Source organism: Pseudomonas sp. Root71 (assembly GCF_001429045.1).
Lineage (GTDB): Bacteria > Pseudomonadota > Gammaproteobacteria > Pseudomonadales > Pseudomonadaceae > Aquipseudomonas > Aquipseudomonas monachiensis.
Map to the genome: position 1 here is coordinate 57672 of NZ_LMHY01000002.1, position 229407 is coordinate 287078.

The 229407-nt window shown below is 60.0% G+C and carries 208 protein-coding genes, 3 tRNA genes, 1 other RNA gene and 3 pseudogenes (2 of these 215 running past the window's edge); 126 read left to right on the forward strand and 89 right to left on the reverse strand.

What is annotated here, in order from left to right; translation table 11 throughout:
• Nucleotides 1-172, forward strand: partial view of a helix-turn-helix transcriptional regulator gene (locus ASD95_RS03500; RefSeq protein WP_056728193.1) — the 3' end only. 956 nt of this gene lie to the left of the window's left edge; the window shows 172 of its 1128 coding nt (coding positions 957-1128); its start codon lies off the left edge, out of view; the stop codon is at nt 170-172.
• 88 nt (nt 173-260) lie between these two features.
• On the opposite strand, the gene ssrA is transcribed toward ASD95_RS03500, so the two are convergent.
• The 8 genes from ssrA to ASD95_RS03535 all read right to left on the reverse strand — a co-directional run bounded on the left by ssrA (nt 261) and on the right by ASD95_RS03535 (nt 9433).
• Nucleotides 261-657: a transfer-messenger RNA gene (gene ssrA / locus ASD95_RS28285) on the reverse strand.
• 94 nt (nt 658-751) lie between these two features.
• Nucleotides 752-1030 carry a hypothetical protein gene (locus ASD95_RS03505; RefSeq protein WP_056728194.1) on the reverse strand — a complete coding sequence of 93 codons (279 nt, stop codon included), beginning with the start codon at nt 1028-1030 and terminating at the stop codon, nt 752-754.
• 329 nt (nt 1031-1359) lie between these two features.
• Complete coding sequence (locus ASD95_RS03510) at nt 1360-1635, reverse strand: hypothetical protein (RefSeq protein ID WP_056728196.1); 276 nt, start codon at nt 1633-1635, stop codon at nt 1360-1362.
• Between the two features lie 199 nt (nt 1636-1834).
• Nucleotides 1835-4645 (reverse strand): FAD-binding and (Fe-S)-binding domain-containing protein, encoded by a 2811-nt coding sequence (locus ASD95_RS03515; protein ID WP_056728197.1) that lies wholly within the window; start codon nt 4643-4645, stop codon nt 1835-1837.
• The gene (locus tag ASD95_RS03520) at nt 4642-5313 is read right to left on the reverse strand and encodes a LutC/YkgG family protein (RefSeq protein ID WP_056728199.1); all 672 of its coding nucleotides are present in this window, start codon (nt 5311-5313) and stop codon (nt 4642-4644) included. The genes ASD95_RS03515 and ASD95_RS03520 overlap by 4 nt, the downstream gene beginning before the upstream one ends.
• On the reverse strand, nt 5313-6767 hold the full coding sequence (locus ASD95_RS03525) for a LutB/LldF family L-lactate oxidation iron-sulfur protein (protein WP_056728201.1): 1455 nt from the start codon (nt 6765-6767) through the stop codon (nt 5313-5315). The genes ASD95_RS03520 and ASD95_RS03525 overlap by 1 nt, the downstream gene beginning before the upstream one ends.
• Nucleotides 6764-7588 (reverse strand): (Fe-S)-binding protein, encoded by an 825-nt coding sequence (locus tag ASD95_RS03530; RefSeq protein WP_056728203.1) that lies wholly within the window; start codon nt 7586-7588, stop codon nt 6764-6766. The genes ASD95_RS03525 and ASD95_RS03530 overlap by 4 nt, the downstream gene beginning before the upstream one ends.
• A gap of 150 nt (nt 7589-7738) precedes the next feature.
• Nucleotides 7739-9433: a lactate permease LctP family transporter gene (locus tag ASD95_RS03535; RefSeq protein WP_056728206.1), complete on the reverse strand. Its 1695-nt coding sequence runs from the start codon at nt 9431-9433 to the stop codon at nt 7739-7741.
• A gap of 261 nt (nt 9434-9694) precedes the next feature.
• On the opposite strand from ASD95_RS03535, the gene ASD95_RS03540 reads away from it, so the two are divergent.
• On the forward strand, nt 9695-10462 hold the full coding sequence (locus ASD95_RS03540; RefSeq protein WP_056728208.1) for an FCD domain-containing protein: 768 nt from the start codon (nt 9695-9697) through the stop codon (nt 10460-10462).
• Between the two features lie 116 nt (nt 10463-10578).
• On the opposite strand, the gene smpB is transcribed toward ASD95_RS03540, so the two are convergent.
• Nucleotides 10579-11061, reverse strand: a complete 483-nt coding sequence (smpB, locus tag ASD95_RS03545; RefSeq protein WP_008057382.1) for an SsrA-binding protein SmpB — start codon at nt 11059-11061, stop codon at nt 10579-10581.
• 118 nt (nt 11062-11179) lie between these two features.
• Between smpB and ASD95_RS03550 the strand changes: the two genes are divergently transcribed.
• The 3 genes from ASD95_RS03550 to ASD95_RS03560 are packed head-to-tail and all read left to right on the forward strand — an operon-like array spanning nt 11180 to nt 13332.
• Nucleotides 11180-12583: a sodium-dependent transporter gene (locus ASD95_RS03550; RefSeq protein WP_056728211.1), complete on the forward strand. Its 1404-nt coding sequence runs from the start codon at nt 11180-11182 to the stop codon at nt 12581-12583.
• Between the two features lie 7 nt (nt 12584-12590).
• Nucleotides 12591-13025 (forward strand): type II toxin-antitoxin system RatA family toxin, encoded by a 435-nt coding sequence (locus ASD95_RS03555; protein ID WP_046038689.1) that lies wholly within the window; start codon nt 12591-12593, stop codon nt 13023-13025.
• The gene (locus tag ASD95_RS03560) at nt 13018-13332 is read left to right on the forward strand and encodes an RnfH family protein (protein ID WP_056728213.1); all 315 of its coding nucleotides are present in this window, start codon (nt 13018-13020) and stop codon (nt 13330-13332) included. Before ASD95_RS03555 ends, ASD95_RS03560 begins: the two co-directional genes overlap by 8 nt.
• 61 nt (nt 13333-13393) lie before the next feature.
• Here the strand turns inward: ASD95_RS03560 and ASD95_RS03565 are convergent, their stop codons facing one another.
• The gene (locus ASD95_RS03565) at nt 13394-13921 is read right to left on the reverse strand and encodes an outer membrane protein assembly factor BamE (RefSeq protein ID WP_056728218.1); all 528 of its coding nucleotides are present in this window, start codon (nt 13919-13921) and stop codon (nt 13394-13396) included.
• A 97-nt stretch (nt 13922-14018) separates the two neighbouring features.
• On the opposite strand from ASD95_RS03565, the gene fur reads away from it, so the two are divergent.
• A complete protein-coding gene (fur, locus tag ASD95_RS03570) occupies nt 14019-14423 on the forward strand; it encodes a ferric iron uptake transcriptional regulator (protein WP_003197684.1) in 405 nt (134 codons plus the stop codon).
• A gap of 80 nt (nt 14424-14503) precedes the next feature.
• Here fur and recN read toward each other — a convergent pair whose 3' ends face one another.
• Entirely contained in the window at nt 14504-16177 is a 1674-nt protein-coding gene (gene recN, locus ASD95_RS03575; protein WP_056728219.1) for a DNA repair protein RecN, read from the reverse strand.
• Nucleotides 16178-16417: 240 nt separating this feature from the next.
• On the opposite strand from recN, the gene grpE reads away from it, so the two are divergent.
• From grpE to ASD95_RS03615, 8 genes are all read left to right on the forward strand, one after another.
• The gene (gene grpE / locus ASD95_RS03580) at nt 16418-16984 is read left to right on the forward strand and encodes a nucleotide exchange factor GrpE (RefSeq protein WP_056728221.1); all 567 of its coding nucleotides are present in this window, start codon (nt 16418-16420) and stop codon (nt 16982-16984) included.
• 102 nt (nt 16985-17086) lie between these two features.
• Complete coding sequence (gene dnaK / locus ASD95_RS03585) at nt 17087-19003, forward strand: molecular chaperone DnaK (RefSeq protein ID WP_056728222.1); 1917 nt, start codon at nt 17087-17089, stop codon at nt 19001-19003.
• Nucleotides 19004-19298: 295 nt separating this feature from the next.
• Nucleotides 19299-20423, forward strand: coding sequence for a molecular chaperone DnaJ (gene dnaJ, locus ASD95_RS03590; RefSeq protein ID WP_056728224.1), 1125 nt, complete (start codon nt 19299-19301; stop codon nt 20421-20423).
• A 10-nt stretch (nt 20424-20433) separates the two neighbouring features.
• Entirely contained in the window at nt 20434-21237 is an 804-nt protein-coding gene (gene dapB, locus ASD95_RS03595; RefSeq protein WP_056728226.1) for a 4-hydroxy-tetrahydrodipicolinate reductase, read from the forward strand.
• 259 nt (nt 21238-21496) lie between these two features.
• A complete protein-coding gene (gene carA, locus ASD95_RS03600; protein ID WP_046038697.1) occupies nt 21497-22633 on the forward strand; it encodes a glutamine-hydrolyzing carbamoyl-phosphate synthase small subunit in 1137 nt (378 codons plus the stop codon).
• Nucleotides 22634-22750: 117 nt separating this feature from the next.
• Entirely contained in the window at nt 22751-25972 is a 3222-nt protein-coding gene (gene carB, locus ASD95_RS03605; RefSeq protein WP_056728228.1) for a carbamoyl-phosphate synthase large subunit, read from the forward strand.
• Between the two features lie 2 nt (nt 25973-25974).
• A complete protein-coding gene (gene greA, locus ASD95_RS03610; RefSeq protein WP_056728592.1) occupies nt 25975-26451 on the forward strand; it encodes a transcription elongation factor GreA in 477 nt (158 codons plus the stop codon).
• 28 nt (nt 26452-26479) lie between these two features.
• A complete protein-coding gene (locus ASD95_RS03615) occupies nt 26480-26884 on the forward strand; it encodes a hypothetical protein (protein WP_056728230.1) in 405 nt (134 codons plus the stop codon).
• 9 nt (nt 26885-26893) lie between these two features.
• Here the strand turns inward: ASD95_RS03615 and ASD95_RS03620 are convergent, their stop codons facing one another.
• Entirely contained in the window at nt 26894-27202 is a 309-nt protein-coding gene (locus ASD95_RS03620) for a YhbY family RNA-binding protein (protein WP_007942889.1), read from the reverse strand.
• Between the two features lie 105 nt (nt 27203-27307).
• Here ASD95_RS03620 and rlmE point away from each other — a divergent pair, with 105 nt between their 5' ends.
• The 17 genes from rlmE (at nt 27308) to ASD95_RS03705 (ending at nt 43307) form a co-directional block, all read left to right on the forward strand.
• Nucleotides 27308-27940: a 23S rRNA (uridine(2552)-2'-O)-methyltransferase RlmE gene (rlmE, locus tag ASD95_RS03625; RefSeq protein ID WP_056728233.1), complete on the forward strand. Its 633-nt coding sequence runs from the start codon at nt 27308-27310 to the stop codon at nt 27938-27940.
• A gap of 199 nt (nt 27941-28139) precedes the next feature.
• Nucleotides 28140-30050, forward strand: coding sequence for an ATP-dependent zinc metalloprotease FtsH (ftsH, locus tag ASD95_RS03630; protein WP_056728235.1), 1911 nt, complete (start codon nt 28140-28142; stop codon nt 30048-30050).
• An 8-nt stretch (nt 30051-30058) separates the two neighbouring features.
• On the forward strand, nt 30059-30910 hold the full coding sequence (gene folP / locus ASD95_RS03635) for a dihydropteroate synthase (protein ID WP_056728237.1): 852 nt from the start codon (nt 30059-30061) through the stop codon (nt 30908-30910).
• 16 nt (nt 30911-30926) lie between these two features.
• Entirely contained in the window at nt 30927-32264 is a 1338-nt protein-coding gene (gene glmM / locus ASD95_RS03640; RefSeq protein ID WP_056728239.1) for a phosphoglucosamine mutase, read from the forward strand.
• A 66-nt stretch (nt 32265-32330) separates the two neighbouring features.
• Nucleotides 32331-33086 (forward strand): triose-phosphate isomerase, encoded by a 756-nt coding sequence (gene tpiA, locus ASD95_RS03645; protein WP_056728241.1) that lies wholly within the window; start codon nt 32331-32333, stop codon nt 33084-33086.
• 4 nt (nt 33087-33090) lie between these two features.
• Nucleotides 33091-33474 carry a preprotein translocase subunit SecG gene (secG, locus tag ASD95_RS28290; protein ID WP_017336473.1) on the forward strand — a complete coding sequence of 128 codons (384 nt, stop codon included), beginning with the start codon at nt 33091-33093 and terminating at the stop codon, nt 33472-33474.
• Between the two features lie 22 nt (nt 33475-33496).
• A tRNA-Leu gene (locus tag ASD95_RS03655) sits at nt 33497-33582 on the forward strand.
• 97 nt (nt 33583-33679) lie between these two features.
• Nucleotides 33680-33756, forward strand: a tRNA-Met gene (locus ASD95_RS03660).
• A gap of 138 nt (nt 33757-33894) precedes the next feature.
• A complete protein-coding gene (gene rimP / locus ASD95_RS03665; RefSeq protein ID WP_007915250.1) occupies nt 33895-34353 on the forward strand; it encodes a ribosome maturation factor RimP in 459 nt (152 codons plus the stop codon).
• Between the two features lie 59 nt (nt 34354-34412).
• On the forward strand, nt 34413-35894 hold the full coding sequence (gene nusA / locus ASD95_RS03670) for a transcription termination factor NusA (protein ID WP_007900474.1): 1482 nt from the start codon (nt 34413-34415) through the stop codon (nt 35892-35894).
• A 27-nt stretch (nt 35895-35921) separates the two neighbouring features.
• Nucleotides 35922-38447 (forward strand): translation initiation factor IF-2, encoded by a 2526-nt coding sequence (gene infB, locus ASD95_RS03675; RefSeq protein ID WP_056728243.1) that lies wholly within the window; start codon nt 35922-35924, stop codon nt 38445-38447.
• 159 nt (nt 38448-38606) lie between these two features.
• Nucleotides 38607-39008, forward strand: coding sequence for a 30S ribosome-binding factor RbfA (gene rbfA / locus ASD95_RS03680; RefSeq protein WP_007973108.1), 402 nt, complete (start codon nt 38607-38609; stop codon nt 39006-39008).
• Between the two features lie 3 nt (nt 39009-39011).
• On the forward strand, nt 39012-39929 hold the full coding sequence (gene truB, locus ASD95_RS03685) for a tRNA pseudouridine(55) synthase TruB (RefSeq protein WP_056728245.1): 918 nt from the start codon (nt 39012-39014) through the stop codon (nt 39927-39929).
• 143 nt (nt 39930-40072) lie between these two features.
• Nucleotides 40073-40342, forward strand: coding sequence for a 30S ribosomal protein S15 (rpsO, locus tag ASD95_RS03690; protein WP_015093441.1), 270 nt, complete (start codon nt 40073-40075; stop codon nt 40340-40342).
• 206 nt (nt 40343-40548) lie between these two features.
• Nucleotides 40549-42654 (forward strand): polyribonucleotide nucleotidyltransferase, encoded by a 2106-nt coding sequence (pnp, locus tag ASD95_RS03695; protein WP_007915263.1) that lies wholly within the window; start codon nt 40549-40551, stop codon nt 42652-42654.
• 138 nt (nt 42655-42792) lie between these two features.
• Nucleotides 42793-42868: transfer RNA gene (locus ASD95_RS03700), tRNA-Thr, on the forward strand.
• 133 nt (nt 42869-43001) lie between these two features.
• On the forward strand, nt 43002-43307 hold the full coding sequence (locus ASD95_RS03705; protein ID WP_056728247.1) for a DUF6388 family protein: 306 nt from the start codon (nt 43002-43004) through the stop codon (nt 43305-43307).
• Between the two features lie 52 nt (nt 43308-43359).
• Here ASD95_RS03705 and nadC read toward each other — a convergent pair whose 3' ends face one another.
• The gene (nadC, locus tag ASD95_RS03710; protein ID WP_056728249.1) at nt 43360-44208 is read right to left on the reverse strand and encodes a carboxylating nicotinate-nucleotide diphosphorylase; all 849 of its coding nucleotides are present in this window, start codon (nt 44206-44208) and stop codon (nt 43360-43362) included.
• A 262-nt stretch (nt 44209-44470) separates the two neighbouring features.
• Between nadC and ASD95_RS03715 the strand changes: the two are divergent.
• The 4 genes and pseudogenes from ASD95_RS03715 to ASD95_RS03730 form a co-directional block, all read left to right on the forward strand.
• A pseudogene (locus ASD95_RS03715) lies at nt 44471-45757 on the forward strand (DUF1631 family protein); the annotation flags it as partial.
• Between the two features lie 173 nt (nt 45758-45930).
• A complete protein-coding gene (gene ampD / locus ASD95_RS03720) occupies nt 45931-46491 on the forward strand; it encodes a 1,6-anhydro-N-acetylmuramyl-L-alanine amidase AmpD (protein ID WP_056728251.1) in 561 nt (186 codons plus the stop codon).
• Nucleotides 46488-47324, forward strand: coding sequence for a regulatory signaling modulator protein AmpE (gene ampE, locus ASD95_RS03725; RefSeq protein WP_056728252.1), 837 nt, complete (start codon nt 46488-46490; stop codon nt 47322-47324). Before ampD ends, ampE begins: the two co-directional genes overlap by 4 nt.
• Before the next feature lie 279 nt (nt 47325-47603).
• Nucleotides 47604-49634 (forward strand): methyl-accepting chemotaxis protein, encoded by a 2031-nt coding sequence (locus ASD95_RS03730; protein WP_056728254.1) that lies wholly within the window; start codon nt 47604-47606, stop codon nt 49632-49634.
• A gap of 138 nt (nt 49635-49772) precedes the next feature.
• Here ASD95_RS03730 and ASD95_RS03735 read toward each other — a convergent pair whose 3' ends face one another.
• Both ASD95_RS03735 and cra read right to left on the reverse strand, forming a co-directional pair.
• Complete coding sequence (locus ASD95_RS03735; RefSeq protein ID WP_056728257.1) at nt 49773-50552, reverse strand: TatD family hydrolase; 780 nt, start codon at nt 50550-50552, stop codon at nt 49773-49775.
• Between the two features lie 3 nt (nt 50553-50555).
• Nucleotides 50556-51551: a catabolite repressor/activator gene (gene cra / locus ASD95_RS03740; RefSeq protein ID WP_056728258.1), complete on the reverse strand. Its 996-nt coding sequence runs from the start codon at nt 51549-51551 to the stop codon at nt 50556-50558.
• A 290-nt stretch (nt 51552-51841) separates the two neighbouring features.
• Here cra and ptsP point away from each other — a divergent pair, with 290 nt between their 5' ends.
• The 4 genes from ptsP to ASD95_RS03760 all read left to right on the forward strand — a co-directional run bounded on the left by ptsP (nt 51842) and on the right by ASD95_RS03760 (nt 59120).
• The gene (gene ptsP, locus ASD95_RS03745) at nt 51842-54703 is read left to right on the forward strand and encodes a phosphoenolpyruvate--protein phosphotransferase (RefSeq protein WP_056728260.1); all 2862 of its coding nucleotides are present in this window, start codon (nt 51842-51844) and stop codon (nt 54701-54703) included.
• Nucleotides 54703-55644, forward strand: coding sequence for a 1-phosphofructokinase (gene pfkB, locus ASD95_RS03750; protein ID WP_056728261.1), 942 nt, complete (start codon nt 54703-54705; stop codon nt 55642-55644). Before ptsP ends, pfkB begins: the two co-directional genes overlap by 1 nt.
• 11 nt (nt 55645-55655) lie before the next feature.
• A complete protein-coding gene (locus tag ASD95_RS03755) occupies nt 55656-57395 on the forward strand; it encodes a PTS fructose-like transporter subunit IIB (protein ID WP_056728262.1) in 1740 nt (579 codons plus the stop codon).
• A gap of 183 nt (nt 57396-57578) precedes the next feature.
• Nucleotides 57579-59120: an alkaline phosphatase D family protein gene (locus ASD95_RS03760; protein ID WP_056728263.1), complete on the forward strand. Its 1542-nt coding sequence runs from the start codon at nt 57579-57581 to the stop codon at nt 59118-59120.
• Nucleotides 59121-59179: 59 nt separating this feature from the next.
• Here the strand turns inward: ASD95_RS03760 and ASD95_RS03765 are convergent, their stop codons facing one another.
• Both ASD95_RS03765 and ASD95_RS03770 read right to left on the reverse strand, forming a co-directional pair.
• Complete coding sequence (locus ASD95_RS03765; protein ID WP_056728264.1) at nt 59180-61708, reverse strand: PepSY domain-containing protein; 2529 nt, start codon at nt 61706-61708, stop codon at nt 59180-59182.
• Nucleotides 61709-61877: 169 nt separating this feature from the next.
• Nucleotides 61878-64202: a TonB-dependent receptor gene (locus tag ASD95_RS03770; RefSeq protein WP_056728266.1), complete on the reverse strand. Its 2325-nt coding sequence runs from the start codon at nt 64200-64202 to the stop codon at nt 61878-61880.
• 207 nt (nt 64203-64409) lie between these two features.
• Between ASD95_RS03770 and ASD95_RS03775 the strand changes: the two genes are divergently transcribed.
• A complete protein-coding gene (locus ASD95_RS03775; protein WP_056728267.1) occupies nt 64410-65090 on the forward strand; it encodes a Fe2+-dependent dioxygenase in 681 nt (226 codons plus the stop codon).
• Nucleotides 65091-65120: 30 nt separating this feature from the next.
• The gene (locus tag ASD95_RS03780; protein ID WP_056728268.1) at nt 65121-65858 is read left to right on the forward strand and encodes a tetratricopeptide repeat protein; all 738 of its coding nucleotides are present in this window, start codon (nt 65121-65123) and stop codon (nt 65856-65858) included.
• Between the two features lie 138 nt (nt 65859-65996).
• On the opposite strand, the gene ASD95_RS03785 is transcribed toward ASD95_RS03780, so the two are convergent.
• From ASD95_RS03785 to ASD95_RS03805, 5 genes are all read right to left on the reverse strand, one after another.
• Nucleotides 65997-67160 carry a type III PLP-dependent enzyme gene (locus tag ASD95_RS03785; protein WP_056728269.1) on the reverse strand — a complete coding sequence of 388 codons (1164 nt, stop codon included), beginning with the start codon at nt 67158-67160 and terminating at the stop codon, nt 65997-65999.
• Nucleotides 67161-67765: 605 nt separating this feature from the next.
• Complete coding sequence (locus tag ASD95_RS03790) at nt 67766-68923, reverse strand: osmoprotectant ABC transporter ATP-binding protein OsmV (protein ID WP_056728271.1); 1158 nt, start codon at nt 68921-68923, stop codon at nt 67766-67768.
• Nucleotides 68920-69573: an ABC transporter permease gene (locus ASD95_RS03795; protein WP_056728273.1), complete on the reverse strand. Its 654-nt coding sequence runs from the start codon at nt 69571-69573 to the stop codon at nt 68920-68922. The genes ASD95_RS03790 and ASD95_RS03795 overlap by 4 nt, the downstream gene beginning before the upstream one ends.
• Before the next feature lie 12 nt (nt 69574-69585).
• A complete protein-coding gene (locus ASD95_RS03800) occupies nt 69586-70479 on the reverse strand; it encodes a glycine betaine ABC transporter substrate-binding protein (protein WP_056728278.1) in 894 nt (297 codons plus the stop codon).
• Between the two features lie 20 nt (nt 70480-70499).
• Nucleotides 70500-71216 (reverse strand): ABC transporter permease, encoded by a 717-nt coding sequence (locus ASD95_RS03805; RefSeq protein WP_056728281.1) that lies wholly within the window; start codon nt 71214-71216, stop codon nt 70500-70502.
• Between the two features lie 327 nt (nt 71217-71543).
• On the opposite strand from ASD95_RS03805, the gene ASD95_RS03810 reads away from it, so the two are divergent.
• Both ASD95_RS03810 and ASD95_RS03815 read left to right on the forward strand, forming a co-directional pair.
• On the forward strand, nt 71544-73127 hold the full coding sequence (locus tag ASD95_RS03810) for a peptide chain release factor 3 (RefSeq protein ID WP_056728283.1): 1584 nt from the start codon (nt 71544-71546) through the stop codon (nt 73125-73127).
• A gap of 241 nt (nt 73128-73368) precedes the next feature.
• Nucleotides 73369-73623, forward strand: a complete 255-nt coding sequence (locus ASD95_RS03815; protein WP_056728285.1) for a hypothetical protein — start codon at nt 73369-73371, stop codon at nt 73621-73623.
• Between the two features lie 210 nt (nt 73624-73833).
• On the opposite strand, the gene ASD95_RS03820 is transcribed toward ASD95_RS03815, so the two are convergent.
• The 9 genes from ASD95_RS03820 to ASD95_RS03860 all read right to left on the reverse strand — a co-directional run bounded on the left by ASD95_RS03820 (nt 73834) and on the right by ASD95_RS03860 (nt 85772).
• Nucleotides 73834-74814, reverse strand: a complete 981-nt coding sequence (locus tag ASD95_RS03820) for a peptide ABC transporter ATP-binding protein (protein ID WP_056728287.1) — start codon at nt 74812-74814, stop codon at nt 73834-73836.
• A complete protein-coding gene (locus ASD95_RS03825; protein WP_056728291.1) occupies nt 74814-75782 on the reverse strand; it encodes an ABC transporter ATP-binding protein in 969 nt (322 codons plus the stop codon). Before ASD95_RS03825 ends, ASD95_RS03820 begins: the two co-directional genes overlap by 1 nt.
• Nucleotides 75783-75792: 10 nt before the next feature.
• Entirely contained in the window at nt 75793-76704 is a 912-nt protein-coding gene (locus tag ASD95_RS03830) for an ABC transporter permease subunit (RefSeq protein ID WP_056728293.1), read from the reverse strand.
• A 10-nt stretch (nt 76705-76714) separates the two neighbouring features.
• On the reverse strand, nt 76715-77725 hold the full coding sequence (locus ASD95_RS03835; protein WP_056728294.1) for an ABC transporter permease subunit: 1011 nt from the start codon (nt 77723-77725) through the stop codon (nt 76715-76717).
• A gap of 72 nt (nt 77726-77797) precedes the next feature.
• The gene (locus ASD95_RS03840; RefSeq protein WP_056728297.1) at nt 77798-79393 is read right to left on the reverse strand and encodes an ABC transporter substrate-binding protein; all 1596 of its coding nucleotides are present in this window, start codon (nt 79391-79393) and stop codon (nt 77798-77800) included.
• 78 nt (nt 79394-79471) lie between these two features.
• Nucleotides 79472-80905 (reverse strand): OprD family porin, encoded by a 1434-nt coding sequence (locus ASD95_RS03845; RefSeq protein ID WP_056728298.1) that lies wholly within the window; start codon nt 80903-80905, stop codon nt 79472-79474.
• A 174-nt stretch (nt 80906-81079) separates the two neighbouring features.
• A complete protein-coding gene (locus ASD95_RS03850) occupies nt 81080-82681 on the reverse strand; it encodes an ABC transporter substrate-binding protein (protein ID WP_056728299.1) in 1602 nt (533 codons plus the stop codon).
• 302 nt (nt 82682-82983) lie between these two features.
• Nucleotides 82984-84609, reverse strand: a complete 1626-nt coding sequence (locus tag ASD95_RS03855) for an ABC transporter substrate-binding protein (protein ID WP_056728300.1) — start codon at nt 84607-84609, stop codon at nt 82984-82986.
• A gap of 446 nt (nt 84610-85055) precedes the next feature.
• Entirely contained in the window at nt 85056-85772 is a 717-nt protein-coding gene (locus ASD95_RS03860; protein WP_056728302.1) for an SIMPL domain-containing protein, read from the reverse strand.
• Nucleotides 85773-86090: 318 nt separating this feature from the next.
• Here ASD95_RS03860 and ASD95_RS03865 point away from each other — a divergent pair, with 318 nt between their 5' ends.
• The 9 genes from ASD95_RS03865 to ASD95_RS03905 all read left to right on the forward strand — a co-directional run bounded on the left by ASD95_RS03865 (nt 86091) and on the right by ASD95_RS03905 (nt 97632).
• Nucleotides 86091-87353, forward strand: a complete 1263-nt coding sequence (locus tag ASD95_RS03865; RefSeq protein WP_056728304.1) for an ATP-binding protein — start codon at nt 86091-86093, stop codon at nt 87351-87353.
• Nucleotides 87346-87906 (forward strand): response regulator transcription factor, encoded by a 561-nt coding sequence (locus tag ASD95_RS03870; RefSeq protein WP_007973041.1) that lies wholly within the window; start codon nt 87346-87348, stop codon nt 87904-87906. Before ASD95_RS03865 ends, ASD95_RS03870 begins: the two co-directional genes overlap by 8 nt.
• Nucleotides 87907-88003: 97 nt before the next feature.
• Entirely contained in the window at nt 88004-89731 is a 1728-nt protein-coding gene (locus ASD95_RS03875) for an ABC transporter ATP-binding protein/permease (RefSeq protein ID WP_056728306.1), read from the forward strand.
• 171 nt (nt 89732-89902) lie between these two features.
• Nucleotides 89903-90652: a FadR/GntR family transcriptional regulator gene (locus ASD95_RS03880; RefSeq protein ID WP_177336501.1), complete on the forward strand. Its 750-nt coding sequence runs from the start codon at nt 89903-89905 to the stop codon at nt 90650-90652.
• 349 nt (nt 90653-91001) lie between these two features.
• Complete coding sequence (gene kdgD, locus ASD95_RS03885) at nt 91002-91913, forward strand: 5-dehydro-4-deoxyglucarate dehydratase (RefSeq protein WP_056728312.1); 912 nt, start codon at nt 91002-91004, stop codon at nt 91911-91913.
• Between the two features lie 61 nt (nt 91914-91974).
• On the forward strand, nt 91975-93420 hold the full coding sequence (locus ASD95_RS03890) for an aldehyde dehydrogenase family protein (RefSeq protein WP_056728314.1): 1446 nt from the start codon (nt 91975-91977) through the stop codon (nt 93418-93420).
• A gap of 146 nt (nt 93421-93566) precedes the next feature.
• On the forward strand, nt 93567-94940 hold the full coding sequence (locus ASD95_RS03895; RefSeq protein ID WP_056728320.1) for an MFS transporter: 1374 nt from the start codon (nt 93567-93569) through the stop codon (nt 94938-94940).
• 11 nt (nt 94941-94951) lie between these two features.
• On the forward strand, nt 94952-96505 hold the full coding sequence (gene garD, locus ASD95_RS03900) for a galactarate dehydratase (protein WP_056728321.1): 1554 nt from the start codon (nt 94952-94954) through the stop codon (nt 96503-96505).
• Between the two features lie 185 nt (nt 96506-96690).
• Nucleotides 96691-97632: an AEC family transporter gene (locus ASD95_RS03905; protein ID WP_056728322.1), complete on the forward strand. Its 942-nt coding sequence runs from the start codon at nt 96691-96693 to the stop codon at nt 97630-97632.
• A 100-nt stretch (nt 97633-97732) separates the two neighbouring features.
• Here ASD95_RS03905 and ASD95_RS03910 read toward each other — a convergent pair whose 3' ends face one another.
• The 6 genes from ASD95_RS03910 to gatC form a co-directional block, all read right to left on the reverse strand.
• Entirely contained in the window at nt 97733-98113 is a 381-nt protein-coding gene (locus tag ASD95_RS03910) for a carboxymuconolactone decarboxylase family protein (protein WP_046040018.1), read from the reverse strand.
• Nucleotides 98110-99171, reverse strand: a complete 1062-nt coding sequence (locus tag ASD95_RS03915; protein WP_056728331.1) for a calcium/sodium antiporter — start codon at nt 99169-99171, stop codon at nt 98110-98112. The genes ASD95_RS03910 and ASD95_RS03915 overlap by 4 nt, the downstream gene beginning before the upstream one ends.
• A gap of 50 nt (nt 99172-99221) precedes the next feature.
• The gene (locus tag ASD95_RS03920; protein ID WP_056728335.1) at nt 99222-99596 is read right to left on the reverse strand and encodes a septal ring lytic transglycosylase RlpA family protein; all 375 of its coding nucleotides are present in this window, start codon (nt 99594-99596) and stop codon (nt 99222-99224) included.
• A 148-nt stretch (nt 99597-99744) separates the two neighbouring features.
• Nucleotides 99745-101190: an Asp-tRNA(Asn)/Glu-tRNA(Gln) amidotransferase subunit GatB gene (gene gatB, locus ASD95_RS03925; protein WP_056728336.1), complete on the reverse strand. Its 1446-nt coding sequence runs from the start codon at nt 101188-101190 to the stop codon at nt 99745-99747.
• Nucleotides 101191-101200: 10 nt separating this feature from the next.
• Nucleotides 101201-102652 (reverse strand): Asp-tRNA(Asn)/Glu-tRNA(Gln) amidotransferase subunit GatA, encoded by a 1452-nt coding sequence (gatA, locus tag ASD95_RS03930; protein WP_056728337.1) that lies wholly within the window; start codon nt 102650-102652, stop codon nt 101201-101203.
• A gap of 17 nt (nt 102653-102669) precedes the next feature.
• Nucleotides 102670-102957 (reverse strand): Asp-tRNA(Asn)/Glu-tRNA(Gln) amidotransferase subunit GatC, encoded by a 288-nt coding sequence (gatC, locus tag ASD95_RS03935; RefSeq protein WP_007901429.1) that lies wholly within the window; start codon nt 102955-102957, stop codon nt 102670-102672.
• Between the two features lie 210 nt (nt 102958-103167).
• Here gatC and mreB point away from each other — a divergent pair, with 210 nt between their 5' ends.
• From mreB to tldD, 8 genes are all read left to right on the forward strand, one after another.
• The gene (gene mreB, locus ASD95_RS03940; protein ID WP_002555108.1) at nt 103168-104205 is read left to right on the forward strand and encodes a rod shape-determining protein MreB; all 1038 of its coding nucleotides are present in this window, start codon (nt 103168-103170) and stop codon (nt 104203-104205) included.
• 143 nt (nt 104206-104348) lie between these two features.
• Nucleotides 104349-105509: a rod shape-determining protein MreC gene (mreC, locus tag ASD95_RS03945; protein ID WP_082563034.1), complete on the forward strand. Its 1161-nt coding sequence runs from the start codon at nt 104349-104351 to the stop codon at nt 105507-105509.
• A complete protein-coding gene (gene mreD, locus ASD95_RS03950) occupies nt 105509-106000 on the forward strand; it encodes a rod shape-determining protein MreD (RefSeq protein ID WP_007970244.1) in 492 nt (163 codons plus the stop codon). The genes mreC and mreD overlap by 1 nt, the downstream gene beginning before the upstream one ends.
• A gap of 32 nt (nt 106001-106032) precedes the next feature.
• A complete protein-coding gene (locus ASD95_RS03955) occupies nt 106033-106641 on the forward strand; it encodes a Maf family protein (protein WP_056728341.1) in 609 nt (202 codons plus the stop codon).
• A gap of 45 nt (nt 106642-106686) precedes the next feature.
• Nucleotides 106687-108144, forward strand: a complete 1458-nt coding sequence (rng, locus tag ASD95_RS03960) for a ribonuclease G (RefSeq protein WP_056728345.1) — start codon at nt 106687-106689, stop codon at nt 108142-108144.
• 75 nt (nt 108145-108219) lie between these two features.
• A complete protein-coding gene (locus ASD95_RS03965) occupies nt 108220-112023 on the forward strand; it encodes a YhdP family protein (protein ID WP_056728347.1) in 3804 nt (1267 codons plus the stop codon).
• 69 nt (nt 112024-112092) lie between these two features.
• Entirely contained in the window at nt 112093-112947 is an 855-nt protein-coding gene (locus tag ASD95_RS03970) for a carbon-nitrogen hydrolase family protein (protein WP_056728349.1), read from the forward strand.
• A 12-nt stretch (nt 112948-112959) separates the two neighbouring features.
• A complete protein-coding gene (tldD, locus tag ASD95_RS03975; RefSeq protein ID WP_056728350.1) occupies nt 112960-114402 on the forward strand; it encodes a metalloprotease TldD in 1443 nt (480 codons plus the stop codon).
• A 124-nt stretch (nt 114403-114526) separates the two neighbouring features.
• On the opposite strand, the gene yjgA is transcribed toward tldD, so the two are convergent.
• A complete protein-coding gene (yjgA, locus tag ASD95_RS03980) occupies nt 114527-115051 on the reverse strand; it encodes a ribosome biogenesis factor YjgA (RefSeq protein WP_056728351.1) in 525 nt (174 codons plus the stop codon).
• 108 nt (nt 115052-115159) lie between these two features.
• On the opposite strand from yjgA, the gene pmbA reads away from it, so the two are divergent.
• Nucleotides 115160-116506: a metalloprotease PmbA gene (gene pmbA, locus ASD95_RS03985; protein WP_056728352.1), complete on the forward strand. Its 1347-nt coding sequence runs from the start codon at nt 115160-115162 to the stop codon at nt 116504-116506.
• A gap of 213 nt (nt 116507-116719) precedes the next feature.
• Here pmbA and ASD95_RS03990 read toward each other — a convergent pair whose 3' ends face one another.
• The 10 genes from ASD95_RS03990 to ASD95_RS04035 all read right to left on the reverse strand — a co-directional run bounded on the left by ASD95_RS03990 (nt 116720) and on the right by ASD95_RS04035 (nt 123785).
• Nucleotides 116720-116992 carry an HPr family phosphocarrier protein gene (locus ASD95_RS03990; RefSeq protein ID WP_007970256.1) on the reverse strand — a complete coding sequence of 91 codons (273 nt, stop codon included), beginning with the start codon at nt 116990-116992 and terminating at the stop codon, nt 116720-116722.
• Between the two features lie 15 nt (nt 116993-117007).
• Entirely contained in the window at nt 117008-117865 is an 858-nt protein-coding gene (gene rapZ, locus ASD95_RS03995) for an RNase adapter RapZ (RefSeq protein ID WP_056728354.1), read from the reverse strand.
• A 2-nt stretch (nt 117866-117867) separates the two neighbouring features.
• Entirely contained in the window at nt 117868-118332 is a 465-nt protein-coding gene (gene ptsN / locus ASD95_RS04000; RefSeq protein ID WP_056728355.1) for a PTS IIA-like nitrogen regulatory protein PtsN, read from the reverse strand.
• A gap of 12 nt (nt 118333-118344) precedes the next feature.
• Complete coding sequence (gene hpf, locus ASD95_RS04005) at nt 118345-118653, reverse strand: ribosome hibernation-promoting factor, HPF/YfiA family (RefSeq protein WP_007941242.1); 309 nt, start codon at nt 118651-118653, stop codon at nt 118345-118347.
• 74 nt (nt 118654-118727) lie between these two features.
• Nucleotides 118728-120221 (reverse strand): RNA polymerase factor sigma-54, encoded by a 1494-nt coding sequence (locus ASD95_RS04010; RefSeq protein WP_056728357.1) that lies wholly within the window; start codon nt 120219-120221, stop codon nt 118728-118730.
• A gap of 225 nt (nt 120222-120446) precedes the next feature.
• Complete coding sequence (lptB, locus tag ASD95_RS04015) at nt 120447-121172, reverse strand: LPS export ABC transporter ATP-binding protein (protein ID WP_008054366.1); 726 nt, start codon at nt 121170-121172, stop codon at nt 120447-120449.
• On the reverse strand, nt 121172-121720 hold the full coding sequence (gene lptA / locus ASD95_RS04020; RefSeq protein WP_056728359.1) for a lipopolysaccharide transport periplasmic protein LptA: 549 nt from the start codon (nt 121718-121720) through the stop codon (nt 121172-121174). The genes lptB and lptA overlap by 1 nt, the downstream gene beginning before the upstream one ends.
• Complete coding sequence (gene lptC, locus ASD95_RS04025) at nt 121707-122279, reverse strand: LPS export ABC transporter periplasmic protein LptC (RefSeq protein WP_056728360.1); 573 nt, start codon at nt 122277-122279, stop codon at nt 121707-121709. Before lptC ends, lptA begins: the two co-directional genes overlap by 14 nt.
• Nucleotides 122280-122286: 7 nt before the next feature.
• Nucleotides 122287-122811 (reverse strand): KdsC family phosphatase, encoded by a 525-nt coding sequence (locus tag ASD95_RS04030; RefSeq protein ID WP_008046159.1) that lies wholly within the window; start codon nt 122809-122811, stop codon nt 122287-122289.
• Nucleotides 122811-123785, reverse strand: a complete 975-nt coding sequence (locus ASD95_RS04035; protein WP_056728361.1) for a KpsF/GutQ family sugar-phosphate isomerase — start codon at nt 123783-123785, stop codon at nt 122811-122813. Before ASD95_RS04035 ends, ASD95_RS04030 begins: the two co-directional genes overlap by 1 nt.
• Nucleotides 123786-124060: 275 nt before the next feature.
• On the opposite strand from ASD95_RS04035, the gene ASD95_RS04040 reads away from it, so the two are divergent.
• The 10 genes from ASD95_RS04040 to hisC all read left to right on the forward strand — a co-directional run bounded on the left by ASD95_RS04040 (nt 124061) and on the right by hisC (nt 132011).
• The gene (locus ASD95_RS04040; protein WP_056728364.1) at nt 124061-124870 is read left to right on the forward strand and encodes an ATP-binding cassette domain-containing protein; all 810 of its coding nucleotides are present in this window, start codon (nt 124061-124063) and stop codon (nt 124868-124870) included.
• Nucleotides 124870-125667: a lipid asymmetry maintenance ABC transporter permease subunit MlaE gene (gene mlaE / locus ASD95_RS04045; RefSeq protein WP_056728366.1), complete on the forward strand. Its 798-nt coding sequence runs from the start codon at nt 124870-124872 to the stop codon at nt 125665-125667. Before ASD95_RS04040 ends, mlaE begins: the two co-directional genes overlap by 1 nt.
• On the forward strand, nt 125667-126134 hold the full coding sequence (gene mlaD / locus ASD95_RS04050) for an outer membrane lipid asymmetry maintenance protein MlaD (RefSeq protein WP_056728368.1): 468 nt from the start codon (nt 125667-125669) through the stop codon (nt 126132-126134). The genes mlaE and mlaD overlap by 1 nt, the downstream gene beginning before the upstream one ends.
• A gap of 11 nt (nt 126135-126145) precedes the next feature.
• Entirely contained in the window at nt 126146-126799 is a 654-nt protein-coding gene (locus tag ASD95_RS04055; protein WP_056728370.1) for an MlaC/ttg2D family ABC transporter substrate-binding protein, read from the forward strand.
• Nucleotides 126796-127101, forward strand: a complete 306-nt coding sequence (locus ASD95_RS04060; RefSeq protein ID WP_056728372.1) for an STAS domain-containing protein — start codon at nt 126796-126798, stop codon at nt 127099-127101. Before ASD95_RS04055 ends, ASD95_RS04060 begins: the two co-directional genes overlap by 4 nt.
• Before the next feature lie 114 nt (nt 127102-127215).
• Nucleotides 127216-127455, forward strand: coding sequence for a BolA family protein (locus ASD95_RS04065; protein ID WP_008046181.1), 240 nt, complete (start codon nt 127216-127218; stop codon nt 127453-127455).
• A 22-nt stretch (nt 127456-127477) separates the two neighbouring features.
• Nucleotides 127478-128743 (forward strand): UDP-N-acetylglucosamine 1-carboxyvinyltransferase, encoded by a 1266-nt coding sequence (gene murA, locus ASD95_RS04070; protein ID WP_056728381.1) that lies wholly within the window; start codon nt 127478-127480, stop codon nt 128741-128743.
• Nucleotides 128744-128868: 125 nt separating this feature from the next.
• Nucleotides 128869-129504, forward strand: coding sequence for an ATP phosphoribosyltransferase (gene hisG / locus ASD95_RS04075; RefSeq protein WP_008018703.1), 636 nt, complete (start codon nt 128869-128871; stop codon nt 129502-129504).
• A gap of 126 nt (nt 129505-129630) precedes the next feature.
• Nucleotides 129631-130956, forward strand: coding sequence for a histidinol dehydrogenase (hisD, locus tag ASD95_RS04080; RefSeq protein ID WP_056728382.1), 1326 nt, complete (start codon nt 129631-129633; stop codon nt 130954-130956).
• Between the two features lie 2 nt (nt 130957-130958).
• On the forward strand, nt 130959-132011 hold the full coding sequence (gene hisC, locus ASD95_RS04085; RefSeq protein WP_056728384.1) for a histidinol-phosphate transaminase: 1053 nt from the start codon (nt 130959-130961) through the stop codon (nt 132009-132011).
• 61 nt (nt 132012-132072) lie between these two features.
• Here hisC and algW read toward each other — a convergent pair whose 3' ends face one another.
• Nucleotides 132073-133233 (reverse strand): Do family serine endopeptidase AlgW, encoded by a 1161-nt coding sequence (gene algW, locus ASD95_RS04090; protein ID WP_056728386.1) that lies wholly within the window; start codon nt 133231-133233, stop codon nt 132073-132075.
• Nucleotides 133234-133336: 103 nt separating this feature from the next.
• On the opposite strand from algW, the gene ASD95_RS04095 reads away from it, so the two are divergent.
• The 3 genes from ASD95_RS04095 (at nt 133337) to cysN (ending at nt 137168) form a co-directional block, all read left to right on the forward strand.
• Nucleotides 133337-134095, forward strand: coding sequence for a Nif3-like dinuclear metal center hexameric protein (locus tag ASD95_RS04095; protein WP_056728387.1), 759 nt, complete (start codon nt 133337-133339; stop codon nt 134093-134095).
• Between the two features lie 247 nt (nt 134096-134342).
• Nucleotides 134343-135260, forward strand: coding sequence for a sulfate adenylyltransferase subunit CysD (gene cysD, locus ASD95_RS04100; protein WP_008046199.1), 918 nt, complete (start codon nt 134343-134345; stop codon nt 135258-135260).
• A gap of 9 nt (nt 135261-135269) precedes the next feature.
• Nucleotides 135270-137168 (forward strand): sulfate adenylyltransferase subunit CysN, encoded by a 1899-nt coding sequence (gene cysN, locus ASD95_RS04105; protein WP_056728388.1) that lies wholly within the window; start codon nt 135270-135272, stop codon nt 137166-137168.
• Between the two features lie 153 nt (nt 137169-137321).
• Here the strand turns inward: cysN and ASD95_RS04110 are convergent, their stop codons facing one another.
• Genes ASD95_RS04110 through ASD95_RS04120 form a run of 3 tightly spaced genes read right to left on the reverse strand, consistent with a single transcriptional unit; the run spans nt 137322 to nt 140711 of the window.
• A complete protein-coding gene (locus ASD95_RS04110) occupies nt 137322-138224 on the reverse strand; it encodes an acyltransferase (RefSeq protein ID WP_056728389.1) in 903 nt (300 codons plus the stop codon).
• Nucleotides 138225-140324 carry a phosphate acetyltransferase gene (gene pta, locus ASD95_RS04115; protein WP_056728390.1) on the reverse strand — a complete coding sequence of 700 codons (2100 nt, stop codon included), beginning with the start codon at nt 140322-140324 and terminating at the stop codon, nt 138225-138227.
• 60 nt (nt 140325-140384) lie between these two features.
• Complete coding sequence (locus ASD95_RS04120) at nt 140385-140711, reverse strand: DUF3565 domain-containing protein (RefSeq protein WP_056728391.1); 327 nt, start codon at nt 140709-140711, stop codon at nt 140385-140387.
• Here ASD95_RS04120 and ASD95_RS04125 point away from each other — a divergent pair.
• The 3 genes from ASD95_RS04125 to ASD95_RS04135 all read left to right on the forward strand — a co-directional run bounded on the left by ASD95_RS04125 (nt 140680) and on the right by ASD95_RS04135 (nt 143069).
• On the forward strand, nt 140680-141165 hold the full coding sequence (locus tag ASD95_RS04125; RefSeq protein ID WP_007901600.1) for an FKBP-type peptidyl-prolyl cis-trans isomerase: 486 nt from the start codon (nt 140680-140682) through the stop codon (nt 141163-141165). The two genes, ASD95_RS04120 and ASD95_RS04125, sit on opposite strands and share 32 nt — an antisense overlap.
• Before the next feature lie 122 nt (nt 141166-141287).
• Nucleotides 141288-141770, forward strand: a complete 483-nt coding sequence (locus ASD95_RS04130) for a glutathione peroxidase (protein WP_056728393.1) — start codon at nt 141288-141290, stop codon at nt 141768-141770.
• 195 nt (nt 141771-141965) lie between these two features.
• Nucleotides 141966-143069, forward strand: a complete 1104-nt coding sequence (locus ASD95_RS04135; protein WP_056728394.1) for an NADH:flavin oxidoreductase — start codon at nt 141966-141968, stop codon at nt 143067-143069.
• A gap of 133 nt (nt 143070-143202) precedes the next feature.
• Here the strand turns inward: ASD95_RS04135 and ASD95_RS04140 are convergent, their stop codons facing one another.
• Both ASD95_RS04140 and cysZ read right to left on the reverse strand, forming a co-directional pair.
• Nucleotides 143203-144402, reverse strand: a complete 1200-nt coding sequence (locus ASD95_RS04140) for a glycosyltransferase family 4 protein (protein ID WP_056728396.1) — start codon at nt 144400-144402, stop codon at nt 143203-143205.
• A 36-nt stretch (nt 144403-144438) separates the two neighbouring features.
• Nucleotides 144439-145191, reverse strand: coding sequence for a sulfate transporter CysZ (cysZ, locus tag ASD95_RS04145; protein ID WP_056728398.1), 753 nt, complete (start codon nt 145189-145191; stop codon nt 144439-144441).
• A 315-nt stretch (nt 145192-145506) separates the two neighbouring features.
• Between cysZ and trxB the strand changes: the two genes are divergently transcribed.
• Nucleotides 145507-146463 carry a thioredoxin-disulfide reductase gene (gene trxB / locus ASD95_RS04150; RefSeq protein ID WP_056728400.1) on the forward strand — a complete coding sequence of 319 codons (957 nt, stop codon included), beginning with the start codon at nt 145507-145509 and terminating at the stop codon, nt 146461-146463.
• 91 nt (nt 146464-146554) lie between these two features.
• On the opposite strand, the gene ASD95_RS04155 is transcribed toward trxB, so the two are convergent.
• The 7 genes from ASD95_RS04155 to ASD95_RS04185 all read right to left on the reverse strand — a co-directional run bounded on the left by ASD95_RS04155 (nt 146555) and on the right by ASD95_RS04185 (nt 151113).
• Nucleotides 146555-147805, reverse strand: coding sequence for a 2-aminoadipate transaminase (locus ASD95_RS04155; protein WP_056728402.1), 1251 nt, complete (start codon nt 147803-147805; stop codon nt 146555-146557).
• A 209-nt stretch (nt 147806-148014) separates the two neighbouring features.
• A complete protein-coding gene (locus ASD95_RS04160; protein ID WP_056728404.1) occupies nt 148015-148353 on the reverse strand; it encodes a HopJ type III effector protein in 339 nt (112 codons plus the stop codon).
• Complete coding sequence (locus tag ASD95_RS04165) at nt 148346-148642, reverse strand: DUF1244 domain-containing protein (RefSeq protein ID WP_046040093.1); 297 nt, start codon at nt 148640-148642, stop codon at nt 148346-148348. The genes ASD95_RS04160 and ASD95_RS04165 overlap by 8 nt, the downstream gene beginning before the upstream one ends.
• A gap of 96 nt (nt 148643-148738) precedes the next feature.
• Nucleotides 148739-149110 carry a dihydroneopterin triphosphate 2'-epimerase gene (gene folX / locus ASD95_RS04170; protein ID WP_056728405.1) on the reverse strand — a complete coding sequence of 124 codons (372 nt, stop codon included), beginning with the start codon at nt 149108-149110 and terminating at the stop codon, nt 148739-148741.
• A 2-nt stretch (nt 149111-149112) separates the two neighbouring features.
• Nucleotides 149113-149673, reverse strand: coding sequence for a GTP cyclohydrolase I FolE (folE, locus tag ASD95_RS04175; RefSeq protein ID WP_056728407.1), 561 nt, complete (start codon nt 149671-149673; stop codon nt 149113-149115).
• 19 nt (nt 149674-149692) lie between these two features.
• On the reverse strand, nt 149693-150403 hold the full coding sequence (gene folM, locus ASD95_RS04180) for a dihydromonapterin reductase (RefSeq protein WP_056728409.1): 711 nt from the start codon (nt 150401-150403) through the stop codon (nt 149693-149695).
• A 140-nt stretch (nt 150404-150543) separates the two neighbouring features.
• Nucleotides 150544-151113, reverse strand: a complete 570-nt coding sequence (locus ASD95_RS04185) for an antibiotic biosynthesis monooxygenase (RefSeq protein WP_056728411.1) — start codon at nt 151111-151113, stop codon at nt 150544-150546.
• Between the two features lie 223 nt (nt 151114-151336).
• Here ASD95_RS04185 and ASD95_RS04190 point away from each other — a divergent pair, with 223 nt between their 5' ends.
• On the forward strand, nt 151337-152296 hold the full coding sequence (locus ASD95_RS04190; RefSeq protein ID WP_056728413.1) for a MerR family transcriptional regulator: 960 nt from the start codon (nt 151337-151339) through the stop codon (nt 152294-152296).
• Nucleotides 152297-152299: 3 nt separating this feature from the next.
• Here the strand turns inward: ASD95_RS04190 and ASD95_RS04195 are convergent, their stop codons facing one another.
• Entirely contained in the window at nt 152300-152905 is a 606-nt protein-coding gene (locus ASD95_RS04195; protein WP_056728415.1) for a hypothetical protein, read from the reverse strand.
• A gap of 54 nt (nt 152906-152959) precedes the next feature.
• Entirely contained in the window at nt 152960-153436 is a 477-nt protein-coding gene (locus ASD95_RS04200) for a PAS domain S-box protein (protein WP_056728416.1), read from the reverse strand.
• Between the two features lie 102 nt (nt 153437-153538).
• Between ASD95_RS04200 and ASD95_RS04205 the strand changes: the two genes are divergently transcribed.
• From ASD95_RS04205 to ASD95_RS04220, 4 genes are all read left to right on the forward strand, one after another.
• Nucleotides 153539-153994 carry a flavodoxin gene (locus ASD95_RS04205; protein WP_056728419.1) on the forward strand — a complete coding sequence of 152 codons (456 nt, stop codon included), beginning with the start codon at nt 153539-153541 and terminating at the stop codon, nt 153992-153994.
• A 225-nt stretch (nt 153995-154219) separates the two neighbouring features.
• Complete coding sequence (locus tag ASD95_RS04210; RefSeq protein ID WP_056728421.1) at nt 154220-155002, forward strand: class II aldolase/adducin family protein; 783 nt, start codon at nt 154220-154222, stop codon at nt 155000-155002.
• The gene (locus ASD95_RS04215; protein ID WP_056728423.1) at nt 155002-155904 is read left to right on the forward strand and encodes an alpha/beta fold hydrolase; all 903 of its coding nucleotides are present in this window, start codon (nt 155002-155004) and stop codon (nt 155902-155904) included. The genes ASD95_RS04210 and ASD95_RS04215 overlap by 1 nt, the downstream gene beginning before the upstream one ends.
• A gap of 170 nt (nt 155905-156074) precedes the next feature.
• Nucleotides 156075-156986 carry an SDR family oxidoreductase gene (locus ASD95_RS04220; RefSeq protein WP_056728425.1) on the forward strand — a complete coding sequence of 304 codons (912 nt, stop codon included), beginning with the start codon at nt 156075-156077 and terminating at the stop codon, nt 156984-156986.
• Nucleotides 156987-157060: 74 nt separating this feature from the next.
• Here the strand turns inward: ASD95_RS04220 and ASD95_RS04225 are convergent, their stop codons facing one another.
• Entirely contained in the window at nt 157061-157831 is a 771-nt protein-coding gene (locus tag ASD95_RS04225; RefSeq protein WP_056728426.1) for an N-acetylmuramoyl-L-alanine amidase, read from the reverse strand.
• Nucleotides 157832-158395: 564 nt separating this feature from the next.
• On the opposite strand from ASD95_RS04225, the gene ASD95_RS04230 reads away from it, so the two are divergent.
• The 4 genes from ASD95_RS04230 (at nt 158396) to ASD95_RS04245 (ending at nt 164784) form a co-directional block, all read left to right on the forward strand.
• Nucleotides 158396-160189 carry a DUF1302 domain-containing protein gene (locus ASD95_RS04230; protein WP_056728428.1) on the forward strand — a complete coding sequence of 598 codons (1794 nt, stop codon included), beginning with the start codon at nt 158396-158398 and terminating at the stop codon, nt 160187-160189.
• A gap of 23 nt (nt 160190-160212) precedes the next feature.
• Complete coding sequence (locus ASD95_RS04235) at nt 160213-161583, forward strand: DUF1329 domain-containing protein (RefSeq protein WP_056728430.1); 1371 nt, start codon at nt 160213-160215, stop codon at nt 161581-161583.
• 141 nt (nt 161584-161724) lie between these two features.
• Nucleotides 161725-164271: a LuxR C-terminal-related transcriptional regulator gene (locus tag ASD95_RS04240; protein ID WP_056728432.1), complete on the forward strand. Its 2547-nt coding sequence runs from the start codon at nt 161725-161727 to the stop codon at nt 164269-164271.
• Nucleotides 164272-164472: 201 nt separating this feature from the next.
• Nucleotides 164473-164784 carry a hypothetical protein gene (locus tag ASD95_RS04245; RefSeq protein WP_056728433.1) on the forward strand — a complete coding sequence of 104 codons (312 nt, stop codon included), beginning with the start codon at nt 164473-164475 and terminating at the stop codon, nt 164782-164784.
• 56 nt (nt 164785-164840) lie between these two features.
• Here the strand turns inward: ASD95_RS04245 and ASD95_RS04250 are convergent, their stop codons facing one another.
• The gene (locus tag ASD95_RS04250) at nt 164841-165638 is read right to left on the reverse strand and encodes an IclR family transcriptional regulator (RefSeq protein ID WP_056728435.1); all 798 of its coding nucleotides are present in this window, start codon (nt 165636-165638) and stop codon (nt 164841-164843) included.
• Nucleotides 165639-165801: 163 nt separating this feature from the next.
• On the opposite strand from ASD95_RS04250, the gene hmgA reads away from it, so the two are divergent.
• The 3 genes from hmgA to maiA are packed head-to-tail and all read left to right on the forward strand — an operon-like array spanning nt 165802 to nt 169062.
• Nucleotides 165802-167106: a homogentisate 1,2-dioxygenase gene (gene hmgA / locus ASD95_RS04255; RefSeq protein ID WP_056728438.1), complete on the forward strand. Its 1305-nt coding sequence runs from the start codon at nt 165802-165804 to the stop codon at nt 167104-167106.
• A 3-nt stretch (nt 167107-167109) separates the two neighbouring features.
• On the forward strand, nt 167110-168414 hold the full coding sequence (gene fahA, locus ASD95_RS04260; protein WP_056728441.1) for a fumarylacetoacetase: 1305 nt from the start codon (nt 167110-167112) through the stop codon (nt 168412-168414).
• Nucleotides 168415-168426: 12 nt separating this feature from the next.
• Nucleotides 168427-169062: a maleylacetoacetate isomerase gene (gene maiA / locus ASD95_RS04265; protein ID WP_056728443.1), complete on the forward strand. Its 636-nt coding sequence runs from the start codon at nt 168427-168429 to the stop codon at nt 169060-169062.
• 180 nt (nt 169063-169242) lie between these two features.
• On the opposite strand, the gene ASD95_RS04270 is transcribed toward maiA, so the two are convergent.
• A complete protein-coding gene (locus ASD95_RS04270; protein WP_056728445.1) occupies nt 169243-170046 on the reverse strand; it encodes a SirB1 family protein in 804 nt (267 codons plus the stop codon).
• A gap of 183 nt (nt 170047-170229) precedes the next feature.
• Here ASD95_RS04270 and ASD95_RS04275 point away from each other — a divergent pair, with 183 nt between their 5' ends.
• Nucleotides 170230-171249 carry a Glu/Leu/Phe/Val dehydrogenase family protein gene (locus tag ASD95_RS04275; protein WP_056728446.1) on the forward strand — a complete coding sequence of 340 codons (1020 nt, stop codon included), beginning with the start codon at nt 170230-170232 and terminating at the stop codon, nt 171247-171249.
• Nucleotides 171250-171433: 184 nt separating this feature from the next.
• Here ASD95_RS04275 and ASD95_RS04280 read toward each other — a convergent pair.
• Nucleotides 171434-171673: pseudogene (locus ASD95_RS04280) on the reverse strand (YebG family protein); the annotation flags it as partial.
• A 275-nt stretch (nt 171674-171948) separates the two neighbouring features.
• Here ASD95_RS04280 and ASD95_RS04285 point away from each other — a divergent pair.
• On the forward strand, nt 171949-172449 hold the full coding sequence (locus tag ASD95_RS04285; protein ID WP_008000650.1) for a phosphate-starvation-inducible protein PsiE: 501 nt from the start codon (nt 171949-171951) through the stop codon (nt 172447-172449).
• Here the strand turns inward: ASD95_RS04285 and ASD95_RS04290 are convergent.
• Together ASD95_RS04290 and ASD95_RS04295 are read right to left on the reverse strand one after the other, a co-directional pair.
• Nucleotides 172446-172763: a DUF3509 domain-containing protein gene (locus ASD95_RS04290; RefSeq protein WP_056728450.1), complete on the reverse strand. Its 318-nt coding sequence runs from the start codon at nt 172761-172763 to the stop codon at nt 172446-172448. The two genes, ASD95_RS04285 and ASD95_RS04290, sit on opposite strands and share 4 nt — an antisense overlap.
• A gap of 242 nt (nt 172764-173005) precedes the next feature.
• A complete protein-coding gene (locus tag ASD95_RS04295) occupies nt 173006-174382 on the reverse strand; it encodes an L-serine ammonia-lyase (protein WP_056728452.1) in 1377 nt (458 codons plus the stop codon).
• A gap of 135 nt (nt 174383-174517) precedes the next feature.
• Here ASD95_RS04295 and ASD95_RS04300 point away from each other — a divergent pair, with 135 nt between their 5' ends.
• From ASD95_RS04300 to ASD95_RS04320, 5 genes are all read left to right on the forward strand, one after another.
• The gene (locus tag ASD95_RS04300; protein WP_056728454.1) at nt 174518-175465 is read left to right on the forward strand and encodes a LysR substrate-binding domain-containing protein; all 948 of its coding nucleotides are present in this window, start codon (nt 174518-174520) and stop codon (nt 175463-175465) included.
• A gap of 214 nt (nt 175466-175679) precedes the next feature.
• The gene (locus ASD95_RS04305) at nt 175680-176087 is read left to right on the forward strand and encodes an HPF/RaiA family ribosome-associated protein (protein WP_008046771.1); all 408 of its coding nucleotides are present in this window, start codon (nt 175680-175682) and stop codon (nt 176085-176087) included.
• Between the two features lie 253 nt (nt 176088-176340).
• On the forward strand, nt 176341-176913 hold the full coding sequence (locus ASD95_RS04310; RefSeq protein ID WP_056728455.1) for an RNA polymerase sigma factor: 573 nt from the start codon (nt 176341-176343) through the stop codon (nt 176911-176913).
• A complete protein-coding gene (locus ASD95_RS04315; RefSeq protein ID WP_056728457.1) occupies nt 176910-177899 on the forward strand; it encodes a FecR family protein in 990 nt (329 codons plus the stop codon). Before ASD95_RS04310 ends, ASD95_RS04315 begins: the two co-directional genes overlap by 4 nt.
• 239 nt (nt 177900-178138) lie before the next feature.
• Nucleotides 178139-180568 carry a TonB-dependent siderophore receptor gene (locus ASD95_RS04320; protein WP_056728459.1) on the forward strand — a complete coding sequence of 810 codons (2430 nt, stop codon included), beginning with the start codon at nt 178139-178141 and terminating at the stop codon, nt 180566-180568.
• 131 nt (nt 180569-180699) lie between these two features.
• Here the strand turns inward: ASD95_RS04320 and ASD95_RS04325 are convergent, their stop codons facing one another.
• Nucleotides 180700-181575: an AraC family transcriptional regulator gene (locus tag ASD95_RS04325; RefSeq protein WP_056728461.1), complete on the reverse strand. Its 876-nt coding sequence runs from the start codon at nt 181573-181575 to the stop codon at nt 180700-180702.
• Between the two features lie 137 nt (nt 181576-181712).
• On the opposite strand from ASD95_RS04325, the gene ASD95_RS04330 reads away from it, so the two are divergent.
• Complete coding sequence (locus ASD95_RS04330) at nt 181713-182615, forward strand: DMT family transporter (RefSeq protein ID WP_056728462.1); 903 nt, start codon at nt 181713-181715, stop codon at nt 182613-182615.
• 6 nt (nt 182616-182621) lie between these two features.
• Here ASD95_RS04330 and ASD95_RS04335 read toward each other — a convergent pair whose 3' ends face one another.
• A complete protein-coding gene (locus tag ASD95_RS04335; RefSeq protein ID WP_056728464.1) occupies nt 182622-183131 on the reverse strand; it encodes a DUF2165 family protein in 510 nt (169 codons plus the stop codon).
• A 194-nt stretch (nt 183132-183325) separates the two neighbouring features.
• Entirely contained in the window at nt 183326-184300 is a 975-nt protein-coding gene (locus tag ASD95_RS04340) for a 2-hydroxyacid dehydrogenase (protein WP_056728466.1), read from the reverse strand.
• Between the two features lie 194 nt (nt 184301-184494).
• Here ASD95_RS04340 and ASD95_RS04345 point away from each other — a divergent pair, with 194 nt between their 5' ends.
• A complete protein-coding gene (locus tag ASD95_RS04345; RefSeq protein WP_056728467.1) occupies nt 184495-184752 on the forward strand; it encodes a hypothetical protein in 258 nt (85 codons plus the stop codon).
• A 106-nt stretch (nt 184753-184858) separates the two neighbouring features.
• Here ASD95_RS04345 and ASD95_RS04350 read toward each other — a convergent pair whose 3' ends face one another.
• From ASD95_RS04350 to norR, 3 genes are all read right to left on the reverse strand, one after another.
• Entirely contained in the window at nt 184859-185317 is a 459-nt protein-coding gene (locus ASD95_RS04350) for a GNAT family N-acetyltransferase (RefSeq protein ID WP_056728596.1), read from the reverse strand.
• Between the two features lie 27 nt (nt 185318-185344).
• The gene (locus ASD95_RS04355) at nt 185345-186247 is read right to left on the reverse strand and encodes a chemotaxis protein CheV (protein WP_056728469.1); all 903 of its coding nucleotides are present in this window, start codon (nt 186245-186247) and stop codon (nt 185345-185347) included.
• Nucleotides 186248-186502: 255 nt separating this feature from the next.
• On the reverse strand, nt 186503-188053 hold the full coding sequence (gene norR, locus ASD95_RS04360; RefSeq protein WP_056728471.1) for a nitric oxide reductase transcriptional regulator NorR: 1551 nt from the start codon (nt 188051-188053) through the stop codon (nt 186503-186505).
• 156 nt (nt 188054-188209) lie between these two features.
• Here norR and hmpA point away from each other — a divergent pair, with 156 nt between their 5' ends.
• Together hmpA and ASD95_RS04370 are read left to right on the forward strand one after the other, a co-directional pair.
• Complete coding sequence (gene hmpA, locus ASD95_RS04365) at nt 188210-189391, forward strand: NO-inducible flavohemoprotein (protein WP_056728473.1); 1182 nt, start codon at nt 188210-188212, stop codon at nt 189389-189391.
• Between the two features lie 272 nt (nt 189392-189663).
• The gene (locus tag ASD95_RS04370) at nt 189664-190173 is read left to right on the forward strand and encodes a disulfide bond formation protein B (RefSeq protein WP_056728475.1); all 510 of its coding nucleotides are present in this window, start codon (nt 189664-189666) and stop codon (nt 190171-190173) included.
• Nucleotides 190174-190725: 552 nt separating this feature from the next.
• Here ASD95_RS04370 and ASD95_RS04375 read toward each other — a convergent pair.
• Nucleotides 190726-190986: a hypothetical protein gene (locus ASD95_RS04375; protein WP_056728477.1), complete on the reverse strand. Its 261-nt coding sequence runs from the start codon at nt 190984-190986 to the stop codon at nt 190726-190728.
• A gap of 27 nt (nt 190987-191013) precedes the next feature.
• On the opposite strand from ASD95_RS04375, the gene cyoA reads away from it, so the two are divergent.
• The 7 genes from cyoA (at nt 191014) to ASD95_RS04410 (ending at nt 197384) form a co-directional block, all read left to right on the forward strand.
• The gene (cyoA, locus tag ASD95_RS04380) at nt 191014-191958 is read left to right on the forward strand and encodes a ubiquinol oxidase subunit II (RefSeq protein WP_056728479.1); all 945 of its coding nucleotides are present in this window, start codon (nt 191014-191016) and stop codon (nt 191956-191958) included.
• Nucleotides 191959-191961: 3 nt separating this feature from the next.
• Nucleotides 191962-193992 (forward strand): cytochrome o ubiquinol oxidase subunit I, encoded by a 2031-nt coding sequence (gene cyoB / locus ASD95_RS04385; protein WP_056728481.1) that lies wholly within the window; start codon nt 191962-191964, stop codon nt 193990-193992.
• Between the two features lie 3 nt (nt 193993-193995).
• On the forward strand, nt 193996-194622 hold the full coding sequence (locus ASD95_RS04390) for a cytochrome o ubiquinol oxidase subunit III (RefSeq protein WP_056728483.1): 627 nt from the start codon (nt 193996-193998) through the stop codon (nt 194620-194622).
• Nucleotides 194623-194970, forward strand: coding sequence for a cytochrome o ubiquinol oxidase subunit IV (gene cyoD, locus ASD95_RS04395; RefSeq protein WP_056728485.1), 348 nt, complete (start codon nt 194623-194625; stop codon nt 194968-194970).
• An 11-nt stretch (nt 194971-194981) separates the two neighbouring features.
• On the forward strand, nt 194982-195869 hold the full coding sequence (gene cyoE / locus ASD95_RS04400; RefSeq protein ID WP_056728486.1) for a heme o synthase: 888 nt from the start codon (nt 194982-194984) through the stop codon (nt 195867-195869).
• A gap of 440 nt (nt 195870-196309) precedes the next feature.
• Nucleotides 196310-196948, forward strand: a complete 639-nt coding sequence (locus ASD95_RS04405) for a DUF6036 family nucleotidyltransferase (RefSeq protein WP_056728488.1) — start codon at nt 196310-196312, stop codon at nt 196946-196948.
• On the forward strand, nt 196932-197384 hold the full coding sequence (locus tag ASD95_RS04410; protein ID WP_056728490.1) for a hypothetical protein: 453 nt from the start codon (nt 196932-196934) through the stop codon (nt 197382-197384). Before ASD95_RS04405 ends, ASD95_RS04410 begins: the two co-directional genes overlap by 17 nt.
• 101 nt (nt 197385-197485) lie before the next feature.
• Here ASD95_RS04410 and ASD95_RS04415 read toward each other — a convergent pair whose 3' ends face one another.
• The gene (locus ASD95_RS04415) at nt 197486-197764 is read right to left on the reverse strand and encodes a DUF3077 domain-containing protein (protein WP_056728492.1); all 279 of its coding nucleotides are present in this window, start codon (nt 197762-197764) and stop codon (nt 197486-197488) included.
• 493 nt (nt 197765-198257) lie between these two features.
• Entirely contained in the window at nt 198258-199676 is a 1419-nt protein-coding gene (locus ASD95_RS04420; protein WP_056728494.1) for an aminotransferase-like domain-containing protein, read from the reverse strand.
• A gap of 148 nt (nt 199677-199824) precedes the next feature.
• Here ASD95_RS04420 and ASD95_RS04425 point away from each other — a divergent pair, with 148 nt between their 5' ends.
• The 10 genes from ASD95_RS04425 (at nt 199825) to ASD95_RS04470 (ending at nt 209153) form a co-directional block, all read left to right on the forward strand.
• Nucleotides 199825-200925: a hypothetical protein gene (locus tag ASD95_RS04425; RefSeq protein WP_056728497.1), complete on the forward strand. Its 1101-nt coding sequence runs from the start codon at nt 199825-199827 to the stop codon at nt 200923-200925.
• A 42-nt stretch (nt 200926-200967) separates the two neighbouring features.
• Entirely contained in the window at nt 200968-202248 is a 1281-nt protein-coding gene (locus ASD95_RS04430) for an ATP-grasp domain-containing protein (protein WP_056728498.1), read from the forward strand.
• A gap of 51 nt (nt 202249-202299) precedes the next feature.
• Complete coding sequence (locus tag ASD95_RS04435) at nt 202300-202794, forward strand: RidA family protein (protein ID WP_008018868.1); 495 nt, start codon at nt 202300-202302, stop codon at nt 202792-202794.
• Nucleotides 202795-202877: 83 nt separating this feature from the next.
• Complete coding sequence (locus ASD95_RS04440) at nt 202878-203363, forward strand: cupin domain-containing protein (protein WP_056728500.1); 486 nt, start codon at nt 202878-202880, stop codon at nt 203361-203363.
• A gap of 246 nt (nt 203364-203609) precedes the next feature.
• A complete protein-coding gene (yfcF, locus tag ASD95_RS04445) occupies nt 203610-204254 on the forward strand; it encodes a glutathione transferase (RefSeq protein ID WP_056728502.1) in 645 nt (214 codons plus the stop codon).
• A 32-nt stretch (nt 204255-204286) separates the two neighbouring features.
• Nucleotides 204287-205627 (forward strand): KamA family radical SAM protein, encoded by a 1341-nt coding sequence (locus ASD95_RS04450; RefSeq protein WP_056728504.1) that lies wholly within the window; start codon nt 204287-204289, stop codon nt 205625-205627.
• Nucleotides 205628-205658: 31 nt separating this feature from the next.
• On the forward strand, nt 205659-206534 hold the full coding sequence (locus ASD95_RS04455; RefSeq protein ID WP_056728599.1) for a branched-chain amino acid aminotransferase: 876 nt from the start codon (nt 205659-205661) through the stop codon (nt 206532-206534).
• Between the two features lie 18 nt (nt 206535-206552).
• Complete coding sequence (locus tag ASD95_RS04460; RefSeq protein ID WP_056728506.1) at nt 206553-207311, forward strand: TauD/TfdA family dioxygenase; 759 nt, start codon at nt 206553-206555, stop codon at nt 207309-207311.
• Between the two features lie 67 nt (nt 207312-207378).
• Complete coding sequence (locus ASD95_RS04465) at nt 207379-208338, forward strand: diiron oxygenase (RefSeq protein WP_056728508.1); 960 nt, start codon at nt 207379-207381, stop codon at nt 208336-208338.
• Nucleotides 208339-208352: 14 nt separating this feature from the next.
• Nucleotides 208353-209153 carry an N-acyl homoserine lactonase family protein gene (locus ASD95_RS04470; RefSeq protein ID WP_056728510.1) on the forward strand — a complete coding sequence of 267 codons (801 nt, stop codon included), beginning with the start codon at nt 208353-208355 and terminating at the stop codon, nt 209151-209153.
• 114 nt (nt 209154-209267) lie between these two features.
• Here the strand turns inward: ASD95_RS04470 and ASD95_RS04475 are convergent, their stop codons facing one another.
• The 3 genes from ASD95_RS04475 to ASD95_RS04485 form a co-directional block, all read right to left on the reverse strand.
• Entirely contained in the window at nt 209268-210695 is a 1428-nt protein-coding gene (locus ASD95_RS04475; RefSeq protein WP_056728512.1) for an aminotransferase-like domain-containing protein, read from the reverse strand.
• Nucleotides 210696-211028: 333 nt separating this feature from the next.
• Nucleotides 211029-211733, reverse strand: a complete 705-nt coding sequence (locus ASD95_RS04480; RefSeq protein ID WP_056728513.1) for a hypothetical protein — start codon at nt 211731-211733, stop codon at nt 211029-211031.
• Between the two features lie 140 nt (nt 211734-211873).
• On the reverse strand, nt 211874-212779 hold the full coding sequence (locus ASD95_RS04485; protein ID WP_056728515.1) for a LysR substrate-binding domain-containing protein: 906 nt from the start codon (nt 212777-212779) through the stop codon (nt 211874-211876).
• A gap of 284 nt (nt 212780-213063) precedes the next feature.
• On the opposite strand from ASD95_RS04485, the gene ASD95_RS04490 reads away from it, so the two are divergent.
• Both ASD95_RS04490 and ASD95_RS04495 read left to right on the forward strand, forming a co-directional pair.
• Nucleotides 213064-214812, forward strand: a complete 1749-nt coding sequence (locus tag ASD95_RS04490) for an amidohydrolase (RefSeq protein ID WP_056728518.1) — start codon at nt 213064-213066, stop codon at nt 214810-214812.
• The gene (locus ASD95_RS04495) at nt 214809-215753 is read left to right on the forward strand and encodes a CobW family GTP-binding protein (protein WP_056728520.1); all 945 of its coding nucleotides are present in this window, start codon (nt 214809-214811) and stop codon (nt 215751-215753) included. The genes ASD95_RS04490 and ASD95_RS04495 overlap by 4 nt, the downstream gene beginning before the upstream one ends.
• 43 nt (nt 215754-215796) lie before the next feature.
• Here the strand turns inward: ASD95_RS04495 and ASD95_RS04500 are convergent, their stop codons facing one another.
• Both ASD95_RS04500 and ASD95_RS04505 read right to left on the reverse strand, forming a co-directional pair.
• A complete protein-coding gene (locus ASD95_RS04500) occupies nt 215797-217317 on the reverse strand; it encodes a sensor histidine kinase (protein ID WP_056728522.1) in 1521 nt (506 codons plus the stop codon).
• Nucleotides 217314-218033, reverse strand: a complete 720-nt coding sequence (locus tag ASD95_RS04505) for a response regulator transcription factor (RefSeq protein ID WP_056728524.1) — start codon at nt 218031-218033, stop codon at nt 217314-217316. The genes ASD95_RS04500 and ASD95_RS04505 overlap by 4 nt, the downstream gene beginning before the upstream one ends.
• A gap of 186 nt (nt 218034-218219) precedes the next feature.
• Between ASD95_RS04505 and msrB the strand changes: the two genes are divergently transcribed.
• The 3 genes from msrB to msrA are packed head-to-tail and all read left to right on the forward strand — an operon-like array spanning nt 218220 to nt 221276.
• The gene (gene msrB, locus ASD95_RS04510; RefSeq protein WP_056728525.1) at nt 218220-218738 is read left to right on the forward strand and encodes a peptide-methionine (R)-S-oxide reductase MsrB; all 519 of its coding nucleotides are present in this window, start codon (nt 218220-218222) and stop codon (nt 218736-218738) included.
• 33 nt (nt 218739-218771) lie between these two features.
• Nucleotides 218772-220538: a cytochrome c biogenesis protein DipZ gene (locus ASD95_RS04515; protein ID WP_056728527.1), complete on the forward strand. Its 1767-nt coding sequence runs from the start codon at nt 218772-218774 to the stop codon at nt 220536-220538.
• A 30-nt stretch (nt 220539-220568) separates the two neighbouring features.
• A complete protein-coding gene (msrA, locus tag ASD95_RS04520) occupies nt 220569-221276 on the forward strand; it encodes a peptide-methionine (S)-S-oxide reductase MsrA (RefSeq protein WP_056728529.1) in 708 nt (235 codons plus the stop codon).
• A gap of 9 nt (nt 221277-221285) precedes the next feature.
• On the opposite strand, the gene ASD95_RS04525 is transcribed toward msrA, so the two are convergent.
• Nucleotides 221286-222203 (reverse strand): LysR family transcriptional regulator, encoded by a 918-nt coding sequence (locus ASD95_RS04525; protein ID WP_056728531.1) that lies wholly within the window; start codon nt 222201-222203, stop codon nt 221286-221288.
• Between the two features lie 102 nt (nt 222204-222305).
• Here ASD95_RS04525 and ASD95_RS04530 point away from each other — a divergent pair, with 102 nt between their 5' ends.
• Entirely contained in the window at nt 222306-223481 is a 1176-nt protein-coding gene (locus tag ASD95_RS04530) for an aspartate aminotransferase family protein (RefSeq protein WP_056728533.1), read from the forward strand.
• Nucleotides 223482-223489: 8 nt separating this feature from the next.
• Here the strand turns inward: ASD95_RS04530 and ASD95_RS04535 are convergent, their stop codons facing one another.
• The 4 genes and pseudogenes from ASD95_RS04535 to ASD95_RS29540 form a co-directional block, all read right to left on the reverse strand.
• Nucleotides 223490-223744: a Txe/YoeB family addiction module toxin gene (locus ASD95_RS04535; RefSeq protein ID WP_015093589.1), complete on the reverse strand. Its 255-nt coding sequence runs from the start codon at nt 223742-223744 to the stop codon at nt 223490-223492.
• The gene (locus ASD95_RS04540) at nt 223741-223995 is read right to left on the reverse strand and encodes a type II toxin-antitoxin system prevent-host-death family antitoxin (protein ID WP_056728535.1); all 255 of its coding nucleotides are present in this window, start codon (nt 223993-223995) and stop codon (nt 223741-223743) included. Before ASD95_RS04540 ends, ASD95_RS04535 begins: the two co-directional genes overlap by 4 nt.
• A gap of 206 nt (nt 223996-224201) precedes the next feature.
• Nucleotides 224202-224693, reverse strand: coding sequence for an adenylate kinase (locus ASD95_RS04545; RefSeq protein WP_056728537.1), 492 nt, complete (start codon nt 224691-224693; stop codon nt 224202-224204).
• Between the two features lie 252 nt (nt 224694-224945).
• Nucleotides 224946-225149: pseudogene (locus tag ASD95_RS29540) on the reverse strand (hypothetical protein); the annotation flags it as partial.
• Between the two features lie 248 nt (nt 225150-225397).
• On the opposite strand from ASD95_RS29540, the gene srmL reads away from it, so the two are divergent.
• Nucleotides 225398-226546: a PheS-related mystery ligase SrmL gene (gene srmL / locus ASD95_RS04550; protein ID WP_056728539.1), complete on the forward strand. Its 1149-nt coding sequence runs from the start codon at nt 225398-225400 to the stop codon at nt 226544-226546.
• Nucleotides 226547-226665: 119 nt separating this feature from the next.
• On the opposite strand, the gene ASD95_RS04555 is transcribed toward srmL, so the two are convergent.
• On the reverse strand, nt 226666-228585 hold the full coding sequence (locus ASD95_RS04555) for an alkaline phosphatase D family protein (protein ID WP_056728541.1): 1920 nt from the start codon (nt 228583-228585) through the stop codon (nt 226666-226668).
• Nucleotides 228586-228789: 204 nt separating this feature from the next.
• Between ASD95_RS04555 and ASD95_RS04560 the strand changes: the two genes are divergently transcribed.
• On the forward strand, nt 228790-229407 hold the 5' portion of the coding sequence (locus ASD95_RS04560) for a quinone oxidoreductase family protein (RefSeq protein WP_056728543.1). Its footprint extends 363 nt past the window's final position; 618 of the gene's 981 nt are visible here — the first part of the coding sequence; its start codon is at nt 228790-228792; its stop codon lies off the right edge, out of view.

Consider the following 229407-nt stretch of genomic DNA (forward strand, 5'->3'; position numbering starts at 1 on the left):
ACTGGCCATGCTGCTGGCCAACGGCCTGACCCTGGACGAGGCCTCCGAAGAACTGGGCATCAGCCGCAACACCTCACGGGCACACCTGCGTTCGACTTTCTCCAAGACCGGGGTGACCCGCCAGACCATGTTGGTGCGGTTGATCCTGCGCAGTGTAGCGACCCTCGGTTAGGGTAAGCAGTAGCCGTGTTGGATGCAGTGTATTTCACTGAACTTCAGGCACAAAAAAAGACGTCCGTGGACGTCTTTAGATGATGAAGTGGTGGAGCCGGGGGGATTTGAACCCCCGTCCGCCAGTACTCCGCTGTCGGTACTACATGCGTAGCCGTGTCTATTAAGTTAACCCTCAGCGACCCGACGGGCAGGGTGCTTTGGGCGAGTTGTGTAAGTTTTAGCCGCTTCGTCCACAACGTACTGCACGGCGATTCTGTTCTATATGACAATCACTTTGGGTTTACAGACATCCCCTGGTGATTGCTGGACCCGAAGGTACCAGAAGCTCAGGGCTAAGGCTGCTTACGCAGCGAGAGCGAATTCCTGGCCGTAGTTATCGTCATTGGCAACTATAAGTAGTTGCAACAGTGGATTTACGAGTTCTGTTACCAACTCGGCATGCACCTAAAGTTTCGCAACCGGCGTCGAATCCTAAACGGCCCCGAGCCTGATGCTCTGTGAATCAAGTGAGCAGCAGGCCTGTACAGTGTACGTCATCACGCCCCGGAAGGCCAACCCGAAGGTTGACCACCACAGATCATGGGTTTGGTTGGTTGCCCTGACTGTCAGCAAGTGCCAATGCCTGGGTGGCCTCGGTGACGCATTTTTTGTCGTCCCCGGAGGCTTGTGAGGCTTCGGCGCTGGACATCAGCCTTTTGATCTCCATTGAGGTGTTTGTGGCGGTCGCCGGCAGCGCATTCACTTTGCCTTTGAGCTCTTGCAACTTGCTCGTACAAAGGTTGTTGTCCGCAGCAAATACAGGAGAGGCCAGCATGGCGGCAGCAATGAACAGGCCAGCGAGTGTGGTGCGTTTCATGGGTATCTCCTTGAGCTGATGGTCTCGGTGCTGGTGTATGAGCGGACAGCCAGGCCAAGCCCGAAAAATCAGCCACGATCTGATGGGGCTTACCTCAAAGACTGCGATTCAACGCAAGAATTCGGTTTTTTAAGAAAGTGTGTCGAGCTTTTCCAGCGATCGTAGGCACATTTCCAGACCCCAGATGCAACAAAACCCGCAACTGGCGGGTTTTGGTTTGCTTCGTAGCGGGTGCAGCCGGGCTTTGAACTCCCGGCTGCCTGTACTCCGTTGTTGATGTACGCCAGCGTGGCGCGGAAGGTCAACCCGGAGGTTGGCCGTGGACCGGGTTACTTCCCGCCTTTTTTCGAGTCGGTGACGGCCTTGATGATGTCGTTGGTCTCGGCGATGCAATCATCAGTGCCTTCCTTGGTGCCTTTTGCCTGGTCGGCTTTGGCTTGCTCGACAGAGGCTTTTACCTGGTCAGTCATTTCCGGAGGAATCTGTGCCTTGCCGTTTTCGATGGTTTGCAGGTTGACCGCGCATAGGTCTTTTTCGGCCGCAAACGAAGTGGAAGCCATCATGGAAGCAGCAACGAACAAACCTAACAGCACAGAACGATTCATGTGTTTCTCCTTGAACTGAAGGTCCAGCATTGCTGGCCATCAAATCGGTTTACCGAGTTTTGGGAAAATCCCGCATTTGCGGGGCTTGATCAGTGGACTGCGGTGGCACATCAGGGTTCTTTTTTTCTGTAGAGCTGTCGATTCCGACAAGAAGCGTTAACGAAGGGCACCTTTATGCACCCTCCTTTAGATCCTGCTATCAGGGCACCCTAGCCTGGGTAACGCGGTCCACCAGATAGACTAGTCCGTGGTAGTCAATGCCGCCATGTTGCGTCAGACCGATCTCACAGGTGCGGCTGGTGGAAATCCCCTCGCTGCACTGTTTCACCGCGTCCTTGAGCGTGCGCAGCGAATGGGCGTTCAGTTCCGGGGTGGTGAAACCCTTGTCGCCGGCGAAGCCGCAGCAGTGGATACCCTCGGGAATAATCACGTTTTTGCTGCACTTGCGCGCCAGGTCGATCAACGCCTGGCTTTCTCCGAGGTGCTGGGTGCTGCAGGTTACGTGCACGGCGATCGGCGCCTCCTGAGGCTTGAAATCCAGGCGGTCCATCAGGTGTGTACGGATGAAGCGTACCGGGTCGTACAGGTCCAGACGGACTTCACCGAGGTCTTGAACCAGGCGCAAGGTGCAGGGGCTGGTGTCGCAGTAGATCGGGTCGAGCCCGCCACGGCTGGCGTGGAGCAGGGCGCCGATCAGTTCCTGTCGTTTGTGCTCGGCTTGCTCGGCGTAGCCTTTGGAGGCGAATGGCTGACCGCAGCACAGATTGTCCAGGTTGTCCGGGAACACCACCTGGTAACCGGCCTTTTCCAGCAGGCCACGGGTCTTGTCGTGCAGCGACATTTGCTCCGTATCGCCGGCTGCCGGACCCATGGCGCGGGACACACAGGCCGCCAGATAGACCACGCGCGGGCGCGCGTCCATCACCGTCGGGCTGAAGCGAATGGCTTTTTCCGGTTGCGGCATCGCGTTGGTCCATTGCGGGACCTGACCCTTGGACAGGCGCGTCAACGTCGCCGACAACTTCGCCAATCTCGGCGCCCCCAGCAACATCCGCGCGCCATTGGCCACGTGCAGGGTGAAGCGTGCACCTTGAAGTGCCGTGGCGAAATTTCCTTCGAGCCAGTTGGCGGTTTTCGTATGCGTCGCCTTCCGGCTACGCAGCTTTTTCACCAGCTCGCCGGTATTGATGCCTACAGGGCAACGCTGTGCGCACAGGCCGGTGGCGGCGCAGGTGTCGATGCCTTGATAGTCGTAGGCGGCTTCGAGTTCGGACGTATCGATGCCCGCGCGTTTCTTCGCCTGGATGTCGCGCCAGATCACGATGCGCTGGCGCGGGCTCAGGGTCAGTCCTTTCGACGGGCAAACCGGTTCGCAGAAGCCGCATTCGATGCACTTGTCCACAATCTCGTCAGCGGCGGGCAAGGGCTTGAGGTGCTTGAGGTGGATCTGTGGATCTTCGCTGAGCACCACGTCCGGATTGAGAATGCCGTTGGGGTCGAGCAGTCGTTTGAGTTGCCACATCAACTGGTAGGCATCGCTGCCCCATTCCAGTTCGACGAACGGCGCCATGTTGCGCCCGGTGCCGTGTTCGGCTTTCAGCGAACCGCCGAACTCCACCGCCACCAGTTGCGCCACGTCGTCCATGAACGCCTGATAGCGCGCGACTTCTTCCGGGCTGTTGAAACCTTGGGTGAAGACGAAGTGCAGATTGCCTTCCAGGGCGTGTCCGAAAAGGATCGCTTCGTCGTAGTGATGTTTGTCGAACAGTTCGATCAGGCGGTTGACGCCGATAGCCAGTTGTTCGACCGGAAAGGTGACGTCTTCGATGATCACCGTGGTGCCGGTCTTGCGCACGGCGCCGACGGCCGGGAAGGTGTCCTTGCGGATGGCCCAGAGACGGGCGTTTTCCTGCGGGTCTTCGGTGAAGTCGACCTGCTTTTCCACCGGGAACGCCTTCAGCGACGCCATGATCTGCGCCAGTTGCTCGTGCAGTAAGGTGGACGACGCAGCGCGGGATTCGATCAGCAAGGTGCAGGCATTGTTCGACAGATGCTGTACGAAAGCGGGCATGCCGGGTTTGTTCTGCACCGAGCGCAGGCTGCGACGGTCCAGCAGTTCCACGGCCGATACCGGTTGGCTTTTCAACACGGTGACCGCGTTGCAGCAGGTTTCGACATCCGGGAACACGATCAGCGCCGAGGCCTTGTTCGGGTGGTCGATCACGGTGTCGTAGGTCACGGCACTGATGAACCCGAGCGTGCCCTCGGAGCCCACCAGCAAGTGGCTCAAGATATCCACAGGCTCGTCGAAATCCACCAGGGCATTGAGCGACAGGCCGGTGGTATTTTTCAGACGGTATTTGTGGCGAATTTTCGCAGCCAGCTCGGCGTTGGCCCGGGTCTCGCGGCCCAGAGACGCCAAGCGCTCCAGCAGGGCGGCGTGGCTTTGGCGAAACGCCGCGACACTGGCGGTATCTTCAGTGTCGAGACGACTGCCGTCGGCCAGCACCAGACGAATGCCGGCCAGGGTGTGATAGGTGTTTTGCGCCGTGCCGCAGCACATGCCGCTGGCATTGTTGGCGACGATGCCGCCGATCTTGCAGGCATTGATCGAGGCCGGGTCCGGGCCGATCTTGCGCCCGAACGGTGCCAGCCAGGCATTGGCCTGGGCGCCGATCACCCCCGGTTGCAGGCGGATTTGCGTGCCTTGGCCGCGGATCTCGCGAGCGTTCCAGTTATCCCCCAGCACGATCAATACCGAGTCGCTGATGGCTTGGCCGGAGAGGCTGGTGCCGGCGGCGCGGAAAGTCACCGGCACCTGATCCCGTTGCGCCAGTTGCAGCAGTGCGACCACTTCGTCTTCGGACTCGACGCGGATCACCAGTTGCGGAATCAAGCGATAGAAGCTGGCGTCGGTGCCGAAGGCCAGGGTCGACAACGGGTCGTCGAAACGTCGCTCTAGGGGGATCAGTTGCTGTGCATCACGCAGGAAAGCAGCCGGTAGACTCATTGGTCCTCCAGGATCAGTACCACCAGGTCCTTCGGACCGTGGGCGCCGTACGCCAGCACTTGTTCGATGTCGGCGGTTTTCGACGGGCCGGATACCAGCAACGCGTTGGTCGGCATGCCCTGGGCCCATTCGAATTCCTGCTGCATTTGATAGAAGTTGTCGCGGATTTCACTGGCCTTGAGCAGGGCGAAATGCATCGGTGGCACCAGGCTCATCAGGCGTGGTTCTTCCCGGGTCGGCCAGAGAATAAGGCTGCCCGTGGCTGCGATGGCGCCGAGGGTTCCAGTGATGCTCGCCGGGGTGTCGTTGAACAGCTCGGCTTTCCATTCTTCAACCGGACGGTCGTAGGCCTTGAGCATTGGCAGGCCGGGATTATTCGCCCAGTGCTGCGTGATCCGTTGACCGTGGGGCGTTGTCGGTGCGATCAGCAGGCTTGGCAACTGGCGGTCCTGCAGCAACTGCGCGAGTAGCGTCGGCCACTCTTGGCCGGACGTCAGATGTGTTTCCGTGTGCACCGCTTCCATCAACTTGCGCAGTTGCGCAATGCGCTGCTCAGGGGCGTAGGTGTAAGGCTGGGTCACCAGATCGACATCGAAGTTGTCGGCCACTGGCGTGGTGCCTGTCAGGCTTTTGCGCAGTTTCGCGAGGATATTTTGCTTGGCGCTCATCAGCGGTCTCCCTGTTTGGCCAGATGTTCGCGGGCCATGTCATGCAGCGAGCGGGCAGCGGGTTTTGGTGCGCTGTGGTTTTGCGTCCATGGGCCGACGTTGCTCGGCGTGAGGGCGCGCAACCGGGTGGCGAAGAAACCGAACAGGCGATACAGCGTCGGCGAGCTGTTGAGCTTGGCCCAGGCGTTCCAGATGAACCGCTCCTTGCGCGAATACTTGCTGCCTTGACCGCGCATCACTTGATGGGGGCTGTCCGGGGCCTTGACGTTCTCTTCCCGCAGGCGTCGCAGCAAAGCAGGGATCGGGATTTTCACCGGGCAGACTTCACCGCAGGCACCGCACAGCGAAGACGCGCTCGGGTGATCCGGGACTTTCGCCAGGCCGACCATGTGCGGGGTGATGATTTTTCCGATAGGGCCGGGGTAAACCTCCCCATAGGCATGGCCGCCGATTCGGGTGTAGACCGGGCAATGATTCATACAGGCGCCGCAGCGAATGCAGTTCAGGGTCTGGCGCAGTTCGCTGTCGGCAAAGGCCTGGCTGCGGCCGTTGTCGAGCAGTACCAGGTGTACTTCTTGAGGGCCGTCGAGTTCATGCTCCTTGCGCGGACCGGAGATCATGTTGACGTAGGTGGTGATCGGAATGCCCAGGGCCGAGCGGGTCAGCAATGACAGCAACGGCACCACGTCGCGCAGGTTTTCCACGACTTTTTCGATACCTGTGACGGCGATGTGTACCGGAGGCACCGTGGTGGTCATGCGACCGTTGCCTTCGTTTTCCACCAGCAGCAGGGTGCCGGTTTCGGCCACGGCGAAGTTGACGCCGGAGACGCCGATGTCCGCTTCGAAGAATTTCTGCCGCAGGACTCTGCGGCCGATCTGAATGAGTTGGTCTACGTCCTTGGTGTATTCCACGCCAAGTTTGTCGTGGAACAAGGACGCGACCTGACCGGCGTTCTTGTGGATTGCCGGCATGATTATGTGTGAAGGCTTCTCGTGGTCGAGCTGGACGATGTACTCGCCCATGTCCGATTCCAGGCATTCAATGCCCCGATCAGCGAGGAAATGGTTCATCTCCATTTCTTCGCTGACCATCGATTTGCCCTTGATCACTTGCCGCCCCTCGTGAGCGCGGATGATCGAGAGGACGATGCCATTGGCCTCGTCCACCGTTTCCGCCCAGTGCACTGTCACACCGTTGCGGGTCAGGTTCTGTTCCAGTTGCTCGAGCAGGTCGGGCAATTTGGAGAGCGCGCGGGCACGGATTGCATTGCCCAGTGCGCGCAAGTGTTCTCTTTCATGGGCATCGCTGAACGCCGCTGCCCGTTTGGTCATCAGTGAATCCATCGCCTTGCGAAAGTTGCCTCGCAATTGCGCGTCACCCAGCGCGTTGTGGGCGCGGGTGCGGAAATCTTCTTCTACGGCAACCGTAGGAATAATCGTCGAGGTGCTCATTTCGCACCTCCGGTTCGCTGCCAGAGGAAACTGGCCAGATGCTGACCGCGCAACGCTTCCTGCTGTTTTTCCAGCGAGCCGTTGATGTTCATCAAACAGCCGCAGTCGGCACTCAACACCTTGTGCGCGCCGGATTCCTTCAGCGCCCGGGTCTTGTCAGCCACCATCGCGCCGGAAATGTCTGGCATACGGACGCTGAATGTCCCGCCAAAGCCACAGCACTCACTTTCGTGATCGTGATTGACCCGCTCCACATTGCTTAGTTGCGACAACAACTCGCGGCCGTGCAGGTGGGTGTTCATTTCACGGCGTGCCGAGCACGAGGTGTGCAGCGCCACTTTTACCGGCTCGCCGCTGTCCTTGAGCTGCACCTTGCAGACAAACAACAGAAACTCGGCCAGCTCGTAGGTCCTGGCCGCCAGGGCCTGGACCTGTTTCAACGTGTCCGGCTCGTCCTTGAACAAGTCGGCGTAATGTTCGCGCAGCATGCCCGCGCAAGAACCTGACGGCACCACCACCGGATAGTCGCCGGCAAACAACGCCAGTTGCGAGCGCGCCACTGTCCGTGCCTGTTCGGTGTAACCGGAGGTGTAGGCCGGTTGGCCGCAGCAGCTTTGCCCTTGCGGGTATTCGACACGAATGCCTTCGCGCTCCAGCAGGTGGATCGCATCCATCCCGGCTTGCGGGTAGAACAGATCGACTACGCAAGTCCCGAACAGGTAGACCCGTGACGGTTTCTCGCTGGGGTATTGCCGAGGCTCGGGCAGTGGCGGGGCGACACGGGTCGCATTCGGCACGGCGTTGTAATAAAGCTCGCTCATCAGGCGGTCTCCGGGTGGTCCCGGTTATTCGTCTGTCGAGGCTGCTGAATATAGAGCCGGAAGCTTTCAGTAGCCTTACAGACCGGGGTGTGAATAGCGGACGCCGGGGGCGTGGCCCGGCGTCGGTTTTTATCGTGTTGCCTGTAGCCCTTAGTGCACCAGCATGCCGGTGAACCAGTAGGCCTGGGCCAACGTGATCAAGCCGACAATCGTTGCAAAGAATAGGCTGTGCTTGAGGGTGAAGCGGAACAGATCCGATTCTTTGCCCACCAGACCGGTCGCGGCACAGGCCACGGCGATCGATTGTGGCGAGATCATCTTGCCGGTCACGCCACCGCTGGTGTTCGCCGCCACCAGCAAGGTGTCGTTGACACCGATCTGGTGCGCAGTGGTCGCTTGCAGCGAACTGAACAGGGCGTTGGACGAAGTATCGGAGCCGGTGAGGAACACGCCCAGCCAGCCGAGGAACGGCGAGAAGAACGGGAACGCCGCGCCGGTGCCTGCCAATACCAGGGCCATTGTCGAGGACATGCCCGAGTAGTTGGTGACGAAAGCGAAGGCCAGCACCATGCCGATGGACAGGATCGGCCAGCGCAGTTCGTAGAAGGTCTCCTTGAAAGTGGTCAGACCAGTTTTGATGTTGATCTTCAGCACCAGCATGGAGATCAGGGCCGAGAAGAAAATCGCCGTGCCGGTGGCGGAAATCGGGTCCAATTTGAACACTGCCGGAAGGGCGGTTGGCGCGGTTACGATCGGTGCGACCTTGATCACCATCTGGTCCAGGTGCGGGATGGCGAAGTTGAATACGAAGCTGTACATCGCACCGCCGGCGGCGAACATCGCCTTGAACGGCTTCAGGGTCCAGATGGTGACCAGTACGGTCAGGATCAGAAACGGCGACCAGGCCTTGAAGATTTCCCCGAGGCTGTAGGGCGAAGCCACGGTGGTGCGTTTCTGGCCGAAACCACCGACGCTGGCGCTCACCACAGAGGCCGATACAGCGCCGACGATGTGTTGGCCGGCGGCGCGTTTTGGTTGCCAGACTTTCAGGAACAGGGTCAGGGAAATCAGACTGGCCAGGGCCGAGGTGATGTCCGGCAGTTCCGGGCCGATGAAGTTCGAGGTGAAGTACTGGGTCACGGCAAAGCTCAAGCCGGCTACCAGGGCTGCCGGCCAGGTTTCCCGCACGCCGCGCAGGCCGTCCATCATGAACACCAGCCAGAATGGCACGAACAACGACAGCAGCGGCAATTGGCGACCGGTCATGGCGCCGATCTTGAACGCGTCGATACCGGTGACTTGGCCGGCAACGATGATCGGAATGCCCAGGGCACCGAATGCCACCGGCGCCGTGTTGGCGATCAGGCACAAGCCAGCGGCGTACAGCGGGTTGAAGCCAAGACCTACCAGCAGCGCAGCGGTAATCGCCACGGGTGCGCCAAAACCGGCTGCACCTTCGAGGAAGGCGCCGAAGCAGAAACCGATCAGCAGGACCTGCAGGCGCTGGTCATCGGTGATCGACAGGACCGAGCTGCGGATGACTTCAAACTGCCCGCTCTTGACTGTCAGTTTGTAGAGGAATACCGCTGCCACGATGATCCAGGCAATCGGCCACAGGCCATAGGCGAAGCCATACCCGGCGGCGGCGAACGCCATGTCGACCGGCATCTGGAAGGCGAAGATCGCCACCAGGATCGACAAAGCCAGGGTGATGCTGCCGGCCACATGCCCTTTGAGGCGGAACACGGCCAAAGCCAGGAAGAAAAACACGATGGGGATGACGGCGGCGAGTGCGGACAGGCCGAGGCTGCCGAGCGGGGTATAGAGCTGTTGCCAGGTTTGCATATGGGGTGGCCCCTAATTGTTGTTGGTCAGGCACTGATCAGCGTTCTTGGATAATTGGTAAGACCAATTTACAATCGCTGTTGGCTAGGGTAAAAGCCTTGTAGGCGGTGTGTCAATTTGCCGCCCTAAAACTTTTGTCGAATGCGAAGTGCGCAGGTCGTCTGCCTGGTATGACCAAATGCGTTGTGGCAGGTGCTGGCGCGGCGCCGATAGGCCAGAATAGAGCGCCGGCGAGCCGTCGGATCGTGGAGTAATCGAGTTATGGGGTTTGATCAGATTCGTCAGCGCCGTTTGTCTGACGATATTGTCGAGCAGCTTGAGGGCATGATCCTCGAGGGCACGCTCAAAGCGGGTGGGCGCTTGCCGGCCGAGCGCGCGCTGGCCGAGCAATTTGGCGTGTCTCGCCCTTCGTTGCGCGAAGCCATTCAGAAACTGACCGCCAAGGGCCTGCTGGTCAGTCGCCAGGGTGGTGGCAACTATGTGGTGGAATCACTGGGCAGCACCTTCAGTGATCCCTTGTTGCATCTGCTGGAAAGCAACCCCGAGGCGCAACGCGATCTGCTGGAGTTTCGCCATACGCTGGAAGCGTCTTGCGCCTACTATGCGGCGCTGCGTGCCACGGATGTGGATCGCGAGCGGCTGACCGCGGCATTCAACGAATTGCAGGACTGTTATTCGCGTCACGAAGAAGTGAGTCGTGCCGAAGAGGGTGCGGCGGACGCAAGGTTTCACCTGGCGATTGCCGAGGCCAGCCACAATGCCGTGTTGCTGCACACCATTCGCGGGCTGTTCGATCTGCTCAAGCGCAACGTGGTGACCAACATCGGTGGGATGTACAAGCAGCGCACTGAAACCCGCGACATGCTGATCACGCAGCATCGAGAGTTGTATCAGGCGATTATCGAAGGGCATGCGGAGCAGGCGCGGGAAGTTTCCAGTCGGCACATTCTGTATGTGCAGGAAGTGCTGGAAGAGGTGCGTCAGGAAGTGCAGCGCGTGGCCCGGGCGGAGCGGCGCAAGGGGATGTGACCGTTTAATGCAAAAGATCGCAGCCTTCGGCAGCTCCTACATTGGAATGCGTTCCCTGTAGGAGCTGCCGGAGGCTGCGATCTTTTTATTCGCGCCGCAATTCGCAGGCAGAAAAATCAGTCTTCCTTGCCCTTGTTGCGCACCGCACGCTGCAACTCGCGACCGGCATCGCGTTCGCGTTCGGTATCGCGCTTGTCGTATTCCTTCTTGCCCTTGCCCAGGGCGATCTCGCACTTGACCATGTGCTTGCTCCAGTACCAGGACAGGCACACGCAGGCGTAACCCTTTTGCTGCACGGCCGCGGCCAGCTTTTCCAGCTCGCGCCGGTTGAGCAGCAACTTACGGGTGCGCACGGGGTCGGCGATGACGTGGGTACTGGCGGTCGTCAGGGGCGTAATGTGGCTGCCGAGCAGCCAGGCTTCGCCATCCTTGAGCAGCACGTAGCTGTCAACCAGCTGCAGCTTGCTTGCCCGCAGACTTTTTACTTCCCAGCCGGCCAGGACCAGACCAGCCTCGAAACGATGCTCGATGAAGTAATCGTGTCGCGCCTTTTTGTTTTGCGCGATGGTCCCTGTTGGGTGTTTCTTCTGTTTAGCCATAGGGGCGGCATTATAGGGAGTTGCACGCGAGTCGGCTACGGTGTTGCTACGTGCTTGAGCAGGTTGATTGAATCCCGGACAATGCGGCCTCTTTTTTGAACGCTTGGGCGTGATAACGATGTCGACAGACAAGGTTTCTGTCCACGGCAGTTGGGCTAGCCGCTGGGTCTTCATACTCGCCGCGACCGGTTCGGCCGTGGGGCTGGGTAGTATCTGGAAATTCCCGTACATGGTCGGCGTCTATGGCGGCGGTGCCTTCGTGCTGATGTTCCTGGCCTGCATCGCGCTGATCGGGGTGCCGGTCATGCTGGCGGAAACCCTGATCGGCCGGCGTGCCCGGCAGAGCCCGGCCAATGCCTTGAAGATCCTGGCGACAGAGGCGGGGCACTCGGCCAAATGGTCCTGGGGCGCTTTTGCCGGGATGATCACCGCGTTGCTGATCCTGTCGTTCTACAGTGTGGTCGGCGGCTGGTCGCTGGACTACATCATCGACATGGGGCGTGGCGATTTTCAGGGGGCGACGCCTGATCAGGTGGGGGCTTACTTCGGCAATGTGATCGCCGATCCCTGGCGCCTGACACTTTGGCACACCATTTTCATGCTGTTGTCCGCGGTGGTGATCGCCAAGGGCGTGGTTGCCGGGCTTGAACGCAGTTTGCGCATCATGATGCCGCTGCTGTTCGTGATGATCCTCGTGTTGTTGGGCTACAGCATGACCACCGGGCATTTCATGGCGGGCGTGCATTTCATGTTCGACTTCCACCCGGAAAAGGTCATGGACGGCTTGTTGCCCGCGATGGGGCATGCGTTCTTTTCCCTGAGCGTGGGCGTCGGCTCGATCATGATCTACGGCGCCTACATGCCGAAGAACTCGTCGATTTCAGGGACGGTCGTTGGCGTGGCGCTGCTCGATACCTTCGTTTCCCTGGTGGCCGGCCTGGCATTGTTTCCGATTGTTTTTGCGGCGGGCCTGAATCCGAGCGAGGGACCGGGGCTGATGTTCGTCAGCCTGCCGTTTGCCTTCGGTAACGTGGCGTTCGGGCAATTGATGGGGGTGGTGTTCTTCGTGCTGGTGGCGGTCGCTGCCTGGAGTTCGGCGATTTCCCTGCTTGAGCCGATGGTGGCCTACCTGGTCGAGCGCACTAAAGTGAGCCGAGCCTGGGTCACCTTCTGGCTGGCGTTCAGCTGCTGGTTTGTCGGCCTGGGCACGGTGTTCTCCTTCAATATCTGGAAGGAGGCGAAGTTCTTCGTGAACGAAGGCGGGATGTTCCACCTCTACCAATGGGGAGCCGCCGGTGGTCTCGACTTCTTCGGTGTGATCGATTTCTTCACCTCGCGACTCATGTTGCCGCTTGGCGGTTTGTGTTTCGTGGTGTTTGCGGGCTGGATCATGGGGCGCGAAGCGGTGCGCGACGAGTTGTCGATCCGTAACCCTGCGCTGTTTGGCCTGTCCTTGTTCTTGATGCGCTATGTGGCGCCCATCGGCATTCTCGTAGTGTTTGCCGCCCAGCTGTGGAAGTGACGCTGACATGACGACACACATTTCACGTTCGGCCTTGCTGCCGTACCCGGCACAAGCGCTGTATGACCTGGTCAACGACGTGGCGCGCTATCCGGAGTTTCTGCCGTGGTGCTCGTCCGCCGAAGTCCTGGAGAGCTCACCTGAGCATATGCGGGCGAGCGTCGGCGTGGCGAAGGGCGGCCTCAGCCAGCATTTCGTGACGCGCAACACGCTGGTTCCGGGGCAGTCGATCGAAATGAACCTCGAAGAGGGCCCTTTCACCCAATTGCATGGCATCTGGGTATTCAAGGCGTTGACCGACAAAGCCTGCAAGATCAGCCTCGATCTGTCGTTCGATTATGCCGGGCCGCTGGTTCGTGCCACCTTGGGACCGCTGTTCAATCAGGCGGCCAATACTTTGGTGGATGCGTTCTGCCAGCGCGCCAAGCAGATACATGGTTGAGGTCATGATTGAAGTCGAGGTGGTCTACGCGGCCGAAGACCGTCAGGTGCTGCTGACAGTGACCGTGCCTGTTGGAACGACCGTGCGGGCGACCTTGCTCAGGTCGGCCGTGGCCGAAGAGTTTCCGGAGCTGGATCTGGCCCATTGCCCTGTGGGGATCTTCGGCAAGGTGGTAGCTGATCCGGAGAGTCGGGCAGTCCAGGCTGGGGATCGCATCGAGATTTACCGCCCGTTGCTGGCCGATCCGAAAGAGGTGCGCCGACTGCGTGCGGCGAAAGCGGCCGAGGCCAAGGCGCGGAATCAGTGATTGGCTGGAACGCCAGACAATAAAAAGCCCGGGCATGCCGGGCTTTTTATTGCGTCGCAAATTATTGCGGCGAGGTGTCCAGTGGTTGCGGCGTCGGGACCGGAACGGTTTCTACACCGTCGACGTCCTTCTGGATCTGATCCAGCAACGAACCTGGCTTGACCGGTTTTTCCGGTTTTGGCTTCTCGACGTTTTCTGCCGGGGCGGCCACTGTCGTGCCGCTGTCCTTGCCGAGAATGGCTTCGTCACGGCTCACGCCTGGCATGAAATCACCAGAGAGGCTGACAAGCTGATCATTTGGGTTGAAGATAACGCTGACGCGTTCCTGTTGGCGTTCACCGCCACCCGGTTGCAGGCTGTACAGATAATCCCAGCGATCGGCATGGAACGTGTCGGTCAGCAGAGGGTTGCCCATGATAAACCGTACTTGCTTACGGGTCATTCCCGGGCGTAACTGGTCTATCATGTCCTGCGTGACGACATTGCCCTGCTGGATGTCGATTTTGTAAACCCCGGGGAATGAACAACCGGCGAGTGCGAGCAGTCCCACAAAGGTGAAACTGGTTAGCAAGAGCTTGGTGTTTTGCATCGGTGGGCGACTTCCACTATCTTGGCTGGGACAACGTAAACGCCGATCATACCCGCATTAAGAGAAGCTGCGAAGCAGCATCGCGAGAAAGCTGACCATGGTTGAAAATAGCGAACTACGCAAAGCCGGCCTCAAAGTGACCCTGCCACGGGTCAAAATTCTGCAAATGCTCGATTCCGCCGAGCAGCGCCACATGAGTGCCGAGGATGTCTACAAGGCCCTTATGGAGGCTGGTGAGGACGTCGGTCTGGCCACGGTTTACCGTGTTCTGACCCAGTTCGAGGCAGCTGGCCTTGTGGTGCGGCACAACTTCGATGGAGGCCATGCGGTCTTCGAGCTGGACGACGGAAAGCATCACGACCATATGGTCAACGTCGAAACCAGCGAAGTGATCGAATTCTTCGACGAAGAAATCGAGCGGCTTCAGAAAGCAATCGTCGACAAGTATGGCTTCGAGATGGTTGATCACAATCTGGTGCTGTACGTGCGCAAGAAAAAGTAAGCATGTCGCGCGAACCTGAGGTTCGCGAAACGAACGAAGGCGACCCCAGGGTCGCCTTCGTGCTTTCTGCCTTTATTTATTCAGGCTTTTGCGGCCACCACCATTTTTTTGGCGTGCGCCAGGGACTCCTTGGTGAGATCGATGCCCCCCAGCATCCGTGCGACTTCTTCGACGCGGTCGTTTTTGCTCAATTTGGAAACAGCCGTGCGGGTGGCATCTTCGCCGCGCACTTTATGCACAAATAGATGTTGATGACCTTGCGCTGCTACTTGCGGCAAGTGCGTCACGGTCAGTACCTGTCCGCGTTCTCCGAGGCGCCGCAACAGTTGGCCGACGATTTCTGCTGTCGGACCACCGATACCAACGTCTACTTCGTCGAACACCAGGGTCGGTACGCGGGAGGTCTGCGCGGTGATCACCTGGATCGCCAGGCTGATCCGTGACAGCTCGCCTCCGGAGGCGACTTTTGCCAAGGCTTTCAAGGGTTGGCCCGGGTTGGCGCTGACCAGCAGTTCAACCTGTTCAAGTCCGTTAGGCAGCAGTTCGTCGCTGCTGTTTGGGCGCAGTTCGATGGTGAAGCGCCCGCCAGGCATGCCCAGGCGCTGGATTTCCAGCTCCACGGCGCTGGCCAGGCTGCTCGAGGCCTGATGACGCAGGTCGCTCAGTTCCCGAGCCTTTTCCTGATAATGACGAGCGTATGAAGACAGTTCGTCGCTCAGCCGCTCGATGGATTCGTCGTTGGCGTTGAGGGTTTCGATTTCATCCAGCAGTTTCTGCTGCATCTCTGCGACTTCGGTCGGCTGGATGCGGTGTTTGCGCGCCAGGGTGTAGATCGCGTCGAGGCGTTCTTCGAGGTATTGAAGGCGCGACGGATCGGCGTCGAAGTTGTCGAGGAAGCGGTTCAGTTCACCAACGGCCTCTTCAACCTGGATCTGTGCGCTGGTCAGCAAGCTGCTGGCTTCGCCCAGTGCACCGATCGTACTGTTCGCGCTCGACAGGCGGTTGAGGCTGGCGGTGAGGGCGTTCAGGACATTTCCGGAATCGCTCTCACTGCATTGCTCGACGACTTGTCGGCAGATGCCGAGCAGGGTCTCGGCGTTGGTCAGGTTCTTGTGTTCCTGCTCGAGCTGCTCCAGTTCGTTGTCGCCAAGGCCAAGGTTCTCCAGCTCCTCGAGTTGATAACTGAGCAACTGATGGCGGGCGCGTTGCTCATCGCCGGAGTTGGAGAGTCGCTCCAGTTCCTGGCGGGTCTGGCGCCAGCGCTGGGCGGCGAGTTGAACCTGGCGGGCCAGATCGGTCGCGCCGGCATATTCATCGAGCAGGCGACGGTGGGTATCGGTCTTGAGCAGGGATTGGTGTTCGTGCTGGCTGTGAATGTCGATCAGCAGTTCACCCAGCGCCTTGAGGTCGCCAAGCGGGCAGGGCGTGCCGTTGATGTAGCCACGCGAGCGCCCTTCGGATGTGATGACCCGGCGCAGGATGCACGGGCCGTCGTTTTCGAGGTCGCGTTCGGCCAGCCAGGCGCTGGCTTCCGGAATGTCGACCAGATCGAAGGTGGCCAGGATATCGGCCTTGTCGGCGCCGGGGCGGACCACGCCACTGTCGGCGCGATCGCCCAGGGTAAGGCCCAGCGCGTCGAGCATGATTGACTTGCCCGCGCCGGTTTCCCCGGTGATCACGCTCATCCCGCGATCGAGTTCGAGATCGAGATGTTCAACGATGGCGTAGTTGTGTACGGACAGGTGCACCAGCATATGGGCCGCTCCCAGGTGTTAGGTCTGGTTATTTATACAGTGTTTTGTTTCCGGCTGACAATGCCCCTCGTTAGCTCGATTCGCTCGGTCCGACGAAAGCCTTATCGCGGCCGGGAATGACAAAGCAGTTGTTTTTTGTAGGGTTAATCGTCGGACCCCCTTGAAGCCGGATTTTGTGGCCCCATATAGCTGGGCAGAAGCGCGAGTTGAGCTCGCGGACGAAATTGAAAGGAGAAATCTATGGCTGACGAACAGACAGTGGATACGCAAAACCCAGACGCCAACCAGGCGCCCGAGGCTTCGGGTGATGACCTGGCGGCTCGTGTACAAGTGCTCGAAGAGCAACTGGCAGGCGCTCAGGATCAGGCTTTGCGTGTAGCCGCCGATCTGCAGAACGTCCGCCGTCGCGCCGAGCAGGATGTGGAAAAGGCTCACAAGTTCGCGCTGGAAAAATTCGCTAGCGACCTGCTGCCGATCGTCGACAGCCTGGAGCGCGGCCTGGAACTGTCCAGCCCGGACGACGAAAGCATCCGTCCGATGCGCGAAGGCATCGAGCTGACCCTGAAAATGTTCCACGACACCCTCAAGCGTTATCAGCTTGAAGCGATCGATCCCCATGGCGAACCGTTCAACGCCGTTCACCATCAGGCGATGGCCATGCAGGAAAGCGCTGACGTCGAGCCGAACAGCGTTCTGAAGGTGTTCCAGAAGGGCTATCAGCTCAATGGCCGCCTGCTGCGCCCGGCGATGGTCGTGGTCAGCAAGGCGCCTGCGCCGGTTTCGCCTTCGATTGACGAGCAGGCTTGAAATCCGCCGCAAGGCCCCCATTTATAAGTCAAGCGTTTAAGTGCTACCGCAGTTAGCCACCACTGCTGCGGCAACCAAATCCAAAGTTTCGGGAGAGTGAACATGGGCAAAATTATCGGTATCGACCTGGGGACTACCAACTCCTGCGTCTCCGTGCTGGAAAACGGCAAGGCAAAAGTTATTGAAAACGCTGAAGGCGCGCGTACCACGCCGTCGATCATCGCTTACGCCAACGATGGCGAAATCCTGGTTGGCCAGTCGGCCAAGCGTCAGGCCGTGACCAATCCGCATAACACCCTGTATGCGGTGAAGCGTCTGATCGGTCGTCGTTTCGACGAAGAAGTCGTGCAGAAAGACATCCAGATGGTCCCTTACAAGATCGTCAAGGCTGACAACAGCGACGCCTGGGTTGAAGTGAACGGCCAGAAAATGGCACCGCCACAAATCTCGGCTGAAATCCTGAAAAAAATGAAGAAGACCGCCGAAGACTATCTCGGCGAGACCGTGACTGAAGCGGTGATCACCGTTCCGGCCTACTTCAACGACAGCCAGCGTCAGGCCACCAAAGACGCCGGCCGCATCGCTGGCCTGGACGTAAAACGTATCATCAACGAACCAACCGCAGCCGCTCTGGCTTACGGCATGGACAAAGCCAAGGGCGATCACACCGTGATCGTTTACGACCTGGGTGGTGGTACTTTCGACGTTTCCGTGATCGAGATCGCTGAAGTCGATGGCGAGCACCAGTTCGAAGTACTGGCCACCAACGGTGACACGTTCCTGGGCGGTGAAGACTTTGACATTCGTCTGATCGACTACCTCGTCGACGAATTCAAGAAAGAAAGCGGCATGAACCTCAAAGGCGACCCGCTGGCCATGCAGCGCCTGAAAGAAGCCGCTGAAAAAGCCAAGATCGAACTGTCCTCGAGCCAGTCGACCGACGTGAACCTGCCGTACATCACTGCAGACGCCACCGGTCCTAAGCACCTGAACGTGAAGATCTCCCGCGCCAAGCTCGAAGCGCTGGTGGAAGACCTGGTTCAGCGCACCATCGAACCTTGCCGCATCGCAATGAAAGATGCCGGTATCGACGTTGGCGCGATCAACGACGTGATCCTGGTGGGCGGTCAGACCCGTATGCCACTGGTTCAGAAGCTGGTCACCGAGTTCTTCGGTAAAGAAGCTCGTAAAGACGTCAACCCGGACGAAGCGGTTGCCATGGGTGCTGCCATCCAGGGCGCGGTACTGGCTGGTGACGTGAAAGACGTTCTGCTGCTCGACGTCAGCCCGCTGACCCTGGGTATCGAAACCATGGGTGGCGTGATGACCGCGCTGATCGAGAAAAACACCACGATTCCTACCAAGAAATCGCAAGTGTTCTCGACTGCCGACGACAACCAGGGCGCCGTGACCATTCACGTGCTGCAAGGCGAGCGTAAGCAAGCCGCACAGAACAAGTCCCTGGGCAAGTTCGATCTGGCCGACATTCCACCAGCTCCACGTGGCGTGCCACAGATCGAAGTGACCTTCGACATCGACGCCAACGGCATCCTGCACGTAGGTGCGAAGGACAAGGCTACCGGCAAGACTCAGTCGATCGTGATCAAGGCTAACTCCGGTCTGTCCGACGAAGAAATCGAGCGCATGGTGCGTGATGCCGAGGCGAACGCCGAGGAAGACCGCAAGTTCGAAGAACTGGCCGCTGCCCGCAACCAGGGTGACGCACTGGTTCACTCGACGCGCAAAATGGTTGCCGATGCCGGCGATAAAGTGAGCGCTGAAGAGAAGACTGCAATCGAAGCGGCCGTAGTTGCCCTGGAAGCCGCTGTTAAAGGCGACGACAAGGCTGCTATCGACGCCAAGGTTGAGGAGCTGTCCAAGGTCTCCGCTCCAGTGGCGCAGAAGATGTACGCCGAACAGGCTCAGCCTGCTGAAGGCGCTGCACCGCACGACGACAAGGCGGAAAAGGCTGACGACGTTGTCGATGCCGAGTTCGAAGAAGTCAAAGACCACAAGTAAGTTGTTGGTCGGCCGGTTGACTGCCTCAAGGCGGTGACTGGTAGGATGTCGCCGCGCGGGAGCTTGCTCCCGCGTTGGCGTATCTGGAATACGCGAATTTTTACAGCATGCGACAGCGGTCGCGTGTTGTTGGTATGGCCGGGAATGCTCCTGCTTTTCGTGCCGCAAGTACCGCAAGAATCAAAGACCAGGATCGTTGAATTGACGTGAGTTGGGTCCGGGCCTGTATTGGGGCTCAACGAGTTCGGCAAACTCAGGAGGGTTTTGTCGGACGTCCTCAAGAGTGCAAAGACTTATGGCAAAGCGTGACTATTACGAAGTGTTGGGTGTTGAGCGTGGCTCAAGCGAAGCGGACCTGAAAAAGGCCTACCGTCGCCTGGCAATGAAGCATCACCCGGACCGTAATCCCGATGACAAAGCGTCGGAAGACATGTTCAAGGAGGCCAACGAGGCCTACGAAGTGCTGTCCGACTCCAGCAAGCGCGCGGCATACGACCAGTATGGCCATGCCGGTGTCGACCCGAGCATGGGTGGCGGCGGTGCCGGTTTCGGTGGTCAGAACTTCTCCGACATCTTTGGCGATGTCTTCAGTGACTTCTTCGGTGGTGGTCGCGGCGGTTCCCGTGGCGGCGCTCAGCGCGGCAGTGACTTGCGCTACACCCTGGAACTGGACCTCGAAGAAGCGGTGCGCGGTACGACCGTGAATATCCGCGTTCCGACGCTGGTCAACTGCAAGCCTTGCGACGGCTCCGGTGCCAAGAAGGGTTCTGCGCCCGTGACCTGCCCGACTTGCGGCGGTATCGGCCAGGTGCGCATGCAGCAAGGTTTCTTCTCGGTGCAACAGACCTGCCCGCGCTGCCATGGCCAGGGCAAGATCATTTCCGATCCGTGCGACTCCTGCCACGGCGAAGGTCGTGTCGAAGAGTACAAGACCCTGTCGGTGAAAGTGCCGGCCGGTGTCGATACCGGTGACCGCATTCGTCTGTCCGGTGAGGGCGAGGCGGGTGCCCAGGGTGGGCCGACTGGCGACCTGTACGTGGTGATCAATGTGCGCGAGCACTCGATTTTCCAGCGCGATGGCAAGCATCTGTTCTGCGAAGTGCCGATCAGCTTCGTCGATGCGGCGCTGGGTGGCGAGCTGGAGATTCCGACCCTTGATGGTCGGGTCAAGCTGAAGATTCCTGAGGGGACCCAGACCGGCAAGCAGTTCCGTGTACGTGGCAAGGGTGTCGCGCCTGTGCGTGGCGGTGGTGCTGGCGACTTGATGTGCCGTGTGGCGGTCGAGACTCCGGTCAACCTGAGCCGTCGCCAGCGTGAAATGCTCGAGGAGTTCCGTAGTTCGCTGGCGGATGACAACAGCCATTCGCCAAAAACCACCGGTTGGTTCGAAGGCGTGAAGCGTTTCTTCGGCGATTTGTAAGGAGGCAGGCATGCGACGTATTGCAGTGATGGGCGCCGCCGGGCGCATGGGCAAGACCCTGATTGAAGCGGTGCAGCAAACTCCGGGCGCCGGTCTGACGGCGGCGGTGGATCGCCCCGACAGCACGCTGGTCGGCGCGGATGCCGGTGAGCTGGCTGCGCTGGGTCGTATCGGCGTGCCTCTGTCCGGTGATCTGGATCGGGTGGTCGACGAGTTCGACGTGCTGATCGACTTCACTCACCCGACGGTGACCCTGAAGAACCTGGCTTTCTGCCGTAAACACGGCAAGGCCATGATCATCGGTACCACCGGTTTCAGCGTTGAAGAGAAGCAACTGCTGGCGGAAGCGGGCAAGGACATTCCGATTGTCTTCGCGGCCAACTTCAGTGTCGGGGTCAACCTGTGCCTGAAGCTGCTCGACACGGCCGCTCGCGTGTTGGGCGACGATGTCGATATCGAAATCACCGAAGCTCACCATCGGCATAAAGTCGACGCGCCGTCCGGCACTGCCGTGCGCATGGGTGAGGTGATTGCCGATGCGTTGGGTCGCGACCTGAAGAAAGTGGCGGTGTACGGTCGTGAGGGGCAGACCGGCGCTCGTGAGCGCGAGACCATTGGTTTCGCCACCGTACGCGCTGGCGACATCGTTGGTGACCACACCGTGCTGTTCGCTGCCGACGGCGAGCGTGTCGAGATCACCCACAAGGCTTCCAGTCGCATGACGTTCGCCAAGGGCGCGGTACGTGCTGCTTTGTGGCTGGACGGGCGCGAGCCTGGCCTTTACGACATGCAAGACGTGCTCGATTTGCGTTAATATGCACCCGAAATCGGGCTCGCGCACCGCGTTTGAGCCCGGTTTTGTTCCGCCAAGCGACGTCCTGTCGCATTCTCCAGCCTTTAAGGCTCATTGGCGGTAGACCAAAAAAGCCTTTTTCTGTAAGCTACAGCTTTAGTGTGTCCACTAAAAGCGCGCAGAATAATTCAGTGAAGAAGCGGGGTGACGTGTCCATACGTCACTCCGCTTTTTTACAACCTGCGATCGCCCTTTCAGGCTTTATTTACGGGAGGTCTTCTTGACTAAGCCAGCCATACTCGCCCTTGCTGATGGCAGCATTTTTCGCGGCGAAGCCATTGGAGCCGACGGTCAAACCGTTGGTGAGGTGGTGTTCAACACCGCAATGACCGGCTATCAGGAAATCCTTACCGATCCTTCCTACGCCCAACAAATCGTTACCCTGACTTACCCGCACATCGGCAACACCGGCACCACGCCGGAGGACGCCGAGTCCAACCGCGTCTGGTCTGCCGGCCTGGTCATTCGTGACCTGCCACTGGTGGCGAGCAACTGGCGTAACACGATGTCCCTGTCCGACTACCTGAAGGCCAACAATGTTGTGGCCATCGCCGGTATCGACACCCGCCGCCTGACGCGCATCCTGCGTGAAAAAGGCGCGCAGAACGGCTGCATCATGGCCGGTGACAACATTTCCGAAGCTGCCGCCATCGCCGCCGCCCAGGGTTTCCCTGGCCTCAAGGGCATGGACCTGGCGAAAGTCGTCAGCACCAAGGAAAGCTACGAGTGGCGCTCGACTGTCTGGGATCTGAAAACCGACAGCCACGCAACCATCGAAGCCTCCGAGCTGCCGTACCATGTGGTTGCCTACGACTACGGCGTCAAGGTGAACATCCTGCGCATGCTGGTCGAGCGCGGTTGCCGCGTGACTGTCGTGCCTGCGCAAACTCCTGCCGCCGACGTTCTGGCGCTGAAGCCGGACGGCGTGTTCCTGTCCAACGGCCCTGGTGATCCGGAGCCTTGCGACTACGCGATCCAGGCGATCAAGGATGTGCTGGAAACCGAGATCCCGGTCTTCGGTATCTGCCTCGGTCACCAGTTGCTGGCCCTGGCCTCCGGCGCCAAGACCCTGAAAATGGGTCACGGCCACCACGGTGCCAACCACCCCGTCCAGGACCTGGACAGCGGTGTGGTGATGATCACCAGCCAGAACCACGGTTTTGCCGTAGACGAAGCGACCCTGCCGGCCAACGTTCGCGCGATCCACAAATCGCTGTTCGACGGCACCCTGCAAGGTATCGAGCGTACCGACAAGAGCGCCTTCAGCTTCCAGGGTCACCCGGAAGCCAGCCCTGGCCCGAACGACGTAGCGCCATTGTTCGATCGCTTCATCACCGAGATGGCCAAGCGACGCTGATCGCTCGCCCTGATGTAGCAAAGCTTGAGGGTGGCCCCGTACCGGCGGCCCCCTCAAGGCTTCAGAGATTGAACAAGACGGCTTGCCGACTGACCTGCGGATTTGAGTGACAAACCCATGCCAAAACGTACAGACATTAAAAGCATCCTGATTCTCGGCGCTGGCCCGATCGTGATCGGCCAGGCCTGCGAATTCGACTACTCCGGCGCCCAGGCCTGCAAAGCCCTGCGCGAAGAGGGTTACCGCGTCATCCTGGTGAACTCCAACCCGGCCACCATCATGACCGACCCGGCCATGGCCGACGCCACCTACATCGAGCCGATCAAGTGGCAGACCGTTGCCAAGATCATCGAGAAAGAGCGTCCGGACGCGCTGCTGCCGACCATGGGTGGCCAGACCGCTCTGAACTGCGCCCTGGACCTGGAGCGCGAAGGCGTTCTGGAGAAGTTCGGCGTAGAGATGATCGGTGCCAACGCCGACACCATCGACAAGGCTGAAGACCGCTCGCGTTTCGACAAGGCGATGAAGTCCATCGGCCTGGCGTGCCCGCGTTCCGGTATCGCCCACAGCATGGAAGAGGCCAATGCGGTCCTCGAGAAGCTCGGCTTCCCGTGCATCATCCGTCCGTCCTTCACCATGGGCGGCACCGGTGGCGGTATCGCTTACAACCGTGAAGAGTTCGAAGAAATCTGCGCCCGTGGTCTGGACCTGTCGCCGACCAAAGAGCTGCTGATCGACGAATCGCTGATCGGCTGGAAAGAATACGAGATGGAGGTTGTCCGCGATAAGAAGGACAACTGCATCATCGTCTGCTCCATCGAAAACTTCGACCCGATGGGCGTGCACACCGGTGACTCGATCACCGTGGCTCCTGCACAGACCCTGACCGACAAGGAATACCAGATCCTGCGTAACGCCTCCCTGGCGGTACTGCGCGAGATCGGCGTGGAAACCGGCGGTTCCAACGTTCAGTTCGGTATCTGCCCGAACACCGGCCGCATGGTCGTGATCGAGATGAACCCGCGAGTATCGCGTTCTTCGGCCCTGGCTTCGAAGGCCACCGGCTTCCCGATCGCCAAGGTCGCGGCCAAGCTGGCTGTGGGTTACACCCTCGACGAGCTGTCGAACGACATCACCGGCGGCAAGACCCCGGCGTCCTTCGAACCGTCCATCGACTACGTCGTCACCAAGTTGCCACGCTTCGCTTTCGAGAAGTTCGCCAAGGCTGACGCGCGCCTGACCACCCAGATGAAGTCGGTGGGTGAAGTCATGGCCATCGGCCGTACCTTCCAGGAATCCCTGCAGAAAGCCCTGCGTGGCCTGGAAGTGGGCGTTTGCGGCCTGGACGAGAAGGTTGATCTGGCCAACCCGGAAAGCATGAGCGTACTCAAGCGCGAGCTGACCGTGCCGGGTGCCGAGCGTATCTGGTACGTGGCGGACGCCATGCGCGCCGGCATGACCGTCGAAGACATCTTCGGCATGACCATGATCGACCCTTGGTTCCTGGTGCAGATGGAAGACCTGATCAAGGAAGAAGAGAAGGTCAAGACCCTGGGTCTGACCAGCATCGACCGCGATCTGATGTTCCGCCTCAAGCGCAAAGGCTTCTCCGATATGCGCCTGGCCAAATTGCTGGGGGTGACCGAGAAGAGCCTGCGCGCTCACCGTCACAAGCTGGAAATCTTCCCGGTCTACAAGCGCGTCGACACCTGCGCCGCCGAGTTCGCCACCGATACTGCCTACCTCTACTCGACGTACGAGGAAGAGTGCGAAGCGGCGCCATCGGGTCGCGACAAGATCATGATCCTGGGTGGCGGTCCGAACCGTATCGGCCAGGGCATCGAGTTCGACTACTGCTGCGTACACGCGGCACTGGCCCTGCGCGATGACGGCTACGAGACCATCATGGTCAACTGCAACCCGGAAACCGTTTCCACCGACTATGACACTTCCGATCGCCTGTACTTCGAACCAGTGACCCTGGAAGACGTGCTGGAAATCGTTCGCGTCGAGAAGCCGAAAGGCGTGATCGTCCAGTACGGCGGCCAGACTCCACTGAAGCTGGCTCGCGCCCTGGAAGCCGCCGGCGTGCCGATCATCGGTACCAGCCCTGACGCCATCGACCGTGCCGAAGACCGTGAGCGCTTCCAGCAGATGGTCCAGCGCCTGAACCTGCGTCAGCCGCCAAACGCCACCGTGCGCAGCGAAGATGAAGCGATTCGTGCCGCCAGCAAGATCGGTTACCCGCTGGTGGTGCGCCCGTCCTATGTACTGGGCGGTCGTGCGATGGAAATCGTCTACGAAGAAGAAGAACTCAAGCGCTACCTGCGCGAAGCGGTGCAAGTGTCCAACGACAGCCCGGTGCTGCTGGACCACTTCCTCAACTGCGCCATCGAGATGGACGTGGATGCGGTCTGCGACGGCAAAGACGTTGTGATCGGCGCGATCATGCAGCACATCGAGCAGGCTGGTGTTCACTCCGGTGACTCCGCGTGCTCGCTGCCGCCGTACTCGCTGCCAGCGCACATCCAGGACGAGATGCGTGACCAGGTCAAGAAAATGGCCCTGGAACTGGGCGTAATCGGCCTGATGAACGTTCAGTTGGCGCTGCAAGGCGACGACATCTATGTCATCGAAGTCAACCCGCGTGCTTCCCGTACGGTGCCGTTCGTTTCCAAGTGCATCGGTGTTTCCCTGGCAATGATCGCGGCTCGCGTCATGGCCGGTAAGACCTTGAAGGAAATCGGCTTCACCAAGGAAATCATCCCGAACTTCTACAGCGTGAAAGAGGCGGTGTTCCCGTTCGCCAAATTCCCTGGCGTTGACCCGATCCTCGGCCCGGAGATGAAGTCCACCGGTGAAGTGATGGGCGTGGGCGACACCTTCGGTGAAGCGTTCGCCAAGGCCCAGATGGGTGCCAGCGAAGTGCTGCCGACCGGCGGTACTGCGTTCATCAGCGTACGTGACGACGACAAGCCGCTGGTTGCGGGCGTGGCCCGTGATCTGATCAACTTGGGCTTCGAAGTGGTTGCCACTGCCGGTACTGCCAAGCTGATCGAGGCGGCAGGCCTGAAAGTGCGCCGTGTGAACAAGGTGACCGAAGGTCGTCCGCATGTGGTCGACATGATCAAGAATGACGAAGTCACGCTGATCATCAACACCACCGAAGGTCGTCAGTCGATCGCTGATTCGTACTCCATTCGTCGTAATGCCTTGCAGCACAAGATTTACTGCACCACCACCATTGCTGCTGGCGAAGCCATCTGTGAAGCGCTGAAATTCGGTCCCGAGAAGACCGTGCGCCGCTTGCAGGATCTACACGCAGGATTGAAGGCATGAGCATAACGAAGTACCCAATGACCGTTCAGGGCGCTCGCGCCCTGGAAGAAGAGCACACTCACCTGACCAAGGTCGTTCGTCCGAAGCTCAGCCAGGACATCGGTACGGCCCGCGAGTTGGGTGACTTGAAGGAAAACGCCGAATACCACGCTGCCCGTGAGCAGCAGGGTATGGTCGAGGCGCGCATTCGTGACATCGAGGGCCGGATTCAGAATCAGGTCATCATTGATGTCACGACCATTCCTCACACTGGCAAGGTTATCTTCGGTACCACCGTCGAAATCGCCAACGTCGAGACTGATGAAAGCGTCACTTACCACATCGTGGGTGAGGATGAAGCTGACTTCAAACTTGGCAAGATTTCGGTCGGCTCGCCCCTGGCTCGTGCCTTGATCGGCAAGGAAGAGGGCGATGTGGTTGCGGTGAAAACGCCAAGTGGCGTTATCGAGTACGAGATTGTCGAAGTTCGCCACATCTGAAAGCCGGCGCCCGTTTCATGCGGGCGCCATGCTTTGGCAACTGACCCAGATGTTGTGGGTCGGCGGCCTGTGGCTGTTGCAAATCGGTCTGTTGCCGGTGCTGGGGCGAATTGGCCTGGCGCCGCTGCTGATCGACGAAATCGCAGGCATGCTCAATACGCTGGTAGTGGGATTCGCTACGGCGTGTGTGATTTTTCAGGCTTTGGTGCTGGTTAAGGCCGAGGGCCGTGCCAGTCTATGGCGGGATATTCGCGGGCAACTGCTGTTGATGGCGCTGTGTGCGTGCGCGATGTACTTCGCGGTGCGTTTCGGCTGGCCGGATGCGCTGCGTTGGCAGGCGTTCAGCTATCTTGTCCTGGGCTTTTCCGGGCTGGTGCTGGTGTTGCAGCCGGTGCCGGGATGGAGTGGCAGGGTGCGCGAAGCACACCCTTGACCCTTGTCATCACTTGAAGCGATGGACGTTCGACAGCTGCTTGTTGACGCTGAAGTTCTTGCGGTAGATCAGTGCCATCTTGCCGATGACCTGGACCAGATCCGCTTTGCCGACCTTGCAGAGCTCTGCAATGGACGCCAGGCGCGATTCGCGATCGAGGATGTTGAGCTTGATCTTGATCAGCTCGTGATCCGCCAATGCGCGTTCGAGTTCGGCTAACACACCTTCAGTCAAACCATTGTCTGCCACAATCAATACTGGTTTCAGATGGTGGCCAATGGATTTGTACTGTTTCTTCTGCTCTTGAGTGAGCGGCATAATCTGACCCCTGCGTCTGATCTTGTAAAAAGCGGCGGCCAGTTTACCCGAGCGAGTCCGGGACCGCCCAGTTAATCACGACCCGTTTTATTTCCGAGGTATCCCGTGGCCCGTTCCAAGACAAGCCTTAACTGGCTGAAAGAACATTTCAACGACCCATTCGTCAAAATGGCACAAAAAGACGGGTACCGTTCCCGCGCCAGCTACAAATTGCTGGAGATCCAGGAAAAGGATCGTCTGATCCGTCCGGGCATGAGCGTAATTGACCTTGGTGCGGCTCCCGGTGGGTGGTCCCAGGTGACCAGTCGTCTGATTGGCGGGCAGGGTACGCTGATCGCTTCTGACATTCTGGAAATGGACAGCATCCCGGACGTGACCTTCATTCAGGGCGACTTTACCGAGGACGCCGTGCTGGCCCAGATCCTCGATGCCGTCGGAAATAAGGAAGTAGACCTTGTGATTTCCGATATGGCCCCCAATATGAGTGGATTACCGGCCGTAGACATGCCACGAGCGATGTTCCTGTGCGAATTGGCACTGGATCTTTCGACTCGGGTGCTCAAGCCCGGTGGTGATTTTTTGATCAAGATCTTCCAGGGCGAAGGCTTCGACGAGTTCCACAAGAGCGTTCGCCAGCAGTTCGACAAGGTGCAGATGCGCAAGCCGACCTCGTCGCGCGACCGTTCTCGCGAGCAGTACCTGCTGGGTCGCGGTTTCCGCGGGCGCAGTGAAGGTTGAGTGAATTTTCGATCAGGGTGATAGGTTTTTTGTATTACGCCTTGTCAGAATTAGCGAATATTGTGTAGGAAGTGTTTCACAAAGGGTTACAGACGGCGCCTGCCAAGTTGTAGGTAATGTAGTAAGTTAGGCCGGTGAATATCATGCGAAGCGCGCGTCAGTAGCGGAGCTTGCTTCAGAGGGTAGTTAATTGAACGATATGGCAAAGAATCTGATCCTGTGGTTGATCATCGCGGCTGTCCTGGTGACGGTGATGAACAACTTCTCCAGCCCTAACGAGCCGCAGACCCTCAACTATTCCGACTTCATCCAGCAGGTCAAGGATGGCAAGGTCGAGCGCGTGGCGGTTGATGGCTACGTGATTACAGGCAAGCGCAACGATGGCGACAGCTTCAAGACCATTCGTCCCGCGATCCAGGACAACGGCCTGATCGGTGACCTGGTGGATAACCACGTCGTAGTCGAAGGCAAGCAGCCTGAACAGCAATCCATCTGGACTCAGCTTCTGGTCGCCAGCTTCCCTATCCTCGTGATCATCGCCGTATTCATGTTCTTCATGCGGCAGATGCAGGGCGGTGCCGGTGGCAAGGGCGGGCCGATGAGCTTCGGTAAAAGCAAGGCGCGCCTGCTCTCGGAAGATCAGGTGAAAACGACCCTGGCTGACGTCGCCGGTTGCGACGAAGCCAAGGAAGAAGTCGGCGAGCTTGTCGAGTTCCTGCGTGATCCGGGCAAGTTCCAGCGCCTGGGTGGCCGCATTCCTCGCGGTGTGCTGATGGTCGGTCCACCGGGTACTGGTAAAACCTTGCTGGCCAAGGCCATCGCTGGCGAAGCCAAAGTACCGTTCTTCACCATCTCCGGTTCCGACTTCGTCGAAATGTTCGTCGGTGTTGGTGCCAGCCGTGTTCGCGATATGTTCGAACAGGCCAAGAAGCACGCTCCATGCATCATCTTCATCGACGAGATCGACGCCGTTGGTCGCCATCGTGGTGCTGGCATGGGTGGTGGTCATGACGAGCGCGAGCAAACGCTCAACCAGTTGCTGGTTGAGATGGACGGCTTTGAGATGAATGACGGCATCATCGTGATTGCCGCGACCAACCGTCCTGATGTACTGGACCCTGCGTTGCTGCGTCCGGGCCGTTTCGACCGACAGGTTGTGGTCGGTCTGCCGGACATCCGTGGTCGCGAACAGATTCTCAAGGTTCACATGCGCAAAGTGCCGATGGGTGACGACGTTGCCCCGGCCGTGATCGCTCGTGGTACTCCAGGCTTCTCCGGTGCTGATCTGGCCAACCTGGTGAACGAGGCGTCGTTGTTCGCTGCCCGTGCCGGCAAGCGCATCGTCGAAATGAAAGAGTTCGAACTGGCGAAAGACAAGATCATGATGGGTGCCGAGCGCAAATCCATGGTCATGTCCGAGAAAGAAAAACAGAACACGGCTTATCACGAAGCGGGCCACGCCATCGTGGGTCGTGTCGTGCCTGAGCACGATCCGGTGTACAAGGTGTCGATCATCCCGCGCGGTCGTGCGCTGGGTGTGACCATGTTCCTGCCGGAAGAAGACCGCTACAGCCTGTCCAAGCGCGCACTGATCAGCCAGATCTGCTCGCTGTACGGCGGTCGTATCGCTGAAGAAATGACCCTGGGCTTCGACGGCGTGACCACCGGTGCCTCCAACGACATCATGCGCGCCAGCCAGATTGCGCGGAACATGGTGACCAAGTGGGGGCTTTCGGAAAAACTCGGTCCGTTGATGTACGCCGAAGAAGAGGGTGAAGTGTTCCTCGGTCGCGGCGGTGGCGGTCAGGGTGCAAGCTTCTCTGGTGAGACAGCCAAGCTGATCGACTCCGAAGTGCGCAGCATCATCGATCAGTGCTACGGCACGGCGAAGCAGATTCTCACGGACAACCGTGACAAGCTCGATGCGATGGCCGATGCCTTGATGAAGTACGAAACCATCGATGCCGAGCAGATCGACGACATCATGGCGGGTCGTTCGCCTCGCGAGCCGCGCGACTGGTCGGGTGGCACGGGCACTTCCGGTACCCCGCCGGCGGTGCAGGATGAGCGTCCGGAAACACCGATCGGTGGTCCTGCTGCTGACGTATAAGGTTTGAAATGACTTCTGTTCAGTCCTCGACCCGGTTGCCTTGCGGCAACCGGGTTCTTGATTTGGCCCAGACGCATGTCATGGGTATTCTCAATGTCACTCCTGATTCTTTCTCCGATGGCGGCCAATATAGCCAGCTCGACGCGGCCATGCGCCACGCCGAAGCCATGGTGGCGGCCGGCGCGACGCTGATCGATGTCGGTGGCGAGTCCACTCGTCCCGGTGCCAGAGTGGTGTCACCACTGGAGGAGCTGGAGCGCGTAGCCCCCATCGTCGAGCGCATCAGTCGCGAGCTGGATGTGATCATATCGGTCGATACCTCAACGCCAGCCGTCATGCGTGAAGCTGCGCGCCTGGGTGCCGGGTTGATCAATGACGTACGTTCGTTGCGTCGTGATGGTGCTCTGGATGCAGCGGCAGCCACCGGGCTTCCGGTTTGTCTGATGCACATGCTGGGCGAGCCGGGCGATATGCAGGACAATCCGCAGTATCAGGACGTTACAAGGGAGGTTGGAGAGTTTCTCGCCGAGCGCATGCATCAGTGTTCATTGGTGGGTATTCCCGCTGAGCGGGTCATTCTTGACCCCGGCTTTGGCTTCGCTAAAACCTTGCAGCACAATCTAAGCTTGTTCAAACATATGGAGGCCTTGCATGCCTTGGGGCGGCCCTTGTTGGTCGGGGTTTCTCGAAAGAGCATGATTGGTCAGGCGTTGAGTCGTCCGGTGGGGGACCGACTGTATGGCGGTTTGGCGCTCGCGGCGCTGGCTTTGGCGAAAGGTGCGCGTATATTGCGCGTCCATGATGTAGCCGAAACAGTGGATGTGGTGCGGATGATCGCCGCAGTGGAATCAGCCGAATAAGAATGATGGAGCACTTATGAGCAAAAAATATTTTGGCACCGATGGTATTCGTGGACGTGTTGGTCAATACCCGATTACCCCTGATTTCATGCTCAAGCTCGGCTGGGCTGCTGGCATGGCTTTCCGCAAGATGGGCGCCTGCAAGGTGCTGGTCGGCAAGGACACTCGAATTTCCGGCTACATGTTTGAGTCGGCGCTTGAAGCAGGGCTGACGTCGGCAGGTGCCGATGTGATGCTGCTGGGGCCTATGCCGACTCCGGCAATCGCCTATCTGACGCGTACTTTTCATGCCGAGGCAGGCATCGTCATCAGTGCGTCGCACAATCCGCATGATGATAATGGCATCAAGTTCTTCTCCGGCAAGGGCACCAAGCTCCCGGATGAAGTCGAACTGATGATCGAAGAGTTGCTCGATACGCCGATGACCGTGGTTGAGTCGAGCAAGATCGGCAAGGTTTCGCGAATCAACGATGCGTCGGGGCGCTATATCGAGTTCTGCAAGAGCAGCGTGCCGACCGGCACCAGCTTCACGGGCCTGAAGATCGTCATCGACTGCGCTCACGGCGCGACCTACAAAGTGGCGCCGAGCGTGTTCCGCGAGTTGGGCGCTGAAGTCGTCGTGCTGTCGGCGCAACCCAATGGATTGAACATCAACGACAATTGCGGTTCGACCCATATGGGGCCGCTGCAGGCTGCCGTCGTGGCTGAGAAGGCCGATCTGGGCATTGCTTTCGATGGCGACGGTGACCGCGTCCAGATGGTCGATCACACCGGTGCGGTGGTGGATGGTGATGAGCTGCTGTTCATCATTGCCCGTGACCTGCATGAGCGCGACAAGCTTCAAGGCGGCGTGGTCGGAACCTTGATGAGTAACCTGGGGCTGGAGCTGGCCCTGGCTGACCTGGGTATTCCATTGGTGCGTGCCAACGTCGGTGACCGCTATGTCATTGCCGAGCTGCTGGAGCGCAACTGGATCGTGGGTGGTGAAAACTCCGGGCACATCGTGTGCTTCAGTCACACCACCACCGGTGATGCAATCATTGCGGCGCTTCAGGTGTTGATGGCGCTGCGATCGCGTGACGAAAGTCTGGCGCAATCCCGGCAGGCGCTGCGCAAGTGCCCTCAGGTGTTGATCAATGTGCGATTCGGTGGCGGCGCAAGCCCTCTTGATCATCCGTCGGTCAAGGAAGCCAGCGAGCGGGTGACCAAGGCCATGGCGGGTCGCGGGCGTGTGCTGTTGCGCAAGTCAGGAACCGAACCGCTGGTGCGTGTGATGGTCGAAGGCGAAGACGAAACGCAGGTTCGTGGCTATGCCGAAGAGCTGGCAAAACTGGTTACTGAAGTTTCTGCCTGAATTCGGCTTGCCAGCCATGATTGTGTTGGGTAACATCTGCGCCCACTTTGACCGACGAGGTACAGCATGCGTCGCCCTATGGTAGCTGGTAACTGGAAGATGCACGGTACCCGCGCCAGCGTCGCTGAGCTGATCAACGGCCTTCGTGACTTGGCGTTGCCGAGCAGTGTTGATGTCGCGGTATTCCCGCCTTTGCTGCATATCAATCAAGTGATTGATGGCCTGGAAGGAAAGTCGATTTCGGTCGGTGCGCAGAATTCTGCGGTGGAATCCGGACAAGGTGCGTTGACCGGTGAAGTTGCACCGAGTCAGTTGGTGGATGCAGGTTGTTCCCTGGTACTTGTCGGGCACTCCGAACGCCGCCAGATCATGGGCGAGCAGGACGCAGTGCTGATCCGCAAGTTCGCAGCGGCACAGGCATGTGGCTTGATTCCGGTGTTGTGCATAGGGGAGACCCTTGAGCAGCGTGAAGCCGGAAAAACTCTTGAGGTTGTCTCGCGTCAGCTGGGCAGTATCATCGAGGAGCTGGGTGTTGGTGTCTTTGCCAAGGCAGTGATCGCTTACGAGCCGGTCTGGGCCATTGGCACCGGGCTGACTGCAACGCCACAACAGGCGCAGGATGTGCATGCAGCCATTCGCGCCCAGTTGGCGGCAGAGAATTCTGAAGTCGCACAAGGTGTGCGGCTTCTATACGGCGGCAGCGTGAAGGCGGCCAATGCGGTCGAACTGTTCGGCATGCCGGATATCGATGGGGGTCTCATTGGTGGGGCTTCCCTGAATGCAGATGAGTTCGGTGCGATCTGTCGCGCCGCGGGAAACTGAAAAAATGCTGGAAACAGTCGTAGTCGTTTTTCATCTGCTGGGTGCATTGGGCGTAGTAGCTCTGGTTTTGCTGCAGCAGGGTAAAGGTGCGGATGCTGGCGCGTCTTTCGGAGCAGGTGCTTCAAATACTGTGTTCGGAAGCCAAGGTTCCTCTACCTTTCTTAGTAAGTTTACTGCTATACTTGCCGCAGGTTTTTTCATAACCAGCTTGGGGTTAGGTTACTTTGCTAAAGAGAAGGCTCACCAGCTGACTCAAGTAGGTCTCCCAAATCCAGCGGTACTGGAAGTTCCAAAGCAACAACCGGCTTCTGATGATGTCCCGGTGCTTCAAGAGCAAAAGTCGGCTACTCCAGCGACTGACGTGCCTCCAGCTCAAGAGCAGAAGTAAGAAGGGTTTCAAACGTAGTATTGCCGAGGTGGTGGAATTGGTAGACACGCAACCTTGAGGTGGTTGTGCCCATAGGGTGTAGGGGTTCGAGTCCCCTTCTCGGTACCAATTAGTCAGGAGAGCCCGCTGTTGCGGGCTTTCTTGCAGGTGGAAGGTTACATTGACCCTGTAGGGGATCGGTCGTATACTTCCGCCCCAGCTTTGTCGCGGGGTGGAGCAGTCTGGTAGCTCGTCGGGCTCATAACCCGAAGGTCGTCGGTTCAAATCCGGCCCCCGCAACCAGTTTAAGGAGCCCCTTTTAAGGGGCTTTTTGTTAGCTGGACACTTTCAACGCCGCTGTTCGACGGCGTTTCAAGGATGGGCGTTTCGCCCATTTTTTTATTTTGCATAGCATGCACATACATGCACTAGGGGGTTCAGGTGTCGAGCAAGCTAGAAGAGTTGCAGGCCTTGCTGGCCCCGGTGGTCGTGGCCCTAGGCTATGAATGCTGGGGTATCGAGTTTTCGGCTCAGGGTCGTCACTCGATGTTGCGCGTTTATATCGATAAAGAAGGCGGCGTGCTGGTGGACGATTGCGCCATCGTCAGCCGTCAGATCAGCGGTGTGCTGGATGTTGAAGATCCAATCTCCGTTGAGTACACCCTTGAAGTTTCCTCGCCTGGCATGGAACGCCCTCTGTTCACTCTTGAGCAGTTTGCAAAATTTGCCGGTGAACAAGTGAAGATCAAGCTGCGCTCGCCTTTTGAAGGACGACGCAACTTTCAGGGCCTTCTGCGCGGCGTAGAAGAGCAGGATGTCGTGGTGCAGGTAGATGACCATGAGTTCCTGTTGCCGATCGATATGATCGACAAGGCCAACATTATTCCCAGTTTTGACTGAGGCGTGCCAGATACTGCGGATCCCGCGGATCCAATGGCTTGCGAAAGGCGAGGCGTACGATGAGCAAAGAAGTACTGCTGGTTGTTGAGTCGGTATCCAATGAAAAGGGCGTACCGGCAAACGTGATTTTTGAAGCGCTGGAGCTGGCCCTGGCCACTGCTACCAAGAAGCGTTTCGAAGACGAAGTTGATCTGCGTGTGGAAATCAACCGCCACACGGGTGCATACGAGACATTCCGTCGCTGGACGGTCGTCGAAGAAGCAGACCTGGACGATCCGGCCATCGAAACCTGGCCGAGCAAGGTTGCCGAAACGCATCCTGGTGCCAAGGTCGGTGACGTCGTAGAAGAGAAGATCGAGTCCATCGAGTTCGGCCGCATCGCTGCACAGACTGCCAAGCAGGTCATCGTGCAGAAAGTTCGCGAAGCCGAGCGCGCTCAGGTTGTTGACGCTTACCGCGAGCGCCTGGGTGAAATCATCTCCGGCACCGTGAAAAAAGTCACCCGCGACAACGTGATCGTTGATCTGGGCAACAACGCTGAAGCGTTGCTGGCCCGTGAAGACATCATTTCTCGCGAAACTTTCCGGGTTGGCGTGCGTCTGCGTGCGCTGCTCAAGGAAATCCGCACCGAGAACCGCGGCCCGCAGCTGATCCTGTCGCGTACCGCGCCGGAAATGCTGATCGAGTTGTTCCGCATCGAAGTGCCGGAAATCGCCGAAGGCCTGATCGAAGTAATGGCTGCGTCCCGCGACCCGGGTTCGCGCGCCAAGATCGCGGTCCGCTCCAAGGACAAACGCATTGATCCGCAAGGCGCTTGCATCGGTATGCGCGGTTCGCGCGTCCAGGCAGTGTCCGGCGAGTTGGGCGGTGAGCGTGTGGACATCGTCCTGTGGGACGATAACCCGGCTCAGTTCGTGATCAATGCAATGTCGCCGGCTGAAGTGGCGGCAATTATCGTTGACGAAGATGCCCATGCAATGGACATCGCCGTTGGCGCAGACAATCTGGCTCAGGCCATCGGTCGCGGTGGTCAGAACGTGCGTCTGGCCAGCCAGTTGACTGGCTGGACCCTGAACGTGATGACCGAATCGGACATCCAGGCTAAGCAGCAAGCAGAAACCGGCGACATCCTGCGCAACTTCATCGACGAGCTGGAAGTCGACGAAGACCTGGCACAGGTGCTGGTAGATGAAGGCTTCACCAGCCTGGAAGAGATTGCCTACGTACCGTTGGAAGAAATGCTCAACATCGACGGCTTTGACGAAGAAACCGTCAACGAGCTTCGCGCTCGTGCCAAGGATCGTTTGTTGACCAAAGCCATCGCTACTGAGGAAAAGCTGGCAGACGCCCATCCGGCCGAAGACCTGCTCTCGCTTGAGGGTATGGACAAGGATTTGGCGATGGAACTGGCGGTGCGCGGCGTAATTACCCGCGAAGACCTGGCCGAGCAGTCTATTGACGACCTGCTCGACATCGACGGCATTGACGATGATCGTGCCGGCAAGTTGATCATGGCCGCCCGAGCCCACTGGTTCGAGTAATTAGGCGCGGCCTGAGGAGAGAAGTGCATGACGCAAGTCACGGTGAAACAACTGGCCGATGAGGTCAAAACACCGGTAGAGCGCCTGTTGCAGCAGATGCGTGAGGCAGGTCTGCCGCACACCGCCGCCGAAGAACATGTGACTGACAGTGAGAAGCAATCGTTGCTGACTCACTTGAAAAGCAGCCACAAGGCGAAAGTGGAAGAACCACGCAAGATTACGCTGCAGCGTAAAACCACCAGCACCCTGCGTGTTGCTGGCAGCAAGAGCATCAGCGTTGAAGTACGCAAGAAGAAGGTCTTCGTACAGCGCAGCCCGGAAGAAATCGAAGCCGAGCGCAAGCGTGAACTGGATGAACGTCGCGCAGTAGAAAATGCTGCTCGTCAGAAGGCTGAAGAAGAAGCCAAGCGTCGCGCCGAAGAAGAAGCGCGTCGCCAGCCTGCTGCTGCGTCGACCGCTCAAGCCGTACCTGTTGCAGCGCCTGCTGCGGTGGCCGAGCCAGTTCGCGAAAGCGCACCGGTTGTGGCGGCTGCTCCAGCGCCTGCGGCCGATACCCGCAAGCGTGACGAACAGCGCCGTCCGGACAAGCCACGTGCCGACGACAGCAATCGTCGCGGTAGCGGCGATGGCGAGCGCAAAAACGCTCCGCATCGTGCTTCGGTCAAGGAAAAGGCTCCGGCTCCACGTGTTGCCCCACGTACTACCGACGAAGAAAGCGATAGCTTCCGTCGTGGTGGTCGCGGCAAGGCCAAGCTGAAGAAGCGCAACGCCCACGGTTTCCAGAGCCCTACCGGCCCTGTCGTGCGCGAAGTGAAGATCGGCGAAACCATCACTGTTGGCGATCTCGCCCAGCAGATGTCGGTGAAGGCTGCTGAAATCATCAAGTTCATGTTCAAACTGGGTACTCCAGCGACCATCAACCAGGTACTGGATCAGGAAACTGCCCAGTTGGTTGCCGAAGAACTGGGCCACAAAGTGACCCTGGTCAGCGACACCGCCCTGGAAGACTCCCTGGCCGAGTCCCTGAAGTTTGAAGGCGAGGCAGTTTCCCGTGCACCAGTCGTGACCGTAATGGGCCACGTTGACCACGGTAAGACTTCCCTGCTCGACTACATCCGTCGTGCCAAGGTTGCTGCTGGCGAAGCCGGTGGTATCACCCAGCACATCGGCGCATACCACGTTGAAACCGACCGTGGCATGGTGACGTTCCTCGACACCCCTGGTCACGCTGCGTTTACCGCAATGCGTGCCCGTGGTGCCAAGGCGACCGACATCGTGATCCTGGTGGTTGCAGCGGACGACGGCGTGATGCCGCAGACCATTGAAGCTGTCCAGCACGCGGTAGCGGCTGGTGTGCCACTGGTTGTTGCAGTGAACAAGATCGACAAGCCAGGTGCTGACCTCGATCGCATCCGTAGCGAACTGTCGGTTCACGGCGTGACGTCGGAAGAGTGGGGTGGTGACACTCCGTTCGTACCGGTCTCGGCGAAGATGGGTACTGGCGTCGACGAACTGCTCGAAGCCGTATTGCTGCAAGCCGAAGTTCTGGAACTGACTGCAACTCCTTCGGCTCCTGGCCGTGGCGTTGTGGTTGAGTCCCGTCTGGACAAGGGCCGTGGCCCGGTGGCTACCGTTCTGGTTCAAGACGGTACCCTGCGCCAAGGCGACATGGTCCTGGTCGGTTCGAACTATGGCCGTGTACGTGCCATGCTCGACGAGAACGGCAAGCCAATCAAGGAAGCCGGTCCGGCCATCCCTGTCGAGATCCTCGGCCTGGACGGTACCCCGGATGCTGGCGACGAGATGAGCGTGGTTGCCGACGAGAAGAAAGCCCGTGAAGTGGCTCTGTTCCGTCAAGGCAAGTTCCGCGAAGTCAAGCTGGCCCGTGCTCACGCCGGCAAGCTGGAAAACATCTTCGAAAACATGGGTCAGGAAGAGAAGAAGACGCTCAACATCGTCCTCAAATCCGACGTCCGTGGTTCGCTGGAAGCGTTGAACGGTGCCTTGAACGGCCTGGGTAACGACGAAGTGCAAGTGCGTGTAGTGGGTGGCGGTGTCGGTGGTATCACCGAATCCGACGCCAACCTGGCACTGGCCTCCAACGCTGTACTGTTCGGCTTCAACGTGCGTGCCGATGCCGGCGCGCGCAAGATCGTCGAGCAGGAAGGTCTGGATATGCGTTACTACAACGTGATCTACGACATCATCGAAGACGTCAAGAAAGCCCTGACCGGTATGCTCGGCAGCGATGTTCGCGAGAATATCCTGGGTATCGCCGAAGTGCGTGACGTGTTCCGTTCGCCGAAGTTTGGCGCGATCGCCGGTTGCATGGTTATCGAAGGTGTTGTGCACCGTAACCGTCCGATCCGTGTACTGCGTGAAGACATCGTTATCTTCGAAGGCGAGCTGGAATCCCTGCGCCGCTTCAAGGATGACGCTTCCGAAGTACGTGCCGGCATGGAATGCGGTATCGGCGTGAAGAGCTACAACGACGTCAAGGTCGGTGACAAGATCGAAGTCTTCGAGAAGGTGCAGGTTGCTCGCAGCCTCTAATTCGCGCACTTCAGGAGCCGTGACGGGTCGTCGCATGCAAATGCGCAGCTCGTCACCAGGACTCTAAACGCAACGCCCGGTCTGGCTTTTGTCAGGCCGGGCGTTTGCCGCTTTCAGACCTCACGGGTTTCACCGTGGGGCAGTAACAGGTAACAAGACATGGCAAAAGAATATAGCCGTACCCAACGCATCGGCGATCAGATGCAGCGCGAGCTTGCACAACTGATCCGTCGTGAAGTCAAAGACCCGCGCGTCGGCCTGGTCACCATTACCGCAGTGGAAGTCAGCCGTGACGTCGGTCACGCCAAGATCTTCATCACCGTGATGGGGCAGGACAGCGCCGAAGAAATTGCACAAAGCATCAAGGTGCTCAACTCCGCCGCCGGTTTCCTGCGTATGCAGCTGGCTCGCGAGATGAAACTGCGCAGCGTTCCACAGCTGCACTTCCACTACGACGAAAGCGTCGTGCGTGGTGCGCATCTGTCGGCATTGATCGAGCGCGCAGTGGCTGAAGACAATCAGCATCCGGTTGCGGCAGAAGCCGAAGACACCAAGGAGTAATCGGTGGCTCAGGTCAAACGTATCCGTCGTAACGTCAGCGGCATTATCCTTCTCGACAAGCCGCTGGGGTTCACCTCCAACGCGGCCTTGCAGAAAGTTCGCTGGTTGCTGAACGCCGAAAAGGCAGGTCATACCGGCAGTCTCGATCCCTTGGCCACCGGCGTGTTGCCGCTGTGCTTTGGCGAGGCCACCAAGTTCTCACAATACCTGCTCGACTCCGACAAGGGTTATGAAACCCTGGCGCAACTGGGCAAGACCACCACCACGGCGGATGCCGAGGGTGAAGTTTTGCAGGAACGCCCGGTGACCGTTGGTCGCCCCGATATCGAGGCTGTACTGCCGAAATTTCGTGGGCAAATCAGTCAGATACCGCCGATGTACTCGGCGCTCAAGCGTGATGGCCAGCCGCTGTACAAGCTGGCTCGTGCAGGCGAAGTAGTGGAGCGCGAACCGCGTTCTGTTACTATTACGCGCTTGGAATTACTGGCCTTCGAAGGTGATACTGCGCGGCTGGCGGTGGATTGCACTAAAGGCACCTATATCCGCACCCTGGTGGAGGATATCGGTGAGCAACTCGGTTGTGGCGCTTACGTTGCAGAACTGCGACGTACCCAGGCCGGGCCATTCACCCTGGCGCAGACGGTTACCCTCGAAGAGCTGGAAGCGGTACATGCCGAAGGCGGCAACGAAGCGGTCGATCGCTTCCTGATGCCATCGGACAGCGGCCTGCTGGATTGGCCACTGTTGCAGTTCTCGGAAGCGAGTGCGTTCTACTGGCTCAACGGCCAGCCGGTACGTGCCCCGGATGCTCCGAAGTTCGGCATGGTGCGGGTACAGGATCACAATGGTCGCTTCATCGGTATCGGTGAAGTGAGCGAAGACGGGCGCATCGCGCCGCGTCGACTGATTCGGTCAGAATGACCGAAACCAGTCTGTGTAACAGCAGGCTGGCGAGGGTGGCTGTCAACAGGCACGGTCACTACTCATTTTTAGATACAGGGATTTGTCCCTGGCCTGTTGAAACTGTTTTTCGACAAACAGTTTCCTGATAAAAGGATTGCCTCATGGCTCTCGACGTTCAAGAAAAAGCTCAAATCGTAGCTGACTACCAGCAAGCTGTTGGTGACACCGGTTCGCCAGAAGTGCAAGTTGCACTGCTGACCGCCAACATCAACAAACTGCAAGGTCACTTCAAGGCCAACGGTAAAGACCACCACTCCCGTCGTGGTCTGATCCGCATGGTTAACCAGCGTCGTAAGCTGCTGGACTACCTGAAAGGCAAGGATCTGGGTCGCTATCAGACTCTGATCGGTCGCCTGGGTCTGCGTCGCTAATAAGCGATTGCGCTAGAGGTTGGTTGTCTGTCGTGCACCAGCGGGTTTCCCGTTGGCGCATGGCAGGCTCCCAGCCTCAAGTTTTATCTGGATACCTGCTTTGCCTGAGTAGCACCTGGACAAACCGGTCGGGCCGATTCCCGACATTGCCCAAGAATTTCGCAAGAAACCAGTTCCCCCAAGAGCCACAAAGAAGGTAGGACACCGTGAACCCGGTAATCAAAAAATTCCAGTTCGGTCAGTCGACCGTTACCCTCGAGACTGGCCGTATCGCCCGTCAGGCCTCCGGCGCAGTATTGGTCACCGTTGACGACGACGTCAGCGTATTGGTGACCGTAGTCGGTGCAAAACAAGCCGATCCAGGCAAGGGCTTCTTCCCTCTGTCTGTTCACTACCAGGAAAAGACTTACGCTGCCGGTAAGATCCCTGGCGGTTTCTTCAAGCGCGAAGGCCGTCCTTCCGAGAAAGAAACCCTGACTTCCCGACTGATCGACCGTCCGATCCGTCCGCTGTTCCCCGAAGGCTTCATGAACGAAGTGCAGGTTGTCTGCACCGTCGTTTCCACCAGCAAAAAGACCGATCCGGACATCGCTGCGATGATCGGTACCTCGGCTGCTCTGGCAATCTCCGGCATTCCTTTCGATGGCCCGATCGGCGCTGCCCGCGTTGCCTTCCACGAAAGCACCGGCTACCTGCTGAACCCGACTTACGAGCAGCAAGCTGCTTCGAGCCTGGACATGGTCGTTGCCGGTACTTCGGACGCTGTGTTGATGGTTGAATCGGAAGCCAAAGAGCTGACCGAAGACCAGATGCTGGGCGCGGTACTGTTTGCTCACGACGAGTTCCAGGTTGTGATCAACGCCGTTAAAGAACTGGCCGCTGAAGCTGCCAAGCCAACCTGGACCTGGGCTCCTGCGCCAGAAGCCACCGAACTGCTGGGCGCTATCCGTGCCGAGTTCGGCGAAGCGATCTCCCAGGCCTACACGATCACCGTCAAGGCCGACCGTTACGCTCGCCTGGGCGAGCTGAAGGATCAGGTCGTTGCCAAGCTGTCCGGTGAAGAAGGCCAGCCTTCTTCCAGCGAAGTCAAAGCAGCCTTCGGCGAAATCGAATACCGCACCGTTCGCGAAAACATCGTTAACGGCAAGCCACGTATCGACGGTCGCGACACCAAGACCGTACGTCCGCTGAACATCGAAGTCGGCGTTCTGCCAAAGACCCACGGTTCGGCTCTGTTCACCCGTGGTGAAACCCAGGCTCTGGTAGTCGCGACACTGGGCACCGCCCGTGACGCACAACTGCTGGACACCCTGGAAGGCGAGAAAAAAGACCCGTTCATGCTGCACTACAACTTCCCTCCGTTCTCGGTGGGCGAGTGTGGTCGCATGGGTGGCGCTGGTCGTCGTGAAATCGGTCACGGCCGTCTGGCCCGTCGTTCGGTTTCGGCCATGCTGCCTGCCGCCGACGTGTTCCCGTACACCATCCGTGTGGTTTCGGAAATCACCGAATCCAACGGTTCGAGCTCCATGGCTTCCGTTTGCGGCGCTTCCCTGGCCCTGATGGACGCTGGTGTGCCGATGAAGGCACCGGTTGCCGGTATCGCCATGGGTCTGGTTAAAGAAGGCGAGAAGTTCGCCGTCCTGACCGACATCCTGGGTGACGAAGACCACCTGGGCGACATGGACTTCAAGGTAGCCGGTACCGCCAAAGGCGTCACCGCGCTGCAGATGGACATCAAGATCAAGGGCATCACCGAAGAGATCATGGAAATCGCTCTGGGCCAAGCCCTGGAAGCGCGCCTGAACATCCTCGGCCAGATGAACCAGATCATCGGCCAGTCGCGTACCGAACTGTCGGCCAACGCTCCGACCATGATCGCGATGAAGATCGACACCGACAAAATCCGTGATGTCATCGGTAAAGGCGGCGCGACCATTCGTGCGATCTGTGAAGAAACCAAGGCTTCGATCGACATCGAAGACGACGGTTCGATCAAGATCTTCGGCGAAACCAAGGAAGCCGCTGAAGCAGCACGTCAGCGCGTTCTGGGCATCACCGCTGAAGCCGAGATCGGCAAGATCTACGTCGGCAAGGTTGAGCGCATCGTCGACTTCGGCGCATTCGTCAACATCCTGCCGGGCAAGGACGGTCTGGTTCACATCTCCATGCTGAGCGACGCTCGCGTTGAGAAAGTGACCGACATCCTCAAAGAAGGCCAGGAAGTGGAAGTGCTGGTACTGGACGTGGACAACCGCGGCCGTATCAAGCTGTCCATCAAAGACGTAGCAGCAGCCAAGGCTTCGGGCGTTTAATCACGCCTCACGCCTGACTGCTTCAACGTTATAAAAAATGCCCCGCAGTGAAAGCTGTGGGGCATTTTTTTGTCTGCAGGAAATTGAGACGTTCCGGAAGTTGCCTGCCCCTGAAGTCAGTGCTAGGTTTAGCCCACCGCCCGTGTAGCTCAGCCGGTAGAGCAGCGCACTCGTAACGCGAAGGTCGCAGGTTCGATTCCTGTCTCGGGCACCAGCAACACTTGTTTTCAGATGATCCCGAATGGTTCTGAAGGCCAGAAAAACCATGCTTGATACGGTTTTTTTGCGTCAGAGAGATCCTTGATGATCCAGATCCATCTTCCATTCCCCAGATCAACGAGAACGCCATGACAATAAAAGAATTGACCCAAGAAGCCCGACACGAAGAAGCACTGAAAAAGTACGTGCTGGATGTGCCGGATCTGATGGAGGAGATCAAGGACCTGAGTCCCGATGATCAGAAAGACCAGATTCAATGGGCTTTCGAGGACGAGGCGGAAGCCCAGGGCCTGCAGCCGTGGGAGCTGACGCTCAAGTACACCTCAACGCCGGAAGAATACGAAGCAGAACGCCTGAAGCTGCACAAAGAAGCGGCCGAGGTGTTGGGCGTCGAGTGGGAAGAGTACTGCGAGATGAACAATCTGGTGGTCTGACAAAAAACGCCAGCCTTGAAGAGGCTGGCGTTTTTCATGCGGCGCGGCGCGATCAGAGGCTCAGTCGCATCGACAGGTCTACCGCCTTCACATCCTTGGTCATCGCACCAATCGAAATATAATCCACCCCGGTTTCGGCGATGGGCAGCAACGTATTTTCGTTGATCCCGCCGCTGGCCTCCAGCTTGGCCTTGCCGGCGTTCAGGCGCACGGCTTCGCGCATGTCGTCCAGGCTCAGTTCGTCGAGCATGATGATGTCGGCACCGGCCGCCAGCGCTTCTTTCAATTCATCCAGGCTTTCCACTTCAATCTCGACCGGTTTGCCCGGGGCGATCTTGTGCGCGGCGGCGATGGCCTGCGCGATGCCGCCGCTGGCGGCGATGTGGTTTTCCTTGATCAGGAAGGCGTCATACAGGCCGATGCGGTGGTTATGGCAACCGCCGCAGGTTACGGCGTACTTTTGCGCCAGGCGCAGCCCCGGCAGTGTTTTGCGGGTGTCCAGCAGCTTGACCTGAGTCTCGGCCACGAAGTCCGCCAGGTATTGCGCACGGGTCGCCACGCCGGAGAGCAGTTGCAAGAAGTTGAGGGCGCTGCGTTCGCCGGTCAGCAGCGAACGTGCAGGGCCTTCGAGGTGGAACAGCACCTGATTGGGTGTCACCCGTTCACCGTCGGCAACCTGCCAGTGCACCGCCACCCGTGGGTCCAGTTGCCGAAACACGTTATCCACCCAGGCGGTGCCGCTGATGACGGCCGCATCGCGGGTAATGATGGTGGCTTTGGCCAGGCGTTCGGCCGGGATCAACTGTGCGGTGATGTCGCCGCTGCCGATGTCTTCACGCAACGCACGGCGCACGTTGGCTTCGATTTCGGCGGTCAGATCGGCGAGACGTAGATTCGGCATAACGGACTCCACAAACAAAGTGGCTCGATTATAGGGCCATGGCACGGACCAACCCAAGGCATCAGAGCGTTACGTTGGCACTGGCGCCTGCATTTGGTCGAATCCCTGCCGTTGTCGCGTTGTTCATTGTTGCCGAGCAAACGCCTGTTTGAGAGCTGATGCAGAGTCTTCTGGCGCAAAGGGGAGCTTTTCAAGATAATCCGCCTTGTATTTGACGTCATGAGTTTGACGAGTCGAAGCAAAACCGTTCCTGGGAGACCGAATGCACAACGACGGGAATGTAGTGCCTTTGCACAAGGCAACTACCGACCAGGTGGCTCACTCGCCACTCGCCCGCCTGCCGGCGATTCTTCTCCAGGTTCGCGACAAGGCCGCGCAACAGCTGCGGCACGGATTGCAGGCGTTGTTCGATAACGCCGACGACACCCTCTTCGAAATGGCCGACCGCGCCCACTGTGACGTCGAACAGAACATCTTCTTTCAAGCGATGCGCGATTTGCGCCTCAAGCGCAAAAGCATCGAACGGGTTTTTCTCGAACAGTTTTTCGCCGCGTTTATCCGTCTCGCCCAATACGAAAGCGTGCTTGCGGCTTTGCCCCAGACCCTGGATACCAATACCTCGACGGTGCAACCCGATGACGAGCGCGAGCGCACGGTCGCGGTGCAAGCGATGGTCAACCGGGTGCTGGACCGCGACGGTTTCGCCTTGGACCAACTGACGGCCCGGCTCTGTGCCTTGTTGGGCAAGGAGCCGGGCGATCTGCACAATCCCCTGGGTCCGGCGATGTTCTGCGAGTACTTTTTGCAAGCCGCACGCCAGTTGGGGCTGGAGATCAAGGTCAAGCTGATCATCCTCACTTTGTTTGAGCGCTATGTCCTCAGCGAGGTCGATCAGCTTTACGCAGAAGCCAATCAGTTGCTGCTCGCCACCGGTGTGTTGCCCGACCTGAAACCGGCCCCGGTGCGTCGCACCACGGACCGACCTGACCAAAGCGTCACGGGCGGACTGACCGACGAGGGCCCCGATCCGATTTCCACGCGAGATCTGTTGCGCCTGCTTTCGCACTTGCAGCAATACGTGCCGGCACCGGCGGCCGTCGATGATTTCGATCTGCGCAACCAACTCGAACTGTTGTTGACCCGGGTCAGCGTCAAAAGCGGCAGGTCGCGGGTTTTCGGGGAGGCCGATGAGGATGTGATCAACCTGGTCGCCCTGCTTTTCGAATGCATGCTCGATGATCGCAACCTGCCGGACTCCCTCAAGGCACTGGTCGGCCGATTGCAGATTCCACTGGTCAAGGTGGCGCTGCTCGACAAGAGCTTCTTCAGCCGCAGCAGTCATCCGGCGCGACGTCTGCTCAACGAAATCGCCAACGCGGCCATGGGGTGGGGAGCCTGTGACGATCATGACCGTGACAGCCTCTACGTGCGCATCGACCAGGTCGTACAGCGCCTGTTGAATGACTTTGTCGATGACCCGGCGATATTTTCCGAATTGCTGGCTGATTTTCTCGCGTTTACCCAGGACGAGCGCAGCCGCACCGAGCTGGCCCCGGAGCTGCGCAACGGCGTGGCGCGAATGCTTGACGATACCTTGCTGTTCGAGCGGGCACTGGAGTCGGTGATCGGCAACCTAAAGCGTCTCAATCGCGGCAAGTGATCGCGCCCCGGGGGATTATCGCGGCATACTGTGCCAATACTGTCGACATTGAAGGAATCGGTATGCAGTTGGACCCCGCGAGCGGTTGGATTCAGGGTGCGCATGTCTGCCCCTCACCCAACTTCAATGCGCGCCCCACAGGCGAAATTTCCCTGCTGGTGATCCATAACATCAGCCTGCCGCCGGCGCAGTTCGCCACCGGCAAGGTGCAGGAGTTTTTCCAGAATCGTCTGGATGTCACCGAACACCCCTATTTTGAAGGGATCGCGGATTTGCGGGTGTCGGCGCACTTTCTGATCGAGCGAGACGGTACTGTCACCCAGTTTGTTTCGTGCCTTGAGCGTGCGTGGCATGCGGGTGTCTCGTGCTTCGAGGGGCGGGAAACCTGTAACGATTTTTCCGTGGGCATCGAGCTCGAAGGCACGGATGATCTGCCGTTCACCGACGCGCAATACAGCGCGTTGACAGCCCTGACCCGCCAGTTGCAACAGGCGTTCACGGCAATCACCACAGAGCGCATCTGCGGGCACAGTGACATTGCACCGGGGCGCAAAACCGATCCAGGGCCGGCGTTCGACTGGGCACGCTATCGTGCCGCCCTGGCACAAGAGGAAGGACGATGAGTTTTCTGGTGTTGCTGTTGGCGGTGTGGATCGAGAAGTTCTCGGCCCTGCGCCATCGGGTTCAGCGTGATAATGGCTGGACACACGAGCTGAACAAGCTTGAAGCCAGCCCGCGACTTTCGAACCGACCATGGCTGGTGCTGGCGGCACTGGTCTTGTTGCCGGTGGCGTTGCTGGCTTTGCTGCTGGTTGTCATCGAGCCGGTGGCCTATGGGTTGTTGGCGTTGCCAATTCATTTGCTGGTGGTGATCTACAGCCTGGGGCGCGGTGATCTGCTGGGCGATCTCGGGCCGTTCCGCGATGCCTGGCGTCGGGAGGACCTGCAAGCGGCGGCCCATGTCGCCAAGCGCGACCTGGATATCTGCGCAGACAATGGTGAACAGCTACTGGAACAGGTCGAAGGGCATTTGCTGTGGGAGGCCTACCAGAGCTTTTTCGCGGTGATTTTCTGGTACTTCCTGTTGGGTCCGGTCGCGGCGCTGAGTTATCGCCTGCTGGCGCTGGCCGAAGAGCACGGGAAAAACCCGGCGGTGGTCGAGCGCGCCGGGCAACTGCGTCACGCCTTCGACTGGTTGCCGGTGCGCCTTCTGGCGGCGAGCCTGGCGTTGGTCGGCAATTTTGTCGCGGTCAGTCGGGTCATGCTGCATGAGCTGCTGAACTGGAATATCAGCGCCGCGCAATTGATCGTGAAAGTCGGGCTGGTGGCCGGTGAAATTCCGGCGCCGGTGGCTGGCGTGGAAGGTATCAACAATCTGGACCGTATCTGGGCGCTGCTGCTACGTGCGGCGGTGCTCTGGTATGCCGGGTTTGCGTTGTGGACGGTCCTGCATTAGTCCAGCAGTCAGAGCCATTGTGGCGAGGGAGCTTGCTCCCGCTGGGCGACGCAGTCGCCCCCCATTCAATTCAACAACGACTGCTGCGCAGCCGGACGGGAGCAAGCTCCCTCGCCACAGGGGCGATTACTTGGTCGTAGGGCTTCGCGCTGTCGTTAACCTTAAGTTACAAAACCTCCTGCCGATTTAAGTTATACAGAGATAGCGTCGAATAGTGGCTATCTGCCGTCTGTCTGCGCCTGCCAATAAAAAAAATAAGAAACTGAAGGGAGACATCCAGTGAAGAGCTTGCTCTATCCCGCTGTCGCACTGATGAACCGCCTGAGCTTCGGCATGAAGTTCAGCCTGATCAGCGTACTGTTCCTGGTGCCGATGCTGGTGACCAACTTCTATCTGGTGCGTGACTCCTACCGCGAATTCCAGGGCACGCGCATCGAACTGCAAAGTCTCGACCTGTTGGGCAGCAGCCTGGCGTTGCGGCGTGATCTGGAAACCCTGAACAACCTGGTGCAGATCAATGTCAGCCTCGGCCAATCCGGCAAGGCCGGCAATGTCGAATCGAAGATCAGCGCCCTTGAGCAGAGTATTCTGACTCGCCTGCAAGGGCTGGCGGCGATGACCAGCGACCCGGAGCAGGTCGCGGTGTTTGATGGCAAACGCGATGAAATGATCGCCGCGTTCAAGGCCCAGCAAACGGAAAACTCCCTGCAAAGCAAAAGTGCCCTGATCGGCAAGCTGGTGGGCAGCGCGCAGATTTTCAGCCAGCTCATCACCAGTCAGTCCGGCCTCAGTCGCGACAACCAGAGCGACATGCGCCAGTTGAGTGAGCTCGTCACCCTCGTCACGCCACGAGTCACCCAGCTCCTGGGCGAAGGTCGGGCAATGGGGTCTTACTCGTTGGGGCAGGGGTTCATCAACTCGGCTTCGAGTACCCGTTTCGATGAGTTGCTGGCGCAGATTGAAAAGCTCCAGGCCGAGTATGGCCTGAAGTTGCAGGATGCCCTGGGTTCCAGCAAAGCCGCACGCGATAACCTGGCCGCTCAGGCCGATAGCAGCCGGGCATCCTTGAAGAAAGCCAGCGAGCTGTTCGAAGAACAAGTGGTCATGGCCGATACCCTCGACGCGCCGTGGCAGGGTTTTTACGATCAGGTCAGCGCCCTGATGGACCAGACCTACCAACTCAACGAAGCCACCCTGAAGTATCTGGGCCCGCAGTTGCAGCAACGCCTGGAGCAGAACCGCACGCACATGGTCTTGCAGGCCGTGGCGCTGTCAGTCGTGTTTGTGTTGATCTTTTATCTCTACGGCGCGTTCTACGTCTCGACCCGCACCACGCTCAAGCGCCTGGGCGCGGTGATGGACAAGGTGGCGGCCGGCGATATGACCGTGACCTTCAGCGCCCATAGCCGTGATGAGCTGGGGGAGTTGGGCGAGGTGTTCAACGGCACCGTGAAAAAAATCCATGACCTGATCGAGCGGGTGGGGCAGACCGTCAGTGAAGTCGAGCGTCAGGCCGGGCAAGTGGAAAGCGTTTCCGCGCAAAGCAACCAGGCCGTCGCCGGGCAGCGCACGCAGATCGAACAAGTGGCCACGGCCATGAACCAGATGTCGGCCACATCCCAGGAGGTCGCGCGCAGTGCCGCCGCGGCGGTGAGCAGTGCCCACAGTGTCAACGATGAAACCATCAGTGGCCGCGGCCTGGTGGAGTCGCAACAAGGCAGCATTGCCGCGCTGGCCAACGAGATCGATCAATCGGTACTGGTGATCAACCAACTGGCCAGCGACAGCCAGTCCATCAGCCGCGTGCTCGAAGTGATCAAGAGTATCGCCGAGCAGACCAACCTGCTGGCGCTCAATGCCGCCATCGAGGCGGCACGGGCCGGCGAGCAGGGGCGTGGTTTCGCCGTGGTAGCCGATGAAGTCCGGACCCTGGCCAAACGAACCCAGCAATCGACCGAAGAAATCGAGCAGATGATCGCCAGGCTCCATGGCGGTGTCGGCGCGGCGGTCAAGGCCATGGGCACCAGCCATGAAATGGCCAGCGGCACGGTCGGGCAGTCGGAGAAGGTCCAGCGGGCGCTGGAAAACATCCTGGGCGCGGTCGGCATGATCGTCGACCAGAACCAGCAGATTGCCGCGGCCGTGGAGCAGCAAACCGCCGTGGCCCACGACATCGACCAGAACATCGTCGAGATCAATCGCGCCGGCGAGCGTACCGCTGAAGGCGCACATCAGACCGAAGATGCCAGCCGGGCGTTGTCGGCCCAGGTCGTGGAGTTGAAGCAGTTGATCAGCGCATTCCGGGTCTGAAATTCTCCTCGGTACCCTGTGGGAGCGGGCTTGCTCCGGGCGGCGATCCAATGAAAGCGATCTTTCAGTCACATTGATGTTGAATGTGCCGCCGTCTTCGCGGGCAAGCCCGCTCCCACAGTTGGCGGGTGCTGGCAGTCATGACCAGTTAAACAACTCGCAGGCATTGGCCGTACTGGCCGCGGCCAATTGCTCGGGGCTGATTGCCATGATGTCGGCCAGTGCCGCGCAGATCGCTGGCAGGTGTGCGGGGCTGTTGCGCTGGCCGGGGAACATGGCAGGGGCCATGTCCGGCGAGTCGGTTTCCAGCACCACAGAATCCAGTGGCAGCTCGGCGAGCACGCGGTGCATGCGCAGCGCCTGCGGCCAGGTCGCGGCACCGCCGAGGCCCAGTTTGAAGCCAAGCTTGATGTATTCCCGGGCTTCTTCCTTGCTGCCGGCAAAGGCGTGGATGATGCCGGCCCGTTTCAGGCGAAACCGTTTGAGCGTGGCAATCACCGCCGCATGGCTACGCCGCACATGGATCAAGGCCGGAAGGTCGAAATCCGCCGCCAATTGCAATTGCGCCTCGAACAACGCCTGCTGGCCGTCGCGGTCCAGGGTTTCGATGAAGTAGTCCAGGCCGATCTCGCCGACCGCACACAGTTGCCGATGGCCGGCCAGGCGAGTCAGCCAGTCGCCGAGTTCGCTCAGGTGTTCCGGTTGATGATCGTCCAGGTACACCGGGTGCAATCCGAACGCGGCGTGCAGGTCGGGGTCACTCTGCACCAACTCCCAGACCCGCTGCCAATTGGCCTGATAAACCCCCAGCACCACCATCCGCCGCACTCCGAGGGCGCGGCTTTCGGCCAGCAGGGCCTGACGGTCGGCGTCGAAGTCTGGAAAGTCCAGATGGGTGTGGGTGTCGATCAGCTCCACGGTTCAGTCCTGGCAAATACGCTGCTTGAACGTGCGCGCGATGGCTTGCACGCCGGGCCGGTAATCCGACTGCTCGATGGCTGCCAGGGCCAGCGCGAGGGCCTTGTCGGCGATCAGCTGGTGTTGCTGGGCCATGGCGTTGACCGGCAGCGGCAGGAAGTCCAGCAACTGGGTGTCGCCGAACGTGCCGAGGCGCAGCGGGCGGTTTTTCAGCGGGAAGTCGTGCAGCGCATCGAACACGCCCTGAAGCAGCACGTAGGATGTGGTCACCAGGGCATCGGGCAAATGGCCCAGGCGCTGCAGCAACTCTTCCATCAATTGTTTACCGCACTCGCGGCTGAAGGACTCACCTTCTTCGATCAGCACCTCACCGTTGAACCCGGCGAGCGCCTCTTTGAAGCCGGCGGAGCGTTCCTGACTGATGCTGAGCTCCGGGCGGGCGCCGATCAGCGCGATCTGTTTGGGCAAGGGATCGAGCAGGCTGCGGGTCAGTTGCAGGCTGGCCTCGCGGTCGTCACTGATCACCGAGCAGAAATGCTCGGGTTCCATGACCCGGTCGATGGCGATGATCGGAATGCCCTTGGCCTGCAATTGGCGATAACTGTCATCGCCGGCCGGCAGGCAGCTGGCAACGATCAGTGCGTCGCAGCGCCGGGCGCGGAACAGTTGCAGCAGTTGCCGTTCGCTGTCCGGTGCATCGTCGGAACTGGCGATCAGCAACTGATAACCCCGGGCCCGCGCACCTTGCTCCAGCAATTTGGCGATTCGCGCGTAACTGGGGTTTTCCAGATCCGGCAGAATGAACCCCAATGTGCGGGTGTGCCGGCTGCGCAAACCGGCAGCCTGTGGGTTAGGCGTGAAGCCATGTTGTTCGACGACCGCGCGCACGCGTTCGACGGTAGCGCTGCTGATGCGCTGTTGTTCGGCCTTGCCATTGATGACATAGCTGGCGGTGGTGACGGACACACCGGCCAACTGGGCGATATCACTGAGTTTCAACCCGCTGTTTCCTTGTTTTTTCGAGATTGCCTCGACATTTTCGTCAATCCTAACCGATTAAGGCAGGCGACCATTGTCGCAACGCATCCGACAAGTTGGACTTCAAGGATGGGCCAATATCGAGTAACGTGCCAATCGATCTAGATTAAACGTTTCAGCAGGCGTATTTTCTACGTTTTAGGCGCCTTTGGCCGGTTCTGCCGTGAAACCGCCAAAAGCGATGACCAAGCGCCTAAGCTGACTCATTCAAAACAATACCTGGTGCCCCAAGGCGCCAAAAAGGAGAAAGCATGCTCGAGCTCACTGTAGAGCAGATTTCCATAGGCCAATCGGCTGTGGATAAGTCCGCAGCGCTGCAATTGCTGGCCCGGCATCTGGTCGCCGACGGCCTGGTTGCCGAGGGGTATCTCGCCGGTTTGCAGGCACGGGAAGCCCAGGGCTCGACCTTTCTCGGTCAAGGTATTGCCATCCCCCACGGTACGCCCGAAACCCGCGACCTGGTGTTCACCACCGGTGTGCGCCTGATGCAGTTTCCCGATGGCGTGGACTGGGGCGACGGTCATATCGTTTACCTGGCGATCGGTATCGCCGCCAAATCCGATGAGCATCTGCATCTTTTGCAATTGCTCACCCGCGCCCTCGGCGAGACTGATCTGGGCCAGGCCCTGCGTCGCGCCGGTTCCGCCGAAGCCTTGCTGAAGTTGCTCCAAGGCGCGCCGCAGGAGTTGGCGCTGGATGCGCAGATGATCGGCCTCGGTGTGGCGGCTGAAGATTTCGAAGAGCTGGTCTGGCGCGGCGCACGCTTGTTGCGGCAGGCCGACTGCGTGAGCAACGGTTTCTCCGCCGTGTTGCAACAGGTCGAAGCGCTGCCCCTGGGCGATGGCCTGTGGTGGCTGCACAGCGAGCAGACGGTGAAGCGTCCGGGCCTGGCCTTTGTCACCCCGGACAGACCGCTGCGCTATCTCGGCCAGCCACTCAATGGACTGTTCTGCCTGGCCAGTCTCGGTGAGGCCCATCAAGCCCTGCTCGAACGCCTGTGCGCGTTGTTGATCGAAGGACGTGGCCATGAGTTGGGCCGCGCCACCAGCAGTCGCAAAGTCCTCGAAGTGCTCGGTGGTGAAGTGCCCGCCGACTGGCCCAGCGCACGAATTGCATTGGCCAACGCCCACGGTCTGCATGCGCGGCCGGCGAAAATCCTCGCGCAACTGGCAAAGAGTTTTGAAGGTGACATCCGCGTGCGCATCGTCGATGGCCACGACAGCGCGGTATCGGTAAAGAGCTTGAGCAAGTTGCTCAGCCTCGGCGCCCGTCGGGGGCAGGTCCTGGAAATCATCGCCGAACCGGGCATCGCGGCGGATGCGTTGCCGGCCTTGTTGGCCGCCATCGAAGAAGGCCTCGGTGAGGAAATCGAACCGCTGCCGCCGGTAAGCCAGGTGCACGAAGTGGTTGCCGATATGGCTGAAGTGGTCCTCGCCCCGATATCCGGCAGCGTGGTTCAGGCGATTGCCGCCGCTCCAGGGATCGCTATCGGCCCGGCGCATATTCAAGTGCTGCAAACCATCGATTACCCGTTGCGTGGCGAATCCGCCGGCATCGAGCGTGAGCGTCTCCAGCAAGCCCTGGCGCAGGTACGCCGTGACATCCAGGGCCTGATCGAGCGCAGCAAGAGCAAAGCCATCCGCGAAATCTTCATCACCCACCAGGAGATGCTCGACGACCCGGAACTGACTGATGAGGTCGATACGCGCCTCAAGCAGGGCGAAAGCGCCGAGGCGGCGTGGATGGCCGTGATTGAAGCGGCGGCCCGGCAGCAGGAAGCATTGCAGGATGCCTTGCTCGCCGAGCGAGCGGCCGACTTGCGCGATATCGGGCGTCGGGTGTTGATGCAACTCAGTGGCATCGAAACCCCGAGTGAACCGGACCAACCGTACATTCTGGTGATGGACGAGGTCGGCCCGTCCGACGTCGCGCGTCTGGACCCCGCTCGCGTGGCGGGGATCCTCACCGCCCGGGGTGGCGCTACTGCGCACAGTGCGATTGTCGCCCGGGCGCTGGGCATTCCGGCACTGGTCGGCGCCGGCCCCGGCGTGTTGCTGCTGGCGCCGGGCACGCCGTTGCTGCTCGATGGCCAGCGTGGTCGCCTGCATGTGGACGCTGACCCGGCGACCTTGCAGCGCGCCACGGTCGAACGCGATACCCGCGAGCAGCGCTTGAAGGCGGCTGCGGAACGGCGTCATCAACCGGCGCTGACCACCGATGGCCACGCCGTCGAAGTGTTCGCCAACATTGGTGAAAGCGCTGGCGTGACCGGCGCGGTGGAGCAGGGCGCCGAAGGCATAGGCCTGTTGCGCACCGAACTGATTTTCATGGCCCACCCGCAAGCGCCCGACGAGGCGACCCAGGAAATCGAGTACCGCCGCGTCCTCGACGGTCTGGCCGGGCGACCGCTGGTGGTGCGCACCCTCGATGTCGGTGGCGACAAACCGCTGCCGTACTGGCCGATTGCGAAGGAAGAGAACCCCTTCCTCGGCGTGCGCGGCATTCGCCTGACCCTGCAGCGCCCGCAGATCATGGAAGCGCAACTGCGCGCCTTGCTGCGGGCTGCCGATAACCGTGCGCTGCGGATCATGTTCCCGATGGTGGGCAGCGTCGACGAGTGGCGCCAGGCCCGTGACATGACCGAACGCCTGCGCCGGGAAATCCCGGTCGCCGACTTGCAATTGGGGATTATGATCGAAGTGCCGTCGGCGGCATTGCTGGCGCCGGTGCTGGCCCGGGAGGTCGACTTTTTCAGCGTCGGTACCAACGACCTGACCCAATACACCCTGGCCATCGACCGTGGCCATCCGACGCTGTCGGCCCAGGCCGATGGCTTGCATCCGGCGGTGCTGCAACTGATCGACATCACCGTGCGCGCGGCCCATGCCCACGGCAAATGGGTCGGTGTATGCGGTGAGCTGGCGGCCGACCCGCTGGCAGTGCCGGTGCTGGTCGGCCTCGGGGTGGATGAACTCAGCGTCGGGGCGCGCAGCATTGCCGAAGTCAAGGCGCGGATTCGCGAACTGGACTTCACTCAGACTCAAACCCTTGCCCGACAGGCCCTGGCCGTGGGCAGCGCCAATGAAGTGCGCGCATTAGTGGAGGCCCTGTAATGGCCCGGATTCTTACCCTGACCCTCAACCCGGCGCTGGACCTGACCGTCCAGTTGCCGCGCCTTGAAGCCGGCCAGGTCAACCGCAGCGATGTGATGCACACCCACGCCGCCGGCAAAGGCGTGAACGTGGCGCAAGTGCTGGCGGACCTCGGGCATCAGCTGACCGTCAGTGGCTTTCTTGGCGAAGACAACCTGCAAGCGTTCGAAACATTGTTCGCCAAACGCGGTTTTGTCGATGCCTTTATCCGTGTTCCGGGCGAGACCCGCAGCAATATCAAACTGGCGGAAAGCGAAGGGCGCATCACCGACATCAACGGGCCGGGGCCGCAGGTCAGCGAAGCGGCGCAGCAGGCCTTGATCGATCGACTGGAGCAGATTGCCCCGGGCCACGATGCGGTGGTTGTCGCCGGAAGCTTGCCATTGGGCGTCAGTGCTCAATGGTTGCAGGCGTTGATCTTGCGCTTGAAAAACCTGGGGCTGAACGTCGCCCTCGACACCAGCGGCGAGGCGCTGCGTGCAGCGCTGAAAGCGGGGCCGTGGCTGATCAAACCCAACACCGAAGAGCTGGCCGAGGTGCTGGACTGCGAGGTTGTGTCGGTCAGTGCCCAGGCCTTGGCGGCGGAGCGCTTGCACGCTCAGGGCATCGAGCATGTGGTGATTTCCCATGGTGCCGAGGGTGTGAACTGGTTCAGCGTCGGTTCGGCACTGCATGCCACGCCACCCAAGGTCAGCGTCGCCAGCACGGTGGGCGCGGGTGATTCGTTGCTGGCTGGGATGCTCCACGGTTTGCTCAGTGCCGATACGCCTGAGCAGACCTTACGCACCGCCACGGCGATTGCCGCGATGGCAGTGACCCAGATCGGATTCGGCATTGGCGACGCAGCGCAACTGGCGCAGCTCGAACAGGGTGTGCGCGTGCGTCCCCTGACAGAACAATAAGAGGGTTTGTCATGAAGTTAGCCATCGTTACGGCCTGCCCGAACGGCATGGTCACCAGTGTGCTGTGTGCCCGGCTGCTCGATGCCGCGGCCCAGCGCCAGGGCTGGAGCACCAGCGTCGAAGTCACAGATGCCGCGCATCCCGAAAAACAACTGTCGGCGGCCACCCTCGATGCGGCCGAGTGGGTACTGCTGGTGACCAGCGCGCCCGTGGACATGTCGCGGTTTGTCGGTAAGCGGCTGTTCCAGAGCACTCCGGCCCAGGCCCTGCAGGATGTGGAAGCCGTGCTGCAGCGAGGAGCGCAGGAGGCTCAGGTTTACGCCGCTGAAGTGTCCGTCGTCGAACCGGTGGCGGTCGTCGAGAACGCGCCGCGACTGGTGGCCGTCACCGCGTGCCCGACGGGTGTCGCTCACACGTTCATGGCCGCCGAGGCCTTGCAGCAAGCGGCCAAGCGCCTGGGCTATGACCTGCAGGTGGAAACCCAGGGGTCGGTCGGTGCGCGCAATCCGTTGAGCGCGCAAGCCATTGCCGAAGCCGATGTGGTGCTGCTGGCGGCCGATATCGAAGTCGCCACCGAGCGTTTCGCCGGTAAGAAAATCTATCGCTGCGGCACCGGCATTGCTCTCAAACAAGCTGAAGCGACCTTGAAAAAAGCCCTGGCCGAAGGCCAGCAGGAAAGCGCTTCGAGCACCGCCAAGACAACGGCCAAACAAGAGAAGACGGGCGTCTATAAACACCTGCTGACCGGCGTGTCGTTCATGTTGCCGATGGTGGTGGCCGGCGGCTTGATGATCGCCTTGTCGTTCGTGTTCGGCATCACCGCATTCAAGGAAGAGGGCACGCTGGCGGCGGCGTTGATGCAGATCGGCGGCGACACTGCGTTCAAGCTGATGGTGCCTCTGTTGGCGGGTTATATCGCCTATTCCATTGCCGACCGTCCTGGCCTCGCGCCGGGGATGATCGGCGGTATGCTGGCGAGCACCCTGGGCGCCGGTTTCATCGGCGGGATCATCGCCGGTTTTCTGGCTGGTTATGCGGCCAAGGCGATCAACCGATATGCGCGGTTACCGCAAAGTCTCGAGGCGCTCAAGCCGATCCTGATCATTCCGCTGCTGGCGAGTCTGTTCACCGGGCTGGTGATGATCTACGTGGTCGGCAAGCCGGTCGCCGGGATGCTTGCCGGGCTTACGCATTTCCTCGACAGCATGGGCACCACCAATGCGATTCTGCTCGGTGTGCTGCTGGGCGGCATGATGTGCGTCGACCTCGGCGGGCCGATCAACAAGGCAGCCTATGCGTTCTCGGTGGGCTTGCTGGCGTCGCAGAGCTACGCGCCGATGGCGGCGACCATGGCGGCCGGCATGGTGCCGCCGATCGGTCTGGGCATCGCCACGTTCATTGCCCGGCGCAAGTTCGCCCAGACCGAGCGCGAAGCCGGTAAAGCGGCGCTGGTGCTGGGGCTGTGCTTCATCTCCGAAGGGGCGATTCCGTTTGCGGCCAAAGACCCGCTGCGGGTGATTCCGGCGAGCATCGCCGGCGGTGCGCTGACCGGTGCGTTGTCGATGTACTTCGGCTGTAAACTGATGGCGCCCCACGGTGGGTTGTTCGTGTTGGCGATCCCGAATGCGATCAACCATGCGCTGCTTTATTTGTTGGCGATTGTGGCGGGGAGCCTGTTGACGGCGGTGGTGTATGCGCTGGTGAAACGGCCGGAGACGGTGGAGTTGGCACTGGAGCCAGCCAGGGCCTGACACCATTAACTGTGGGAGCGGGCTTGCTCGCGAAAGCGGAGTGTCAGCAAAGAATACTTCGGCTGACACGACCCCTTCGCGAGCAAGCCCGCTCCCACAAGGGATCTGTGGTGTTGGCGGGATCTGTGTCATGCCAGGGTCATAGGGCCATGCTTTAGTTTTTCCTTTTTCAGGGAGAACACCATGAGCGATTTCAACCTCGGGCGCCGTCGTGTCATGCAAGCGGTCGGCGCCGGGCTGTTGTTGCCGGGGCTGGCGCCGGCGGTGATCGCTTCGGTCAAGGATCGGCCGCAACTCACCGACGGCGTGCAGTCCGGCGACCTGCTGGGCGACCGGGCGATCATCTGGAGCCGCTGCGACCGCCCTGCGCGGATGGTGGTGGAGTGGGACACCCGCAGCCTGTTTCCCAACCCTCGGCGATTCGTCTCGCCCCTGGCCGATGCACGCACCGATTTCACAGCCCGGGTCGAACTCACCGGGCTGCCCGCCGATCAGGCGATTTTCTATCGCGTGCAGTTCGAGGACGCCCAGAACGGCGTTGCCAGCGAACCCTGGTTCGGTCACTTGCGCAGCGTGCCGCAAACCCGCCGTGACATCCGTTTCGTCTGGAGCGGCGACACCGTCGGCCAGGGCTTCGGCATCAATCCGGACATTGGCGGCATGCGCATCTACGAAGCAATGCGCCTGCGCCTGCCGGACTTTTTTATCCACAGCGGCGACACCATTTACGCCGACGGCCCGATCCCGGCGCAGCTCACCACGGAAGACGGCCGGGTATGGCGCAACATCACCACCGAAGCCAAGAGCAAAGTCGCCGAGACCCTCGATGAGTATCGCGGCAATTATCGCTACAACCTGATGGACGAAAACATCCGTCGCTTCAACGCCGAGGTCCCGCAGATCTGGCAGTGGGACGACCACGAAGTGGTGAACAACTGGTCGCCGGGCAAGCAGCTGGATGCGCGTTACCAGGACAAGGATATCCACAGCCTGGTGGGCCGCGCACGCCAGGCCTGGCTCGAATACGCGCCAATGCGCTTGCAGAGCGGCGATGGTGGCGGGCGGATCTATCGCAAGCTCGGTTACGGCCCGCTGCTCGATGTATTTGTACTCGACATGCGCAGTTATCGCGGTGCCAACGATGACAACCTGGGCGCTGAAAAACCCTTCCTCGGGCGTGAACAACTGGACTGGCTCCAGCGCGAAATGCAGGCGTCGAATGCGCAATGGAAAGTCATCGCCGCCGACATGCCTATTGGCCTGGGTGTACCCGACGGCGAAGTCAGCCCCGGTGTCGCGCGCTGGGAAGCGGTGGCCAACGGTGACCCAGGCCCGGCCCAGGGGCGTGAATTGGAAATCGCTGAATTGCTCGGTTTCCTGCGGGCGCAGCAGGTGCGCAATTTCCTGTTTCTGACTGCGGATGTGCATTACTGCGCGGCCCATCATTACCACCCGGATCGGGCGGAGTTCCAGGATTTCGAACCGTTCTGGGAGTTCGTCGCCGGACCGTTGAATGCCGGTAGCTTCGGGCCTAATCCGCTGGATAAGACCTTCGGCCCCGAAGTGGTGTTCGAAAAGGCGCCGCCCGCGCAGAACGTCTCGCCGTTTGCCGGCTTTCAGTTTTTTGGCGAGGTGAATATCGATGGTCAGAGCGGGGAGTTGAGCGTGGTGTTGCGGGATCTGGACGGGGTGTCGGTTTTTGAGCAGAAGTTGCAGCCGGTTTGATGCACACCCAAGCCACTGTGGGAGCGAGCAGGCTCGCTCCCACAGTGGCTTGGGGGGTGTCAGTACACGTCGCGGCGGTAGCGGCCCTGTTCGATCAGGCGCTCCACTTCGTCGGCGCCCAGCACTTCGTTGAGTACCTGGTCCACGCCCGAAGCCATGCCTTGAAGGCTGCCGCAGATGTAGATCACCGCACCATCCTCCAGCCACGTCTTGAGCTCGGCCGCGGATTCACGCAGACGGTCCTGTACGTAAATCTTTTCGGCCTGGTCGCGGGAAAACGCCAGGTCGAGGCGCGCCAGATCACCGTTGATCAGCCACTCCTCCAGCTCCTTTCGACACAGGTAGTCGTGCTCGCGATGGCGCTCGCCAAACAGCAGCCACTGACGTTGCTGACCATCGGCAATCCGGGCCTTGAGCAGGCTGCGCAACCCGGCCAGCCCCGTGCCATTGCCCAGCAGGATCATCGGCACCGGTTGGGCCGGCAGATGGAAACCACTGTTGCGCCGTACGCGCAGGCTGATGGCGCTGCCCACCGGCGCGTGTTCGGTCAGCCAGCCGGAACCGACACCGAGGTTGCCGTCGGCATGCACTTCCTGACGCACGATCAACTCCAGCACGCCATCGGCCGGGATCGACGCAATGGAGTACTCGCGCATGGCCAGCGGCACGAGGGCCTCTGCCAACGCTTGGGCGTGCAGGCCGACCAGGTGGGCGCGGTTCTCCGGCAACTGGCGGCTGGCCAGGGCCTGTTCGAGGGCTTCTTCCAGGCCGTTGAGTCGCACCTTGGTTTCACCGTGGATCCCCATGCCGTCGAGGAAGTGCTCGATGGCCCACGGGCAATTGCGCGGCATCACTTCCACCAGGTCGCCCGCCAGCCAGCTGCTGGTGGAAGGCGGCTTGAGGCCCAACAAGTACACCGGCGAACCGCTGCTGTCCGGGTTGAGCAGTTCACGATGCAGCAGGGTCCAGTTGTCGTAGCTGGGCGCTTGCCAGGTATCAACGGGGGCCTGGCCGGTCAACAGGCCCAGTTGCTGTTGCCAGTGGCGCAAGGCGTAAGGGTCACCGCTATCGACCTCCACCGGGGCGAACAGGGTCTTTGCACCCTGTTCGCCCAACCAGGCATGCAGGCGTTTGGCGAAACCGCAGAAGTGTTGATACTGCCGGTCGCCCAACCCAAGGACGGCATAATTCAGGCGTCCCAGGCTCGGTGCCCGGCCCAGTACCTTGCGCTCGAAACCGCGGGCGCTGTCCGGTGCTTCGCCGTCGCCGAAGGTGCTGACCACGAACAAGGCATTGTTCGATTCATGCAAGTCCTGCTCGCTGACGTCCGCCAACGGCTGCACTTTGACCGGCAAGCCTGCAGCCTGCAATTGCCCGGCGGTCTGCCACGCAAGTTGCTCGGCAAAACCACTTTGGCTGGCGAAGCCGATCAGCCACGCCGGCGCGTCGCTGGCGGTTTGCACCAGGTCTTTGCGCGCATCCTTGATCTGGCGTTTTTTGCGCCGACGATCCAGGTACAGCATCCAGCCGGTGATGAAGAACAGTGGCATGGTCAGTGAGGTGATGGTCAGGAGGATGCGCCCGACGATGCCGAAGTAACTGCCAACGTGCAGCGCATAGATGCTGGTCAGCAACTGCGCCTTGAGGCTCTTGTCGCTGTAGCGATCCACCCGTTTGACCACACCGGTGGCCGGGTCGAGGGTGATCTGGTTCAGGGCGCGGTCGTGAGGTGAAGTTTTCAGCAGGAAGAACACGGTCGCCGGTTGACCGGCCACGGGCGGCATGCGCACGTTATAGGAACTGAGTTGCGGGCCGGCCGCGCTGTAGATGCTGCTCCACATCGCCGCGTAATCGGCTGTCGGTGCCGGACCGCTTGGCGCAGGCCCGCGTCCGCCGCGAACGCGTTCGCTCTGCGGTGAGTCGGAGAGCAAGCGGGTCAGTCCCTTGTTGTACCACTCGTAGGACCAGGACAACCCGGTCAGCGCCGCCAGGAGGTAAAACACCAGGCACCAGGTACCGGCCACCGAGTGCAGGTCCCAGTTGAAACTGCGGCCCTTTTTCTTCCAGTCCAGGGTCAGCCAGGCACGCCAGCTTTTCCACTGGCGAGGCCAGCGCAGGTACAGGCCGGACAGGCAGAAGAACACCAGGATCAGCGTGCACGCGCCGGTGATCTGCCGACCCGTGTCGCCCATGGCGAGGAAGCGGTGCAGTTGCAGCATCAGGCCGAAGAAGCCCTGGCCGGAGGCATCGCCAAGGAACTCGGCGGTGTACGGGTCGAAGTAGCGCATCTCGCCACGGCGCTCACCCGGCGGCGGGGTGAACCACACTTTGGCGGCGTTGCCGCTGTCGGTTTCCACCGTGAGCATCGAGACTTTTTTGCCCGACACGGCTTCGATGTGCTCCACCAGCTCGACAGGCGGCAGCACACCGGCGACCTGTTTTTCGACCTGCAATACAGACGGGTTGAGTGTGCTCAGGATTTCATCCTGAAACGACACCGCCGCCCCGGTGATGCCCATAAGGGCCAGGACCAGCCCGGCGCTGATGCCGAAAAACCAGTGCAACTGGAACAGGGTTTTCTTCAACACGTCGCTCGCCTTGTTCGTTCAAGTTGATTCATCACGGCGCGCATTATGCCGTGGGGTTGTCGAGAAGCATTCTTTTTTACGCACAAAAGCCCCGTTCAGTTGAACGGGGCCTGGCCTTTCAAGCGCAGTCCATGTGGGAGCAAGCCCGCTCCCACAGTTTCTACATCTATCAGAAGTGGAAGTTGGTGCTCAGCAAAGCGGTACGACCGGCCGCCTGGTTGGCGAAGTGAGTCGAGAACGCCTTGTCGTAGTAGGTTTCGTCGGTCAGGTTCTGCACGTTCAGTTGCAGGTCGACGTTCTTGGTCAGCTTGTAGGCCGCCATCGCGTCGTAACGAACGTAGGAATCGACCATGGTGGTGTTGGCGGCACTGCCGAACACGTCATCGACATAGAACGCACCGCCGCCGATGGTCAGCCTTGGCGTGACCTGATAGGTCGTCCACAGGCTGGCGCTGTTTTTCGGCGTGTTAGGCAGTTCGTTGCCATCGTTGGCTTTGTTTGCCGGCATGTCGCCGCCATCGACTTGTTCACTGTCCATGTAGGCATAACCGGCGAAGACCTGCCATTTGTCGGTGAGCTTGCCGGTGGCCGACAGTTCGACACCTTGAACGCGGGTTTTGCCGACGTTTTCGTACGTCGTGGTGTTGGTCTGCACACGAGCGTTTTCTTTCTCGGTGCGGAAGATGTCGGCGGTCAGGGACAGACGATCATTCAGCAGGTCCCACTTGGTGCCGATCTCGTAGTTCTTGGTGGTTTCCGGCTCCATGTCGCTTTTCAGCAGGTTGCCGTTGCGATCCGGCGTGCCGCCCAGCGGGTTGCCTTCCGAACCTTCGCCCAAGGTGTTGCCCGGTGGCGTGGCAGATGTCGCGTAGGACGCATAGATGCTGCCGTTTTCGGCTGGTTTGTACACCACGCCGAACTGACCGGTAACGAATTCGCTGGTGTCATCGCCTTTGGACGTGGTCACGCTGGAACCGTTGAAGGTTTTGTAGTCGGTGTCGAAATGGTCGTAGCGCAGCCCCATGTTCACCAGCCACTGTTCGGACAACGTCAGTGTATCGAACACATACAATGCGTAGGTGTTGGCCTTGGTTTCGGTGCCCGCATAGTTGCGCGAGATGGCGCCGCTCCACGGATCATTCGGGGTCGGGTTGGACAGCGAGGTACAGTTGTAACCGCTTGGCGCGCCGATCATTGCCGGCGAGCAGTTGGTGGTTACCGCTGCTGTTCCCGGGGTGGTGTCCGTGTTGACGTTGTACGAGGATTTTTCACTTTCCTCATGGGTGTATTCGACACCGGTGGAGAAGCTGTTCTTGAATCCGGCGATGTAGACATCACCAAACAGGTCGGTCTGGTTGGTGGTGGTCTCGGTGTTGCTCACGCGGGTGTTCGCCCGACGCCAGACACTGCCGTTGTTGACGTTGCCTTTACTGTCGTCAGGCTGGGTCAGGATGTAGTCCTGCATGCTGGAGCCGTGACGCAGGGTGTTCTTGATGGTCAGCGAGTCGCTCAGGTCGTGCTCGATGGCGAAGGTCGCCGTGTCGGTGCGGGTCTTGCGGAAGTCGCGATCGGTCAGGCCATAGAAATTGCTGCTGTCGCCGCCGTCATTCGGCTTGTCCGGGTTGGATTTGGTACGGGCGGCCGAGCCTCCGGTCGGGATGCTGTACGGAATACCCGAGTCCGGCAGGTCGTTGCTTTCGAGGTGGTAGTAGTCGAGGTTGACGCGGGTGTCGGTGCCCAGGCCGAAGGCCAGGGACGGTGCAACACCCCAACGGTCGTAGTTGACGCTGTCACGTCCGGCGACGTTGCTCTCGTGGCTCAGCAGGTTCAGACGGCCGGCGGCGGTATCGGTGAACTGGTAGTTGCCGTCAAAGGTGTAGCGCTGGGTCTGGTCGGAACCCCAGGTGAAACCACCGTCGAGCGAGTCGCCCAGGTGAGCTTTCTTGCTGACCAGGTTGATGCTGCCGCCCGCAGCGCCACGGCCGCCGATGGCGGAGTTCGGGCCCTTGCTGACTTCGATCGATTCAACGGCGAAGATTTCGCGGCTCTGGGAACCGGTGTCGCGCACGCCGTCCAGGTAAGTGTCGCCTTGGGCGTCGAAGCCGCGGATGAATGGACGATCACCCTGGGGGTTGCCACCTTCACCGGCACCGAAAGTGATGCCAGGAACGGTGCGTAGCGCGTCCTGCATATTGAGGGCGCCGGTGTCTTTGAGAACCTGTTGCGGAATGACGGTTACCGAGCGCGGCGTGTCGATCAGCGGCGCGGTGTACTTGGGCGAGGAGGCTTTCTCTACGTTGTAGGTTGTCTCGTCCTGGGCTTCGCCGGTGATGGCGGTGGCGCCCAGCGAAATCACTTTGTCGGGGGCTTTTTCGTCGGTTTTTTCCGCCGCGAAAACCATGTGGCCCGCAGACCCGGCAGTTATCGCCATGCCGATGGCCGATGCGAGCAGACGTGGTGAACTGACCGGTACTTGTGGTTGTTGACGCGACATTTGGATTCCCCTCCCCAAGGATTTGAGGCCGCGGAATATAGTGTAAATAAGTATTTGTAACAATTGCGAAATATTACTATTCGCACTGAATTTACAATCTTTACAATTTAACCTTACGGTTTCTGCTGACTCATTCGTCAGATGTGTTTTACACAGGCAATAAGAATCAATACCATTGGCGCTCCTTTGTATTCAGGTGTCTTTGTCATGCTGCTGCACATTCCCGGCCTGTTTGAAAAAGACGAGGTGCAGCGCATTCGCGAGGCTCTGGAGCAAGCCGATTGGGCCGATGGCAAGATCACCGCCGGCTACCAGTCGGCCAAGGCCAAGCACAATTTGCAGCTGCCCGAAGGGCATCCGCTGGCCAAGGAGATCGGCGCGGCGATGCTGGAGCGGCTGTGGAAAAATCCGCTGTTCATGTCAGCAGCCTTGCCGCACAAAGTCTTTCCACCGTTGCTGAACTGTTACACCGCCGGTGGCAGTTTCGACTTCCATATCGACAACGCGGTGCGTCAGCCCAAGGGCGGCATCGAGCGGGTGCGCACGGATTTGTCCGCCACGCTGTTCTTCAGCGAGCCGCAGGATTACGACGGCGGCGAGCTGGAGATCCAGGACACCTTTGGCACTCAACGGGTGAAGCTGCCTGCCGGCGACATGGTGCTTTACCCAGGCACCAGCCTGCACAAGGTCAATGCGGTGACACGCGGAACGCGACTCGCCTCGTTTTTCTGGACGCAAAGCCTGGTGCGTGAAGACAGCCAGCGCGCCCTGTTGTTCGAGATGGACGGGGCCATCCAGCAACTGACCCGCGATGTGCCCGATCATCCATCGCTGATCCGCCTCACCGGTACCTATCACAACCTGTTGCGGCGCTGGGTCGAGGTGTAAGTGGCAGATTTCCGTTTACGCCGCGAGGAAATGCTCGACGGTGAGCGCCTGCGCGCGATGCTCGACGAAAGTCCGGCCCGGGCGGCCCAGGCGATTCTGATCGCGGCCCGCGAAGACGTCCTCGATGCGCAGGCGTTGCTCGGGCAGATTTTGCTGGACGGGCAGGGCATTGCTCAGGATCGGCCGCTGGCACTGCGTTGGTTCGATATCGCCGCGCGACGCGGGCATGTGATGGCGCGCAACATGCTCGGCCGTTGTCATGAGCATGGTTGGGGCTGTGCTGCCGATACATCGCTAGCGGCCAGGCATTACCGACTTGCCGCCAGTGCAGGGCTGGATTGGGCGATGTACAACTACGCCAATCTGCTGGCGACCGGTCGCGGGGTGGTTGAGGACCAGTTTCAAGCACTGAGTCTCTATCGCCGTGCGGCTGAGTTGGGCCATGCAAAATCGATGAATCTGTTGGGACGGTATCTGGAAGAAGGGCGGGTTTGTCCCGCGGATCCGGCTGCGGCTCGTAACTGGTATCGACGTTCGGCCGAGGGTGGGGATTTTCGCGGGCAGTTCAGCTTTGCAGCGGTCTTGACCGACGAAGGGAATATCGAGGATGCGTTGCTCTGGCTGCACAAGGCGCTGGCCGGGGGGAATCTGAATTTTCTGCGGGTGGCGAGTCAGGCGCTGATGGACGCGACCGATCCGAGGATTCAGGCACTGGCCGACGATTACGCTCGCCGCTGCGCCGATCTGCAGCGAACTCAATCCATGTAGGAGCTGCCGAAGGCTGCGATCTTTTGACCTTTAGAAGCAAGATCAAAAGATCGCAGCCTTCGGCAGCTCCTACCGAGGCGAATTTCAGGCACAAAAAAACCCATGACATGTCATGGGCTTTTGTTTTCTACGCAGTATTTACACGTAGAACGACTTCAGCGGCGGGAAGCCGTTGAATTCAACAGCGCTGTAGCTGGTGGTGTACGCACCGGTCGACAGCCAGTACAGGCGATCACCGATGGCCAGGTTCAGCGGCAGGCCGTACTTGTAGTTTTCGTACATGATGTCGGCGCTGTCGCAGGTAGGACCGGCGATGACCACTTCTTCCATCTCGCCTTTCTTCTCGGTCCAGATCGGGAACTTGATGGCTTCGTCCATGGTTTCGATCAGGCCGGAGAACTTGCCCACATCCGTATACACCCAACGCTCGACGGCGGTACGGGATTTACGCGCAACCAGCACCACTTCACTGACCAGGATGCCGGCGTTGGCGATCAGCGAACGGCCTGGTTCCAGGATGATTTCCGGCAAGTCATCACCGAAGTCTTCCTTCAGGAAACGGATGATTTCCTCGGCGTAGGTTTCCAGGCTGTTGGTGCGGGTGATGTAGTTGGCCGGGAAGCCGCCGCCCATGTTGATCAGCTTCAGATGGATGCCGTCTTCTTCTTTCAGACGCTCGAAGATCACTTTGACCTTGGCGATCGCGGCGTCCCAGACGCTGATGTCGCGCTGTTGCGAGCCAACGTGGAACGAGATGCCGTAAGGCACCAGGCCCAGGTCGCGAGCGAGGATCAGCAGGTCCATGGCCATGTCGGTCTGGCAGCCGAATTTGCGCGACAGTGGCCAGTCGGCGGTGGTCGAGCCTTCGGTCAGGATGCGTACGTAGACTTTCGAGCCCGGAGCGGCCTTGGCGATGTTGCGCAGGTCGGCTTCGGAGTCGGTGGCGAACAGGCGCACGCCCTTCTCGTAGAAGTAGCGGATGTCCTTGGACTTCTTGATGGTGTTGCCGTAGCTGATCTGGTCGGCGCTGACGCCGCGCCCCAGCACTTTGTCCAGCTCATAGATAGAGGCGATGTCGAAGCTCGAACCTTTCTCTTTGAGCAGGTCGATGATTTCCACGGCCGGGTTGGCCTTGACCGCGTAGTAGACCTTGGCGAATTCGAAACCGGCGCGCAGATCGTCATAGGCCTGGCTGATCATCGCGGTGTCGATCACCACGAATGGGGTTTCCTGTTTGTCGGCGAACGCCTTCATTTTCTGAAAGGTTTCACGCGCGAAATAGTCTTCGACCTGGATCGACATACCTGGGAGCTCCTAAAGGCAAACGTTGTTAATCAATGGGTGCAAATGAACGTCCTCCGTATCCCCACTTTGGTTCGCCTACTTCCCAAGGCATGTCGCCGAAAGCAAAAAGGCCATGGGAAGTGCAGCTTTCCCTTGGCCTTGCTGTCTCGTCGTCAGTACTTGAGCCGGATGGATCGTTTCCAGCATGGACGTTCGGCGCGAACTTTAGGGCGTGAGGGGCTTGAGATCAACAAAAAATGTCGCGTTTTTGCACTCTTCTGACGCGCGTTGCGGGCATCACTCTTTGTAACCGACCCAGATGACAGTCGGATGTTCCCGAGGAATTATGAAGTGTTAAGAATACCTGCACGTTCAACGCTTTTGTGCGCTAAGTCGCTAGTGAATACGATAGCGTCAACATCGGCGACGTTGGCTGCGAAAAGGTGAGTTGAGAGGGGATTTGACCATTCCGGAGCGTGTTTCCGGACTGATTTAGCAGACGCTACTGTTGATATTTTTTTCCGGCCTGCGAATCACTGGAAAATTGCATGGAACCTGTGGGAGCGAGCTTGGTCCGGGCTCGCTCCCACAGGGTTTGTATTTTTACCGGGTAATGTGAGCTGTCAGGCGACCACTGCCTCGGCAGGCGACACGATGTTGGTCTTCATTCCTCGCGAACGACCTGAGCTCAAGTAAGCTGCAATCGACTCCTGCGTCACCTCACCCAAAAACACCCGCTCGGCATCCATCACCGGCAACCACGCTCGATTGAACTCGTACATGCGCGACAGCAGGATGCGCAAATGTTCGTCGTACGCCGCCGTGGCATTGAACTCGCGTTGGTACTGCGCGCAGGTGCCGGTCTGACGGTGCAGGTCGCGACGTCGTACGTAACCCAGGGCTTTATTCTCGGCACAAGTGACCACCACATAGCGTCGGTCATGCTCGTCCATCAACTCCAGCGCTTCAGCCACCGGGGTTTGCGGGCTGACGGATGGGGCGTTGTCCGCCGCGTCTTCGGCTTTCACCAACAGCAGACGCTTGAGCGTGCTGTCCTGTCCGACGAAGTTGCTGACAAACTCATCCGCCGGATGCGCGAGCAGAGTGTCCGGGTGATCGATCTGCAGCAGCTTGCCGGCGCGGAAGATCGCAATCTTGTCGCCGAGCTTGATAGCCTCGTCGATGTCGTGGCTGACCATGATCACGGTCTTGTTCAGCGCCCGCTGCATTTCGAAAAATTCGTTCTGGATCATCTCGCGGTTGATCGGGTCGACCGCACCGAAGGGTTCGTCCATCAGCAACAGCGGCGCATCGGCGGCCAGTGCGCGAATCACGCCGATCCGCTGTTGCTGCCCACCGGACAATTCCCGTGGGTAACGATGCAGATACTGCTTGGGTTCGAGCTTGATCATGCTCATCAGTTCGCGGGCGCGGTCGTGGCATTTCTGTTTATCCCAGCCGAGCAGCTTCGGCACCACCACAATGTTCTCCTCGATGGTCATGTTCGGGAACAGACCGATCTGCTGGATCACGTAGCCGATGTTGCGGCGCAGGGTCACTTCGTCGAGGCCGGTGGTGTCTTCGCCGTTGATCAGGATCTTGCCCGAGGTCGGATTGATCAGGCGGTTGATCATTTTCAGCGTGGTGCTTTTACCGCAACCCGATGGCCCGAGGAACACGCAGATTTCGCCTTCATTGACGGTCAGGCTTACCGAGTCCACGGCTTTCACATCTTTGCCGTTGCTTTGGAAGGTCTTGCTGAGGTTTTGAAGTTCGATCATTTGAGTAATCCTTTTGGAGTCAGCGAGCGTTGCAGCCATTGCAGAAGCAGGTCGGCGAAGATGGCCAGCACACTGACCAGAACAGCGCCGACAATCAGCATCGACATGTCGCTGCGGCTGATGGAGGCGAGGATGAGTACGCCCAGACCGCCGGCGCCGATGGTGGCAGCGATGGTCATGACGCCGATGTTCATCACCACGGCGGTGCGCACACCGGCGAGGATCACCGGCACGGCGATGGGCAACTCGACCATGCGCAGGCGCTGGCCGAAGGTCATGCCGATGCCGCGGGCGGCTTCGCGGATGCCCGGTTCGACGCTGGTCAGGGCCAGGTAGGTGTTACGCATGATCGGCAGCAGCGAGTACAGGAACACCGCGGTAATCGCCGGCATCGGCCCCAGGCCCTGGCCGAACTTTGAGTAGAACGGCAGCAGCAGGCCGAACAGGGCAATCGACGGCACGGTCAGCAGCACCGTGGCGCTGGCTTGCAAGGGGCCGGCGAGACTCGGGAAGCGCGTCATCAAAATGCCCAATGGCACGCCGACCAGAATCGCCAGGGTCACGGCAATGCCGACCAGGGTGATGTGTTGCCACGTCAGGTGTAAGACCAATGGCCAGTCGAGATGGGAAAAGGCGTTCAGGAATTCCATGACTTTTCCTCCTTAATTGATCGGGTGTTGGCGCAGGAAATCGGCGGCGACGGCTGAAGGACTTTGGTGCTCGACGTCGACCCGGGCGTTGAGTTCGCGCATGGTGTTGTCGTCGAACAGTTCAGCCAGCGGCTTGAGCTGAGCGGCTAATTGCGGATGCGCATCGAGGTAGGCCTGACGCACCACCGGTGCGGCGGTGTAGTCGGGGAAGTAGTGCTTGTCGTCTTCCAGCAGTTTCAGCTTGAAGGCGTTGAGGCGACCGTCGGTGGTGTAGACCAGGCCGGCAAACACCTGGCCGTTACGCAGCGCGGTGTAGACCAGGCCGGCGTCCATCTGCCGGATATTCTTGCGGGTCAGGTTCATGTCGTAGAGCTTGACCATGCCATCCAGACCGTCCGAACGGTTGGCGAACTCGGTATCCAGCGCCACCAGATTGTTGGTCCCGGCTTCCTTGCGCAGCACCGTGTTCAGCTCACTGATGGTGTTGATCCGTGGGTATTGGTCGGCGACGTTCTTCGGCAGGGCGAGGGCGTAGGTGTTGCTGAATTTCGACGGGGTGAGCCAGACCAGGCCTTTTTTCGCGTCGAGTTCTTTTACTCGTGCGTAGGACTGTTCGCTGTCGAGTTTTTCAGTGACATGGTTGTAGGCCACCAGCGACACGCCGGTGTATTCCCAGAGCATGTCCAGTTGGCCGCTTTCGTGGGCGCTGCGGGCCAGATTGCTGCCCAGGCCGCCGGTCACTTGCACTTCGTAACCCTTGGTGCGCAGGTACTGCGAAGTGATTTCCGCCAGCAGGGTTTGTTCGGTGAACACCCGGGCGCCGATGCGGATCAAGGGTTTATCGGCGGCTTGGGCAAATCCTGCGAACAGCAGGACGCAGCCTAGTAAAAAGCTTGATGTTTTCATGACGATTCCTTTGCCGGGGCTTAAGACGGGCGCAAGCCGCGTTCGAGCCAGAGGCGGCTGGCGAGTGTCACCAGGCCGTCGAGCAACAAGGCCAGCAAGGCGGTGCAGGCCGCGCCGAGCAGTAATTGCGGCTGATTGTTCAGGGCAATCCCGGGGAAGATCAGGCTGCCGAGACTGTTGGCGCCGATCAGGAACGCCAGCGGCGCGGTCCCCACGTTGATCGCCAACGCCACGCGAACACCACCGATGATGATCGGCACCGCGTTGGGCAATTCGACTTTCCACAGCACCTGGCGCGGGGTCATGCCGATGCCGACGGCGGCTTCCTTGAGCGACCCCTGAACGTTTTTCAGGCCTTCATAGGTGTTGCGCACGATGGGCAGTAGTGAGGCGAGGAACAGGGCGAAGATGGCCGGACCGCTGCCGATGCCGAGGATGCCCAGGGCGATGGCCAGGACGGCGAGGGGCGGAACGGTGTTGCCGATGTTGAAGAACTGCATGAAGCGTTCGGCGCGGCCGACCATGGACGGGCGGCTGAGGAGGATGCCGGCAGGAATGCCCACGACAAGGGCGGCCAGCATGGAAGCGAGGACGAGAACCAGATGAGCTTGCAGATAAAACAACAAATCGTCGCGGTAAAGTTCGATCGTGTTGATGCCGATCCATTGGATCAGCAGGGCCAGAAGGGCGATTACCAGCGCGCCTCCTATCAGCCCTTTGCCATAGTGGATAGCCACAGGCGGACTCCTTTTTTCAGTCGGCAAACACTCTTTCGTGTGGCAACGCCATTCCTGGCTGCCGAAAAAATGATCGCGATAAGCAGCTCGAACAGGCCGGCAAAGCGGCATGCATCGAGCCATGAGCACAGCCTCGTCAGGCCGATTTGCAGGTGTTTCAGGCCCCCGACGAGTGGTCGTAACGGGGGAGTGGACGTCTCCGGGCTTTAAAAGGTTCCCATCTGCGGGAGCATTTGGCCACTCCTAATGTGCTCAACGGTTCGGTTCTTGGATCAACTTGGGCTATAATCTGCGCCCTTTTTTGAATCACCTGCCAGGCGATTTCCCATGACCAAACAGGCCGCCGAAGTCGCGAAACGCCGCACTTTCGCCATTATTTCCCACCCCGATGCCGGTAAGACCACCATCACCGAGAAGCTCTTGCTGATGGGCAAGGCGATTGCGGTAGCCGGTACGGTGAAATCTCGTAAATCCGATCGCCATGCCACCTCCGACTGGATGGAAATGGAAAAGCAGCGTGGTATTTCCATTACCACGTCGGTCATGCAGTTCCCGTATCGCGAACACATGATCAACCTGCTCGACACCCCGGGCCACGAAGACTTCTCCGAAGATACCTACCGCACCCTGACCGCGGTGGACTCGGCGTTGATGGTTCTCGATGGCGGTAAAGGTGTAGAGCCACGGACCATCGCCCTGATGGACGTCTGCCGTCTGCGTGACACGCCGATCGTCAGCTTCATCAACAAACTCGACCGTGACATCCGCGACCCGATCGAACTGCTCGACGAAATCGAAGCGGTCCTGAAGATCAAGGCGGCGCCGATCACCTGGCCGATTGGTTGCTACCGCGACTTCAAGGGCGTGTATCACCTCGCCGATGACTACATCATCGTGTACACCGCCGGTCACGGCCACGAACGCACCGAAACCAAGATCATCGAGAAGCTCGACTCCGATGAAGCCCGCGCCCACCTGGGTGACGAGTACGAGCGTTTCATCGAGCAGCTGGAACTGGTGCAGGGCGCCTGCCACGAGTTCAACCAGCAGGAGTTCCTCGACGGTCAGCTGACCCCGGTGTTCTTCGGTACGGCACTGGGCAACTTCGGTGTCGACCACGTCCTCGACGCCGTCGTCGATTGGGCGCCGCGCCCGCTGGCGCGCGTGGCCAACGAGCGTACCGTGGAGCCGGTGGAAGAGAAGTTCTCGGGCTTCATCTTCAAGATCCAGGCGAACATGGACCCGAAGCACCGCGACCGTATCGCCTTCATGCGTATCTGCTCCGGCAAGTACGAAAAAGGCATGAAGATGCGCCATGTGCGCACCGGCAAGGACGTGCGGATCGGCGACGCGCTGACCTTCTTCTCCTCCGAGCGTGAGCAACTGGAAGAAGCCTTTGCCGGCGACATCATCGGCCTGCACAACCACGGCACCATCCAGATCGGCGACACCTTCAGCGAAGGCGAAGCCCTGGGTTTCACCGGTATCCCGCACTTCGCCCCGGAACTGTTCCGCCGCGTGCGTTTGAAAGATCCGCTGAAATCCAAGCAACTGCGCCAGGGCCTGCAACAGCTGGCCGAAGAAGGCGCGACCCAGGTGTTCTTCCCGGAACGCAGCAACGACATCATCCTCGGCGCCGTCGGTGTGCTGCAGTTCGATGTGGTCGCCAGTCGTTTGAAAGAGGAATACAAGGTCGAGTGCTCCTACGAGCCGATCACGGTTTACTCGGCACGCTGGATCGAATGCAGCGACAAGAAGAAGCTTGAGGAATTCTCCAACAAGGCTGTGGAAAACCTGGCACTGGACGGCGGTGGTCACCTGACCTACCTCGCACCGACGCGGGTCAACCTGGCCCTGATGGAAGAGCGCTGGCCGGACGTGAAATTCCGTGCGACGCGTGAGCATCACTAAGCGCTGAGTTGAAATACCCAAAACCCCGTTTGTGAAAGCAGCGGGGTTTTTTATTGCCTATCACATACTTCTGTGGGTTTTTCGGTGTTAGCTGAATTGTGAATAACCCCTATTCCAAACCAATCTGCCAACCCGCTGCATTTTCCCTCGCTCGATAGCATCCAATCTGGAGAACCCGGCTGATCGGAACTAGATTTGACTCAGCGCCAGACAGGCACTCAACGAAAGGACGGAATCGGCTATGAACAGATTGTTTCGCGTTTTACTGCTGTTGAAGGTGATGGTGATGCTCTCGCTCGGCACTTCGATGGCGTGGGCCGAGTGTATCGATCATGGGGAGCAGGCTTCGAGCGGGCAGGCGGGTTATGCGGGGTTGATGATCGCCAAGTCCGAATCGGAACCGGGAGATCAGGGGCAGGGTGGTGCGGACAACGACGATGACTCGACCACCGACGAGCCGGACACCGATGAAGAAGAAAGCGACAGCCAGACGTAGTCGCTCGATAGCGGGCAAAAGAAAACCCCTTCTACCTGAGTGATGCTCAATCGAGGTGGAAGGGGTTGGGTTAACGCGTATTTACTTGAACTACTCAATCCCTGTGGGAGCGGGCTTGCTCCGGGCGGCGTTCCGACGAAAGCGATCTGTCAGTCGACATTGATGTTGACTGGAATGACGCCTTCGCGAGCAAGCCCGCTCCCACATTTTTTATGCCGCGCCGTCGAGGAATTGCTCGGCGTAGTGGCAAGCCACCTGGCGGTTGTCGAGCAGGCGCAGGGCCGGCTCTTCAGTGCTGCAACGCTCGGTGGCGTACGGGCAGCGCTTGTGGAAGGCGCAGCCGGACGGCGGGTTCAGCGGGTTGGGTAGCTCACCGACGATCTTGATTTTTGGCTTGTCCGGATCCGGGTGGATGGCCGGCGTCGCCGACAGTAGCGCCTGGGTGTAGGGGTGCAGAGGGCGTGAATAAATGTCCTCTTTCGTGCCCATTTCCACCGGACGACCGAGGTACATCACCATCACGTGGTCGGCAACGTGGCGTACCACTGCCAGGTTGTGGGAGATGAACACGTAGGCGGTGTTGAACTCTTGCTGCAAATCCATGAACAGGTTGAGCACCTGCGCCTGAATCGACACGTCCAGCGCCGAGGTCGGTTCGTCCGCCACCAGCACTTTCGGTTGCAGCATCATCGCCCGGGCCAGGGCGATCCGCTGGCGCTGGCCGCCGGAGAACATATGCGGATAACGCTGATAGTGCTCGGGACGCAAGCCCACCTGCTTCATCATCGCCTGGACTTTCTCGCGACGTTCGGAGGCGCTCAGGCTGGTGTTGATCAGAAGCGGTTCTGCAAGCTGATCACCGACTTTCTGCCGTGGGTTCAACGAGGCGTACGGGCTCTGGAACACCATCTGCACGTCTTTGCGCAGTTGCTTGCGCTGGGCCTTGTCGGCCCCGGCAACTTCCTGCCCGGCGATTTTCAAGGAGCCGGAGGACGGTTCTTCGATCAGGGTCAGGGCACGTGCCAGGGTGGACTTGCCGCAACCCGACTCGCCGACGACAGCGAGGGTCTTGCCGGCTTCCAGTTCGAACGACACGCCGTTGAGGGCGCGCACGGTGGCGTGCCCCTTGAACAGGCCTCGGGACACCTCGTAGTGACGGGTCAGGTCGCGGGCGGTAAGAACGACGGCCATTACGCCACCTCCTGGTTCAGCGGGTAGAAGCAGCGAGCGAGGCTGTTGCTTTTCTGGTCAAGGGCCGGACGTTGTTGACGGCAGTTGTCTTTCACGTACGGGCAGCGCGGCGACAGCAGGCAACCCTGCGGACGGTCGTAGCGACCGGGCACGATGCCCGGCAGGGTCGACAAACGCGCGGCGCCGAGGCTGTGTTCCGGAATCGCCTTGAGCAGCGCTTCGCTATACGGGTGCGCCGGGATGTCGAACAGTTGCGGCACCTGACCGACTTCGACCGCCTGGCCGGCGTACATCACGCACACGCGCTGGGCGGTTTCGGCCACGACGGCGAGGTCGTGGGTGATCAGCACCAAGCCCATGTTCTGCTCTTTCTGCAACGCCAGCAGCAGGTCCATGATCTGTGCCTGGATGGTCACGTCCAGCGCCGTGGTCGGTTCGTCGGCGATCAGCAGTTTCGGTTCGCCGGCAATCGCCATGGCAATCGCGACACGCTGGCTCATGCCACCGGACAGTTGATGCGGGTAAGCGTCCATACGGCTGGCGGCACCCGGGATCTCGACTTTTTCCAGCAGTTCGATGGCGCGTTTGCGGGCCGCCTTGCCGGACATTTTCAGGTGCAGGCGCAGCACTTCTTCAATCTGGAAGCCGACGGTGTAGCTCGGGTTCAGCGCGGTCATCGGATCCTGGAAGACCATGGACAGGTCTTTACCGACGATCTGTCGACGCTGACGATTGTTGAGCTTGAGCATGTTCTTGCCGTCGAAGTTCAGGGCGTCAGCGGTGACGATCCCCGGATGCTCGATCAGGCCCATCAGCGCCATCATGGTCACGGATTTGCCGGAGCCGGACTCGCCAACGATGGCCAGCACTTCGCCCTTGTCCACTTTCAGGTCGAGGCCATCGACCACTGGCGTGGCGTTTTTGTCGCCGAAGCGAACGTTGAGATTCTTGATTTCTAGCAGTGACATGGGAATCTCCTCAGGCGGCGTTCTTGAGTTTCGGGTCCAGCGCATCGCGCAGGCCGTCGCCCATCAGGTTGATTGCCAGCACGCTGAGCAAAATGGTCAAACCAGGCAGGCTCACCACCCACCAGGCGCGTTCGATGTAGTCGCGGGCCGAAGCCAGCATGGTGCCCCACTCAGGGGTTGGCGGTTGTACGCCAAGGCCGAGGAAGCCCAGTGCGGCGGCATCGAGGATCGCCGAGGAGAAGCTCAGGGTGGCCTGAACGATCAGCGGCGCCATGCAGTTGGGTAGCACGGTGACGAACATCAGGCGCGGCAAGCCGGCACCGGCCAGGCGCGCGGCGGTCACGTAGTCGCGGTTCAGTTCGCCCATCACCGCAGCGCGGGTCAGGCGAACGTACGACGGCAGGGACACCACGGCGATGGCGATCACGGTGTTGATCAGTCCAGGGCCGAGGATGGCGACGATCGCCACGGCCAGCAACAGGGACGGCAGGGCCAGCATGATGTCCATCAGACGCATGATGGTCGGACCGAGCACGCGCGGGAAGAACCCGGCGAACAGGCCCAGCAGGATGCCCGGAATCAGTGACATCACCACCGACGACAAGCCGATCAGCAGCGACAGGCGCGAACCCTGGATCAGTCGCGACAGCAGGTCGCGGCCCAGCTCATCGGTACCGAGCAGGAACTGCAGTTGCCCACCTTCGAGCCAGGCTGGCGGGGTCAGCAGGAAATCGCGGTACTGCTCGCTAGGATCGTGAGGGGCAACCCACGGGGCGAAGATGGCGCAGAAAATCACCAGCAGCATGAACATCAGGCCGGCGACGGCGCCTTTGTTCTTGGAGAACGCTTGCCAGAATTCTTTGTATGGAGACGGGTACAGCAGGCTTTGATCGACTGCTACCGATGGAATTGGAGTGGTCATGGTCATGATCTCAGCGCTGATGACGGATGCGTGGGTTGGCAAAACCGTAGAGGATGTCCACTACGAAGTTGACCAGAATCACCAGGCAGGCGATTAACAGGATGCCGTTTTGTACGACTGGGTAGTCCCGGGCACCAATGGCTTCGATCAGCCATTTGCCGATGCCGGGCCACGAGAAGATGGTTTCGGTCAGGACCGCACCGGCCAGCAGGGTGCCGACTTGCAGGCCGACCACCGTCAGTACCGGGATCAGCGCGTTACGCAGGCCGTGTACGAACACGACGCGCGCCGGCGACAGGCCTTTGGCCTTGGCGGTGCGGATGTAGTCTTCACGCAGCACTTCGAGCATCGACGAGCGGGTCATCCGCGCGATCACTGCCAGCGGAATGGTGCCGAGCACAATGGCCGGCAGGATCAGGTGGTGCAGGGCGTCGAAGAAGGCGTCCGGCTCGTCGGCCAGCAGCGTGTCGATCAGCATGAAGCCGGTGCGCGGCTCGATGTCGTAGAGCAGGTCGATCCGCCCGGACACCGGGGTCCAGCCCAGGCTCACCGAGAAGAACATGATCAGGATCAGGCCCCACCAGAAGATCGGCATCGAGTATCCCGCCAGGGAGACACCCATCACCCCATGGTCGAACAGGGATCCTCGCTTGAGTGCCGCGATCACCCCGGCCAGAAGGCCCAGGATGCCGGCGAACAACAGGGCGGCCATGGACAGTTCCAGGGTCGCGGGGAACAGGGAGGTGAATTCGCTCCACACACTTTCACGGGTACGCAGGGATTCCCCGAGATCGCCGTGGGCCAGCTTGCCGATGTAATCCAGGTACTGGGCATACAGGGGTTTGTTCAGACCTAGGCGTTCCATTGCCTGAGCGTGCATTTCGGGATCGACCCTGCGTTCTCCCATCATGACTTCCACGGGGTCGCCCGGGATCATGCGAATCAACGCGAAAGTCAGCAGGGTGATGCCGAAGAACGTGGGGATCAATAACCCCAGTCGGCGGGCAATAAAACTAAACATCGTGTGTTGTACCTCATCAGCCGGTTAGGCGTGCCCGGCATGCCTGGGTCAGGAATGCCGGGAGTTTTCTTATTACTTCACCTGGGTGGTGGCGAAGTTATTCGTGGTCAGGGGGCTAATGTGATAGCCCTCTACGTTGTTGCGCATTGCGGTAAACATTCTAGTGTGGGCCAAGCTGATCCACGGTTGGTCCTGGTTGAAAATAAGCTGGGCCTGCTCGTACAGGGCTGCACGCTCGGCCGGGTCGGTTTTTTCCCGGGCCTGATCGATCAGGGCCTGGAACTTGTCATTGCACCAGCGGGCGTAGTTTTCGCCGTTCTTGGCCGCTTCACAACTGAGCATAGGCGTCAGGAAGTTATCCGGGTCGCCGTTATCGCCCGCCCATCCGGCGGAAACCATGTCGTGCTCGCCGTTTTTCGCGCGTTTGAGCATTTCGCCCCATTCCATCACGCGAATGTCGATCTTGATCCCGACCTTGGCCAGGTCGGCCTGCATCATCTGCGCACCGAGCATCGGGTTCGGGTTGGTTGCACCGCCTCCGTTGCGGGTGAACAGGGTGAAGGTGGTGCCTTCCGGTACGCCGGCTTCCTTGAGCAGGGCACGGGCCTTGTCCAGATCGCGGACCGGGTTCTTCAGGGTGTGGTTGTAGCCCAGCAGGGTGTCCGGGAACGGGTTGACGGCGGCTGTTGCATTGCCCTTGCCGAACAGCGCGTTGACAGCCGCTTCCTTGTCGAAGGCGATGTCGATGGCTTTACGCACCCGTACATCGCTAAGGTACTTGTGCGTGGTGTTGATGGCGATGTACGCGACGGTCATCGCATTCAGCTCATCGACTTTCAGCTTGTCGTCTTTCCTGATGCTCGGAATGTCATCCGGTTTTGGATACAGCGCGACCTGGCACTCGTTGGCCTTGAGCTTCTGCAGGCGCACGTTGTTGTCGGTGGCGATGGCCAGGATCAGCGCATCAGCCGGAGGCTTGCCTCGGAAGTAGTCCGGGTTGGCCTTGAAGCGAACCTGGGCGTCCTTGTTGTAGCGCTGGAAGACGAACGGGCCGGTGCCGACCGGCTTGTTGTTCAGGTCGCCGGTCTTGTTGGCCTTGAGCAACTGGTCGGCGTACTCGGCGGAGTAGATCGACGAGAAGGCCATGGCGATGTCGGCCAGGAACGGCGCTTCGCGACGGGTCAGGGTGAACTTGACCGTGTTGTCGTCGACTTTCTCGACGCTTTTCAGCAGTTCCTTGAAGCCCATGCTTTCAAAGTACGGGAAGCCCACGCTCGACAGTTTGTGCCATGGATGATTCGGGTCCAGCTGGCGCTGGAAACTCCAGACCACGTCGTCGGCATTCATGTCGCGGGTCGGCTTGAAGTATTCGGTGGTGTGGAACTTGACGCCTTTACGCAGATGAAACGTGTAGCTCAGACCGTCTTCGCTGATGTCCCAGGAATCGGCCAGTGCCGGAATCACTTCGGTGGTACCGGGCTTGAAGTCTGCCAGGCGATTGAAGATGGTTTCGGCCACCGCATCGGCTGTGACTGCAGTCGTGTACTGGACCATGTCGAAGCCTTCGGGGCTGTTTTCGGTACAAACCACCAGGGGTTTGGCCGAGACACCAACAGCGACACTGAGCAACGCAGCCGCGATGGCCGCACGTAGGGGAAGCATTTTCATCAAGAACCCTCTGCAATCAGTTAAAGGACAAAAGCCGAACGGCCGATCCGTCATTGAATCAGCCGTTCGGCACGGGCATTACAGGATGTTGAACGGAACCGTGGTCACGAGACGGAACTCGTTGATGCTGCCATCAGCCTGGTTTTCGCTGGCACGGTGAGCGGTGTAGGTGCCGCGAATCGTGGTGGCCTTGAGCGGGCCGCTCTGCACGGCGTAGGTCGCGCCGATGCCGTATTCATAGTGGTGTTCGCCATCCTGGGACTGGATGCCATCGTAACCCTTGCCTGCCACGCCGCCGTTGCCGGTGTAGTGAGTACCGTCGATACCCCAGCCGCGAGCCTGGTAGATGTTGAACTTCAGGCCTGGCACGCCGTATTCGGCCATGTTCAGACCGTAGGCAACCTGGAACGATTTTTCGTTCGGGCCGTTGAAGTCCGACAGCAGGGAGTTGGCCAGGTAGATACCGTTGGTTTCGTGCAGGTAGTCGAAGTACTCGTTACCGTTCACTTCCTGATACGAGAGGGTCAGGGTATGGGCCTGGTGGGTCAGGCCGAACGACAGCGAGTAGGTGTCGTTGTCGATATCGCCGATCAGGGCTTTACCGGTTTCCTTGGTTTTGTAGTAGTTCAGGCCGGTGGTCAGGCTCAATACCTGGCTGTCGCCCAGTACGTGGGAGGCGCCGAAGTAGTACTGGTTCCAGATGTCTTCAGCCTGGGTCGCCCAGAGGCTGGTGGTCAGGCTGGCAAATGGGGTGTAGGTGATACCGCCGGTGTGAACGTGGTCGGTTTCGACGATGCCGTTGGCGTATTCGGTGCGGAATTTGCGCTGGCTTTCTTCGGTACGCGGTGAGTTGCGGTCGAAGGTGGCCAGGTCGAAGGCCAGGTTGTTCAGCTCTTCGCTGTGCAGGGCCACGCCCTGGAAGCTTGAAGGCAGTGCACGGTTACCGATTACGTCGACCATCGGGCTGCTGAAGTTCATGCGGCCGGCGGTCAGGGTGCTGTTGGAAACACGGGCCTTGACGTTGGCCAGGCCCAGTTTGCTCCACTGGCCTTGAGCGTCGCCGCCCTCTTTGGTCAGGGTACGGTTGTTGCCCGCGCCTGGACGACTGCCTGGTGCGCCGCCGTTGTTCGACGCCAGGTCTTTGCGGTCCTGGTCCAGGGCGATGGCGTTGTACGCCGCCACTTCAGTGCTGAAGCCCACGGTGCCTTCGGTGAAGCCCGAGTTGTACTTGAGGATGGTGCCCTGGACCCAGTTGATCCGGCGATCGGTCGGGGTCGAAACGCCGTCTTTTTTGTAGGCGAATTTGGCGCCGCGGTGCAGTTGCTCATTGGCGTACCAGTTACGCGTGGTGCCGGTGATCGACTGGCCTTCGACAAAGCCAGTGGCTTCGCTCTGGGCGTTTTTCTCGTTCACGGTAACCGGGGTGAAAGCCTGGCTTTGGGTTTCTGCGTAAGCCGTGGCGGTTACGCTGCTGATGGCCAAGGCCAATAACGCGGTGCTGCTCAGTTTCATGGGTAAAGCTCCTTACTTTCTTTTTTTTATGCCGGTCTTTTTTTGTGATCCGGCTATTGGTTTAGAACTCATTCAAGGCATCGCAAACGTTTGCTGTCGGCCAAATTGACAAAAGACGGCAAAGCGTCTGCGTGAGGGCGGAAAATCCGCCCCCCGGCATTTCTGGCTAATCGGTTATTTTTCGATGCTGACACCCGAGAAAACATTGCGACCGAACGGGCTCACCTTGAACCCTTCGATTTTGGCGCTCAGCGGCTGGTTGACCGTTGAGTGGGCGACCGGCGTGATCGGTACCTGCTGCTTGAGGTACTGCTGCGCCTGTTTGTAGAGCAGGGTGCGCTGTTCACGGTCGGTGACGACCTTGGCCTGCTTGATCAGCTTGTCGTAGGCCGGATCACACCACATCGAGTAGTTGTTGCCGCCAATGGCGTCGCAGCTGTAGAGCGTGCCCAGCCAGTTGTCCGGATCACCGTTGTCACCGGTCCAGCCGATCAGGCTGATGTCGTGCTCGCCATTCTTGGTGCGCTTGATGTACTCGCCCCACTCATAGCTGACGATCTTGACCTTGAGGCCGATCTTCGCCCAGTCAGCCTGGAGCATCTCGGCCATCAACTTGGCGTTGGGGTTGTACGGACGCTGGACTGGCATGGCCCAGAGGGTGATCTCGGTACCTTCCTTGACGCCAGCAGCCTTGAGCAGCTCCTTGGCTTTTTCCGGGTTGTAGGCGGCGTCCTTGATCGTGTCGTCGTAGGACCATTGGGTTGGCGGCATGGCGTTGACCGCCAGTTGCCCCGCGCCCTGGTAGACGGCATTGAGAATGCCTTGCTTGTTCACCGCCATGTCCAGCGCCTGGCGCACTTCGAGCTGGTCGAAGGGTTTGTGGCGCACGTTGTAGGCGATGTAGCCGAGGTTGAAGCCAGGCTTCTCGATCAGTTGCAGGGCCGGGTCGCTCTTCAGCGCGGTTACATCGGCAGGGCGTGGATGCAAGGTGATCTGGCACTCGCCGGCCTTGAGTTTCTGCACGCGCACCGAGGCGTCGGTGTTGATGGCGAAAATCAGGTTGTCGAGCTTGACCCGGCTCGGGTCCCAGTAATGCTGGTTGCCGGTGTAACGGATGTTCGAGTCTTTCTGGTAGCTCTTGAACACGAACGGCCCGGTGCCGATCGGCTTCTGGTTGATGTCGCTCGGCTTGCCCTCGGCCAGCAGCTTGTCGGCGTATTCGGCCGAAAGGATGGCGGCGAAGCTCATGGCGATGTTCTGGATGAACGCGGCGTCCACGCTATTGAGCGTAAAGACCACGGTCAGCGGCCCGGTCTTTTCGACCTTGGCGATGTTCTTGTTCAGGCTCATGCCGTTGAAGTACGGAAACTCTGTCGGATAAGCCTTACGGAAAGGTTGTTGCGGGTCGAGCATGCGATTGAACGTGAACAACACGTCATCGGCGTTGAAGTCCCGGGTCGGCGTGAAGTATTTGGTGGTATGAAACTTCACCCCTTCGCGCAGGTGGAAGGTGTATTTGAGGCCGTCCTCGGAAATATCCCAGCTCGTGGCCAGGCCCGGTACGACGTTGGTCGCGCCTTTTTCAAACTCTGCCAATCGGTTGTATAGCGGCTCGGCGGCGTCGTTGTCAGTCGCAGTGGTGTACTGCGCCGTGTCGAAACCGGCGGGGCTGCCTTCGGAGCAGAACACCAGGCTGTTGTTGGCGGCCTGGCTGATGGAAGTGGCGCCCAACAGACCGGTGCCCAGCAAAGCGGATAAAACCAGGGTATGGCGCATAACGCTTCCTTTTCTCTCAAATGTTGTCAATGAGCCGCCGTCCCGTGCGCGGACGTAGAGGCATCACTGATTTCAAACCATGCACACAGCAGTAACCGATGACCCACGCGTGCACTGGTCAGATCCCGACGGTATGAGCCATGGGTCCGGCAGTAAATGCGTAGAGTCCTAAAGACTCGTAGGAAATGGCAACGCGTCCTCGCCCGATGCTGTAGTCAGCTGCGGATTAGGATGTAGGCGAATTCCTGCTTTCTCGGAAGATAAAGCAACGGCGACGTCAGGAACGTCGCCGTTGCAAAATCTTATTTGCTGACGCTGACGCCGTAGAAGGAGTTCAAGCCAAATGGGCTGATCTTGAAGTCCTGCACGTTGGCGCGCATGGGTTGGAACACCGTCGAGTGAGCGATAGGTGTCATAGGCACGGCATCCTTGAGGACGTGTTGCGCCTGTTTGTACAGTTCGGTGCGTTTGCCTTGGTCCGAAGTGCGCTTGGCTTGCTTGACGATGTCGTCAAACTTCTTGTCGCACCATTTGGAGAAGTTGTTGCCTTCCAGCGAGTCGCAGCCGAACAGAACGTTCAGCCAGTTGTCCGGATCACCATTGTCACCGCTCCAGCCAATCAGCATCGCCTGGTTCTCGCCACCTTTGGAGCGCTTGATGTACTCGCCCCACTCGTAGCTCTGGATCTTGACCTTGAGGCCGATCTTGGACCAGTCGGACTGCAGCATTTCTGCCATCAGCTTGGCGTTCGGGTTGTAAGGACGCTGTACCGGCATCGCCCAGAGAACGATTTCGGTGCCCTCTTTGACGCCGGCTTCCTTGAGCAGCTCTTTGGCTTTCTCAGGGTTGTACGGCGCATCCTTGATGGTGGTGTCGTAGGACCACTGGGTTGGAGGCATGGCGTTGACGGCCAGTTGGCCGGCGCCCTGGTACACGGAGTCGATGATCTGTTGCTTGTTGACCGCCATGTCCATTGCCTGGCGTACCTTCAGGTCAGCCAGCGGGTTCGCATCGGTTTGTCCCTTGACCTTGGGCATCACGTTGTAGGCGATGTAACCGAGGTTGAAACCAGCCTGGTCAGGCAGCTTCAGGGTCTTGTCTTCGCGCAGTGCCTTCAGGTCGGCCGGACGAGGGAACAGGGTGACCTGGCACTCGTTCTTCTTCAGCTTCTGGATACGTACCGATGGGTCGGTGGTGATGGCGAAGATCAGGTTGTCGATCTTCACGTCGTCAGGCTTCCAGTAGTCCTTGTTCCCGGTGTAGCGGATGTTGGAGTCTTTCTGGTAGCTCTTGAACACGAACGGGCCAGTACCAACCGGCTTCTGGTTGATGTCGGCGGCCTTGCCTTCCTTGAGCAGCTGGGCAGCGTACTCGGCGGACTGGATCGAGGCGAAGCTCATGGCCATGTTCTGGATGAACGCGGCATCAACGTCCTTGAGGGTGAACTTGACAGTCTTGTCGTCGACTTTATCGATCTTGGTGATGTTGGTATCCATCCCCATGTCAGTGAAGTACGGGAATTCGGTCGGGTACGCTTTGCGGAACGGGTCATCCTTGTTAATCATGCGATTAAAGGTGAACAGCACGTCGTCGGCGTTGAACTCACGAGTTGGCTTGAAGTACGGCGTGGTATGGAACTTGACGCCTTCACGCAGGTGGAAGGTGTAGGTCAGGCCGTCATCGGAGACGTCCCAGCTGGTCGCCAGTCCAGGAATTACCGCGGTGCCGCCGCGCTCGAACTGCGTCAGGCGGTTGAACATGGTTTCTGCAGAGGCGTCGAAGTCGGTTCCGGTGGTGTATTGACCTGGATCGAAACCGGCCGGGCTCCCTTCGGAGCAGAACACCAGGTTAGTCGCTGCTTGGGCGAACGGTGCGCTGGCTAACAAGCTTGCGCCAACTAAGAACGGAATGACCGCGTGTTTAAGCATGGTGGCCTCATGATTTGTTGTCATTTTTGGAATTAGAGGACGACCTCGTGAGTCGTGCCTGCGGATACTTATGCAGGGGCCATACCCAATGCAAGATCCAGAGCGACTACAGGCCTTAAACGGTGGCACGAACGTACCTTAATGTCGCATTTGTATAATTGCTGACGCATTTGACCGTTTGCGCAGCATTTTTACGGTGCAAATGACGCACTTTTAGAGTGCGTTCCTGACTCGGGTTGCTCCTGCGTGGGGCGGGGTGTTACTTATTCATACCCCGGATTGTGGGGTGGGCATGGCGTGAATAAGAGTGGTTATTGTTGCACCGATAGTGGCCAATCGACGTCTTTTCTCGGGTGGACCTATCCAGTTATAGCTCATGCCTGAAAACTGCCAAAAAAAACGGCGATCATTTTTATGATCGCCGTTTTTGTTTACGGGCTATCGATTCAAGGCATCAGCACTTCAATCGAGCCATCGGCGGTCATGCTGACCTGGCTGGTACCGGCCTCGACATCCGGCGTCACCGGTGCGCTGTCCATGGCGGCGGCTTTCATCATCATTGGCGCGCGCATGTAAGGCTGTGGATAACCGTTGCTGTTGAGGTTCAGGTTGACGATTTTGTAGCTCTTGCCGCCCAGAGCATCAGTCGCAAGCTGGGCGCGGGCCTTGAACGCGGTCACGGCATCCTTGAGCAGGGCGTCTTCGCTGGCCTTGCGGGTCGGGGTGGCGATGGCGAAGTCCATGCCGCCCATTTTCAGGTCGGTGAGCAGTTCGCCGGTCAGCTTCGACAGCGCAGCGAAGTCCGAGCTTTCCAGGCGCAATTCGGCACGCTCGCGCCAGCCGGTGATTTTCTGGCCCTTGGTGTCGTAGATCGGGTAGCTGTTGCGACTGCCCTGGCGCTGGGTGATGTTCTTGACTTGCTTGGCCTGGGCCAGCGCCTTATTCATGGTGGTGCTGACATCGGCGGCGAGTTTGGCCGGGTCGGTGTTCTGTTCTTCGGTGTAGAGGGTCACGATCATCAGGTCGCGGGCCACTTCCTGACTGACTTCGGCGCGCAGGGAAATCTGGTTGTAATGAAGCTCGTCGGCTGCCAGGGCCGGGAGGCTGGCGACGGTGCCAACGCTCAGGGCGAGGAGGGCGGCGCTGCGGCGGAATGTGTGCATGAAGGCTCCTTGAAAGGTGCGCAGGGGTATGATCCAGGCCTGCGTGAAACCATCAGACTCTAGCTTTTATGCTCCGGTTCGCACAGTTACAACTTCTATACAGATGGTGCACAGGTGGCTGCTTCGCAGCCAATCGCGAGCAAGCTCGCTCCCACAGTTGACCGCATTCCAATGTGGGAGCGAGCTTGCTCGCGAAAGCGGCCTCATAGACGCTGCAGGCCTTCCTGCCATGTGGCCGTTTGCCGCACTTTTGCCTGTCAGCCCCCGGGCTTGGTTATACTCCCTGCGATCCGCCTGGAGCGCTCATCAGGAGAGCTCATGCTCGCCCCCGTTCAAATCACTTCCGCCACTCGCCAGAACCTCTGGCGGCTGACGTTCATCCGCACGTTGGTGCTGGCCGCCCAGGCCGGTTCCGTTGGCCTGGCCTACTGGCTCGAATTGCTGCCACTGCCCTGGTTTCAACTGGCTGCGACGCTCGCATGTTCAATGCTGCTGTGCGTGTTCACGGCCATTCGCCTGCGCACTTCGTGGCCGGTGACCGAGCTCGAATACGCCGTGCAACTGGCCTGCGACCTGTTTATCCACAGTGCGCTGCTGTATTTCTCCGGTGGCTCGACCAACCCCTTCGTCTCCTATTACCTGGTGCCGCTGACCATTGCCGCGGTAACGTTGCCATGGCGTTATTCGGTGATCCTGTCGGGTATTGCGCTGACGATGTACACGCTGTTGCTGGCGCAGTTCTACCCGCTGCAAACCTTCCCGATCGCTCGGGAAAACCTGCAGGTCTATGGGATGTGGTTGAGCTTTGCCCTCGCGGCTGCGGTGATCACCTTCTTCGCCGCGCGCATGGCCGAAGAACTGCGTCGCCAGGAAGAGTTGCGCGCCATTCGTCGCGAAGAAGGCCTGCGCGATCAGCAACTGCTGGCCGTCGCCACCCAGGCCGCCGGCGCGGCCCATGAACTGGGCACGCCGCTGGCGACCATGAGTGTGCTACTCAAGGAAATGCGTCAGGATCATCATGATCCGATGTTGCAGGACGACCTGAGCGTGCTGCAGGATCAGGTCAAGTTGTGCAAGCAAACCTTGCAGCAACTGGTGCGCGCCGCCGAGGCCAATCGCCGGTTGGCGGTGGAGATGCAGGACGTCACCGATTGGCTCGATGAAGCCCTCAATCGCTGGCACCTGATGCGCCCGGAAGCCAGTTATCGCTTCCAGCGCCTCGGCCAGGGCCCGGTCCCGCGCATGGCGCCGCCGCCGGACCTGACCCAGGCTTTGTTGAATCTGTTGAACAACGCTGCCGATGCCTGCCCCGAAGGGCTGCAAGTGACGCTGGACTGGGATTGGGAAAACCTGACCATCAGCATTCGTGACCATGGCGCTGGCGTGCCTCTGGCCATCGCCGAGCAAATCGGCAAACCGTTTTTTACCACCAAGGGCAAAGGCTTCGGCCTGGGCCTGTTTTTGAGCAAGGCCAGCGTGACACGCGCCGGCGGCTCAGTGAAACTCTACAGTCATGAGGAAGGTGGCACGCTCACCGAGCTGCGCCTGCCCCGTGTCGCCCGAGGAAACGAACATGAGTGAAGAGATCCAAGTCGAAGGCGAAGAACTGCCACATTTGTTGCTGGTCGATGACGACGCCACATTCACCCGCGTCATGGCCCGCGCCATGGCCCGCCGCGGTTTTCGCGTCAGCACTGCCGGTTCCGCCGAGGAAGGCCTGGAGCTGGCCAAGGCCGATCTGCCGGATTATGCCGCCCTGGACCTGAAGATGGACGGCGATTCCGGCCTGGTACTGCTGCCCAAGTTGCTGGAAATGGACCCGGAAATGCGCGTGGTGATCCTCACCGGTTACTCGAGCATTGCCACCGCCGTCGAGGCGATCAAGCGTGGTGCCTGCAACTACCTGTGCAAGCCGGCCGACGCCGACGACGTGCTGGCGGCGCTGCTGTCCGAGCACGCCGACCTCGACAGCCTGGTGCCGGAAAACCCGATGTCCGTGGACCGCCTGCAGTGGGAGCACATCCAGCGCGTGCTGACTGAACACGAAGGCAACATCTCCGCCACGGCCCGTGCCCTGGGCATGCACCGCCGCACCCTGCAGCGCAAACTGCAGAAGCGTCCCGTTCGCCGCTGAACCTGCGCTGAATGAATGCGGGCCGTATCTCGCGACAAACCGGACCGATCATCTATGATCGGTTCGTGTGCGTACTTTTCTCTATCGAGCCTTATCCATGAATCAGAACGCTGAGTATTCCGCGGTCAACGACGCCGTGCGCGGGCAGTTTTTTCGCAAAGTGTGGGCGATGATCACGCCTTACTGGCGCAGTGAAGAGAAGGCCAAGGCCTGGACGCTGCTGATCGCGGTGATAGCGCTGTCGCTGATCAGCGTGGGGATCTCGGTGTGGTTCAACACCTGGTACAAGGACTTCTACAACGCCCTGCAAAAGAAGGACGAGGCCGCGTTCTGGCAACTGATCCTGTACTTCTGCGCGATTGCGGCGGTGGCGATCGTCGGCGCGGTGTACCGGCTGTACCTGACGCAAATGCTGACAATCCGCTGGCGGGCATGGCTCACCGAAAAGCACTTTGCACGCTGGCTCGCCGACAAGAATTACTACCAGCTGGAGCAGGGCGGTTACACCGATAACCCGGACCAGCGGATTTCCGAAGACCTCAACAACTTCACCTCCAACACCCTTGAGCTGGGTATCGGGCTGCTGCGCAATATCGTCAGCCTGGTGTCGTTCTCGATCATTCTGTGGGGCGTGTCGGGCAGCATTGAGGTATTCGGCATCACCATTCCCGGCTACATGTTCTGGTGCGTGCTGGTTTATGCGGTGGTCGGCAGTTGGCTGACGCATTTGATCGGTCGTCGCCTGATCGGCCTGAACAACCAGCAACAACGCTTCGAAGCCGACCTGCGTTTCTCAATGGTGCGAATTCGCGAGAATGCCGAAAGTATCGCGTTGTACAACGGCGAGCCGAACGAGAATCGTCGGTTGAGTGATCGCTTCGGGATGGTCTGGCATAACTTCTGGGACATCATGAAAGTGTCCAAGCGCCTGACGTTCTTCACCGCCGGTTACAGCCAGGCCGCCATTATCTTCCCTTTCATGGTTGCCGCCCCGCGTTACCTTTCCGGCAAGATCGAACTGGGCGAGCTGATGCAAATCAGCTCGGCGTTCGGCAACGTGCAGGAAAGCTTCAGCTGGTTTATCAGTGCCTACCAGAGCCTCGCTTCCTGGCGCGCCACCTGCGATCGTCTGTTGAGCTTCCACCAGGCCATGCGTGATAACGAAGAGCGTGCGCCGGCCATCGACGTACAGAATTCGGGCTCGGTGCTGAAGGTGCACAACCTCGGCCTCGACCTGACTGACGGTCGCCACCTGCTGTCCAACGCCGACATGACCGTGGAGGAGGGCGAGCGTGTGATGCTCAGCGGTCGTTCCGGCAGCGGCAAGTCGACGCTGCTGCGGGCGATGGGACATCTGTGGCCGACCGGCCACGGCAGTATTCGTCTGCCATCGGCGCGCTACCTGTTCCTGCCGCAAAAACCGTATTTGCCGATTGGTACCCTGCGTGATGTCCTCAGTTATCCACAGCCCGGCGATACCTATCCGAACGAACGCTACGCGCAGGTGCTGGAAACCTGCCGCCTGCCGCACCTGATTGCCCGTCTCGACGAAGCCAATCACTGGCAGCGCATGTTGTCACCGGGGGAGCAGCAGCGCCTGGCCTTCGCCCGTGCGCTGCTTTATGCACCACAATGGCTGTACATGGACGAAGCCACCTCGGCGATGGACGAAGAAGACGAGGCCACGCTGTATCAGGCGCTGATCGACGAGTTGCCGGGGCTGAGCATTGTCAGCGTGGGCCATCGCAGCAGCCTGAAACGCTTCCACCCGCGGCACATTCGTATCGAGAATGGCCATCTGGTGGACCAGGCCGTGACCGCATAAACACCACAAATCCTGTAGGAGCTGCCGCAGGCTGCGATCTTTTGATCTTGAAAAATCAAAGTCAAAAGATCGCAGCCTGCGGCAGCTCCTACAGGGGTGGTGGTGATCGTACAACCGCGTTGCGCTATGATGCGCTTTCAGCCGCCGATTTTTTCGAGACAGATGTTCACCATGGAAAACCCGAACGACGCTCCACGTCTCCCACGCAAGCGCCGCAGCCTCGCTCAGGAACTGGTGACGGTGCTGTCCGAGCAGATCCGCGACGGTCATCTCAAGCGTGGCGACAAGTTGCCCACCGAGTCAGCCATCATGGATGCCCATGGTGTCAGCCGTACGGTGGTGCGCGAGGCGATTTCCCGTTTGCAGGCGGCAGGGCAGGTGGAAACCCGCCACGGTATCGGCACCTTCGTGCTCGACACACCGAGCCCGAGCGGTTTCCGTATCGACCCGGCGACCGTCGTGACCTTGCGAGATGTGCTGGCGATCCTGGAACTGCGCATCAGCCTGGAAGTGGAGTCCGCCGGATTGGCGGCGCAACGTCGTAGTCCGGAACAGTTAGCCAATATGCGCGCCGCCCTCGACGCGTTGAATGAAAGCGCCGCTCACGCCAGTGACGCCGTAGCCTCGGACTTCGCCTTCCACCTCGAAATCGCGCTGTCCACCGGCAACCGTTATTTCACCGACATCATGACCCACCTGGGTACCAGCATCATTCCGCGCACACGGCTGAACTCCGCGCGCCTGGCCCATGACGACCAGCAGCACTACATGGGTCGCCTGAGCCGTGAGCACGAAGAGATCTACGACGCCATTGCCCGCCAGGATTCCGATGCGGCGCGTGCGGCGATGCGCCTGCACCTGACCAACAGCCGTGAGCGGTTGCGTCATGCCCATGAAGAGGCTGAGGCGCAGCGGGTTTAGGTTTTTTGCTTTTGGTGATGGGTCGCCCGATAAGCCGTCTTCGACTTGCTCGCGAAGGGGCCGCAAGCCATCCCGCAAGACCTTCGATCAGCCTCTTTTGTACTTATCTCCTGCTTCAATCTTCCGACAACGTATCTCCTGAACACCTGTTTTTCGAGGTGTGATCTTCCCTGCGCTCCCCTGAAGAAGCCCTTTAAAACAGGACTTCAACGAATTCTTGTCGAACAATTTTCACCCCCGGCGATGAAATGCAGTTGACGGTTGTATTTTAAGTTGTACGATGACCTACAACTTCAGCGCGGGCTGAACGGTTTCCTCACACAACGTCGTTATCCAGGGTGTTCGAATAATGAATCCACAAGAACTGAAGTCCATCCTCTCTTCCGGTCTGCTGTCTTTCCCGGTTACCGATTTCAATGCTCAGGGCGACTTCAATCGCGCGGGTTACATCAAGCGTCTCGAATGGCTGGCCCCATACGGCGCCTCGGCTCTGTTCGCCGCGGGCGGTACCGGTGAGTTCTTCTCTCTGGCGGCCAGCGAATATTCGGAAATCATCAAGACGGCCGTCGACACTTGCGCCTCCAGCGTGCCAATCCTGGCCGGCGTGGGCGGTTCGACCCGCCAGGCCATCGAATACGCACAGGAAGCCGAGCGCCTGGGCGCCAAAGGCCTGTTGCTGCTGCCGCACTACCTGACCGAAGCCAGCCAGGACGGCGTTGCCGCCCACGTTGAAGCCGTGTGCAAATCGGTCAACATCGGCGTGGTGGTCTACAACCGTAACGTCTGCCGCCTGAACGCACCGCTGCTGGAACGTCTGGCCGAGCGCTGCCCGAACCTGATCGGCTACAAGGATGGCCTGGGTGATATCGAGTTGATGGTGTCGATCCGTCGCCGCCTCGGTGATCGCTTCAGCTACCTGGGTGGCTTGCCGACCGCCGAAGTCTACGCCGCGGCCTACAAGGCGCTGGGCGTGCCGGTCTACTCCTCGGCGGTGTTCAACTTCATCCCGAAAACCGCGATGGACTTCTACCACGCGATCGCTCGTGAAGATCACGCCACCGTCGGCAAGATCATCGACGACTTCTTCCTGCCGTACCTGGACATCCGTAACCGCAAGGCCGGTTATGCCGTGAGCATCGTCAAGGCCGGGGCAAAGATTGCCGGCTACGACGCAGGTCCTGTGCGTGCACCGCTGACCGACCTGACCGGCGAAGAGTACGAAATGCTCGCCGCGCTGATCGACAAGCAGGGCGCGCAGTAATACATCCGATTAAGTAAGGCCGCTGAGCAATCAGCGGCCTTTTGCGTGAGGAGATCTTCAAGTGGCTGATTCAAAGCGTTTCGATAACTACATCAACGGCGAATGGGTTGCCGGTGGCGATTATTCGACCAACATCAACCCGTCCGAACTGAGCGACGCCATCGGTGACTACGCCAAGGCTGACCTGGCTCAAGTCCACGCCGCCATCGACGCCGCCCGTGCCGCGTTCCCGGCCTGGTCCACTTCCGGCATTCAGGCGCGTCACGACGCCCTGGACAAAGTCGGTACTGAAATCCTCGCCCGACGCGAAGAACTCGGCACCCTGCTGGCCCGGGAAGAGGGCAAGACCCTGCCTGAAGCCATCGGCGAAGTGACCCGCGCCGGTAACATCTTCAAGTTCTTCGCCGGCGAGTGCCTGCGCCTGTCCGGCGACTACCTGCCGTCGGTGCGTCCGGGCGTCAACGTTGAAGTCACTCGCGAAGCCTTGGGCGTGGTCGGTCTGATCACCCCGTGGAACTTCCCGATCGCCATCCCGGCATGGAAAATCGCCCCGGCCCTGGCCTACGGCAACTGCGTCGTGCTGAAACCCGCGGACCTGGTTCCGGGTTGCGCCTGGGCCCTGGCTGAAATCATCTCCCGCGCAGGCTTCCCGGCCGGTGTGTTCAACCTGGTGATGGGCAGCGGTCGTGTGGTTGGCGATGCACTGGTCCACAGCCCGAAAGTCGATGGCATCAGCTTCACAGGTTCCGTGGGTGTCGGTCGTCAGATCGCCGTCAGCTGCGTATCGCGCCAGGCCAAGGTCCAGCTGGAAATGGGCGGCAAGAACCCGCAGATCATTCTCGACGACGCTGACCTCAAGCAAGCGGTCGAGCTGTCGGTACAGAGCGCGTTCTACTCCACCGGCCAGCGTTGCACCGCTTCCAGCCGCTTTATCGTCACCGCTGGCATCCACGACCAGTTTGTCGAAGCCATGGCCGAGCGCATGAGGTCGATCAAGGTCGGCCATGCGCTGAAAGCCGGCACCGACATTGGTCCGGTGGTTTCCCAGGCTCAGCTTGAACAGGACATGAAGTACATCGACATCGGCCAGTCCGAAGGTGCGCGTCTGGTCAGCGGCGGTGCTCTGGTGACCTGCGACACCGAGGGTTACTTCCTCGCGCCAACCCTGTTTGCCGACAGTGAAGCCTCGATGCGCATCAGCCAGGAAGAAATCTTCGGCCCGGTAGCCAACATCGTCCGCGTCGCCGACTACGAAGCCGCGCTGGCCATGGCCAACGACACCGAGTTCGGGTTGTCGGCGGGCATCGCTACCACGTCCTTGAAGTACGCCAACCACTTCAAGCGCCACTCCCAGGCCGGGATGGTGATGGTCAACCTGCCGACCGCCGGTGTGGATTACCACGTTCCGTTCGGTGGGCGTAAAGGTTCATCCTATGGATCACGTGAGCAAGGTCGCTATGCGCAAGAGTTCTACACGGTCGTGAAGACCAGTTACATCGGTTCGTAAACGCAATACCTCTGTAGGAGCTGCTGAAGGCTGCGATCTTTGCTTTTGAAGATCAAAAGACCGCAACCTCGTTTCACTCGGCAGCTCCTACAGGGAAATACCAAAGATTCACCCCGCATAAAAATAATCAGTGGGAGTACATCTACATGCAATCGACCAAGCCGACTCACGTCCGCTATTTGATCCTGCTCATGCTGTTTCTGGTGACCACGATCAACTACGCCGACCGGGCTACCATCGCAATCGCCGGCTCCAGCCTGCAAAAAGACCTCGGCATCGACGCCGTTACCCTCGGCTACATCTTCTCCGCATTCGGTTGGGCCTACGTGGCCGGGCAAATCCCCGGTGGCTGGCTGCTGGACCGTTTCGGTTCGAAAAAAATCTACGCACTGAGCATCTTCACCTGGTCGCTGTTCACCGTGCTGCAGGGGTATGTCGGCGAGTTCGGCATGTCCACCGCCGTGGTCGCGCTGTTCATGCTGCGCTTTTTGGTGGGTCTGGCCGAAGCGCCATCCTTCCCCGGCAACGCACGCATTGTGGCCGCCTGGTTCCCGACCGCTGAACGCGGCACCGCCTCGGCGATCTTCAACTCGGCGCAGTATTTTGCCACCGTGTTGTTCGCACCGCTGATGGGCTGGATCGTCTACAGCTTCGGCTGGCAGCACGTGTTCATCGTCATGGGCGTGATCGGCATCATCTTCTCCGGGATCTGGCTGAAAGTGATCTACAGCCCACGCCAGCACCCGATGATCAATGATGCTGAGTTCAAGCACATCGCCGACAACGGCGGCATGGTCGACATGGACCAGGACCAGGACAAGGGCAAAGGCAAAAAGGCCGACGGTCCGAAGTGGGACTACATCCGCCAATTGCTGACCAACCGCATGATGCTCGGCGTGTACCTGGGCCAGTACTGCATCAACGGCATTACCTATTTCTTCCTGACCTGGTTCCCGGTGTACCTGGTGCAGGAGCGCGGCATGACCATCCTCAAGGCCGGTTTCATCGCGTCCTTGCCGGCGATCTGCGGCTTCATCGGTGGTGTGCTCGGCGGGGTGATTTCCGATTACCTTCTGCGCAAAGGCCATTCCCTGACCTTCGCCCGCAAGGCACCGATCATTGCTGGCCTGCTGGTTTCCAGCAGCATCGTGGCGTGCAACTACGTGGACGTAGAATGGATGGTCGTCGGCTTCATGGCCCTGGCGTTCTTCGGCAAAGGCGTGGGTGCACTGGGCTGGGCGGTGGTGTCCGACACCTCGCCGAAGCAGATCGCCGGCCTGAGCGGTGGCCTGTTCAACACCTTCGGTAACATTGCGTCGATCACCACTCCGATCGTGATCGGCTACATCATCAGCTCCACCGGTTCGTTCAAATGGGCGCTGGTGTTCGTCGGTTGCAACGCATTGGTCGCGGTGTTCAGCTACCTGGTGATCGTGGGCCCGATCAAGCGCGTGGTGCTCAAAGAGCCACCAGCGAACGGTACTGAAGCCCCTGGCAAATTGTCTCAAGCGCATTCCTGAGGAGCGGCGTCATGCAGTTGATTGAACATTCCGACTCGCCGCGCTACATCCGCCTGCACGAGCGGGACAACGTAGTGATCGTGGTCAATGATCAGGGTGTACCGGCCGGCACCGAGTTTGCCGATGGTTTGGTCACCGTGGACTTCGTGCCACAAAGCCACAAGGTCACCCTGGAAGACATTCCAGAGGGTGGCCAGGTGATTCGTTATGGCCAGGTCATTGGCTATGCCTTGCAGCCGATCCCCCGCGGCAGTTGGGTCAAGGAAGATCAACTGCGCATGCCGACCGCGCCACCGCTGGACAGCCTGCCGCTGTCCACCGATGTGCCGGCCGCGCAGGCACCGCTGGAAGGTTTCACCTTCGAGGGTTATCGCAACGCCGACGGCACCGTCGGCACGCGCAACATTCTGGGCATCACTACCACCGTGCAGTGTGTGACCGGGGTGCTCGATCATGCGGTCAAGCGCATCAAGGATGAGTTGCTGCCCAAGTACCCGCACGTCGATGACGTGGTGGCGCTGACCCACAGCTATGGCTGTGGCGTGGCGATCACCGCGACTGACGCGTACATCCCGATCCGCACTGTGCGCAATCTGGCGCGCAACCCTAACCTGGGTGGCGAAGCCTTGGTGATCAGCCTGGGCTGCGAGAAATTGCAGGCCGGGCAAGTGATGCACGACAACGACAGCTCGGTGGATCTCAGCGAGCCTTGGTTATACCGCTTGCAGGATTCCAGTCACGGTTTCACCGAAATGATCGAACAGATCATGGAACTGGCCGAGACACGCTTGAAGAAGCTCGATCAACGTCGCCGGGAAACCGTGCCGGCGTCCGAACTGATTCTGGGCATGCAATGCGGTGGCAGTGATGCGTTCTCCGGCATCACCGCCAACCCGGCGCTCGGTTATGCCTCGGACCTGCTTCTGCGGGCCGGTGCGACGGTGATGTTTTCTGAAGTCACCGAAGTACGTGATGCCATTTATTTACTGACCTCACGGGCGGAAAACCAGGACGTCGCCCAGGAACTGGTGCGGGAAATGGACTGGTACGACCGCTACCTGGCCAAGGGCGAGGCGGATCGCAGTGCCAACACCACCCCAGGCAACAAGAAGGGCGGGTTGTCGAACATTGTCGAGAAATCCCTGGGATCGATCGTCAAGTCCGGCAGCAGCGCGATCAACGGCGTGCTTGGCCCTGGCGAGCGTTTCAAGCGCAAAGGCCTGATCTTCTGCGCGACTCCGGCCAGCGACTTTGTTTGCGGGACTTTGCAGTTGGCGGCGGGGATGAACCTGCACGTGTTCACCACCGGTCGTGGCACGCCTTACGGGCTGGCCATGGCACCGGTGGTGAAGGTCTCGACCCGGACCGAACTGGCACAACGCTGGCCGGACCTGATCGACATCGACGCGGGCCGAATCGCTACCGGACGCGCCTCCATCGAGGAGCTTGGCTGGGAGTTGTTCCACTACTACCTGGACGTGGCCAGCGGCAAGCAGCAGACGTGGGCTGAAAAGCACAAGCTGCATAACGACATCACCCTGTTCAACCCGGCGCCGATCACTTAAGACCGAGTCGCCTGCTTCGCGAGCAAGCCCGCTCCCACACTGGATTGTCGTCGCGCACAAATTTTGTGTTCGACACTGATCAAATGTGGGAGCGGGCTTGCTCGCGAAGGCGATCTAGCAGGCGCCGAAGTCTTCAGTGGCTTATCATTAGCCCCCTAACGACGCCCACCAAGGTTACCCCCGGCATGCTGGCAATTTTCCTCGAAACCCTGAACATCACAGCGCCGGTGTTTGCCATGCTGTTTCTCGGGGTGCTGCTCAAGCGCATCGACTGGATCAACGACAACTTCATCCACACCGCATCGTCACTGGTGTTCAACGTCACCATGCCGGCGTTGTTGTTTCTGGGCATCCTGCATGCCGACCTGCACGCGGCGCTGCAACCGGCGCTGCTGATCTATTTCTCCCTCGCGACCCTGGCGTGTTTTGCCATCGCCTGGGGTTGGGCGATCTGGAAGTGCCCGCGGGAAGACCGGGGGATCTACACCCAGGGCGCGTTTCGCGGTAACAACGGGGTCATCGGCCTGGCACTGGCGGCAAGCATGTACGGCGACTACGGGATTTCCCTCGGGGCGATCCTCGCGGCGCTGGTGATCCTGTTCTACAACACCCTCTCGACCATCGTGCTGGCGGTGTACAGCCCGGTGATCAAGTCCGATCCGTGGAGTATCTGCAAAAGCGTGTTCAGCAATCCGCTGATCATCAGCGTGATCGTGGCTGCCCCCTTTGCCTATTTCAAGATTGGCTTGCCTGGCTGGCTGGAAACCTCCGGCCAGTATCTGGCGCAAACGACCTTGCCGCTGGCGCTGATCTGCATCGGCGGCACGCTGTCCCTGGCCGCGCTGCGCAAAAGCGGCAACATGGCGCTGAGTTCAAGCCTGGTGAAGATGATCGGTTTGCCGGTACTGGCGACACTGGGCGCGTGGTTGTGGGGCTTTCGCGGGGCGGAACTGGGGATTCTGTTCCTGTACTTCGGCAGCCCGACTGCCGCTGCCAGTTTCGTCATGGCCCGGGCGGCGGATGGCAATCACGAGTTGGCGGCGGCGATTATCGTGATCACCACGCTGATGGCGGCGGTCACCACCAATGTCGGGATCTTCTTTTTGCAGTGGGGTGGGTGGATTTAAAGGCAAGGGTCAAAAGATCGCAGCCTGCGGCAGCTCCTACAGGAAAACGCATTCCAATGTAGGAGCTGCCGCAGGCTGCGATCTTTTCAAAGCAATAAAATTATTCCGGCTTCTGGTAACTGTCGATCACTTCCTGCGCCGCCCGAAACGCATCAATCGCCGCCGGCACACCGGCATACACCGCGCAATGCAGCAGCGCCTCGCGAATCTCATCCACAGTGCAGCCATTGTTCAGCGCACCGCGCACGTGACCTTTCAATTCCTGCGGGCACTTGAGTGCAGTCAGGGCGGCAAGGGTGATCAGGCTGCGGGTTTTCAGTGGCAGGCCTTCGCGATTCCACACACCGCCCCAGGCGTGTTCATTGACGAAGTCCTGCAGCGGCTGGGTGAATTCGGTGGCATTGCCCAGTGCGCGGTCGACGAAGGCGTCGCCCATCACTTGGCGGCGGACTTCAACGCCGGGTTTTTTATTCTCGGTCATGGGGCTTCCTTCTTATGGTGTTGGCGACGCCAGGCGCGTAGTGACGTGAACAACAAAAACGCCACCAGCGCCGGCAGGACGAAAAACAGCATCAAGTGTTCCAGCTTGCCGGCCAGTGGCATACCGGTGGTGAACGACACCACGTGTAGCCCATACGCCAGGTACAAACCCAGAAACAGCAGGCCTTCGGCGCGGGTCACCCGGTAGCCGGAGTAGAACACCGGCAGGCACAGCGCCGCGACGCCGAGCATCACCGGCAGGTCGAAATCCAGGGCGTTGGGCGACACCGACAGCGGCGACGGTGCCACCAGCGCGGTAAAACCGAGCACACCCAGGAGGTTGAACAGGTTGCTGCCAATCACGTTGCCCACGGCAATATCGCGCTCGCCGCGCATGGCCGCGATCAACGAAGTGGCCAGTTCAGGCAGTGAGGTGCTGACGGCGACGATGGTCAGGCCGATGATCCGCTCCGACAACCCAAGATCGGTGGCCACCGCAACCGCCGCGCCCAGCAGCAAGTGCCCGGCGTACACCAGCATCGCCAGCCCGGCGACGATCATCAGCAGGCTGCTCAGCCATGGCGCTTGCCCATGATGGTCATGGCTCGATACCGGCCGTCCCGAATGCCGTGACTGGCGCAGCAACAAGCCCAGGTAAATCGCCAGTGCCGTCAGCAGCATCACGCCGTCGGCCCGGGACAGTTCTTCATTCCAGGCGAGTACGAACACCAGCAGGCTGGCGCCGATCATCAACGGAATATCCAGGCGTACCAATTGCCGGGAAACCCGCAAAGGAATGATCAGCGCGGACAACCCGAGGGTGACGAGGATGTTGAAAATGCTGCTGCCGATCACACTGCCGACGGCGATGTCGGCAGTTTGCGCCAGGGTCGCTTGCAGGCTGACCGCCATTTGCGGCGCGCTGCTGCCGAGGGCGACGATGGTCAGGCCGATGATCAGCGGTCGTACGTGCAACCGCGCGGCGATGCGTACGGCGGCGCGCACCATCAATTCGGCGCCGACAATCAGCAGGAACAATCCGCTGAGCAATTCGATCACACTGATCAGGGGTAAATCGGCTAGTCCGAAAATGGTCGGGGCTCCATCGGTCAGTCGTCCAGGGCTTGCACGCGAACCTTCGCAGTGCCGCTGCGCAGCATGCCCAGGCGCTCGGCGGCTTCCCGGGACAGGTCGATCAGGCGGCCACGGGTGTGCGGCCCGCGATCATTGATGCGTACCACGCAGGATTTGTCGTTATTCAGATTGGTGACCTTCACCCGTGTACCGAAGGGTAGCTGGCGATGGGCGGCGGTCATGGATTTCATGTTGAAACGCTCGCCGTTGGCGGTGCGTTTGCCTTGGTGTTTGGCGCCGTAGTACGAAGCCACGCCGGTTTTGTCGTAGCCATGCGGATCGACGGTGTCGGTGCTGGCGCAACCGGCCAGGAGCGAGAGGAGGGCGCAGGCGCCGAATAGACGTTTCATTCAAGGTTTTCCCGAAACAATTGTGGGAGCGAGCCTGCTCGCGATAGCGTTCTGACAATCAACTCATCGTTGAGTGCCGGACCGCTGTCGCGAGCAAGCTCGCTCCCACAGGGAATGGAGCCAGATTTTAGAGCTGGCTCCATCCTCATCAGCCTTCGAGCTTGCTTTTGAGCAGTTCGTTGACCTGTTGCGGGTTGGCCTTGCCTTTGGAGGCTTTCATGGCCTGACCGACGAAGAAGCCGAACATCTTGCCGCGCTTGGCTTCGTCTGCCGCGCGGTATTGCTCGACCTGCTCGGCGTTGGCCGCGAGCATTTCGTCCAGCACCGCCGAAATGGCGCCAGTATCGGTCACTTGCTTGAGACCGCGCTTGTCGATGATCTCGTCCGCGCTGCCTTCGCCATTGGCCATCGCTTCAAACACCACCTTGGCGATCTTGCCGGAGATGGTGTTGTCCTTGATGCGCAGCAGCATGCCGCCCAGAAGCTCGGCGGAAACCGGCGACTCTTCGATGTCCAGGCCTTGCTTGTTGAGCAGACTGCCCAACTCGACCATCACCCAGTTGGCCGCCAGTTTGGCGTCGCCGCCGATGCTCGCGACTTTCTCGAAGTAATCGGCTTGCTCGCGGCTGGTGGCCAGGACGCTGGCGTCATAGACCGACAGGCCGAACTGCTCCTGGAAACGCTCGCGTTTCTGCGGTGGCAATTCCGGCAAGGTGCCGCGCACGTCGTCGAGGAACGAATTCTCGATAACCACCGGCAGCAGGTCCGGATCGGGGAAGTAACGGTAGTCGTTGGCTTCCTCTTTGCTGCGCATCGGACGGGTTTCGTCCTTGTTCGGATCGTACAGGCGGGTCTGCTGGATGACCTTGCCGCCGTCTTCGATCAGCTCGATCTGACGCTGGATTTCGCTGTTGATCGCCTTCTCGATGAAACGGAACGAGTTGACGTTCTTGATCTCGCAGCGGGTGCCGAACTCGACCTGGCCTTTCGGACGGATCGATACGTTGCAGTCGCAGCGCAGCGAACCTTCGGCCATGTTGCCGTCGCAGATGCCCAGGTAGCGCACCAGCGCGTGGATCGCCTTGACGTAGGCCACGGCTTCCTTGGCGCTGCGCATGTCCGGTTCGGAGACGATTTCCAGCAGCGGTGTGCCGGCACGGTTCAGGTCGATGCCGGTGGCGCCGCTGAATTCTTCGTGCAGGCTCTTGCCGGCGTCTTCTTCCAGGTGCGCGCGGGTGATGCCGACACGTTTGACCGTGCCGTCCTCGAGGGCGATGTCCAGGTGGCCCTTGCCGACGATCGGCAGCTCCATCTGGCTGATCTGGTAGCCCTTGGGCAGGTCCGGGTAGAAGTAGTTTTTACGGGCGAACACGTTGTGCTGGCCGATCTCGGCGTCAATCGCCAGACCGAACATCACCGCCATGCGCACCGCTTCCTGGTTCAGCACCGGCAGCACGCCGGGCATGCCCAGGTCTACGAGGCTGGCCTGGGTGTTCGGCTCTGAACCGAACGTGGTGGAACTACCGGAAAAGATTTTCGACCGGGTGGTGAGCTGGGTGTGAATCTCCAGCCCGATCACGACTTCCCATTGCATGTGTGTCTCCTCAGAAGCCGGTTGGGGTGCGGGTGTGCCAGTCAGTGTTCAACTGGTACTGGTGCGCAACGTTGAGCAAGCGGCCTTCCTGGAAATACGGGGCGAGCAGTTGCACGCCGACCGGCAGACCGTCGACAAAACCTGCCGGCATGGACAAGCCCGGCAGACCCGCGAGGTTGGCGGTGATGGTGTAGACGTCTTCCAGGTACGCAGCGACCGGGTCGCTGTTCTTGGCGCCAAGCTTCCAGGCCGGGTTCGGCGTGGTTGGGCCGAGGATGATGTCGACCTCATTGAAGGCCGCCATGAAGTCGTTTTTGATCAAGCGACGAATCTTCTGCGCCTTCAGGTAATAGGCGTCGTAGTAACCGGCGGACAGCGCGTAGGCACCGACCATGATCCGGCGCTGTACTTCCGGGCCGAAGCCTTCGCCACGGGAGCGTTTGTACAGGTCGATCAGGTTGACCGGGTTTTCACAGCGGTAGCCGAAGCGCACGCCGTCGAAACGCGACAGGTTGGACGAGGCTTCCGCCGGGGCGATCACGTAGTACGCAGGGATCGCGTGCTGCATGTTCGGCAGGCTGATTTCCTTGATCACGGCGCCGAGCTTTTCCAGCTCCTTGACGCTGTTGTGGATCAGCTCTGCGATGCGCGGGTCGAGACCGGCGCTGAAGTATTCCTTCGGCACGCCGATGCGCAGGCCTTGCAGCGAGCCGTTGAGGCTGGCGCTGTAGTCCGGTACGGGCTCATCGATGCTGGTGGAGTCGTTCGGATCGAAGCCTGCCATACCTTGCAACATAATCGCGCAGTCTTCGGCGGTGCGTGCCATCGGGCCGCCCTGGTCGAGGCTGGACGCGTAGGCAATCATGCCCCAGCGCGAAACACGACCGTAGGTCGGTTTCAGGCCGGTGAGGTTGGTCAGGGCCGCAGGCTGACGAATCGAACCGCCCGTGTCGGTGCCGGTGGCCGCAGGCAACAGACGAGCGGCAACCGCCGCAGCGGAGCCGCCGGACGAACCGCCCGGAACGTGTTCCAGGTTCCACGGGTTTTTCACCGCGCCGTAGTAGCTCGACTCGTTGGCCGACCCCATGGCGAATTCGTCCATGTTGGTCTTGCCCAGGGTCACGGCCCCGGCCGCAGCCAGTTTGGCGACCACGGTGGCGTCGTACGGTGCTTTAAAGTTGTCGAGCATCTTCGAGCCGCAGCTGGTGCGAATGCCCTGGGTGCAGAACAGGTCTTTGTGGGCGATCGGCGCGCCGAGCAGGGCGCCGCTCTCACCGTTGGCCCGGCGGGCATCGGCGGCTTTCGCCTGCGTCAGCGCCAGGTCCTCGGTGAGGCTGATGAAACTGTTGAGCTGCGGATCGAGCTGGGCGATGCGCGCCAGCAGGACCTTGGTCAGCTCTTCGGAGGAAAACTTTTTATCGGCGAGTCCGCGGGCGATCTCGGCCAGAGTCAATTGATGCATTGCAGGCTCTTTCCCTATTAGTCGATGACTTTCGGAACCAGGTACAGGCCGTTTTCGACCGCTGGTGCGATGGACTGGTAGGCCTCGCGGTGATTGGTCTCGGTCACGACGTCTGCGCGCAGGCGCTGGCTGGCTTCCAGTGGGTGGGCCAGCGGTTCGATACCGTCGGTATTGACCGCCTGCATTTCGTCGACCAGCCCGAGAATGCTGTTGAGGGCCGAAGTGATGTGTGGAAGATCGGCATCATTGAGGCCAAGGCAGGCCAGATGAGCGATTTTTTCCACGTCGGAGCGTTCAAGCGCCATGGGATTCTCCAGTGGAAAACAAAACGGACCGCGTCCGTGTGTTAGATTGTCGGAACACTACCGCACTTCTACGGTCATAAGGCCGCGATTGTGGGGCTTGGTGCACAGAAAAGCGGCCAATTTAACATATTGGCGCCTTGCCCAAAATCCCTGTCGTTGTTAGAGTTTGCCGCACTTTTTTACCCACGCGTTGCCTAGGGTCCCTTTCCCATGTTCAAGAAACTGCGTGGCATGTTTTCCAGCGATCTTTCCATTGACCTGGGCACTGCCAACACCCTTATTTACGTGCGCGAGCGCGGTATCGTCCTGAATGAGCCATCGGTTGTGGCCATTCGGACACACGGTAACCAGAAAAGTGTCGTTGCTGTCGGCACCGAAGCCAAGCGCATGCTGGGCCGTACGCCGGGCAACATTGCTGCCATTCGTCCGATGAAGGACGGCGTGATCGCCGACTTCAGCGTGTGCGAAAAAATGCTGCAGTACTTCATCAACAAGGTTCACGAAAACAGCTTCCTGCAGCCTAGCCCTCGCGTGTTGATCTGCGTTCCGTGCAAATCCACCCAGGTTGAGCGTCGTGCAATCCGTGAATCGGCCCTCGGTGCCGGTGCCCGTGAAGTGTTCCTGATCGAAGAGCCAATGGCTGCTGCGATCGGTGCCGGCCTGCCGGTAGAAGAAGCTCGCGGTTCGATGGTCGTGGATATCGGTGGCGGTACCACTGAAATCGCACTGATCTCCCTGAACGGTGTGGTTTACGCCGAATCCGTGCGCGTTGGCGGCGACCGCTTCGACGAAGCGATCATCACCTACGTGCGTCGCAACTACGGCAGCCTGATCGGTGAGTCCACCGCCGAACGTATCAAACAGGAAATCGGTACCGCCTACCCGGGCGGCGAAGTTCGCGAAGTCGACGTTCGCGGCCGTAACCTGGCCGAAGGCGTTCCACGGGCATTTACCCTGAACTCCAACGAAGTGCTGGAAGCTCTGCAAGAGTCCCTGGCGACCATCGTTCAGGCGGTGAAAAGCGCCCTGGAGCAATCGCCGCCGGAACTGGCTTCCGACATCGCCGAGCGTGGCCTGGTACTGACCGGTGGTGGCGCCTTGCTGCGTGACCTGGACAAATTGCTGGCCCAGGAGACTGGTCTGCCGGTGATCGTTGCCGAAGACCCGCTGACCTGCGTTGCTCGCGGCGGTGGCCGTGCATTGGAAATGATGGATAAACACACCATGGACCTGCTTTCCAGCGAATAAGTCGCCGGATTGCCTCTATGCTGTTGAGCGCGCAGGCGGCACTTTGCAGTGCTGCCTGTTCGCGTTTATCTTCTGTCAGTCTGCATCCAGGCCGGATTGCTGCCGTATGAATAAACAGAACATTTGCCTGGGAGGAGCGGCTTATTAAACCGCTTTTCACCAAGGGCCCTTCACTGGGCGTGCGCCTGTTGGTGCTGGTCGTGCTATCGGTCGCGCTGATGGTGGTCGATGCCCGTTTCAGTCTGCTCAAGCCTGCACGCAGCCAGATGTCGCTGGTGCTGATGGACGCCTACTGGATCACCGACCTGCCCGGACGACTGTGGGAAGGCGTTGCCAGTCAGTTTGGCAGCCGGACCGAACTCGTCGCCGAAAACGAAAAACTCAAGACTGAAAACCTGCTGTTGCAGGGGCGCATGCAGAAGCTGGCCGCCCTGACCGAGCAGAACGTTCGGCTGCGCGAGTTGCTCAACTCTTCGGCACTGGTCAATGAGAAGGTCGAAGTGGCCGAGTTGATCGGCATGGACCCCAACCCCTTTACCCATCGCATCATCATCAATAAAGGTGAGCGCGACGGCGTGGTCCTCGGTCAGCCGGTACTCGATGCCCGTGGCCTGATGGGGCAGGTGGTCGAGTTGATGCCCTACACCTCCCGCGTCTTGCTGCTGACCGATACCACCCACAGCATTCCGGTGCAGGTGAACCGTAACGGTTTGCGGGCGATCGCCAGCGGCACCGGCAACCCGGAGCGTCTCGAGTTGCGGCATGTGGCCGATACCGCCGACATCAAGGAAGGCGACTTGCTGGTCAGCTCCGGCCTCGGTCAGCGTTTCCCGGCGGGTTATCCGGTGGCGACGGTCAAGGAAGTGATTCACGATTCCGGCCAGCCGTTTGCCATTGTCCGCGCCGTTCCAACCGCCGCCTTGAACCGTAGCCGTTACCTGCTGCTGGTGTTCAGCGACAACCGGACCGCCGAAGAGCGCGTCAACGCTGCCGCCCAGGCTCAGGAAAGCCTGGATGCACAGGGCGGTGGGCCGACCATTCCGGCGACGGTTCCGAAACTGGCCAGCCCTGCAGCCCCCGCTGCACCGGCTGCACCGGCTGCACCGGCTGCCGCACCGGCGATTCCTGCCACGGCGGCGCCTGCGGCCACCGCGCCGGCCAAGCCGGTCACCGCGCCAGCCAAGCCAGCGACCACGCCAGCCAAGCCTGCGGCAGCTAAACCGCCGGCGGCGCAACCCGCTGCCGCGAAGCCTGCGGCCAAACCGCCAGTGTCCGCGCCGGCCACTCCAGTGGGGAGAGAATAATGGGCGGTGTAAAAGCATCCCGAAACGGCTGGATAGTCTGGCTGACGTTTGCCGTCGGCCTGCTGCTGAGTGTTTCACCTCTGCCGCAATTCATGGAAATCCTGCGTCCGTTGTGGCTGGCCTTGTTGCTGGCATTCTGGGCGTTGAACCTGCCGCAGACCGTCGGGATGGTGACGGCGTTTTGCCTGGGGCTGGCTGAAGACGTGCTCTACGGTACCTTGCTGGGGCAGAATGCCTTGATCCTGACGCTCATCACCTATTTGGTGCTGGCGCTGCAGCAACGCCTGCGGATGTTCCCGATGTGGCAGCAGAGCCTGGTGATCCTGGTGATCTTCGGCCTCGCCCAGCTTGTACAACTGTGGCTCAGTGCCTTGACCGGCAATCGTCAGCCGACGCTGGCGCTGGTGCTGCCGGCACTGGTCAGTGCGCTGCTCTGGCCCTGGATCAGTTTCGGTTTGCGCGGACTGCGTCGACGCTACAAAATCAATTAATTCGCTCAGGCATTGGACAGGGAGAGGTCTTGATGAAACGGTTGTACCTCGCCTCTGGTTCGCCGCGTCGACGTGAACTGCTCACGCAGATCGGCGTTCCGTTCTGCGCCGTCAGTGCGGATATCGATGAAACTCCTTTAGCTCAAGAATCCCCGTCGGCCTATGTCGAGCGTCTGGCGCGCGGCAAGGCCGAGGCCGGGCGCGGCAGCGTCGTGTCTGACGAACCGTTCTGTGTGCTCGGTGCCGATACCGCCGTGGTGCTCGATGGAAAAATTCTCGGCAAACCGGTTGATCAGGCGGATGCGTGCGCCATGCTGATGATGCTGTCAGGGTGTGAGCATGAAGTGCTGACCGCGATTGCCGTGCTCGATGGCGAACGTTGCGAATCCCGGGTTGTCACCAGCCGCGTGCGTTTTCGGGATATCAGTCGTGAAGAAGCCGTGGCCTACTGGGCCAGCGGCGAACCACAGGACAAGGCGGGCGGTTATGGCATTCAAGGACTGGGTGCGGTGTTTGTCGCCGGGCTCGATGGAAGTTATTCAGCGGTGGTCGGACTGCCGCTTTGCGAAACCGCGGAACTGCTCGGCCATTTCGGCATACCCTGTTGGCAACCCTGGAACGCACACCAAGCAACGTTTTGAACAGATGCGGCCATTATCGTGAACATGCCTGAACGAGACCCTGCCATGAGTGAAGAGATTCTGATCAACATCACGCCGATGGAATCGCGCGTGGCGGTGGTCGAAAACGGTGTCCTGCAAGAGGTCCACGTCGAGCGTACGCAAAAGCGCGGGATCGTCGGCAACATCTATAAAGGCAAAGTCGTGCGGGTATTGCCGGGAATGCAGGCGGCATTCGTCGATATCGGCCTGGACCGTGCCGCGTTCATTCATGCGTCGGAAATTTCCCTGCGCGAAGGCCCGGCGGTCGAAAGCATCAGTGCTCTGGTGCACGAAGGCCAGAGCCTGGTGGTGCAAGTGACCAAGGATCCGATCGGTTCCAAGGGCGCACGCCTGACCACCCAGCTCTCGATTCCTTCGCGTTACCTGGTGTACATGCCGCGCACCGCTCACGTTGGCATTTCCCTGAAGATCGAAGACGAAGCCGAGCGCGACCGCCTCAAGCAGGTGGTCACCGACTGCGTGGCCAAGGAAGGGATCAAGGAGGCCGGCGGTTTCATCCTGCGCACGGCAGCCGAAGGTGCCGGCGCCGATGAAATCCTCATGGACATCCGTTATCTGCGCCGTCTCTGGGATCAGATCAACGCCCAGATCAAAACGATCAGTGCGCCTAGCGTGATCTACGAAGACCTCGGTCTGGCGCTGCGCACTCTGCGTGACCTGGTGAGCCCGAAAATCGAGAAGATCCGCATCGACTCCCGGGAAACCTTCCAGAAAACCACGCAATTCGTCGCCGAACTGATGCCCGAGATTGCTGACCGCCTGGAGCATTACCCGGGTGAGCGGCCGATTTTCGACCTGTATGGCGTCGAAGACGAAATCCAGAAGGCGCTCGAGCGCAAGGTCCCGCTCAAGTCCGGCGGTTATCTGGTGGTCGATCCGGCGGAAGCCATGAGCACCATCGACGTCAACACAGGGGCATTTGTCGGCCATCGCAATCTCGAAGAGACCATCTTCAAGACCAACCTCGAAGCCGCGACGGCCATCGCCCGTCAATTGCGTCTGCGTAACCTGGGCGGAATCATCATCATCGACTTCATCGACATGGAAGATGAAGAGCACCAGCGCCAGGTGTTGCGCACACTCGAAAAGCAACTGGAGCGCGATCACGCCAAGACCAACATCATCGGTATCACCGAGTTGGGCCTGGTGCAGATGACCCGCAAGCGCACCCGCGAAAGCCTTGAGCAAGTGCTATGCGAACCGTGCAATGCCTGTCAGGGGCGGGGCAAGCTCAAGACCCCGGAAACCGTTTGCTACGAAATCTTCCGCGAAATCCTGCGTGAGGCTCGCGCCTATCAGGCGGAAGGCTATCGTGTATTGGCAAACCAGAAAGTGGTGGACCGCCTGCTCGACGAAGAGTCGGGTAACGTCGCCGAGCTCGAAGGATTTATTGGGCGCACCATCCGCTTTCAGGTCGAAACCATGTATTCCCAGGAACAATACGACGTGGTGCTGCTCTGAAGCGTTTCGTCTTGATTGTTCGAGAAGGGCTGGCCTCAGCTTTTTGCAAAACTTTTGCCATGGGAGCCACCTGACATGGATCGTCTGACACGCATTTTGGCTGTTCTGACCCGCTGGGGGCTGGGCCTGTGCGCGTTGGTTTTGGTGTTGATGGCGCTCTACGTCAGCCTTGGCCGGGAGCTGACGCCGTTAGTCGCCGAGTACCGTGCCGACATCGAGACCAAAGCCAGCGATGCCTTGGGCATGCCGTTGCAAATCGGCGAACTCGAAGGCAACTGGAGTGGATTCGCCCCCATATTGATGGCCCGCGACGTGACAGTCGGCGAGGGCGCCAATGCCTTGCGCCTGGATCAGGTGCGCGCGGTACCGGACCTTTGGGCCAGCCTGTTGGCCCGTCAGGTACGCATCGCTCATCTGGAATTCAGCGGTCTGAAGATCAACCTCAAGCAAGCCGAAGACGGTCAATGGGCGCTGGAAGGTCTGCCGGTGAAGCAGGACCAGCCCGCCGATCCGGAGCAACTGCTCAATCGCATGCAGATGATCCAGCAACTGTCGGTGCTCGACAGCCAGGTAACCTTGCAGCCGTTTGGCGAATCGCCGCTGACCCTGACTTACGTCGGCCTGAATCTGAAGGTCGGGGCGTCACGGCAGCGGCTCGACGCACGGCTGACCCTGCCTGACGGGCAACCGGTGGCCATGAGCCTGCGTACCCGTATTCGAGCCAGTCAATGGAAGGACGGTGAAGCCGAGGTCTACCTGAGCCTGCCGCAAAGCGACTGGTCGAAGTGGTTGCCTGAACGTCTGACCCAGCAGTGGAATTTTTCCGAGATCAAGGCCGGCGGCGAGCTGTGGGTGACCTGGGGCAAAGGCACCTTGCAAAGCGCTGCGGTGCGCTTGAACGCGCCACAACTCAAGGGCGCCTATGCCGAGCGCAAGCCGATCCAGATCAATAACCTGGCGCTCAATGGTTACTTCCAGCGCAGTGCCAAAGGCGCGTCGGTGACTCTGGACTCCCTGGCGATGAACTTCGGGGAGACCCGCTGGGAAACGCATCTGCAGCTCACGCAAAACGCCGCCACTAATAAAACCGAAGAACTCTGGCACCTGCAAGCCGACCGGGTTGATCTCACTCCGCTGACCCCGCTGCTTAACGCCCTGGCGCCGTTCCCGAAAGATTTCGCCACGCTCGTCGAGCGGTTAAAAGTCACGGGTGGCCTGCGTAACGTGCTGGTCGACTTCCGCCCCAATGCCACCGACGACAGCAAGTTCGGGTTTGCCGCCAACCTCGACCAGGTAGGCTTCGACGCCTATCACGGTGCGCCGGCGGCACGAAATGTCAGCGGCAGCATCAGCGGTGACCTGGGGCAAGGTGAACTGCGCATGGATAGCAAGGATTTCATGCTGCACCTGGACCCGATATTCGCCAAGCCATGGCAGTACATTCAGGCCAATGCGCGGTTGACCTGGAAGCTCGATAAAGAAAGTTTCACCCTGATCGCGCCGTATCTGAAAGTGCTGGGCGAGGAAGGCAAGATCGCCGGCGACTTCCTGATTCGCCTGCATTTCGATCACACCCGGGAAGACTACATGGACCTGCGGGTCGGTATGGTGGACGGCGACGGTCGCTACACCGCCAAGTACTTGCCGACCGTCCTCAGCCCGGCGCTGGACGAATGGCTGCGCACTGCGATTCTCAAGGGCGCGGTGGATCAGGGCTTCTTCCAGTATCAAGGCTCGCTCAGCCACGGTGCCGCGGACGTTGATCGCAGCATCAGCCTGTTCTTCAAGGTTCACGATGCCGAACTGGCCTTCCAGCCGGGCTGGCCCCATGTCAGCAAGGTCAGCGGCGATGTGTTTGTCGAAGACAGCGGCGTGCGGATTCTGGCCAGCACGGGCCAGTTGCTCGATACGCAGGTCAACGATATCTACGTCAACATTCCCCATGTGCCGACCGGGCAGAACGTTCATTTGTTCCTCGATGGCGGATTTGCCGGCGGTTTGGGCGATGGCCTGAAAATCCTCCAGGAAGCGCCGATCGGCACCGGGCCGACCTTTGCCGGCTGGGAAGGCGAGGGTGACCTGCAAGGCAAGTTGAAGCTGGATATTCCCTTGGCAAAAGGCGAGGAACCGAAGATCCTCGTCGACTTCAAGACCGCCAGGGCACGCTTGAAACTGGCCGAACCTGCGCTGGAACTGAGCCAGCTCAAAGGTGATTTCCGTTTCGACAGCGACGAAGGCCTGAGCGGGCACAACATCAATGCCCGGGCGTTCGACAAGCCCGTCACCGCACGGATTTATGCCGATGGCAGCCCGGGCAGGCTCAAAACCCGGGTGTCCGCGACAGGGCAGGTCGAGGTCAGGAGACTGACCGACTGGCTGAAGGTGACCCAGCCTCTGCCGGTGAGCGGCGTGATCCCGTATCAACTGCAACTGACCCTGGACGGCGCCGACAGCCAGTTGATGGTCAATTCCAGCCTCAAGGGCGTGGCCGTCGATTTGCCTGCACCGTTCGGCATGACTTCCGAGACCGGGCGCGACACGACGTTCCGCATGACGTTGCAGGGCGACGAGCGACGCTATTGGGTCAACTACGGGGATCTGGCGAGTTTCACGTTCGCGGCCCCAGCCAGCAATTTCGCCGATGGTCGCGGGGAATTGTCCCTCGGTGGCGGCGAAGCCGTGTTGCCTGGCACCAAAGGCCTGCGGATACGGGGCGTGCTGTCGGAGCTGGACGTTGGCCCGTGGAAGGATCTGGTGGACAGGTACGCCGGACAAGACCCCGGAGGCAGCGCCAGGCAATTGCTCAGTGGCGCGGATTTCAAGGTCGACAAGCTCAGCGGTATCGGCACTACCCTCGATCAGGCCTCGATCCAGCTGGTGCGCAAGCCTTCTGCCTGGGCTCTGCAACTGGACAGCCAGCAGATCAAGGGCAGTGCCAACCTTCCCGATTCGAAGGCCACGCCAATCGCGATCAATCTTCAAACCGTGCGCCTGCCCGCGCCGGACCCGACCGTGCTGGCCGATGAAAACTCACCGGATCCGCTGGCGTCGGTGGACCCGACGAAAATCCCCGCGATGGACATCACCATCAATCAGCTATTCCAGGGCCAGGATCTGGTGGGGGGCTGGTCGCTGAAGATTCGTCCAACGCCCAAGGGGATCGTGTTCAACTCCCTGGACCTGGGCCTCAAGGGCATTCTGTTGGTGGGCAGCGGCGGCTGGGAAGGCGTGCCGGGTGCCAGCAACAGTTGGTACAAGGGCCGCATCAGCGGCAAGAACCTTGCAGACGTGCTCAAGGGCTGGGGGTTTGCGCCGAGCGTCACCAGCCAGGACTTCTATATGGACGTTGATGGCCGCTGGCCCGGCTCACCGGCCTGGGTGGCGACCAAGCGTTTTTCCGGCACGCTCGATGCGACGCTCAATGAGGGGCAGTTCGTCGAGGTTGAAGGCAGTGCCCAGGCGCTGCGGGTATTTGGCTTGCTCAACTTCAACTCCATCGGCCGGCGCCTGCGCCTGGACTTCTCCGACCTGTTCGGCAAAGGCCTGAGTTATGACCGGGTCAAGGGGCTGCTGGTCGGGACCGATGGTGTGTATGTCACCCGCAAGCCGATCCAGTTGACGGGCCCGTCGAGCACCATTGAACTCGACGGCACGCTGAACATGGTGGCCGATCAGATCGATGCGAAACTGATGGTGACCTTGCCGGTGACCAATAACCTGCCGATTGCCGCATTAATCGTCGGCGCACCCGCGGTCGGCGGGGCGCTGTTCCTGATTGACAAGCTGATCGGTGACCGGGTCTCCCGTTTCGCCAGTGTGAAGTACACCGTCAAAGGGCCGTGGAAAGAACCGAAGATTACCTTCGACAAGGCTTTTTGAGATCCTTTTGAAAAGGCGCTCGGCAAGCCTATGGAGTAGCATGGCCGCATACGATTCCAGGAGTGCGCCATGTCCGTAGCGGTGATTCAAATGGTCAGCCAGAGCGATGTGCTGGCCAATCTGGCCCAGGCCCGTCGGCTGCTCGAGCAAGCGGCCGACGGTGGCGCGAAACTGGCGGTATTGCCGGAAAACTTCGCCGCCATGGGCCGGCGTGACATAGCCGACATCGGGCGCGCCGAAGCACTGGGTGAAGGCCCGATCCTGCCCTGGTTGAAACAGACCGCACGTGACCTCAAGTTATGGATTGTAGCCGGCACGTTGCCGTTGCCGCCGGTCGATCAGCCGACGGCCAAGGTGCATGCCTGTTCGTTGCTGGTCGATGACCAGGGTGAAACGGTGGCGCGCTACGACAAGCTGCACCTGTTCGACGTCGACGTGGCCGACAATCGCGGCCGTTATCGGGAATCCGATGACTATGCTTATGGCAGTGGGGTCGTGGTGGCGGACACACCGGTTGGACGGGTTGGCCTGACGGTCTGTTACGACTTGCGCTTCCCTGAGTTGTACAGCGAATTGCGCGCGGCCGGCGCGGAACTGATTACCGCCCCTTCGGCCTTCACGGCGGTGACCGGCGCGGCGCATTGGGATGTGCTGATTCGCGCACGGGCCATCGAGACACAATGTTATGTGCTCGCGGCCGCCCAGGGTGGGACGCATCCGGGGCCGCGGGAAACCTTTGGCCATGCCGCCATCATCGACCCGTGGGGGCGTGTGCTGGCACAACAGGATCAAGGCGAGGCCGTGCTGCTGGCCGAACGCGACAGCAGCGAACAGGCGTCCATCCGGGCGCGGATGCCGGTGTCCAGTCACCGGCGCTTTTTCTCGCAGGGCGCCCAGCGACCTGCATCAGAACGACGAATTTAAGGCGTAAAGCATATGAGCGAGTTGTTGTCCTCAGTCAGTGAACACCTGCTGGCGCCCGGTGGCGTCACGATCGAGAGCCTGCAAGGCGTGCTCGGCGACCTGGCCGGGCCGGGCATCGATGCGGCCGACCTGTATTTCCAGGGGCAGATCTCCGAGTCCTGGGCGCTGGAAGACGGTATCGTCAAGGAAGGCAGCTTCAACCTCGACCAAGGTGTGGGCGTGCGCGCGCAATCGGGTGAAAAAACCGGTTTTGCCTACAGCAATGCCATCACCCTGGAAGCCCTTGGCGCGGCGGCGCGGGCCGCCCGTTCGATTTCCCGGGCCGGGCAGCACGGCACCGTACAGGCATTCACCAGCCAGGATGTCGCGCAGTTGTATGCGCCGGACAATCCCCTGGAAGTGCTGACCCGTGCCGAGAAAGTCGATTTGCTCAAGCGAATCGATGCCGCGACCCGCGCCCTCGACCCTCGCATCCAGCAAGTCACCGTGAGTATGGCCGGTGTGTGGGAACGGATTCTGGTGGCTTCCACTGACGGCGGTCTGGCGGCGGATGTGCGCCCGCTGGTGCGTTTCAATGTCAGCGTGATCGTCGAGCAGAACGGCCGTCGCGAGCGCGGCGGTCATGGCGGTGGCGGTCGCACCGATTACCGTTATTTCCTCGGCGAAGACCGCGCCATGGGCTATGCCCGTGAAGCGTTGCGCCAGGCGCTGGTCAACCTGGAAGCCATTCCGGCCCCGGCCGGTACCTTGCCGGTGGTGCTCGGTTCAGGCTGGTCGGGCGTACTGCTGCACGAAGCCGTCGGTCATGGCCTGGAAGGCGATTTCAACCGCAAGGGCAGTTCGGCTTATAGCGGGCGCATGGGCGAGATGGTTGCGTCGAAGCTGTGCACCATTGTCGATGATGGCACCCTGGCCGGTCGCCGTGGCTCGTTGAGCGTCGACGACGAAGGCACGCCGACCGAGTGCACCACGCTGATCGAAAACGGCGTCCTCAAGGGCTACATGCAGGACAAGCTCAACGCCCGCCTGATGGGCGTGGCACGCACCGGTAACGGTCGTCGCGAATCCTACGCGCACTTGCCGATGCCGCGCATGACCAACACCTACATGCTCGCTGGCGAAAGCGACCCGGCGGAAATCATCGCCTCGGTGAAGCGTGGCATCTACTGCGCCAACCTGGGTGGCGGTCAGGTGGACATCACCAGCGGCAAGTTCGTGTTCTCCACCAGCGAGGCGTACCTGATCGAGGACGGCAAGATCACCGCTCCGGTCAAGGGCGCGACCCTGATCGGCAACGGGCCGGAAGCCATGAGCAAGGTATCGATGGTTGGTAATGATCTGTCGCTGGACAGCGGCGTGGGCACGTGTGGCAAGGATGGGCAGTCGGTGCCGGTGGGTGTCGGCCAGCCAACGCTGAAGATTGATGCGATCACCGTGGGTGGCACGGGCGCATAACGACGGGGATATCCCCTGTAGGAGCTGCCGTAGGCTGCGATCTTTACCCAGACAATTGAGTTCTGAGCGAAAGATCAAAAGATCGCAGCCTTCGGCAGCTCCTACAGGACGGGAAGGGCGTTACTCAGCGCAGACCGCGTTGAGTCTCGTCCAGCTCACGGATGTACTTGAAGATTTTACGGCTGGAAGCAGGAGGCTTGTTTTGCGCAACCTCATGCTGGGCCTGACGGATCAGGGAACGCAATTGCTGGCGGTCCGCGTCCGGGTAATCGACGACGAACTTTTCCAGAACGGCATCGTCGCCGGCAATCAGACGATCACGCCAGCGCTCCAGGTTATGGAAGCGTTCGTTGTATTGACGGGTGGAGGCATCGAGTTGATCGAGCAGAACCAGAATGGCGGCAGTGTCCTGATCGCGCATCAGTTTACCGATGAACTGAAGGTGCCGTTTACGCGCGATATTCGCGGTGTGCTTGGGCGCATCGGCCAGAGCCCGACGCATTCCGTCGGTCAAGGGCAGTTTTGCCAGCAAGTCAGGCTTGAGTGTTGTAAGGCGCTCGCCAAGGTCAACCAGAGCATGCAGCTCGCGTTTTACCTGGGATTTGCTTTTTTCTCCCGTATCGAGGGAGTCGTCGTAAGAATCAACCATGGTGGCCGTCCGCAAAGAAACGCCGCCATGATAACCAGTCGGGGGCCGCTTGTCCGGCCCGGTCGCTCGATGACCGTTACCGAAAGCAGAATTTGAGTGGAGAACAGCATGAGTGCAGTTGAAAGCGTCGGCCCACAAGCGTTGCCGGCACTGCAGGAACAAGTCGAGCAGATCATCGCTGAAGCCAAACGCCAGGGCGCCAGTGCCTGTGAAGTGGCGGTGTCACTGGAGCAGGGATTGTCGACCACGGTGCGCCAGCGTGAAGTCGAAACCGTTGAATTCAACCGCGACCAGGGTTTTGGCATCACCTTGTACGTCGGTCAGCGCAAAGGCTCGGCCAGCACTTCGGCCAGCGGCCCTGATGCGATTCGCGAAACCGTCGCCGCTGCACTGGCCATCGCCAAGCACACCTCGGAAGACGAAGCCTCGGGTCTTGCGGATGCCGCGCTGATGGCGCGGGATATTCAGGATTTCGACCTGTTCCACCAATGGGACATCACGCCGGAACAAGCCATCGAACAGGCCCTGGCCTGCGAAGCCGCGGCGTTTGCCGCCGACAGCCGGATCAAGAACGCCGACGGCACCACCCTCAGTACCCATCAGGGCTGCCGCGTTTATGGCAATAGCCACGGGTTTATCGGCGGTTACGCATCGACTCGCCACAGCCTGAGCTGCGTGATGATCGCCGAGGCCGATGGCCAGATGCAGCGTGATTACTGGTACGACGTGAACCGCCAAGGCAATCTGCTCGCCGACCCGGTGAGCATCGGTCAGCGCGCAGCGCAAAGGGCGGCGAGCCGTCTGGGCGCGCGTCCGGTGCCGACTTGCGAGGTGCCGGTGCTGTTTTCCGCAGAGTTGGCCGGAGGGCTATTCGGCAGTTTCCTGTCGGCGATTTCCGGTGGCAGCCTGTATCGCAAGTCTTCGTTCCTTGAGGGCACTCTCGGGCAGAAGCTGTTTCCGGAGTGGCTGACCATCGACGAGCGTCCGCATCTGATGCGTGCCATGGGCAGCGCAGCGTTCGACGGTGATGGTTTGGCAACCTACGCCAAACCGTTCGTCGAAAAAGGCGAGTTGGTGTCGTATATCCTCGGCACCTATTCCGGCCGCAAGCTCGGCATGCCGAGCACGGCTAACGCCGGCGGCGTGCACAACCTGTTCGTCACCCATGGCGACGAAGACCAGGCCGCCTTGCTGCGGCGCATGGGACGTGGCTTGCTGGTGACTGAATTGATGGGGCAGGGCCTCAACATGGTGACCGGCGATTACTCCCGTGGTGCAGCGGGTTACTGGGTCGAGAACGGTGAAATCCAGTTCGCGGTGCAGGAAGTGACCATCGCCGGCAACATGCGCGACATGTTCAAGCAGATCGTGGCCGTGGGTAACGATCTTGAATTGCGCAGCAACATTCGCACAGGTTCGGTGCTGATCGAGCGGATGACGGTGGCGGGTAGCTAAGCCTCGGCCGCTGTACAAAAAAAAGGCGCGTCACCCATTGGGTGGCGCGCCTTTTTTATTGACTACACGGCAACCCCCTTGCAGGAGCGAGCTTGCTCGCGAAGCGGAGTGTCAGGCGACATTGAAGTTGAAAGTGGTGATGCCATCGTCGGAACGCCGCCCGGAGCAGGCTCGCTCCTGCAACGGCTGGGCCTATCTTCTTTTGGGTAGCTTTTATTCGCCTTCGTCGAAGAAGTTGTTGATCAACGCCACCAGCGCATCCAGCGCTTCCTGTTCCTGCTCGCCTTCGGTGCTCAAGTGGATCGTGGTGCCTTTGCCGGCGGCCAGCATCATCATCGCCATGATGCTTTTGCCATCGACCATGGACTCTGGTGTCCGACCGGCCCGGATCTGGCACGGGAACTGACCCGCTACCCCAACGAATTTTGCAGAAGCGCGAGCGTGCAGGCCCAATTTATTGATGATTTCGATTTCCAGAGCAGGCATCGCGATGTGAATCCTTTAGCTGAGGTCGCGGTGGCGGACCTGGACGTTCTTCAGGGATTGTTGCAGCGTCTGCCCCAGACGCTCGGTCAGGTAGACGGAACGGTGATGTCCGCCAGTGCAGCCAATGGCAATGGTGACGTAGGCGCGGTTGCTGGCGGCAAAACGAGGCAGCCACTTTAGCAGGTATGTGGAAATGTCCTGAAACATCTCTTCGACATCCGGCTGTGCCGCCAGGTATTCGGCAACCGGTTGATCGAGCCCGGACTGCTCGCGCAATTCCGGTTTCCAGTAAGGGTTTGGCAGGCAGCGCACATCGAAAACCAGGTCGGCGTCCACCGGCATGCCGCGCTTGAAGCCGAAGGACTCGACCAGGAAGGCAGTTCCCGGCTCGGGCTGATTCAACAGGCGCAGTTTGATGGCGTCGCGCAGCTGGTACAGGTTCAGGCTGGTGGTGTTGATCTTGAGATCGGCAAGGTCGGCAATCGGTCCGAGCAGGGCGCTCTCAACGTTGATGGCTTCGGCCAGCGAACGGTTGGCGTTGCTCAGGGGGTGACGTCGGCGGGTTTCCGAGAAGCGCTTGAGCAGGGTTTCTTCGTCGGCGTCCAGATACAGCACATCGCACTGGATGTGGCGGGCACGGACTTCCTCGAGCAGGTCGGGGAAGCGTGACAGGTGGCTTGGCAGGTTGCGCGCGTCAATGGAAACGGCGACCAGCGGCTGCAACATCTCGGTATGAACCAGGGCGCGCTCGGCCAGCTCCGGCAGCAGGCCGGCGGGCAGGTTGTCGATGCAGTAGTAGCCGTTATCCTCAAGTACGTTGAGGGCGGTACTTTTACCTGAGCCGGAACGGCCACTGACGATGATCAAGCGCATGATTACTGACCGTTTTGCTCGTTCAGGACAACCTGATACAGGGCTTCGTTACTTGCAGCACTACGCAGCTTTTCACGCACGTCCTTGCGGTCGAGCATGCTGGCGATCTGTCGCAGCAGCTCAAGGTGCGCATCGGTGGCGGCTTCCGGGACCAGCAGCACGAACAGCAGGTCAACCGGCGCACCATCGATGGCGTCGAAATCGATAGGGGCGTCCAGGTGCATCAATGCACTGATGGGCGAAACACAGCCCTTGAGACGGCAATGTGGAATGGCGATGCCGTTACCAAACCCGGTGGAACCGAGTTTTTCACGAGCAATCAGTGCCTCGAAGACATCTTGCATCTCCAGGGCCGGCACTTCGCGGGCGATCAGATTGGCAATTTGTTCGAGGGCTTTCTTTTTACTGCCTCCCGGCACGTTCACCAGGGAACGGCCGGGGGTCAGGATACTTTCAAGTCGGATCATGGGTAGGGAGTGTTAACGACCGGTTGCGCCCTGTAGGAGGCTCTGGGTCTTTTCCTTATGCTTTTTGAGTTGTTTATCCAGCTTGTCGGTGAGTGCGTCGATCGCGGCGTACATATCGGTATGCTCCGCGTTGGCGACCACTTCATTCCCGGGAATATGCAGCGTGGCTTCGATTTTCTGCTTCAGTTTTTCGACGGTCATCGTGACCTGCACATTAGTGATCTTGTCGAAATGTCGCTCCAATCGTTCGAGTTTTTCGCCGATGTAGGTGCGAAGAGGTTCGGTCACTTCCAGTTGGTGTCCACTGATGTTGACTTGCATACAGCTTCTCCTTCGTTGCCAGTGCATAAAGCGGTAGACCAGATGATCTACCACTGGAACGCTGTGGCGTGGCCCTACATCAACCGCTTGCGTTCGCTCGAAGGCGCGATCCCGAGGGATTCGCGGTACTTGGCGACGGTGCGGCGAGCCACCTGAATGCCTTGTGCCTCCAGTAAACCAGCGATCTTGCTGTCACTCAACGGCTTTTTCTGATTTTCCGCTGCAACCAGTTTTTTGATGATCGCCCGGATCGCCGTGGACGAGCATTCGCCGCCTTCGGAGGTGCTTACGTGACTGGAAAAAAAGTACTTCAGTTCATAAATGCCCCGGGGGGTGTGCATGAATTTCTGGGTGGTCACCCGTGAAATCGTCGATTCATGCATGCCGACCGCTTCGGCGATGTCATGCAGGACCAGCGGCTTCATGGCTTCGTCGCCGTACTCCAGGAAGCCGCGCTGATGCTCGACGATCTGGGTGGCAACCTTCATCAGGGTTTCATTGCGGCTCTGCAGGCTCTTGATGAACCAGCGGGCTTCCTGCAGCTGATTGCGCATGAAGGTATTGTCGGCGCTGGTGTCGGCGCGGCGCACGAAACCGGCGTACTGGGCATTGACCCGCAGCCGTGGCACCGACTCCTGATTGAGTTCCACCAGCCAGCGCTCGTTGTCCTTGCGCACGATGACGTCAGGAACGACGTACTCGGCTTCGGTGGACTCGATCTGCGAGCCCGGGCGCGGGTTTAGGCTCTGGACCAGCTCGATGACCTGGCGCAGTTCGTCTTCCTTGAGCTTCATGCGGCGCATCAACTGGCTGTAGTCACGGCTGCCAAGCAGGTCGATGTAATCGCTGACCAGGCGCTTGGCTTCGGCCAGCCAAGGGGTCTTGGCAGGCAGCTGGCGCAATTGCAGCAGCAGGCATTCACCGAGGTTGCGGGCGCCGATGCCGGCTGGCTCGAATTGCTGGATGCGGTGCAGGACGGCTTCGATCTCGTCCAGTTCGATGTCCAGTTCCGGGTCGAAGGCTTCGAGGATTTCCTCGAGGGTTTCGTCCAGGTAGCCCTGATTGTTGATGCAGTCGATCAGGGTCACGGCGATCAGGCGATCGGTGTCGGACATCGGGGCCAGGTTCAGTTGCCACAGCAAGTGGCTCTGCAGGCTTTCGCCGGCCGAGGTGCGGGTGGTGAAGTCCCACTCGTCATCATCATTGCTGGGCAGGCTGCTGGCGCTGGTCTGGTAAACGTCTTCCCACGCGGTGTCGACGGGGAGTTCGTTGGGGATACGCTCGTTCCAGTCACCCTCATCGAGGTTATCAACCGTCGGGGCGCTTTCCTGATAGGAAGGTTCCTGGATGTCAGTGTTGGGCTTTTGTTCGGCGTTGTCGGCCAAGGGATCGGAATTGTCGAAGTCGTCGCCTTCTTCCTGGCGTTCGAGCATCGGATTTGACTCCAGGGCCTCCTGGATTTCCTGTTGCAGGTCCAGGGTCGACAATTGGAGCAGGCGGATGGCCTGTTGCAGCTGCGGTGTCATCGTCAGCTGCTGGCCCATTCTCAAGACTAGCGATGGTTTCATGGCAGGGGCTTAACACCTTATTCGCCGGCGCACATGCGCCATCCACTACAGGGCGCCGGGGCGCCAAACTTAAGCAAATTATATGCCTGAAACTAAAGGGTTTGCCTAGAGCGCTGTAACAATAAAAAACTATAAAGCGGTGTTGCTGCGCTGCCCTTGTTGAGGGCTGACCACGCTTGTCGGCACGGTGAGTGCCCGGGCGATGGCCTGGGCACGACTCAGTGCTTACAGGCGGAACTCATGGCCCAGATACACTTCCTTGACCAGGTCGTTGGCCAGGATGGTCTCTGCGTCGCCCTCGGCGATCAGTTGGCCGTCATTGACGATGTAGGCGGTTTCACAGATATCCAGGGTTTCACGAACGTTGTGGTCCGTGATCAGCACGCCAATGCCCTTGGCCTTGAGGTGGTGAATGATCTGCTTGATGTCGCCGACCGAAATCGGGTCCACGCCGGCGAAGGGTTCGTCGAGGAGGATGAATTTCGGGTTGGTGGCCAGGGCGCGGGCGATTTCCACGCGACGACGCTCGCCGCCGGACAGGCTCATGCCCAGGTTGTCGCGGATGTGGCTGATGTGGAATTCCTGCAGCAGGCTTTCCAGTTCCTTGCGACGGCCGGCCTTGTCGAGTTCCTTGCGGGTCTCGAGGATGGCCATGATGTTGTCGGCCACCGACAGCTTGCGAAAGATCGATGCTTCCTGCGGCAAGTAACCGATACCGGCCTTTGCGCGGCCGTGCATCGGCTGGTGGCTGACGTCCAGGTCATCGATCAGGACGCGGCCCTGGTCGGCTTGCACCAGGCCGACGATCATGTAGAAGCAGGTGGTCTTGCCGGCGCCGTTCGGGCCAAGCAGGCCGACGATCTGGCCGCTGTCGATGGACAGGCTGACATCACGCACGACCTGGCGGCTCTTGTAGCTCTTGGCCAGATGCTGAGCTTTCAGAGTTGCCATTACTGGGCCTTTTTCTCGTCGGTTTTCTTCTTCGGCTGGATCACCATGTCGATACGCGGACGCGCCTCGGTGACCTTGCTGCCTGTGGCGCGACCGGCGCTGGCGAGCTTCTTGTCGGTGTCGTAGACAATTTTCTCGCCTTGGGTGACGTTGTTGTCCTTGTCGACAACTTTGGCCTTGTCGATCAGTACGACGCGATTTTGCGCGGCGTGGTACTGGATCGTCACGCCCCAGCCCTGCACGGGCTTGGTGTCGCCAGCCGTTTGCAATTGCTCGAAGTACGCCAGGTTGCCCACCGAGGTCACTACGTCAATGTCGCCAGTCGGGGTGCGGGTGATGGTAACGGTGTTGCCTGTCACCTTCATCGAGCCTTGGGTGATGATCACGTCACCCTTATAGGTAGCAATACCTTGCTTGTCGTCCAGTTGGGCATCGTCGGCCTGGATGCGGATAGGCTGCTGTTGATCTTCCGGCAGAGCCCAGGCGCTCACGCTTCCCAGTGCTGCGCCCAGACTGAGCAAAATCGGGAGGGTTTTAACGAGCCTCATACTGTCCTCTTACGTTCGATAGCAGGTGTATCCTGCTTTCTTTCAAATACGCTTTCATTCCCTTGCCAGTCGATACACCGCCAGCGCCGTCGATTCTAACGTCTTGCTCGGTCTGCGCATATTGCTGCTGCGGGAACACGGTCATGCGGGTGCTGGTGATCAGGGTTCTACGGTTTTTCTCGTCGAAACGCGTGATGCGCACGTCATCGATCAGTTCGACCTGCGTGCCATCAGGATTGACCTCGCCGCGCAGGCTCTGGACGTGCCACGGGAATTCAGTGCCGCGGAACACATTCAGGTCGGGGTTGGTCAGCAATGTCACCTCGGTCGCCTTCAGGTGCTCGACCTTGTCGGACACCAGATCATATTGCAGCTTGCCGTCGGGCAGGTACTGCACGCTGTGGGCGTTGATGGCGTAATAGTCGATCGCGCTCTCATCGACCGGCGTTACCGGCTTGTCGAGGAAGCGTTCCGGGCTGATGTTCCAGTAGCCAACCGCGGCGAATATTGCCGCGATGCAAGTGAACATCAGGGTGTTGCGAAACTTTTTGCTCAGCATAGTGGGCTCACAGGTACGCCGCATTGGCCGCATCGAGGCGGTCCTGGGCGCGCAGGATCAATTCGCAGAATTCGCGAGCGGCACCTTCGCCACCGCGGGCGAGGGTGATGCCGTGAGCGTGTTCACGCACGAAACCGGCGGCATTGGCCACCGCCATGCCCAGGCCGACGCGACGAATCACCGGCAGGTCCGGCAGGTCGTCGCCGAGGTAGGCCACCTGTTCATAGCTCAGGTTGAGTTGGGCCAGCAGTTCGTCGAGTACCACCAGTTTATCTTCGCGACCCTGATAGAGGTGCGGGATACCGAGGTTTTTGGCCCGCCGCTCGACCACCGGGGTCTTGCGGCCACTGATGATGGCGGTCTGCACGCCGGCGGCCATCAGCATCTTGATGCCCTGGCCGTCGAGGGTGTTGAAGGTCTTGAACTCGCTGCCGTCTTCGAGGAAATACAGGCGCCCATCGGTCAGCACGCCATCGACATCGAACACCGCCAGCTTGATCTGTTTGCCGCGTTGCAGCAGGTCCGCACTCATTACATTACTCCTGCACGCAACAAGTCGTGCATGTTCAAGGCGCCGACCGGGCGGTCGTCTCTGTCGACCACGACCAGCGCGTTGATTTTATGATCTTCCATGATTTTCAGCGCTTCGGCGGCGAGCATCTCGGCGCGGGCAGTCTTGCCGTGTGCAGTCATGACCTGGTCGATGGTAGCGCTATGGATGTCGATGCTACGGTCCAGCGTGCGACGCAAGTCACCGTCGGTAAAGATCCCGGCCAGCTTTCCATCGGCTTCCAGGATCACCGTCATGCCCAGGCCTTTGCGGGTCATTTCCATCAGCGCGTCCTTCAGCAGGGTGCCGCGCTGTACTTGCGGCAACTCTTGCCCGGCGTGCATGACATTTTCCACTTTAAGCAGCAGGCGTCGGCCCAGGGCGCCGCCGGGATGGGAAAAGGCGAAGTCTTCGGCGGTAAAGCCACGGGCTTCCAGCAGCGCGACGGCCAGGGCATCGCCCATGACCAGCGCGGCGGTGGTTGATGAGGTGGGTGCCAGGTTCAACGGGCAGGCTTCGTGTTCGACGTGAACATTCAGGTTCACCTCGGCGGCCTTGGCCAGCGGCGAGCCAGGGTTGCCGGTCATGCTGATCAACTGAATGCCCAGGCGCTTGATCAGTGGCAGCAGGGTCACGATTTCATTGGTGGAGCCGGAATTCGAGAGCGCCAGAATGATGTCGTCGCGGGTAATCATGCCCATGTCACCGTGGCTGGCTTCAGCCGGGTGCACAAAAAACGCCGTGGTGCCGGTGCTGGCCAGGGTCGCGGCAATCTTGTTGCCGATGTGCCCCGACTTGCCCATGCCGACCACGACCACGCGGCCTTTGCTGGCCAGAATCATCTCGCAAGCGCGTACGAAATCCGCGTCGATATGGGGCAGCAGGCCTTGCACGGCCTCTACCTCGAGGCGGATGGTGCGTTGTGCTGATTGAATCAGGTCGCTGGATTGGCTCATGTCAGAAATCGTATAGCCTGATGAAAAGTCGGCGATTATAGCGGTTATGATCGAATCCCTCACGCTAGTTCGTCGCGCATTGCCATCCTTGTTGCCGGAAACCTTCTAAACGGGGCTTTCAACCGGTCATGCAGTTGAACATGTCCTGGCTTTGGCCTTGGGCGCGCAGCCTTTGCAATGCTATAGTTCGCCGCCAGTTCGGCCTGCCCGGGAGGTATGTGCTTTCGGCAGAAAGCCAGGCGTCCGAGTGAGAGGCTGCATCGCAAGGAGTTTAGATGAGTGCCGATAACGCCTACGCGGTCGAGCTGAAGGGACTGTCCTTCAAGCGCGGTGCGCGCAGCATTTTCAATAATGTCGATATCCGTATCCCGCGCGGCAAGGTCACCGGCATCATGGGGCCTTCCGGGTGTGGCAAGACCACGCTCCTGCGTCTGATGGGCGCCCAGTTGCGGCCCACCCAGGGTGAAGTCTGGGTCAACGGTCAGAACCTGCCAAAACTGTCGCGCAGCGACCTGTTCGATGCGCGCAAGCATATGGGCGTGCTGTTTCAGAGCGGCGCATTGTTTACCGACCTCGATGTCTTCGAGAATGTCGCTTTTCCACTGCGGGTTCACACGCAACTGCCGGAAGAAATGATCCGCGACATCGTCCTGCTCAAACTGCAGGCCGTAGGCTTGCGGGGCGCCATCGAGCTGATGCCCGACGAGCTTTCCGGCGGCATGAAGCGCCGTGTTGCTCTGGCCCGGGCGATTGCGCTCGACCCGCAGATCCTCATGTACGACGAGCCCTTTGTCGGCCAAGACCCCATCGCCATGGGCGTTTTGGTGCGCCTCATCCGGTTGCTCAACGATGCGTTGGGCATCACCAGCATCGTGGTCTCCCACGACCTGGCCGAGACCGCGAGCATTGCCGACTACATTTATGTGGTGGGCGATGGTCAGGTGTTGGGGCAGGGGACACCGGACGAGTTGATGAACTCGGATGAACCGCGCATTCGCCAGTTCATGACCGGCGAACCCGACGGCCCGGTTCCGTACCACTTTCCAGCGACGGATTACCGCGCAGATCTTCTGGGGAAGCGCTGATGCGCAGAATTTCATTGATAGAGCGCGTTCGCCGCTTCGGCCAGGCCGGCATCGATGTGTTGGCGGTGTTCGGGCGTTCGAGCTTGTTCCTGTTTCATGCCTTGCTTGGTCGGGGCGGCATCGGTGGCGGTTTCGGGCTGCTGGTCAAGCAGTTGCATTCGGTGGGCGTGATGTCCCTGGTGATCATCGTGGTCTCCGGGGTGTTCATCGGCATGGTGCTGGCGCTGCAGGGCTTCAACATTCTTTCCAGCTATGGTTCGGAGCAGGCTGTCGGGCAGATGGTTGCCCTGACGCTGCTGCGTGAACTGGGGCCGGTGGTGACCGCCTTGCTGTTCGCTGGGCGCGCAGGTTCGGCGTTGACCGCCGAAATCGGCAACATGAAATCCACCGAGCAGTTGTCCAGCCTGGAAATGATCGGGGTCGACCCGCTCAAGTACATCATTGCGCCACGTTTGTGGGCCGGCTTCATTTCCCTGCCGGTGCTGGCGATGATCTTCAGCGTGGTGGGTATCTGGGGCGGCTCGTGGGTGGCGGTCGACTGGCTGGGAGTCTATGAGGGCTCCTACTGGTCGAACATGCAGAACAGCGTGACGTTTACCGAGGACGTGCTCAACGGGATCGTCAAAAGCATCGTTTTTGCCTTTGTGGTGACCTGGATCGCCGTATTCCAAGGCTATGACTGCGAACCCACTTCCGAGGGGATCAGTCGTGCCACTACCAAGACCGTTGTATATGCCTCGTTGGCAGTACTCGGCCTGGACTTTATTCTGACCGCCTTGATGTTTGGAGATTTCTGATGCAAAACCGCACCCTGGAAATCGGTGTCGGCCTTTTCTTGCTGGCTGGCATCCTGGCTTTGCTTTTGTTGGCGTTGCGGGTCAGTGGCCTGTCCCCGAGTCCGAGCACCGACACCTATAAACTTTACGCCTACTTCGACAATATCGCCGGTTTGACGGTCAGAGCAAAGGTGACCATGGCCGGTGTGACCATCGGCAAGGTCACGGCCATCGATCTGGATCGCGACAGTTTTACCGGTCGGGTGACCATGCAGCTGGAAAAACGCATCGATAATCTGCCGGCGGACTCCACTGCATCTATCCTGACCGCTGGCCTGTTGGGCGAGAAGTACATCGGTATCAGCGTGGGCGGGGAAGACACCCTGCTCAAGGATGGTGGAACCATCCATGACACGCAGTCATCGCTGGTGCTCGAAGACCTGATCGGTAAATTTCTGCTCAATACCGTTAGCAAAGAAGCTAAATGAGGAACAGTTAAATGATCTCTACCTTGCGACGTGGCCTGTTGGTAATGCTCGCGGTGTTTCCGTTGGTGTCCCATGCCGCAGCGGCGCCTTCGGCGCACGATCTGGTGCAGGACACAACCAACCGTATGCTCGCGGACCTGGCGGCAAACAAAGAGAAGTACAAGCAGGACCCGCAGGACTTCTATACGGCGCTGGACAATATCGTCGGGCCGGTTGTGGATGCCGAGGGTATTTCCAAGAGCATCATGACGGTCAAGTACTCGCGTAAAGCTACGCCTGCGCAGATGAAAACCTTCGAAGAAAACTTCAAGAAGGGCCTGTTCCAGTTCTATGGCAACGCCTTGCTTGAGTACAACAACCAGGGCATCACCGTTGATCCGGCCAAAGACGAGTCGGGCGACCGTACCAGCGTCGGTATGACCGTCAAGGGCAGCAGCGGCGCTATCTATCCAGTGTCCTACACGCTGGAAAAGATCAACGGCGAGTGGAAACTGCGTAACGTCATCATCAACGGCATCAACATCGGCAAACTGTTCCGCGATCAGTTCGCCGATGCGATGCAGCGCAATGGCAATGACCTGGACAAGACCATCAACGGTTGGGCCGGGGAAGTCGCCAAGGCCAAGGAAGCCACCGACAACAAGCCAGGGCAGTCAGCCCAATGAGTGAGTCGGCAGTCCAGATGGACGAAGCGGGCGAGTTGCGACTCAGTGGTGTGCTGGATTACCGCACCGGCCCTGGCCTGCGCGAGCAGGGCAAGGCGCTGATCAAGGCCAGCAAGGCTACGGCGCTGGTGGTCGATTGCTCGGCGGTGACCAAGTCCAGCAGTGTCGGTTTGTCGTTACTGCTGTGCTTTATCCGCGATGCGCAGGCGGCCGGCAAGGCCCTGAGCATCCACGGGATGCCGGAAGACATGCGTGAAATCGCTCAGGTCAGTGAGCTGACCGAGCTGTTGGCGCATCACTAACCCGCATCTATAAGGAAGCCCCCCGTCAGAGTCCTGCTCCGCGGGGTTCGCAGGCGCGGGGCTTTTTTGTATGATGTCCGACCCGCGCGCACAGGGCGCCGATTGAGGTTGAGCATGCAGGCCAACGAAGTTAAGAGCTTTCTTGAAGGAAAGCTGCCCGGAACGAAAGTAGAAGTCGAGGGCGAAGGCTGCAATTTCCAGCTGAACGTGATTAGCGATGAACTGGCGGCGTTGAGCCCGGTCAAGCGTCAGCAGCAGGTCTATGCCCATTTGAACCCGTGGATCGTCGATGGCAGCATCCATGCGGTCACTATGAAATTTTTCAGCAGCGCGGCCTGGGCCGAGCGCACCTGAGCCCAAGGGCGTCGAGATTCTTATGGATAAATTGATTATTACTGGCGGTGCTCGTCTTGATGGCGAAATCCGTATCTCCGGGGCAAAGAACTCTGCCCTGCCGATCCTGGCGGCCACCTTGCTGTGCGATGGCCCGGTGACCGTGGCCAACCTGCCGCACCTGCACGACATCACCACCATGATCGAGCTGTTCGGACGCATGGGCATCGAGCCTGTGATCGACGAGAAACTCGCCGTCGAGATCGACCCGCGCACCATCAAGACCCTGGTCGCACCGTACGAACTGGTTAAAACCATGCGTGCGTCGATCCTGGTGCTGGGCCCGATGGTTGCCCGTTTCGGTGAAGCCGAAGTCGCCTTGCCTGGCGGTTGCGCCATTGGTTCGCGCCCGGTTGACCTGCACATTCGTGGCCTGGAAGCCATGGGCGCAGTCATCGACGTCGAAGGCGGCTACATCAAGGCCAAGGCGCCTGAAGGCGGCCTGCGCGGTGCGCACTTCTTCTTCGATACTGTCAGTGTGACCGGTACCGAAAACATCATGATGGCTGCGGCCCTGGCCAAGGGTCGCAGCGTCCTGCAAAACGCCGCTCGCGAACCTGAAGTGGTCGACCTGGCGAACTTCCTGAACGCCATGGGCGCCAAGGTTTCCGGCGCCGGTACCGATACCATCACCATCGATGGCGTCGAGCGTCTGCACACCACCACGTATAAAGTGATGCCAGACCGTATCGAAACCGGTACCTACCTGGTTGCCGCTGCCGTGACCGGTGGTCGCGTGAAGGTCAAGGACACTGATCCGACCATCCTCGAAGCCGTTCTGGAAAAACTCCGTGAGTCCGGTGCCGAAATCACCTGCGGAGAAGACTGGATCGAGCTGAACATGCACGGCAAGCGTCCGAAAGCCGTCAATGTGCGGACCGCTCCGTACCCGGCGTTCCCGACCGACATGCAGGCGCAGTTCATCTCCCTCAACGCCATTGCCGAAGGCACCGGTGCGGTGATCGAGACGATCTTCGAAAACCGCTTCATGCACGTCTACGAACTGCACCGCATGGGCGCCAAGATCCAGGTCGAAGGCAACACCGCCATCGTCACTGGCACCGAAAAACTCAAGGGCGCGCCAGTGATGGCGACCGACCTGCGTGCTTCGGCCAGCCTGGTGATCTCGGCCCTGATCGCCGAAGGCGACACCCTGATCGACCGCATCTACCACATAGACCGTGGCTACGAGTGCATCGAAGAAAAACTGCAGATGCTGGGCGCCAAGATTCGTCGCGTTCCGGGCTAGACCCTGCTGCATGGGCATAAGGACGTGCCCGTTGATTTGTTGAAGTCGAGCCGTTTTCGGCTCGATGTGTGTCCGGCGCCATTTGCGACCGGGCATGAGTACCTTGATAAGGACTGACGTTTCCCATGTTGACCATCGCACTGTCCAAGGGCCGCATCCTTGACGACACCCTGCCGCTTCTGGCTGAAGCGGGCATCGTGCCGACCGAGAATCCGGACAAGAGCCGCAAGCTGATCATTCCCACGACCCAGGAAGATGTACGCCTGCTGATCGTGCGTGCCACCGACGTGCCGACTTACGTCGAGCATGGTGCCGCCGACCTCGGTGTCGCCGGTAAAGATGTGCTGATGGAATATGGCGGCCAGGGCCTGTACGAGCCACTGGACCTGCAAATTGCCCAGTGCAAGCTGATGACGGCCGGCAAGGTCGGCGCGGTCGAGCCCAAGGGCCGCCTGCGCATCGCCACCAAGTTCGTCAACGTTGCCAAGCGCTATTACGCTGAACAGGGTCGTCAGGTCGACATCATCAAGCTGTACGGCTCGATGGAGCTGGCACCGCTGATCGGTCTGGCAGACAAGATCATCGACGTGGTCGACACCGGTAACACGCTGCGGGCCAACGGCCTGGAGCCACAGGATTTCATTGCTGCCATCAGCTCCCGGCTGATCGTCAACAAAGCTTCGATGAAGATGCAGCACGCCCGTATCCAGGCGTTGATCGACACCCTGCGCAAGGCAGTGGAGTCTCGACACCGCGGCTGATTCACCTGCGCGACGTTAAGTCGCGCCCGTCTATCCGCCTCATAGCCAGAATTCTCAGGTGCCCAAGCGGAAACGACTGCTAAGTTAGGGCGCCTGAGTTTTTGCCATTCCTATGAGGCTCTCGCTATGACCGCACCGACTGCAATTCGCCGACTCAACGCTGCTGACCCGGATTTCGCGCATCATCTGGATCATCTGCTGAGCTGGGAAAGTGTGTCTGACGACTCGGTCAATCAGCGGGTGCTGGACATCATCAAGGCCGTGCGTGAGCGTGGCGACGCGGCACTGGTGGACTTTACCCGCCAGTTCGACGGCCTGGACGTGAAGTCCATGGCCGACCTGATTCTGCCGCGCGAGCGGCTGGAACTGGCGCTGACCCGCATCTCCGTGCCTCAGCGCGAAGCCCTGGAAGTCGCTGCCGCCCGTGTGCGCAGCTATCACGAAAAACAGAAGCAGGATTCCTGGAGCTACACCGAGGCCGACGGCACCGTGCTGGGCCAGAAGGTCACGCCGCTGGATCGCGCCGGCCTGTATGTACCGGGCGGCAAGGCGTCGTACCCGTCGTCGGTGTTGATGAACGCGATTCCGGCCAAGGTCGCCGGCGTGACCGAAGTGGTCATGGTGGTGCCGACCCCGCGCGGTGAAATCAACGAACTGGTGCTGGCCGCTGCCTGCATCGCCGGCGTCGACCGCGTGTTCACCATCGGTGGCGCTCAAGCCGTTGCCGCATTGGCTTACGGCACCGAAAGCGTGCCGAAAGTCGACAAGGTCGTCGGCCCGGGCAACATCTATGTCGCTACCGCCAAGCGCCACGTGTTCGGCCAGGTCGGTATCGACATGATCGCCGGTCCCTCCGAGATCCTCGTGGTGTGCGACGGCCAGACCGATCCGGACTGGATCGCCATGGACCTGTTCTCCCAGGCCGAGCACGACGAAGACGCCCAGGCAATCCTGGTCAGCCCCGACGCCGAGTTCCTCGACAAGGTCGCCGCCAGCATCACCAAGCTGATGCCGACCATGGAGCGCGCCGCGATCATCGAAACCTCAATCAATGGCCGTGGTGCACTGATCAAGGTTCGCGACATGGAGCAAGCCATCGAAGTGGCCAACCGCATCGCGCCGGAGCACCTCGAATTGTCCGTTGCCGATCCACAAGCCTGGCTGCCGCAGATCCGCCACGCCGGTGCGATCTTCATGGGGCGTCACACCAGCGAAGCCTTGGGCGACTACTGCGCCGGTCCCAACCACGTTTTGCCGACCTCCGGTACTGCGCGCTTCTCTTCGCCGCTGGGTGTGTATGACTTCCAGAAACGTTCGTCGATCATCTTCTGCTCCGAGCAGGGGGCGTCCGTACTGGGCAAGACCGCTTCCGTGCTGGCCCGTGGCGAGTCGCTGACTGCCCACGCCCGCAGCGCCGAATATCGCATCGTTGACGACAAGCAGGGGAACTGAACATGAGTAAATTCTGGAGCCCGTTCGTCAAGAATCTGGTGCCTTACGTGCCGGGCGAACAGCCGAAACTGGCGAAGCTGGTGAAGCTCAACACCAACGAAAACCCGTACGGTCCATCGCCGAAAGCCTTGGCTGCGATGCAAACCGAACTCAATGACAACCTGCGCCTGTACCCGGACCCGAACAGCGATCTGCTGAAGAACGCGGTCGCCAAATACTACGGCGTGCAGGGCAACCAGGTGTTCCTCGGCAACGGTTCCGATGAAGTGCTGGCGCACATCTTCCACGGTTTGCTGCAGCACGATCAGCCGCTGCTGTTCCCGGACATCAGCTACAGCTTCTACCCGGTCTACTGCGGGTTGTACGGCATCAAGTTCGACGCGGTGCCGCTGGACGAGCAGTTCCGGATCAGCCCGGCGGACTACGCCAAACCGAACGGCGGGATCATCTTCCCTAACCCGAACGCACCGACCGGCTGCCTGTTGGCGCTGGAGGCGGTGGAGCAGATTCTCAAGGCAAGCCCGGATTCGGTGGTGGTGGTGGATGAGGCCTACATCGACTTCGGCGGTGAGACGGCAATCACCCTGGTGGACCGTTATCCGAACCTGCTGGTGACCCAGACCCTGTCCAAGTCCCGCTCCCTGGCCGGTCTGCGGGTCGGCCTGGCGGTCGGCCATCCAGACCTGATCGAGGCGCTGGAGCGGATCAAGAACAGCTTCAACTCTTATCCGCTGGATCGCATGGCGAATGTCGGCGCTGCCGCGGCGTTCGAAGATCGCGAGTATTTCGACAAGACCTGTCGGTTGGTGATCGAGAGTCGCGAGAAGGTCGTTGCACAGCTGGAGGATAAGGGTTTTGAAGTGCTGCCATCGGCGGCGAACTTCATATTCGCCCGTCACCCCCGGCACGATGCGGCGGGGCTTGCGGCGAAGCTGCGTGAGCAAGGCGTGATCGTGCGGCACTTCAAGCAGGAGCGGATTGCCCAGTTCCTGCGGATTTCCATCGGCACGCCTGAGCAGAATCAGGCGCTGATCGACGGCCTCGGCGACCTCTAAAACCAGGCACGACCCTGTGGGAGCGAGCAAGCTCGCTCCCACAGTAGTTTTGGGCGCTACGTTACTCTTCTTCTTTATCCTTGACCGGAGCCGGCGGCGGACGCAGGCCGACTTCCGCCGTGAGCTTGAGCTCCTTGCCGTTGCGCATCACCTGGATTGCGACCTTGTCGGTCGGCTTGATCCGCGCCACCTGATTCATTGAGCGACGGCCATCACCGGCCGGTTCGCCATCGATGGCAAGAATCACATCACCCAGTTGCAGGCCGGCCTTCTGTGCCGGACCGTCGCGGAAGATCCCCGCCACGACAATGCCAGGACGCCCGGACAAGCCGAACGACTCGGCCAGTTCCTGGGTCAGCGGCTGCACTTCGATACCCAACCAGCCACGAATCACCTGGCCGTGCTCGATGATCGACTTCATCACTTCCATCGCCAGCTTCACCGGGATCGCGAAACCAATGCCCTGGGAGCCCCCGGACTTGGAAAAGATCGCCGTGTTGATGCCGGTCAGGTTGCCGATGGCATCCACCAGCGCACCGCCTGAGTTGCCCGGGTTGATCGCCGCATCGGTCTGGATGAAGTCTTCGTAGTTGTTCAGGCCCAGTTGGTTGCGCCCGGTGGCACTGATGATGCCCATGGTCACGGTCTGGCCGACGCCGAACGGGTTGCCGATGGCCAGCGCGACATCGCCGATGCGGATGTTGTCGGAACGCCCCACGGTGATCGACGGCAGGTTTTTCAGGTCGATTTTCAGAACCGCGAGGTCAGTCTCAGGGTCGCTGCCGATCACCCGCGCCAGGGTTTCCCGGCCGTCCTTGAGCGCCACCACGATCTGGTCGGCGCCGCTGGTCACGTGGTTGTTGGTCAGGATGTAGCCTTCCGGGCTCATGATCACGCCGGAACCGAGGCTCGACTCCATGCGTTTCTGCTTGGGCGAGTTATCGCCGAAGAAACGACGGAACTGCGGATCTTCGAACAACGGATGGTTGGGTTTGTTGATGACTTTGGTGGTGTAGAGGTTCACCACCGATGGCGCCGCGGTGGATACCGCTTCGGCATAAGACACCGGGCCCTGCTGCATGCTGGTGGTTTGCGGCGCTTGTTGCAGATTGACGTCGAGGCTCGGGAGCCCGACCCACTGCGGGTAACGCTGGATTATCAAAAGAGCGACAAGCACGCCGGCCAACAGCGGCCAGCCGGAAAAACGCAGCGCCTTGAGCATTAAGCAGTTCCTGAGAGAGTTGCAGGCGGTATGAGACCGCTCATAATGACGCGCATTATACGAGGCCGCACGCGCCTCTGAACGGGATATTTAGGAGTCTTTTATGGCCGTCGCCCTGAGCACCCTGGTCGAAGAAGCCGACCGCTACCTCAACAGCGCAAGAATCGCCGATTATTGCCCCAACGGCCTGCAGGTCGAGGGGCGGCCGCAAGTGATGCGCATTGTCAGTGGCGTCACCGCCAGCCAGGCCTTGCTCGATGCGGCCGTGGAAGCCAATGCCGACCTGGTGCTGGTGCATCATGGCTACTTCTGGAAAGGCGAGAACCCGTGCATCACCGGCATGAAGCAGCGCCGCTTGAAGACCCTGCTCAAACACGATATCAGCCTGTTGTCCTATCACCTGCCGCTGGACCTGCACCCGGACGTCGGCAATAACGTGCAGCTCGCGAGGCAGCTCGACATTACCGTCGAAGGTCCGCTGGACCCGGACAACCTGAAGATTGTCGGCCTGGTCGGCTCGCTGAATGAGCCGATGATGCCCAGGGATTTCGCCCGCCGTGTGCAGGAAGTGATGGGGCGTGAGCCGCTGTTGATCGAAGGCAGTGCAATGATCCGCCGCGTCGGCTGGTGCACCGGCGGCGGCCAGGGTTACATCGACCAGGCCATTCTGGCCGGCGTCGATCTGTACCTCAGCGGCGAGGCTTCCGAGCAAACCTTCCACAGTGCCCGGGAAAACGACATCAGCTTCATCGCCGCCGGTCACCATGCCACCGAGCGCTACGGCGTTCAGGCGCTGGGGGATTATCTGGCCCGTCGGTTTGCGCTGGAGCACATCTTCATCGATTGTCCGAATCCGATTTGACTCTGTCCGCAATGTGATCGCTCCCGTAGGAGCTGCCGAAGGCTGCGATCTTTTGATCTTGAAAAATCAACGTCAAAAAATCGCAGCCTTCGGCGGCTCCTACGTAGGGTGGGCATCCCAAACGGGCAGGCATATTCATATGCTCTTTCGATCTAGTTAGCGTCCTGATTAGAAGAGGTCGCTGTGCTAGGATCCCCGCTCGAACACGGCCCGCTGGCCGTTCATAAGAAAGCTTTCGTGAGTAGCCATGGTCGACAAACTGACGCATCTGAAACAGCTGGAGGCGGAAAGCATCCACATCATCCGCGAGGTGGCCGCCGAGTTCGACAACCCGGTGATGCTGTACTCCATCGGTAAAGACTCCGCCGTGATGCTGCATCTGGCACGCAAGGCGTTCTTCCCGGGCAAGCTGCCGTTTCCGGTGATGCACGTCGACACTCGCTGGAAATTCAAGGAGATGTACAGCTTCCGCGACAAGATGGTCGCCGAGCTGGGCCTCGACCTGATCACCCACGTCAATCCTGACGGCGTGGCGCAGGACATCAACCCGTTCACCCACGGCAGCGCCAAGCACACCGACATCATGAAGACCGAGGGCCTGAAGCAGGCACTCGACAAGTATGGTTTCGACGCAGCATTCGGTGGCGCCCGTCGCGATGAAGAGAAATCCCGCGCCAAAGAGCGCGTGTACTCGTTCCGCGACAGCAAGCACCGCTGGGATCCGAAAAACCAGCGTCCCGAGCTGTGGAACGTCTACAACGGCAAGGTCAACAAGGGCGAGTCGATCCGTGTCTTCCCGCTGTCGAACTGGACCGAACTGGACATCTGGCAGTACATCTATCTTGAAGGCATCCCGATCGTTCCGCTGTACTTCGCCGCCGAGCGTGAAGTCATCGAGAAGAACGGCACGCTGATCATGATCGACGACGAGCGCATCCTCGAGCACCTGAGCGATGAAGACAAAGCCCGAATCGTCAAAAAGAAAGTGCGTTTCCGTACCCTTGGTTGCTACCCGTTGACGGGCGCGGTGGAGTCCGAGGCCGAAAGCCTCACGGACATCATTCAGGAAATGCTCCTGACGCGAACTTCCGAGCGCCAGGGCCGTGTCATCGACCACGATGGCGCCGGCTCCATGGAAGACAAAAAACGTCAGGGTTATTTCTAAGGGGTTGTCATGTCGCACGTATCTGATTTGATCAGCGAGGACATCCTCGCCTACCTGGGCCAGCACGAACGTAAAGAGCTGCTGCGCTTTCTGACCTGCGGTAACGTCGACGACGGCAAGAGCACCCTGATCGGGCGCCTGCTGCACGACTCCAAGATGATCTACGAAGATCACCTGGAAGCCATTACCCGCGACTCGAAAAAAGTCGGCACCACCGGTGAAGACATCGACCTGGCATTGCTGGTCGACGGCCTGCAGGCCGAGCGTGAGCAAGGCATCACCATCGATGTCGCGTACCGCTATTTCTCCACCGCCAAGCGCAAATTCATCATCGCCGACACCCCGGGCCATGAGCAGTACACCCGCAACATGGCCACCGGTGCCTCCACCTGCGACCTGGCGATCATCCTGGTCGATGCACGTTACGGCGTGCAGACCCAGACCCGTCGCCACAGCTTCATCGCCTCGTTGCTGGGCATCAAGCACATAGTCGTCGCCATCAACAAGATGGACCTCAAGGGCTTCGACCAGGGCGTGTTCGAGTCGATCAAGGCCGACTACCTGCAGTTTGCCGAAGGCTTGAAGCTCAAGCCGACCAGCATGCACTTCGTGCCGATGTCGGCTTTGAAGGGCGACAACGTGGTGAACAAGTCCGAGCGCTCGCCGTGGTACACCGGCCAGTCGCTGATGGAAATTCTCGAGACCGTGGAAGTGGCGGGCGATCGCAACTTCACCGACCTGCGTTTCCCGGTGCAGTACGTCAACCGTCCGAACCTGAACTTCCGTGGCTTCGCCGGTACGCTGGCCAGTGGCATCGTCAAGAAAGGCGACGAAGTCGTGGTGCTGCCGTCGGGCAAGAGCAGCCGCGTGAAGTCCATCGTCACCTTCGAAGGTGAACTGGAGCACGCCGGTCCTGGTCAGGCAGTCACGCTGACCATGGAAGACGAAATCGATATCTCCCGTGGCGATCTGTTGGTTCACGCCGACAACGTGCCGCCGGTGACCGACAGCTTCGAAGCGATGCTGGTGTGGATGGCTGAAGAGCCGATGCTGCCGGGCAAGAAATACGACATCAAGCGCGCCACCAGTTACGTGCCGGGCTCTATCGCCAGCATCGTCAACAAGGTCGACGTGAACACCCTGGAAGAAGGTCCGGCCAGCGCGTTGCAGCTCAACGAAATCGGCAAGGTCAAGATCGCGCTCGATGCGCCGATTGCCCTCGACGGTTACGACAGCAACCGCACCACCGGCGCCTTCATCATCATCGACCGCCTGACCAACGGCACCGTTGGCGCGGGCATGATCGTCGCCCAGCCTTTGGCCCATGGCACCAGCACACACCACGGCAAACTGGCCCACGTCGCCACCGAAGAACGCGCACAGCGCTTCGGCCAGCAACCGGCCACCGTGCTGTTCAGCGGCTTGTCGGGCGCGGGCAAAAGCACCCTGGCATATGCCGTTGAACGCAAGTTGTTCGACATGGGCCGTGCGGTGTTCGTACTCGATGGCCAGAACCTGCGTCACGACCTGAACAAAGGTCTGCCACAGGATCGCGCCGGGCGTACCGAGAACTGGCGCCGTGCCGCACACGTTGCGCGTCAGTTCAACGAAGCCGGTCTGCTGACCCTCGCGGCGTTCGTTGCGCCGAGTGCCGAAGGTCGTGAACAGGCCCGGGAACTGATCGGCAAGGAGCGTCTGCTGACGGTCTACGTCCAGGCTTCGCCAACCGTTTGCGCCGAGCGCGATCCGCAAGGTTTGTACGCGGCGGCCGGGGATAACATCCCGGGCGACTCCTTCCCGTACGACGTACCGCTGGATGCCGATCTGGTGATCGACACCCAGTCCGTGTCCCTGGAGGAAAGCGTCAAGCAAGTGCTGGGTCTGCTGCGTGAGCGTGGTGCGATCTAAGCCTTAGCTGCAAAATGAAAAACCCGCCGATGAGTGATCACCGGCGGGTTTTTTGTGTCTTTCAGATCGTCAAAAGATCGCAGCCTTCGGCAGCTCCTACATTGGTTCGGCGTACATCCTGTAGGAGCTGCCGAAGGCTGCGATCTTTTGATCTTAAATCTGCGGATACTCGCGATGCATCTGCGCAAGCAGAGCATCCTTGTCCTGCCACAACTGATTGATCCAGCCCTGGAACTGCAGGCGGTATTCGCCGTCCTGGTCATAGTTCTTGCCAATGAATTGCGGCGGAATCTTCAGCTCTTCAAAGTGCACCACCACATCCGCCACGTTCCCGCACAGCAAGTCCCAGAAACCCGGGCGCCCGGCGGGGTAGTGGATGGTCACGTTGACCAGGGATTCAAGCTGCTCGCCCATCGCATCCAGCACAAAGGCAATGCCGCCGGCCTTGGCCTTGAGCAGGTACTTGAAGGGTGACTGCTGTTGCTTGTGCTTGCCCTCGGTGAAGCGCGTGCCTTCGACGAAGTTGAAAATGCCCACCGGGTTGTCGCGAAATTTCGCACAGGTCTTGCGGGTGGTTTCCAGGTCCTTGCCTTTCTTCTCCGGGTGCTTCTCCAGATAGGCCTTGGAGTAGCGCTTCATGAACGGAAAGCCCAGCGCCCACCAGGCCAGCCCGATCACCGGAACCCAGATCAGCTCCTGCTTGAGGAAGAACTTCAGCGGCTGAATGCGCCGGTTGAGCACGTATTGCAGCACCAGGATGTCGACCCAGCTCTGGTGGTTGCTGGTAATCAGGTACGAGTGCTGATAGTCGAGGCCTTGCAGGCCGCTGATATGCCAGCGCGTGCGGCGTACCAGGTTCATCCAGCCTTTGTTGAGGCTGATCCAGGCTTCGTGGGTATGGCTCATCAGCCAGCCCGCGAGGCGCTGGGTGAGGGCGAACGGCAGTACCTTGACGAGTGCCACGCAGAACAGGAACGAACAGAGCAAAATCGTGTTCAGTGCCAACAGCAGCGAGGCGATCACGCCCCGCAACGGGGCGGGTAGGAAGTCCAGCATTTACACATCCATAGGTCGGTTGGCGGCTTGGATCGCGGTCAGGGCGATGGTGTAGACGATGTCATCGACCTGCGCGCCGCGGGGCAAATCGTTCACCGGTTTGCGCAAGCCTTGCAGCATCGGCCCGAGGCTGACGCAGTCGGCACTGCGCTGTACGGCCTTGTGCGTGGTATTGCCGGTGTTGAGGTCTGGGAACACGTAAACCGTGGCACGACCGGCCACCTGACTGTTCGGCGCCAATTGCCGGGCCACGCTTTCGTTGGCGGCGGCGTCGTACTGCAGGGGGCCGTCGATCAGCAGCGAGTGCTGTTGCTCATGGGCGAGCAGGGTCGCCTCGCGGACCTTCTCGACTTCTTCGCCGCTGTCCGACTCGCCGCTGGAGTAGCTGATCATCGCCACCCGTGGCGTGATGCCGAAGGCGGCGGCCGAGTCAGCGCTTTGCAGGGCGATCTCGGCCAGTTCGCTGGCACTCGGGTGCGGGTTCATCACGCAGTCGCCGTAGACCAGCACCTCTTCCGGGAACAGCATGAAAAACACCGAAGACACCAAGGTGCAGCCGGGTGCGGTTTTGATCAGTTGCAGGGCCGGGCGGATGGTGTTGGCGGTGGTGTTGATCACGCCCGACACGAGGCCGTCGACTTCATCCAGGGCCAGCATCATGGTGCCGATCACCACGGTGTCTTCCAGTTGTTGCTCGGCCATCGGCGCGTTGAGGCTTTTGCTTTTGCGCAGCGCGACCATGGGCTCGACATAGCGCTCGCGGATCGAGTCCGGATCGATGATTTCCAGTCCCGGCGGCAACTCGATACCCTGGGCGCGGGCGACGGCCTGCACGTCCTCGGGCTTGGCCAGCAACACACAGCGAGCGATGCCACGGGCCTGGCAGATCGCGGCGGCCTGCACGGTCAGCGGCTCACTGCCTTCGGGCAGCACAATACGCTTGTTGGCCGCCTGCGCACGCTGGATCAATTGATAGCGGAACACCGCTGGCGACAGGCGCATTTCCCGTGGCGTACCGCAGCGTTGGTGCAGCCAGTTGGCATCGAGATGGCCAGCGATGAAATCGGTGATGATTTCGGCGCGCTCGCGATCGTCGATGGGGATTTCCTTGTTCAGGCCGTTGAGCAGGTTGGCGGTGTCATAGGAGCCGGTACTCACCGACAGCACCGGCAACCCGGCCTGCAGGGCGCCACGGCACAGGTCCATGATGCGCGGGTCGGGCAGGGTGTCGCTGGTCAGCAGCAGGCCGGCCAGCGGTACACCGTTCAAGGCCGCGAGGCTGACGGCGAGGATGATGTCGTCGCGGTCGCCAGGAGTCACCACCAGCACGCCGGGCTTGAGCAACTCCACGGTGTTGCGCATGGTGCGGGCGCAAATGATGATCTTGGTCATGCGCCGGGTTTCGTAATCACCGGCGTTGAGCACTTGCGCGCCCATCAGGTCGGCAACGTCGCGGGTGCGCGGGGCGTTCAGTTCCGGCTGGAACGGAATGCAGCCGAGCAAGCGGAAATCACCGCTGCGCAGCAAGGGCGAATGCTCCTTCAGGCGCGTGGCGAAGGCTTCCATGCTTTCCTCGGTCTTGACCTTGTTGAGGATCACACCGAGGACTTTCGGATCTTTCGGGCCGCCAAACAATTGCGCCTGCAACTCGACGCGACCGGAGAGTTCGGTCAGCACTTCGTTTTCCGGCGCCGAGACCAGGATCACTTCGGCGTCGAGGCTCTTGGCCAGGTGCAGGTTGACCCGCGCGGCGTAACTGGCGCTGCGGGTCGGTACCATGCCTTCGACAATCAGCACGTCCTTGCCGATGGCCGCCTGCTGATAAAGGGCGATGATTTCTTCGAGCAACTCATCGAGCTGACCGTCGCCGAGCATGCGCTCGACATGGGCCAGGCCCAGGGGCTGGGGCGGTTTCAAACCGTGGGTACGCGCCACCAGTTCGGTGGAACGTTCCGGGCCGGTGTCGCCCGGATGCGGCTGGGCAATCGGCTTGAAAAAACCGACCTTGAGGCCGGCGCGCTCAAGGGTACGCACCAGCCCGAGGCTGATGGAGGTCAGACCCACACCAAAATCGGTGGGCGCGATAAAAAAAGTTTGCATGCGGATTCTCTAAAGGTGCATTGCAAAGGCGATGACCTATAACTGGTCGTCTACCGAAATTCAGTCGCCAAGGTTATCGCTAACCGAGCCTTGTGCGCACCAACCACAATCAAAGGGTTGGCCTATTTTTTCCTGGCGCTGCGCAGGGTCCGTGACCCAGGCACGGGATTGCCATGGCGGCTGGTGCCGCAGGTGCTGGGTGTGGCCGCAGGAAAGCTCGGCCACCCAGTGCCCGTCCTCGTCCTGATGGAAGCCTGTGATCGTCGAATCCCGTCTGTCCGGGTTGTGTTCGCTTTCGGACGATTGCTTCGCTAAACTTGGCCTTTCAATCTTCTTATGCAAAAGGTCTCGCCCCATGCTGATCGCCGCCAATAAGGCTGTCTCCATCGACTATACCCTGACCAACGACGCTGGTGAGGTCATCGACAGCTCCGCCGGCGGCGCGCCGCTGGTCTACCTGCAAGGCGCAGGCAACATCATCCCGGGCCTGGAAAAGGCTCTGGAAGGCAAGGCTGTCGGCGACGAGCTGACCGTAGCCGTAGAACCTGAAGACGCTTACGGCGAATATGCTGCCGAACTGGTCAGCACCCTGAGCCGCAGCATGTTCGAAGGCGTCGACGAGCTGGAAGTGGGCATGCAGTTCCACGCCTCCGCTCCGGACGGCCAGATGCAGATCGTAACCATCCGTGATCTGGACGGCGACGACGTCACCGTCGACGGCAACCACCCGTTGGCCGGTCAGCGCCTGAATTTCCAGGTCAAGATCATCGACATCCGTGACGCCAGCCAGGAAGAAATCGCTCATGGCCACGTCCATGGCGAAGGTGGCCATCACCACTGATTTCTGCGCTAAGCTCAGATAACTGGAGAGGCGCCCTGTGGGCGCCTTTTTAGTCTGCGGCCGTCCCTGACGACACCGACAAGTGGCTGTTTCGAGAAGAACACGGGAATCTGGAGTACGCCATGAGTGCTTTTCACGACCTTAAATTGACAGCCCTGGATGGACAGGAGCTACCTCTGGCGCCTTTCAAAGGCCAAGTCGTACTGGTGGTCAACGTTGCCTCCAAATGCGGCCTGACCCCGCAGTACGCGGCGCTGGAAAACCTCTACCAGCAATTCAAGGCCAAGGGCTTCAGCGTCCTGGGCTTGCCGTGCAACCAGTTTGCCGGGCAGGAACCGGGGACCGAACAAGAGATCAAGGATTTCTGCAGCCTCAACTATGGCGTGACCTTTCCGTTGTCCAGCAAGCTGGAAGTCAACGGGCATGAGCGTCATCAGTTGTACCGTTTGCTGGCGGGCGAGGGCGCGGAGTTTCCCGGCGACATCACCTGGAACTTCGAGAAGTTCCTGTTGGGCAAGGACGGCCGTGTACTGGCTCGGTTCTCGCCGCGTACGGCGCCCGATGATCCGACCATCGTTCACGCGATTGAAAAAGCGCTGAGTTAAGCCAGAGATCAAGATCAGGGGATCGCAACCTTCGGCAGCTCCTACGGCGAATGTGTACCCGTAGGAGCTGCCGAAGGCTGCGATCTTTTGCTTTCTGCCTTTTGACTCTTAATCACCGAAATCAATAATGCTGTTCAATGGGTTGGGCACTCCATATTATAGCCGTCATAAAGTCATTCTTCCGTGGAGCGTCCCATGTCCGTCAAAGCCCTGTTCAAACCGTTCCACCTCGGCACCCTCGAATTGCCGACCCGTGTCGTCATGGCGCCGATGACCCGCTCCTTTTCCCCGGGCGGTGTGCCTAATTCCAAAGTGATCGAATACTACCGTCGTCGCGCCGCTGCGGGCGTCGGCCTGATCATCACCGAAGGCACCACCGTCGGTCACAAGGCTTCCAACGGCTATCCGAACGTTCCGCATTTCTACGGTGAAGCGGCCTTGGCCGGCTGGAAGAAAGTCGTCGACGCCGTTCACGCCGAAGGCGGCAAGATCGTTCCGCAGTTGTGGCACGTGGGCAGCGTGCGCCGGATCGGCACCGAGCCGGACGCCAGCGTGCCGGGTTATGGCCCGTCGGAAAAACTGAAGGAAGGCCAGGTTGTGGTGCACGGCATGACCAAACAGGACATCCAGGATGTGATCGCCACGTTCGCCCAGGCTGCCAAGGATGCCCAGAGCATCGGCATGGACGGCGTGGAAATCCACGGAGCCCACGGTTATCTGGTGGATCAGTTCTTCTGGGAAGGTAGCAACCAGCGTACCGACGAATACGGCGGCAGCCTGGCCAACCGTTCGCGCTTCGCCATTGAGTTGATTCAGGCCGTGCGTGCCGCGGTCGGTGAAGGTTTTCCGATCATCTTCCGTTTCTCCCAGTGGAAGCAGCAGGACTACACCGCGCGTCTGGTGCAAACCCCGGAAGCCTTGGGCGAGTTCCTCAAGCCGTTGGCCGACGCCGGCGTGGATATTTTCCACTGCTCGACCCGCCGCTTCTGGGAGCCGGAGTTCGACGGTTCCGAGCTGAACCTGGCCGGCTGGACCCGCCAACTCACCGGCAAACCGACCATCACCGTGGGCAGCGTCGGCCTGGATGGCGAGTTCCTGCAGTTCATGGTCAACACCGACAAGGTCGCGCAGCCCGCCAGCCTGGAAAAACTGCTGGAGCGCCTGAACAACGACGAGTTCGACCTGGTGGCGGTCGGTCGTGCCTTGCTGGTGGACCCGGACTGGGCGCAGAAAGTGCGCGACGGCCGTGAGGAAGACATTCTGCCGTTCAGCCGTGAGGCGTTGATGTCGCTGGTTTAAGCGGCGAGCGGGAAGGCCTCATCGCGAGCAAGCTCGCTCCCACAGGTTCTGCGGTGATCACCAATCATGTGTGAATCAAGAACCCTGTGGGAGCGGGCTTGCTCGCGAAGACCGACTCAAGAACACTGCAAAATCAAGGAACAATCGGTGCAATCGGCACCACCATCTCCCCGGTGCAGGCCCCGCGCAACTGCCCTTCGAACTGCTCGATGATCGTCGCCCAACCCTGGCGACTGGCATGTTGGCGTGCATTGAGGCGCACATTGCGCAAGGCTTCCCTTTCCTCCAGCAGCCATGCCGCTGCATCGCAGAACGCTTCTTCATCCCCCGGCATCGCCAGCACACCGTTGTAGCCATGACGAATATGCTGGGCGGCTGCCGCCTGGTCGTAGGCCACCACGCCAAGCCCCGAAGCGAGTGCTTCAAGCACCACATTGCCAAAGGTTTCGGTCAGGCTTGGAAATAGGAACACGTCGCCAGAGGCGTAGTGACAGGCCAGGGCTTCACCCCGTTGGGTGCCGCAGAAAATCGCCTCGGGCATTTCGTTTTCCAGTTCCTGGCGCTGCGGGCCATCGCCGACCACGATCAGTTTCAGCGTGCGCTGTGGATAACTCGCCTTGAGGGTATTGAAGGTGCGCTTGAGCAAGCCGAGATTCTTTTCCGGGGCCAGGCGTCCGACATGAATGACGGCGATGTCTGCTTCGGCCAGTCCCCATTGCTCGCGCAGGGCACTCAAGCGTTTGGCCGGGTGAAACAATTCGCTGTCGACCCCACGGGACAGCAACGCCACTCGCTCGAACTGACGTCGCTCCAGTTCCAGGCGCTGGCTGACGCTGGGCACCAGGGTCATGGTCGAACGGTTATGGAACCAGCGCAGGTAGTGGGTCAGCAGGCGCGTGAGCAAACCAAACCCGTACTGGTTGGAATACTGCTGGAAATTGGTGTGGAAACCGCTGACCACGGAAATCCCCAGTCGCCGTGCCGCACGTAGCGCAGAGAGGCCCAGCGGGCCCTCGGTGGCGATGTAGAGCACATCCGGGCGGTGACGCGTCCAGCGCCGCAGCAGTTTGTGCATCGACGACTGACCCCATTGCAGGCCGGGATAGCCCGGTAGCGGCCAGCCGCGGCACAGCAGCAATTCATCGTCGCTGCCCAACTGCTGGTCGCAGCCCTGACGTGGTCGCACCAGCTCCACTTGATGCCCGCGCGCGCGCAAACCGTCGCACAAGCGACCCAGGGTATTGGCCACGCCGTTGATTTCCGGTGGGAAGGTTTCGGTGATCAGGGTGATATGCAGAGCTGTCGTCATGACCCCAGTGTCGACCGGGGCCATGTCGTCAGTGTGACGTCAGGATGATGGATTTATGAATTAGCGCTGGGTCACCAGGTTTTCCGCGCCGCGTTCACGCACCCAGAACAGCGTCGCCCCGGCCACGGCCGCCGGCATCATCAGGATGTTGACCACCGGGATCAACAGCACCAGGTACACGCTGCCGCCGAAGCTCATGCTCTGCCAGCGCTTCTGCCGCAGCCAGGCGAGCATTTCGTTCCAGCCCAGCTTGTGGTTGTCCGCCGGGTAGTCGATGTACTGGATCGCCATCATCCACACTCCGAACAATAGCCACAGCGGCGCGGCGATGATGTTCACCACCGGGATGAACGAGAGGATGAACAACCCGACTGCCCTGGGCAGGAAGTAGCCGAGCTTGCGCATTTCCCGGGCCAGGGTGCGCGGGATCATGGCGATCAGCTCACCCCAGCTGAAGGCCGGGAAATCATCGGTGCCGCGCACCACCACTTCGACTTTCTCCGCGAGGAAACCGTTGAACGGCGCGGCGATGACGTTGGCGAGCATGGTGAAGGTAAAGAACACCATGAACACCACAAGCACCACGAAAATCGGCCAGAGGATGTAGCTGAGAAAACTCAGCCAGTCGGGCAGGGAGGGCATCAAGGTATCGACCCACAGGCTGAATTGATGGCCGGCCAGGTAGATCAATCCGACGAACAGCACCAGGTTGATTGCCAGCGGCAACAGCACAAACAGACGCAGGCTGGGGCTCAGCACCAGCTTGAGGCCTTCGCGCAGGTATTGCGGGCCGGACAGGACAGGGGCGGGCATAAGAGGCTCCAGGCAGAGGGAAAACGCGCCGACCTTACCGGCTTTGCTTCACAGGCGAAAGCGCGATGGAGGTATCGACATTCACTGTAACAAAGACGTCGATATCATCGGCGAGATGGCATAGAGACCACCTATGAGCTGGATTGTTAAACCGTATTTCCTTAATCTTCGCCCCCTCGATACGCTGCACCCAATCTTTTTACAGGACGGTCGGGTTCAAGCCTTCCCCAAGTGCTTTCAACCGTTCTTTTTTATTCCAGCCGGCAATCCGGCGTTCCGCGCCAGGTATTCCGGGCCGGTCAACAGGAGCAGGTCATGTCTGAAGTCCGTCATTCGCGAGTGATTATTCTCGGTTCCGGCCCTGCCGGTTACAGCGCCGCGGTCTATGCCGCTCGTGCCAACCTCAAGCCACTGCTGATCACCGGCATGCAGGCCGGCGGTCAACTGACCACCACCACCGAAGTCGACAACTGGCCGGGCGACGTCCATGGCCTGACCGGCCCGGCGCTGATGGAGCGGATGCGCGAGCACGCCGAGCGCTTTGAAACCGAGATCGTGTTCGATCACATCAATGCCGTCGACTTCGCTGCCAAGCCATACACCCTGACCGGCGACAGCGCGACTTACACCTGTGACGCGCTGATCATCGCCACTGGCGCCAGCGCTCGTTACCTGGGCCTGCCATCGGAAGAAGCGTTCATGGGCAAAGGCGTTTCGGCCTGCGCGACCTGCGACGGTTTCTTCTACCGCAACAAGCCTGTGGCTGTGGTCGGCGGCGGCAACACCGCTGTTGAAGAAGCCCTGTACCTGGCCAACATCGCCAGCAAAGTCACCCTGATCCACCGTCGCGAAACTTTCCGCGCCGAGAAGATCCTGATCGACAAGCTGAACGCCCGTGTTGCCGAAGGCAAGATCGAGCTGAAGCTGAACGCGACCCTGGACGAAGTACTGGGCGACAACATGGGCGTGACCGGTGCCCGCCTGAAGAACAACGACGGCAGCTTCGACGAAGTGACTGTCGACGGCGTGTTCATCGCTATCGGCCACACTCCGAACACTTCGCTGTTCGAAGGCCAGTTGACCTTGAAAGACGGTTACCTGGTAGTCCAGGGCGGCCGTGAAGGCAACGCCACTGCCACCAACCTCGAAGGTATCTTCGCCGCCGGTGACGTGGCGGACCACGTGTACCGTCAGGCCATCACCTCCGCTGGCGCCGGTTGCATGGCGGCACTGGATGCCGAGCGTTACCTCGACGATCTGCAGAACGCTTGATTCTGCTTTTGTTGAACTGAAAAAACCGGCTTCGGCCGGTTTTTTTTGCCCGCGATTTACCACCCGATCACATTCCAGTGTGGGATTGTGTTCAGGTCAGTCTTGCCAGGCATGCCTCAAGGATGTCCAGCCCTTCCTCCAACACTGACGCCTCGATGGTCAACGGCGCCAGTAGACGAATGATGTGCCGCGATTTGCCGCTGGGCATCAGCAGCAGGCCCGCATCCCGCGCCAGGGCCAGCAGTTGGGTCAATTGCGCGGGTGCGGGTGAGCCATCGGCGTTGATCAGCTCGATACCACGCATGGCGCCGACACCCGTCAGGCGTCCCAGGTACGGCGTCAGGTTGTTCGTGCGCCAGGTTGCATGGCGACCGACAATCGCTTCTTCCTGTTGGGAGCCCCAGGCATGCAGGTTGGCGTCGGTCATTTCATCCAGGGTTGCCAGTGCGGCGGCGCAGGCGATGGGGTTACCGGAGTAGGTGCCGCCGAGTCCGCCCTTGGGCAAATTGTCGAGCAGCGACTTGCGCCCGACCACTGCTCCCAGCGGCACGCCGCCGGCGATGCTTTTGCCGAGCAGGATCAGGTCCGGCTCGATGCCCAGCCGCGAGAACGCGAAGCGCTGGCCGGTTCGGCCGAAACCGGACTGGATTTCATCGGCGATCAGCACGATGCCCTTGTCGTCGCAGAACTTGCGCAGTGCCTGGGCGAACTCGACGTCCATGGCCACGAAGCCCGCTTCGCCCTGCACCGGTTCGACGATAAAGCAGGCGACGTCTTCGACATCAATCTCGACGCTGAACAGGCGCTCCATGGCTTTGAGGGCCTCGGCACAGGTGACGCCGTTGTCCTGGCTGGGGAAGGGCAGGTGAAACACCGGCCCCGGCAGCACGCCGACTTTCTGTTTGTAGGGCGCGACTTTGCCATTGAGGTTGAGTGTCGCCAGGGTGCGGCCGTGGAAAGCGCCGTCGAAGGCAATTACAGCGGTGCGACCCGTTGCGCCACGGACGATCTTCAGCGCGTTCTCAGCCGCTTCGGCGCCACTGTTGGTCAGCATGCCGCTGACCGGGTAATCGACCGGGATAAAGGCGCTGAGGCGGTCCATCAAGTCGATGTAAGGCTTATGAGGCGCGGCGTTGAACGCGTAGTGGGTCAGTCGGGTGGCTTGTTCGCGAATGGCTTCGACGATGCGCGGATGGCAATGGCCGAGGTTTAGCACGCCGATGCCGCCGACAAAGTCGATATAGCGCTTGCCATCGGTGTCCCAGACCTCGGCATTCTTGCCGTGGCTGAGCGTGACAGGGTGAACGATGTTGATCGACTGGCTGATGGTTTCGCTGCGCATGGAGGATCGGCTCGGAAGAAGGAGGACTTCTTTTTATCTAAGCCGTGAGCGGTGGTACGGGGCAAACGAAATAAAGTTGCCGGGTCAATCTTAAAAGTCGGAATGTGCAGGGTGAAACAATAGAGATCAAAAGATCGCAGCCTTCGGCAGCTCCTACATTGAGGTTTGATTCCCTGTAGGAGCTGCCGAAGGCTGCGATCTTTTTGGTATCAGCGGCGGGTAAGTGGCTGCTGAGCGAATTTCACACCAGCCAGTCCATGAGCAATCAACGCGCGGATGTTACCGTGGTCGCTGCCTTCAGGTGTGGCAACGACCGAACGGTAATGCTCGCCAAAAGCCAGCAGTGCTTCTTCATCGCTCAAGCCTTCGAGCAGCGCCAGGCCCAGGGTCTTGCACGAACCTTCGTTCTGTCCGGCCGCGTTTTCCACGCCACCGTTGTTGAACGCCTGAGGTTGGTAGTCGTAACCGGCGGCGATGAAGGCCAGGGTATCGGCGAAGGCGTGTTCGCCGGTCTTGAGGCTGGCACGCAGGGTGTTCAAATCACTCATTGGGTTTTCCTTTGGCGAACGCCGCTTGCTGGTCGGCGCTGGCTTCTTGCTGATATTGGGCTTTCCATTCGGCGTACGGCATGCCGTAAACCACTTCGCGGGCTTCGTCGAGGCTGACCTCGATCTGGCGGTCGTCGGCCGCCGCCTTGTACCACTTGGACAGGCAGTTGCGGCAAAAACCCGAGAGGTTCATCAGGTCGATGTTCTGTACATCCTTGCGGCTGTCCAGGTGGGCCACCAGCCGGCGAAAGGCGGCGGCTTCGAGTTCCAGGCGTTGTTGATCGGTCATGGCGGTCTCTGCGAGTCAGCTTCAAACGGCACGCTTGAAGCTGCAAGTTGGATGGCGGTGGCTGCAAGTTTACAGCCTGGCGCTTGTGGCTTGAAGCTAGCGGCTCGCTGCAAGCGTAATCGATACCGACTCGGCGAATCGCAGCGCGTGGGGCTTGTCGACCTCGACCTCGGCGTACAACACCGATGCGTTGGCCATCACCAGGTCGAGAATTTCCTGGGTCAGGCGTTCGAGCAGCGCAAAGCGGTTGCCTTCCACATGGGCGATGATCGCCTTGGTAATCGTGCGGTAGTTCAACGCGTGATCGATGTCGTTGTCCCGCACTGCTTCCTGGGCTGCGTACAGAATGGTGAGGTTGATCAGCACATCCTGCTTGTTGAGGATTTCATCCTCGTTGATGCCGATGAAGGTACGCAGGCCCAGGTCTTTGACCCGGATGCGTGCCATGCCTGGCTGAAGTTGTGGCATTGCTACTTGCTCCGTCCAATCAATTGCAGGAACTCCTGACGGGTGTTGCTCGACTCGCGGAAGGCGCCGAGCATCACCGAGGTGTTCATGGTCGAATTCTGTTTCTCGACGCCGCGCATCATCATGCACATGTGCTGTGCCTCGATGACCACTGCGACACCAGCCGCGCCGGTCACTTGCTGCACCGCGTCGGCGATTTGCCGGGTGAGGTTTTCCTGGATTTGCAGGCGCCGGGCGAACATGTCCACCAGCCGCGCGATCTTCGACAGGCCCAGCACCTTGCCGGTTGGAATATAAGCCACATGCGCCTTGCCGATGAAGGGCAGGATGTGATGTTCGCAAAGCGAGTACAGCTCGATGTTGTCGACGATCACCATTTCATCGTTGTCGGAGGCGAACAGCGCGCCATTGACGATCTCTTCGATACTTTGCTCGTAACCATGGCAAAGGTACTGCATGGCTTTGGCCGCGCGCGTCGGTGTATCGAGCAAACCCTCGCGGTCGGGGTTTTCACCGAGACCGATGAGGATCTCTCGATAATTCTGGGGCAGGGATAACGTCATGGAAAATCCTCGCGGGACACTATTTGATGTGCCTTCCGCCATTGACGGTCAGTGTGGTGCCGGTGACATAAGGGTTGTCGAGCAGGTAGCGCAGGCTCTGGTAGATCACTTCGCTGCCGGGTTCGATGCCCAGTGCGGACTTGGCCAGCGCCTTGGCGCGGTAGGCCGCGTCGTCCTTAGGGTTGAACAGTAGCAGGGCCGGCGCGATCCCGTTGACCTTGATGGCCGGCGCGTACCTGGCGGCGAAGGACAGGGTCAGGCTGTCGAGCCCGGCCTTGCTGGCGCAATAGCCGATGTGCTTGCTGCTGCCCTTGCGGGTCACGTCATCGCTGATGTGCACGATGTCGGCGGGGCTTGAGCGTTGCAACAGATCGGCGCAATGCAGGTTGATCAGGTAGGGCGCCAGCATGTGCACGCTGAACATGCGGGTGAATGCCGCGGCGTCGGTGTCCGGCGTTTCGGCCAGCCATTCGGAGGCGTTGTGGACAATCGCCCGCAAACAGTCGGTATGGGTTCTCAGTTCGCTGATGAAGGCGAGGATCCCGGCCTCGCTGGCGAAGTCCGCGAACACCGCGGTGGCCCCGAGGTCGCGCAGGGCTTGTACGCCGGGGCGCTCGTTGCGGTAACTGAATATCACCCGATGGCCATCTTCCAGCAATCGCCGGGCGCAGTGCAGGCCGACACGCTGGCCGGCGCCGGTAATGAGGACAGGGGCTGCGGAAGAAGTCATGAACGGCTCGCATCGCGGTGAGAGCAAAACTATACCAGCGAGGAGTCGTGAGATGTCTCGGAAAAGATCGCAGGCTTCGCCAGCTCCTACTAATCGACAACAGATGACGGCCCGTAGGAGCTGGCGAAGCCTGCGATCTTTTAACGATTTTGCGGTACTGAGGTCGTGGGCAATGGACGTACCGGCGTGCTGTTCAGCCAGCCGGCCAGCAAACGGGTCGACAACGGAATGAACAAATAAACCATCAGCGGCGTCAGGCACAGTGTGCTGAGCAATACCCGCGGCAGCAGGCTCATGTCACTGATCAGCGGACCCAGTACAAAGTTGAACAGCAACGAAACCGGAAAGAACGCCAGCCAGATCGCCACTGCCTGTTTCCAGCGCGGCGGGCGTTGACCGACGGCACCGAACCAGCCCTCGATGCCGCTGACCCGGTGTTCTGTCGGGTGGGCGAACAGGTCGCTGCCACGTGCCAGCCAGGCAGTGCGCGAGGCCGAATGCTCCCAGGCGTGCAGGGTCTGCTCGTCGGCGAAGCGGAAAATGATCTGGAATTCGTCGTCCTCGGGCGGCGGAGCGAGCACACCGGAGCCGAGATAACCGGGAAAATCGGTGGCCAGTTGTTCGCCTTCGCGCAGCCAGGCAATCAGGTCCTGGTAACGTCCATTGGCAACACGGCGAGCAACCATCAGCGTGACGGGAGGGGTAGACATTGTGTATCTCCGTAAGGCATTTGCGTCGCTCCGGATAGGAACTTCGCCAGGCACAGCGCCGGGGTGGTGGGCTGCGACTCGAAACGAGCAAGGATTATTCCTGATTCCGTCCCTGGCGTCTGTGACCTTGATCCGTTGATTGGCGGTATCGATTTTTTACGGAAACTTTACGGGGCAGGGGCGTTAGAATAAGGCTCGGACGATACAGGGATGTTTCAACAGGATGCCCATAATTACAGACGTCGCTTCAGGCTCCACGCAGGCCGTCGCTCTCGAACAGGAAGAACTCTTTCCCATTCGCGAGGTGGCGCGACTGACAGGTGTCAACCCGGTCACGCTTCGAGCCTGGGAGCGCCGATATGGCCTGATTGCTCCAACACGCACCGATAGTGGGCATCGCCTGTATTCGATGTCCGATATCGAGCGTGTCCACAGCATCCTTGGCTGGATCGAGCGCGGGGTTGCCGTCAGCAAGATCGGCAAGATACTGGCCAGGACCAAGCCGCTCCAGCCGTTGTCGCACATCATCCCCAGCAGCCTTGTGGAAGCCGATTACGCTCAGTGGCGGCAGCAGGTGCTTACTGCGGTCAACGGGTTTGACGACCTTCGGCTGGAGCAGGTCTACGGGCAGATCTTTTCCAGCTACTCCCTGCCGGTGGTGTTCCAGGACATTCTGATCCCCGTCTGGAAGCAATTGTTGCAACGCCAGGATCAGTTCGGTGGAACCAGCGAGTGGCTGTTCCTGGATGGCTTTCTGCGGTCCCGGGTAGTGCAGCGTCTATTGTTGATGCGCGAAAAACAGCCGCGTGGCGTGGTCATTTGTGCTCTGGATGGCAATTGCCGGGAACTGGAACTGCTGGTCGCCGCGCTGTTCCTGAGTTCCGGACCATTGGCCGTTCGTGTACTGAACATGGGCCAGCCATTCGAGGAGCTGGCGCTGATGTGTGAAAGGATCAAGCCCCTGGCACTGGTGCTGTTTTCCAATCATGCGCCTGCTCCCGAGTTGCCGCGGCGCCTGAATCGCCTGGCCATGAGTCTGGAGTGTCGGTTGTTGTTGGCCGGCGATGCTTGCGACCTGGTACAGGAGAGCCTGGCCGGGTCATCGATCGGTTGCCTGGGCAATGAAGGGGAGTTCATGAGCCAGCGTCTGAAGCAGTTCCTGGCGGGTACTCTGGATACTTGAAGTTCAGAGATGCAGCGTTGGATGAGTCAAACGATGCTGTTGCAGGATGAACTGGCGCAGACGCTCGGTTTCGTCCGTATCGCCCTGGCTCAGTTGATAGGCGTAGAAGCCCTTTTCGTTTTCTTTCTCGAAGGTGCCGCGCAAGGCAATCCGCTCGTAGCCTGAGGGGCTGAACCACAAGGCGAAATGCTTCGGCGGTTTGGTCTTGTTGCGAGCTTCCAGCAAAACCCCTTTGCACGACACTTCGTGTACCCACAGGGTGCCGGGTTGACCCTTGGCGTTTTCCAGCGCTACCGGTTCGTCCAGCACCAGGCGCCAAGGCCGGACCATCGGGCCGTCTTCATAGATGCTCGGTACGCCGAGACGCAAATGCAGCGCATGGAACTCGTCTTCCACCAGGTGCAGGGGGAAGGTCATTTGCTGGTTTTCGAAGCTGGCTTGAATGGTGACCTGCTCATGGGCCGCCAGGCGAGTGAGCAGGTCACGGATTTGCGAACCACCGTTGACGAGCAGGCTCGACGTCGCGTCCCGCACATTGAGTTGCGGGTTGTGTTGCATGGTCTGGATGAAATCCAGCTCATCCTGGGTCAGGAGCGCGTCGCGTTGCATGGCCAGCTCGAAGGATATAGTTACAAAATCATTGGTGATTGTAGTTACTGACCATTAATTCCGGGTTTCGTTTGCGCCGTTCGTCGCCTTGAGCGCGGCAAGCTCGGCCTGGAGTTCAGCCAATTGCCCTTCCAGCTGTGCCACGCGCTGTTGCGCCTTGACCTGTACGGTGACGTCTTTCTGCACTCCAACGAAATAGGTTTGCCCGTCCGCCGGATTTTTCACCGTTGAAAGGGACAGCTCGTTCCAGAACGGTGTGCCGTCCTTGCGGTAGTTGCGCAGTATTTCCCGGCAGGATCCTTCGCGGTTCAATGCATCGCGAATCAATGGCAGGGCTTCCTGATCGCGGTCTCCCGACTGCAGGAAGCGACAGTCCTGATAGAGGATTTCTTCACTGGAATACCCCGTCAGGCGTTCGAACGCGGGGTTGACGTAAATGAGGATCTTGTCCTGTTCACCTTCCTTTTCGGCAATCACGATACCGTCATTGGAGGCGTTGATTACCATTTGCAGCAGTTGTGCATTAATCATCGGAGTATCCTTTCCTGATTGATTGTCGATTGCATTCTAAAAGAACTATCACGACCGTGCTGTTAATATCCGGGTCTTTTACTCGGATTCAGGATCAGATTGATGAAAGTCGCCATCATTTCCGGCTCGGTGTACGGCACGGCCGAAGAAGTTGCCCGCCACGCCGCCAGCCTGTTGAAAGCCGCCGGTTTCGAAACCTGGCACAACCCCCGTGCGACCCTCGCCGACGTCCAGGCGTTCGGCCCCGAAGCTTTTCTGGCGGTGACCTCGACCACCGGCATGGGTGAGCTGCCGGACAACCTGCAACCGCTGTATTCGACCATGCGTGACCAGTTGCCAGCAGCCTGGCGCGGTTTGCCGGGCGCGGTGATCGGGTTGGGCGATGCGAGCTATGGCGATACTTTTTGTGGCGGCGGCGAGCAGATGCGCGAATTGTTCGGTGAGCTGGGCATTCGCGAAGTACTGCCAATGCTGCGCCTGGATGCCAGCGAGAGCGTGACCCCGGAGACGGACGCCGAGCCTTGGCTGGCGGACCTGATCAACGCACTGCGCGACTGACCATTGCCACGACACCCACGCCAGTCATGGTTCTGACAGTGCGCTGAAAACGGCCTGTCTGACCCTCGCTGGCGCCGGTCAATTGACATGGATCCAAGGCGGCAGAACGGCTGACTCGCTGGGTCATCAAGCTGGCTGCCAATGCAACTACAGGAACCTCAAGGGCTGGCTAGACTCGGTAAAGATAGGAAACACTCCATCATAAAAACACCGAGGCTTCCTGCCGTGACCGTCGCCCCCGTCCAATCATCTCCGAGTGTCAAAGACCAGGTCAGTGCTGCCGAGTGGCAGACCCGCATTGACCTGGCAGCCTGTTATCGCCTGGTCGCCCAGCATGGCTGGGATGACCTGATCTTCACCCATATCTCCGCCAAGGTGCCCGGCACCGAAGATTTCCTGATCAACCCGTTCGGGTTGATGTTTCACGAAATCAGCGCGTCGAGCCTGGTCAAGGTGGATCAGGCCGGCAACAAGCTGATGGACAGTCCTTACGAGATCAATCCGGCGGGTTACACCATCCACAGCGCCGTGCACGAAGTCCGCCACGATGTCGTCTGCGTGCTCCACACCCACACGGCTTCGGGGGTTGCGGTGTCGGCACAGAAGCAGGGTGTTCTGCCGATCAGCCAACAGTCATTGTTCGTGCTTTCCAGCCTGGCCTACCACGCCTACGAAGGCGTGGCGCTCAACCATGAAGAGAAAGTGCGGCTACAGGCCGACCTCGGTGAAAACAATTTCCTGATGTTGCATAACCACGGTTTGCTCACCTGCGGCAGCACCATCGCCGATACGTTCCTGATGATGTTCACCTTTCAACGTGCCTGTGACATTCAGGTCATGGCGCAAAACGGTGCCGCTGAGCTGATCGCCATCGAACCGCAGATTCTGGCCGGCGCCAAAGCCATGATCGCGGGTGTCACCCGAAGTGCTCAAGGAATGGGCGGAGCGCTGGCCTGGCCGGCGCTGCTGCGCAAACTCGATAAACTGGACCCGGGTTATAAACTCTAATGGCACTCGCCGAGATCCCGCTGTGTGTCTGGCGCAAACGCAGCCAGGCGTTCGTGTTCCGTGGCCAGACCATCCGTTACTGGACAGCAGGGCAGGGTGAACCGTTGTTGCTCATTCACGGCTTTCCGTCCGCCAGTTGGGACTGGCATTACCTGTGGCAGCCATTGGCCCAGCGCTTTCGCGTGATCGCCTGCGACATGCTGGGCTTCGGCGATTCGGCCAAACCGGTGAATCACGAATACAGCCTGCTGGAGCAGGCGGATCTGCAGCAGGCACTGCTTGAACACCTGAATGTCGAGCAGCCAGTGCACCTGCTCGCCCACGATTACGGTGACAGCGTGGCCCAGGAACTGCTGGCCAGGCATTACGAATCGCGGTTGGAACTGGCCAGTTGCGTGTTTCTCAACGGCGGGTTGTTTCCGGAAACCCACCACCCGCTACTGATGCAAAAACTCTTGCTCAGCCCGTTGGGCTGGATGATTGGCCGCGCCTTCAGTCGTGATGGCCTGGTGAGAAGCTTTCGGCAGATTTTCGGCCCGCAAACCCGTCCCAGTGAAAGCCAGATGGATGACTTCTGGAGCCTGGTCGAAAGCCAGCGCGGGCCACGGATCATGCACAAATTGATCGCCTACATCCCGGAGCGACGCGTCTGGCGCAACCGCTGGGTGAGCGCGATGCAACGTGGTGAAGTGCCGCTGCGAGTGATCGATGGCGGGGTCGATCCGGTCTCCGGGGTGCACATGGTCGAGCGTTACCGTGAGCTGATCCCGGATGCGGACACAGTGGTATTGCCCGACATTGGCCACTACCCGCAGATCGAGGCGCCCTGCGAGGTGCTCAAGCATTACCTGGTGTTTCGCGATCAGCTGCTCTTGCCGCCGCGCAAGGTGGCGTGTTCCTGAATCGCAGCGTTGAATCTGTCCTTCTTCTGTGGGATCGCGTCATCCTGTCCGACACGATCATCATCCCCCAGCCTTATCGCGCACCATTCAGCCTCCCCCGTGTTCATTGTGACCCGCTACGCCGTGCCTGAAACTCGGACTCACTGTCCCTTGGCCTGCTGGAGTCCCCCATGAATGAGTCTGTGCGCTTCGAAGATAAAGTCGTGATCATCACCGGAGCCGGTGGCGGCCTGGGACGGACGCATGCACTTCTGTTCGCCAAACAGGGCGCCAGGGTGCTGGTCAACGATCTTGGCGGCTCGGCCCAGGGCGAAGGCGCCAATGCCTCGGCCGCCGACCGCGTGGTCGCAGAGATCCGCGAGGCTGGCGGCATTGCCGAAGCCAACCACGACTCGGTCACTGACGGTGACAAACTGGTCCAGCACGCCCTGGACGTCTTCGGTCGCGTCGATGTGGTTGTCAACAACGCCGGGATCCTGCGGGACAAGACCTTCCACAAAATGGATGACGCCGACTGGGACCTGGTTTACCGCGTCCACGTCGAAGGCGCCTACAAAGTCACCCGCGCCGCCTGGCCGCATATGCGCGAGCAAAACTACGGCCGGGTGATTTTCACTGCGTCGACCTCGGGCATCTATGGCAACTTTGGCCAGTCCAACTACGGCATGGCCAAGCTCGGTCTCTACGGCCTGACGCGCACCCTGGCCATCGAAGGCCGCAAGAACAACATCCTGGTCAACGCCATCGCCCCCACCGGAGGCACGCGCATGACCGAAGGCCTGATCCCGCCGCAAGTCTTCGAACAGCTAAAGCCCGAACTGGTCAGCCCGCTGGTGGTGTACCTGGCCAGCGAGAACTGCCAGGAAACCTCCGGTCTGTTCGAAGTCGGCGGCGGCTGGATGGGCAAGGTCCGCTGGGAGCGCAGCCTCGGCATCGGTTTCGATCCACGGGCCGGTTTCTCCCCGGAAGACGTGGCGGCGCACTGGCAGCAGATTTGCGACTTCGAAGGCGCGGCGCACCCGAAGGACAACATCGAGGCGTTGAAGGAAATGATGGGAAACTTGCAGAAGTATTCGCTCTGAAAGCGCCGGCAAGGTCACATTGACCGACCTTGCCGGTTGTTGCATTTGTCGGCTGCAAAGCCGTTTGCCAATGGTCAGCCCGGGAAGTATTTGACTACCAGCGCCTTCAGGTTGGCGGCTGTTTGCGCGTCCATTTTTCCATCGAAGTTTTCCGGGCGAAAATGTAACTGGAATGCCCGCACCAATTGTTGAAAACCGCCTTCCGTGGACGCGCCCGAAACATCGTATCCATAGGTTTTGAACAGCCCCAGCAATTCGCTTCGGGCTGGAGCGCCGGATGTGTTGTATTGGCGCAGATACTCGTCCCGAGTGCTTTCATCGAACCAGGCCCCGACTCCTTTCAAGTAAAGCTCCCGCCAGGGAAGCATCGGTCCCGGGTCACTTTTGCGGCCGACCGAAACATCGGAGTGGCCCAGAACCTGGGTCGGCGTGATATCCGGGTAGCGATTGAGGATATTCAGCGCCAGTTGTTCAATCGCGGCAATCTGCTCGGAGTGATACGGCGGGAAGGTGAATTTACCTTTGTTGTCGGTTGCCAGATTCACGACTTCAATGCCGATGGACGTGTCATTCAGATTGCTGCGGCTGCCCCACTGACTGACACCCGCGTGCCACGCGCGATGGGTTTCATCCACCAGGTTGAAAACTTCCTGCCCGGTATAGCCGGCTTTCAGGTAACTGGGGTCCGTGATATCTGGAACCAGATAGTGCGCGCTGACATTCGGGCCGGTCAGGGCACTGACAGAACTTGCAAAGTCAGCGGCCGTGTAGTGAAGAATCAGAAAGCGGATTCGACTGTTGAAGCTTCGGGTGGATCGATAGTGGTTGTAGTTGATGGATTTCATGTTTGCACTCGCAATAAGTAAGTTTGAAGTCGGACGAAGATCAAAATCGTTCGCCGACTTGCTGTTCAACTTAAAGACTCGAGTGCTTTTGGTGTTTACCTATGCTTGTAGGTACTTTCTGAAAGAAATGTAGGTATGTGAAGTTTTGACTGGCAGCTGTTACTCATCAAGAACCATCGCCCATAAAAAAGGCCGCTGCAAAGGCAGCGGCCAAAGTAAGACGTTGGATCAGGAGCTACAAATCAACGTCAGTGAACACGGGGTGACGAACCGAATACTCAATTCATCTGAAATCTTTCAGTCACGGCGCAGGCCAGTACATCTACATCGTGCCTTGCGGTGGATTACCGTGGCAGCCAGGCAAGAATAAACCCTCTGTACTGTAGGAAAAATACCAATTCCCGACATGCACTGTTGCAGCCCCGGCAACAGTCGGGATTCGGCTGCTCGTCGTCTGTGCCTGTCATCCTTTAGAGGTACACCACGAATACCTCCTTGGTGCGCTTATCGACCCCGAAGTCCGGCAGTAGGGTGAGGCCTTCTGTCACTCACCGGGGAAGACGCATGACAAAAACAACAATGCGCGCCATCTTCACACCACAGGCGCTGGCGGCTGCGGTCGCCTTGGGTTGCTGTGCCCAGGCGCAGGCCATTTCGTTCAACATCGGGGAAATCGAGGGGACATTCGACTCCTCGCTGTCGGTCGGCGCGAGCTGGGGCATGCGTGATGCGGATGACGCCCTGGTGGGCACCGTCAATGGCGGTTCCGGCCAGTCTTCGACCGGCGATGACGGGCGATTGAATTTCAAGAAGGGTGAAACCTTCTCGAAGATCTTCAAGGGTATTCACGACCTCGAACTGAAGTACGGCGACACCGGTGCGTTTGTGCGTGGCAAGTACTGGTACGACTTTGAACTCAAGGATGAAAGCCGCCCCTTCAAGGACATCAGCGATCACAATCGCAAAGAAGGCGCCAAGTCTTCAGGCGGGCAAATCCTCGACGCATTCGTCTATCACAATTACTCCCTCGCCGATTTGCCAGGCACGGTCCGCGCCGGCAAGCAGGTGGTCAGTTGGGGCGAGAGCACGTTCATCGGCAACTCGATCAACAGCATCAATCCGGTCGACGTGTCCGCGTTCCGTCGTCCCGGCGCCGAGATCAAGGAGGGCCTGATCCCGGTCAACATGCTGTTCGCCTCCCAGGGCCTGACGGAGAAGTTGACCGTGGAAGGCTTCTATCAGCTGGAATGGGACCAGACGGTCGTCGATAACTGCGGCACCTTCTTTGGTGTCGATGTGGTGGCGGATGGTTGCAACAAGGGCTACACCGTCGCCAATCCGGCCATTGCGCCGTTGCAGCCGATTGCGGCTGCCTTCGGCCAGGGCTTCGAAGTCAGCAAGGAAGGGGTGATCGTTCCCCGTGGCGGCGACCGCGATGCCCGGGATTCCGGACAGTGGGGTACAGCGTTGCGCTGGTTGGGGGATGACACCGAGTACGGCTTGTACTTCATGAACTACCACAGCCGTTCACCGAATGTCGGGACCACCACCGCCGGCCCCGGTACGCTGGCAAGCATTCCGGGGATCGTTGCCGCCGCCAACCGCATCGCCCCCGGCAGTGGTTCGGGCCTGGCCCAAAGCGTGATGCTCGGTCGTGGCCAGTATTACCTCGAATACCCGGAGGACATCCGCCTCTACGGCGCGAGCTTCTCCACCACCTTATCCACCGGCACCGCGTGGAGCGGGGAAATCAGCTACCGCCCCAACCTCCCGGTGCAGGTCAACACCAATGACCTGACCCTGGCCATGCTTAATCCGATTGCGGGTGGTGCGGCATCGCCCATCGCCACGTCGCCCGGGGCTGACAACAAGGGTTATCGCCGCAAGGAGGTGACGCAGATCCAGAGCACCCTGACGCATTTCATCGATCAGGTCGCGGGTGCGGATCGCCTGACCCTGGTGGGTGAGGCCGGGGTGGTCCGGGTCGGTGGACTGGAGTCGCGCGGCAAACTGCGCTATGGCCGCGACTCGGTGTATGGCCAGTATGGTTTCGGCGGCGATACCGACGGCTTCGTGACCTCGACTTCATGGGGTTATCGCGGCCGGGCCATCCTCGACTACAACAACCTTATCGCCGGGATCAACGTCAGGCCCAACCTCTCGTGGTCCCACGACGTCGCAGGCTATGGCCCCAACGGTCTGTTCAACGAAGGCGCCAAGGCCATCAGCCTCGGGGTCGATGCGGACTATCGCAACACCTACACCGCGAGCCTCAGCTACACCGATTTTTTCGGCGGGGACTACAACGTCCTCACCGACCGTGACTTCGTGGCGTTGAGCTTTGGTGTGAACTTCTGATCTGGCTGAAAAGGATGATTTCAATGCGCAAGATGATTCTGCAATTGGGCACCGTTCTGGCCCTGAGTCTGCTGGCCGCCAACGTGATGGCCGCGGTGTCGCCGCAAGAAGCCAACAAGCTCGGCACCAGCCTGACCCCGCTCGGTGCCGAGAAGGCCGGCAATGCCGATGGCTCGATTCCGGCCTGGACCGGAGGCATCCCGAAAAACGCTGGCGCGGTGGACAGCAAGGGTTTCCTGGCTGACCCCTTCGCCAACGAAAAGCCCTTGTTCGTGATCACCGCGGCGACCGTCGACAAGTACAAGGACAAGCTCTCTGACGGCCAGGTCGCGATGTTCAAGCGCTATCCCGAGACCTACAGGATTCCGGTCTACCCGAGCCATCGCACTGTGGCGTTACCGGCAGAAATCTATGAGTCGGCCAAGCGCAGCGCGCTGAACGTAACACCGATCAATGACGGTAACGGTCTGGCCAATTTCACCGGCAATCGCTACTACGCATTCCCGATTCCGAAGAATGGCGTGGAAGTGATCTGGAACCACGTCACTCGTTACCACGGCGGTAATCTGCGCCGCACCATCACCCAGGCGACACCACAATCCAATGGTGACTTCACCGTGATCCGCTTCAAGGACGAGGTCGCCGTGCCGTCGTTGCTCAGCGATCTGAAACCGGGCAGCGACGATAACGTCCTCAACTACTTCAAGCAGGAAGTGACCGCACCGGCGCGGCTGGCGGGCAACGTGTTGCTGGTCCACGAAACCCTCGACCAGGTCAAGGAGCCGCGCAAGGCCTGGATCTACAACGCAGGCCAGCGCCGGGTACGGCGTGCGCCACAGGTTGCTTATGACGGCGTCGGCACCTCGTCCGACGGCCTGCGCACCACCGACAACTTCGACATGTTTTCCGGCGCGCCGGATCGCTACGACTGGAAACTGATCGGCAAAAAGGAGATGTACATCCCCTACAACAGCTACAAGCTCGACTCGCCAAACCTCAAGTACACCGATGTGATCAAGGCCGGGCACATTAATCAGGACCTGACTCGCTACGAGTTGCACCGGGTCTGGGAAGTCGTCGCCACGGTCAAGCCGAGCGAACGCCACGTGTACGCCAAACGCCACATGTATATCGATGAAGACAGCTGGCAAGTGGCGCTGGCCGACCACTACGATGGGCGTGGTCAACTCTGGCGCGTCGCCGAAGGGCATGCCCAGTTCTACTACGATCACCAGGTACCGGCCTACACCGTCGAAGCGCTGTATGACCTGATTGCCGGTCGCTACATCGCCCTTGGAATGAAGAATGAAGAGAAGCGCAGCTTCGAATTCAACATCGATGCAAAAGCGGGGGACTACACGCCAGCAGCCTTGCGTAGCACAGGGGTTCGGTAGGTTTCCTACAGGCTCCTACACAAAAGGGTGACTTTGCGGTCACCTTTTTTATAGCGGTCGATCAGTGTGTTGAATACTTCTTCAACAAGCGCTCGGGAGGGGGCTAGGGTGGCGCCAGAATTATAAAAAAGGCGCACCACAATGACTGCAATGACGCACTGTCTGGACCGCCCTGGCTTCCTGCCCCGACTGTCGTCCCATCATCTGTCCCGCGAGCGGCTGATCGAGCCCATGCTGGTTTCGACTGCGCGGGTGAAGTTGCTTTGCGCGCCGGCCGGTAGTGGCAAGAGTGCATTGCTCACCGAATGCCTGCTGCGGGCGCCGGAGCACGTTCGGGTCTGTTGGCTGCCGCTGGCGGGGGCGTCGTTGAGCGCCGCCGATTTTTTGTTGCGCCTGACGCAAGCGCTGGGCCTGCCCTCGACGGATGAGCCCGGGCTGCTGGCGTATCTTGCCCGATTACAGGCGCCGACCTGGCTGTTTCTCGATGATTACTGCCGGGCACCCGATCCGGAACTCGACCGGATGCTCGATCGTCTGTTGGCCGTCGCCAGCCCGGCACTGACCTGGTGGCTGGGTTCCCGTCGACGACCGCCCTGCAACTGGCCGCGGCTGCTGCTCGATGATGAGTTGTACGAGTGCGAAGCCCGGGCGCTGGCGTTTACCGAGGCCGAGGTCGGGCAGTTGCTCGGTCATGTCGAGCCGAGCCTGGCGGCGCAAACCGCCAAACGGGTGGTACAGCGCAGCGGTGGCTGGTGCGCTGGCGTGCGGATCGCGTTGCTCAATGGTTGTCCGTGGTCGGGTGAGCAGGGGCGTTCGGCGACATTGCTCGATTATCTGCAGCACGAATTGTTCAACACCTTGCCGCCGGAACTGGTTGAGGTCTGGCAGGTGCTGGTTCATCTGCCTCGCTTCAACGCCAGCCTGTGCGAGCATCTTTTCGGTACGGGTGAGGGCGCGCAGTGGCTGCACGCGTTGCAGGACATGGGCTGCTTCATTGAACCCTGGGAAGACTCCGTCGAGTGGTTGCGAATCTTCGAGCCACTGGCCCGGGAGATGCGTGAAGAGCCGACCCCGGCCGGACGATCCTGGCATCGCCGCGCGTGCCAGTGGTTCAGTGCCGAAGAAGACTGGCAGGGTGCCTTCGAGCAGGCGTTGCTGGCGCAAGAGCACGAAGTCGCGGTCAGCCTGATGCAACACTTCAGTTTTGAGCATCTGTTCAAGCGTCAGAACGTCAGCTGGTTACTCAAACTGCACGAGCAACTGGGTGAACAGTTGACCCTGGGCACGCCGCAACGGGTGGGGTTGATCACCGCGGCGTTGCTGTTTGCCGGGCGTTTCGAGCAGGCGGCTGCCTGCATTGGGCAACTGTCCCGATTTGCCCCGCAACCGACGGCATCCTTGCAACGGCAACTGCTGGCACGTTGGCAGGCGCAACAGGGCTGGTTGCTGCATTTGCAGGGACGCCTGCCGGCGGCACGGGCGCATTTTATCGAGGCGCTGGGCGAGTTGGCGGCCGAGGCGTGGCCCGCACGGTTACTGTGTCTGTCCGGGTTGACCCAGCAAGCGCTACTCAACGCCGACCTCGATGCCGCCCAGGCCTTCAATCGTGACGCCCTGTGCCTGGCGCGGGCACAAGGCTCGTTGCTGTTTGAAGGCTTGCTCGAACTCGATCATGCCCAGTTGCTGGAGCAGCGTGGTGCGCCGCGGCGAGCAGCGCAGTTGCTGGCCGACATCCATGAAATGCTCGGGCGACAGGCCGATCGACCGACGCCGCTGCTGGGACGAATCGCCCTGCGGCGTGGTCGGTTGGCCCTGTGCCAGGGCCAGGATGAATTAGCCGGGGAATGTTTCCAGGCGGGCCTTGATGACTGTTTGCACAGTCAGGACAAGCACGTGTTGTACGGATTTTTGGGGCAGGCGCAATTGGCGGCCAATCAACGCGACTATGCCCATGCGTTTGATCGTCTGCGCGAGGCCGAACGGTTGATGCAGCAACGGCAGATCCCCGACACGGTATATCGCGGGGTGCTGCTGCAAATCAGCAGTCATTTCTGGCTGCAGCAAGGGCGCCCGGAATTGGCCCGGGAAGCGTTGACCCGAGTCTTGCGTCATTACCGCGGGGCCCACGCGCGCCAGGCACCGCCGGCCACGCTGCACTTGATTGCACGTATCGAATACCAGCTGGTGTTGGCCGAAACCCAACTGCAACTGGTGCAACGTCCATTGGATCGACTCAGGGCGTTACTCGAGCACGCCCAACAACACGCCATGCTGGCGCTGGAAACGGAACTGCATTTGGCGATCAGCGAAGTGGCGGAGCTGACGGGTGAGCCGGACATGGCCCACGCAGCTCTGCAGGCCGGTCTGGCGTTGGTCAAGCGTTGTCAGGGGCAACAGGCATTGCGTGATTTGAACTTGCGCCAGCCGAGCCTGATCTGTCGATTACAAGGCGAGGAGACGGTGACCGCGCTGGCCCTGGATGCCAGCCTGCTGAGCAGTCGGGAGCTGGAGGTGCTCGGCCTGATTGCCCAGGGTAATTCCAATCAGCAAATTGCCGAGCAACTGTTCATTTCTTTGCATACGGTGAAAACCCATGCCCGGCGCATTCACAGCAAGTTGGGTGTGGAGCGGCGGACACAGGCAGTTGCCATGGCGAAGAAGTTGGGGTTGATAATGCAGAGTTGGTAGTTGTTTGTTTTTCGTTTGGAAATGAATTAAAACATACGGTTTCGTGCATAAATAACCGTGTTGATTAGTATGGTTGTCGGCGCTGACCAATTTGCGTGCATTGCGCGGTGGGTTGATTAATATGTTCGATAGTGCTCGGTCAAGGTAATGTTTGTCAGGGTACTAGTGCGCTAATAACTATTAATTATGGAGCTTTAAGGTATGGGGCAACTGACAAGGGAGTTGGTGCGGGCCAAGCTGCACGCAAGGCTCGGTGGTCGCGGCATTGATGTCGATAAGGTATATATCAATGCAATTGCGTCGGCTAACGATTCGACGGTTATTTACTCTCAATCACTGGTATGGGCATTTTTCCTTAAGTTGCAGGACAGTGAGGTCCCAAGATTCTCCAGTGAGAATCTTGGGATCTTTTCCGAACCGTACACCTTTGACCGGAAATATCGTTTCGATGGTGTGAAACTTGATGAGCTCAATGAAATGGGTGCAGCAATTGCCCGGGATTTACTGAGCTGATTGGTGGTTCTATCAAAGTAGTTGTGCCAACCCCTTGGTTGGCACAGCTGCCGCAATCAGGTTGCGGATACGGCGGGTTCAAAACCCAAGCGCCAGCTGACCGCATGGCTGGCGGATAACAGACGCTGCGCCGCCGGACCGTTTTCATCGGCATGGAACAACGATGTCGGCCCCACCACCGTCAGCACGGCAACCACTCTGCCCATCGCGTTGAACACTGGTGCCGACAAGGCATCCACCCCTGGCAGCAGCAAACCATGTACATGGTGCAAACCGCGTGCGCGGATTTGTTCGCACTGGGCCGCATAGGCCTGATCGTCTGCCAGCGCGTGGGCTGCGTGGGACTGCAATTCCTGCACGCGCAGATCCTCGGTTTCGCGTTTCGGCAGGTAGGCGCCAAACACCAGTCCCGTCGAAGAACTGAGCAACGGCAACACCGAACCCAGTTGTGTCACCACCGTCACCGCACGCACCGCCGGTTCGATATGCACCACGGTTGCGCCCTGATTGCCCCATACCGCCAGGAAACAGGTTTCGTTCAAGTCGTCGCGCAGTTCAGCCAGGGGCAGGGCGGCGACTTTTAGCACGTCCATGCTGTTGAGAGCCGCCAACCCTACGCGCAGGGCTTCGCGGCCCAGGCCGTAATGGTTGGTGGCGGCGTTCTGTTCGGCGAATCCACTGGCGATCAAGGCCTGCAAATAGCGGTGAACCTTGCTCGCCGGCATCTGCACGTGTTCGGCCAGGCGCGACAGCGAAGTCGAAGGCGACAACTCGGCCAGAGCCTTGAGGATGTCGGTGCCAACCTCGGCCGAGCGGACTTTCTGTTTACCGTTGTTGTCGCTGGTTTTTTCCATGGTGGCTGGGATCCCGGGACGAATGGGCGTCTTTATAGCTTGACGGTCAATACCAATCAAATTACGTTATGCGTAATCAAATTACGATAAAAACAACCCGGGCGTGCCTCGACCTCTGCAACAGAGCGAGCGGCCACTGCCGACTCCCTGTTCAGGAGGCTCCATGAACCCCGATTCAACGATGCCAGCGCTGGCCTACCAGTCAGGCTTCGGCAACGAATTCAGCAGCGAAGCGTTGCCCGGCGCACTGCCTGTCGGCCAGAACTCCCCGCAAAAAGCCCCGTACGGTCTTTACACCGAACTGTTCTCCGGCACGGCGTTCACCATGGCGCGCAGCGAAGCGCGGCGGACCTGGATGTATCGCATTCAGCCGTCGGCCAATCACCCGGCATTCGTCAAACTGGACCGGCAACTGGCGGGCGGCCCGCTGGGTGAGGTGACCCCCAACCGCCTGCGCTGGAACCCGCTGGACATTCCTGCCGAGCCGACCGATTTCATCGACGGCCTGGTGAGCATGGCCGCCAACTCGGGCGCAGAAAAGCCGGCCGGGATCAGCATCTACAACTACCGCGCCAACCGTTCCATGGAGCGCGTGTTCTTCAATGCTGATGGCGAGATGTTGCTGGTACCTGAACTGGGGCGCCTGCGCATCGCCACCGAACTGGGCGTGCTTGAACTCGAACCGCTGGAAATTGCCGTACTGCCACGCGGCCTTAAATTCCGCATCGAATTGCTCGATCCGCAAGCCCGCGGTTACGTCGCCGAAAACCATGGCGCGCCCCTGCGTCTGCCGGACCTGGGACCGATTGGCAGCAATGGCCTGGCCAATCCACGGGACTTCCTGACCCCGGTGGCGGCCTACGAAAACCTGCAACAACCCACCACGCTGGTGCAGAAGTTCCTCGGCGAGTTGTGGGCCTGCGAGCTCAATCATTCGCCACTCAACGTGGTCGCCTGGCACGGTAACAATGTGCCGTACAAATATGACCTGCGCCGTTTCAACACCATCGGCACCGTCAGTTTCGATCACCCCGATCCGTCGATCTTCACCGTGCTGACCTCGCCGACCAGCGTTCACGGCCTGGCCAACCTCGACTTCGTGATCTTCCCGCCACGCTGGATGGTGGCCGAGAAAACCTTCCGTCCGCCGTGGTTCCATCGCAACCTGATGAACGAATTCATGGGTTTGATCCAGGGCGAGTACGACGCCAAGGCCGAAGGCTTTGTGCCGGGCGGTGCTTCGTTGCACAGCTGCATGAGCGCCCACGGTCCCGACGGCGAGACGTGCACCAAAGCGATCAACGCGGACCTCAAGCCGGCGAAAATCGACAACACCATGGCGTTCATGTTCGAGACCAGCCAAGTGTTGCGCCCAAGCCGTTTCGCCCTCGATTGCCCGCAACTGCAAAACACTTACGACGCCTGCTGGGCTACGTTGCCCGCCACTTTCGACCCGACCCGGAGATAACCCATGACGCAGACTTCCATCACACGCAGCTGGGTTGCATCCGCCAACGGCCACGCGGATTTCCCCCTGCAAAACCTGCCACTGGGCGTGTTCAGCCTCAACGGCTTGGCACCGCGCAGTGGCGTGGCCATTGGCGAGCATATCTTTGATCTGCAAGCAGCCCTTGAGGCCGGATTGTTCGATGGCGCCGCGAAGACTGCCGTCGAGGCTACCCGTGGCGGCGAGCTGAATGCGTTCTTCGAACTGGGCCGCGAGGCTCGCGTCGCCTTGCGCGAGCGTTTGCTGGAACTGTTCGCCGAGGGCAGCACCCTGCACGGCAAGATTGAAGCCCAGGGCGCAAAACTGCTGCCGCTGGCGGCGGATTGCCAGATGCACCTGCCGGCGAAAATCAACGACTACACCGACTTCTACGTCGGCATCGAGCACGCGCAGAACGTCGGCAAACTGTTCCGTCCCGACAACCCGTTGCTGCCGAACTACAAGTACGTGCCAATCGGCTACCACGGTCGTGCGTCGACCATTCGCCCGTCCGGTACCGACGTACGTCGCCCGAAAGGCCAGACCTTGCCGGCCGGTCAAACCGAGCCGACCTTCGGTCCTTGCGCGCGCCTGGACTACGAACTGGAACTGGGCATCTGGATCGGCCAGGGCAACGACATGGGCGACTCGATTGCCATTGGCGACGCCGCTGATCACATCGCCGGTTTCTGCCTGCTCAACGACTGGTCGGCACGGGATATCCAGGCCTGGGAATACCAGCCACTGGGACCGTTCCTGTCGAAAAGCTTCATCACCAGCATCTCGCCGTGGGTGGTCACCGCCGAAGCGCTGGAGCCGTTCCGTCGTGCCCAGCCTGCGCGTCCCCAAGGCGATCCGCAGCCGCTGCCGTACCTGCTCGACAAGCGCGATCAGGCTGCTGGCGCGTTCGACATCGAGCTGGAAGTATTGCTGCTCACCGAGGCCATGCGCGAACAGAACCTGCCAGCCCATCGCCTGACCCTGAGCAACACCGGACACATGTACTGGACCGTGGCGCAAATGGTCGCGCATCACAGCGTCAACGGCTGCCAATTGCAGGCCGGTGACTTGTTCGGTTCGGGCACCTTGTCGGGGCCGCAGAACGGTCAGTTCGGCAGCCTGCTGGAAATCACCGAAGGCGGTAAAAAGCCGATCGAACTGGCCTCGGGCGAGGTGCGTAAATTCCTTGAGGACGGTGACGAAATCATCCTGCGCGGCCGTTGCCGCCGCGACGGTTTTGCTTCCATCGGTTTCGGCGAATGCCGCGGCAAAGTGCTGCCGGCACGCTAACAGGAGCGGGGCATGGAACTCTATACCTACTACCGTTCGACTTCGTCGTACCGGGTGCGTATCGCGTTGGCGCTCAAGAGCCTGGATTATCAATCCTTGCCAGTCAACCTGATCGCACCCCTGGGTGGCGAGCATCGACAGCCGCCTTATCTGGGCATCAACCCGCAGGGCCGCGTGCCAGCCTTGCGCACCGATGAAGGCGAGTTGCTGATCCAGTCTCCCGCGATCATCGAGTACCTGGAGGAGCGTTATCCACAAGTGCCACTGCTGTCCAAAGACCTGGCTGCCCGTGCCCACGAGCGCGGCGTAGCGGCAGTGATCGGCTGCGATGTGCACCCGCTGCACAACGTCAGCGTGCTCAATCGGCTACGCCAGTCGGGCCACGATGAACCGCAGGTGGTGGAGTGGATCGGTCACTGGATCGGGCAGGGGCTTTCCACGGTGGAGCAGTTGATCGGTGATGAGGGTTACTGCTTCGGCCCCGAACCCGGGCTGGCGGACGTCTACCTGATCCCGCAGTTGTACGCGGCCGAGCGGTTCAATGTTTCTCTTGAGGCTTACCCTCGGATTCGGCGAGTGGCGGCATTGGCGGCGACGCACCCGGCGTTCATAAAGGCGCATCCGGCGAATCAGCCAGATACGCCATAACGCCTCACACCGCTCCCACAGGTTTCAGTGGTGCATACAAATACTCGTCACAGCGCAAAATAAAGGTGGGAGCGGCGGTGCGGCGGTCCGACTTGCTCGCGAAGAGGGCGTGCCAGTCAACAATTATGTGGCTGACACACCGCTTTCGCGAGCAAGCCCGCTCCCACAGGGTTTTTGTAATCAGTGAACGATGGAATTCGGCGGCAAATGCCCCAGCCTTTCCGTCAGGCGAATCCGCTGGATCGGATCGTCGCTGAGCAGCAACGCATGCTCCAGGTCAAAACGCTCGGCGTTCGGGCAGTCCAGCCGTTGGTACAGGCTGGCCCGGGCCAGATAGTCGGCCGCAGTGGCATTGCCCAGTTCCAGGACGCGCTCGGCGTCGATCAAGGCATTGATGAAATCGTCGTGGGACAGGTACAACTGGCGCAGGTTGCGCGACAACCGTTGCAGCATCTGCACCGGCTCGGCGGTTGTCAGGTGATCGGCGTTGAGCTTCATGTTCGGGCCATACTGGCGCTGCAGCAGTTCCCGACAATCGTTCGGATAAAGGCGACGGCCACCGCAGGGGTCGAGCAAATGATCGGCGCCCGGCACCCGCAGCAGGAAATGCCCGGGGAAGTTGACCCCGACCATGGGAATCTCCAGGCCCCTGGCCAACTCCAGCGCAATCAGCCCCAGCGTCAAGGGTTGCCCTCGTCGGCGCTCCAGTACTTTGTCCAGCAGTGCCACTTGCGGGCGCAAGGGGGTGAAGTCGTCCTGGGCGAAGCCAAGGTCATTCAAGCGCCGCAGCAGCGGCTGGGCCAGTTCACTGACCGGCAGCATCGGCAAGCCGCCACTGACCCGTTGTTGCAGCTCCTGAAAATCGGCCAACAGTGCTTGCGGCTGCACCTCGCTGTCGTGCTCGGCCGCAATCCACAGTGCCGCCTCGAACAGCGCGGGCGGTGAACGTTGCAGGCAGGCGAAGAACGATTGGCGCGGGGTCATCAAAATCTCCGGGCAATGCCTCGTTTTAGCCCCCTCTCCGGCGTTCGTCCAGTGCTGTAAAAGGGCGACCACAGGATATTTCCGAAAGTCTGCATCGGGACCGTGCTTATTCCGGTGCGCTTCTGCAATTTTTGGGCGCAAGCCTATACTGGCGTCTACAAGAAGTGATTCGGGAGCCTTACGATGTTCGCTCTCATGCAAAGCACTCGCCTTGAATCGCTGCATCTGAGCGTTGACTCGGTCACCGGGTTGAAGGCGGTCATTGCCATTCATAACAGCCGGCTGGGGCCTGCCCTGGGCGGTTGTCGTTACCTTGCCTACCCCAACGACGAATCGGCGGTCGAGGATGCTGTGCGCCTGGCCCAGGGCATGAGCTACAAGGCTGCGCTGGCTGGCCTGGCCCAGGGCGGCGGCGTGGCGGTGATCGTGCGCCCGGCCCATGTGGAAAACCGCGCGGCATTGTTCGAAGCCTTCGGACGCTGCATAGAACAGCTCGAGGGCCGCTACATCACCGCCATCGACAGCGGCACCTCAGTGGCGGACATGGATTGCATCGCCCAGCAAACCCAGCACGTCACCAGCACCACTTCGGCGGGTGACCCCGCGCCCCACGCGGCGATGGGCGTGTTCACCGGTATCCGCAGCACCGCCATGGCCCGGCTCGGCAGTGACAACCTCGAAGGCCTGCGCGTTGCCATCCAGGGCCTGGGCAATGTCGGGTATGCATTGGCCGAACAGCTGCACGCCGCCGGTGCCGAACTGCTGGTCAGCGACATCGATCATGGCAAGGTGCAATTGGCCATGGAGCAACTCGGCGCCCACCCGATTGCCAACGACGCGCTGCTCAGTACACCTTGCGACATCCTCGCGCCCTGCGGACTGGGCGGAGTACTCAACAGCCATACCGTGACGCAGTTGCGATGCTCGGCGGTGGCCGGTTCGGCGAACAATCAGCTGACACATCTGGATGTCGCCGACCAACTGGAACGCCGGGGCATCCTGTATGCGCCTGATTACGTGATCAACGCCGGTGGGCTGATTTACGTGTCGCTCAAGCACCGCGGCGAAGAGCTGCCGACCATCACCGCACACCTGTCGAAAATCAGTTCGCGCCTGACCGAAGTGTTCGCCCACGCCCAGGCGGAAAAACGCTCCCCCGCACGGGTGGCCGACGAGTTGGCGGAGAAAGTGTTGTACCGATAGAAGCTCGGGCGATCTTTTTTGTAACGGGCATGAAAAAGGCCCTGGGTCATTCGACTCAGGGCCTGTTCAATTCGGGCTTTGCCTACTTGGCGGCTTTGGGGGCCTTGGCAGGCTTGGCCGGGGTGACAGGCTCAGCGGCCTCAACCTCTGCAACAGGTTGTGCGACTTCAACCGGCGCGCTGAGCAGTTCGGACAGGGCATCCGGCTGGCTCTTGAACGCCTTGGCGAATACGTCGCGATTTTTCGCCATGTAAATCCCGGCTTCTTCCACTTGCTGCTCGGTCAGGGACGGAACGGCTTTCTGTAACACTTCAGCCAGCAATTCGGCCAGTTCGAGCATTTTGTCATGACGGTCAGCTTCGGCTTTATCCATGAACAAGCGCTCCAGATCTCGGCTGCTGCGGTATACCACTTCGACGGCCATTCACCACCTCACATGCCTTCACATTGGTTGTCGATTTCGACTACTGTATCTATATACAGCTAAAGGATAAGCGAAACCCTGTCTTTTGGGTAGTGGCTTTTTAATGTAGACCGGATTCGGGATTTGTCAGGCAAGGCGTGCGCAGGTGCGACCAAACGCCACGGCGCGTAATCCAGAGCGGCTCGCCATCATGGGCTGGCCTTTTTTCTGCATGCAGGAAAACCGTCACGTCCAACCCGCATCATCCGGTCGAATCGACCTAAGGAAGCAGCATCGTGAAAATCAACTGGGCCGAAAAACTGCGGCAGAACGTGCATGAACTGGCCGAGTCCCTGGGCAATCTGTTCGTCGAAACCTTTCACTACCTGGCGTTGTTCGCCATTGGTGCGGTGACCGCGTGGGCGGCGGTAATGGAGTTTCTCGGGATGATCGAAGAAGGGCACATCAAGATCGATGACATCTTGCTGCTGTTCATCTACCTGGAACTGGGGGCGATGGTCGGGATTTACTTCAAGACCAACCACATGCCCGTGCGCTTCCTGATCTACGTGGCGATCACCGCGCTGACGCGGCTGCTGATTTCCAACGTTTCGCACCACAACCCGCCGGACCTGGGGATCATCTACCTGTGCGGCGGGATTCTGCTGCTGGCGTTTGCGATTTTGGTGGTGCGTTACGCTTCGTCGCAATTTCCTTCGGTGAAGATCGAGAACCCACATCGCAAGACCGGTGCGGGCTCCAGTGAACATCCGGAAGTAGAAAAGGGCGAGCTTTAAAGCCCCATGGCGGGTCGGGGACGGCCATTGGCTGATGGCGGCGGCAGGCTGCGCGTGCCGCCATCGGTCATGGATTCGAGGATGGCCACGGCGCTGTGGCCCTGCTCGATGGCAATGCCGAACTGGATGCTTTGCACCAGTCGTTTCAGGCGCTCGGGATCATTGCGTTGTTCGGCGCTGATCATGCGTTTTGCGACTACGCGGCCACTGTTGGACAGGGTCAGCATGATGCTGCCATCCAGGCCCTGAATGCTCAGGTTGATCTGGTAATCCGCTGCAAAGGCATCGGTAATGAGCTGAAAAGGGTTGTCCATGATGCGTCACCGCCTGATTGAACGTGCAGTTGTTGACCGGCCGTGATCGGGTTGGTTCGCAATGCCTGACCACCGGCCATCTCGCCATCATTGTTCCAGCAGGGAAGTAGCAAGGCCCATGCCGGAAAATTGTCGGACAAAAAAACCGGTAACAAAAAGGCGGGCACTGAGGCCCGCCTGGTTTTTGTCTGCCTTTGCCTGCCCGTTTCAGGGCAATAACGGCTGGCGTGCAACCAAAATGGTCAACATTCCACCCAGTTCACCGCCAGGCCGCCCCGTGACGTCTCTTTGTATTTGTCGTGCATGTCGGCCCCGGTGTCGCGCATGGTACGGATCACCCGGTCCAGGGAGATGAAGTGCTGGCCATCGCCGCGCAGGGCCATTTGCGTGGCGTTGATGGCCTTCACGGCGGCGATCGCGTTGCGCTCGATGCACGGCACTTGCACCAGTCCGCCAACCGGGTCGCAGGTAAGACCGAGGTTGTGTTCCAGACCGATTTCGGCGGCGTTCTCCAGCTGCTCCGGGGTGGCGCCAAGCACCTCTGCCAGGCCGGCGGCGGCCATGGCGCAGGCGGAGCCGACTTCACCCTGGCAGCCGACTTCAGCCCCGGAGATCGATGCGTTTTTCTTGCACAGGATGCCGACCGCAGCTGCGCCCAAAAAGAACGAGACCACGTCATCGTCAGACGCATCGGCATTGAACTTCATGTAGTAGTGCAGCACTGCCGGAATGATCCCCGCCGCGCCGTTGGTCGGTGCCGTGACCATGCGCCCACCGGCGGCGTTTTCTTCGTTCACGGCAAGGGCGTACAGGTTGACCCATTCCATTGCCGACAAGGTGGACGTAATGACATTCGGCTTGCCGATTTCCTGCAGGCTGCGATGCAGTTTCGCCGCTCGACGCGGCACATTCAGACCGCCGGGCAAGATGCCTTCGTGGCGCAAGCCCTGTTCGACGCATTCGCGCATCACCGACCAGATATGCAGCAAGCCCTGGCGAATGTCTGCGTCACTGCGCCAGGCCCGTTCGTTGGCCATCATCAGTTCGCTCACCCGCAGCCCGTGCTGGTTGCAGAGCTTGAGCAGTTCGGCGGCGCTGGAGAAATCGTAAGGCAGCACCACATCACCGGCCGGTGCGATCCCGGATTCGGCTTCGGCCGCTTCGATGATGAAACCGCCACCCACCGAGTAGTAGGTCTGCTCGAACAGTTCGCCGGTTTCACCGACGGCTGTCAGGGACATGGCGTTGGGGTGGTAAGGCAGGCTTTCGTTTAGCAGCAGGAGGTCGCGTTGCCAGTCGAAGGCAATTTCCGTTACGCCTGCCAGGCACAATTTGCCGGTTTCGCGCAGGGCGTGAATGCGGCTGTCGATGGTGGTCGGATCGATGCGGTCGGGCCATTCGCCCATCAGGCCCATGACGCAGGCGCGGTCCGTTGCGTGGCCGACACCGGTCGCCGACAGAGAACCGTAAAGGCGAATTTCCACGCGTCGCACGTCAGCCAGAAAACCCTGATTGAGCAGCGCTTGGGCAAAGGTTGCGGCAGCGCGCATCGGACCGACGGTATGGGAACTGGACGGGCCGATGCCGACTTTGAAGAGATCGAAAACACTGATAGCCATGCTAAAGCCTGTACATGTAATGGAAGGAAAATCGCTGCCATTTCTGTAGGACAAGCGCAATTTGGGCGATACTGCCTGTCACGATCCTGCGTGACCAACGAAAATTCCTAAGACATCCTTTAGCAGGACTAAACGATGAGCCGTCAATTACACGCCCAGACGTATGTCTGGCTGAACGTGTTTGCCTGTGCCGCGCGGCACCTGTCGTTCACCCGGTGCGCCGAAGAGCTGCACATCACACCGGGAGCGGTCAGCCAGCAGATCCGCCAGCTGGAAGAACGCCTGGGCTTTCGCCTGTTTCACCGTCGCGCCCGCGGGGTGGAGCTGAGCGCAGAAGGCCAGCGCCTGGCCATTACCGTCAACGAGGCCTTTGGCAGCATCGACGCGGAATTGCGGCGACTGGATGCGGGCATGATCAGCGGGATCCTGCGGGTGCGTTCGATTCCGTCGTTCCTGAGCAAATGGCTGACGCCGCGCCTGCCGCGCTTGCAGCAGCGCTTTCCGGACATTCAGTTGCGCCTGGTGGCCGAGGACAGCAGCGTGCCGTTGCATGAAGGCGACTTCGACCTGGCGATCGACCTCAATGACGGCAGTTATCCGGGCCTGTTATCCACAGCCTTGCTCGATGAACAGATTTTTCCGGTGTGCGCGCCGAGCCTGTTGCGGGGTCGTCCGCCGCTGCACGGTCCGGCAGACCTGATGCACTTTCCCTTGCTGCACGACATCACCGCCTGGCGCGGCAGCTATGAGTACGCGGAATGGGAGTTTTACCTCAACGCCATCGGCTTCGAGGGCGCGGATGTGCGACGTGGCCATACCTTCAATCGCAATCACCTGACCATCGAAGCGGCCATCGCCGGGATGGGCGTGGCGATTGCGCGCCGAACCTTGCTCAATGATGAGTTGGAGCGTGGAGCCTTGATCGTGCCGTTTGGCCTGGCGGTGCCCAATCACAAGCGCTACATGCTGCTTTACGCACCGGGGGCGTTGAGCCATCCGGGTGTGCGTGCGGTGCACGATTGGTTGGTGGAGGAGGCGGGTGCTTTTCGCAGCCTGCACCCGCTGGGGGAGCAGCAGATGTGAGGAATTTTGGCGGGTAAGCAGGGCGACCCGACTCCCGACAGTAACAGCGCTTTTGCTCGTTGTCCGGCTTTTTTTGCGTATGAATATTTATCTTTTTTCAGGGGTTGAATTGTTCAGCGTACAGACCGATTGTGTAAGTAAGAGGTCACGGTGATGACGCCCAAGGGCTTAGCTGACCGGCCTCTCGCGAGCTAGCTGAAATAAGGGATGAACTATGCAAATCCAAGTCAATAGCGATAACCATATTCAAGGCAGTAAACGACTGGAGGAGTGGGTACGTACGACCATTGAGAGCACGCTCGAACGCTACGAAGAGGACCTGACACGAGTCGAGGTCCACCTGCGGGACGAGAACGGCGACAAGCCGGGTCCCCACGACATGCGCTGCCAGCTGGAGGCGCGGCCAAAAGGCCATCAACCGGTTTCCGTCACCCATAAAGCCTCCACCATGGAGCAGGCGATCGACGGAGCGGCCACCAAACTTGAACATGCGCTGGAGCATATGTTCGGCAAATTACGCGGAAAACGAGCCAATGTGGTGCCCATCGAGAGCGCTGCCCATGCCGACCATCTGCTGGAAGAAGAGTTTCTTGAGAACGAACAGGCAGCGCTTAACGGCTGACACCTGATTCACTTTTTTACCTTTCCATGAAAACGGGCCTGCATTGCAGGCCCGTTTTGTTTTCGGTGGCTTTTGGATTCCATGGTCATTGACTGGCTGTGGGACAGCCAGGTTTGCGCTGCAATCAACGCGCGTACACAGAGGGCTACACCCGATCCTTTTGCATGTGAGAATATTTATCATTATTATCGCGGCCTTGCCGGCCCCCTGACGCTGTCGTGGCCTCACCGGTTTTCAGGTCGAAACATGAACGATGATCACTCTGCCCCCCGACCCCCACGATATCGAGCACGATCAACAGCGTGGCGACCGTGCGCATTTTCTCCAGGTGTTTCTCTCCCAGCGTTCGCAAATGGAAGCACTGGTGAGTCGGCGTGTCGGTTGCCGGGCGACGGCGGCTGACCTGGTACAGGATTTGTTCCTGCGTTTCTGGCGGCGGCCGCTGGTGCAAGTCGAGGAACTCAGCACCTACCTGTTGCGCTGTGCCGGCAACATCGCCATCGACCATTTGCGCAGTGAAGGCACGCGGGGCCGGGCCAGCGAAGGCTTGATGGTGGAACCAACGGACGGCGATGGCAGCGGACCGCAAGCGGCACTGGAGGCGGGCAACGATTTGCGCAACGTCGAAGCCGCGTTGCGCGCCTTGCCGGAGCGCACGCGGCAGATCTTCTTGCTCAATCGCATTCACGGCCGCAAATACGCCGAGATCGCCAAGGCCATGGGCTTGTCCCAAAGTGCCGTGGAAAAACATATGATGCGCGCCCTCGAAGCCTGCAAGGCCAGCCTTCGGGAGCCCGATCCGTGTACGCCAGGGAAAGCACCGTGAACCACTTCGAATGCGTCGTTCCGACACTTGCGCAGGAGCAGGCCGCGCTGGGCTGGCTGAGCCTGTTACATGACCAGCCCGGCAGGGGTGACCAAGTGAAGTTCAGCCAATGGTTGCAGGCCGACCCCGCCCATGCCGAGGCCTATGCCCGGGCGCAGGTCCTGTGGGAGTTGAGCGAAGGGCCGGCGCGCACACTTGCCAATGAAGACGCTTTTGCCTTGCAGGGGTATCTCAACGCCATGGACAAGCCGCGGCGCAGCACGGTTGGGCGCTGGTCCGGTGTGTTGGCGATGGCCGCATGTCTGCTGTTGATGATCAGTCTCGGCACAGGCTGGCAGCCGATGCGCTGGATCGATGACCTGGGGGCGAATTACGTCTCGGCACCGGGAGAAATCCGCACCGTCACCCTGGCCGATCAGTCACAGGTGACACTGGATGCCGACAGCGCCATCGCCGTGGATTTCAGTCGCGGGGAGCGACATGTGCAACTGCGTCGTGGCACCGGTTTTTTCAGCGTGACGCATACGGGGGAACCCTTTGTTGTCGATGCGGAACAAGGCCAGGCGCGGGTCTTGGGGACGCAGTTCGAAGTCCGTTTGCAGCCCCACGGTGCACAGGTCACGGTGCTGTCCGGCCGAGTGGGCGTGACGGCGGACCAAAACGCCGAACAGCAAATTCTTACCGCCGGCCAGCAAGTGGCCTATGGCGAAGGCGCGGCGCAAACGCTCCACGCGGTAGACAGCGAAGCGCAGTTGGCCTGGCGCCAGGGCTGGCTCAATTACTACAAGGCGACGCTGGCCGATGTGGTGCGGGATTTGGCGCGCTATTACCCCGGGCGGATCTTGATACTCAACGATGAACTGGCGATGCGCCGGGTCAGTGGCAGCTTTCCGAGCAGGAACCCGCAGGCGGTGTTGAGTTCGTTGCAGGGAGTGTTGGGGTTTGAGCAGCATCAGGTTATGGGGCATCTGATTATTTTGCGTTGAATCGATTGGCCCCATCGCGAGCAAGCTCGCTCCCACAGGTATTGAGTCGGTCACAGTATTGGGGCAACACATAACCCTGTGGGAGCGAGCTTGCTCGCGATGACGGCCGAACAGGCACCCAATAACTCAATGTAAAAATATTTTCATTTTTTTGCTGAGGTAAACCCGATTGCCATTCGTGTAGTGACTGAAACTGCGAGTCATTCGCATCCGCTGCGGTTCTACACAGGTCATGAGTCATGAAGTCCAGGGCAAAATCGGGGTCGATCAATCAATGGTTGGGTGTGTCGGCGTTGAGCTTTTTGGCAATGGCGTTGTTGGCGCCGAGCGTGGCGCTGGCCGCAGAGGCTGGCAGCAGTCAGTCCCGTGGGCAATTCAATTTCGCACTGGCCGCCAAACCGTTGCCCCAGGCCCTGAGTGATTTCAGCCGAGTGACCGGCATCAGCGTCGTCTACACCGATGAAGCGCCGTACGGTCTCAATGCGCCGGCCATCAATGGCCAGATGAGCGCCGAACAGGCTTTGCAACGTCTGCTCACCGGTTCGGGTTTGACCTTTCGTCGCACCGACGGCCACACCATCGCACTGGAACCACGGCCGACTGAAGGTGCGTTGAACCTGGGGGCGACCACCATCACCTCGGTGATGGATGACTCCATGAGCTATCAGCCGCCGCCGACCTCTTCGGTGATGCGCTCCTCGGCCCCGGTTCAGGAAATCCCGCAGACCATCAATGTCGTCCCGGCCCAGGTCATCCGCGACCAGGCGCCGCGTAATCTCGATGACGCCCTGGCCAATGTCAGCGGCATCACCCAGGCCAACACCTTGGGCAGCACCCAGGACTCGGTGATGGTCCGCGGCTTCGGCGACAACCGTAACGGCTCGATCATGCGCGACGGCATGCCGATCGTGCAGGGCCGTGGCCTCAACGCCAGCGTGGACCGGGTCGAAGTGCTCAAGGGGCCGGCCTCGTTGCTCTATGGCATCCAGGATCCGGGCGGCGTGGTCAATATGGTCAGCAAGCAGCCCGAGCTTGAGCAGTACAACGCACTGACCGCGCGCGGTTCGAGTTATGGCGACGGCAAGAGCGGCAGCGGCGGCGGTCTCGACAGCACCGGAGCCCTCGGCGATTCCGGACTGGCCTACCGGATGGTTCTGGACTACGAAGATGAAGATTACTGGCGCAACTTCGGTGTGCATCGCGAGAGCCTGATCGCGCCTTCCCTGGCCTGGTATGGCGAAAGCACCACGCTGCTGTTCTCCTATGAGCACCGCGAATTCCTCACACCGTTCGACCGCGGCACGCTGATCGATCCACGGACCAACCATCCGCTGGACATCTCGCGCAACGAGCGTCTCGACGAACCGTTCAACAACATGGAAGGGCGTTCGGATCTCTATCACTTCCAGGCCGATCACGAACTCAACGACAACTGGAAAGCCCATTTCGGCTACAGCTGGAACCGCGAAACTTACGATGCGAGCCAGGTGCGCGTGACCGCCATCGACACTAAAAAAGGCACTCTGACCCGCAGCATGGATGGCACCCAGAATGCGATCAGCACCGACCGGTTCACCACTGCGAGCCTCGAAGGCAACGTGAACGTGCTTGGCATGCAGCACGACCTGCTGTTCGGCGTCGATGACGAGTATCGCAAGATCTACCGCGAAGACCTGATCCGCCAGAAAAGCCTGACCACATTCAGTTACGTCAACCCGGTCTATGGTCGGGAAGTGGCAGGCACCACTGTCAGTGCGGCCGACAGCGCGCAGACCGATGAATTGCGCAGCGATTCGGTGTTCCTGCAAGACTCCATCCACCTCACCGATAAGTGGATTCTGGTGGCCGGTGCGCGTTTCCAGGCGTACGACCAATACGCCGGCAAAGGCGTGCCGTTCCACGCCAACACCGACAGCAACGGGCAGAAATGGGTACCGCGCGCGGGCCTCGTGTACAAGTACACCGATGCCTTGTCGTTCTACGGCAGCTACACCGAATCGTTCAAACCCAACTCCACCATTGCGCCATTGAGCGGCAGCAGTACCGTGCTGGACGGTGGTATGGCGCCGGAAGAAGCCAAGTCCTGGGAGCTGGGTGCCAAGCTTGATCTGCCGGGCCGCGTCACCGGCAACATCGCGCTGTTCGACATCAAGAAACGCAATGTGCTGGTGGCCAATGCCGAAGGTCCGACCACGATTTACAGTGCCGCTGGTGAAGTGCGTTCCCGTGGCCTGGAAGTGGATCTGAGCGGTCAACTGACGGATCGTTGGAGCATGATCGGCAGCTACGCCTACACCGATGCCGAGGTTACCGAAGACCCGGTTTACAAAGGCAATCAGTTACAGAACGTGGCGAAGAACAGCGGCTCGTTGTCGGCTGTTTATGACTTCGGCAGCGTCATTGGCGGCGATCAGCTTCGGGTTGGCGCCGGGGCGCGTTATGTGGGTGAGCGCGCGGGCAATGCGGTGAACGATTTCGACCTGCCGAGCTACACCGTGGCCGATGCGTTCGCCACTTACGACACCAAAGTCGAAGGGCAGAAGGTCAAGTTCCAGCTCAACGTGAAGAACCTGTTCGACCGCACCTACTACACCTCGGCGGCGAGCCGGTTCTTTGTTTCGATGGGGGATTCGCGGCAGGTGACGTTGTCGAGCACCTTGGAGTTCTGACGACAGGCGGCGTCATCGTTCTTCGTCGGAACGCCGCCCGGAGCCGGCTCGCTCCCACAGGGAAAAGCAGTCCAAAGGTGGGAGCGAGCCTGCTCGCGATGGCGGCCTGAAAGGAGCCGAAGATCCCGGATCTAGCGCAAAAACGCCTGCCGATACTCACCGGGCGTCCCGCCAAGTGACTGGCGAAAGCGATTGGTGAAATGGCTGGCACTGGAAAAGCCGCAAGCCAGTGCAATCTCCCCCAGTGGCTGCGAGGTCGTGCGCAGCAACTCCCGCGCCCGGTCAAGGCGCCGCGCCAGCACGTACTGGTGGGGTGGCAAGCCGAAGCTTTCGCGGAACATCCGCGCAAAGTGGTACTCGGACAACGCGCACAACGCCGCCAATTGACCGAGGCTGATGGCCTCGTCCAGATGGCTGTCGATGAACTCCACCAGATACCGACGCTGATGCGCGGCCAAGCCGCCTTTAAGGCGCAAACCCTGGCGTACGCTGACCTGGTTGAGCAGGGCATGGCTGAGCAGTTCGTGAGCCAGGCTGCTGGTGAGCAGGCGCTCGCCCGGCTCATCCCAGTTCAAGGTGATCAACTGCCGAAAGCGTAGCGCCTGCTGAGGATCATCAAGAAAAGTCTGCTCGCGCAGCTGCATTTCCCGTGGCTCGCGATCGAGCAAGGTGATGCAGCCGAGGGCAAATTGTTCGGGGCTGAAATACAGGTGCGCAAGGCGAATATCGCCGTTGATCACCCAGCCTGACTGGTGATCGGCCGGGAGGATGCACAGTTTGTCCGGACCACCCTTGTTACCGGGCTGGTCACGGCGAAAGGTGCCGGTGCCGCCGGCGATGTAACAGGACAACGTGTGATGGCTGGGCGCTTCGTATTCCTGGGCGTCGTGGTGATTGCTCCACAAGGCTGCGGACAAGCCGTCACCGAGCTCGGCGCTATGCTCAAGGCGAGCATTCGGCGAACGGTTGAGGGCTTGAAAGACTTGCAGGTTGTCCAGTGCGGCCATATGGGTTCTCTCCAACGCCTTGCATCCTACTCCGTAGACGCGTGCCTGCCAGCCTGTCGCCAGACAAAAGCGCAAGTTTATGCAAGTGCGCCCAGGCGTGGCGCCGGAGACTGGGCTCATATCGAGGAGCCTTAGTCATGAACCTTTCTTTGTACCTGCTGACCGTGTTGATCTGGGGGACCACCTGGATTGCCTTGAAATGGCAACTGGGCGTGGTGGCCATTCCCGTGTCGATCGTCTATCGCTTCGGCCTCGCCGCGCTGGTGCTGTTCGTGATCCTGCTGCTCAGCCGACGCCTGCAAGTGATGAACCGTCGCGGGCACCTGATCTGCCTGGCTCAAGGCTTGTGCCTGTTCTGCGTCAACTTCATGTGCTTCCTCACCGCGAGCCAGTGGATCCCCAGCGGTCTGGTGGCCGTGGTGTTTTCCACCGCCACCCTGTGGAATGCCCTCAACGCGCGGGTGTTCTTCGGTCAGAAAATCGCCCGCAATGTGCTGATGGGCGGTGCGTTGGGCCTGCTGGGGCTGGGCTTGCTGTTCTGGCCGGAGCTGGCTGGGCATACCGCCAGTGCGGAAACCTTGCTCGGTCTCGGTCTGGCCCTTTGCGGCACCTTGTGTTTCTCGGCGGGCAACATGCTTTCGAGCCTGCAACAGAAGGCCGGTCTCAAGCCGCTGACCACCAATGCCTGGGGCATGGCTTACGGGGCGGCGATGCTAACCGTGTGGTGCCTGGTCAAAGGCATTCCCTTCGACATGGAGATGAGCACGCGTTACATCGGGTCACTGTTGTACCTGGTGATTCCGGGATCGGTGATAGGGTTCACCGCTTACCTGACGCTGGTCGGGCGCATGGGGCCGGAACGTGCTGCCTACTGCACTGTGCTGTTCCCGGTGGTGGCGCTAAATGTCTCGGCGTTCGCCGAGGGTTACCAGTGGACCGCTCCGGCACTGGCGGGGCTGGTGATGGTCATGTTGGGTAATGTGCTGGTGTTTCGCAAGTCCAAGGCAAGTGCCGCTCCGGTGGCGGGCAAGCTGGCCTGAAACTATTCAGGTATCCTTTACCGCCAACAGATAAATAATACCGAAGAACATGTATTCAATGTGGGTTTGTGCCCATTCAAAGGCGTTGGCCTGTTTGGAGTACTCTAAGTCAAACCATTCGTTTAGTATGATGATGTAGAAAATCTGATACGCAAAAATGGCTGTAATAAAGCCTATTATGGAAAATTTTTTGGATTCGTTGAACTCGCCGTGTGGTGCGCCGAGTTTGCGGTAGAGTTGATAAACTCCAACTATGAAGCTGCATGTGAATATGGTCTCTAGTGTTATCAGTGCCCAGTAAAAACGGTGGTGAAACAGGGTTGAGCTGATAGCTCGGTAACGGCGGGAGTCATTGCCGACGGTGTCGCTCATGCTGATGATTCGCCCGATATACTCGGCGTATGCAGTGTAGTCGGTAATGTTGTTGATAAGGGTTGTTGTACCGAATAATGCCGCCATGAAGACAACTATTAATTTGCTCCGCCTTACTAGGCAGGCAGTGGTGAAATAGCTCATGCAGGATACTCTCCGAATGTACGATTTATGCGTTTTTGTCTTTCGGAGTTTATAGGGGTTTGGATGGTGTGGGGGTGAAGAGTGGTTTGCAGGTTATGTCGCTTGTTATATGGGTTGGACGGTAAATTGTTTGAGGGAGATGATTCTGGATTGTATATAAAGTGGCACGCCGATTATGACGTGCCATTGTTTAATCAGACTTTCCACACCTGCGGATTGACCAGATCCTGCGGCCGTTCACCCAGCAAGGCACTGCGCAAGTTGGCCAGGGCACGGTTGGCCATGGCATCGCGGGTCTCATGGGTGGCCGAGCCGATGTGCGGCAAGGTCACGGCGTTTTTCAGCTGGAACAGCGGCGACTCGGCCAGCGGTTCTTTTTCGTATACGTCCAGCCCGGCACCACGAATGCGGTTGTTTTGCAGCGCTTCGATCAGCGCCGGTTCATCTACCACCGGACCGCGGGAAATGTTCACCAGAATGGCACTCGGCTTCATCAGCGCCAGTTCTCTGTGGCTGATCAGATGCTTGGTTTTCTCGCTGAGCGGCACCACCAGGCAGACGAAATCGGCTTCGGCCAGCAATTGATCGAGGCTGCGGTACTGTGCGCCGAGTTCCTGTTCCAGTTCGGTCTTGCGGCTGTTGCCGCTATAGATGACCGGCATGTTGAAACCCAGGCGACCGCGTCGGGCGATGGCCGCACCGATATTGCCCATGCCGACGATACCCAGGGTCTTGCCGTGCACATCGCAACCGAACAGCTGTGCGCCGACAGTGGCCTGCCATTGCCCGGCCTTGGTCCAGGCGTCAAGTTCGGCGACGCGACGGGCGCTGCTCATCAACAGGGCAAACGCCAGGTCGGCGGTGCTTTCGGTGAGCACATCCGGCGTGTTGGTCAGCATGATCCCGCGTTCGTTGAAGTAGGCCAGGTCATAGTTGTCGTAGCCCACCGAGACGCTGGACACCACTTCCAGGCTGGTGGCGTTCTCCAACTGCGCACGACCGAGTTTTCGGCCTACACCAATCAAGCCATGGGCATGGGGCAGGGCTTCGTTGAACTGGGCATTGATGTCGCCGTTTTTCGGATTAGGCACGATGACGTCGAAGTCTTGTTGCAGGCGTTCAACCATTTGTGGAGTGACGCGGCTGAATGCAAGGACGGTCTTTTTCATGGAGGGCGGGCTCGTCGGGCGGTGAAGAATGATGAGCACGCTAACATTCTTCACGGGATTTGTGCGAGTCGTCAGGCGGTCAATGCAAGCTTGCAGCTTGCCGAGCTCCATCCAGTTATACTGCCGTACTTCTTATACTGTGGCATGCGGCTCACTCACCGGGCCCGACACTTCATGCACCACCCGGAGCTTTCATGACTTCCCCGAAACAACCGCCAGTCGCCGACGCCCTGAGCGACGTGCAGGCCGAGCTGCCAGACAGCGTCGACTCCAGCGCCGATAGCGAAACCAAAGCCGAGATCCCGGCCTTCAGATTCCCGTTCAAGCCGGGTGAGCTGGCAGCTGCCAAGGGCTCCAACCAGCCGTGGTACAAGAACGGCGCCAAGAACGGCCACACCAAGACGCCGGGCATGGCACCACCGGGGACTCGTCGGTCGATGGGTAAGCGCTGAGTCGTTATCTCTGCAGTGCCTGATCTGCCATCTTCGCGAGCAAGCCCGCTCCCACATTTGGAATGCAATCCCCTGTGGGAGCGAGCCTGCTCGCGATGGCGTCGTGTCAGAGCGGTATCGGTTCCCGGCGAACCGCGCGCATCCCGACGCTTTCATACAAGCGCCGCGCCCGAAGGTTGTCTTCACGTACCTTCAGATCCACGAAGCCTTCACGCCGCTGCTGGAACACCTTGAACGCCTGCAACAACAGTGCACGCCCCAACCCCCGGCCCTGAAACCGCGGATGCACCACCAGGTTCTTGATATAGGCACTGGTCCAGCACTGGCAAACACCCACTACTTCCCCAGCATCCAGGGCAATGAAGCACAGGGCCGGGTCGTATTCCGGATCGGTTTCGAACTGCCGTTGCCACATCTCCAGCGCGGCTACGCGACCACCGCCGTCGAGATAACCGAACTCCATCAACCGGTGCACGGCGGCGCCCAGTTCGGGGCGGTACTCGCTCAATTGCAGGCCGGCTGGCCAAGCGGGGGACGGCACGATTAAAGAGAGGTCGCGCCGCATCAGCCAGCAGAATTCTTCGTTCAACACTCAATAACCCTGTTCGGCGACAGCCTTGGCCGCGGTAATCAGGCACTGGGTCAATTCCGGCGAAGAGAATTTGGTCAGCACCGCGTTCGCTCCTGCCAGTCGTGCTTTTTCGGCGTTCATCGCACTGTCCAGCGAGGTGTGCAGCAGTACATAAAGATGCGCGAAATCCGGGGTTTCCCGCAGGGTGCGGGTGAAGGCGTAGCCGTCCATCTCCGACATCTCGATGTCCGAGACGATCAGGTTGATCTGTTGCGCGGTGCCTTGCAGGTCCAGCAGGCAGTCGATGGCTTCCTTGGCGCTGCGGGCGGTATGGCATTGCAGGCCAAGGTTACGCAGGGTGTGCACCGATTGCTGCAAGGCGACCTGGCTGTCGTCAACCACCAGGATGCGCGCGTTGCCGAGCAGTTCGGCGTCTTCCATGCTCAGCTCGGTCGGCGCCATTTCGATTTGTGCCGGGGCGATGCCGTGGATGACTTTTTCGATGTCCAGCACTTGCACCAGAGTGCCATCGACTGACGTTACGCCGGTGATGTAGGCGCGCAATCCACCGGAGCCGAAGGGAGGAGGGCGGATGTCGGTGGTCAGGCAGTGGACGATCTTGCTCACGGCCTGCACATGCAGGCCCTGCTTGGAGCGGCTGACGTCGGTGACGATCAGGCAGCCGCCATTCGGGTCTTCCAGCGGACGCTCGCCAATGGCACGACTGAGGTCGATCACCGACAGCGAGGCGCCGCGCAGGCTGGCGATGCCTTTGACGTGGGGGTGCGACTCCGGAAGTTTGGTCAGCGGCGGGCAGGGAATGATTTCACTGACCTTGAGCAGGTTGATTGCCATCAGCTTGCCGCTGCGCAGGGTAAACAGCAGAAGCGAAAGTGAGTCTGCGCGGGCTTTGGTGGAGGACATAGGAACCTTCTCTGGAAAAAGGTGACGGGCAATCCAGGGATCGCCAATGACTTCGATGCCGGGTTATCGACTTGTCGGGGGCAGGCTTTAGGGTCAATACCTATCTCGGACCAAATGGTGGACCTTTGTGGCGAGGGAGCTTGCTCCCGCTCGGCTGCGCAGCAGTCGCAAAATCGTCTTGCCTGAAACTGTGCACTGCCGGATCTGGGAGCGCTTCGCACTCCAGCGGGAGCAAGCTCCCTCGCCACAGGATGCTCACTTCATGCCGAGTCTTTTGGCCATCCGCCCCAGGTTCGCCCGATCCAGGCCCAGCTCACGGGCCGCGCTTGCCCAGTTGTTGTTGTGCCGCTCCAGGCAGGCACCGATCAATTGACGCTGATAATGCTCGGTGGCTTCGCGCAAGTCGCCGGTCACCGCTTGCGTGAGGGTAGCGACGGGTTGCTCGGCAGCGGCTTCAACGCTGGCATTGGGCAAGTCCAGGTCGGCGGCGCTCAAGCTGAGAATTTTCGGCCGTTCCTTGCAATTGCCCAGGGCCTTCAAGGCGCTGCGGCCGATCAAGTGTTCAAGCTCGCGCACGTTGCCGGGCCAGTCGTAGGCCAATAGCGCGGCCTGGGCGTCGCTGGTCAGGCGCAGGCTGTTGAGGCCCATGCGCGAACGGTTCTGCTCCAGGAAGTAACCGCTGAGCAGCAGCACATCGCGCCCGCGATCGCGCAGGGCCGGCACCAGCAGTGGATAAACGCTGAGGCGATGGTAGAAGTCGGCGCGGTAACGGCCGCTGCGCACTTCTTCGGCGAGGTCACGGTTGGTCGCCGCGATCAGGCGCACGTCGACCTGATGCTCCTGGTCCGAACCCAGTCGCTGCAACTGGCCGCTCTGCAGCACTCGCAACAACTTGGCCTGCACGGTCAGCGACAACTCACCGACTTCATCGAGGAACAGCGTGCCGCCATTGGCCAGTTCGAACTTGCCGCGGCGGTCGTTCATTGCCCCGGTAAAGGCGCCGCGAACATGGCCGAACAACTCGCTCTCCACCAATGTGTCGGGCAACGCGGCACAGTTGAGGCTGATAATCGGTTTGTCGGCGCGGGGCGAGGCCGCATGGATGGCCTGGGCCACCAACTCCTTGCCGACCCCGGTTTCACCGGTGATCAACACGGTCAGGTCGCTACCGCCCACCAGGCTGATTTCTTCGACCAGACGCTTGTGGGCCTTGCTCTGGCCGATCATTTCGCGATTCTGCTGGCCGCTGGCCTGGCGGTAGACCTCGGCGCGTTGATGTTCATCTTCGACCCGGTTGTTCAACCGCTCGATGCGCTCGGCGGCGTTGACCGTGGCCGCTGCAAGGCTGGCGAAGGCTTGCAGGGCATCCAGTTCGATCGGTTCGAAGCGCTCCGGGTCGAGGGCATCGAGGGTCAGCAGACCCCAGGGGCGCTCGTCGATGAACAGCGGGCAACCCATGCAGTCGTGGACTTCCAGATGATCATCCAGGCCATCGACCAGGCCGTCATAGGGGTCAGGCAAGTTGCTGTCGGCAGCGAAACGGGTCGGGCCGGGGCCGCTGAGCAGCGCTTCGAAGCGCGGATGCTCGCTGACCTTGAAGCGCCGGCCGAGGGTGTCGGTACTCAAACCGTCGACGGCCAGCGGCACCAGCCATTCACCATCAAGGCGCAGCAGGGCGGCGGCATCGCACGGGAGCAGGGCGCGCATGGCTTCCAGCAAGCGTCGATAACGCTCACCTTCGGGCAGTTCGCGGGACAGGTCGGAGACCAGGGGCAGCAGGGCGGTGAGCAGTGATTTTGCAGTCATAGTGACTCCGTGTAGTCGGTATGACTATAAAGCAGGCAGTGTCTAAATGACTATTAAGTTGTTAAGGTATTGATTTATAAGAATTAAATAGTTGGCACGAAAGCTGATACGCATAGGGTAATCCGTTAGCAACCCAAGAAGATCAGGAGTCACCTTATGCTGAGCGCTCAAGACCGTGCCATCGTCAAATCCACCGTGCCGCTGCTTGAAAGCGGTGGTGAGGCGCTGATCACGCACTTCTACCGCATGATGCTCTCCGAATACCCGGAAGTCCGCCCGCTGTTCAACCAGGCCCACCAGGCCAGCGGTGATCAGCCGCGTGCGTTGGCCAACGGCGTATTGATGTATGCGCGCCATATCGATCAGCTCGACCAGTTGGGCGACCTGGTGGCCAAGATCATCAACAAGCACGTGGCCCTGCAGATCCTGCCTGAGCACTATCCGATTGTCGGCAGCTGCCTGCTGCGGGCCATCGCCGAGGTATTGGGCGAAGAGATCGCCACCCCGGAGGTGATCGCGGCCTGGGGCGCGGCCTACGGCCAGTTGGCGGACATCCTGATCGGTGCCGAAACCAGCATCTATGACCAGAAGGAACAGGCACCGGGCGGCTGGCGCGGGGCGCGGGAATTCATCGTGGCAGGCAAAGTCCAGGAGAGCGCCGAGATCACTTCGTTCTACTTCGAGCCCGCGGACAAAGGTCCTATCCTGCTGGCAGAACCCGGCCAGTACATCGGCATGAAACTGATCCTCGACGGTGAAGAGATCCGTCGTAACTACTCGCTGTCGGCGCTGGCAAACAAAGGCCAGTACCGCATCAGCGTCAAACGTGAGGACGGTGGCCGCGCTTCCAGCTTCCTGCACGACCAGTTGCAGGTTGGCGCCAGCATCGAGTTGTTCCCACCATCGGGCGATTTCGTCCTGACGGCCAGCGACAAGCCACTGGTGCTGATCAGCGGTGGCGTCGGCATCACCCCGACCCTGGCAATGCTCGAAGCGGCGCTGGAAACCCAGCGGCCGGTGCATTTCATCCACTGCGCGCGCAACGGCAGCGTCCATGCCTTCCGCGACTGGATCGACGGCCTGGCCGAGCGTCACCCGCAACTCAAGCGCTTCTACTGCTACGCCGAAGATGACGGCGTGAGCCGGGCAGCGCACAAGGTCGGTTTGTTGAGCCAGCAGCAGCTGAATGCTTGGCTGCCGGAGCAGCGTGATCTGGATGCCTACTTCCTGGGGCCGAAAGGTTTCATGTCGGCCGTCAAACACCACCTGAAAGCCTTGGGGGTGCCGGAGAAGCAGAGCCGTTACGAGTTCTTCGGGCCGGCAGCGGCGCTGGAGTAAGGTGTAGCGGCGGTTCGGGAGACCGAGTCGCCTGCTTCGCGAGCAAGCCCGCTCCCACATTGGTCCGTGTTGTACGCAGAGCAAATTGTGGGAGCGGGCTTGCTCGCGAATGCCACACCTCGGTCCAGAACTGAAAAAAGTCAGAAAGTTAATCCCTTCTTAACCGCTCTGTCGTCTATTCCCCCCCGAATCCCCCTCACATGCTCCAGGCTCTCAAAGGTCCGGGCCAGCGTGTAGACTGGCGGGCAATCGATATCTTGAAGGGAAACGCGATGAGCGATGAATCCATGCGGTTGGGCCGTGAACGGCGCTATCTGGTGTTGCTGGGCATCATTTGCCTGGCGTTGATCGGCGGTGCGCTGTACATGCAAATTGTTCTGGGCGAGGCCCCTTGCCCGCTGTGCATCCTGCAACGTTACGCGTTGCTGCTGATCGCGATCTTTGCCTTCATCGGCGCGGCCATGCGCGGCCGTCGCAGCATCACGGTGTTTGAAACCCTGGTGGTGATCTGTGCTGTGGCAGGCGCAGGCGTTGCCGGGCATCACGTCTATACGCAGTTTTATCCGGCGGTCAGCTGTGGCATCGATGTGTTGCAACCGATTGTCGATGACTTGCCGCTGGCGAAGATCTTCCCGCTGGGTTTCCAGGTCGACGGTTTCTGCTCCACGCCATACCCGCCGATCCTCGGCCTGTCGCTGGCGCAGTGGGCGCTGGTCGCCTTCGTGCTGATCGTGGTGCTGGTGCCGTTGCTGACCTCGCGTAACCGCAAAGCGCTGCGCTGAGTTCATCTGCCGCCACGCATTGTCGGACAAAAAAAGCCCCGGTCCTCGAAGAGAGGGCCGGGGCTTTTTTTGTCGTGCAGAGCACATTTCAGAGGCCGGGTAAAAAGACCGTGACGGGCGGCAATCAAGGGTGCGACACATGTGCGACATGTTGTCACAGAGTCGGTGTCGCAGGGCGTTCGAGGAGACCGGATTGGTACATGGAAACGTAACGAAATCGGGTTGTTTTGCAGGCGGGCGGTTTTTTCCATTGCAGGCACGAACAGGCAGTTTTAACAGGCTCTGGCGAATGCCCGGAGCCCCCGTCATATCGGGCCTTGGGCAAGGTCAAGGGCAGAGAAGAGGGACTGGATACTGTCTGAACCGTGGGTGGAAGGCCTACTTATTTTGGTGTTTTTGTTGAGAATGAATTTCGATAAGATGCGCCACTTTTGCGAAAACGGTTAATGATTGTTGCCGGTTCGGATAAAAATTATTTCGGGATGAGACATGGTTTATAAAACGTTACATATCTACAATCGCCCGCACTGAATTCCCGGCACTGCTCAATTCTTAACCAGAGGTGAGCAGGAACAGGGTGTCGAGAGGTCTGGTGGCTTCATGCGATTCCCAGGTGTCGGAGCCTCCAACTACCCGCACCAAATGGAATTGGTCTGTAACAAGGCCTTTGACCACGTATTCGAATAAGAACTCACCGCAGGCCCGGGATTTGTCGTACAGCGTCTGACGCACGACGGGCATGCCCTTATTCAATCCAAGAAAAATGCCAACCCTTGGCAGGGTGAAGTGTTGGCGATCAAAACCCAACTGCATTGCGCAAGCTGCTTTAGAGGTCGTGAGATGAGTAAAAACAGGTACCCCAGACTACTAGGCTTATTGCCGCTGATCGGCACGTTGTTGCTGTCAGGCTGCAACATGACCTTGCTCAATCCCAAGGGCCAGGTTGGTCTGGACGAGCGAAACCTGATCATCACCGCAACGCTGCTGATGCTGTTGGTCGTGGTTCCGGTCATCGTCATGACCTTCCTGTTCGCCTGGAAATACCGCGCGTCCAACACCAACGCCACCTACACCCCGAAATGGAACCACTCCACCAAGATCGAGATCGCGGTGTGGGCTGTTCCAGTGCTGATCATCATTGCCCTGGGTTACGTCACCTACAAGTCGACCCACGCCCTTGACCCGTACAAGCCGCTGGAATCCGACGTCAAGCCTGTGACTATCGAAGTGGTCGCGCTGGACTGGAAGTGGCTGTTCATCTACCCGGAACAAGGCATCGCCACGGTCAACAAGATCGTGTTCCCGGCCCACACCCCGATCAACTTCAAGATCACTTCCGACGCCGTGATGAACTCGTTCTTCATCCCTGCGCTGGGCGGCCAGATCTACGCGATGGCGGGCATGCAGACCAAACTGCACCTGATCGCCAACGAAAACGCTGAAATGGACGGTATCTCCGCCAACTACAGCGGCGCGGGTTTCACCGGTATGAAATTCAAGGCGATCGCCACTTCCCAGGAAGATTTCGACGCTTGGGTAAGTGAAGTCAAAAAGGCACCTAAACAGCTTGAACAAGCTGAATACGCAGCCCTTGCCAAGCAGAGCCAGAACAACCCAGTCGAGCTCTACTCCTCGGTGACACCGAACCTGTTCCAGACCATCGTCGACAAGTACGAAGGCATGAAACCGGGTCCGAAAGTGAAGCACGAGAAAGAAGAGAAAGAAGTGGCCGCTACGCAAGGAATGGACATGAACGCGCATTCAGCTGCCGGGGCAGAGGAGTAAACGATGTTTGGTAAATTAAGTTGGGAAGCGGTCCCGTTCCACGAGCCGATCGTAATGGTGACCATCGCCATGATCGCGCTCGGCGGTCTGGCACTGTTCGCGGGTATCACTTACTTCAAGAAGTGGACCTACCTGTGGACCGAGTGGCTGACGTCGGTCGACCACAAGAAAATCGGCGTGATGTACATCATCGTCGCCATGGTCATGCTGCTGCGCGGCTTCGCCGACGCCATCATGATGCGTACCCAGCTGGCCATGGCCACCGAGGGTTCGCCTGGCTACCTGCCACCTGAACACTATGACCAGATCTTCACCGCTCACGGTGTGATCATGATCATCTTCATGGCGATGCCATTCTTCACCGGCCTGATGAACCTTGCAGTGCCGCTGCAGATCGGCGCGCGTGACGTTGCCTACCCGTTCCTGAACTCCCTGAGCTTCTGGCTGCTGGTATCCGGCGTAGTGCTGATCAACCTGTCCCTGGGCGTCGGCGAATTCGCCAAGACCGGCTGGGTTGCCTATCCGCCGCTGTCGGGCCTGCAATACAGCCCTGGCGTGGGGATGGACTACTACATCTGGGCGCTACAGCTATCGGGCCTGGGTACAACGCTGACGGGGGTCAACTTCCTGGCCACCGTGCTGAAAATGCGTACCCCTGGCATGAAGCTGATGGACATGCCGATCTTCACCTGGACCTGCACCTGGGCCAACGTCCTGATCGTGGCTTCGTTCCCGATCCTGACCGCTACCCTGGCACTGCTGACGCTTGACCGTTACATGGATTTCCACATTTTCACCAACGAACTTGGTGGTAATCCGATGATGTACGTGAACCTGTTCTGGGCATGGGGTCACCCTGAGGTGTACATCCTGATCCTGCCAGCGTTCGGTATCTTCTCCGAAGTCATCTCGACCTTTACCGGCAAGAAACTGTTCGGCCACCACTCGATGGTCTACGCATCGGGCGCGATCTCGATCCTGGGCTTCATGGTTTGGCTGCACCACTTCTTCACCATGGGTTCGGGTGCCAGCGTCAACGCCTTCTTCGGTCTGGCGACGATGCTGATTTCCATCCCGACGGGTGTGAAGCTGTTCAACTGGCTGTTCACCATCTACCAGGGCCGTCTGCGTTTCACCAGCCAGGTGCTGTGGACCCTGGGCTTCATGGTGACCTTCGCCATCGGCGGCATGACCGGCGTACTGCTGGCCATCCCGGGTGCCGACTTCGTTCTGCACAACAGTCTGTTCGTGATCGCGCACTTCCATAACGTGATCATCGGCGGTGCGGTATTCGGTTACATCGCAGGTTTCGCGTTCTACTTCCCTAAAGCGTTCGGCTTCAAGCTGCACGAAGGCTGGGGCAAGGCAGCATTCTGGTTCTGGATCAGCGGCTTCTTCGTCGCGTTCATGCCGCTCTACGCTCTGGGCTTCATGGGCATGACCCGTCGCCTGAACGCCACTACCAACCCTGAGTGGGTGCCGTACCTGTACGTTGCCATGTTCGGCGCGGTGATGATCGCCGCGGGTATCGCTTGCCAGCTGATCCAGCTGTACGTCAGCGTGCGTGACCGCAACAAGCCGGAAAACATGTGCGAACACGGCGACCCGTGGAATGCACACACCCTGGAATGGTCGACCTCGTCGCCACCTCCGTTCTACAACTTCGCCGTGCTGCCAAAAGCCGACGTAGTCGACCCGTTCACCGAAGCCAAGGAAAACGGCACTGCGTACAAGGCCCCGGCCAAGTACGAGCCGATCCACATGCCAAACAACACCGCCACCGGTGTGGTCATGGGTGCTCTGTTGACCGTGTTCGGTTTCGCGATGATCTGGCACATCTGGTGGCTGGCAATCGCTGGCCTGGCCGGCACCGTGATCTACTTCGTGATCCACGCGGCCCGTGATGATCAAGGCTATATGGTGCCGGTCGACGTGATCGAGCGCATCGAAGCCGAGCAGCACAAGCGTCTGGTAGCGGCAGGGAAAATCCCGGCCACCGCCACCCGTGTTGAAACCTCGTTGGAACAGGCTTAAACCATGTCGAACTTAGTGACCAATGCTGGACACACCCATGTCGATGGACATGGGCATGATGACCATCACCACGACTCGGGCGAGATGACCGTATTCGGTTTCTGGCTCTACCTGATGACCGACTGCATTCTGTTTGCGTCGATCTTCGCGGCGTACGCGGTACTGGTTAACAACGTAGCGGGTGGCCCGTCGGGCCACGACATCTTCGAACTGCCATACGTACTGGGCGAAACCGCCCTGCTGCTGTTCAGTTCGATCACCTACGGCTTCGCCATGCTGGCGTTCTTCCGTGGTAACAAGAAGCAGGTCCTGGGCTGGCTGGCCATGACCTTCCTGTTCGGTGCCGGCTTCATCGGCATGGAGATCAACGAGTTCCACATGTTGATCTCCGAGGGCTACGGCCCTAGCCGTTCCGGCTTCCTGTCCGGGTTCTTCACCCTGGTCGGCACCCACGGTCTGCACGTGACCAGCGGTCTGATCTGGATGGCGATCATGATGTATCAGGTGCAGAAAAACGGCCTGACGGCGACCAACAAGACCCGTCTGAGCTGCCTGAGCCTGTTCTGGCACTTCCTGGACGTCGTGTGGATCTGCGTATTCACCGTTGTTTATCTGATGGGGACTATGTAAATGGCTAACACAGCTCATTCCCAAAATGGCCATGACAGCCACGACGCCGGTCACGGCAGCGTCAAGTCCTACGGCATCGGTTTCATCCTGTCGGTGATCCTGACCCTGATCCCGTTCGGGCTGGTGATGTACCCGACGCTGCCGAAGTCGATCACCCTGATGATCGTCGTCGCGTTCGCAGTCATCCAGGTGCTGGTGCACCTGGTGTACTTCCTGCACCTGGACCGTTCGGCCGCGCAGCGTAACAACGTGATTGCGTTTGTCTTTGCCGCGATCGTGATTGTCCTGCTGGTTGGCTTGTCGCTGTGGATCATGTTCAGCATCCACACGTTCATGATGGCGAAGTGAGGTAGATCCGCATGTCCCTTAAGCACTTTATCCAAATCACCAAACCGGGGATCATTTTCGGTAACGTGCTTTCTGTGGCAGGCGGATTTTTCCTGGCCTCCAAAGGGCATGTCGATCTGGCCATCTTCCTGGCCGCCATGATCGGCACGTCCCTGGTGGTTGCCTCCGGTTGCGTGTTCAACAACTGCATCGACCGCGACATCGACATCAAGATGGAACGCACCAAGAACCGCGTGCTGGTCCAGGGCTTGATCTCCCTGAAACTGGCCCTGATCTATGCGACCGTCCTGGGTGTTGCCGGCGTTGCCCTGTTGTACAAGGTGGCCAACCCGTTGGCCGCGTTGTTCGCGGTAATCGGCTTCGTGATCTACGTCGGCTTCTACAGCCTGTACCTCAAGCGCAAGTCGGTTCACGGCACGCTGGTGGGCAGTCTGTCGGGTGCCATGCCGCCAGTGATCGGTTACGTCGCAGTCAGCAACACCTTCGACATGGCCGCGCTGACCCTGCTGGTGATGTTCAGCCTGTGGCAGATGCCGCATTCCTACGCCATCGCGATCTTTCGCTTCAACGATTACCTGGCCGCATCGATTCCGGTGCTGCCAGTGAAGCGCGGCATCCAGGTGGCCAAGAAGCACATCCTGCTCTACATCCTGGCCTTCCTCGTGGCGACCTTGATGCTGACCTTCAGCGGTTACGCCGGCATGAGCTACCTCGCCGTCGCCGCGGCCATGGGCATGTACTGGCTGTACATGGCCTGGACCGGCTACAAGGCAGTGGATGACACGGTCTGGGCACGCAAGCTGTTCGTGTTCTCGATCTTCACCATTACCGCGTTGAGCGTGATGATGTCCCTGGACTTCAAAGTGCCGACCGAGTTGCTGCTGACGTACGCGCCGTAAGCGTCGGATGCTGTAAAGAAAAGCCCCGCCTTCGAGAGAAGAGCGGGGCTTTTTGTTTGGGCGTTTTCTGCTGGACCAAGTTACCGCCATCGCGCACTAACAGGCGAATTCGATATCTGTCCGCTTAAGAAAAAATTGAGAAAATCCCAAACTATTAAGATTTTCTTGGCCCACTTAAGAAAAAATGCGCGGTCAGACCCAATAAATGGGGTAAGGCGGATGGTTCCGAGGTCTTGGGGGGATTTGTCATTGGGTTTCCATCTCCTGTGTTTCGTTCGTTGCCGCCATCGCGACCAAGCTCTCTTGCGATAGGGCGACCTGACCGGCAAAAATGCCTACGGATTTGCCTGAGCTTTCCCACGAGTTTTTCAGGTTGAGGGTCGGAAGTTGCCTATCTAGCCTCGGGATGCCGTTATTACAAGCATCCCAGAGGATCTACGATGGAACTGCCAGAGGTAATCACCCCGCGTGTTAATACGAATACAGCGTTGGGGCAGGCTTTGATTTCGATGTTCAAATCTGTCGAAGCGGAACTGGAGCTTGAGAACGCAGGACCAGGGGCGGTCAAAATTATCCTGTTCGGTGGCTGCGCGGTTCACCTTTATACCCATCATCGCGTTTCCACCGACGTCGATGCAGAAATTTATGAGGCTAATGTTCCCAAAGGTCTTCGCTTACAAACGATGCTCGCAGAGATACCCGAACAGTTTGTTGATGAGCGATCCGGTCGCTTGATGGAGCTGAACTACGATCTGCAATACAACACCAGTTTTGGCCCAATTCATGAGGACTATTGGGAGCGGAGCCTTCCCTTTACAGAGTTCCCGGTTGAGTCCCCGCTGCACGTTCATATCGCAGCACCTGTCGACATTGCCATCTCCAAGCTGGGCAGAGCGACCGATCAGGACATTGGTGATATCAAGGCACTTCTCAGGGCTGGTTTCATCCTGACTACCGAGTTCCGTCGACTGGCATTGCAGGCGATTGATGTATATGTTGGCAACAAGGAGCCACCAATCTCCGTTCTCACTAATATTTTGCATGATTATCTGGAGAGCACAGATGACGAAGCCCCATAGCGGCCACGTCCTCTCATCCGCCTTGGACACGCTGGTAAAAAGACCTTTAAATCAAGCGGATGACGCTGCCTTGGTGAGCGCCGCCAAGGCTGTCTGGTACTCGGACTCAAATCTTGAAAGCGAGGTAAGCGTTTTTTTGAATCGTCATTCTGACGAAGTGGAGGTTCGGCGTGCTGGCTATCTGCTCGAGCGATTCACTCGATTTACTTGCTTATCCGATCTCCGGGTGTCGGAAACTCTCAATGTCCTCGAGCTTTTTGCACATTCGACTTCCGTGCAAGCCGTGATGCTACAAACCGTCACGCCACTGCGTCGACGCCGTGATGAACTCGCTGTCTCTTGGGGGTTGAGTGAGGGCCTCGGCCTAAAAGCCCAAACCCTCATGCCTTTTCAGACCCGGCATTACGAGGCTGAGCAGCGCGCCATGTTTTCCTGAACTCTGATTGCAGCGAAGAGGCTGCATCGTTTGGTTCAAAAGTTGAAACAGCCTGCAGCGCAAAAGCCCCTCCTTTCGAGAGAACGGTGGGGCTTTTTCATTCATGCGCGGTTGTTACACGGTGCGTTGAGTACCTTCACCACGTCATCGATGATTGCCTTGCTCATGTCCTGCAAAAAATGTGAGGCCCAGGCATGTCGGTCGGAGTCGCGAACCATGGCGGCGTCTGAGGCGAGCAGTTTGGCTACGTGGAGCAGGTCTGAAGCGTGGTAGAGGGCTTCGATCACCGGGACACCGGCGTTGATGCGGAACAGGGGTTCGTTGGCGTGGTAGGAGAATGGGGTGAGGCCGATGGTTTTGAGGTCTTGGGGATTGGTCATTGGGCTTCACCTCCTGTTGGTCAGGTGGTGTGGGATGACCGGTGAGGCGGACAGATCAATAGCGTGCATTGGCAATACTCCAGAAATCAAAGTAGAGCCGCCACGTTCGTTCTCAGGCGAATGGGTGGCAGCTATGCGCAGGCTGAGAAACCGGTTGCACGACCCGGCAGACCCGAAGGTCTCCCACGCACAGCCGCCATTGCACGAAATGCGGGCATAAAAAAACGCCAACAATCGTGATTTGGGCGCTAGTGCGCGTGCAGTTTACCCGGGTTCTCAGGCCCGGTCGCTGAATTGGCAGCGATCGGGCGAAGTTAGCCGGCAAGGATGAGGTCGGCAATCGTAGCGATCTGGTGGCCGGGGATGGCCGGGACACCGCAGACCCTGTGGGAGCGGGCTTGCCCGCGATGGCAGTGTGTTAGGCGACATTGATGCTGGATGTGACGGCCCCATCGCGGGCAAGCCCGCTCCCACAGGATTTGAGGCGTGTCGGTTATTTTTGGGCAGTGTCGAGCAACCGGAAAAACCGCTCCCGCACTTGCAGGCTGTCACTATGAGCCACATTGAAGCGCAGGAACTGGCTGGCATCCGGCCCTTTGCTCAGCAAGGTGCCCGGCGCCAATACCATGTTGTTCTCCAACCCCTGGCGAGCCAGGTTCTCGGCATGCAAGCCGTCCGGCAACCGTGCCCAGATAAACACACCTTCGCCGGGCAACGAGGAAAGCGAACACCCAGCCTGCGCCAGCCAACCGGCCACACGGCTATTGGATTCATACAACCGATCTACCGTGCGCCGCGCATGCTTGGCATAGCTGCCGTCGCTGAGCATGGTGCAGGTGATCTGCTCTGCCAGCTCCGACGTTACCCCGCCGCAGGCCATTTTCAGGGCGACCATGCGCGCCGCCAGTTGCGGCGAGAGCACGGTGTAGCTGACGCGGCTGTTGGCGGTCAGGGTCTTGGAGAAACCGGAGACGTAACTCACATGATCCAACCCGCTGGCGGCCAGGCGCGGGGTGCGGCGTTGCTGGATGTCGCAGTACAGATCGTCTTCGACGATGTGCAAGCCATAACGGTGGCTCAGTTCCAGCAAGCGGTAGACCTGGGCCGGGGTGAACGAGTGACCGGTGGGGTTATGCAGCGTGCTGTTGGTCATGTACAGCACGGGGTTGTGGGCGATCAGCAGTTGCTCGAACGCGTCGAGGTCCATGCCGTCGCAATCCCGGGCGATGGTGATGACTTTGGCTCCATGCAACGCCAGGTTGGCGTGCATGTTGAAGTAGCAGGGGTCGTCGAGCAGCACGGTGTCGCCGGGTTTGACCAGCAGGCGCATCAGCAGGTCGATGGCCTGCATGGTGTTGGCGGTGGTGATGATCTGGTCCACCGACGCCTCGATGCCGAAGGTTGCCAGTTTGACCCGCAGGGCCTGGCGCAACGGCAAGTAACCGCCGGCTACGCCGTACTCGCCCATGCGCAACGAAGTTGCTCGCAGGGTAGCGCGCACGGCTTTCTGCAATTCTTCGGCGGGTAGCCACGAGGTTGGCAGAAAACCGCAGCCGGGGCGCAGCGCACCGTTGTCCAGCAGCAAGGCGCGACGAATCACGCTGAGGGTGTCCTGGGGTTGCAGGTCCGGGCCGGTGCCGCTTTTGAGCGCCGCTTCGGAGCGGTGCACGTAATGCCCGGAGCCCTGGCGAGACACCACCAGCCCCTTGGCCCGCATGCGGTCCAGGGCATCGACCACCGTGGACTTGCCCACGTTCATCAAGTCGGAGAGTTCGCGAATCGGCGGCAGCTTGGCGCCGTGGGGCAGGCCACCGGTGCTGATCGCCTGGGTCAGCTGATCGACGATCTGCTGCACCAGCGGCGCGCCAGGCTGGAATTCAATAGCGGCAATGACTGCACGTTGAACCTGCATTTTACTGGTCTCTCCGGCAGTAAAGTTCGTTGGATTCTATACGAACTTGCCCTGATCAGGACAAGTCTCTCTCTCTACCATGCCCTTACAGACTTTTCTGAATGTCGGCCTTTGTCGGCGGGCGTTCACCCGGTTCCTGAGGTGCTGCATGAGTGTCGAAACAACGGTCGCGGTAGCCAAACCGGTCATCAACCTGCGGCTATTCACGATCCGGATCATCACCGCTGTCTCGCTGTTCGCGGTGCTGGGCAAGGCCAACGTCTGGCTCGACACAGCCACCAACAGCATTCTGGCTCTCGGTTATCGCGCCTTGTTGCTGCTGTTGCCCCTGACTTTACTGGTGCTTGGCCGCCGTTCCCTGAGCGTCACGCTGCTGTGTGCCGGCCTTGGCCTGGTGCTGCTGGCGCTGACCAGCAATCAAGGCATGGTGATGTTTGCTGCCGCACTGTTTGCCTACGGCATTGCCATTGCCGGTTACCTGATCAAGAGCGAAGCGGCCCAGACCAAGGAAGGCGCGGCCTACAACCGCGTGGCCATGAACATGGGCAGCCTGGTGGCCGGTTTGATCCTGCTGTCGCCACTTCTCACCCCGACCATGTTTTTCCTCGGTGCGGCGGCATTCGTGTTGCTGTGCCTGCCGATCGCCCTCGGTGCGACCTTCACCACCGAGCCGGTGGTCTCCCGCCCGGCCAGCCAGGTCGGCAGCAACTGGGGCAACAAACTGCCCTGGGTGATCGCCGGCATCATCATGGGCATCAAGCTGTTCGGGGTGTTCTCGATCCTGCCACAGGCGATCCTGCTCAAGACCGGTGAGTTGCCAGCCTGGTACGGCTTGATGCTGATCCTCAACAGCGCCGTGGTGGTGTTCGCCCAGGTGCCTGTGATGAAGCTGATCGAGCGCACCGGGCGCCTCAAGGTCGTGGCGGTGATCGGGATCATTGTCGGCGGCTTTGCCGTACTGTCTTCGCCCGCCGCGTTCCACGTCGAAACCCTCGCCGGGGCGCTGGTCTGGGTGGCGCTGCTGTCCATTGCCGAGTGCGCCTTCAGCTACCTCGATTACTTCTCGGTCAAGCAAAACAACATGTTCGTCAAGGAAGTCTCCCTGGGAGTGGGGGCCGGGCTGACCGTGTTGATCATGCGGGTGGTGCCGGCGCCGTACAACGCGCTGGTGCTGGCCGCCATCGGTGCCGCAGGGATCCTGGCCTGGTATTGGCTCAACCGTAAATCCAATGCGTCGCTGCATGACTGAGTCATCGCCGTTGCGGTTTTCACCTTGCAGGTCGGGGGCATTATGAATACGACTTCATGCGTAGTAGTGGTCGGTTACAACGGCAATCGGGTTCACGACATCCAGAAGCTGCGCGAGCTGTGCAAGTCGCTCTACAACGCCAGGCTCATCCTGCTGGTCGAGAAGATTCAGCCCCATGACGATCAGGTGGCCGATCACGTCTGCAGTACTTCACTGGCCGAAGAAGATGTGGCGACGTCCCTTGAACTGGTGGTGGGGTGCCTGAATGCCGACAGCTGGAAGCTGATCGGCGTACTGCCGTTCTCCGATCGCGGCGTGCTGCTCGGTGCAGCGCTGGCCACTCACTTCGGCCTGCCGGGCATTACCCCTGGCGAAGCGCGGGCGGGCCTGGACAAACAGATCTTCCGCCAGCTCGAAGCGGCGGCCAGCACTTCCCCCGAAGAATACCGGCCGGTGTTTTCCGCGCGGGTCGAAAGCCTGTTGGAACTGCGCCAGCGCGTCGTCGAACTGGGCGGAAAAGCCTTCATCAAGCCAGCCTGCGAAGGCGCGAGCCGGGGTTGTCGTGTCATCCATTACCCTTCGGAATGCGATGACGCCTGGCTCGCCCTGAAGCCTTACCGCGAAGGCGGCATCGTTCTGGAGGAACTGGTGCAGAACGCCCGGGAATACAGCTGGGACTGCGTGGCGGGCAGCACCTGGGTGACGGAAAAAACCACCACCGAAGGCGCCTACCGCGCAGAGATCCAACAAGTCGTGCCCGCACCGCTTGCGACTGAGGTACAGGCACGTTTAATGGCAGCCGGTCGGCATATGTCGGGCCTGGTGTCCCAGGACAACGGCGCCTGGCACAACGAAGTGTTCCTGCGCAGTGACAACCTGACCTCGGCCGTGGAAACCAACATGCGCCCCGGCGGCATGCACATTTGGGACCTGGCCAAACGCGCCTTCGTCGATTTCGATCCGTGGGAACGCTGGGTGCGCTGGGCGGTGGAAGGACGGACCGAACAGCACGAGCCAGTGGCCCGCGGTTATTGCGGCATCCGCCTGCTCAGGGCGCCGGCCGGCGGCATCCTGCGCGCAACGCCTGACATCGAGGCCCTGGCCCGCGCCCTGCGCATCGAGCTGGTGGAGGGGCAGTACGCCAGGCGTGTCGGTGACTCGGTCAGCGCGCAGATCAAGGACAACTTCTCATTCATCGGCCACATCGTGCTGTTCAACGAACACTACGGGCAACTGAGCAACGACCTGTTGCGCCTGACCGAGGCGATTGAGTCACGCATTGAGGTGACTTGCCTGGCACCGGCCACCCGCGCCGTGTGTTGAGCCGGCAAGCAACCGTTTTTTTTTGCATTACTGATCTAGAGGGTTCGATCAATGATCCAGCACATGACCTGCGATGAACGTTTCATCGCCCTGGCCAAAGAGTTTGGTTATGACATCTACGGCGAAAACACCGCAGGCGGACATTACGCGCCACTGATCCGTCATCACGATGAGCTGTACATCAGCGGCCTGGTGCCGCGCATGAACGGCAAGATCCATTACCCCGGCCGCGTCGGGCTGGATCTCACCATGGCCGATGCGCAAGCGGCCGCCAGCATCAGCGCGATGCGCGGGCTGGCGTTGATCGTCGATGCCATTGGCTCGCTGGACAAGATCAAGTCATTGATCCGGGTAACGGTCTATGTGAAGTCCACCGCGGACTTTGTCGATTTGAGTGAAGTGGCCAACGGCGCCTCGGATGTGTTCAGCCATGTGCTGGGCGATGCCGGTAAACATACCCGCACTACAGTGGGTGTTTATCAGTTGCCCAAGAATGCCGCGATAGAAGTGGACATGATCGCCGCCTTGCGCCCATCGGTTTTGTAAGTTGTTTCCAGACTTTACAGTGCAGAATAGTTAACTTAAGGTTTGGCGCTAGAGTATGGGTAATAATAAAAAAGGGCGTGCGAATGGATAACTTTCAAGGTGCGTTTTTTTCATATAAGGACTTTCGTCAGAGCCTGCACCATCGAGCGCCAAGTCCCAAGGTATGGAAAGGCACTGAACTGGCGGGTATGCGTCAGACCCTTGAAGCCGGTGACGTTGATATTGTTGCGCTGGCTCACGACAAGAGCATTGCGGGCTGTGAAGTGACACCTGGCATGGCGATCGCCATGCAATGGCTGAACCCCGGCGTGACGCTCAACGGCCATGCCCATTCCTGGTGGCATCTGTTTGTCATCCAGTGCGGCAGCGGCGTGTTGACCCTCGGCGATGCCGACGGGGTCAATGTCAGCAATGGCGACGTGCTGCTGGTACCGGCCTGGACCAGACATGGCTTCGTCAACAGCAGCAGACACGAACCCCTGGCGATGCTGAACATGAGCAATATGCCGCAAATGGCACTGCTCTCGAACTTTGCCGACAGCCATGGCCTGATCACCACCCAACCGTAATTTTTCGGCGCATCAGCCGCCCAGGGAGCCCACCTTCGTCGGCTCCCTTTTTTTGTTTTTCAGACCTGCCCCGGTATCGCCTTTTGCAGCGTTATTACCGGGATTCTGGCTGCGTATCTGCCGCTGGAAAACAACTTTCTGTATCGATTGAAACGGACAAATTCTGTATCTATTCAACCTTCATTCAACTAACTACGATCACTCCCAATGCACGTCAATCCCTGCAGTTGGTCAATGGAGTGTTCTATGGAAAACAGGAAGCTAAAACTGTATGTCGGCGCCGATCATGTCAGCGCCTTTGCGATGTCGGCTTTTGTGGCGCTCAAGGAAAAGCAACTTTCATTTGAACTGGTTACTGTTGATCTAAAAGCGCGCGAAAACTATCTGCCGAGTTATCGCGATCTTTCGCTGACCTGCAAGATTCCAACGTTGGTTCACGACGATTTTGCCTTGTCGGAATCATCGGCGATTGCCGAATACCTCGATGAACTCTCCCCGGGGCATAAAAAACTCTATCCGCAGGACCTCCGTCAGCGTGCCCGTGCCCGTCAATTGCAGGCCTGGTTGCGCAGTGACTTGCTGGTGGTGCGCAAGGAGCGCCCGTTTGACCTGGTGTACTTCGGCAAGAAAAACACCGCGCTGTCCGACGAAGCCCAAGCTGCCGTCGAGCGCCTGTTCTTCGTCGCCGGGCATTTGCTGGAGGAGGGTGCCGAGCATCTGTTCGGTGACTGGAGCATTGCCGACACCGACCTTGCAATCATGCTTAACCGACTGGTTGCCAACGGCGATCCGGTGCCTGCACGGCTCGCGGCGTATGTGCGCCGCCAGTGGGATCGCGACAGCGTCCGGGCGTGGATGGACATAGAGCGCAAAGCGCCGGCCATCGCGTAACGACACTCAGGGCAATCACCAGGAGCGCGGCCATGCAAGGACTGTCAGAGCACGAACGCTACAAACCCTATAACTCACGCACCATCCGCGACTCACCCTACTGGCACAAGCTGACGCCGGCGTTGCAGGAGGCCATGACCGTGGTGGCCCGGGTCATGCCGTTTCGCACCAACGAATACGTGCTGGGCACGTTGATCGACTGGAACAACATTCCGGACGATCCGGTTTTTCGCATGACCTTCCCCCACAAGGACATGTTGCTGGCGGAGGAATATGCCTCGCTCAAACAACTGATCGAACTGGATGACAGCGCAGCGATCAAGCGTCGGATCGAGGCGATCTGGCGGCGCATGAACCCGCATCCGGCCGGGCAGTTGACCCACAACGGTGTCACCCTCAATGGCAAAGTCCTGCCGGGCATCCAGCACAAGTACCGCGAGACCGTGCTGTTTTTCCCCGGTGCCGGTCAGACCTGTCACGCGTACTGCACCTTCTGTTTCCGCTGGGCGCAGTTCATCGGCGAAGAAGAGCTCAAGTTCAATGCCCGCGAGTCCCAGGAGCTGGTCAGTTACCTGAGGGTGCACAGCGAAGTGACCGACGTGCTGATTACCGGCGGCGACCCGATGATCATGAACACCCGCTCCCTGGCCGGTTACATCGAGCCGCTGTTGGATTTGCCACACCTGAAGAACATCCGCATCGGCACCAAGTCCGTGGCGTACTGGCCGCAGCGTTTTGTCAGTGACAAGGATGCGCCTGAACTGCTGGAGCTGTTCCAGCGCATCGTCGCGGCGGGGAAAAACCTGTCGATCATGGGCCACTACAACCACCCCGTGGAGATCCGTCAGACCATCGCCCGCCAAGCCATCGAGCGCATTCGCTCGACGGGCGCGACGGTGCGCATGCAGGCGCCGCTGATCCGTCACATCAACGAAAACCCCGCCGATTGGGCCGCGCTGTGGACCGAAGGGGTACGGCTTGGGGCCGTGCCTTATTACATGTTCGTCGAGCGCGATACCGGCCCCAGCCACTATTTCGCGATGCCGCTGGCCAGGGCCTTCGAGATCTTCCAGGCGGCGTACCGCATGGTGTCGGGGCTTGCGCGCACGGTGCGCGGGCCGTCCATGAGCACCTTCTACGGCAAGGTGTTGATCAACGGCATCGAGACCGTCGCCGGGGAAAAGGTTTTCGTCTTGCAGTTCCTCCAGGCACGCAATCCGCAATGGGTGTTGCGCACCTTCTACGCGCGCTTCGATCCGCACGTGACCTGGTTCGACGACTTGCAACCGGCCTTCGGCGAGCGTTCGTTCTTCTTTCAGACCGAGCTCACCGCCGTGCCGGAATTGATACCCGTGTTGCTGGAAACGGCGTAGGAAAAATCATGAACAATGGGGAGATATGGATATGAGCAGTATCCCGTTTGATCAGCGCGAGGGCGTTATCTGGCTCGACGGTGAGTTCGTCGAGTGGTCCCGGGCGCAGTTGCATGTGCTGACCCATGGCCTGCATTACGCGAGCACCGTGTATGAAGGCGAGCGGGTCTACAACGGCAGGATCTTCAAGCTGCGCGAACACAGCGAGCGCTTGTATCGCTCGGCGCAACTGATGGACTTTGCCATCCCCTTTGAGCTGGCTGAACTGGAGGCGGCCAGTCACGAACTGCTGCAACGCAACCAGGTCGTTGACGGTTATCTGCGCCCAGTGGCCTGGCGCGGCAGCGAAATGATTTCCACCTCGGCGCGTTTCAACCGTGTGCACGTGGCCATCGCCTGCTGGCAATGGCCGAGCTATTTCGACCCGGCGGCGCGCATGGCCGGCATCCGCTTGAAAACCGCGAGCTGGCGTCGTCCACCACCGAGCAGCAGCCCCTTCGAAGCCAAGGCCTCCGGGCATTACCAGATCGCCACGCTGAGCAAGCACGACGCCGAGAACACGGGCTACCACGATGCGCTGATGCTCGACTGGCGTGGCCATGTTGCCGAAGCCACCAGCGCCAATGTGTTCTTCGTCAAAGGCCGGACGCTGCACACGCCGCTGCCGGAATGTTTCCTCAACGGCATCACCCGCCAGACGGTGATCGAACTGGCCAGGGCGCTGGACTACCAGGTGGTCGAACGCACGATTCTGCCTACGGAGCTTGGCGACTTCGATGAGTGTTTTCTCACCGGCACCGCCGCCGAAATTACCCCGGTGCAGAGCATCGACGGGCAGCGCTATCGACCGGGTGACGCCTGCCGCGACTTCATCGCCGCGTACACCTCAACCGTCAACGCCGGATAACCCGCCAGGAATCTCACCATGTCAGACCAAGGGATTGTTGCGTCTCAACCTTGCATTGCGCTCGGCCATCGTCATGAAGAACTGTCGACGTTGGGCTGGACTGTGCTGACCCCGGACGAATTTGCCGATGATGTCGTAGGCACCTTGAGCGAATTCGGCCCGATTATTCCGCAGTTCAACGGCCAGATGGCCTTTGCCATTACCCGCAAGCCGGGTTACGAAGACTTGCCGTATTCCCAGAGCATGAACGGCATCGGCCCGCACACTGAAGCGCCAGTGTACGGGCCGCCGCCGCGCTACCTGGCGTTGCATTGCCATAAACAGGCCACGTGCGGCGGTGGGCACACCGGTTTGGTGGACGGTTATGAATTTCTCAAGTTCCTGGAGCGCAGTGAACCAGAACTGCGTGAGTGGCTGGATGACTCGCCGGTAGAATTTGTCGCCACCGCCAAACCGGGTGAACCGGGACAGCGGCGGGTCAAGGAATACATCCTCACGCCTACGCAAGACGGGGATATTTTCCGCTTCAGCTACAACCAGTTTCACTACGGCGACGTGAATCCGTCCAGGGAAGCCCTGCAGCAATCGCTGGTGACCAACAGCACCTCGCCACTGGCCAGGTTTGCCGTGCTCGGTGAAGCGTACTTCGTCGAGCACAACATTGCGGTGCTGATTCCCGACGGGTGCCTGCTGATTTGGGACAACTGGCGAATGATCCACGCCCGCAGTCGTTACACTGACCCGGCGCGCAACCTGACCCGCTATTGGCTGGCCTGATTTTTCCGTCGCCCTTCATTCTTTTGGCGTACCCCTTGGCGGGTACGCGTCTTACAGGTATCGCGTCATGCAGACAGCAATCGAGATCGCCCAGGTCGATCATCAACTGATCGTGCGGCTCAACCAGGGCTGGACCAAGCGCGCCTCCGTTTGTGATCCGGACAGGGCCCGGATCAACGAAGTGTTTGACCCGCTACGACCGGATTACCCGGAGTGCATGGTGCCGTTCTTCCACCATCCGAAATTCCAGGCCTTGAGCGACGAACTCAAAAGCAGCGTGGTGACCTGGGGCTGGATCGGCTACAACCTGCGCACCATCACCGCCGAAGAACATGTGGTCAATCCGGCGCTGAGCGTCATCGCCAATCAGTACCTGGGCAAGGATGACTGGCATTTTCGCGAGGCCATGCAACAGACCCTGATCGACGAGCACTACCACACGCTGATGCACCTGCGGGCCATCGAGCGGACCAAGCTCGACCGGGCGCTGGATCAGGATCTGGACTTGCCGCCGTCCGTCACGTACCTGCGCCTGAAGGCCCAGCGTGAAGCACTGCCCGAGCAATGGCAGCGGGATCTGGCGGCGATCACTTTTGCGGTGGTGGCCGAGATCAGCGTCAACGCCTATCTGGACTTGCTGGCGGACGACCAGACCATCCAGCCGCAGAACCGCCGGGTGGCCGAACTGCACAACCGTGATGAGTACGCCCACAGCAAGGTGCTGGCCGAAGTGTCCAAGGTCATGTACGCGAACATGCAGCCCATGCAGCGGGAATTTTTCGCACGCAACCTGTCGGTGGCGCTGAGTGCTTTTATCGCTCAGGACTACTCGATGTGGGAGGCGATTCTGACGCAGCTCGGGGTCGAGGATGCGGCGCTGATCATTGCCGACACCCGCGAGAGCAACAAGAGCGCGACCATCATGCGCGACTACAGCGGCCTGCATAAGCTGGCTCAGGACCTGGGCATCAGCGAGCAGATCGATTTCGATTTCCGCCCGACCCTCAAAACCACGGCGGTCGCCTGAACCCGGAGGTGTCCATGTCTGCTCCTGTGTACGAAGTGTTCGCTATTCGCGTCGGCGCAAACGCCCAGCGCAGCGCCAGGGAGAACTTTCTCTACGACGCCTGCTGCGGTGATCCGAATGCACCGATGCCGCTGGACTACTACTTCTGGGTCATCCGCAACGAGCAGCAGGTGATCGTGGTCGACACCTGTTTCCAACCGGCCACGGCGCACCGGCGCAATCGCCAGATGTATCGCCTGCCGGAAGAGTCCCTGCGGCAACTGGACATCGATCCGGCCCGGGTCGAGCATCTGATCCTGACCCATTTGCACTGGGATCATGCCGGTAACCTCGGGCTGTTCCCGAAGGCGAGCGTGCATCTGCAGGAAGCGGAACTGCGTTTCTGCACCGGGCCGAAAATGGCTCATCGCACGGTGAACAAAACCTACGAAGTCGAGGACGTGATGTCGGCGTTGCCGCCGCTGTTCGAAGGGCGGATGCGTTTGCACAATGGTGTTGTCGAGGTCGTTGCGGGCGTGACCTTGCACCCGGTGGGCGGACATACGCCGGGCAGTCAGGTGGTGCGGGTGAACACCGAGCGCGGCTGGATCGTGCTGGCCTCGGATGCCGCGCATTTGTGGGTCAACATTCGCGAGCGCAGTCCGTTTCCGATTCTCGATGACCTGGCGCAAACCCTCGAAGCCTTCACCGAAATCGACCGCCTGGCCGGCAGCGAAGACCACGTCATCCCCGGCCACGACCCGCTGATCGCCGAGCGTTTCCCGCACTGGAATGACGACCCGCATATCATTTGCCTGCACCAGAATCCGCTCTGAAGATCACCCGAAAACCTGTGGGAGCGGGCTTGCTCGCGAAGGCGGCAGCACATTCAACATTGATGTGACAGACACACCGCCATCGCGAGCAAGCTCGCTCCCACAGGATCGCGTTCAACCTTGATGTAGCAAGCGCCCCAAGGTCTGCACGGCCTCGTCAATCCGCGGCGAGAACGGCGCGCCACAGCCAATGCGCACAAAGTGATCGAAACGCCCGGCATTGGAAAAGATATCCCCAGGGGAAATCTGGATGCCGACCTTCAACGCATCATGAAAAAACGTCATCGATGAATACCGGCGAGGCAGTTCCACCCATAACAGCGTGCCGCCCTGGGGGTTGGTCACGTGGGTGCCGAGGGGGAAGTGGCGAATGATCGCCTCGCTCATCTGTTGACGTTGTTGGGTCAGGGCTTTCCTCAACCGCCGCAGGTAGCGCTCGTAGGACGGTGTGCGCATGAATTCGCTGGCCGCCAGTTGCGACAACGCCTCGCACCCTCGTGACTGCGCGTGCTTGAGCATCTCCACACGGTCGTGCCATTTGCCGGCACTGATCCAGCCCAGGCGCATGCCCGGTGCCAGGGTTTTGTTAAGCGAGGCGCAATGGATCACGTTATCGGTGCTATCCCAATGTTTGAGCGTGGACAGCGGCTGCTCGGTGTCCACCAGGTCGCCGTAAGTGTCGTCTTCGATCAGCACGGTGTCGTGCTCGGCGCACAGTTTCACCAGCCGCGCCTTGTTGGCGTCGGGCATGATGCTGCCCAACGGGTTTTGCAGGTTGGGAATGACGATCAGCGCCTTGACCCGCTCGGGGCCTTGCAGCAGCCGTTGCAGGGCCTGCAGATTGAGCCCGGTGTGGGCCGAGGCCGGGACTTCCAGCACGTGCAGGTTCAGGCTTTCGAGAATTTGCAGCAGACCGTAGAAGGTCGGTGACTCCACGGCCACGGTGTCGCCAGGGCGGGTGACCGCACGCAAGGCCAGGTTGATCGCTTCGGTGGCGCCGTTGGTGATCACGATCCGCTCGGGGGGCAGGTGAGTCTTGCTGGCCAGAGCACGCCGGGCCAGGATATTGCGCAGTGCGCTGTTGCCGCAGGCGCCGCCCGCGGTACCGAGCAGGCAGGCGTCGTGGCGCAGCGCCTTGATCATGTTGTCTTGCAAGGTCTTGAGTGGGTAAAGCTCAGGCGCGCAGTAGGCGCTGGCGAAGTTGACCTTGATCGTCGCGCGCTGACTGGCCTTGAGCACCGCGCAGACCTGTTCATGAATGCCGACATATGCGCGGATATCCAGCGCTGGCGCCAGGGCGATCGGGGCGGGCCTGGACAGGGTGTCGGGCTTGCGAATGTAGTTGCCGGAGCGCGGCCGGGCTTCCAGCACACCGCAGTCTTCCAGCTCCCGGCACACCTGCACGGCGGTCGACAGGCTGACGGCGTGTTTTTCCATCATCAAGCGGATCGAGGGCAGGCGTTCACCGGTTTTCAGGGTGCCGCTGCGGATAGCGTCCAGGTAGTGGTTGGCCAACTGGCGATACAAGGGGGGCGTGTTCATGATGACCTCGGCAGTTGCACCACTGAGGACTGGGCTGGAAAGTGAGTTGACGCTCCCCGCAGGCGGACCCGTGGTGCTCATGGGTGAAGGGAAGTGGTGTTCTGCGTCGATACTGGAAGAGTAATCGCGGTTTTGCCCGAATCACGGGCAATAAAAAGCCCCGCTCTGATGGCGGGGCTCTTGAGTGGGGCTGTGAAGTATCTGTGGCGAGGGAGCTTGCTCCCGCTTGAGTGCGGAGCACTCACAAAATGTCGGGAAGTGTTGTCAGATTTTTGGGGCCGCTACGCAGCCCAGCGCGAGCAAGCTCGCTCGCCACAAATGCGGGCGGTCGCCTTACTGTGCGGCGATGGAATAACCGTCGAACGCGGTCTGCTGCTGCAGGGCAGTAATGATGTTCTTGCGGTTGACCGCTTGCTCGGCGCCGCTGTTGTCCAGGAACGTTTCGCTTTCCAGTTCCGCTTCGTCGCCTTCGCCAACGAAGGTGAAACCGAGGAATTCCAGGGCTTCACGGTCGACGTTCAGGCGCGAGCGCGGGGTGCGCAACGGCAAGGTGACGCTCATGCCGTCCTTGCTGATGGTGAAGACTTCGACTTCTTTCTTGGCCTTGGCGGCTTTGCTCTTGCCGCCGCTCGGGTTGCTGATGGCCTGGTGGGTCTGGTTCAGCACCTTCAGGGCCAGGCCGTAGACGATTTCCTGGAACGCCGGGTCGTCCTTGAAGCTGGACAGGATGCGGCTGATCGGGAATTTGCTGCTCAAGTCTTCGAGGGCGGCGATGTCCGCGGCCTCGGCGTCCTTGAGTTGCTTGAGCTGGCCCATCAGTTCGTAGGCTTTGTCATCGTCGAAGCTGTCGTGGGCCTGACGGATGGCGGCACGCAGTTCGCGGATCTGGTCGCTTTCGCGGGTGGACTGGAAAGCGTCCAGCACCATCTCGCTGATGGTTTTTGCCTGAGGCACGTGTTGTGAAAGATTGATGGAGTTTTCGTATTCCGCTTTGGACGACAGGGTGGCTACGGTTTCAGCGGTATTGGAATCGGACATTGAAATTTCACTACTTCTATAACTTGAATTGGGGCGAGAAAGCCCGGGGGCTTTTTCAGGTCGCCTAATCTATTGGACCGGGGCGGCGTTGTCACGGATCAACGGGCGGCTGGTCATTTATTTGCCTTTCTGCGGAAGCGTTACAGGGTGTCCTGCCAGGTCTGGCGGGACGATTGCAGTTGCGTCTTGACCCAGTTGCTGAAGGCCTGGACTACCGCGCGGTCCGCCTTTTGCGGGTCGGTGGCCAGGTAGTAACCACGGTGCAGATCAATGCTGATGTCGAACGGTCGCACCAGCAAACCCTTGGAAAGGGCATCGCCACTGATCAGGGTGTCGCCAATCGCGATGCCCTGGCCGGCAATGCAGGCGGACTGTGCGCAGTGGGCATCGGAGAACAGGATGCCGCTCAACGCATTGACCCCCGAAGCGCCGGCGGCGGTCAGCCAGATGCGCCAGTCCGAGTAGTCGGTCATGTGCAGCAAGGGGTAAGTGCTGAGCTCCTGCGGGTTTTTCAGTCCGCCCAGGGCGTTGATCAGGCGTGGGCTGCACACCGGGAAGAAGCGCAAAGCCACAATCTCTTCAACATTCATTTGCGGCCAGTCGCCGATCCCGTAGGCGATGAACAGATCGACGTTGGGGTTGTTGGTGTCGTCCGGCGTGCGCGGGGAAATCAGCTGCAACTGCACTTGCGGGTACTGCCGCAAAAACGCACCGATGTGGTGGCACAGCCAATAGGTGGCGAACCCCGGCGCGCAACTGACGCACAGCCGGCCGGAGATTTCCTGGTCGTCGATCAACTGCCCGGCATCGAGCAGGTTCAGCAGAATTGCGTGCACCTCCCGCGCATAACGCTCGCCCTGGTACGTCAGGCCAATGCCACGGCCGATCCGTTCGGTCAGGGCGAAGCCGACACACTCCTCCAGCTTGCTGATCTGGTGGCTGATGGCGCTGCGAGTCAGGTTCAGCTCACGGGCCGCGACCGACACGCTGCCTGTGCGGGCAACCGCATCCAGCGCACGAAGGGCTGTCATCGAAGGAAATCGCATAAATCATCCCGTTCAAAGGTGGAAGAAAGGCCTGCAGATACCGATCACTGGTGGCTTCCCTTATGGTGAGGTAAATCGAACAGTCAGGCCAAAAAAAATCGATTGTTGTATCGGTTGATTCAACAATACTAGCGCTAATTGTCATCGGCCGGTCAGGCCCACCCTCAAACAGGGTGCTGCCCGCGACCTTTCCTGCTGACGAAAACAACAACAGTTTTTTCAGGTTCCCGACTCGCCTGGCGCCCGGTGGACCTTTCAATCTCCTGAACTCGAAGGTGGCTGACATGGCTGAGTCCGACAACTTTTCCTCTACCCATTCCACGCAGGGGACTTACGCCGACCTGATCCTCGCCAACGGGCGTATCTACACTCAGGACCCGGCCAACCCGTGGGCCGAGGCCGTGGCCATCCGCGACGGCAAGTTGATCGGTGTCGCCAGCCTCGGCCAGATCGAGATGTTCAAGGGCCCGAACACCCGCGTGCATGACCTGCAAGGCGCGTTCTGCATGCCCGGCCTGCACGACATGCACACCCACCCCGACCTCGCGTTGGCGCCGCGCTACAGCGACGACCTCGACGTCGGCATCGAAGACCCGACCCCGGAGCAACTGCGCGAAAGCATCCTTGCCTACGCCGACAGCCATCCCGGCGACGGCTGGATCTACGGTCAGTACTGGGTGCGCTACACCTTCCGCGAAGCGGGTTTGACCCCGGGCCGCGCCTGGCTCGACAGTGTCATGCCGGACCGTCCGGTGGCGCTGCTCGATCGCATGTGGGGCACCATGATGGTCAACTCCATGGCCCTGGAACTGGCCGGCATCGATGGCAACACCAGCGATCCGCGCAACGGTTACTTCGAGCGTGACGAACTGACCGGCGAACCGACTGGCCTGATGATCGACGGAGCCTACGCGATGATCCACGCCGCGATGCCGCCGACCCCGGTCAGCGTGCTGCGCCGCGCCTATCGCGATGGCGTGCATTTCCAGAGCTCACGCGGCGTCACGGCGAGCAAATACGTGCACGTTTGCGAACAGCGTTTGCAGGCCCTCAAGGAACTGGACGACAGCGGCGAACTGACGGTGCGCATCGAAGCGGCGATCAGTTGGCAGGACGACATTTTCCCGGTGCGTCGTCGCTGGGAACTGCTGGCGGGCGAGCGTCACTACTACCGCAGCGCACGCCTGAGTGCCAACGCGGTGAAGTTCCACTTCGACGGCACGGTCGAGCCGAAGTCTTCGTACCTGCTGACCCCATGGCCGCAGGAATCGAGCTGGCGCGGCAAGCTCAACCTGACCCCGGAGCACATCACCGACATGGTGGTGGACATGGATCGCAAGGGCATCCGCGTGATTGCCCATTGCACCGGTGACGGTGCGTCGGACGTGTTCCTCGATGCCGTGGCCGAGGCCCGTCGTCGCAACGGTTTCAGCGGCGTGCGCCACCAGTGCGCCCACAGCACCTTGTTGCACCCCGGTAACCTGCCGCGCTTCAAGGAACTGAACGTCATCGCCGAATTCTCCCCGGCCGCCTGGTACCCGACACCATTCGCCAGCGGTGCACGTTCCGGCTACGGCCAGGAGCGACTCAAGCGCATCTACGATTTCAAAGGCGTGCTCGCCGCAGGCGGCACCGCGGTGATGGGCACTGACTGGCCGGTGGCGTCCATCGACCCGTGGCTGGCGCTGGAAACCATGATCACCCGGCAGAACCCGTGGAACGACGACCCGGCCTGCTTCGGCGACCCGATCAGTCTCGAACAGGCACTGACCGTGATCACCAGCAACGGCGCCGTGGCCATGGGCCTGGAACACAGCACCGGTAGCCTGCAAGTGGGCAAGGCGGCGGACCTGATCGTCATCGACCGCGACCTGTTCGCCGAGCCGGCGCGCAACTACATCCACAAGACCCGGGTGCTGCTGACCTTCGTTGAAGGGCAACTGGTCTACGACCGTCATTCGACGCTGCAAGCCTTGGGCCTCAAGGCGGTGTGGCAGGGCGAACCACCGGTGCTGGAGGGCAAGGCAGAATGACTTCCCCACGCATTGCCGTGACCGTCGTCTCGGGGTTTCTCGGCGCCGGTAAAACCACGCTACTCAACCGCATGGTGCGCCGTGCCGAAGGCAGTCGGCTGGCGGTGATCGTCAACGACTTCGGTGAGCTGAACATCGATGCGGCCATCGTCTCCGAAGTCTCCGACGCGGTGTACAGCCTGCAAAACGGCTGCATCTGCTGCACCGTGCAGGAGGACCTGCTGGCGCAACTGGGCAGCCTTGCTCAATTGGAACCACGGCTGGAGCGCATCGTCATCGAGTGCAGCGGCGTGTCCGATCCGCAGCGCATCGTGCAGACCCTGGCTTATCCACAGCTGCGCAGCCAGATGCAACTGGACATGGTGATTACTGTGGTCGATGCCACCCGTCATCTGCAACTCGATGGCGAGTACGCGCGGCTGGCCCGGGCGCAAGTGGCGGCCGCCGACCTGCTGTTGCTCAACAAGATCGACCTGATCGACGAGCCGCAGTTGCGGGCGCTGCGCGAGGTGTTGGGCCTCAGGACTCGAGTGCACGAAAGCGTGCAGGCGCAGTTGCCCGATGCGCTGTGGCTCGACACCGATCTGGAGCTTGAGCCGCGCACAGTGAAACCGCTGGCACGGGTGTCCGATGGCGATCACGGCGATATGTTCAGCAGTTGGCTTTGGCAAAGCGACCAGGCGCTTGATGCCGAGGGGTTGCGGGGCTGGTTGCAGGCGCTGCCCGGCGATGTGTTTCGGGTCAAGGGGCTGGTGAAGCTTGCGCAGGGCAACAAGGCCCACTGGCTGCAACACGTCGGCACCCGCAGTCAGTTTCTGCCGGCCACGGATGAAGCCCAGGCAAAGACCACACGCCTGGTGTGTATTGCCCGCCGTGGTTTCGACGGCTGGGAAGCCTTGGGGCAGGGGCTTGAGGCCTGCACCGTGAAGGTGAGCGCATGACTGCGGCCGGGCTGGCCTCTTCGCGAGCAGGCGCCTCGGTCAGTCAGGCCTGCCTCGGTGTATTGAGGTTCATCGAGCGCACCGCCAATGCAGTCGCCGTTTCCTCATCGATCGGCAACGAAAACCGGAACGTCGCCCCGCGCCCCGGCACGTCGATCAACTGAATCTCGCGTCCGTGCAATTGCAGGATGCGATGCACGATCCGCAGCCCCAACCCGCCATCGCGCCGTGCACCGCCGATATTGAACGGGCGCAGGAATAACCCTTCGCGCAGTTCCGGGGCGATGCCGGGGCCGGTATCGCTGACCGTGACTTCGATGAATGAGCCTTGCGGGCGCAGGTCCAACTCGACCTCACCACCGGCCGGGGTATGGCGCAGGGCGTTGTCGAACAGGTTGGTCAGCACCCGCTCGATCAAGCCGAGGTCCGCGCAGGCCGCCGAGGCATTCGGTGCGAAGGTGGCCTTGAGTTCGACTTTGCGCGCTTCGGCGCTGAGTTCGAATTTCTGGAAGATGTCCTGGGCCAGGTCAGTCAGGGAAAAGCGTTCCAGCACCGGTTGCACGAAACCGTGTTCCAGCCGCACCAGTTCCAGCAGCGACTGCGCCAGACCGCCGACCTTGCGGCTCTGGTCCAGGGCGATGCCCAGATAGCGACGGCGGTCGGCAGGGGACAGCGTGGCGTCCTTGAGCGACAGGGTTTCCAGATAACCGTGCAACGAGGCCAGCGGCGTGCGCAAGTCGTGGGAGATGTTAGCCACCAGTTCGCGGCGTTCCTGATCCTGGCGGGTCAACGAACGCCATTGTTCGCCCAGGCGTGCCTGCATCTGCCGGAACGCGGCATCGAGAACGGCGATTTCATCGTGGCTGGCGGCTTTTTCCACCGTGACGGGCAGGGCCGGGGTGACCGGCACGCCATCGATGTCGAACTGGCTGACGGTTTCGGTCAGGCGGCGCAACGGCCGGGTAATCAGGGCAAACGCCGTGAGACCGGCAATCAGGCACAGCAGCGCCACCAGGCCGATAGACAACAGCGCTGTGTTGAGCGCCGCGCTGGTTGCACCGCGTTCGGACAGTCGATCATGGTCTTCACCGAGCAGCACCACGTAGAGATAACCGGCCGGTTTGCCATCGACCTTCAGCGGCGCAGCGCTGAACACCTTGCGCGCATCGACGCTGCGCGGGTCGTCGCCGAGAATCGGCAGGGCATCGCCGCGCAACAGGCGCTGGATCGGTGCCAGGTCGATCCGCTCACGACGGATCCGGCCCTCGGGCGCGGCGCTGCCGACAATCTTGCCCGTGGAATCGAGCAGATACACCTCGACGCTCGGGTTGACCTGCATCAGTTTGCTGAACAGGTCACGCACGGCATTGGGCATCAGGCCCTGGGTGTCCATCAGCACCGTGTCACTGGCGATGTGCTGCGCCAGGTCCCGGGACAAGCCTTGCACCACTTCCTGCTCATGCATCTGGTTGGAGCGCACCTGCAACCACGCCGACGTGCCGCAGCACACCAGCAGCAGTACGGCGAACACCAGGGACAGGCGTTGCGTCAGGGTCAGCCTCATGGCTGCGGCTCCTCGCCTGTGGCGAATTTGTAGCCGCGGCCCCAGACCGTGAGGATGCGCACCGGTTGCGCCGGGTCGGCCTCGATCTTGGCGCGCAGGCGGTTGATGTGGGTGTTGACCGTGTGCTCGTAGCCTTCGTGGCTGTAGCCCCACACGGCATTGAGCAGGTCCATGCGCGAAAACACCTTGCCGGGCTGGCGGGCGAAGAAATATAGCAAGTCGAACTCCCGGGGCGTGAGGTCCAGGCGCCGTCCGTCGAGGGACACATCGCGGGTGATCGGGTCGATGGCCAGGCCGTCGGTGAGCAGGCTGCCGGCGTCCATCTTCAGGTTGCGCGCCATGGCATCGACCCGGCGCAGCAGCGCTTTGACCCGGGCCACCAGTTCGAGCATGGAAAAGGGCTTGGCCAGATAGTCGTCGGCACCCAGTTCCAGGCCGAGAATCCGGTGCACTTCGCTGGAACGCGCGCTGGTGATGATGATCGGCGTGTAGCGGGCCATGGCCCGGGCGCGGCGGCAGATTTCCAGGCCGTCGACACCGGGCAGCATCAGGTCGAGGACCAGTGCGTCCCAGTTGCCCTGTTGCAGCAGGCGCATGCCTTCATCGCCATCGGCACTGTGCACCACCTCGAACTGTTCATCGCGAAGATGCAGGCAGATCAGGTCGGCGATGTGCATATCGTCCTCGACCACCAGGACGCGTTTGGTCTGTTCCATACAGCTCAATCCTTCAGTGCGATGCACGCATGATGCGCAATACCCCTACTGTTCGGGCAGAAGCATTGTGCGGGTTTTTCGGGGTCTGAGTTATCACGAATTGTTTAACTTCCCGTGAGGATTTGGCGATCACCCAAAGCCTAGGCTGTGTTCCATGAAACACCCCCGGATTTTTTGGAGACGAGCATGTTTTCACGACGGCAATTTCTTTTAGTGAGCGGCGGACTAGGGGTGGCAACCCTGGCAATCGGCCTGTTGCCGAAGCTTTCCACAGGCACTGCACTGATCAGTGAGGCCAGCGCGGCCGAGGCGTTCGAAGTGACCCACAGCGACAGCGAATGGCACGCGATCCTCAGTGACGAGCAGTACGACATTCTGCGCGAAGAGGGCACCGAACGCGCCTACAGCAGCCCGCTGAACAACGAGCACGGCGATGGCACCTTCGTCTGTGCCGGTTGCGAGTTGCCGCTGTTTTCCTCGGCGACCAAATTCGACAGCCGCACCGGTTGGCCGAGTTTCTGGGCACCCCTGGACAAGGCCGTGGCGACCCGCCAGGACCGAGCGTTCGGCATGGTCCGCGAAGAGGTTCATTGCCGGCGCTGCGGCGGGCATCTGGGGCATGTCTTCGACGACGGCCCGAAACCCACCGGCCTGCGTTACTGCATGAACGGCCTGGCGATGAAATTCGTGCCCAAGACGGTGTGATTCCCTACCACTCACTTTTTGCAGGTAATCGCCATGTGGCTGCTGGTCCTCGCTTATCTCGGTGGTGTGCTGACGATTGTCAGCCCGTGCATTCTTCCGGTGTTGCCGTTTGTCTTCGCCCGCACCGGGCAACCCTTCGTCAAAAGCGGGTTGCCGCTGCTGGTTGGGATGGCGCTGACCTTCGCATTGGTCGCCACGTTGGCGGCGGTGGGCGGTGGCTGGGTGGTGCAGCTCAACCAGTACGGGCGCTGGCTGGCGCTGGTGTTCGTGGCGCTGTTCGGACTGACGTTGTTGCTGCCGCAATTGGCCGAGCGCCTGACCCGACCATTGGTGGCGGCGGGCAGTCGTTTGTCGGTGGCGGCGGGCGCCGATGCGCGGCCACGTCCTGGTGCTTCGTTGTTGATCGGCGTGGCCACCGGCCTGCTGTGGGCGCCCTGCGCCGGGCCGATTCTCGGTTTGCTGTTGACCGGTGCGGCGTTGCAAGGCGCGAGCATCCAAACCACCTTTTTGCTGCTGGCGTATGCCGCCGGCGCTGCCACATCCCTCGCGCTGGCCTTGTTGCTGGGCGGCAAAGTCTTCACCGCGATGAAGCGCTCGATTGGCGCGGGCGAATGGCTGCGTCGCGGTCTTGGCGCGACGATGTTGGCTGGTGTGGCGGCGATTGCCCTGGGTCTGGATACGGGGATTCTGGCGCGGATTTCCACGGCGTCGACCGGTGGTGTCGAGCAAGCGTTGGTGGAGAAACTGAGCGGCAAGTCGCCGCGTAACAGCGCGGCGCCGAATGCGATCGCCGAGGGTGCGGTGCAAGTGGCTGGCAAAACCCCGGGCACCTTGCCGGTCGAGGGCAACCTGCCGCCACTGGACGGCGCCGTGCAATGGCTCAACTCGCCACCCCTCGATGCCCAGGCCTTGAAAGGCAAGGTCGTGCTGGTGGATTTCTGGACCTACTCCTGCATCAACTGCCTGCGCTCGCTGCCCTATGTGAAGGCCTGGGCCGAGAAGTATCGTGATCAGGGCCTGGTGGTGATCGGCGTGCATGCGCCCGAGTTTGCCTTCGAACGCGACGTCAGCAACGTCACCAAGGCCATGAAAGACCTGGGCATCACCTACCCGGTGGCCATCGACAACGAGTTCAAGATCTGGCGCGCCTTCAACAACGAGTACTGGCCGGCGCATTACTTTGCCGACGCCCAGGGACGCATTCGTTATCACCACTTCGGCGAAGGCGCGTACGCCGAATCGGAGCGGGTCATTCAGCAATTGCTGCGCGAGGCGGGGGCGGCCAAGGTTGCGGACGGGCTGATCAGTGCCCAGGCCGAGGGTGTGCAAATGGCCCCGGACAGCGACGCCGTGCAGTCGCCGGAAACCTATGTCGGCTACCAGCGCGCGGAACATTTCGTATCGCAACCCGCGCTGGTGCCGGACAAGGTCGCGGCCTACAACCCGCCGGCGCAATTGGCCCTCAACGACTGGAGCCTGGGCGGCCAGTGGCATGTCGGCCCGGAGCGGGCCACCGCCAGCGCCCCGGCCAGTCGCATCGTCTATCGCTTCCATGCCCGTGACTTGCATTTGGTGCTCGGCCCTGGCGCCGATGGCAAGCCGGTGCGCTTCAAGGTGCTGATCGACGGCAAGGCCCCCGGTGATGACCACGGCATGGACGTGGCCCCCGATGGCAGCGGCACCGTGACGGACCAGCGCTTGTATCAACTTGTGCGCCAGAGCGGCGGCGTGACCGACCGGACCTTCAGTATCGAGTTTCTTGACCCGGGTGCGTCGGCTTACGCCTTCACCTTCGGCTGATTACTTTCCTGCGCTTGAGGAGTTCGCCCCATGAAAACACTCATTACCTGGCGCCGTGCCCTGCTGGGGCTGGCAGCTGCCGGCATCATCAGCCAATGCTCGGCTTTCTCCTTCGGTGGTGCCGAAGAGGGGGTAGTCCTTCCACCGCCGGCCCTCGACGAAACCACCCAGGCCCGCAGCGAAACCGCGGTGTTTGCCGGCGGCTGCTTCTGGGGCGTCCAAGGGGTGTTCCAGCATGTCAAAGGCGTGAAGAACGCCGTCTCCGGCTACGCGGGCGGGGCGGCCAATACCGCGCAGTACGAGCGCGTCAGCAACGGCAATACCGGCCATGCGGAGTCGGTCGAAGTGACCTTTGATCCTGCTCAGGTCAGCTACGGCACCTTGCTGCAGATCTACTTTTCAGTGGCGCACAACCCGACCGAACTCAACCGCCAGGGACCGGACAGCGGCACCCAGTATCGCTCGGCGATCTTTACCAAAAGTGCCGAGCAGCAGCGGGTCGCACAGGCCTACATCGCCCAGCTCGACGCCGCCCATGCCTTCGACAAGCCGATCGTGACCAAGCTGGAAACCTTCAACGGTTTTTACCCGGCGGAGGAGGAACATCAGGACTTCCTGACCGAACATCCGACCTATCCATACATCGTGATCAACGACTTGCCGAAGGTCGCGCAGTTGAAGCAGCTGTACCCCAGTCGTTATCAGGAACAGCCGGTGCTGGTGAAGGCAGGGATGTAAATGCATGGCCTAGTCGGCGGACGGGTGCTTGCCCCATCGCTGTACGGCGAATTCGACGAAGCGCCGCAGCTTCGGCAAACGGTGGCGATCCTGGGCGTAGACCAGGTGCATCGGCCGGCTGGGCGGGCAGTAATCGGGCATCAGGGCCAGCAGCTTTCCGTCCTTGAGGTCCTGCTCGACCAGGGCGTCGGGCATCATCACGATGCCCATGCCGGTGCGCGCTGCCTGATGCAACCCCGCCGAACTGTTGATCAGCATTGGTCCGCCGACCCCGACGCTGACTTCGCCATCGGGACCGGCCAGGCGCCACTCCTTTTGCACCGATTGCCAGTCATCCCCGGCCGGATAGGCAAAGGACAGGCAGTCGTGGTGTCGCAGGTCTTCAGGTGTCTGCGGTGTGCCGCGCCGGGCCAGGTACTGCGGTGACGCGCACATGGTCAGGGTGTAGTCGATCAGCGGGCGGGCGATCAGGTTGGAGGGTTCCAGCGCGCCGAGGCGAAACGCCACATCCAGACCATTTTCCAGCAGATCCGGGCGCCGGTTGGTCAGGACCACGTCGAGTTTCACCCGCGGGTTTTGCCGGCTGAACTCACTCAGTGCCGGCGCCAGGCGTTCGGTACCGAAGGTCAGGGGCGCGGTGATGCGCAAGATGCCGCTCGGTTCGTCCAGCGCCTGCTCGGCCAGGCGCTCGGAGTCGGCCACCAACCCCAACACTTCCAGGCAGCGCTGGTAATACGCGGTGCCGAACTCGGTCAGCCGCTGGCGCCGAGTGGTGCGGTTGAGCAGGCGTACACCCAGCCGTTGCTCCAGGGCCTTGAGGTGATTGCCGACCATGGTCGTGGACATTTCACACTGCAAGGCGGCGGCGGTCATGCTGCCGGTCTCCACCACTTTCACGTAGACAGTCATTGCCTGGAACAGGTCCATTATCAAGCTCTGCTTTTAAATGATTGAAGTTTTTCGGTGTTTATCCAGTTCTGGTGGCTAACCATACTGCAAAAACACCGACCCTTGCTGGAGCTTGATGTCATGACCGCCGCCTGCCTGATGAGCACTTACCAACCCTTGGCCTTGAGTTTCAACAAGGGCCTGGGCACTCGCCTGTGGGATCAGGGCGGTCGCGAATACCTGGATGCGGTCGCTGGTGTGGCGGTGACCAATGTCGGCCACTCCCACCCGAAAATCGTTGCCGCCATTACCGAACAGGCCGGGTTGTTGCTGCACACCTCGAACCTCTACAGCATCGACTGGCAACAGCGGCTGGCGCAGAAACTGACGCGGCTGGCGGGCATGGACCGGGCGTTCTTCAACAACTCCGGGGCCGAAGCCAACGAAACCGCACTGAAAATCGCCCGGCTGCATGGTTGGCACAAGGGTATCGAGCAGCCGCTGGTGGTGGTCATGGAGAACGCGTTCCATGGCCGCACCCTTGGCACCTTGTCGGCCAGCGACGGCCCGGCGGTACGCCTGGGGTTCAACAAGCTGCCGGGGGACTTCGTCAAAGTACCGTTCGGCGACCTCGACGCGCTGGACAAGGTGCAACAGGCTTTTGGCTCGCGGATCGTGGCGGTCCTGATGGAGCCGATCCAGGGCGAAAGCGGCGTGCAACTAGCGCCACCGGGCTATCTCAAAGCCGTGCGCGAACTGTGCAACCGGCGCTCATGGCTGATGATGCTCGATGAAATCCAGACCGGCATCGGCCGCACCGGCCAGTGGTTCGCGTTCCAGCACGAAGGCATCGTCCCGGACGTCATGACCCTGGCCAAAGGCCTGGGCAATGGCGTGCCCATCGGCGCGTGCCTGGCCCGTGGCAAGGCGGCCGAACTCTTCACGCCGGGCAGCCACGGCAGCACCTTTGGCGGTAATCCGTTGGCCTGCCGGGTCGGATGCACCGTGCTGGATATCGTTGAAGAACAAGGCCTGCTGGAAAACGCCCGGCTTCAGGGGGAACGCCTGCTCGAAAGATTGCGCACAGAACTGACGGGCAACCCGAACGTCTCGCAGATCCGCGGCCAGGGCCTGATGATCGGCATCGAACTCAAGCAACCGATCCGCGACCTGAGCCTGATCGCCGCCCGGGATCACGGCTTGCTGATCAACGTCACGCGGGGCAAGACCATCCGCCTGCTACCGCCGCTGACCATTGATGAGCGGGAGGTGGAGATGATTGTCAGAGGGGTGAGTGGGGTGGTGAAAGCGGGCTGAAGTTCGGCTCAGTAATGGTATCTGCACATCACGACGCGTATTTCGCCGTCTTCAACGGCGTAGACCAGACGATGTTCAGCCGTAATCCGGCGTGACCAGAATCCGCTCAAGTTATGCTTGAGCGGTTCGGGTTTTCCCAGACCGTCGAAAGGCTCGCGCTGGATAGCTTTGATCAACAGGTTGATACGTTTGAGTCCTGCCTTATCGTTCTGCTGGAACCAGAGATAATCGTCCCAGGCTTCAGGGGTGAACTCGATATTCATTCTTCAATCAGTTGCCTGGTTTTGGTTTTGCCCGCTCGCAGGTTACCGATTGATTTGATCAGGCGTTCAGCGTTGGCTGGGGAGCGCAGCAGATAAGCTGTCTCTTCGAGAGCGTTGTATTCGGCCAATGACATCATCACTACCGGCTCGCCTTTCTGACGGGTTACCAGTAGCGGGGCGCGATCTTCATTCACCCGGTCCATGGTTTGCGCCAAGTGTGCCCGAGCGTTGGTGTAGTTGATGGTTTCCATGTGATTGTCCTCGCTTGATGCAGAGAACGTACAGAAATGAGTACATGTTAGCAAGGCGATACCTACGAGTGGTTGTTGCGTGGAAAGTGCATCCACGCTTGTGTCGAGTATCGCCGAATGTTCCTCAGGACGTTTCCGTGACTGATGTAATCCCATCCTGAGCTACACGCCATCCATCAGGATTGTCTGACCACAGCTGCAAAAATTTACGAGTGATGAACCAGCGCCGCGATTTCCTCCCGATCCCGCAGACGGATTTTCCCACCGCAAAACTCCTCGAACAGTCGCTGATGCGCCGCATACCCACTTGACCCCTGCCGCTGGTGATAACTGCCCGCCCACTCCAGCAAGGCGATCAGCAACAGGTCTTGTTCATCGCGCCCGGCCTCGCGTTGTCGAATGTTGGCGACGCAATCCTCGTTCCCGACGCTCAGCCATATCAGCGCAGTTGCCCGTGGCAGGAGTTCGCAGGCGATCCAGCCATACACGCCTTCGATCACCCAGCGCTCTTGTTCGGCTGCGATCCGCGCCATGGTCAATGCTTCGGTTCGGGGGCGGGGGATGCTGTGTTCGTCGGACAGCCAGTGAATCCGGTCGAGATCGGTCCAGGGCACACGCAGTTGCTCGGCCAGCCGTTGCGCCAGCCAGCTCTTGCCCGAGCCGGAGTTGCCGATGATCAGCGTTCGGGTGAGGTTCATGAGAGACACCGATCAATAGTGGGGGCGAACCTGCTCGCGAAAGCAGTGCTTCAGTCAGCATTGATGCTGGATGTGCTGCTCTCATCGCGGGCAAGCCTACAGGTGCACCAGAATCCGCCGGCCTGTGCGCCTTGAGGTCCATCGGTAACTTGCCGCGCGTCACTGCTCATCATTACTGTAAGCCATTTTATAGTGTCAGTTTTTAGACATTGCCGTGATGTGGGAGGTTGTAGTGAGGGCGATCAGGTTGGCTCAGTTGTGAGTTGGGCTTACCTTTACTGCTGGGCTCAGGAAGTCTATGTGATAGCCAGAGGAACCGTCCCCAATTGCTATATGAACGCCATTAATCCCTTCGTTTGATTGAGAGTTGATTTTGTAGTTAATACTATTTGCGATTGTGTCGTTTACTCCAATAGCAAACTCAGTCAGCTTGAGGCCTCTAGGCCTCGCTGCAATTCAATAACCGTATTGCACTCAGCTCCTGCAACCGCCGTTGGTTTTAGTTTTTTTAGAATTAATCATGCTCGTTAGGTGTCTTGTACGAAGCTCTTGGTTATTTGTGTAAGTAGTGGCTGTAGTCCTCTTCTGAAAATTTAGTGTTCCACCGAATTTGGTTGTGATGGACGATCTGAAATCGTTAGGTTGGTCTATGGGGCTCTTCTTACAGGGGGGTATGCATTCAATCGTTAATAAGGGGATGTGTAGTGCAGGAATCAAAGAAGTATCTGACAGAGACATCCGTACACCAAGCCTTGTTACTGGCTGATCTAACAGAACCCGCTGCACCCGATCACGCCATTCGACTATTACTCAAGGAGGTCCTTCAAGGGTTAACGGATAAAGGCTGGCCACAAGCGCAAGTGCAGACGGGGCCGAGAATTGTTTCCGCTGAAGAAAACTACGGATTGCTTGGTTATGACCCATCTGAGATTACGCTTGGAAGTGCACACACTCGATGGGTTGACGAGTGGTCTCTGTTACGGACGCAAACCACTAGCCAAATTCCCTCTGCGCTTCAGCGAGCGGCCAAGCTACGACAACCAGGGCAGTCAATATTATTGGCCGCGCCTGGCATCACTTTTCGTCGCGACAGCCGGGATCGTTGGCATTGTGCGGAGCCGCATCAGATGGATATCTGGGTGCTCGGCGATCCTGAATTGTCGACGCATGAGCATTTGCTCTGCTTGGTCGGCGATATCCTCAAATCTGCCGTGCCTGATATGCCTTGGATCTTCAGTGATAGTCCGCATCACTACACTGAGGGCGGGATCGAAGTAAATCTGTTGAATGACGGCGTCCCTGTAGAGGTTCTGGAGTGCGGTCGAATTGCCAAATCATTATTGGAGCGACTGAAGATCGATCCTCTGCGTCATGGAGGACTGGCGCTGGGAATGGGGTTGGATCGCTTGACCATGCTGCGCAAAGGCATCCCGGATATTCGTTTGCTGCGTGATCAGAACGAACGCGTACAGGCCCAGATGCATGATCTGAATCCGTGGAGTGCCGTCTCTCGGTTGCCTTCGATTACTCGTGATATTTCGTTGGCGGTGACGCCGGGGCTCAGCGAGGAAGTGTTGACTGAAAGGATGTTGCAGGCCGCTGGCGATTGTTCAGATTGGATCGAGGAAATGCAGATCAAAGGGCGCTGGGCGTTCACAGAACTGCCTCTGCAGGCCATCGATCGCCTCGGATTGCTGCCGGGGCAGGAGAATGTGCTACTACGTGTTGTACTGCGTGATTGTTCGCGATCAATCACCACTGCTGAGGCGAATGCCTTGTATTCGAAAATCCAGGTGGCACTCCATGAAGGTGCGCCGGGGGCAGGTTACAGAATGGATTCCCCCAATATTTAACTGGCCACTTCGCGAGCAGGCTCACAGGATCTGGAAATAGTACACGCCAGAAATCCAGTGTGTGCGAGCCTGCTCGCCGCACTGTCGCTCCCACAGTTTTTTGTGGTGTCTTCTCTACCTCAATCATCACCGTCCGGCGCAATCATCCGGGTCTTCGGCGAGCCGTTCGAGTTGTGCTGATAGATGGTCTGCGGCTGCCCCAGGTCATTGAAATACACCTGGCCGATCCCCGCCGAGTTCCATAGCCGCTCACCGGCTTCGGCGTGCTCGGGCACGTGGGGCACGATGCGCATGCGTCGACGCTTGGTCAGCCAGTTCAGCGGTGAGCGTGGCGAGTACAGCCAGCGGTTGAGGCGGTCGAACCACTCAAGCAGGGTGGCCGGGAATTCATTCTTGATGCCGCTGCTGGTGACCTGCCAGATGCGCGGCCCGGCCTTGCGGTGGCGGATCAGCACTTCGTAGACGAAGGAATAGTGCACATCGCCCGACAGCACCACGTAGTTACCCGGGGTGCGCGAGTGGCGGAAAATATTCAGGATCACCTGTGCCGCGCCGCGATGGGCCATCCAGTTTTCCGCGTCCACCAGCAGTGGATAACCGCACCAGCTGAATACCCGCTGCACGGTTTCAATCAGCTTGACGCCGAAGATCGGCGCCGGCGAAACGATGATCGCACTCGGGTGGTCCAGCAGTTCCTGTTGCAGTTCACTGAGGGCTTCCCAGTCGAGCAAACCGGAAGGCTGCTTGAGGTTCATTTCGCTGCGCCAGCGTCGGGTGCGGGTGTCGATCACCACCATGGCCGGGGTGGTCGGCAGCACGTAATGCCAGTGCTGAAACTTAAGCAGATCATCGATCAAATCATCCTGAACCCTGCTGTCGAGGTGACGGTCGTGTGTGCTGGTGCTCAACGCTCCGGCCTTTTCCAGCACCGCAGTGAACGCATCCGGATTGTTGCCCCAGCCCTGGCACAACATATATGCCAGCAGCGCGTTGCCGATGATGCGCCGGGAGAACGGATGGCCGTAGGCGGTTTCCTCCCATTGCGCGCTAAGGTTCCAGTCATCGGTGATGTCGTGGTCGTCGAAAATCATCAGCGTCGGCAGATGCGCCAGTGCCCGCGCGACGCTGCCAAGGCCCGCCTTGAAGGCATCGATGTGCGTCTGTTCAAGGCTGTAGCGCTTGAGCCGCTCCGGCGTCAGCGTCGGTGCCTGGGGCGCGATCAGGGTCCAGGGCACTGGCGACCAGACCAGTACATACATGGCCATGACTTCGGCGAAGGTCACCAGATGATTGTCGGCGCTGCTGCTGGTGAAAATCGGCTTGCGCGCGCCACCGAAAAATCGCTCGCGCAGGGTTTCATTGCTTTGCAGTGCCGGCAGCAGATCAGCACGGTGGTAGTAACTGGCCGGATGCTCGTAGAGCCTGGCGCTGTCGCTGACCACGGCGCCTTCGAGATGTTCGCCGAACAGGCCCAAACGTTCGATCAAAGCGTGAATCGCCCGCAACATCGGCCCCGCGACATCGTCGGCGTAGACCTGATCGCCCGTCATCATCAGCAGTGCCGGGCGCTCCCCGGCGGCGTGTTCCTGCGCCAGTAACTGGTCGACGCACAGCAAGCCGTCTGTCGCCGGGTGATGAGGCTTGCGGCAAGAGCCGTGCAGCAACTGGTCGACCCGAGCGCGCAGGACGAAGTTCGGGCAACGGGCATCGCCATACAGCAGGTGCGGCGCCCAGTCGGCGATGCCTTGTTCTGTGCCATCGATCAACAGGTCATAGTCGACCGACTCGTCCCGGGGCAGGGCGCCGTCGAGTTGTACATCGATCAAGTGCACAAAGGCATGGGCACCCACTGCAATCACCGTGCATTGACCGGCATTCAGGCGGATATCGCCGACGCCCTGCAAGCGCAAGGTCAGCGCCAGCGCCCGGGAACCCACCAGCCACAGCACCAGCCGCGTGGGCTCCAGGCGCCGCAACAGCGGGCCGGCCAGGACTGGGGGCAAGGCATGATCATCAGGCAGTGGCTGCGTTTCGGACATCCGGGTTCAAGACTCTTGGGGCGTGGAAGCGGGCGATGATAGCGCAGGTGGTGGCGGGACTGGCCAGACGATCCCGTTTCTGTCTGTCACCAAATGAAAAGCCATTGTCGTCTGATGAGAAGCGTCCCGACAGGCCTCGACCTACAGTCCAATCAGCGCAATTCGATGCAACACGCCCATATTGCAGATTGGAGAATAAGAAAAATGGCCAAAGCCGTACGCTTCTACGAAACCGGTGGTCCCGAAGTTCTACGTTATGAGGACGTCGAAGTCGGCGAACCCGGTCCGGGTCAGGTTCGCCTTCGCCATGTGGCGGTTGGCCTGAACTATGCCGACACCTACTTCCGCAACGGCACCTACCCGATTCCGATGCCCAACGGCATGGGCGTCGAGGCCTCTGGCGTAGTCCAGGCCGTTGGTGAAGGGGTTACCAACGTCGAAGTCGGTGATCGCGTCACCTACACCGGTTTCCTCAACACCCTCGGCGCCTACAGCACCGAGCGCCTGATCGCGGCCGCGCCGCTGATCAAGCTGCCGGAAACCATCAGCTTCGAGACCGCTGCCGCGATGACCATGCGTGGCCTGACGTCCTCGTACCTGATGCGCCGCATCTATGACTTCAAGCCGGGTGACAGCATCCTGTTGCACGCCGCCGCTGGCGGTGTCGGCCTGATCGTTTCGCAGTGGGCCAAGTTGCTGGGCCTGAACGTGATCGGCACGGTGTCGACCGAGCAAAAGGCGGAAATCGCCCGGGCTCACGGTTGCGACCATACGATCAACTACAGCCATGAAGACGTCGCCGCTCGCGTTCGCGAACTGACC

Coding starts and splice junctions, on each gene's coding strand:
- ASD95_RS04525 (WP_056728531.1), bottom strand. CDS start 222,203: ATGGACCTGTTCCAGGCAATGACTGTCTACGTGAAAGTGGTGGAGACC.
- fahA (WP_056728441.1), top strand. CDS start 167,110: ATGACGCAGACTTCCATCACACGCAGCTGGGTTGCATCCGCCAACGGC.
- ASD95_RS04415 (WP_056728492.1), bottom strand. CDS start 197,764: ATGACCAATCCCCAAGACCTCAAAACCATCGGCCTCACCCCATTCTCC.
- infB (WP_056728243.1), top strand. CDS start 35,922: ATGACGCAAGTCACGGTGAAACAACTGGCCGATGAGGTCAAAACACCG.
- ASD95_RS04375 (WP_056728477.1), bottom strand. CDS start 190,986: ATGCAGTTGGGTTTTGATCGCCAACACTTCACCCTGCCAAGGGTTGGC.
- ASD95_RS03780 (WP_056728268.1), top strand. CDS start 65,121: ATGCTCGACGGTGAGCGCCTGCGCGCGATGCTCGACGAAAGTCCGGCC.
- norR (WP_056728471.1), bottom strand. CDS start 188,053: ATGACTGCAAAATCACTGCTCACCGCCCTGCTGCCCCTGGTCTCCGAC.
- ASD95_RS04540 (WP_056728535.1), bottom strand. CDS start 223,995: ATGGAAACCATCAACTACACCAACGCTCGGGCACACTTGGCGCAAACC.
- ASD95_RS03755 (WP_056728262.1), top strand. CDS start 55,656: ATGAAGTTAGCCATCGTTACGGCCTGCCCGAACGGCATGGTCACCAGT.
- ASD95_RS03845 (WP_056728298.1), bottom strand. CDS start 80,905: ATGAAACTGAGCAGCACCGCGTTATTGGCCTTGGCCATCAGCAGCGTA.
- hpf (WP_007941242.1), bottom strand. CDS start 118,653: ATGCAAGTCAACATCAGTGGACACCAACTGGAAGTGACCGAACCTCTT.
- garD (WP_056728321.1), top strand. CDS start 94,952: ATGCAGTTGATTGAACATTCCGACTCGCCGCGCTACATCCGCCTGCAC.
- ASD95_RS03770 (WP_056728266.1), bottom strand. CDS start 64,202: ATGTCGCGTCAACAACCACAAGTACCGGTCAGTTCACCACGTCTGCTC.
- yfcF (WP_056728502.1), top strand. CDS start 203,610: ATGGAAAACAGGAAGCTAAAACTGTATGTCGGCGCCGATCATGTCAGC.
- ASD95_RS04200 (WP_056728416.1), bottom strand. CDS start 153,436: ATGATTAATGCACAACTGCTGCAAATGGTAATCAACGCCTCCAATGAC.
- ASD95_RS04475 (WP_056728512.1), bottom strand. CDS start 210,695: ATGAACACGCCCCCCTTGTATCGCCAGTTGGCCAACCACTACCTGGAC.
- ASD95_RS04495 (WP_056728520.1), top strand. CDS start 214,809: ATGACTTCCCCACGCATTGCCGTGACCGTCGTCTCGGGGTTTCTCGGC.
- cyoE (WP_056728486.1), top strand. CDS start 194,982: ATGTCCCTTAAGCACTTTATCCAAATCACCAAACCGGGGATCATTTTC.
- mreB (WP_002555108.1), top strand. CDS start 103,168: ATGTTCAAGAAACTGCGTGGCATGTTTTCCAGCGATCTTTCCATTGAC.
- ASD95_RS04165 (WP_046040093.1), bottom strand. CDS start 148,642: ATGACCGATCAACAACGCCTGGAACTCGAAGCCGCCGCCTTTCGCCGG.
- gatB (WP_056728336.1), bottom strand. CDS start 101,190: ATGCAATGGGAAGTCGTGATCGGGCTGGAGATTCACACCCAGCTCACC.
- murA (WP_056728381.1), top strand. CDS start 127,478: ATGGATAAATTGATTATTACTGGCGGTGCTCGTCTTGATGGCGAAATC.
- hmpA (WP_056728473.1), top strand. CDS start 188,210: ATGCTGAGCGCTCAAGACCGTGCCATCGTCAAATCCACCGTGCCGCTG.
- ASD95_RS04460 (WP_056728506.1), top strand. CDS start 206,553: ATGTCAGACCAAGGGATTGTTGCGTCTCAACCTTGCATTGCGCTCGGC.
- cysN (WP_056728388.1), top strand. CDS start 135,270: ATGTCGCACGTATCTGATTTGATCAGCGAGGACATCCTCGCCTACCTG.
- ASD95_RS03530 (WP_056728203.1), bottom strand. CDS start 7,588: ATGAGCGAGCTTTATTACAACGCCGTGCCGAATGCGACCCGTGTCGCC.
- ASD95_RS04530 (WP_056728533.1), top strand. CDS start 222,306: ATGACCGCCGCCTGCCTGATGAGCACTTACCAACCCTTGGCCTTGAGT.
- ASD95_RS04130 (WP_056728393.1), top strand. CDS start 141,288: ATGAGTGCTTTTCACGACCTTAAATTGACAGCCCTGGATGGACAGGAG.
- ASD95_RS04390 (WP_056728483.1), top strand. CDS start 193,996: ATGTCGAACTTAGTGACCAATGCTGGACACACCCATGTCGATGGACAT.
- hisC (WP_056728384.1), top strand. CDS start 130,959: ATGAGTAAATTCTGGAGCCCGTTCGTCAAGAATCTGGTGCCTTACGTG.
- ASD95_RS04095 (WP_056728387.1), top strand. CDS start 133,337: ATGGCCGTCGCCCTGAGCACCCTGGTCGAAGAAGCCGACCGCTACCTC.
- ASD95_RS03850 (WP_056728299.1), bottom strand. CDS start 82,681: ATGCGCCATACCCTGGTTTTATCCGCTTTGCTGGGCACCGGTCTGTTG.
- ASD95_RS04435 (WP_008018868.1), top strand. CDS start 202,300: ATGATCCAGCACATGACCTGCGATGAACGTTTCATCGCCCTGGCCAAA.
- ASD95_RS03920 (WP_056728335.1), bottom strand. CDS start 99,596: ATGAAACGTCTATTCGGCGCCTGCGCCCTCCTCTCGCTCCTGGCCGGT.
- ASD95_RS04455 (WP_056728599.1), top strand. CDS start 205,659: ATGAGCAGTATCCCGTTTGATCAGCGCGAGGGCGTTATCTGGCTCGAC.
- ASD95_RS04325 (WP_056728461.1), bottom strand. CDS start 181,575: ATGGCCGCACTGGACAACCTGCAAGTCTTTCAAGCCCTCAACCGTTCG.
- ASD95_RS04330 (WP_056728462.1), top strand. CDS start 181,713: ATGAACCTTTCTTTGTACCTGCTGACCGTGTTGATCTGGGGGACCACC.
- ASD95_RS04140 (WP_056728396.1), bottom strand. CDS start 144,402: ATGGCCCCGGTCGACACTGGGGTCATGACGACAGCTCTGCATATCACC.
- ASD95_RS04335 (WP_056728464.1), bottom strand. CDS start 183,131: ATGAGCTATTTCACCACTGCCTGCCTAGTAAGGCGGAGCAAATTAATA.
- gatC (WP_007901429.1), bottom strand. CDS start 102,957: ATGGCGCTTGAACGCTCCGACGTGGAAAAAATCGCTCATCTGGCCTGC.
- ASD95_RS03550 (WP_056728211.1), top strand. CDS start 11,180: ATGTCGACAGACAAGGTTTCTGTCCACGGCAGTTGGGCTAGCCGCTGG.
- tpiA (WP_056728241.1), top strand. CDS start 32,331: ATGCGTCGCCCTATGGTAGCTGGTAACTGGAAGATGCACGGTACCCGC.
- ampE (WP_056728252.1), top strand. CDS start 46,488: ATGAGTTTTCTGGTGTTGCTGTTGGCGGTGTGGATCGAGAAGTTCTCG.
- cyoA (WP_056728479.1), top strand. CDS start 191,014: ATGAGTAAAAACAGGTACCCCAGACTACTAGGCTTATTGCCGCTGATC.
- ASD95_RS04275 (WP_056728446.1), top strand. CDS start 170,230: ATGTTCGCTCTCATGCAAAGCACTCGCCTTGAATCGCTGCATCTGAGC.
- dnaK (WP_056728222.1), top strand. CDS start 17,087: ATGGGCAAAATTATCGGTATCGACCTGGGGACTACCAACTCCTGCGTC.
- ASD95_RS04450 (WP_056728504.1), top strand. CDS start 204,287: ATGCAAGGACTGTCAGAGCACGAACGCTACAAACCCTATAACTCACGC.
- ASD95_RS03840 (WP_056728297.1), bottom strand. CDS start 79,393: ATGAAAATGCTTCCCCTACGTGCGGCCATCGCGGCTGCGTTGCTCAGT.
- ASD95_RS03565 (WP_056728218.1), bottom strand. CDS start 13,921: ATGCAAAACACCAAGCTCTTGCTAACCAGTTTCACCTTTGTGGGACTG.
- ASD95_RS03835 (WP_056728294.1), bottom strand. CDS start 77,725: ATGTTTAGTTTTATTGCCCGCCGACTGGGGTTATTGATCCCCACGTTC.
- ASD95_RS04340 (WP_056728466.1), bottom strand. CDS start 184,300: ATGAAAAAGACCGTCCTTGCATTCAGCCGCGTCACTCCACAAATGGTT.
- ASD95_RS04515 (WP_056728527.1), top strand. CDS start 218,772: ATGTGGCTGCTGGTCCTCGCTTATCTCGGTGGTGTGCTGACGATTGTC.
- ASD95_RS03830 (WP_056728293.1), bottom strand. CDS start 76,704: ATGACCACTCCAATTCCATCGGTAGCAGTCGATCAAAGCCTGCTGTAC.
- ASD95_RS04190 (WP_056728413.1), top strand. CDS start 151,337: ATGCCCATAATTACAGACGTCGCTTCAGGCTCCACGCAGGCCGTCGCT.
- ASD95_RS03540 (WP_056728208.1), top strand. CDS start 9,695: ATGGGGTTTGATCAGATTCGTCAGCGCCGTTTGTCTGACGATATTGTC.
- recN (WP_056728219.1), bottom strand. CDS start 16,177: ATGCTGGTGCACCTGTCCGTACACAACTACGCCATCGTTGAACATCTC.
- maiA (WP_056728443.1), top strand. CDS start 168,427: ATGGAACTCTATACCTACTACCGTTCGACTTCGTCGTACCGGGTGCGT.
- ASD95_RS03990 (WP_007970256.1), bottom strand. CDS start 116,992: ATGCCTGCTCTGGAAATCGAAATCATCAATAAATTGGGCCTGCACGCT.
- ASD95_RS03790 (WP_056728271.1), bottom strand. CDS start 68,923: ATGATCGAACTTCAAAACCTCAGCAAGACCTTCCAAAGCAACGGCAAA.
- glmM (WP_056728239.1), top strand. CDS start 30,927: ATGAGCAAAAAATATTTTGGCACCGATGGTATTCGTGGACGTGTTGGT.
- tldD (WP_056728350.1), top strand. CDS start 112,960: ATGAGCGAGTTGTTGTCCTCAGTCAGTGAACACCTGCTGGCGCCCGGT.
- ASD95_RS04345 (WP_056728467.1), top strand. CDS start 184,495: ATGACTTCCCCGAAACAACCGCCAGTCGCCGACGCCCTGAGCGACGTG.
- ASD95_RS03880 (WP_177336501.1), top strand. CDS start 89,903: ATGGAAAACCCGAACGACGCTCCACGTCTCCCACGCAAGCGCCGCAGC.
- cyoB (WP_056728481.1), top strand. CDS start 191,962: ATGTTTGGTAAATTAAGTTGGGAAGCGGTCCCGTTCCACGAGCCGATC.
- ASD95_RS04270 (WP_056728445.1), bottom strand. CDS start 170,046: ATGACCCCGCGCCAATCGTTCTTCGCCTGCCTGCAACGTTCACCGCCC.
- ASD95_RS03965 (WP_056728347.1), top strand. CDS start 108,220: ATGGATCGTCTGACACGCATTTTGGCTGTTCTGACCCGCTGGGGGCTG.
- ASD95_RS03870 (WP_007973041.1), top strand. CDS start 87,346: ATGAGTGAAGAGATCCAAGTCGAAGGCGAAGAACTGCCACATTTGTTG.
- algW (WP_056728386.1), bottom strand. CDS start 133,233: ATGCTCAAGGCGCTGCGTTTTTCCGGCTGGCCGCTGTTGGCCGGCGTG.
- ASD95_RS04230 (WP_056728428.1), top strand. CDS start 158,396: ATGACAAAAACAACAATGCGCGCCATCTTCACACCACAGGCGCTGGCG.
- ASD95_RS04055 (WP_056728370.1), top strand. CDS start 126,146: ATGATCTCTACCTTGCGACGTGGCCTGTTGGTAATGCTCGCGGTGTTT.
- ASD95_RS04410 (WP_056728490.1), top strand. CDS start 196,932: ATGACGAAGCCCCATAGCGGCCACGTCCTCTCATCCGCCTTGGACACG.
- hmgA (WP_056728438.1), top strand. CDS start 165,802: ATGAACCCCGATTCAACGATGCCAGCGCTGGCCTACCAGTCAGGCTTC.
- folE (WP_056728407.1), bottom strand. CDS start 149,673: ATGACGTTATCCCTGCCCCAGAATTATCGAGAGATCCTCATCGGTCTC.
- ptsP (WP_056728260.1), top strand. CDS start 51,842: ATGCTCGAGCTCACTGTAGAGCAGATTTCCATAGGCCAATCGGCTGTG.
- rpsO (WP_015093441.1), top strand. CDS start 40,073: ATGGCTCTCGACGTTCAAGAAAAAGCTCAAATCGTAGCTGACTACCAG.
- ASD95_RS03760 (WP_056728263.1), top strand. CDS start 57,579: ATGAGCGATTTCAACCTCGGGCGCCGTCGTGTCATGCAAGCGGTCGGC.
- hisG (WP_008018703.1), top strand. CDS start 128,869: ATGTTGACCATCGCACTGTCCAAGGGCCGCATCCTTGACGACACCCTG.
- cyoD (WP_056728485.1), top strand. CDS start 194,623: ATGGCTAACACAGCTCATTCCCAAAATGGCCATGACAGCCACGACGCC.
- ASD95_RS03795 (WP_056728273.1), bottom strand. CDS start 69,573: ATGGAATTCCTGAACGCCTTTTCCCATCTCGACTGGCCATTGGTCTTA.
- cysZ (WP_056728398.1), bottom strand. CDS start 145,191: ATGCCCGCCCCTGTCCTGTCCGGCCCGCAATACCTGCGCGAAGGCCTC.
- ASD95_RS03800 (WP_056728278.1), bottom strand. CDS start 70,479: ATGAAAACATCAAGCTTTTTACTAGGCTGCGTCCTGCTGTTCGCAGGA.
- dapB (WP_056728226.1), top strand. CDS start 20,434: ATGCGACGTATTGCAGTGATGGGCGCCGCCGGGCGCATGGGCAAGACC.
- ASD95_RS04485 (WP_056728515.1), bottom strand. CDS start 212,779: ATGCGATTTCCTTCGATGACAGCCCTTCGTGCGCTGGATGCGGTTGCC.
- ASD95_RS03895 (WP_056728320.1), top strand. CDS start 93,567: ATGCAATCGACCAAGCCGACTCACGTCCGCTATTTGATCCTGCTCATG.
- ASD95_RS03535 (WP_056728206.1), bottom strand. CDS start 9,433: ATGCAAACCTGGCAACAGCTCTATACCCCGCTCGGCAGCCTCGGCCTG.
- ASD95_RS03810 (WP_056728283.1), top strand. CDS start 71,544: ATGACCAAACAGGCCGCCGAAGTCGCGAAACGCCGCACTTTCGCCATT.
- ASD95_RS04355 (WP_056728469.1), bottom strand. CDS start 186,247: ATGTCCTCCACCAAAGCCCGCGCAGACTCACTTTCGCTTCTGCTGTTT.
- ASD95_RS03855 (WP_056728300.1), bottom strand. CDS start 84,609: ATGCTTAAACACGCGGTCATTCCGTTCTTAGTTGGCGCAAGCTTGTTA.
- ASD95_RS04535 (WP_015093589.1), bottom strand. CDS start 223,744: ATGAATATCGAGTTCACCCCTGAAGCCTGGGACGATTATCTCTGGTTC.
- ASD95_RS04010 (WP_056728357.1), bottom strand. CDS start 120,221: ATGAAACCATCGCTAGTCTTGAGAATGGGCCAGCAGCTGACGATGACA.
- folP (WP_056728237.1), top strand. CDS start 30,059: ATGACTTCTGTTCAGTCCTCGACCCGGTTGCCTTGCGGCAACCGGGTT.
- ASD95_RS04430 (WP_056728498.1), top strand. CDS start 200,968: ATGAATACGACTTCATGCGTAGTAGTGGTCGGTTACAACGGCAATCGG.
- ASD95_RS03525 (WP_056728201.1), bottom strand. CDS start 6,767: ATGAGCACCTCGACGATTATTCCTACGGTTGCCGTAGAAGAAGATTTC.
- yjgA (WP_056728351.1), bottom strand. CDS start 115,051: ATGGTTGATTCTTACGACGACTCCCTCGATACGGGAGAAAAAAGCAAA.
- pfkB (WP_056728261.1), top strand. CDS start 54,703: ATGGCCCGGATTCTTACCCTGACCCTCAACCCGGCGCTGGACCTGACC.
- ASD95_RS04195 (WP_056728415.1), bottom strand. CDS start 152,905: ATGCAACGCGACGCGCTCCTGACCCAGGATGAGCTGGATTTCATCCAG.
- lptA (WP_056728359.1), bottom strand. CDS start 121,720: ATGAGGCTCGTTAAAACCCTCCCGATTTTGCTCAGTCTGGGCGCAGCA.
- gatA (WP_056728337.1), bottom strand. CDS start 102,652: ATGCATCAATTGACTCTGGCCGAGATCGCCCGCGGACTCGCCGATAAA.
- ASD95_RS03505 (WP_056728194.1), bottom strand. CDS start 1,030: ATGAAACGCACCACACTCGCTGGCCTGTTCATTGCTGCCGCCATGCTG.
- pta (WP_056728390.1), bottom strand. CDS start 140,324: ATGCAAACTTTTTTTATCGCGCCCACCGATTTTGGTGTGGGTCTGACC.
- ASD95_RS04440 (WP_056728500.1), top strand. CDS start 202,878: ATGGATAACTTTCAAGGTGCGTTTTTTTCATATAAGGACTTTCGTCAG.
- ASD95_RS04225 (WP_056728426.1), bottom strand. CDS start 157,831: ATGAAATCCATCAACTACAACCACTATCGATCCACCCGAAGCTTCAAC.
- secG (WP_017336473.1), top strand. CDS start 33,091: ATGCTGGAAACAGTCGTAGTCGTTTTTCATCTGCTGGGTGCATTGGGC.
- ASD95_RS04305 (WP_008046771.1), top strand. CDS start 175,680: ATGCAAATCCAAGTCAATAGCGATAACCATATTCAAGGCAGTAAACGA.
- dnaJ (WP_056728224.1), top strand. CDS start 19,299: ATGGCAAAGCGTGACTATTACGAAGTGTTGGGTGTTGAGCGTGGCTCA.
- ASD95_RS04405 (WP_056728488.1), top strand. CDS start 196,310: ATGGAACTGCCAGAGGTAATCACCCCGCGTGTTAATACGAATACAGCG.
- ASD95_RS03775 (WP_056728267.1), top strand. CDS start 64,410: ATGCTGCTGCACATTCCCGGCCTGTTTGAAAAAGACGAGGTGCAGCGC.
- kdgD (WP_056728312.1), top strand. CDS start 91,002: ATGAATCCACAAGAACTGAAGTCCATCCTCTCTTCCGGTCTGCTGTCT.
- ASD95_RS04490 (WP_056728518.1), top strand. CDS start 213,064: ATGGCTGAGTCCGACAACTTTTCCTCTACCCATTCCACGCAGGGGACT.
- msrA (WP_056728529.1), top strand. CDS start 220,569: ATGAAAACACTCATTACCTGGCGCCGTGCCCTGCTGGGGCTGGCAGCT.
- ASD95_RS03860 (WP_056728302.1), bottom strand. CDS start 85,772: ATGCACACATTCCGCCGCAGCGCCGCCCTCCTCGCCCTGAGCGTTGGC.
- ASD95_RS03820 (WP_056728287.1), bottom strand. CDS start 74,814: ATGGCCGTCGTTCTTACCGCCCGCGACCTGACCCGTCACTACGAGGTG.
- ASD95_RS04480 (WP_056728513.1), bottom strand. CDS start 211,733: ATGTCCGATTCCAATACCGCTGAAACCGTAGCCACCCTGTCGTCCAAA.
- ASD95_RS04500 (WP_056728522.1), bottom strand. CDS start 217,317: ATGAGGCTGACCCTGACGCAACGCCTGTCCCTGGTGTTCGCCGTACTG.
- nadC (WP_056728249.1), bottom strand. CDS start 44,208: ATGCCGAATCTACGTCTCGCCGATCTGACCGCCGAAATCGAAGCCAAC.
- ASD95_RS04155 (WP_056728402.1), bottom strand. CDS start 147,805: ATGCGCAGCGAAACCATCAGCCAGTCGATCAACATCGTTCACCCTGTC.
- ASD95_RS04290 (WP_056728450.1), bottom strand. CDS start 172,763: ATGGACAACCCTTTTCAGCTCATTACCGATGCCTTTGCAGCGGATTAC.
- ASD95_RS03560 (WP_056728213.1), top strand. CDS start 13,018: ATGGTTGAGGTCATGATTGAAGTCGAGGTGGTCTACGCGGCCGAAGAC.
- ASD95_RS04420 (WP_056728494.1), bottom strand. CDS start 199,676: ATGCAGGTTCAACGTGCAGTCATTGCCGCTATTGAATTCCAGCCTGGC.
- cysD (WP_008046199.1), top strand. CDS start 134,343: ATGGTCGACAAACTGACGCATCTGAAACAGCTGGAGGCGGAAAGCATC.
- ASD95_RS04350 (WP_056728596.1), bottom strand. CDS start 185,317: ATGCGGCGCGACCTCTCTTTAATCGTGCCGTCCCCCGCTTGGCCAGCC.
- ASD95_RS03520 (WP_056728199.1), bottom strand. CDS start 5,313: ATGAGCGCCAAGCAAAATATCCTCGCGAAACTGCGCAAAAGCCTGACA.
- ASD95_RS04030 (WP_008046159.1), bottom strand. CDS start 122,811: ATGAGTGCGGACCTGCTGCAACGCGGCAAACAGATCAAGCTGGCGGTG.
- ASD95_RS04425 (WP_056728497.1), top strand. CDS start 199,825: ATGAGTGTCGAAACAACGGTCGCGGTAGCCAAACCGGTCATCAACCTG.
- ASD95_RS03515 (WP_056728197.1), bottom strand. CDS start 4,645: ATGAGTCTACCGGCTGCTTTCCTGCGTGATGCACAGCAACTGATCCCC.
- ASD95_RS04555 (WP_056728541.1), bottom strand. CDS start 228,585: ATGTCCGAAACGCAGCCACTGCCTGATGATCATGCCTTGCCCCCAGTC.
- ASD95_RS04465 (WP_056728508.1), top strand. CDS start 207,379: ATGCAGACAGCAATCGAGATCGCCCAGGTCGATCATCAACTGATCGTG.
- ASD95_RS04240 (WP_056728432.1), top strand. CDS start 161,725: ATGACTGCAATGACGCACTGTCTGGACCGCCCTGGCTTCCTGCCCCGA.
- ASD95_RS04065 (WP_008046181.1), top strand. CDS start 127,216: ATGCAGGCCAACGAAGTTAAGAGCTTTCTTGAAGGAAAGCTGCCCGGA.
- ASD95_RS04250 (WP_056728435.1), bottom strand. CDS start 165,638: ATGGAAAAAACCAGCGACAACAACGGTAAACAGAAAGTCCGCTCGGCC.
- ASD95_RS04120 (WP_056728391.1), bottom strand. CDS start 140,711: ATGGAGACAGCCTTATTGGCGGCGATCAGCATGGGGCGAGACCTTTTG.
- ASD95_RS03905 (WP_056728322.1), top strand. CDS start 96,691: ATGCTGGCAATTTTCCTCGAAACCCTGAACATCACAGCGCCGGTGTTT.
- ASD95_RS03910 (WP_046040018.1), bottom strand. CDS start 98,113: ATGACCGAGAATAAAAAACCCGGCGTTGAAGTCCGCCGCCAAGTGATG.
- ASD95_RS04160 (WP_056728404.1), bottom strand. CDS start 148,353: ATGAGTGATTTGAACACCCTGCGTGCCAGCCTCAAGACCGGCGAACAC.
- ASD95_RS04310 (WP_056728455.1), top strand. CDS start 176,341: ATGATCACTCTGCCCCCCGACCCCCACGATATCGAGCACGATCAACAG.
- rbfA (WP_007973108.1), top strand. CDS start 38,607: ATGGCAAAAGAATATAGCCGTACCCAACGCATCGGCGATCAGATGCAG.
- ASD95_RS03555 (WP_046038689.1), top strand. CDS start 12,591: ATGACGACACACATTTCACGTTCGGCCTTGCTGCCGTACCCGGCACAA.
- folX (WP_056728405.1), bottom strand. CDS start 149,110: ATGCCACAACTTCAGCCAGGCATGGCACGCATCCGGGTCAAAGACCTG.
- ASD95_RS04205 (WP_056728419.1), top strand. CDS start 153,539: ATGAAAGTCGCCATCATTTCCGGCTCGGTGTACGGCACGGCCGAAGAA.
- ASD95_RS04235 (WP_056728430.1), top strand. CDS start 160,213: ATGCGCAAGATGATTCTGCAATTGGGCACCGTTCTGGCCCTGAGTCTG.
- mlaD (WP_056728368.1), top strand. CDS start 125,667: ATGCAAAACCGCACCCTGGAAATCGGTGTCGGCCTTTTCTTGCTGGCT.
- ASD95_RS03785 (WP_056728269.1), bottom strand. CDS start 67,160: ATGTCGATCCAGGTCGAAGACTATTTCGCGCGTGAAACCTTTCAGAAA.
- ASD95_RS04300 (WP_056728454.1), top strand. CDS start 174,518: ATGAGCCGTCAATTACACGCCCAGACGTATGTCTGGCTGAACGTGTTT.
- ASD95_RS04135 (WP_056728394.1), top strand. CDS start 141,966: ATGTCCGTCAAAGCCCTGTTCAAACCGTTCCACCTCGGCACCCTCGAA.
- ASD95_RS04215 (WP_056728423.1), top strand. CDS start 155,002: ATGGCACTCGCCGAGATCCCGCTGTGTGTCTGGCGCAAACGCAGCCAG.
- ASD95_RS04185 (WP_056728411.1), bottom strand. CDS start 151,113: ATGTCTACCCCTCCCGTCACGCTGATGGTTGCTCGCCGTGTTGCCAAT.
- ASD95_RS03620 (WP_007942889.1), bottom strand. CDS start 27,202: ATGCCGCTCACTCAAGAGCAGAAGAAACAGTACAAATCCATTGGCCAC.
- mlaE (WP_056728366.1), top strand. CDS start 124,870: ATGCGCAGAATTTCATTGATAGAGCGCGTTCGCCGCTTCGGCCAGGCC.
- rapZ (WP_056728354.1), bottom strand. CDS start 117,865: ATGCGCTTGATCATCGTCAGTGGCCGTTCCGGCTCAGGTAAAAGTACC.
- ASD95_RS04245 (WP_056728433.1), top strand. CDS start 164,473: ATGGGGCAACTGACAAGGGAGTTGGTGCGGGCCAAGCTGCACGCAAGG.
- rng (WP_056728345.1), top strand. CDS start 106,687: ATGAGTGAAGAGATTCTGATCAACATCACGCCGATGGAATCGCGCGTG.
- ASD95_RS04035 (WP_056728361.1), bottom strand. CDS start 123,785: ATGAGCCAATCCAGCGACCTGATTCAATCAGCACAACGCACCATCCGC.
- ASD95_RS04040 (WP_056728364.1), top strand. CDS start 124,061: ATGAGTGCCGATAACGCCTACGCGGTCGAGCTGAAGGGACTGTCCTTC.
- ASD95_RS04125 (WP_007901600.1), top strand. CDS start 140,680: ATGCTGATCGCCGCCAATAAGGCTGTCTCCATCGACTATACCCTGACC.
- carB (WP_056728228.1), top strand. CDS start 22,751: ATGCCAAAACGTACAGACATTAAAAGCATCCTGATTCTCGGCGCTGGC.
- lptB (WP_008054366.1), bottom strand. CDS start 121,172: ATGGCAACTCTGAAAGCTCAGCATCTGGCCAAGAGCTACAAGAGCCGC.
- ASD95_RS04370 (WP_056728475.1), top strand. CDS start 189,664: ATGAGCGATGAATCCATGCGGTTGGGCCGTGAACGGCGCTATCTGGTG.
- nusA (WP_007900474.1), top strand. CDS start 34,413: ATGAGCAAAGAAGTACTGCTGGTTGTTGAGTCGGTATCCAATGAAAAG.
- ASD95_RS04295 (WP_056728452.1), bottom strand. CDS start 174,382: ATGGCTATCAGTGTTTTCGATCTCTTCAAAGTCGGCATCGGCCCGTCC.
- ptsN (WP_056728355.1), bottom strand. CDS start 118,332: ATGATCCGACTTGAAAGTATCCTGACCCCCGGCCGTTCCCTGGTGAAC.
- trxB (WP_056728400.1), top strand. CDS start 145,507: ATGTCTGAAGTCCGTCATTCGCGAGTGATTATTCTCGGTTCCGGCCCT.
- ASD95_RS04110 (WP_056728389.1), bottom strand. CDS start 138,224: ATGCTGGACTTCCTACCCGCCCCGTTGCGGGGCGTGATCGCCTCGCTG.
- msrB (WP_056728525.1), top strand. CDS start 218,220: ATGTTTTCACGACGGCAATTTCTTTTAGTGAGCGGCGGACTAGGGGTG.
- folM (WP_056728409.1), bottom strand. CDS start 150,403: ATGACTTCTTCCGCAGCCCCTGTCCTCATTACCGGCGCCGGCCAGCGT.
- lptC (WP_056728360.1), bottom strand. CDS start 122,279: ATGCTGAGCAAAAAGTTTCGCAACACCCTGATGTTCACTTGCATCGCG.
- ASD95_RS03865 (WP_056728304.1), top strand. CDS start 86,091: ATGCTCGCCCCCGTTCAAATCACTTCCGCCACTCGCCAGAACCTCTGG.
- ASD95_RS03615 (WP_056728230.1), top strand. CDS start 26,480: ATGCTTTGGCAACTGACCCAGATGTTGTGGGTCGGCGGCCTGTGGCTG.
- ASD95_RS03970 (WP_056728349.1), top strand. CDS start 112,093: ATGTCCGTAGCGGTGATTCAAATGGTCAGCCAGAGCGATGTGCTGGCC.
- grpE (WP_056728221.1), top strand. CDS start 16,418: ATGGCTGACGAACAGACAGTGGATACGCAAAACCCAGACGCCAACCAG.
- ampD (WP_056728251.1), top strand. CDS start 45,931: ATGCAGTTGGACCCCGCGAGCGGTTGGATTCAGGGTGCGCATGTCTGC.
- ASD95_RS04220 (WP_056728425.1), top strand. CDS start 156,075: ATGAATGAGTCTGTGCGCTTCGAAGATAAAGTCGTGATCATCACCGGA.
- ASD95_RS03705 (WP_056728247.1), top strand. CDS start 43,002: ATGACAATAAAAGAATTGACCCAAGAAGCCCGACACGAAGAAGCACTG.
- ASD95_RS03510 (WP_056728196.1), bottom strand. CDS start 1,635: ATGAATCGTTCTGTGCTGTTAGGTTTGTTCGTTGCTGCTTCCATGATG.
- ASD95_RS03825 (WP_056728291.1), bottom strand. CDS start 75,782: ATGTCACTGCTAGAAATCAAGAATCTCAACGTTCGCTTCGGCGACAAA.
- ASD95_RS04470 (WP_056728510.1), top strand. CDS start 208,353: ATGTCTGCTCCTGTGTACGAAGTGTTCGCTATTCGCGTCGGCGCAAAC.
- ASD95_RS04060 (WP_056728372.1), top strand. CDS start 126,796: ATGAGTGAGTCGGCAGTCCAGATGGACGAAGCGGGCGAGTTGCGACTC.
- ASD95_RS03955 (WP_056728341.1), top strand. CDS start 106,033: ATGAAACGGTTGTACCTCGCCTCTGGTTCGCCGCGTCGACGTGAACTG.
- ASD95_RS03875 (WP_056728306.1), top strand. CDS start 88,004: ATGAATCAGAACGCTGAGTATTCCGCGGTCAACGACGCCGTGCGCGGG.
- fur (WP_003197684.1), top strand. CDS start 14,019: ATGGTTGAAAATAGCGAACTACGCAAAGCCGGCCTCAAAGTGACCCTG.
- ASD95_RS04320 (WP_056728459.1), top strand. CDS start 178,139: ATGAAGTCCAGGGCAAAATCGGGGTCGATCAATCAATGGTTGGGTGTG.
- smpB (WP_008057382.1), bottom strand. CDS start 11,061: ATGGCTAAACAGAAGAAACACCCAACAGGGACCATCGCGCAAAACAAA.
- pmbA (WP_056728352.1), top strand. CDS start 115,160: ATGAGTGCAGTTGAAAGCGTCGGCCCACAAGCGTTGCCGGCACTGCAG.
- mreD (WP_007970244.1), top strand. CDS start 105,509: ATGGGCGGTGTAAAAGCATCCCGAAACGGCTGGATAGTCTGGCTGACG.
- hisD (WP_056728382.1), top strand. CDS start 129,631: ATGACCGCACCGACTGCAATTCGCCGACTCAACGCTGCTGACCCGGAT.
- ASD95_RS04545 (WP_056728537.1), bottom strand. CDS start 224,693: ATGAACCTCACCCGAACGCTGATCATCGGCAACTCCGGCTCGGGCAAG.
- ftsH (WP_056728235.1), top strand. CDS start 28,140: ATGGCAAAGAATCTGATCCTGTGGTTGATCATCGCGGCTGTCCTGGTG.
- ASD95_RS04505 (WP_056728524.1), bottom strand. CDS start 218,033: ATGGAACAGACCAAACGCGTCCTGGTGGTCGAGGACGATATGCACATC.
- ASD95_RS03815 (WP_056728285.1), top strand. CDS start 73,369: ATGAACAGATTGTTTCGCGTTTTACTGCTGTTGAAGGTGATGGTGATG.